The following is a 230,686-nucleotide window of genomic DNA, read 5'->3' on the forward strand; positions in this document are numbered from 1 at the left end:
TGTCCAGACACGTCCAGATGGATTATGCGGGTTGCAGAAAATACATACCCTTACCTTCTCATCCTTCGCCTTGGCTTCAAAATCCTCATAATCAATCGAGTAACGTCCCTGCTCATTGAGCATATCCGAACATACCAGTTCAAGATTGTTATGCTCCGCAGCTGACTTGAAGAAACCATAAGACGGGGTCACGATCAGTACTTTCTCATCCGACTGACAGATATATTCCACCAGTTCATACAAAGCGGGAATGATCCCGTTCGAGGTCTCCAAATGCTCCTTCGGGAAGGACCAGTCATAGTATCTCTTCATCCAATTCGAAACAGCTTCATAGTATGCCGGATCGAACACCTGGGAGTAACCCATAATTCTACGATCTAGACGCTCCTTAACTGCATCCAGAATCTCGGGAGGTGTGGCAAATTCCATATCTGCAATCCACATGCGAATAAATTCTTCATCCTTAAATGGAAATGTCATATCTTCAGTGGCGTTAAAAATATATTGACGGAAACCATCCGTATTCATGGCATTTGTACCTGTTCGGTCTATAATCTCATCAAAGTTATATTTCATAGCTTCTGCTCCTCTATCTGCTTTACTTTTTCATTGTCGTTTCATGTCGTATTACACCTATTATTTCATGACGCAGGAATTGCATCAAATGCAATACAATCTATTCTGACGAAACAAATAAAGTTTATTGTTTCTCCAAAATAGGTATTTCCGTGAAAAAGTGATATATTTCTCATATACCATCATTTTTATGAATGACTTTCATCATTTTCACGTAATCTCAAGAAACATTGGCATAAGGAGAACCGGTTATGAACAATATCAATCAGGAAGTTGGCAAGAAAATACGAAACTTTCGGAAGTGGCGGGGACTGACCATTCAACAGCTTGCGGATCAGATCTTCAAAAGCAAAGGAACCCTGTCCAAATATGAGAGCGGAGATATTACACTTGATCTGGTCACGTTACATCATATTGCGAACGCACTCAACATCCAGGTGGAGCAACTCTTGTACCAAGAACCAAGGCATGCATCTCCCCTGATGAATGCGGTCCCGTCCAGCTTTTTCAAGAACTCCACCCGTTTCTATTCTTACTTCTATGACGGGCGTAACAACAGTCTCATTCGTTGTGTCATTGACATGATGGCTCAATCGGATGCCAACCGTTATCGCACCGTGATGTATATGAATGTGAAGGATTTTGAGAACTACCAGGAGTGCGAGAATATGTATTGGGGCCACACCGAGCATTATGATACACTCACCACGCTGATTTTGAAAAATCAGGCCACGCCGCTGGAGAACCTATATATTAATATTTTGGCGTCTTTTCAGGAATCGGAGAAAAAATGGGGACTGATGGCTGGTGTCTCCTTCAGACCTTTCATGCCTATCGCGCTCAAAATGTTATTCTCCAGAACCCCGCTGCCCGAGAATCAGGAGTTATATAATGAATTGAAAATCTCAAAGGAAGATCTGCGGACCCTGAAAATATACAACATGCTCGCTGTCACCTGAACAACACAGTGTGTCACACATTCTCATATCATATGGGATGGAGACAGTACCTCCCCACTAGAAAAGGCACTTCTATAAGCTGTTGAAACCAGCTCATAAAAGTGCCTTTCGCTTTGCTGCCTATTCGATCGGAGATAAGCGACTAATGCTTAGTTTTTAATTAAATCCAGCGTCTCGTCAAACATTTGTTTCTGTTCCTCAATCTTGTTCTCATTACCGATCACGCAGCGCTGTTGATGTTCAAGTATGGCCGATAAAAGCTCAGCAAAACCGATAATGTCGCTTTCCTTCGTGCTTAACACTTCGTCACGTTCCTGTTGCAGATCCGCTTCAGTCACATTCGACAGATAACACTCCAGAGAGAAAGCTCCTTCGCCATAAGGCGTTCTCGGCGTATCGAGATCCTGAATGGCACCAATGATATAACGCGTCATTTCCCGCTCGTCTGCCCGGAACTCGTTCAAATATTGCGGTATTTCTTCATATACTTTGTACGTTTTATCGAGGTTCGGATCACGATACGATGCAACGTAGCTGTCTCCGTTTCGTCTGAAGCCTGACATACAGCCATAGGCTCCGCCTTTGGCGCGGATATTGGTCCACAAGTAATCCAGAGACAGAATTCCCTGCAAGACCCGTAGTGAACCGGTGTATTGATATCCTTTGTCAATATAATTGCCCGTTTGCACCACGTACTGCACCTCCGAAGGAGAACGGAATCCTTCCTTATGAATAGCCGGTGTGAATGTAAATTCTTCCTTGGCAACTTCATGTGTGAACAGCTTCGCTTTCAGGTCGGATACCTGTTGTTCCAGTCCTTCATATCCCTGCTCATCGGCAGTGTAACTAACAAGCAAATTCTCCGGTCTGAAAATATACCCCGTCAACTCTTGCAGACTGGAAGATAACTCTTCTTTTCTCGCCTCAAAGTTCGCCTGAAGATCCTCAAGCCACTGGTAAAAGGCAATGCCACTTACAGCTTCTCTGAAATCCGCGACCGCTGAATGTTTGGACGAAGACCGACCAATTCCCGCAGAGTGTCCGCTATTGATCAGATTACGTTGCAGGTTACCTTTCATCTGAGAGATGATCTCATATAACCGCTTCGAATTATCGAATTGGGACGTGAACACGATTTCTTTGATCATATCAAAGGCAAATCCAAGCTTGTCATACAACACTTTTGCGTTGAACTCATAGGTAGCCTTGAATTCATTGTGCTGATGCGCGTTAGCATAAGATCCTATCCCGCTATGAATACCACCCGAATGGATATGGATTTCATTGGACAGTTCATTGAACGAGTAGTTTTGAGTATCCACGTAACCCAGTACATTTTTCAGCAACCCTGCATACGGCAGGAGATGACGTGGCACTTCTTTGATATCAAACAACAGTCTCAGATAACCAATTCCGTTGGTGTAGAGGTTATGATGCAGAATGGTTGTGCCATCGACCTGGTTCGCCGTTTGATGCAACGTAGAGGCCTTTGGTTCAATATCTTCAATCGATAACGTCGGAATGACCTGCTGTTGCTCTTTGGTTGAAGGTGTATTCTGATACTCAGCGAGTGCCTCCGTTTTCTGAATCAACGTGTGAACTTCTTCCTCGCTAAGACCGGCTTGAATGGTTTTCAGACGTCCTTTCAACGCTTCTTCTTTGCGTGAGTTCAGCCCCTTATCCGGGGTAAGCGCCACAAAGGAAGTATGTGTGTTTTGCAAAATATATTTCTCAATCAGTTGCTCGAAGTAACCTTCGTTCATTTTTGTCCGCAGTTCAGCAAATACGTCATTGGCTTCTAAATGAGTGAAAGGTGCTTCTTCATCGTACAACCAGCTTTGCAGGGAGGAGAATCCGTAGATCAGGCCTTTCGGCATTCTTCCATAGTCCGCTTCTCTATGATTGAACTCATACGAGTTAATTCCAGCAAGCAGCGCTTTTGGATCAAAACCTTCTTTTACCACACGCTCAAGCACTTCTTTGACTGTTCCCAGGAAATCCTCTTTGCTCGCCAGATTGCTCTTCTTCAGTCCCACAGTGAACACAGGCTGATACAGGCTGTCATCATACGAACCGTAGACGTCCTTTGCGATTCCTTTATCCAGCAAAGCCTGTTTCAATACCGCTCCCGGAGCGTTCAGAAGGGCGTATAACAAAATTTGGAACGAAATATTCAGTTCCTTGTCCAGACTTGTGCCGATCACCGCGTTATAGGTTAAGAAGCTGTTATCCATTTCCGATTCCGTACTTCCCGCAGAGTAAGTCTTAACTGTGTCTACCCGTTCTGCAAAGGCAGGTTGAAGTTGAATGGCCGAATCAATATCGATGCGATCGTATGCACTCAGGTAGTTTTCATCCAGCCATTGCAACTTCTCTTCCATATCCATATCCCCGTAGAGATAGATGTAACTGTTGGAAGGATGGTAGTATCTCGTGTGGAAATCCAGCAGCCCCTGATACGTTAGATCCAGAATAGCTTCCGGGAATCCGCCAGACTCGGAGGAGTATGTGGTATCCGGGAAAAGGGAGTTCAGTACTTCTCTACGCACCATTCGTTCCGGTGAAGAAAAGGCTCCCTTCATCTCGTTATATACAACTCCGTTGTAGGTTAACTCATCGTCAGCAGAGGTCAGGTTGTAGTTCCAGCCCTCTTGCAAAAATATCTTTTCATTCTCATAAATATTTGTATTTAATACCGCATCCAGGTAAATATCCATCAGATTATGGAAGTCATGATCATTACGACTCGCGATCGGGTAGATCGTCTTATCGGGATATGTCATAGCGTTAAGGAATGTATTTAATGAACCTTTCAGCAACTCAACAAAAGAATCCTTGGCCGGAAATTTCTTGGACCCACAGAGCACGGAGTGTTCGAGAATATGGGCTACCCCTGTATCATCTTCCGGAGGTGTGCGGAAACCTATACTGAATACTTTGTTGTCGTCCTGATTGGACAAAAGTACAATTTTGGCCCCGGATTTCTGGTGCTCCAACAGATACGCATCCGATTTCAATTCTTCGATTCTGCGCTCTTGTAACACCTTGTATGGCTTAAGCTGTTTTAACATAAACTTGAGTCCTCCGTCCATAAGATTGTTTTATTGGTTTTGTGACTCTACATAAGTTCAAATATGTTTATTTACACTGGCACTCCGATGACAGAACAACAGCTGTCCTCTCCGTTATCGTGTAAATGTGTAGTTGAACCTATATCGTTCAGCAAGGTAAAGGTAATATATGCCTACGGATAGTATACACCATTGTTCCGTCTCTTCATAAAAGTCAGATAAATGTACCTTCTGATATGTATTATGCAGGGTTTATGTTTATGAGCTACATTGTGATGTGGTCTGCAATGAAGTGACAATCATATTAAAGAACATAAAAAAAGATCGCATGCAGCTTGGTTAACAAGCGTCATACGATCTTTCTTTTTAAGATGCCGAGGACCGGGATCGAACCGGTACGGTAGTCACCTACCGCAGGATTTTAAGTCCTGTGCGTCTGCCAATTCCGCCACCCCGGCAGGATTATGTATTTCTTGGCGACAAGAAATATCTTACCATGAACTAATTAACTTTGCAACACTTTTATTAAAAATAATCTAACTATATAAGTTTAACTAATGATTTACACGATAACGGAGAGGACAGAAAAAACTGAAAAAGCGAAGCGTTCGCCTTTATCACCGGATTTTCCCTTGAGAAAAGGGAATCGAAAAAATCTGGGGATAACAGCGATTAGAAGGTTATTCTGTCATCGGAGTGTCAGTGTAAATAATCAACTTATATAAATGAAACAGGCACTGCAAGCCTCAGCTCACAGTGCCTAGAAGGTCCGAGTTGCGGTCCCGGACTTCCGGTAAACCAATCTATATTAAGGGAGGTGTGAGATAAGAATACCTCCCCAACATTAAAGAAACCTAAAATCAGCCTTAAATTAAACTAAAAAAGTAAAATAGGTCGAACACGAGCCGCTTCTTCCTCACTGCACTCCACGATAACCAAGATATGGTCCTTTAACAGCCAATCTTCGTAATACCGCGCATCCTCCTCCGAGATCCCCGCTTCAGTCAGTGTAAGCACCAAATCATCGGTCTCACTCCCAATCTCATTACCAGCGAGTCTACGGACTGCATTTCCAATCGACATCGTCTGATCCATTCGCTTCCCCAGACCAGCCAATATGCCTTTCAGAGCGCCAAAGGCACCATCTGTTCCGGCACCCTTCAAAGGTTTGGGCAGCCCCGTCTTTTCGCTCACCAGCTCCAGATTAAGCTGTTCCTTCGCCACCGCTCCTAAATATTTATCCTTAATCCCTTCCTCTTTGACCTTATTCAGCATAATTATAGCCTCGTTCTCGGTACGGGCCAGCCCAATAATCAATTGTGTCATTCCGTTCCCCTCCTTTTACCCTAATATAACCCCGTAATCCCCATTCAAAAACGGATCATCCACAGCTAAGACAAATCACCTAGAAGATTGTTGATTTCTCTTCTGGAAATCTATACCTAGTTCTGATAGACTAGATAAAGAAGACAAATTAACCATTGAAAACATTGACATATGGATTTAACATCTCATAATCAGGAGCAATGACTTATGAAAAAAGAGGTAGAAATTGCCATCCGGCGCAAGCAACAGATCATGGTTCGTAATACAAGCGGTCAGACGGTAACCGGATTTCCCGAGCGTACCGCTGATACATCCATTCTTTCCTTACGTACGGTCCACGGCAGTCTGTGGATACCGTTTGATGAGGTGGAGCATGTTACGCGTCTGTTAAGCATCCGGTCTCAACATTTAAGCGGAATGCAGCAACTCGTTTAGTCGGCTCTGTAATCCTAGAAACTCCAGTTCCCGTATAGATGCGTTAACTAGATCTATTTATGCCAGCACTTTATACCAAAAAACCAGACGCATGCACGTCTGGTTTTTCTCTTCTACTTATCCTGTACCACGCTGCCACTGACCTCACAACAAAGGCCTTACAATCCTTATTTCTGCCCAACCATATCCTGTTGTTACTTCACTACAAACTTCACTCGTGTTCCATCCGGATATGTACTTAACTGATTCCCTACCCATGAACCTGCACCACGATTATCCTTCGGGGTAATGTACTGGATATCTGCACCTGTTCCTCCCTCAGCACACATCGCCATGGGCCACTCGTCACGATCCTTACCTTTTTTGACCGGAACACCCTTAAGTGATAAATCCCGATTGCCTTCGGCTCCATTACGATCAATGGTGCATACATCCGAATGCCCTGCCTTGATAGCAGCTTTAATATGTTTGGCTGTTTCGGGATAACGCTCTGAAGGGAACGTGATGGTATGGTCTACACTCTTATTAGTCCCACCGAATGGATTAGGTATCTCCTCAGGCCATTCTCCCCCAGCCCAGGCGTAGAGGGCTACCAGCAGCATCGCTACCAGCGTCAGAACCTGCTTTTTAAAGCCTTGCTTGCCTTTGCGTTTTCTTCTTGTGCGTCTCTTACTCATGCTGTGTCTCCCCCATTCAACACTTGCATTATAACAGAACGCCCGTTCGTAAAACAATCCAATAAAATAAAAAAAACAGCCGAGACCGCCCGGCTGTCCTGCTTGATTGATTATCCTACATTGGGAATGGCCTCGTGGCGCAGCAAGGGCAGTGTTACCTCAAACTGTGTGCCTTTCCCCTCTGTACTCTCCACCGAAATCTGACCATTCATCAGTTCCAGCAGTTCTTTGCAGATGGTCAGACCAAGACCGCTTCCGCCAAATCGGCGCGCATGGGAGATGTCGGTCTGGGTAAATGCATCAAACAATTGTTCGATCTGATGCTGAGGAATGCCAATTCCCGTATCACGCACAGAGAATACCAATACAACGGTATCCATCAGTTGTTGCCTCACATCCACCTGTAACTGCACTTCACCTTGTTCCGTGAACTTAATTGCATTACTCAGCAAATTATCCAGTACCTGCCGAAGTCTTAGCGGATCACCGATAAGCACATCAGGAACATTCAGATCAGCATGACAGAGCAAACGAATTTGTTTATTCCGTGCCGCAGGTTCATGTGTCTTCACAATCTGTTGGATCAGCTTCAACGGCTGAAATTCAATGTTTTCAACATCCATTTTGCCTCTGCCCAGTTTCGCCATATCCAGGCTGTTGTTAATGATGTTCAGCAGCGCCTCACCTGATTGACGTGCTAGCTCCAGATATTCTTTCTGCTCATCCGTAGTTTCACCCATACTGGCAAGTTCGATCATGCCCATAATGCCGTTAAGCGGGGTACGAAGCTCGTGATTCAGCTTGCCGATGAATTCCAATTGCCCTCTGCTGTTCATCTCAGCCATGGAAGTTGCAAACTTCAACTGCTGTTCAGCATACTTCCGTTCTGAAATATCGTATTGAATGCCTACAAAATATAAACACTCTCCGGATTCATTAAAGATCGGATCGATATTCAGTTCGTTCCAGAACTTCTGACCACTTTTTGTATAATTTAAAATATCAATCTTAATGGATTGTTGTTTCTTTATTGCATCACGAATCTGCATTACCGTTTCGGGGTCTGTATCCTGCCCTTGCAAAAATCGGCAATTGTGTCCGACAGACTCTTCATACGTGTATCCTGTCAGTTGGGTAAAGTGTTCGTTTACATACATGAGCGGAAGCTCAGGCAAAGTAGCATCGACCACTGTCACGGAGGATTTCACTTTCGAGATGATAAATTCCCATTGTAATGAGAGTTGATTATGTTGGCTCATGCCTTCCTCCTTCATCTCACACACATTAATGTTTATATATTCTGCAATCGTACATTATAAGGAGAGAAAACTAACCAGTCGGAATGTGTTGATATTAAATCAATATATTTTAATTGTAACACAGTTATTCAAGTCATGTGGTTCTTGGGTAATAGTTGATAACTAACATTACACAATAACCTAACTACTCATCAGGAGGAACATACATGAAATTTCTGTTAATTATCATCATTATCATTTTGATTGTAGTCTTTTTTACCAGACGCAAACGTTAAAATAAGATCCGTTATGTAAGTGAGAAAGGAAGATGGGTATGAGAACCCTCTTTTTTATATTCATGGTACTCTGTATCATCAATCTCTGTTTCCCAAAATTCGGCTGGTATCTGCGCTATGGCTGGATTTCCCGGGGCGAAGCCGAACCCAGCAGGCCTTATATGACTATGGTCAGAACAACCAGCCTGCTGATGTTGCTCATCGCCTTCACACTTGCTATGGCATGAACTATAGGCATTAGAAGATGACTGCCCTGTTGGGCAGTTTTTTTGTGGTGAAATGACGGGAAAATGATAACTTTGTTTGTGGTGCAATGATGACAATGCCCGTAATATAGATATATCGTTTCGGAAAGGACATCATTGGCATGAACATCGCATTTTATCCGTACTGGGCCGCCAAAACGCTGCTCTCGCTTATTAATGTCATATATATCATGGTCATTACTACATTCATATACGGTCTCACTGGATCGGTACTCTCTGCTGCAATGTTTCCACTTATTCAGATCATTGCACGCATAATAGCCGGTCTCACTTTGCCATTACTTGTGAACCGTTTTCCATTCTCCAGACTATTGATCAGCATTTCCATAGCCAAAACATTCATCATGACCTGTATAGCCATTTCGTTGAATCACTTGACTTCACAACTGCCGCTTCTATTGCTCGGAGTGATTGTATTATCCTTCTTGGACGGATGGGAAACTCCGTTACTGAAGACTTTAACGCCACGATTGGTTCAAGGTGAAGACCTTATAAAAGCAAATAGCCTACTATCTTTCTCCAATCAGACTGTAACCATTGTCGGTTACGCCATGACGGGATTCGCCGTGATAAACTGGGGGGCGTCACAGACCTTCTGGGCAGCTACAAGCCTGTCCTGGGCCGTTCTGATCTTCATGATTGCCATGGGCTCGCTCACACGGAATGTAGAACAACCTCAGAAATCTGCTGTATCGCGGAATGTATTGAGGGAAGGTTGGAGTATACTTTGGAAGAATCCAACCTTACGACTGATTACGCTTATGGACATTGCCCAAGCACTTGCGGGTTCCATCTGGATCGGAGCTGTTACGCTGGCCTTTGCAAAAGAAGCTCTGGGACGAGGAGAAGGTTGGTGGGGACTCATGAACTCGAGTTACGCTGCTGGAACCATGCTTGGAGGTATTCTGGCTCTTGCACTAGCCAAACGTATTCAGAAGCATCTAATCGCTAGTATGACCATGGGTTCTCTTCTCTTCAGCCTTCTGACCGTCGTTTATGGTCTAAATAACCTGCCATGGCTCGCTCTGGTGTTATGCATACTGATGGGTCCAGTTCATCAGATTCGTGATGTGGCTCAGCAGACAGCGCTTCAGAACAGTGTACCTGTCGAATCCCTAACCAAGGTATACGCCACCCATGGCGTCCTGATATCCACGGTTATGAGTGTATCCATAGTTATCTTTGGTCTAGTCGCCGATCAACTGGGCGTTCGGTGGGTATACCTTATCGGTGGAGCCATGTTTATTGTATCTGCGATATGCTCATTATCGTTGAGCAGAGTTCACAGAAACCATCCCATTGCTAAACATACGAAAAATATGTAAATCAAAAGAGACGAGCAACATTCTGCTCGTCCCTCACAATCTCAATCCAATCGATAATCTGTAAGCGGCTTGCCTTTTTTATAATACAAAGTAGGTGACAATATATTGAAGAAAATGTGCACATCCGGCATATATGCTTCTTCCAAAATAGCTTGCACCGACGATGCAATCCGATTATGAATCTCCTGGTCACGTTGAAACATGAGAATCTCTATAGAAGCCGGAGAAGGTGTTAGCGCTTGTACATCATGACGCTCTGCCTTCATTCTCTCCCTTGGAATATGAGTAATTAGGGCCATCTGCTCTGTAATTTGGGGTACAACTTCCTCTAGCTGAGGACCTGTGAATCCTTTAAAGCGAATAAACGGCATTGCTATCCCTTCAATCTCTGTTAATAGTCTCTTATGTGATTTTAAGCACATTGTTTTCAGTTGTCAAATGTCATGGATGGCATATGTTGTTTCTTATAAACAGGAAAAGCCCCGCTGAAGTCTCAGCGGGGCTTTTCCTGTTTGCACGTTTCTACACGTGACTTACAGCCAGAAAGATTTTGTGATGATCACGAGCAGGATAAAAAGCACAAGAATTGCACTTGTAGAAGTCCATCCGCCACCAGTATTACAACAACCGTATCCAACTTGACTCATTTGATTGGCCTCCTTTGAATTTCAAGGTATGCCATAACATATGCGTATTCCGTGCAAGTGACCGGGCGAATCGGCAAGTTCAACAGCCCATTCATCCGGGATTCATACCCGTTGATTTAACCGGATGGGCGATGGAGATTTTCAGTTGTTTTTCTTGTGACTCCTGAGGTGAAGGGTCTGTATTTCCTCTGTCCAGAAGGATTGTAAGAGTACGTGTATCACTTCGGGATGCCAGAACAACCTCTCCATCAGGTGTTATACAATACGCGATTGGAATGGATATCTCGCTATCACGGTACGAACCATCCGCATGGCTTGTCCCCATGACAATACATTGATGCTTCAGTGCGATCTGCCGAGCCTCTTCGACCCACTCACTGTACTGTTCTTCACTGAACATGCCCACACCAATGGAATGCATCACAATGTCCACATTCCCTATATTCTCATTGCGAAATCCTTGCAGGACCAGCTCATCACACAACAAAGTGCTTATTACCCAACCCTGTTCCTGAGCCGTCTCAGCAGGTGTATATTTAGCTTTCTCCAATACAATCTCTCCAGCCTTACTGATGATAATTGATCGGTCCTTTGGACGTTCGTCCAGTCTGCGATGACCTGAGACAATCATGGTCCCATATTCAGCCGCCAACCTGCAAGCTTCCTCAACATTCTGGTTCAGATAACCTTCAGGAAAAAACAATATATCCGCATCAGGGTGTTGCTTGAGTTCGGCTTCAAGCTGCAGCAAATCCTGTTCCAGCCTCGGTTGTCCAATAATAATCTTCATCTGGTATCCCCCATTCATAAATAAAAGCCGGTTCATACCTGAATAAGGTACGAAACCGGCTTAAAGGTTGTACGGACAGAACTCCTGCTCATCGTACATCACTTCAAGAGTAATTGTTTCTCATGTTATTGCTCGACGACACAATTACCTTTACAGTTGAATGATATGTAGTTAGGCATTTCTACGTTCAATACTATCATATATAGCCTGCCCATCATAGCTTCGATCTGTAGCGATATCTTTCACAAAGAGGGCGCTGCCTGCAGCACTGTTTGCATTAACAGACAGAACGCTAAATGCACCCACAACCCACATTAATGGATATAATGCAATGGATAAGGCTTTTTTCATGTTTTTGTCTCCTTTGCTGTTGAAATAGATGATTGGTTGAATATCCCATTAATACGATTACAACCCAATTAGGTTTCAATTTTATATACAACCATCACTATTTCTAGACATACAGGAGATAAACTAAAATTGTTCCGTTCAGATCAACTCGAAACTCTGGAGCAAGGCTGCCGCCTCTTCATGATCAGGTTCCAGAGCCAATACTTTATGGGTATATGACAGGGTTTCTTCTTCCAGTTCAAGTTCATAACAGCACACAGCCAAATCGTATAAGACCGCTGGATTATGGTTACTCGGATCTGCAACCAACGATATCTCCAGAAACCGTTTTGCATCCTCATACATATACATCTCATATAACAGCTGCCCTGCCAGAAATGCGAGACCTCCTTGCTGCTCCATCACGTAGTAGGACGACCACATCGTATGAATACCAGACTGAATATCAAGCATTTCCTCATCACTTGCATCAGGAAGAAGACTGGAAATGTGGGTAGCACTGTGAATCAAGAACTCCGCATCATATCCACCCAGACGCCAAAACGGTAAAATATGCTTTAACTCCATACTCTCTATTCGAGAGTCTACCCATTGTTTCATGCTGAAAAAGTCATCCGGTCCAAAACGTTCAACAAATCGATGGTAGGCCAGACGTGTGTTCACATAACTGATGGGTTCGTCCACCATCAACATGCACCCAACATTCAGATCTTTATAATGATGTGTTGTGAATCCTGTATGGGCACCCTGTTGTTCCAAGACATATTGAATGGCATGGTAGTTAGCCGTTAGAGAAAAACTCCCGTGAAGAACAAATTCAGGTGGCTCTGCGAACTTCCAGTTATCCAGGCGATGATCCCCTTTATCAGCGGTAATCAACACATAACCTGACTGTGACAGCTTGTTCAACCGTTCGAGACAGGACAACCCGATTGCAGGGAACAGAATGTGCGAGTCCTCCAGTTCCTCTTTGTACAATGTGATAAGCTCCTGATACGGATAGTTATCCGCACTGTATTCGGGCGCTTGGCGATACTCATAACTCAGCGTCATGTTCTTCAGCATCTCAGCGGGCTCAAGATCAAGACGACGATCCGGAGACTGTACAAGCAGATCACACTCATAGATCTCGCCATCCCCAATGTAGATTAATTCCTGTGGAATGCTGTCAAAAAAGTAATTAGCAATCAACAACAACGGTTGTTTCAGATCACCGGGCTGAATAACCGTTCCTGCAACGACCAGATTCAATTCCGTATCCGCTACAGCGTCAAAACGTGCAAAATCCACTATACCTTGTTGAATAAAGGATTGCATGGATGGATGCTCCTGCCAACCCAGCACATTCTCCGCTACGAGATCCGTCATCACATATCTGAAAGGCGGTAAAGGTATTCCAGCAAATTCCTTTAACTCAAGCAATTTCAGGAGAACTTGATGTGCCAAACGCCCTACACCCGCTCCAAGTTCAAGAATGGTTACGGTCTCGTTAATCTTTCCTTTGTTCGAAAGGTCCTGAAGAAAGCCAAAGATCATCTCTGCATACGCCGTGGCAATCATTGGATTACTCGTAATATATTGAGGGACTTGGTTCTCTGTCCAAGCTTGTAGCCCCTTCTGCTCATAATAAGCTCTCTGCCAATCCCATACCGGAGCTTCACTGTAACGAAAACGTTGACTTTCATTTGACGTCATTAAACGGAAACCTGCTTTCTATCACTAATTTCATACGTTTCTCAGATGTTCACGTATTATTTGATGTCCAATACCATTCAATCTCTGTAATGCATTATATCATAGAACCCTACCTACTCGATGAAGTTCAGTTTTCCCCTTCAACAGGAAAAAAACCTGCTTTTGAGGGCAGGTCCTTAAGGCCTTTCAATTAAGAAGACTATTGATCTAGTTTACTTAGGCAAGGACGCTCAACATTAGTCGGAATATACAGCTCCATCAAAGTTCTCAGGGCCTACACGGATCGTACCGAGCAAGTTGGAACTGATAAATGCAGTGTACGTCAATTGAGGTGTGATAGGCGGGTTGAAGTCATCTGCAGAGAACGTAATAATCTGAGGTGCAAGGACACTCAAGCTAAACGTAGACGTTGCGGAATAGATCACAGGGTCCGTAGCCAAAGTCCCCCTAACAATTGTAATAGTTACACCAACGAGTGCCAAAGGAAGTTGCACAGACACCGTTCCTTTGAATTGTACCCGTGGGTTTGCCCCTGCTCCTGCTGTTTGCAGACCAATCTGACCGAATAATTGTGGTGTATTAATAACCAGGATTGGTATTGCAATAGAGTTAGCCAAACTCGCATTCTGAGATGTTCTTGCATCAAGAAATTGACTCATGAAATCTACCTCCTATGGGTTGGGATAAGGTAGTATATGCGAGATTTGAGATATGGCATGGACATACATCGTTATTGGAAAAAAAGGGCATACTAGAAAGACACCATTAACAAGATACCTTTTCCTTTTACTCCAGAGCTTACATGCAGACAGAAAAAAACCCTTGCTAGGCAAGGGTTTTAAGAGTATGGGCCCTACAGGACTCGAACCTGTGACCAATCGGTTATGAGCCGACCGCTCTAACCAACTGAGCTAAGGGCCCTAGACATAATGTATAACGTGCAGATGATGGCTGTGAATCATCCAAGTGAAACTAAATTGCGGGGGCAGGATTTGAACCTGCGGCCTTCGGGTTATGAGCCCGACGAGCTACCGGGCTGCTCCACCCCGCGTCAGTAAGAAATATTAAAACAGCGACTTAATTAATATACACCATTCTATCCCAATAAGTCAAGGGGTAATGTCAGGGAATAAAACGTACACCATAACGTCCTTTACGTGATCGATAAACTTCTACTTCCGCTGGTTCATTATGACCGTAAATCCACCCATCCTGCTCCATACGTTTGGCCAGACATCCTGCCTGAAATTTGGTTGCATACAACTTGCTGAAATATACCCAGTGCATACCGCTCGTCCTTTCCGGAGTCGTCATTTATTCCTGCTTTTTGTAGAATACCCCATTTTCATAAAAATAGCCGCCAAAGATTAAAATCTTCAGCGGCTATCCTTAACTTATGATATGACTACTACATCAAATCTCATTGAAACGTAGCTTTAGGATCCTTTTTCAATTTCTCCAGCATCTCGTTTCCTTTAGCTGCCCACTCACCAAGTGCTTCTTTTGGTGTCTTTTTGTTCTCTAGTACCTGGTTGAAATATTCCATACCTTTTTCATTCACTTGCCATAAACCTGGGGATTTTTGATACATTTTATCCAGATTGGTATTTGTTGGCGGAATCGGCTTCAGCGAATAGAATGCTTGAATGTTATAATCCAGGCCGTCTTTGGGCTTGATGAAACTCTTCCGTGATACCATCTCATAGCTGCTGCGTGCTTTAATCTTAGCCCAGTCCTCACTGTTCATGTACTTGATCAGTTCCCACGCATCATCCGGGTTCTGAGCCGCACTATTAATCGCCATGAGGTTGCTCAGGTAGATGCTACCTCCAATTTCAGGAGCTTCCGGGTGAACTGGAGGTGTTACCACATCCCAATCCACTTTCGTAAAGTCTTTCATTTTATCCGCATTTTTATTAGCATCAATTAATTGATTAATATAGCTGTAATCACCAATAACCATGGCTGACTTGCCACTCAGGAATAGGTCACCCTGTACCGGATCATAACGCCCACTCGGATTCTGATCCTGTGGCTCGTCGCCTTTAGGAATAACTTTGTCAATCGCAAGTTTGCTGATGGTGCTCCACACTTTCTCCCATTGAGGAGAATCTACTGTCATCTTCTCTGCTTTGTCATCAAACGTCTTCAGCTGCAACGAGCTGTAGTACTGCTGCATGGAGTAGTACGGCGGACCACCCTGATATGTCGTGAAGGAGAAACCAAATACATGATCTTTACCTTCACCTTTCGTTAGACGGGTACCCAGATTGAAAATATCATCCCAAGTCATATTGTCCGTTGGCGGTTCCACGCCTGCTTTTTCAAACATACCCTTGTTATAGAACAAAGCGGAGGAGGAAAACGTTGGTGTCAATGCATAGATGCTCTGGTCCCCAAGGTCCTTAATTCCCTCCAGCACACTAGGCACAATATCACTGGTATCAAACTTGTCTTCCTGCATCAATGGGTCCAGCTGTTTCACCAGATTCTCCTGAATTAATGATTTGACTGTAGAGGTATCAGCCACGATGACGTCAACCGGATTATCCCCAGTCATAATTTTCTTCAGACTTTCCATCGTATCCGGAGCTTCCTGCTGTTCTTCTGTGTTACCGTACCCATACATGCTGCTCTGATCAACGGCAGCCACAATCTCGATCGTTACATTGGGGTGTGTCAGTTCAAAAGCATCGGTAAATTGCTGACGGAAGTAACTGTCATCCTGTCCGCCCCACATCGTAGCCACACGCAATACACGCTGCTCCGTATCCTTCGCCTCACTTGCCGTACAGCCGGCAATCAGCGGCAGTGCTAGCGTCGCAGTAGCGATGACAGCCAGCACACGTTTTCCCCACATACTATTCTTCATTTCCCAGTTCCCCCTCTTAATTATCTTGGCGGTGTAATGACAATACGTTCACCGTCAAATTCCAATGTCGCCCGGTTATCAATGGATAAGGCCTCCAGATACTCTTTTGGCACCTGAAGTCGTCCTGCACGGTCTATAATGACAAATGCTTCATGGATGTCTGGCATACCCGCCTCGGACAAGTTATGCTCATCATCCAGATTCGGGTTGCGCTTCACAAACTCGGTACTGGTCAAGCCGTCCCGAATCGCAACGATCCGGTCCACCTTGCCAGCAAGCGTCAAGTCATGGGTAACGATGACAATCGTAACGCCAAGTTCCTTGTTCATTCTTCGAAAAATGCCCATGATTGTATCACATGTCTCGGAATCGACCGAACCGGTAGGTTCATCTGCAAGCAGAATTTTGGGACGATTGGATAATGAGATCGCAATCGCTACCCGTTGTTGCTCTCCTCCTGACAATTGATGCAATTTGTTATGCATCCGATCCTTAAGGCCTACCCATTCGAGCAACTGTTTCGCGTAAGCACGATCACGCTTGCCTCCCAGAATCATGGGAGTCTCCACATTTTCCAGTGCAGTGAGATAAGGCAGCAAGTTACGACCGTTATTTTGCCAAATAAAACCTACCGTATGACGTTTGTATTCGACCAATTGGGCATCTGTCATCTTGAGCAAATCCCACTCTCCCACAACAGCCGTACCAGCCGTAGGACGATCAAGCCCGCCCAGAATATTCAGCAAGGTGGATTTACCGCTACCGCTGTTACCGATGATCGCCATCATTTCACCTTGATTGACAGTCAGGTTGAGACCCTGAAGGGCAACGACTTCCACATCGCTGGATTTAAAAATTTTGACAAGTCCTTCGCATTGGATCACGTTTACCTCTCCTCTCCCATTTTGACTGCCTGGTGAACCCGCAATCTGCGAATCTGCCAGAGCAACATCGTTGCACCAATGACCAGCATCACCACGGTGACCCCATACAGTTGCAACATATCCTGCTGTTCAAACACAATCCGGAACGGAGGTACCTGAGCAGATACATTATCCGTCGTTTGCAGGAATGGCAGGAATAAACGACTGGATACCTGACCAATCCCAATACCTAGCAGGATCGACAGCCCCGCTGTGAACACCTGTTCCAGCAACAGCATTCCGCTCAGTTGTGCACGGGATAAGCCCATGGCCCGCAATACCCCAAACTGTACAACACGTCCGGACAGGTTGAAGAACCAGTACAGCACGTATCCGATCAACGAGATAATAACCGATACCAGGAATCCAAGGCTCAGTATCCCGAATACGCCACCTCGTGACGGATGTTTAGCCTGAGATACCAATTCGGTACGTACGTCACGTACCGATGATAACTCAATGCCTTCTGCTGCGAGTTTCTCCATTAGTGGAGCCACTTTGGCATCCGGTTCCATTTTCAGCCACACCTCATAAGGAATCAGAGGCACCTGATCATAGATATAATCCAGATTCGCCACGAAGAATGGCATCTGATCCGGATACTGGGCTGGCCAGTAAGGAATAATTCCGAAGACTACGAATTCAATCGCCTGTCCCTGTACACCCATGGAGACGAGGTCTCCAGTTTTGAGTTTGAACTTGTCAGCAAATTTGGAAGAGATTAATACAGCCCCTTCATATTTACCAAGCAAGTCAAGGTACTTGTATGGATGTGCCGGGAACAGATCATTGCGGAACCACGCCACTTGAGCAAAGTCCACATTATCAATTCCGACCAGCATCCCCTGTCCACCCGATTTACCAGAGACGATAATATTGCCTTTGGTCTGCAGCACACGTGCTGCATGTTCAACCCCGTCTAATCTGCGGAACACCTCGAATGGAGGTTCGGAGTAGATGACTTTGGATGGCTGCGAAGAACCGCCACCACCTGGAGCACCTCCACCGCCGTTGCCTCCGCCGGAACCACCACCAGCAGAACCTCCTCCTCCATTGCCACCACCTTGTTGACCTCCACCCGTACCGCCATTCTGTCCGGAACCACCAGGTTTAACCTCAGGTGTCCCTTCCCACACAGTCTGCATAATCACATCAGAACCATAACGGTACAAGGTACGCTCAGTGGAATTCAGATCAATCGTCCGAGCTGCAGCCGAGTTGTACACCCCAAGTCCCAGTGTCAGTACAAGGAGGATCATCAGCGGGTAATAGGAAGAAGATGAACGCGATAACTGCGTTAATGTCAGATACAACGGGACCGGGAGAAACTTGCGACCGATCAACTGAATAAGCTTTAATATCCACGGGAACAAGCGCAAGAAGAATAGTCCAAGCGCAAAGATCGCGAGTGCGGGTACAAAGAATAGAAACGGTTGTACCTGCAACTGATCGGTTGTCATTCCGGTCTGGAAGGTCAACATCTGACGTTCATAGAACAGGTAGTATCCATATCCAGCCAGACCCAACAACACAACGTCCAGGAACCAGCGTTGCCATACTGGAGCACGGTCTGTCCGTGCTTGCCTCCGCTTGGCAGATACAATGGTTGCCCGTGCATAGGTTATCGCAGGGATAAGTGATGCGATGATCGCAACAAGCACCGCTGCTACGCCCAGGAGAATAGCTTCTTTTGATACACCGATCGGAATAGACTTCCGATCTACGAACGAGAGAAAGCCACTTGCAGAACCGATACTCTTGGCCATAAACCAACCAAGCAACGGCCCAATAACCAGCGCAATAGCGCCCAGAAATATGCCTTCAAGCAGGTAGAGAGAGAAGATCTGCCGAGCTGAAGCTCCACGGCTGCGCAATACCGCAATATCACTCTCTTGCTTTTGTAATGACTGTCTAGCATTCATGGCAATAAAATAAAAGACCATCGCAATCATCGGTGCTGCCAAGGTAAACAACATGGTCTGCAATTGCAGACTCTGACTGCGGAACTGCTTGAGCAGATCACCAAAGGTGATGTCCACTTTTGTATCTTTCAGCCGCTGGTACAGATCGATATCCAGCCTTTCCAGCATAGAAGTCAGACCTGATAACTGGCTGGTTTGAATTTCTTTCAGATCAAAGGCATAATACCAACGTGAATTTTGAAGTGGAATCCCTTTTTCCTTCAGTAAAACATCATTAAAAACCGATTCATCCACATAAAGTCCATTCATCATGCCGTCAAATCCTTGTACCCAGTAAGGGCTGTTTGGATCATCTGCCTTGAAGGACCCCGTAATCTTCACACGTAACGTGATATCAAGACCGCTATACACCGGATATTCTAGAATGTCACCGATATGCAGGTCGTTACGGTACATGCCCTCTTCCAACATGACTGCCTCGATCGTGTCATCTTTGACCTGGTTTCCAGGTTTCACCCCGGCAGAGTAATTCACCTGTGCATCCAGCCCACTCATCGTACCCAGACTCATACTGCGCGCCCTGCTGGCATCCACTTTGGTTGGATCTTCCGGGCTCACCTCTGTGCTGCGAATGGATCTCGAATTCACATACGTATGAAAAGGAAACCCGATGTCGCGAGGAACATCCTCACGAATATAACGATCTACTTCGTCCAGCCCCCGAGTGTCTGTCTTCACGCCACCAGGTGCCTGATAACTCATCAGCAACGAACCGGCTGGCAACCCTTCACTGTTATCCTGCAGCGTTTGCGCGACGACCCGTTTCAACGCACCATCGGCATACATTGGAATACTGACGGTGAACGCTACCGCCACAATCAATCCGATCAGTGTGCTGAAGGTCATCCAGCGCGTGTTCCACATTTTGCGGAACAGCAACCGAAGCAATGGCAGCCCCATTAGCGTCCCACTACTTTCTGACCTACGGTCAGACCTTTCAGAATCTCGACATCTGTCGATGTCTGCTGTCCAACTTCAACGTCCACTTCACGCTTGCTGCCATCACTCTCCACCACTTGTACATACGTTCTTGAACCGATGGAGCGTAAAGCGGATACAGGAATCACAATTGCGTTCTCGGTACGCTGCGTTACAATCGAGACCGATAGTGGTGTGCCACGTTCGACGCCTTTTGGCATTTTTGCAAGTGTAACGATGACATACTTATCCAGCGTTTCCTTGGTTGGAGGCGTACCGCCTTCACCCGTCCCTTCGCCACTGCCGCTTCCCGATGCTTCCGCGATAGGCATAACTTTAATTTTGCCAGCGACTTTACCAGCTCCATTAATATCTACTTCTGCCTTCATACCGGCCGAGAACTTCTCCAGATCTTCCTTGGCAAAGGTAGCTGCCACAACCAGATTCGATGTATCCGCAATCGTAGCAATCGGATCATACGCTTTCACGGTTGCACCCTTCTCTACCTGCACTGCAATAACGGTGCCGCCAAACGGAGCGGTCAACGTGGCTTTGCCCAGTTGTTCCTCCAGATCAGCGAGTTCCTGGCGTAGTTCTTCAAACGCAATCGTTGATTCTTCGAACTCTACCGGGTCCATCTCATCCTTCTTGCGGAGTGTTTCCTTCATTTGAACTTCGGATTTGCGAATAGCCAGTTTCTTGCCACGGATCTCCTTCTCTACACTCTCCACATCGAGGACAGCAAGAAGTTGACCCTTTTTCACTTTATCCCCTGGTTTAACATTTAATTCTTTGACATGCATGCCATCAAGCGTGAAGTACACCTTCTCTTCCCGCTGACTCATCATCTTGCCGCTACCACTTACTTTTTTCTCCAACGTTTCCGTCCGGACTTCATATTCCGGTTTCTTGGAGATCGTTGGTGGTGTAATAGGCGGAAGTACTTCTTCCTCTGTTTCTGACGGCAGCAATGAGCAGCCGGACATCGTTGCAACCATTATCGCACCGAGTACAATAATCGCTGCGCGTTTCCCCCTCTTCGGAGCGGCCCCTTTACTTGATAAATCTGCCGTCCGCCATTTCATAAACATGGTCCGCAACCTCCAAAATTGTAGGATCGTGTGTAGTCATACATATTGTTACTTGTTCTACTTCAATAATATTGCGGAATACGGCCATGACCTGAGCGCCCATCTTGGAATCCAGTTCCGCTGTAGGCTCATCCGCAAGCAACAATCTGGGTCTATGGGCAATCGCCTTGGCTATAGCCACCCGCTGTTGCTCTCCCCCGGACATCTCGAAAGGTCGGTGCTTCACCCGTTTGGATAATCCAACCAGATCCAGACAGTGACCAACCCTGTCCTTCCATTCCGCTCGCGGAACGTCCGCCATTCGCAGCGACAGTTCTACATTTTCCCAAGCAGATAATAAGGGCATGAGTGCATACGCCTGGAAAATAAAACCGATCTCTTTGCGCCGCAAAGCGGTCCGCCGCCGGTCTCCCCAATCCTGAAGAGGCTGACCAGAGAACAGAATGTCTCCACTTGAAGGCTGATCCAGTCCACCGAGCATATTCAGCAGTGTTGTTTTGCCTGAGCCCGATCGCCCCTTCAGCATGACCAGTTGTTGCGGATTCACTTCCATATCAATGCCTTTGAGCACATGGATAATGCGACTGCCTGTCTGGAAACTGCGATGCACGTTACGCACCTCCAGTACAGGTCCATCATATGGAGGCAGCATATCCTTCTTTGGTTTGATCTTCTTCTGGGGTTCATCAACGGTAGTGACAGCAGCTGCAGCCACTTCATCTGAAGCGATTTCACTTTCAGGTAACGGAGGTTTACTTGTCGGGTAATCGTGTTCATTGTTGTATGTATTTTCCCCCGACTCCATCGATGCCTCCAACGGTGTTTCCCCCTGTTGATGTTCATCGCCTGACTGGCTCTTGGCAGGTCTTTTTCTGAGAAATAAATTCTTCATGCCAGCAATCACGCTCATCCTTTCTTGAAATCCCGTTCATTTCTTCAAAAAACCTAAAATTAGAAATCTGTTCCATCCTACACTGAATTATAAACGACCGATCCCAACTAAAAGTTACAAGCTTTTTACAACGGTAGCGGGAAAAAGTTAATATTTTGATGAACAAACGAAAAAAGCACCCCAAAGTGCGGGATGCCTCTTGCATATTCGATGGTTTTGCCGCTATGACGGCAATCATTACAATTTTGATACCGTTCATTCCTGAACATTTTTTCGAGGTATCAATGATATTATTTACCAAATGAAGAAGGATCTTCACGCCAGGATTTGAGCAATTCAAAATCACTCTCCTGAATCGTTCCCTGAGCCAAAGCCACATCCATCAGCGCCGTGTAATTGGACAACGTCTGAAGTGGAATTCCAGCATCTTCAAATGCTTTAACACCTTTATCCAGCTGGTAGCTGAAAATGGCAAGTACGGCGAGAGGTGTTGCGCCTGCTACACGTACGGCTTCGGCTGCTTTGATCGAGCTTCCACCTGTAGAGATCAGATCTTCGATGACAACCACTTTCTGTCCTTCGGTAATCAGACCTTCGATCAGGTTCTCCTTGCCGTGTCCTTTCGCTTTATCACGAATGTAGGCCATCGGCAGATCCAGCTTCTGAGCCACCCAGGCAGCATGCGGAATACCTGCGGTTGCTGTACCTGCGATGACTTCTGCATCCGGGTACTGGTTCCGAATGATTGTTGCAAATGCTTCAGCGATATCGTTGCGAATCTCCGGATAGGACATCGTTAAGCGGTTATCACAGTATATTGGTGATTTGATGCCGGATGTCCATGTAAATGGCTGCTGCGGACGTAACGCCACGGCTTTAATTTTCAAAAGTTGGGAAGCAATATGATTCGGAATCTCATTCAGTTCGATCATGCGTTCAACATCTCCTTCAAAATGGTTTCTACCGCTTCTCGCGGATTGGGAGCGCCTGTAATGGGTCTGCCTACAACAATGTAATGACTGCCTCTGGCGATGGCTTCACCTGGGGTCAAGACGCGTGTCTGATCTCCCAGACCACTACCCGCTGGACGAATTCCTGGAGTAACGGTGTGAAAAGCACTGCCACACGTTGCCCGAATTGCGGGCACTTCCAGTGGAGAAGCAACAACTCCATCCAGTCCGGCCTCTTGGGCTAGTCCTGCATAACGGACCACAGCAGCTTCCACACTTCCCGGGATGCCAATCTCGTTATTCATCGTTTCCAGACTTGTACTGGTGAGTTGGGTGACTGCAATGATCTCGGGCTTGCTGAGGGAAGGATCGGCAGCGATTGCTGCCTCAGCACCTTCACGTGCAGCACGCATCATAAGGGCTCCACCCGCTGCATGTACATTGAACATGTCTACGCCAAGACGTGTGATACTCTCAGCTCCGCCACGTACGGTGTTGGGAATGTCATGCATTTTCACATCCAGAAAAACGGAGTAACCTTTGGATTTCAGCTCCCGAATAAAGTCCGGTCCTGCTGCGTAGAACAGCTGCATACCCACCTTGAGATAACAGGGAATGCCCTCAAGAGCTTGTACCAATTCTTGTGCTTCTTCCGCTCCAGGATAATCCAGTGCCACCATCAGACGGCCAGCCATTTCATTGAAACTCGCTTGATTCATCACCAGCGCTCCCCTCCACTTGCTCATTTTTTCCGTTTTTGCCCGATATAAAGGACATCCCGCCAGCCCGCAGGCTGACTGATGTCCTTCATCAGAGAGTTATTTATTTTACAAAGACAGGCATTGCTTCCGAAGAGAAGTTGATCGTTTGCAGCATGATCAGCAGCGCACGAATCGTATCCAATGAAGTCATACATACAATGCCGTTTTCTACCGCTTCACGACGGATACGGAACCCATCACGCTGTGGTGTTTTGCCTTTGGTGAGTGTGTTGAAGACAAAGTTTGCTTCGCCGCTACGGATCATATCCAGAATGTTCGGCGAACCTTCACTTAATTTGTTCACAGTCGTTACCGGAATGTTTGCTGCTTCAAGCGCAGCTGCTGTTCCGCCGGTAGCCATGATTTTGTAACCCAGTCTGTAGAAACCTTCGAGCAAAGGAACCGCTTCGTCCTTGTCTTTGTCTGCTACAGTTACTACGATCGCTCCGGTTGCCGGAATTTTCATTCCTGCACCGATGAGACCTTTGAACAACGCTTTAGCGTAATTCGGGTCACGGCCCATAACCTCACCTGTAGACTTCATCTCAGGTCCGAGGGTTGGTTCTACACGACGCAGCTTCGCGAAGGAGAAGACCGGAACTTTAACAGATACATGATCCGATTCAGGCCACAGCCCGTCAACATAACCAAGATCTTTTAGTTTCACACCCAGAATGGCTTGTGTTGCCAAGTTCGCCATCGGAATGTTGGTTACTTTGCTCAGGAATGGTACGGTACGGGATGAACGCGGGTTTACCTCGATAATGTACACTTGGCCATCATGGATAACAAACTGGATGTTGACCAAACCTACCGTTTTCAGTTCTTTCGCAATTTTGATTGTAATCTCTACAATTTTCTCTTTCAAATCCTGGGACAGATGTTGAGGAGGATATACCGCGATGGAGTCACCAGAGTGAACCCCTGCACGCTCGATATGTTCCATGATTCCCGGAATCAATACCGTTTCACCATCACAGATGGCGTCAACCTCAACTTCTTTACCCATCATGTAACGGTCGATCAGGACTGGATGCTCCGGATTGATTTTAACCGCCTGTTCCATGTATGTCAGCAATTCAGCATCGGAGTATACAATCTCCATCGCACGACCGCCGAGTACATAGGAAGGACGAACCAGTACCGGGTAGCCCAGACTTTGAGCTGTTTCTACCGCATCATCAACGGAAATGACCGTTTTACCTTTTGGCTGTGCAATCTCCAGACGGGAGAGCAGACGCTCGAACTTCTTGCGATCCTCCGCCTCATCGATGCTTTCCAGATCCGTTCCGAGAATGGTTACACCTGCATTACGCAGTGGTGCTGCCAAGTTGATGGCCGTTTGACCACCGAACTGTACGATAACCCCTACTGGTTTCTCCTGTTCAATCACGTTCATGACATCTTCGAAGAAGAGCGGTTCAAAGTACAGGCGATCCGATGTATTAAAGTCCGTAGACACCGTCTCCGGGTTATTGTTGATAATCACTGCTTCATAGCCTGCTTTTTGCAATGCCCACACTGCGTGTACAGTAGAGTAGTCAAACTCAATCCCTTGACCGATCCGGATTGGTCCTGAACCCAGCACCACAACTTTTTTCTTGTCTGAAGGAATTACTTCATTTTCTGTCTCGTAAGTTGAGTAGTAATATGGCGTTGTGGCTTCGAACTCAGCCGCACATGTATCTACCATTTTGTACACTGGGCGCAGGTTCTCTGCTTCCCGACGAGTTCTAACTTCCGCTTCAGTTGTTAATGTGCCTCCTGGTTGACCTTGCGCACGCAGTTCAGCAATGGCACGGTCTGTGAATCCAAGGCGTTTCGCTTGATACAGAATGTCGGAAGACAATTCGGATTCTTCGCGAATGCGATCTTCGAATGCGATCAGACCTTCGATTTTGTCCAGGAACCACCAGTCAATCTTGGTCAGATCCTGTAGCTGTTGCAACGTATAACCTCTGCGGAATGCTTCGGCAATCAGGAAGATACGCTCATCATCTGCTTTGATCAGACGCTCGTTCAGGGTAGCTTCGTCCAGCGTTTCGGCATCCTTCAGGTAGAGGCGATGTACGCCAATTTCCAGGGAACGAACTGCTTTGTGAATCGACTCTTCGAATGTCCGGCCAATAGCCATTACTTCGCCTGTTGCTTTCATCTGAGTTCCCAGTTTACGGTTCGCCGAGATGAACTTGTCGAACGGCCAGCGTGGGATTTTGCTCACGATATAATCCAGCGTAGGCTCGAAGCAAGCATACGTTTGGCCTGTTACCGGGTTCACGATTTCATCCAACGTGTAACCCATCGCAATTTTGGCAGCCATTTTTGCAATCGGATAACCCGTTGCTTTGGAAGCCAGAGCCGATGAACGGCTTACCCGTGGATTTACTTCGATAACATAGTATTGGAAGCTGTGTGGGTCCAGTGCAAACTGTACGTTACATCCACCCTCGATGTTCAGGGCACGGATGATTTTCAGGGAAGCTGAACGCAGCATTTGATATTCACGGTCCGACAATGTTTGGCTTGGTGCTACGACGATACTGTCACCTGTATGAATACCTACCGGGTCAAAGTTTTCCATGTTGCAGACAACGATACAGTTATCGTTTTTGTCTCGCATAACCTCATACTCGACTTCTTTCATACCTGCAATGCTCTTCTCGACCAGACATTGCCCAATCGGGCTGTAACGAATTCCCGCTGCCACCGTCTCACGCAGTTCTTCTTCGTTCGCACAGATTCCGCCGCCAGTTCCGCCCAGTGTATAGGCTGGACGCACGATGATTGGATAACCAATCTCATTCGCAAATTCAAGTGATTCTTCAAGTGTCGTTACGATGACACTCTCTGGTACAGGTTGTTCCAATTCACGCATCAGGTCACGGAACAGATCACGATCTTCCGCTTTCTCGATGGATGTCAGCTGTGTTCCGAGCAATTTCACATTTTCACGTTCCAGCACGCCAGCACGAGCCAGCTCTACAGCCATGTTCAGACCTGTTTGACCACCCAGTGTTGGCAACAAGCCATCTGGACGCTCTTGACGAATGATTTGGGTTACAAAATCCAGTGTAATTGGCTCAATGTAGACTTTGTCAGCCATGTTTGTATCCGTCATAATGGTCGCCGGGTTGCTGTTGATAAGTACAACTTCCACGCCTTCTTCTTTCAGAGCCTGGCAAGCTTGTGTACCGGCATAGTCGAACTCGGCCGCTTGACCGATGACGATTGGACCGGAACCAATCACCAGGATTTTTTTGAGATCTTTGTTAATCGGCATGTTATTGTGCTCCTTTCACTGCGGCTGCCAATACGGCTTGACGCGGCTTTTGCGGGTTAGTGATCTTGTGCTCGCGAATCATCTCGATGAAGCGGTCGAACAGATAGCTGTTGTCGTAAGGACCCGGGGCTGCTTCAGGGTGATATTGAACCGAGAATGCCGGGAATGATTTATGTTTCAGACCTTCAATGGTCTTATCGTTATTGTTGATATGTGTAACTTCCAGGTCTGTACTCTTCACAGACTCTTCGTTTACGGTAAATCCATGGTTCTGGGATGTGATGAAGCAACGTCCGCTCTCCAGTTCTTTCACCGGGTGGTTTCCTCCGCGATGTCCAAACTTAAGTTTTTCCGTGTCTGCTCCTGCTGCAAGTGCGAACAACTGGTGACCCAGGCAGATACCGAAGATCGGGTATTCGCCAAGCAATTCACTGATCATGTTAACTGCGTGAGGTACGTCTTTCGGGTCCCCAGGGCCGTTGGACAGTTGAATTCCGTCCGGGTTCAGGCGACGAATCTCGTCTGCTGTTACATCGTGTGGAACAACAACTACGTCACAGTCACGTTTGCTGAGTTCGCGCAAAATCCCTGTTTTTGCACCGTAATCCACGAGCACAATACGCTCAGCCGTTCCCGGGCTGTTGTAGACATGCTCTGTAGAAGTCATTGGCACCTGGTTACGCAGCTCAGCAATGGTGGTGTCTCCCATCATCTCCAGCAGTTCTTCCACAGGTTTCGATCCTGTTGTGAGAATTCCCTTCATTGTGCCGTGGTGACGAATCCGGCGAGTCAACATGCGTGTATCAATTTCGCTGATTCCTACGATGCCGTATTCCTTGAGCAGATTGTCTACGCTATATTCCGCACGCCAGTTGCTTGGCGTTGGCTCATGACGACGCACAACGAAACCGTGCACGTATGGACGAATCGACTCAAAGTCATCACGCGTAATGCCGTAGTTTCCGATCAGCGGATACGTCATGGTTACGATTTGACCGCAATAGGAAGGATCCGAAAGCACCTCTTGATAGCCTGTAATTCCCGTATTAAAAACGACCTCACCTGTAGTTTCACCTTCAGCACCAAATGCTTTCCCGGTGAACAGTGTGCCGTCTTCCAACAATAATCTTGCCTGTGCCTGCATCCCATTTCACTCCTCTGTGTTTATCAACGTTGAATGCATTGGGGTTGAACTTTCTGGAAACTTCGTGCGGCTCCGTGGGCAGAAAACCCTTTGATCGCTGTTATCCCCGGATTACTTTGATCCCATTCTTCAAATGGAGTAATCCGGTGATAAAGGCGAACGCTTTGCTTCTTCGGGTTCTTTCTGCCCACTCCGCAGTTACGTTGGTGTCCAAGTTCAAAATCATGACATTCAACTTTGCTTTGTTTCGTATGTTAGACTCTCGGCATAATTTGCCTCGAGTTAGTTGAAAAGATGTTACTGTGTAGAAGTTGTAAATTTAGAGTTATAATGACTTGTTGATTTAAGAGTTAAGAGTTACTGTTGCTGATTTAAAGAGTTAAAGATATAGAGTTACTGATTTATTAATTTGCTAAGTTACCGTTTTACTGTTGTACCGTGTTATTCCACACGCTTTTGCCATCCACCCAAGTTTGTACGGCCCAGCCTTTCAGCTTCCAACCTGTGAATGGTGTGTTTCTTCCTTTGGTTGCAAACGTTGCAGGATCAACCGCTTTTTCCTCGTTCAGGTCAATCATCGTGATATCGGCTGGTGCTCCCTCTTCCAGTTTGCCTGTATCCAGTCGGAATACACGCGCCGGATCAGCTGTCATACGTTTCACCAGGAAGTCCAAGCTCCACAGTCCTGTTTCCACAAACTTGGTGTACAGCAGCGGAAAGGCTGTTTCGAATCCTACGATTCCGAAAGGTGCCAGCTCCATGCCTTTGGCTTTCTCTTCTTCACTGTGTGGCGCGTGATCAGTTACGATCATGTCCAGCGTGCCGTCCAGCAAACCTTCGATACACGCCTGCACATCACGTGGTGAGCGTAGCGGCGGGTTCATTTTCCAGTTGGCGTCCATGCCCGGGATATCTTCATCCGACAACACCAGATGGTGCGGACACACCTCAGCAGTTACTTTAATGCCTATGGACTTCGCCAGACGAATCAGGCGAACCGACTGCTCTGTACTTACGTGGCAGACGTGGTAATGGACTCCCGTTGCTTCAGCAAGCAGGATATCACGGCCAACGTGGATGGCCTCGGATTCATTTGGAATCCCTTTGATGCCGTGACGCTTCGAAAACTCACCTTCCGTCACATATCCACCAATAACCAGTGAGTCATCTTCACAGTGAGCGATCACTGGCATATCCATGCTTGCTGCGAGGCTCATGGCATCCTTCATCATTTGAGCGTTTTGTACGCCTACACCGTCATCTGTGAATCCAATAGCGCCTGCTTCTTTTAATGCGGCAAAATCGGTAAGTTCACGACCCAGTTCATTTTTTGTAATGGCTGCATAAGGCAACACTTTAACCAGATCAGCTTCTTTGGCTTTATCCAGTACCAGCTTCACAACTTCCGCTGTATCTGTAACTGGTCTCGTGTTCGGCATGCAAGCGATTGTTGTAAAACCACCTTGTGCTGCTGAACGGGCACCTGTCTCGATCGTCTCTTTGTGTTCGAATCCAGGTTCACGCAGATGCACGTGCATATCGATCAATCCCGGAATGACCAGTTTGCCTGATGCGTCTGTCACACTTTGCGCTGACTTTTCGGCATCCAGAACGGCTTGGTCTTCCAGACCAGCGATCTTTTTAATTTTACCTTCATCTATAATGATGGTTTTCCGTTCAAGTTCCCCTTGTTGGTTCAAGACGTTCGCGTTTTTTATAATCTGTAGCATAATTGCCCTCCGCTTCGGTTCTGTCCGGCTTACCAGGCAAGCCGGTTGATTTTCTTTATCGTGTACTCTCTTATTGCTCTATAAGAACTACCGTACCGTCAGCCTATGACCTACAGCCAGACCCTGTTACAGTTTCATCGCACGTTCCATAACCGCCATGCGGACTGGAACGCCGTTTGCCATCTGCGGGAAGATCCGCGATGCTTCACTTTCCACAACCGCGTCATCTACCTCGACATTGCGATTCACAGGAGCAGGGTGCATGATAATGGTGCTTGGTTTTAGGCGTGATGCCCGTTCTTCCGTCAATCCGTAGTGTTCGCGATAATCCTCAGCTGAAGTAATTAAGCCATGTTGATGACGTTCCAGTTGAACACGAAGCATCATGACTACATCTGCATCCAGCGCTTCTTCAAGACCGACATAAGGAGCATGCTCTGCGAGTTCCGGTGCCTGCATCGTTTGTGGTGCACAGAAGCGTACATCTGCACCAAACTTTTGCAGTGCCCACAGGTTGGAACGAGCTACACGGCTATGCAGGATGTCACCAATGATGGAGACACGCAAGCCTTTCAGTTCGCCAAATGCTTTCCTCATCGTGTATAGATCCAGCAACGCCTGTGTGGGATGCTCATTGTTGCCGTCTCCGGCGTTCACGAGTGGTACATTCACTTTCTGAGCCAGTTGTTGCAGAACGCCTGCCGGTTTCAACCGGATCACGCCTGCATCAATGCCCATCGACTCAAGTGTTCGTACCGTATCGTAGATGGACTCTCCTTTTTCCACACTGGATGCGGCTGCCGTAAAGTTCAACACTTGTGCGCCCAGGCGTTTCTCTGCCATTTCGAAGGAGAAGCGGGTACGTGTGCTGTTCTCGAAGAACATGTTCGCAACAAAGCGTGATTCCAGTACAGGAGCCAGTTTCTCTTTCTGCGCTTCCCAGTGAGCCGCTCTGTTCAGAATGGACTCGATTTCTCCTCGACTAAGTTCCTTCAGTCCAAGCAAGCTTCGGTCTCTCAATGCTGTCTGTGTAATCATTATGCTTGCTCCCCCCGGTTCTGAGTGATTTTGACTTCGTCCTGTCCGTCCGTTTCCATGAGTGCAACTTCAATCTCCTCTGATTTGGAAGTCGGCACATTCTTGCCGATAAAATCAGGTCGAATCGGAAGTTCCCGGTGTCCGCGGTCTGCGAGTACAGCCAGCTGAATGTTCTGCGGTCTTCCACAGTCCATCAGGGCATCCATCGCTGCGCGAATCGTCCGTCCGGTATAGAGCACATCATCGAACAAAATCACTTTTTTGTTATGGATCGAAAGTGATTCAGGTGTCATAATCAACATTTCCTTGCGATTCGCTTTATTTTCGTCCAAGCGGTCATCGCGGTAAGGAGTCACATCCAGTTCTCCCCAGGGGACTTTGGCGCCTTCGATTTCTTCAATCTTGGCGGCAATCCGTTCTGCCAGGTAAACCCCGCGTGTACGGATACCAACCAACACACAATCGTCGATTCCTTTGTTTTTCTCCAATATCTCATGGGCAATCCGTGTTAATGCGCGGCGGATCGCCGTCTCATCCATAATGACATGTGTCTCTGTGCTCATGCGTTCAGCCTCCTCAGGATTTCCCTTCAGCATCATGGCCCCGTGACGAGGAGAAAAAAAAAGACTCCTTGCCGTGTTTATTGGCAAGGAGTCTCCGAACTTCAGACCGCTCTGAAGAAAGTTTACTCTCGGGGATGCATCGCTTCATTTGCCGCAGCAAAAAAACGATGTATCGTTCACGTTACCTTGCCAGTCTCACGGGACTGATTTAAAGGTGCTATTCATGTCGTTCATATTGCAGAACCTCACAGGGTTCTGTAATCAATATGTCCGTTTGTCTTCATGAATTATGACAGAAAGACAACCCCCTGTCAACACCTCACCATCGCAGGTGAAAACCCTCTGCTACGTTCTTCTTAGAATCAGCAGTTAGGCTGAAAAACATCCATGCACAATACATCTCATTGGTTATTCATAATTATACAACATTTCTGCATATTTATCCATAGGCAAATGAGAAATTTGATATAACCAAAATAAACCTCTTACTGTACTCAAGTAGAGACAAAACACTTCTTTTTAGAACAAACGGTGAGTTTCATTTTACGCAATATATGAAGGCTCTGAATTAGTACCAAGTGAAATGGGTACAGTTTATAAACATGAACCCATTATTAGATACTGCAATAATGCCGATATACATAAGATTCACAAATTTACGACATAGAAATAAGTTACGCCCTACATTTATGTACATTTAGGAGGAAGTCATGCGTCACATTTGGCACGTTTACAAAACAGACTGGTTGCATATTCTGAAGGTTCCCACAGGTATATTTCTAATTGTGGCTATTATTCTACTGCCCGGGGTGTATGACTGGGTCAACGTGAAGTCCGTCTGGGACCCATACAGTAATACCCAGGGGATCAAAATTGCGGTGACAACTGAGGACAAGGGTGCGACTGTTGAAGGAACCCATGTTAATATCGGAGACGAACTGGTATCCAGCCTCAAACACAACGAAAAGCTGGGCTGGACTTTTGTGGACCAGGCTGAGGCTAATCGGGGTGTGCAAACTGGAGAGTATTATGCAAGCCTGCTCATTCCGGGGGACTTTTCATCCAAAATTACAGGCATCGTTGATGGGAAGCTGGAGCGACCGGAAGTAATCTATACCGTCAATGAGAAGGTGAATGCCATTGCTCCTAAAATCACAGGCTCTGGTGTATCTGCCATAACAACACAAATCAATGAAAATTTCACTGAAGCCGTCAGTGAGGCCGTTCTGACCAAGCTGAATGAAGCCGGGGTTGAGATTAATTCCCAGCTTCCAACATTACGCAAAATGGAGAATGGCATTTTTACGCTGGAGAAAAATCTTCCGGCTATTCAAGCCGCAGGTCAAAAGGTTCTGGAAGTAGAAAAAGCCATGCCCGAGATTGTAAAAGATGCTCAAAAGATCGTTGAAATCGAGAAAAAACTGCCTGAAATCAATGAAGCAGCGCAGTATGTGCTCAAGGTGCAGGAGTATTGGCCACAAATTAATGATGCGGCTTCCGAAGTGCTGGCTATTCAAGAGCGGATACCGGATATACAAAAAGCGGTAGAACGCATTCGAGAAGTGGATGAAAACTTTGGCCAGGTATCAGATGTCATCCAAACGGCGCTGGATAAAACCAACAAAGCTCTGTCTATCGTAACGGCAGCAGAGCAAGATTTGGACAAAGTATCACAAATCGCTGGCAACGGGATTGAGCTTGCAGAAGGATTAAATCAGTTCGTGGATTCCAGTGAAGAAGCCTTTCAGACAATTGGCCCGACGATCCGCCAAAATCTGCTGCTGGTGCAGCAGATTACTAACGCTACAGGAGACGTATTTGCACAATTGCAAAATTCGGATCTTAATAACCTTCCTACAGTAGAAGATCTCGACCGGATTGCTTCACGTTTAGGGGTTGCGGTAAAACTCGTGGACAGTATGGCAGAACTACTGGGCAACATCAATAACTTGCTTCCAAGCCAACCACTTGCCGATAAAATCACACAACTGAACTCCGTTTCAGATAAACTTCAGTTGCAGATCCGCTTGGCTGGCATCATCAGTGATGCCATTCGTCGTAATACAACTCCACCAACAGACGTCATCGCTCAGTTAAATACTCTCTCGAAGGACATCAGCAGCGGGATTGGCAATATCTTAAACACCTATGAAAGTGAAATATCGCCTGCACTTGCGGCTGGTGCGGATAAGCTCAGGTCTACCCTCTCCACTTCAGCAGAAACTCTGCAAGGAGCAAAAGATCGTATTCCGGATATTGCGGACATTCTTGCATCCGCCAAAGAAGGAATTACGTTTGGGCAGGCCGAGTTGACAAAAATCCAGAGCGAACTGCCTCAAATACAATCTAAGATCCATGGGATATCAGAGACACTCGCGAACAAAAGTGAAGGTTTTATCCAAGCTCTGAACACAGTGTCTTCATTAATTCGAAACGATCTGCCCAAGCTGGGAAACAAACTGAACGAAGCAGCTGATTTTGTTCGTAATGATCTGCCTACTGCCGAGAAACAGATAGGCAAGGCATCCGATTTTGTACAGAATCAGCTGCCGGAGGTCGAAAAAGGAGTTCACCGTGTTGCCGCGCTTGTACGTGATGATCTGCCAGCATTGGAAAGTGCCATCAGCAAGGCTGCGGACAAGCTCAGGGAAGTTGAAGGTAATAACCAGTTTGCCGAACTTGCCAAGCTTCTGCGCGGCGACATTGAGGAAGAGAGTGCTTTCCTTTCGAGTCCCGTGCAAATCAAAGAACAACAGCTTTACCCGATTCCGAATTATGGATCGGCCATGTCACCATTTTATGGCGTGCTGTCCTTGTGGGTTGGCTCAACGCTGCTGATTTCTCTGCTTCGTGCCGAAGCTGAGAATCCAGAGGGCAAGTTCCGGGGATATGAATTGTATCTTGGACGTCTCGCTACTTTTCTGACCATTGGGTTACTTCAGGCGATATGTGTCACCCTGGGAGATATCTTAATCCTGGGTACCTATGTTGCAGATAAACTGTGGTTTGTCCTGTTTGCCATGCTGGTGAGTGCCGTATTTGTCACCATAACGTACACCCTGCTGTCCGTATTTGGAAATATCGGAAAAGGGATCGCCATTATCTTCATGGTGTTCCAGTTCTCCAGCTCTGGCGGTACGTTCCCAATCAGCATGACATCACCCTTTTTCCAAGCATTGAATCCGTTCATGCCCTTCACGTATGCGATCAGTCTGCTGCGTGAGTCGGTCGGCGGCATATTGTGGTCTACTGCCATCAAGGATATTCTGTGGTTATGTATGTTCATCGCGCTGAGTCTCATTGTTGCTCTCGCTTTGAAACGTCCACTCAGCAGTCTCACCAAACGTTCAGCCGAGAATGCCAAGAAGACCAAAATTATTGCTTAACTCACTTTGCTCAACACTAATTAAGAAAAGGCCATTGGACTTTACATCCAATAGCCTTTTCTTATTTCATTATATGAATCGATACATTTACTATTTGACTATTTCACTGAGCGTTCCTGTTCCAACTGATTATAGGATTGTTTGATTGTTGTTAATGTTTCTACATGGCGATAGATGTTGTTACTTGCCGTAACGATAACACATAACATGATCAAGCCTATAACCACTTTTTTCCCCAATCCCGGACGAAGGCTGATGACGAAACTTCCACCCAACAGGAAGAACGCAAACAGATAATGTCCCGCATACAGGTACATATCGTATTGAAACACAGCTAGACCAAAGCCCACGACTACATGAAGCAAAAAGGCAAACAAAATATATGGCACAAGGGTCCACACTTCTCGTTCACGAATGCCTTTAATGAAGCCCATGAATGCCAGTAGTAAAATAAAGATACCTGTCATCTGCACATGGATTGGATTGGAACGGGATAGATCCGTAACAAAGGCCGCCATGCCCGGGTCCAGTAAATGCATTTTCGGTGTCAGCATCGGATTAATAGTTAACATGTTCAATGCTTTCCAGTGAACAGCGAACTGGAATGGCGTTGCATAGCTGGTTCCACCATTTTGAATGCCCAACAGCCAGTTACTAACCCAGCTGCGACCTCCAAAGGCAACATACTGAATGCCAGTTAATACGACGATGATCAGAACCGCCAGTGCCATGATGCCGATGTATTTTTTCAAATTCGCCTTATTGCGCCATGCATGCATATTGAAGAATGTGGCAGCAGCAAATGGTACGATATTGGTCGAGGTTAGTCCAAAGTTAATCGATGCAAGCAATGCATTGGGTACATAACGTACGTCCTGACGCTCACGAGTACACTGCATGTAAACCACCGACAACAGAATAACGAACTGTACATAAGGATACGAATCCGGGATCAATGCAGTAAACATTAAGTAGGAACTGAAACCAAACAATAAGGCAAACAGTAGCGGTACGATGGTCGGTTTATCTTCTTTTTGACTCAGGAACAGATACGCCAGCACCACCGAACCCGCATTCACCAGCGATTGCAGGATTAGAAAGAACCAGTTGCCTCCCAGCAGTTTCGCTACAGCCGCAAGGGTGACAGCGAGAAAGGAAATCAGCGGATGGATCACGGAAGAACTGTTGTCCCCATAATACATTGAAGGATCAAAGTTGAATAAATTAATTGGAAACAGCGTCGTATTAAATGGGCTATACGCCCCAAGCATCTCTGCATTATTTTCAATGTACAGAACATACGAGCCGTTCATTAAACCATAGAACAAAGCAAATCCCGCAAACAGGTAAAAGGCTGTCCAGTTGGCTCTGCGATTATAAAATAAGTAATCTAAAAAGTTCATTCTTTCATTTCACATCCTGATTAATTAAGTTCTAAAACACCAGTAACAGTAGGCCACCCATAATACATGCCACACCTATCCAGCGTAGAGGGCCCACGGTCTCTTTAAATACCAGCCGCGCTATGATGAGAGTCCAGACATATGTTAATGCGTTCGCAGGCAACACTACGGTTAATGGAAGAAACTTCAATAATACAATATTCAGCAACGCACCCGTTCCGTAGAATCCAAGTCCCATGAGTACATGCAGACGATTGCGACTGGAAGCATAAGCTTTCAGTCCGGCCCCGCCCAGTGCACCACACAACGTCATGACAATTAATACGGCAACCATCCAGCTATCGATCAACACTGGTTAGTGTCACCCCGATTCCAAGCAACACAACTGCTGCCAGCTTCTGCACCGTAATTTCTTCTCCAAGCAAAAAATATCCATAGATTAAGGCAAATACGTAACTAGCACACATCAGAGGATAAGCAACAGAGAGTTTTTCCAGAGCAAAAGCTTTAATCATCAAAATCGCTCCAAGTCCATAACACAGAAAACCTACACCCAGGTAAATCCACTCGGTTAGTCCCCATTTCCAGAACAATTGACCCGTTGCTGTCAGAAAAGCGGAAACGAGCATTAACCATTTACCAGTATGACGCGATTTTATTTCCCCCACGTTAATGCCTCCATGTCCGGTACACGCTTGTTAATAAAGTATCGTTGACTCACTAGCTGCATGACGGGAAGGTCGGATAAGGAGTCCGAGTAGGAACATGACTGGTCATAATCAATGACCATATTCTTCTCACTCAGATAAGCCTGAATTCGGCGTACCTTCTCTTCCCCTTTGCAATTGCTGCCATCAACTCTGCATGTGTAACCATTCTCATGACGGACAAGTTCAGTTCCAATTACATGATCCACCCAGGGAAAATTATTAAAGTATTTCATATAGGCATGCGGAGATGCAGTTACCAGTAAGACATGATACCCTGCTTCTTTGCGATGTTGCATCTCTACACTGGCCTCGGCAAAAATGGACGTACGCAAGCGAGTATCAAAGAAATGTTCGAGATCTTTTTCAGACATACGCTCAATTTCTTGAAAGTAGGATCGTTTGACTTGTTCAACCGTCATGAAGCCTGCTTTGAATAACACGGTATGTAATGCAATGACAGGTAATCTCCATACCTGCCACGGGTAACGGCGAACACCGTAATGCACAAATTGAAACATGGAATCACTGCGTATGATCGTTTTATCAATATCAAAAATGGCGACTTTCGTGCTTTTCACCCTGATCCCCCTCAGCCTTTATTCAAAGATTGCAAAGATTGTAACAACACTTATCACATACAACATAACCGTAATTAATATAGGCTTGTCCTCAAACAGCACACGATCGGGCGAACCTCCCTGGTTCTTCATGTGGATCAGATACAGGTAACGGAACATGCCGTAAATGACCAATGGGATCGTCCACATGAGATGAATGGTTCGATCTGAAGTGAATGTGAACAGGGAATAACTGATAATCGTAGCTGTCGTCACAATTGTATTGAATTGATCCAGTAACGTAATGGAGTAGTTATCCAAAACCTTACGATGTGATCCCGTATTTCCCTCAAGCAACGTGAGTTCATTTCTGCGTTTGCCAATGGCCAAAAACAACGACAACAGCATGGTACAGATCAAAAACCACGGTGTGAATGGCACATGGATCAGCACACCACCTGCAATGGCACGAAGTACAAAGCCGGCTGCAATGGTCATCATATCCAGGATAACGAGATGTTTCAGCACAAATGAATACGATACATTCAACAGGAAATAGACGATACATAACACCCCGAATAGAGGGTTCATCATGAAGGCCGTTCCTACGGAAAGGATTAATAGAATAATGCCAAACAACAAAGCATGACTCGGATTCACCTGCCCAGAAGCCATGGGACGATACCTTTTCACCGGATGCTGTCGATCCCTGTCTCGGTCTACAAAGTCATTTAAAATATACACACAGCCTGCAACGAGGCTAAATAGAATAAAACCAAGCAACGTCGCAAGAATGGTTTCAGTCCGAATCTCCTCAAAAGAAAATAGTAACGCAGCAAATAACAGCAGATTTTTAGTCCACTGTTTGGGTCTTAACAATCTGAATAATCCTGACACTGTACTGCCTGTTCCTGTAGCCGGTGAGGACACCGTACTTGTTCGTGATGATAACAATTGTAATAACTCCCTTCAACAACAACTTCTGTATATAACAAATAACGTAAAGATCTAATCATATGTTGCTTGTATAATTTTGTAAAGGGAGTAAATGAAAAAATTCTAATATGGGCATAAAAAAAGAGACCGTTTCCGGTCTCTTCGTTAGTACATGATTTAACTATTGGGTGATGCGATTAAAATTCAAATTGTACGTCGCTCAGACGACGTTTGATCTCAGCAATAACACGTTTCTCTTCCTCTTCACCCTTCGCTTCAAAGGTTACGGAGAAACGAACAAAGTTACCGGCATCATCCCAAGGTACGGATGAGATCAGTTTCTCACGGATCAGGAATTGGGAGAAATCTTCGCCGGATTCAAAGCGACGTCCGCCAACCACACCTTTTGGTGCTTCTACATACAGGAAGAATGAACCTTTAGGTTTTTCAGCCTGGAAGCCCAGTTCGTTCAATGCGGCAACGAGCATGTCGTGACGGCGAGAATATTTCTCTGCAATTTTTTCCGTAATTTCAGGGTGATTCAATCCATAAGCAGCAGCCTTTTGAATCGCGATGAACTGACCGGAGTCATTGTTGTCCTTCACATCACTGAATGCTTTGACTACGAGCGGGTTACCCGCTACAAATCCGATTCTCCAACCTGTCATGTTGTAGGACTTGGACAGAGAGTGCAGCTCTACGCCGACATCCTTCGCACCAGGTACCGAGAGAAAGCTGAACGGTTTTTTGCCATCATACGTCAATGCTGCATATGGAGCATCATGTACAACCACAACATTGTATTTCTTAGCCCATTCAACGACTTCAGTGAAGAACTCCACCGTCGCGCTTGCGCCTGTTGGGTTGTTCGGATAGTTCAGGTAGAGCAACTTCGCACGTTTTGCGATATCTTCCGGGATAGCCGTCAGATCAGGCAAGAAGTTATTCTCTTTCGTCAACTGGATGTTGAACACTTCTCCACCCAGATACTTCGTATGTGTACCCATAACCGGGTAACCTGGAACGGTCATGATCGTCACATCACCCGGATTGATGAAGCATGAAGGCATCATCGCCAAAGCCGGTTTTGAACCAATGGAGTGTACGATCTCAGTATCTGCATCGATACCTTCTACGTTGAATACGTTTTTCAGGTAGGAAGCAGCAGCAGCTTTGAATTCAGGAATACCATTGTCAGCATAACCACGGTTCTCAGGTCTGGAAGCTTCTTCTGCAAGTGCAGCTACAATGCCTGCATCAGCCATTTCGTCCGGTTCACCTACACCAAGGTCAATCAGTTCCACATCGGGAAAATCTTTTTTGGCCGAAGCTTTGGCACGTTTGATTTTCTCGAATTTATAAATGTTCGTGTCTTTACCATAGTTGGAGCCACCGATACGGTCGGCAAAATTAGTCTGAATGTAAGTTTCTTGGTATTTATCGATACTCATAACGTTGTTCATCTCCTCATTTGACGCAAATTTCTACACTTTAATATGAAGCATTTGCGTGATCAAAGCCATGGACAAAGTATCCGAACATTTGTACTTTCTTGGAGCTGTTAACGACTGCGTAGCGAGGCGAGCACGTCTTCCATATCTTGCGGAATCGGAGCTGAAAATTCAAGGTATTCTCCCGTTGTTGGATGCACAAATCCAAGAATGGCCGCATGAAGAGCCTGTCCTTGCATTTTGATGCCTTTATTCCGTCCATAAGTTGGATCTCCTACAAGCGGGTGACCAATAAATTTCATGTGAACCCGAATCTGGTGAGTACGTCCTGTCTCCAGTTTCAATTCCAGCAAGGTGTAATCATTAATCCGCTCTGTAACGGTAAAATGCGTAACGGCATGTTTACTGTTACGTTCTGTGACCGTATACATTTTGCGGTCATTGGTATCGCGTCCAATCGGTGCATCAATGGTCCCTTGATCATGGTTAAGATGACCATGAACAAGCGCAATATACCGTCTATTCACCGTATGTTCCTTCAACTGAGCAGCCAGTGATGCATGCGCACGATCGTTCTTGGCAGCCATAATCAGGCCAGATGTATCCTTATCGATACGATGCACAATACCAGGACGCAACTCCCCATTAATACCCGAGAGGTCTTTGCAGTGATGCATAAGTGCATTAACGAGGGTACCCGACGTGTGTCCTGGTGCCGGATGCACCACAAGACCACGCTGTTTGTTGATCACGATCAGGTCGCTATCTTCATATACCACTTCCAGCGGAATATCTTCGGCAATGATCTCCACAGCAGCTGGTTCTGGAATCTGTAACTCAACCAGATCCCCTTCGGATAACTTGGCATTGGCTTTGACTACAGCACCATTTACCGTAACCATTCCGTCTCCGATCCACAATTGAACTTGGGAGCGAGATACGTTATCCACGGCTTCCGTAATATATTTGTCAATTCGTTCTTTTTTATGTTCAGCGGCAACGGTCCATTCCATACGTTCATTGCCATTCATTAGTTCTTCGTCGTTAATCTGTTCCTTATTCGGATTACTCATGATGTTCATTCCCTTCAATCTTCGCGGCTGCTTTTTCGCGCCGTCCTTCAAGCAATGTCTCCACTATGATCAACCCTACACCGATGCAGATTGCCGAATCGGCGATGTTAAAAATGGGAAACGTATAACTTCCAAAATTAAGTTGTACAAAATCTACAACTTCTCCGGTCAATGCCCGGTCAAGGAAGTTGCCAATTGCTCCACCAAGCACCAAACTAAGCGCCACAGGCAGCAATTTGTGCGGGGTATCTTTTACCTTTTGCAAATACCAAATCAAGGCAACGACCACAATCAACGTAACCACGATAAAGAACCAACGCTGGTCTTGCAGAATGCCAAATGCTGCTCCTGAGTTACGATGTGATGTGATGACAAAGAAATTGCCGATGACCGGAATTTCTTCTCTGAGTTCCATCCGGGTTGCAATCAGATACTTGGTTCCCTGATCCAATAAAAATACGATAAAAGCGAGGATATAATACACCACGTTTGTTTGTCACTCCGTTCTTGTCTTTTCCAAACGATACCAGGCTTACGCCAGACTTGTTTATTGTAGCACAGCTGTTTGGAAATCGTCCACGACGCGCTACATCGCAATGCTTATGGCAAAAACGATAACATTTCCCTTCTGTAATCTTGCCCTCAATGGCACATCCTACAATAGAGTCAAAATCCGGATTCCAGCATGAAAGCAGAAAGGGGAAAATCATGTCACATTTTACTAACGAACAACTGCAATTTTTACGTTCCCAACTGATGTCCGATAAGCGCGATATTGAACATAGACTGTCGGAAAACGAGCATTATGGCCTTGGAGACTCCCTTAAACTACAGACAGGTGAATTATCACCAATTGATAATCATCCTGGTGACATAGCCACGGAGGTGTATGAACGCGAGAAAGATATTTCCCTGCTGGAACATGATGAATTCCAATTGGAACGAATCGATTCTGCACTGCACTCCATCGAAGAAGGACATTACGGTACATGTGCGGTCTGTCAGCAACCCATCCCTTATGAACGCATGGAAGCTGTCCCCTACACCAAATACTGCAAAAAACATCAACCAGAAACCGTTGTCTCTGAGAACCGCCCTGTAGAGGAAGAATTCCTTGCCCCGGCATTTGGTCGAACCAGTCTGGACGAGCGAGATGATCAAAATGGCTTCGATGGTGAAGACACTTGGCAGATTGTTGAAAGTTGGGGCACATCGAACTCACCAGCCATGGCTGAAGGACGCGATATCGACAGCTATGATGTTATGGCGATTGAAGCTACCGATGAAGTGGAAGGCTGCGTTGAAGCGTACGAAAGTTTTGTTGCCACGGACATCTATGGTCATGACGTCTCCATCGTGCGCAATAGGCAATATCGTCAGTACCTGGAGAACCGTGAGGGCGAGGGTCTGTTAGAACCGGATATGGAGACGGATGACATTTACTAAATGTACTTTGATATCTTTCACCTTTAATTACTAATCGCTTAGTAAGTGTTCATATCAAGCTGACGCTGGACAATGCGCACAATATCAGCGATGTAATCTCCAACAATGGGAAGATTGAGCGCCCCAAGTAGCTGCAAAACGTAAATGATCGTTGCTGCGAAAAAGGTAAACCCAATCGCAATCCCCACACCTCGTGCGGCTCCTGACAACAGGTTAAGTCCAATCAATTTCCATGGCCTGTTCAGCAATTCTGTGTATTGCGCAATTCGTGAACGTTCCAGTTCATTCGCCAGACGGTTTGTCAGGGTATGTAACTCTTCAATTTTGTCATGGGAATTGAGATTATCTGACGTTGATTGTTGTGAAGTGGATGCAGTTTGCTTGTCATGTTCGCTCATGTTTTGGTCAGTTCCTTTGATCAATATAGATTGACTGCACTATAGAATCATTGCCTTATTGCCTAAAAAACAAACGAGCCCAGATACAGGGAATATGTCCCTGCCTCTGCGGCTCGTTTGTTTATGCTCTATATTCTATCCCTGTTGAATGGGACATGCTCCGAATTACGCTTCGATGTAAATACCGATCGATTTGCCTCCGGCTTCAACACGTTCCATCGACTCATTCGAACCAAATGTAACTTCGGTTACGAGAACATTTTCACGCAACACATCATCAAACGCCTGAATAGCTTCCTGAAGAGATGCATCCACATCCAGTGTCAAACGTACTCTTTTCTCAATTGGCAGATCCAGTCGTTTCCGGGTATCCTGCACAGCACGAACCACTTCACGGACCCAGCCTTCCTGTTCCAATGCTGGCGTGATTTCGGTATTGAGCGCAACCGTCAGACCGTAACCCGATGCTGAAGCAAAACCTGATTTGGCCTGTTTATCAACCAATAATTCTTCGCTCGTCACTTGCAGCTCTTCGCCTTCCGGAGAAACGATGTTCAGCACACCCTCCGAAACCACTTTACGCGTCTCATCGGCCGTCATTCCCTTGAAGAAGTTTTGCAGGAATCCTACGTTTTTACCGTATTTCTTACCTGCAACTTTCAGGTTCAGCTTCAATGTAAAGTCAACGAATTCCGCATCATTATGCTCCGTACGGATTCCTTTTACATTGATCTCTTCCTTGATGATCTCTTCATAACTTGCCAGGTCAAACCCTTTATCGAGTGAAACGATCAATTCGGACAGTGGCTGACGTGTCTTGATGCCTGTTTCGTTACGAACGTTACGGGCAAGTTCAACCACGCGGCGAGCCGTCTCCATATCCTGTTCCAGCCCTGCATCAATCAGCGCTTCGTTGGCTACTGGATAGTCTTCCATGTGCACACTCTCACCTGTTGCAAGGTTCAGATAGATGTCTTCTGCCAGCATCGGTGTAAACGGAGCAACCAACTTCGCAGTAGTCACCAGTACCTCAGTCAATGTACGGTAAGCGTCCAATTTATCGTCTGTCAGGCCACTGCCCCAGAAACGGTCACGGGAACGACGGATGTACCAGTTACTCAACTCATCAACAAATGCTTCAATCGCTTTGGAAGAGTTCAGATAGTCGTTAACCAGCAGCGCTTTTTCTACAACCAAGATCAGGCTGTTCAGTCTCGACAGAATCCAGCGATCCAGCTTGTGTGCGGACAGTTGGAACGGGTGCTCCTGTGGATCAAATCCATCAATGGTAGCATAAAGCGTCAGGAATGCATGGGTGTTGACCAGCGTATCCACCATTTTGGATTTGGCTTCCCCTACGATACCTTTGGAGAAACGTTTGCTGTTCCACGGTGCACTGTCAGACAACAAAGCCCAGCGGAATGCATCTGTACCGTATTCTTCAATTACTTCCCAAGGATCGATAACGTTACCTTTGGATTTGGACATCTTCTGTCCGTTCTCGTCAAGAACGTGTCCTGTAGCCATAACCGCTTTGTAAGGCGCTTTGCCTGTCAAAAGGGTGGAAACCGCCAGCAAGCTGTAGAACCAGCCACGTGTCTGGTCAATTCCCTCACAGATCATATCCGCAGGATACTGCTGTTCGAATACTTCTTTATTTTCAAATGGATAGTGCTGCTGGGCAAACGGCATGGAGCCGCTGTCGAACCAGACATCGATCACTTCCGGTGTACGTTTCATCTCATATTTGCCACAAGAGCTCATGACTTTAACTTCATCCACATATGGTTTATGCAATTCAAGATTCTCAGGCACATCACCTACCGCACGAGCACGCAATTCTGCAATGCTGTGTGGTGCAAATTGTTCGCCAGTCTCCTCGCACACCCAGATGTTCAGCGGAGTTCCCCAATAACGATCACGGCTGATGTTCCAATCCACCAGATCCTCAAGGAATTTCCCGAAGCGACCTTCACGAACGTGACCTGGGTACCAATCCACTTCACTGTTGTTGGCAATCAATTGGTCCTTGATGGCTGTTGTTTGGATAAACCAGCTGTCCATCGCATAGTACAGAAGCGGTGTATCACAACGCCAGCAGAATGGATAGCTGTGCTCATATTTTTCTTTGCTGAACAACCGTCCATGCTCAGACAGATATCTTACGATATCAATATCACAATCCTTCACGAAACGTCCCGCAAAGTCAGTAACCTCAGCGACAAATTTGCCTTCCAAGTCCACCATGTTCACAAAGCTGATCCCATTCTCACGGCATACACGGTAGTCATCTTCACCATGGGCAGGAGCCATGTGTACGATACCCGTACCACTTGCATCCGTTACAAAGCCTGCACCCAGAATGATGTTGGCTTTCTCAGCCTGTACGTAGTTGAACGGAGGATCATACGTTTTGCCAACCAGATCAGCACCTTTCAGTGCACCGATGATTTCATACTCACCCTTGGTATCTTTCATCACTTTTTCAACTAGATTGGTTGCCATGATGTACACTTCATCACCTTGACGAACACGGGAGTAGTCCATATCCGGATTCACGGCAAGTGCAACGTGTGAAGGCAGTGTCCAAGGTGTTGTCGTCCAAGCCAGTACAAATTCTCCGCTGTCATTCAGTTTGAATTTCGCTGTAGCACTCAGATCTTTGACGTCTTTGTACCCTTGTGCAACTTCATGGGAACTCAGTGTTGTCTGACAAGAAGGACAATACGGGCTCACACGGTGACCACGATACAACAGGCCTTTCTCATGGATCGTCGCCAGGATGTTCCATACACTCTCGATGTAGTTGTTATCAAGGGTGATATACGGGTTATTCATATCCGTCCAATATCCGATGCCTTCTGTCAAATCACGCCATTGTTGCTCGTACTCGAATACGCTCGCTTTACATTCGTTAATGAATTTCTCCACGCCATAATCTTCGATTTCCCACTTGTGGGAGATACCAAGCTTCTTCTGTACACCCAGTTCTACAGGCAGACCATGTGTATCCCAGCCTGCTTTACGAACAACACGGTAACCCTTCATCGTGTTATACCGTCCAACAAAATCCTTGATTACCCGTCCCAGTACGTGACCGATATGCGGTTTACCGTTTGCTGTAGGCGGCCCTTCATAAAATACGAAGTTTGGCTTGCCCTCCCGGTTTTCGATGGATCTTTTGAATGTATTCTCCGTTTTCCATTTATCTAACACGCGTAATTCTCTGGCACGTGCCTTCTCTTTGACGTCAACTCGTTGCATGATGATTATCTTCCCTTTCTTTGGTTGGATTGTGGACCGTCCACAAAAAGCGTTTCAATCCCCCTAAATCCCCCTTGCCAAGGGGGACCCCATAGGCGCTCCGCCTTCTGGACACCCGGGATGGGTTATCGGTGGGGGAGCGCTGGCGCTTATGGGCGAGGGTTAATGTGCGTGATGGCGGCCATTTTGCGGCTGTTCCCTGCATGAACGCCGCATGGCCTTACCGCGAGGCGGGTGTTGCCGGGTGCTTCGCTTTCCCGGCGAGCGGCTCTCTCCTTGAGGTCCCTTCGGGCCTCATGGACGTTCGCCTTGGCGAAACCCGTGTGCCGGGTGCTTCGCTTTCCCGGCGGGCGGCTCTCTCCTTGAGGTCCCTTCGGGCCTCATGAACGTTCGCCTTTTTTGGACACAAAAAAGCCCCGTCCCTGGAAAGGGACGAGACTATACTCGCGTTACCACCCTAATTCTGTTCATCACAAACCACATCCAGGCAAACCTGGGTATGCTCTGTCATCAACAGCGCTTATGCCCCGCTAAACTACTGCAGGGTGCCGTTATAACGTACGGCTTACGGTTCGGCTTACACACGGCAATCATAATCACCGCTTCAGCGTCACTTCTCCGGGGAGATATTCGGCTATAACTCATCCATTGGTTTGCACCAACCACCAACTCTCTGAGGGATGAGATCATAACGTACTGAACCCGTCATGGAATCACTATTCATTATGAATATAGTTATAGCCTCTTTGCAGACAAAAGTCAACCAGGCGACAGACTAATAAATTTCTTTCATCTCCCGCTCACGGTCACGCACTTCCTGCTCCCGGCTCTCCAGCACTTCCCAACCATCCTGAGTCAACAGTTCAAGCTGCGCTTCAACAAGCGTGCGGAAACGGGCACGATAAATCGAGGCCTGCTTTTTCAGTTCTTCCACTTCCAAAGCAATTTTGCGAGATTTGCCCAACGATTCGTTCACGATCCGGTCTGCATTTTTCTCTGCTTCCTTCACGATCAACTGCGCTTCTTTCTTCGCATTACCCTTCACATCATCAGCAGCTTCCTGCGCAATGATAATCGTTTTGCTAAGCGTCTCTTCAATTGTAGAAAAATGATCCAGTTTCTCCTGAACGGACAGCAACTGATTGCTCAGCTCTTTGTTCTCGCGAATGACGCCTTCGTAATCTTTGATGACTTGATCCAGGAATTCATTGACTTCATCCTCGTCATACCCGCGCAAACGTCGGGAAAATTCCTTGTTGTGTATGTCCAGCGGCGTTAATGGCATGCTGTCCACCTCCTGTTAAAGTTCCTTCCCGTCCAGAGAAGGTTTGCAGCATATGGGTACCACCCAAGGGGCCGTATCGTTGATGCCTAACCTTGGCAACGTATACGGAATGCAGGATCAGAATTGCATCCTCCAACGTTCATGTAAAGCTTTGACTTAATGTTTATCGGATACACCGCGTATTTTCTACACCTTTATGATAAACATTTCGACAAGAAAGCGGATTTTCCTGCAACAGACTCAGGCAAATTTGCCGATTTTCACTCGGCAGCGCCCTTTTTTGGTCATCCCATCCTGTTCCATAACCTTGAAGCGGCCAAATCCCTGAATGGATACGACATCACCCGCTTTTAGCGATTTGGAGGGATCTTCCTCAACTTTCCAGTTCACACGGCAGCGACCAGCTTTGATCGGCGCCAGCACTTTACTGCGACTAAGCCGATACACATCTGCGCAGATTCCATCCAAACGAAGAGAAGCGACCGTAATGTCCATCGTCTCCAGTTTACTCTCTGACCATCGCATCTGATTCAAAGGAAGTAACTCTGTGAACACATGTAACCGATGCACCTGATTCAGTTGAAGCGATAAAAAAGCGCCGGTTTCCGCCGCCACCACTGTATGGCAACCGTCCTCCAGCACTTGGATATCCCCGATCTTTCCACGTTTCATCCCAAGCCCGAGCAGGGAACCCATATAGTCCCCATGCTCCAGCTCCGAGATTTTCTGATCATCAGACGTAATACTGAGCACCTGCATACCCATATCCTCATCATCCAGATACATATAATCAGGTGCAACCAGCGCACGCTTGCGTTCAGCAGCCTCGTAACCACCATCCAGACGAATCTGAACGTCGTTACGGCGATTGGCAAGAGTCTGTAATATAAAAACCTGTCTTGGATCAAGAAAGTCAGTTAGCTTCATGTCATGATACTTACCCGCCTGCTCAACCCAATCCGAAGCCTTATCTACATAATCCCGCTCATCATGGCTAAAATGTTCGTAAATTTCACCGCTCATCTATGTCACCCTACCCTAATATGCAAAATACCGAAGTATGGAGATCAGCCCATTAAGCGCAAGTTGCAGAACGATCAGCGCCACAATCGGGGAAATATCCAGCACACCGAACAAAGGCGGTATAAATCGGCGAAACGGTCTTAGATATGGTTCCACTAATTTGCCCAGCCATTCACCGATGAAGCTTTCCCGCGCATTGGGAAGCCAAGACATCAATATGTAGACAATGACCATGTAAAAGTAAATCTGGTATAACGTGTACAACACGCTTTCAATCTGATACAAAAGTGGCTCACCTCATTCTGTTATAATCTTGCTCGCTGTCAGCCAGTATTTCCGTAATTGATCCCTGAATTTCAACCGTATCTGGCGTACAGAGAAAAATGTTTCCGCCGATTTTGGAAATACCGCCACCCAATGCATATACCGTGCCACTCAAAAAATCTATAACGCGCAGCGCTTGGTCCTGGCGAATTCGTTGCAAGTTCACCACAACGGTACGATGCGAACGCAGATGGTCGGCAATTTCCTGAGCCTCGTCATAAGAACGCGGTTCATACAGGACAACTTTAACATTTTTCTGGGAATGAATGCTCACCACATTATTCCCCCTTTGGTTTCTACGTTTATCGAGACTGGAGGTTTCAGCTTCCTGATGTTCAGCCTCATTTTCCTCCTGCGCAGCCATTCGTTCACGTTCCACAATCTCTTCCTCTTCCTGAAGTCCGAGGAAATTCATAAATTTATTCATTACGCCCATCGTGAACCCTCCTCTTTTCCTACGAGAATCGATCCTAGCCGTACCCAGGTTGCACCTTCTTCAATGGCCACTTCAAAATCATTGGACATCCCCATCGACAGTTCAGTCAATGGTTCTGCTGTAAGGGCTTGTCCATTCAGTTGATCTCTCAGCTCACGCAATCCACGAAATACGGGACGCGTCAGCTCCGGATCTTCCTCATGAGGTGCCATAGTCATTAGGCCAACGACCTTGAGATTGTTGAACGAACGAATATCACGCAAAAAAGAACTTGCCTGTTCAGGCTGTAATCCATACTTGCTCTCTTCACCCGAAATATTCACCTGCAAAAACGTTTCCACTTGGATGCCAAGTGAAGCTGCTTTTTTATCCAACTCCTTCGCCAATGACAAACGATCCAGTGAATGTATGTAACGAAACTTGCCAATCACGTCTTTCACCTTGTTTGTCTGCAAATGACCGATAAAGTGCCAGGTACCCTGCTGACCAAAAGCTTCCCATTTGGCCTGTGCATCCTGCCACCGATTTTCTCCAATATGCTCAAGACCATGATCCAGCACCGATCCCGTTGTTTCAAGTGAGACATATTTCGTGACCGCAATCACATTCACATCATCACGATGACGGTTACTGCGCCGACATGCATCCTCGATCTTCTGATTTACCTGTTGTATACGCTCCTCCAATGACACAGAGGGTCACCTCTCTTCCAGCCCAATCCAGCTCGCCATCCGCCCTGTAACACCATTTTCCTTCCGATAGGAGAAAAATAGTTCGGGATGACAACTTGTACACCATGTTGTACATTCGATATGATCCGGCATTATTCCTGCTTTCATCATAATGTGTCGATTACATTCTTTCAAGTTTAACATCGTTTTACCGTTATTCACGGCTCGATATGCTTGTTTAGAAGCAGAATCCTCGTATTTATCATTAACCGGGGAATCATCAAACCAAACCCGTACATGCTGCATGACCGCCTCATCCACTTCATAACAGCAATCCCCGATCGACGGACCGATTGCAGCTCGAATGTCCTGCCTACGGCTGCCATACTCCCGTTCCATCGTCTCCACCATGGATACAGCGATACCCGCGACTGTACCTTTCCAGCCGGCATGAGCAAGACCTACCGCCTGCTGCACAGGGTCATAGAAATAAAGCGGAACACAGTCTGCGTAGAAAGAAGTCAGCAGCACACCAGGCACATTCGTGACCAATCCATCCGTATCCTGCAACGCAGATTGACGATCAAGTAATCCTCTGCTCCGATCTTCAGCGGTAATTACAGCTACATGTTTGCCATGCACCTGCTCTCCACAGGTCCATGCTTCTGCTGCAAAACCAAGCTTCTCGGTTACAAGCCTGCGGTTGTTAAGTACAACTTCAGGATCATCCCCCACATGATAAGCACAATTAAGCGTAGCATACGGAACTTTTCCAACTCCACCATGTCTCGTCGTAAACCCGACTGACAGCTGTTCAAATTGCTGTGTCCAGGGCTCAACATATAATAATAACGGATCAGGACCGAAATCTGAATTTGGGTTCTTGGTCCGTTCAAGTAATTCTTTATCCAATACAAAGGGTTCCATTATCTCACCTCACCACTTCCAGTGTACCAAATGAGCCACATTCTGTCTCATTTATATCGTTCGACGCTGATTACGTTCCGACCGTTCAATGCGTTCCACACGCTCTGTGCGGTTATGCTGCTGTTCATCATACAGGCGCACTTCGCGATCACGCTCGTCATACGTATTTTCCTTCACCTCATCCATCTTCACCAGTATCACATCTGAACCAATCTTCACAATGTTTCTCCATGGAATCACCAGATCCGTCCCCCCGCCAAAAAGACCCATAAAACGGCTGTACCCTGGCACAACAATCGCTTCAATTCGTCCCTGCTTCAGATCCAGCTCCAAATCACTGATCTGACCGAGGCGTTTACCATCCGTAATGTTAATAACATCCTTTGTCTGAAAGTCAGAGATTTTCATGCCTCGTGCCGCTACTTCGCTCGTATTTACTTTCATTCATTCCCGCCCCCTGTTATTCCTCTTCTGCCCGTTCTTCACGCTTCTATACAATATATGTTTCAGGGGCGAAAAATGTCCTGTTTTTCATCGAATGTGGAAACGGTCCAAAACAAAAAGACGACCAACGGTATACACTGCCCCGATTGATCGTCCTTCTGCCTTTGCATCGTGTTATGACTTTACATGTTTTTGCATCTGCTGTATCGCTGATTTCTCCAGACGTGATACCTGAGCCTGGGAAATGCCAATTTCATCAGCCACTTCCATCTGGGTTTTCCCTTCGAAAAACCGCATCGACAGAATCATTTTTTCCCGCTGACCAAGACGATGCATCGCTTCACGGAGTGCAATTTCCTCGATCCATGACACATCTTTGTTTCTGTCATCGCTGATCTGATCCATAACATAGATCGGATCTCCACCATCATGATAAATCGGTTCGAAGAGCGAGACCGGGTCCTGAATGGCGTCCAATGCAAAAACAACATCTTCCTTCGGCACATTCAGTACTTCCGCAATTTCGAATATCGTCGGTTCCCGGGAATTTTTATTCGTCAGGCTGTCACGGACCTGAAGTGCTTTGTAAGCAATGTCCCTCAAGGAGCGAGATACCCGAATTGGGTTATTATCACGCAGGTATCGACGGATTTCACCGATAATCATCGGCACCGCGTAGGTTGAAAATTTGACATTCTGGGATAAATCAAAATTATCAATGGCTTTCATCAGGCCGATGCAACCAACCTGGAACAGATCATCGACAAACTCCCCCCGATTGTTAAAACGCTGAATGACACTGAGTACCAGACGCAGGTTGCCATTCACTAATTTCTCTCTTGCTGAGCGATCATGGTGTTGCTGAAGGGAATGAAACAATTCCCGCATTTCAGTGTTGGTGAGGACAGGCAATTTTGCGGTGTCCACGCCACAAATCTCGACTTTGTTTCGGGTCATCGTGATTTACCTCCCAAGGAGAAACATTAATGTACATTATCTCCGGGGCAGGCTTTTTTATTCGTACTTGGCACCCTTGCCAGTAATACCCATTCTGACTAAAGATGTATTTCAGACCATTTTATTGAACTCCTTGCGGAGTCTTTTAATGATTCTTTTTTCGAGTCGAGAGATGTAGGATTGGGAGATTCCGAGAAGATCGGCTACATCTTTTTGTGTCTTTTCTTCCCCATCCGTCAGGCCAAAACGAAGCTCCATAATCATTCGCTCGCGCTCCGTTAATTTTTCCAGTGCCTTGTGCAAAAGTTTCCGGTCTACCTGCTCTTCAATATTCCGATAGATTGTATCGTTTTCAGTACCCAATACATCGGATAATAATAGTTCATTTCCATCCCAATCAATGTTGAGCGGTTCATCAAAAGAAACTTCAGTTCGGATCTTACTATTACGTCTCAGGTACATTAAAATTTCATTTTCGATACAACGTGAAGCATAGGTTGCCAGTTTGATTTTCTTTTCCGGGTCAAATGTATTAACTGCCTTGATCAATCCGATCGCTCCAATGGAGACCAAATCCTCAATATTGATTCCTGTATTTTCAAATTTTCGTGCAATGTACACCACCAGACGCAGGTTGCGCTCAATAAGCATCGCGCGAATGGCCGAGTCTCCCGAGGATAATTTTTGCAGCAAAAATTCTTCCTCTTCCCTTGTCAAAGGCGGCGGAAGTGCCTCACTTCCCCCAATATAATAGATCTCTTCACTTTTGAGCCCCAACAAAAATAACAGACGGTAATATTGCAGCTGCGCCACCAGTTTCCATTTCACAAGCATGTACGTTCCTCCTATACCACATTCAGCGGCTTTTCTGTTGCTCCCGCAGAGAGAGCCGTAGACTGCGCAGAAGCAGCGTCTTGCACAAGTTCAGGATGAATCACGGCCTGGTATTTCCCATCAGACGACAAAACACCTCCATCCAGACCAATAAGTACCCTTGTCGTCTCATAACATGTTTCCTCCATCGTCACCTTCACCCGGTCCGGCTTCATTGCCAGCATAAACGCAGTCCCTTTGTTAATGCCCCGATAAGGCACCAGCCGCAGTCGATCCTGCCACTGAAAACTTTCCTGATCAAGCTCCAGAATAAGGTTGTCCGGCGCCTCGTCCTTGAGTCTACCCTTCCATGAAGCGGGTAACATGTCTTGCCATAACGAAACCTCCATCACCATGACCGGCATGCGCGATAAGGGATCTGTAAGTTGATTGCCCGTATCCAGAAGGCCTGTACAAGAAATGACTACCTCATCGATGCAGACCTCAACTTTACCCAAATAGGTCGTCATGCGATCCGTTTTCCGTTTGGAACTCTGCACAGCTTTGAATAAAAACAGGACAGCAAAAAATACGATAAACGTGAACCAGAAAGCAATTTTCAGATCAAATGACATACCGCCAGAAGCCGTGAACCAAATGCCGTTAAACAACTCACCGGAGCTCTGAAGCATGTAATGCACACCCAGAATACCTCCGGCAGCGACAAAATTAATCACATAGAAGGTACCGAGCGTCCTCGCAAAAGCCTGCAGACCTTTAAAACCAAAAGCAATCGTAAGCATGACCAGCGAGAACCCGAACTTGATCAGAAAGGTGAACATAAAATCAAACTCCGGTACAAACATCATGACCACGTATAATGCACCCACAATGGCTGACAGCAACCATCGCCACCAAACCAGCTTTGTCTTGCGCATCCAGGCGGTCATTCCGATGAGTGCACCGTCAATACACAGGTTTGTCAAAAAAATCAGATCCACATAAACAACCAAAGTCTTCACCTGCCTGCGCGCAACATATCGAAATACCGGTACCCGATATCCTGATATTCATGAGCATATTCACAAGTATACGGAGCCCCCTGTTCAAAGTCTGTCTAATCATGGGGGTGTGGTTCCAACTTTTTTTGTCGGAATTGCTCAGGCTCTTTGTTCAGAATTTGTTCATTGCTGTATGCTATGATATCTAAATAAACAGAAAAAACCCGGTCGCTCCATAAGGAGTACCGGGTTTCCAATAAATTGATTTGCGTATTAATCGTTGTTATTATTGCGTGAACGATTGCGTAAAAATGTCGGAATGTCCAGCTGATCATTGCTCGGCTGATTTCCGAAAGGACGCAGGTTCGGCGAACGCGTATCCGTCGTATCCGCTGTTGCTGGAGCTGGCTTACGTCCTGGTGGTGGAGCAGGTTTATCTTCAAAACCGGTTGCAATAACCGTAACCTTAATCTCCTCTTTCAGGTCTTCGTCAATGATGGCACCAAAGATCATATTCACTTCCGGGTCGGAAGCAGAAGTTACGATCTCTGCCGCTTCGTTCACTTCATACAGGGACAGATTAACGCCACCCGTAATATTCATGATTACGCCGCGAGCACCTTCAATTGAAGTTTCCAACAAAGGACTCATAATGGCTTTCCGTGCTGCTTCTGCGGCACGATTCTCACCAGTTGATTCACCAATTCCCATAAGGGCTGAACCACGTTCGTGCATAATCGTTTTGACGTCAGCAAAGTCAAGGTTGATTAGACCCGGTACAGCGATCAAATCAGAGATGCCTTGTACAGCTTGACGAAGTACGTTATCCGCTTGACGGAATGCTTCAAGCATAGGAGTCTTTTTGTCCACGATTTCGAGCAAACGATCATTAGGAATCACGATCAGTGTGTCGACTTTTTCCTTGAGAGCTTCAATACCTTGCTCTGCATGGCTGGAACGCTTGCGTCCTTCAAATGTAAATGGACGAGTTACGACACCAACGGTAAGTGCACCACACTCTTTAGCGATTTCGGCAATAACCGGAGCCGCACCTGTACCTGTACCACCGCCCATACCGGCTGTAACAAATACCATGTCTGCACCTTTCAACGTGTTCATGATCAGATCGCGGGACTCTTCCGCTGCTTTTTTACCTACATCCGGGTTGGCGCCAGCACCAAGACCACGAGTCAATTTATCACCGATTTGCAATTTATGCTCGGATTTCGCCAGGTGTAACGCCTGAGCATCCGTATTCACCGTAATAAATTCAACACCTTGTACACCATTTTCAATCATACGGTTGACTGCATTGCTTCCGCCGCCGCCTACACCGATGACTTTAATTTGAGCCAAGCTCTCCATCTCGAAATCAAATTCCAACATATTATTCCATCTCCCCCTCAATGTGCATGGATGGCCCGTCCAATTTTTGATTTGAACCGAATCAATTTCATATATCGACGAACGAAAGCGTTTATTTTAGTACCGGCGCATTCAGACGGCTTCAAGAATGTATGAAATGGATCCAACCTGTTATATAAATTCGCTGAACATATTCTTCAGCCGCTCGAACAGACCGGGTTTTTGCTCCGATACCTGTGCCGTATTTGGCTTCGGACGGTTGGTCGGTTTCTTGTTGTTATTATTGTTGTTGTTATTTCCACCGCCGTTATTGATCGAGGGACGAATGCGCAAACTGCGAATTACACTGTGCAATATGCCGACTCCGCTTGTAAACCCGGGGTCACGCACACCAATATAATCCGGAACTGCAACTCGTACCGAAGCAGCAAGCTCATGCTGAGCGACCTGCAGAACCCCCGGCATAGAGACCGTACCTCCCGTTAGTATATAACCTCCAGGAAGCTCGTTGTAACCAAGACGCTTCACTTCTTGGGATATCATCTGGAATATTTCTTGAACCCTAGGTTCAATAATTGCTGCCAGATCCTCCTGTGAAAACTCCTTGTCTACATTACTGCCAATTCGGGTGACTTTGAACATCACATCCGCAGCAGCATCATCCAACCAGGCGCAGCCATATTTCAGTTTCACCTTCTCCGCCTGATCCGTTAACGTGCGTAAGCCATAGGCGATATCATTTGTTACGAATTCCCCACCTATAGGCAACGTTGATGTTGCAACAAGACTGTCTTCTTCAAAAATGGCGATGGTTGTTGCACCTGCTCCAATATCAACAAGCACTGAACCCATCGTTTTTTCATCTTTGGACAAAGCCAGTTGACCCGCTCCAAGCGACATGAGAACCAGATCGCTTACTTTCAGACCCGCTTTTTCCACGCAGCGCAAAAGATTATGTATCGCGGTTTTTGCACCCGTTATGATCGTTGCTTCAACTTCCAGACGAACACCAATCATACCACGGGGGTCCTGTATGCCCTCCAAGCCATCCACAACATATTGCTTGGCGACAACATCAATAATTTCCCGTTCCGGCGGAACTGCAATGACTTCGGCTGCTTTCAACACCCGTTCCATGTCTTCTTCTCCGATTTCACGATCCTCGTTAGACACAGCCACGACGCCGTGACTGCTCATCAGTCCGATATGATTTCCCGAGATTCCAACATACACTTCGGATATTTGAATACCTACCATACGTTCTGCATGATCCACTGCGTTGCGAATCGACTGCACCGTCTGATCGATATCTACGATTACACCTTTGCGAATTCCCTCCGAGTCGGCAGATCCAACTCCTATAATATTAAAGGTTCCATTATTCATTTCCCCAATAATAGCGCGAATTTTGGATGTACCGATGTCCAAACTAACAATGATGTCATTGTTGCTCAAGTCTGTGGCACCTCCTGACTCCAATAGTAAATTACGTTCGAATTTAAACACTCTTAAAACATATTCAACACACTTCAGGCTTTCCCTCTTTTTTCTACAATGTTTTTGGGTGTCAAAATCTGGTTGCCAGACATAAAACATTGAAGAAAAAAGAAGGAGGCAACTCATGTGCCATAAGTTCAAGTGTATCATTTTTTCTTCATCTCAGAAAGAACAAGTTTCATTGCTCTGACGGGGTCAAACCCCGACCTGCCTAGGCTTTCATATTCAGTCCAGCCTCATCATGGCAAAGATCAGGGGCTTGCTCCTGGTTCAGCATCATCTTCCGGGTCATCCGGGATGAAAGGGACATAGGTATCTGCCTCAAGCATGGTGATTTTCCCAGGCCGTTCGGTCTCAATCACCTGATTCAGATACTCCACTTTATCCGATAAAAGAGAGACGGTTGTAATCACTTCAAACTGCGATTTGGTATACATCCGAATCTGATCCGGAAATGAAGGCGTTGGATTCGGAATAATTTCCGAAATATCCGTCGTCAATTCATTCGGAATTTTAGCCAGTGTCTGGCTCAGTTTGGCTTTGAGTGGATCATCAGCCTTCCATTGTGTCAATATAGGCTTCTCCACAGCAACACCAATTGTTGCCGGAACTGTCAAGCTTGTCCCGCTGGCTAATATCGCTTTTAGCGTACCATCAGAACCAAGCTCATAAGCAACCGTGGCATATTCCTGAACCTTGATATGGATAATCCCCGGAAACTTTTTGTCCACGGTAACGGTGGAAATCGCCTTGATGGTCTTGAGACGCTCAATAACCTCGGCAGTACTTGTCCCAAAAAATTGTTCGCCTTCTTTCAGTCCGCTTTTCTCCAGCAGTTCTGAAGTTGCTGTATATACGTTACCCGTAATTTCAATTGCCGAAATCCGACTCATGGAAGAACGAAAGAATAATACAGCCAGCAATACAATAAATAATAATAAGAGAATAATTACAATTTTGCGGCTTGTGTTTCCTTTTGGCCGATTCTTCTTCAGAACCGGAATTTGACTTTTAGGCATAAGTAGCGCTCCACAAAGCCTCAGGTCCCCTCCCTTCAAGAAGGGGACGCCAAGGACGTTAATTGGCAAAATCCAACTGTTTCGAAACGGGCGACTGTCGCTCAACCGATGCTCCAAGACTTTGGAATAACTTCTCGATCTGATCGTAGCCCCGGTCAATATGATGCACTTGCTCCACAACCGTTTTGCCTTGAGCAGCCAGACCAGCAATGACCAGGGCTGCACCTGCACGAAGATCGGTTGCTTCTACTGTAGCCCCGTACAGACGGGGAACACCACGGATAAATGCTGCGTTCAGATCGACTGAAATATCAGCCCCCATCACATTCAGTTCATCCACATGTTTGAACCGGCCCTCGAATACCGTTTCCTTCATCACACTGAATCCGTCTGCCAAACTGAGCAGCACCATGATTTGCGATTGCAAATCTGTCGGAAACGAAGGATACGGAGAAGTCACAATACGGTCTACTGATTTGGGACGGCTCATACAGCTCACCGTCATTATATCATTGCAGACTGTGATTTGAACACCAGTGCGCTTCAATACATGTATAAGTGAAGTAAGATGAGCAGGATTGCAGTGTGTAAGCGTAACATTGCCTCGTGTTGCTGCTGCTGCAATCATTACGGTTCCGGCCACGATTCGATCCGGTATAATCTCATACGAACAAGGTTTCAGTTTCTCAACGCCATTGATCGTGATTGTGTCCGTTCCTGCACCAATAATGCTTGCACCCATAGCATTCAAAAAGTGTTGCAGGTCCTGGATTTCAGGTTCTCTTGCGGCGTTGCAGATGGTTGTCGTCCCTTTAGCCATAACGGCTGCCATCATGATATTCTCGGTCGCTCCCACACTTGGGAAATCCAAATGAATATCTGTACCCACCAGATTGTGCCCATGACAGATAATCTGTTGGTCCTGCTCTTCAATCAAAGCTCCGAGCGCTTCCAGGCCCCGGAGGTGAAGATCAATTTTGCGTTCTCCAATGGCACAGCCTCCTGGCTGATACACTGACACTTGCCCAAACTTAGCCAGCAATGGTCCCATCAAAAAAATGGAAGAGCGCATCTGCTTCATTAGATCTTCTGGCACATCATATGACCGGATAGACGAGGTATTAATCGTCACTGTTCCCTGTTCATGCCGACACGTGCATCCAAGCCGTTCCAGGATATACAGCATCACTTCAATGTCCAGCAAGTGTGGAACGTTATGCAGTGTAACTTCTCCATCTGCCAACAAACTTGCGGCCATAATCGGTAAAGCGGCATTTTTTGCTCCATGGATGCGTATGGATCCTGAGAGGGGTTTCCCGCCTTCAATCACCAATTTGTCCAATGTATCACCTCCGGGGTTTACCGCTCACCCACTACGAAGACTTCCGGTACCAGGTTAATACCGTTTTGAGATGATATAGTGCTCTGTATCTGCTGCATTAGGGTGATAACGTCCTCTGCTGTTGCTTGGCCTGTATTAACAATGAAATTGGCATGCATGGTGGATACCTGTGCGCCTCCCTGGGTCATTCCTTTCAGCCCTGCTGCTTCAATCAGGCGGGCTGCATGATCACCCGGTGGATTTCGGAATACACTACCTGCACATGCCATCTGCAGTGGCTGTGTGCGGCGCCGGCGATCTTTGTAAGCCGCCATCGTTTCCGAAATGACGTTGCGCTCTCCATGCTGGAGTTCAAATGTAGCTTCCAGCACGATGCCTCTCCGATCATGCAGAACAGAGTGGCGGTAGGCAAAATCCATGTCCTCCTTGCTGTAACGTACCAATTCCCCTGTCTCCAGTACAATCTCAGCGAATTTGAATATCCGTGACACATCCGATCCATGCGCGCCTGCATTCATGTATACGGCTCCACCGACAGTGCCGGGGATACCGCTGCCGAATTCCAGACCGGTCCATTCCTTTTTGGCAGCAACCACACTGAGTTTTACAAAAGAATGCGCCGCTCCGGCGGTTACACCGCCTTCGTGAAATTCGGCATAATCAAAGCCCTCGCCTGGTTTCACCACCACACCACGTATTCCTTTGTCTGACACCAGCATGTTTGAGCCCCGCCCAAGTTGCATCCACGGAATCTGATACGTGTGAAGCAATTGAACGAGATTCATCATCTGCTCTTTATTCTCGGGAATGACCAGTGCATCCGCAGGACCGCCGATCTTCCATGTGGTGTATTTGGCTAGCGATTCGTTTTCAAGAACTCTGCCAACATTATTCTGGGATAGTAACGATATCCACTGATGCATGTTTGCTTCCTCCTTTGCTTCAAAACCGATGAGCACGGTATCTTCTGTTGTTACAGACCGTGTTCTGGCGCCATGGAACGATGGTCACGATTTATACGGTATCTTATGTCAGCCCCGTCTTGTGTGTGACAATCGCCCACAATCACACTTTATCGGCGTGCAGCAAGACGCTGAATTTCATGAACAAGCACTTCAGCTGCATCGGGTTTCCCCAGTTTCCGGGAGGCTTCAGCCATTCGTTTGCGTCCCGATTCATCATTCATAATCTTGGCGATGGCTTCATACAGGACTTTGCCTGTAAGATCCTTCTCCAGCATCGTGAGTGACGCGCCTCCACCCTCAAGCGTGCGTGCATTGGCTTCCTGATGATTATTAGTCACGTTAGGTGATGGAATCAGAATCGAAGGAATACCCAGTGATGTAATCTCCGCAAGGAATGATGCACCGGCGCGGTTTACAATCAAGGATGTGCAGGCAAGCACCTCAGGCATATTATGCACGTAAGGCAGGACATGCAGGTGGTTTGGCATCGTACCCAATGAGCTGCGAATGGCTTCACGCGTTTCATCAAAATAGGTATCCCCTGTCACATAAACGACATGTACATCGTCCAGTTGTTCCAGCATTGGAGCCATGTCCACCATGGCCTGATTGATTGCTTTTGCCCCGCGACTGCCACCAACCACAAGAACAACACGGCTGTTCATCGGTACACCTAACGTGGCAAAACCACGATCACGGCTAGCCTGGGCTACCGTAGTCGCTCGCGGATTACCGGTGTAGATCACCTTTTTTGCGCCGGAAAACGATTTTTCAGAACCTTCAAAGCTAACGGCAACCGTGTCCACATAACGCATCAAAAATTTGTTCGTCAGACCAGGGATGGCGTTCTGTTCATGAATTATACTCGGAATCCCCAGTTTTGTTGCTGCATACACCACAGGTCCACACACATATCCACCTGTACCAATCACAACATCCGGTTTGAATTCCTTCAGCATTTTTTTGGACTTGCGTACACCTTGAATGAAACGCATGACCGTTTTCAGGTTTTCGATGGACAATTTCCGTCGAAAACCCGTAATATCAATGGATTTAAAAGGAATATTTTCTTGGGGAACCAGTTTACTTTCCAGCCCTCTGGTTCCTCCGATGTATAGAAATGTCGAGTCCGGATTCTCCGCCTCGCATTGTCTTGCTATGGCAACGGCCGGATAGATATGTCCACCCGTACCGCCACCGCTTAGAACGACTCGCATCGCATAGTCACCTCGCATAACGGGATAAATTCACTAAAATGCCCAGTGCTGTGAGCATGAGGGTCAATGATGATCCGCCGTAACTGATCAGAGGCAATGTAATGCCCGTAACAGGCATCATGCCAATGACAACACCAATGTTAATAATGACCTGTACGGCGACCATACCTACGATACCAACACCAAGCAGACTGCCGAAGGCATCCGGAACGGTCATGGCTACACGCATCCCTCTCCACACCAGCACCAGAAACAACAATAATACAATCATTCCACCTATAAAGCCGAGTTCTTCGGCCAAAATACTAAAAATAAAGTCCGTTTGCGGTTCAGGTACATAACTGTACTTCTGCCGGCTCATACCCAGTCCCAATCCCGCCAGTCCACCAGGACCAATTGCGTATAAGGATTGAATGATCTGATATCCGGCACCCAGCGGATCGGACCACGGGTCCAAAAACGCTGTGATACGCTGCAACCGATAGGGTGCTGCTGCAATCAAAGCTGCAAACCCCGCTACGCCGCCAAGAGCAAGCAAGCTCAGATGTTTCATTCGCGCTCCGGCTGTGAAAATAATAAGCATCGCTGCGCCCATCATTACGGTGCCAGTCCCCAAATCAGGTTGCAGCATAATAATCCCAAAAGCCAAACCGATCAATCCCAGCGGTGGCAGAAGCCCCGTTGTGAAGGTTTTGATTTTGCCCGGTTCCTTGCTCAGCCAGTGAGCGAGAAACAGAATCATGCCCAGCTTCATGAATTCTGAGGGCTGAATACCGAACGAACCAATGCCCAGCCAACTTCGTGCACCACCGCGAACCACACCGATTCCAGGAATGAGCACCGCAATGAGCATAATAAAACAGGCAATCAATATAGGCTTGGCATATTTCCTCCACACCCGGTAGTCTACATTAGCAGTTACGAACATGGCCACAAGCCCAAGCACCGCAAACAGGGCCTGTCTTTTTACAAAATAAAATGAATCGCCATAGTCATGAAAGGCAAGCACCGAGCCCGCACTATATACCATAATAATGCCGATGGCAAGCAATGCCAAAATACAAATCAGCAACCAAATATCTGGTGCCGGTCGCGTCTGTTTCATCAGGAGGCCACCCCTTGCATGGAAGTAGGGGCTTTTCCACCCCCCTACTTACAAGTTATGCGCCGCCTCTTTAAAAATGCGTCCCCGCTCTTCATAGGAAGCAAACATGTCCCAACTTGCACATGCCGGGGATAACAAAACGACATCACCGGCACTTGCAAGCTTCGATGCTTCCTGCACAGCAACGGTTAACGTCCGGGCAGCGTCCTCCTCATTATCGACGACCTTAATTTGCTTTAATCCGGCAAGTTCCGCGACCTTGGCAATTTTTGTCCGTGTCTCTCCAATTGCAACGACAGCTTTTACCCGTTCCTGGAACAAGGGTAACAACTCCATCATGTCTGACCCGCGATCCAACCCGCCAGCAATTAATACGACCGGTTCCTTGAACGAATTCAGGGCCATAACCGTAGCTTTCGAATTGGTCGCTTTGGAGTTGTTGTAGTACGCAGAGCCATTATGCTCTAGAACGTATTCAAGTCGGTGTTCAACCGCCTTGAAATCTGCAAGCGGAGCAGCCAGCACTGCAGGATCAGCTCCTGCCGATACGGCAATGGCCACAGCGGCCATTGCATTTTCCACATTGAATTGTCCAGCGATGCCAATGTTCTCGATGTCAATAATGGTGTGGTGATTTCCCTTTTCATCCGCGTAGATAATCTGACGCTTCACATCATCCTCTTCTCCATCCACATAAGGAGGATCTGCATACACACCTACATCCAACTTCTCAATCATTGAGAAGGGAAGCAATCTGCCTTTGATGTAAGGAACCAGACCACGACATACCGCATCATCCCAATTCAGAATGGCCACGTCGTCAGGCTGCTGATTCGCGAACAGTTTCGCTTTGGAAGCCACATAATCATCCAGATCCCCATGATAGTCCAGATGCGTCTCTGCAACGTTAAGCAAGCTGGCAATCCGGGGACGGAAATCAACCGTTCCTTTGAGCTGGAAACTGCTAAGTTCAACAACCATCCAGTTATCTGGAGAAGCTTGCTCTGCCGCTTCACAGAGAGGTGTTCCGATATTACCGGCAACGATCGGGTTGAGGCCGGCATGTTCCAACATTTCCCCCACCCAAGTGGTTGTTGTTGTTTTGCCGTTCGAACCCGTAATCCCGATCATGGGTGCAGCACATAGATGATAAGCAACCTCTACTTCGGTCACCACTTCAATGCCCAATGCCAAAGCTTGCTGCACAGGAGCAGCATGGTATGGGATACCCGGGTTTTTGACAACCAGCTTCACACCACTGTGAATCAGATCATCCGGATGCCCTCCGCATACAACAGAAATTCCCAAAGCCTCCAATTCGGAAGCTTCGGGACATTGATCTCTCTCTTTTTTATCATTTACTGTAACCTTCGCTCCGGCGCGATCCAGCACCTTGGCGACCTGTACGCCGCTTTTGGCCAATCCGAGCACGACTACTTGTTGTCCGCGATATGATTCAGGATGGTTCATGATCTACAACCCCTTGTTGAGATAAAGTCCAAGAGCGGCCAAAATTGCGCCTACCGCCCAAAAGGTAATAACAACCCGCCATTCTGACCAACCACTTAATTCAAAGTGATGGTGAATGGGGCTCATTTTGAATACACGCTTGCCACGAGTCTTGAAAGATACCACTTGAATGATGACAGACAGGATCTCGATAACAAAAATACCGCCAATGATGACAAATAGAAGCTCTGTTTTGGTTACAATGGCTACCGCACCAATCGCACCGCCAATCCCGAGAGAACCGGTGTCTCCCATAAACACTTTGGCCGGATGTGCATTGTATACCAGAAAACCGAGTACGGCTCCGATCATCGCTGCTGCACACACTGCTGCAGGCATTGATGTAGCTTGCATCGCCACAATGGCAAACGCACCAAAGGCAATCGCACTTACCCCTGACAGCAAACCATCCAGACCGTCGGTAAAGTTAACCGCATTGGTAATGGCAAGCATCATGAATACGACAAAAGGATAATAGAACCATCCGGTCCAGTCAAACGAGAATGACGTTCCCGGAATAGAGATGGCTGTGCTGTGTCCATTCTGGATCAGCAAGAAACACATCACTGCACTGAAGAACAATTGGCCCAGCATTTTTTGTCTGGCCGTCAGTCCCAGCGAACGTTTGAATACAATTTTGATGTAATCATCCAGGAAGCCAATGAGCCCGAATCCCAGCGTAGCCACGAGCAAGACATAAAAGTCTGTATTCTTGACTGCCGAAAATTTCAAAAAGGCCAATGTGAACGCAACTAAAATGACGACTCCACCCATTGTAGGTGTTCCGCTTTTTTTCAAATGGCTCTGAGGCCCATCTTCCCTAACTTGCTGTCCGAATTTCATCCGGCGTAACAGCGGAATCAGGAGCGGTGCGGCAATCACCGCCAGAATAAATGAAACGCCGATTGTTAACAGTAATACCTGAAAATCCATGGGTTCACCCCTCTAGTCTACTCGATTCTGTAATGGTGCTATTTGTAGTGCTTCGACCACGTCCTCCAGCTTCATGCCTCTTGAGGCTTTGAACAAAACAACGTCTCTGGGATGTAGTTTCTCCAGTAGATAACGGGTCATTTCTTCTTTATCTATAAAAGCATGCACAGCCTCTGTAGGCATATGCTTGCTTGCTCCTTCAGCAATCTTGGCTGATAGCGGACCATATACCAGCACCATGTCCATTTTGGCCGATGTGATATACTCTCCGATTCCGTAATGCAGATCCTGCTCTTGGGGACCGAGTTCAAGCATATCACCAAGCACAGCCACTTTCATGCGGTATCCTTTCAGACCTTCTAGTACATCGATTGCGGCCTTCATGGAGGTTGGACTTGCATTGTATGCATCATTCAGCAGGGTTAGACCACTAAGGCCTTGCGTAACCTCAATACGCATGCCTGTCAGTTTCAAGCGAGACAATCCCGCGGCAATCTGCTCCGTCGTCACTTTAAAATGACGGGCTACTGCCAAAGCAGCCAGACAGTTAACGACATTATGCGTTCCTAGCAGAGGTAGCGTAAAAGCATGTTCTCCAGACTGTTTGGTAGTGAAAACTACCCCGTTCTGCGCATTCATAAGTCCGGTAGGATAGTCATCATTATCGGTTTGCAGACCAAATGTAAACCGCTGCAATCCATCGGGTTGTTTCGTTGCGGGTTCTTCAAGGACTTGTGCAATTAAAGGCTCGTCTCCGTTGTAGATCAGTAACCCGCCAGGCTTCAATCCCGCGGCAATCTCGGCTTTGGCTCTGGCTATCTCCAGTCTGGACCCCAGCTGAAGCAGATGTGATTCACCAATATTGGTAATGACCGCTACATCAGGCTGCGCAATAACCGACAGATCGTTAATTTCCCCGCGACCACTCATACCCATCTCCAAAATGATAATCTCGGTATCCGGGTCCATGCTTAGTACAGTCAGTGGTAAACCAATGTGATTATTGAAGTTGCCTTGCGTCTTATGCACTTTGAACGTCGTTGAGAGAATGGCATCCACGATGTCCTTTGTTGTTGTCTTGCCGTTGCTGCCTGTAATGCCGACTACAGCCGCTTTATTCTCCGTTAGATAAGCAGATGCGAGTGCTTGCAGTGCGACAAGTGTGTCGTCAACAACAATGACAGCTCCTTGTGGCGGAATACCATGATCCTTTTGCCAGATCGCCCCTGCAGCCCCCTTCTCTAAACAGGTTTGCACAAATTCGTGTCCGTCAAACCTTTCACCCACTAGCGGGATAAACAAACTGCCTTCAAGAGGTTTACGCGAATCGGTAAACACCCCTTCGACCATTACATTGCCATGAGCGGCAACGTCACTTAATGTTCCTCCACACATCTCGGCCAATTGTGCCAATGTTCTTTTTATCAATTGGATTTGCCCCTTATCGCTTCTTTGGCTATGATTCGGTCATCAAAATCGGTTTTGGTTGTGCCGATAATCTGATAGGTCTCGTGACCCTTGCCCGCAATCAATACTACATCGGCTGGGCTTGCCATTTCAATAGCTTCATGAATCGCCTGGCGCCGATCCACAATCATCGTATAACGTTCAGCAGGAACGGATTCTTCAATCAGGCCCTGTTCAATGTCTTTGAGAATCAGATCCGGATCTTCTGTCCGTGGATTATCGGAAGTAACCAGTACAAAATCACTATAATTCGCAGCAATTTTCCCCATGAGAGGACGTTTCGTACGGTCCCTGTCACCACCACAACCAAACACGCAGATTACACGCCCTTCGGCAAATTCTTTCACCGTCCGCAGCACATTCTCCAGTCCATCCGGTGTATGGGCATAATCGACAATAACAGCAAATGGCTGTCCTTCGTCCACTCCTTCAACACGTCCATCCACGCCCGGAACCGTCTCCAGACTGCGCTTGATCTCTTCCAGCGGAATACCTTCCACCAGCGCTGCAGAGATGGCTGCCATTGCATTGTACACATTGAATTTGCCTACCATGCGCAAGCGAATATCCGTGCTGCCTGCAAATGTATCCACGTGGAAAGAAGTTCCCTGAGACGTGATTGAGATTTGGGATGCGCGTACATCCGCCTTTTCACCCATGCCATATGTAATCACTTCAGCCGCAGTCACAGAGATGAAATAAGCCGCAGCCGGATCATCTGCATTGATAACAGCGAATTTACGCCGTGAAGCATCTTCCGTATAGCCGTTACCCAGTCGTGCGAAGAACAATCCTTTGGCCCCGCGATATTCCTCCATGGAATGGTGGTAGTCCAAATGATCTTGCGTCAAGTTAGTGAATACCGCAGTACGGAAATTTGTTCCCTTTACTCGCCCTTGTTCCAATGCGTGAGAAGAAACTTCCATAACACAGCAGTCCGTACCCTTCTGAACCATATCATGCAGACTACGCTGCAGATCAAGCGCCTCTGGTGTTGTTCCTGACATCGGGTAGGTGCGACCGTCATACCGCATTTGAATAGTACCGATCAATCCCGTCTTGCGTCCGTAATCACTCATGATTTTTTCAATCAAATAGGTGGTCGTTGTTTTTCCGTTCGTTCCCGTTACACCAATCATATTCATCTTCTGGCTTGGCGAGTCAAAAAAGAAATCTGCCAAAACAGCCATCGCAAATCGGCTATCCTTCACCAGCAATTGTGGTACAGGCAGATCCAGCTGCCGTTCAACCACTAATGCAACTGCACCGGCATTTACAGCTTTTTCTGCATAATCATGACCATCTACTGTATGTCCCGGAAGACAGATAAACAGATCACCCGGTTTTACCTGCCGGGAATCTGTCTGAAGGTTTTGGCATTCTGTATTTGATTCGCCCACGAGGCGGGCGGTGGTCAGCATCGATGCAAATTGTTTTAAAAGCACATGAATAACCTCACTTTTCCAATTATACTTCTGTTTTAACATATGTCTGTATTTATTAATATCGTCAATACAACCCAATAATGAAACGCACCTGGATGAATTTTGTTGCGCTAGAAGCTTCAAACTACCCCTAAGCCCCGTTATTCATCCTTTGTGTGATCATGTGCATCGTTAAGTACATTCCCCATATAAATGCGGATGGTTGATCCCTGATCTACCCTCGCCCCAGGTTTAGGTGCCTGATTAATCACGTATTTACCACTGCCAGACTTCGCCAGCATAAAATTCATGTTCAGGTCTTCGTACAGATCTTCAACAGTAGCTCCTGTCAGGTCTGGGACTGTCACGATTTTGGTTTCACCATACTTGTATTCTTTGGCGACCTGATCCTTCCGAACAGGTACATTCATATAGTGCAAAGCATCTTCAAGGATGTTCTGTACAATCGGGGCGGCAACCACACCTCCGAACTGTATTCCTTTGGGATTATCCACTGCGGTATAGACTACAATCTGTGGATCATCTGCCGGTGCAAATCCGATAAAGGATACGATATGCTCGGTTGAGGAATAACGTCCGTTGATGACCTTCTGGGCTGTACCTGTTTTACCACCGACCCGGTACCCATCAATGAATGCCGGACGCCCGGTACCTTTTGCAACAACACTCTCGAGTGCTTCACGTACTTGTTTGGATGTATTCTCCGAGATCACCTGACGAACCAGCTCCGGCTTGGCTTCTTCCATGACTTCCCCTGTGACCTGATGGACCCACGCTTTCGTAACATAAGGCTTGTAAAGTTTACCCCCATTGATGGCCGCTGACACAGCTGCTACTTGCTGAATGGGCGTTACGGATACACCTTGACCAAAAGCCGTCGTTGCAAGCTCGACAGGTCCCACTCTGGACAGTTTGAACAGAATTCCACTGGCTTCTCCGCTGAGGTCGATCCCTGTCTTGGTACCGAAACCAAAGTCTTTAATATAGGAGAAGAGCGATTCTTTGCCCAGCCTCTGCCCCAAAGCCACAAAGCCCGGGTTACATGAGTTCTCCACAACTTGTAAGAAGGTCTGACTTCCGTGGCCGCCCTTTTTCCAGCAACGCAGACGAGCTCCACCCACCTCAACGTATCCGGGATCAAAAAATTGATCCTGTTGCAGATTGACCTTTTTCTCTTCAAGCGCTGCTGCCAAAGTAATGATCTTAAATGTTGAGCCCGGCTCGTAGGTCATCCAGATCGGTAAATTGCGATTGTATATCTCCGCTGGATATTGCTGATAATCGGCAGGTTCGTATCCCGGTCTACTGGACATCCCCAAAATTTCACCCGTTTTGGGATTCATCGCTATGGCCAATGCTGAGTTCGCCTGGAACTTCACCATGGCCTGATCCAGTTCTCTCTCCATGATGGACTGAATGGATTTATCAATGGTCAGCTTGAGGTTAAGGCCGTCCTTCGGTTCCACATACTTCTCGGATGAGCCCGGCATTAGCCTTCCGGCCGCATCGGACAAGTAGGACACACTGCCATTCAAACCATTCAGCTTATCATCATATTTCTTCTCGACACCCGTTAAGCCCTGATTATCAATGCCCGTAAAACCAAGAATATGGGCAGCCAAATCATCATAAGGATAAAAACGTTTATTGTCTTCAGCAACAACGATACCCGGAAGCTTCAAATCACGGATGCGCTGAGCTTTCTCCATCGTAATTTTGCGGCCGCCGGGTTGTAGTCGTACAATGAGTTCTCGTTTCTTGATGGTTGCGAGCACTTTTTCTTCCGTCATCCCAAGCAATGGGGCCAGCGCTTTAGCCGTCGTTTCAGCTTCTTTCACCTGAGCCGGAATGGCCATAATGGTTGGTGTTGTCACATTATAGGCCAGAGAGGTTCCATTTCGATCCAGGATCTCCCCTCGCTTGGCTGAGTAAGGAATATTACGCCGCCAGGATTCTTCTGCTTTTGCTGACAATTCAGGGCCTTCCCCGAGCTGTACATAAGCAAGCCTGATCATCAGGGCCGAAAATAACAAAACTAAAATCATTAAACTCCATAGCAACCTGCGCCGCAGATTTACGCTTGATCCCTTCACGAAAAGATCCCCCCACTCGTCCCAAAATCATGACATTCGTTCCATTCATGAATATTCAGGACAACCGGGGGTTAGAACAAGCTGTCAGAGCTCCCTAAGGAAGCGTAGCTCCGTTTGTTGCTGGATCGTCAGAGGATTCGGTTTCATTGGCAGGAGCCTTGTTGTTATCTGTTTCGTCTGTTTCGTCGGTTTTAACTTCTCCGGCCGAAGCCTCTTGTTCCTTCACTTCAGCTTCTGACGACGGATCAGAAGAGATTGGAGCCTCATCGGCTATACCTGTCACTGCAGCTTTGGCAGTTTGCAAGTTCAACTGCACAGTTCTCTGCTCACCTGCGACCTGCTCGGTTTGTTTCACGACATAACCCTCACCCTTGACTGTAACCCCCACTTTCATGAGAGAAAGTACTTCTAGGGCATCACGGAGAGATTCACCTGTTAGATCGGGAATCTTCATCTTGCTGCTTTCTTCCGTTAGCAGATAGATTCGTTGGCCTGGATTCATAGAAGCGCCAGCAACCGGATACTGCCGAATTACATTATCACCTTGACCAAGAGTCACATAAGCAATACCTGCGCTTAGAAGCTGGCTTCTGGCTTGTTTGGCTGTCTTGCCACTTAAGTCAGGCGCCTTGGCTTGCACGACAGAGACTTCTTTTGACTTTTTGTCAGGAGTTTTGGCTGTATCTTTGGGTATTCCCATGTATTGAAGAGTCTGGCTGACAATCTTTTTGAACACCGGCGCAGCTGCGGTTCCTCCCCCAATGTTGGTTCCATCCGGTTGGTCAATGACAACAAGTATAGCAATCTTCGGATTATTCACGGGCGCGAATCCAATAAACGATACAACGTCTTTTGACTTGCTGTATGCTCCGTTAACAACCTTTCTTGCTGTACCTGTCTTACCAGCTACACGGTAACCTTCAATATAGGCGTTACGACCGGTACCAATCGTTTGGTCTGCAACCACTTGTTCCAGATAACCGCTCACCAGTTTGGAAGATTCCTTGGAAATCACCTGACGAACAACTTTGGGTTTGATGACTTCCGTTGTTCCATCATTCGGGTTCTTGATCTCCTTCACCAGATGTGGCTCCAGCAATTTGCCGCCGTTGGCAATCGCAGAGATGGCTGCGACCTGTTGAATTGGTGTTACCTGTACAAGACCGTGACCGTAAGCAGCAGTAGCAATCTCGGATTTGTAAACCAGTGGCTTGATCGGGGACGCTGCCTCATTTGGCAGATCAATACCCGTCTTTTTGCCGAAGCCGAATTCGTCTATGTAATGACGCAGACGTTCACCGCCAAGCATGTTGTAACCCAAGTTAACAAAAGCAATGTTACTTGACCGTTTGACACCTTCGAGATACGAGATCCAACCATAGGAATGACCATTATCACTAATCGGGAAACCACCGATATACATACGTTTGGATTCAAAACTTGCATTGGGATCGAAGAGTTTTTCTTCAACAGCCCCTGCTAGCGTAACTATTTTGAATGTACTCCCTGGCTCATAGATTGATTGAGTAGCATGGTTGATAAAATTCTTTTGATCAGGTGTACTCCCATACGTATTCGGGTTAAAGGTTGGCCAGTTCGCCATCCCTAGAATCTCCATCGTGTTTGGGTCCGCGGCAATGACCGTCATGCTCAGTGGATTATACTTGGCAACGGCTTCTTTCATTGCATCCTCAATGTAGAACTGGATCGTATCATCGATGGTCAGCGTAAGGTTATTACCGTTCTGAGGTGGCAGATAGTTATCCTGTGAATCCGGAAGTTTAATGCCTTTGGCATCCTTCTGATAATTCAAATATCCATCTGTACCTGTCAGTGCTTCATCATATGAGACTTCAAGTCCATTGACAGCTTTCCCATCACGGCTCATATATCCCAAGAGGTGAGAAGCAAGTGTTTCTTCAGGGTAAAAACGCTTCGACTCCTGAGCCATCACAATTGCATTACGAGCCTTGTACTCTTCTTGTAATTCCTCACGCAGTTCGTTGACTTTTTCCGCAAGCTCTGGACTTATCTTATATCCTTCACTCCGTACTTCACGTTGCTGAAAAAACTCACCATCTTTTTTCTTCGCTGTGACCAAAGCACGCATCTCACTCTCATTTTTCCCAAGAAGGGTAGAGAGTTTCTCCGTAACAACATCCTGAATTCCGAGTTCATTAATTAATAACGGATTAACAGAAACCGTATACGCAGGGGCATCGGTAGCCAAAATATTACCATTTCGATCCGTAATCGTTCCACGTGCAGCCTTAATCGTCTGTTCCCGCTCTACCAAACCGGCTGCCCGTTTCTGCCATTCACCGCCATTCACAACCTGAATGAAAAAGATTCGGGTTACGAGTACAAGAAAAAAGAGGGTAATACATCCCCCTATAAGCAACGTGCGCATCTTTATTCTTTTTATCATCGGAACACCTCTTTACTTACTGCTTGCTGTATTCGAGGACGACTCAGTGCCAGTTGATTTCGTACTTGTTGAGCGAGGTACATAAATGACATCCTTACCGGAAGCTTCAACGTAACCAAGTTGTTTTGCATTTTCGATGACCTGGTTGTTCAATGTTTCTTTTTCCACCTGCAGGTCTGCAATCGTCTTTTCATACCCCTTGATATCCGAAATAGTGGACTGCGCCTGCTTGTTCAGATCATAGATATGAGCATAACGAGACATCAAGGCTCCTCCAACAAGGATAACTGCAACCAGGGTAATCAGATACAAAATCTTCTCGCGTGCCGGAAGACCCGTACGACGGGTCACCACTTTGGTGGTTTCTTTGTATCGTTGCTGGGTCACACGTTCCTGGGACGCTTTTTCTTTTACAGCGAGATTACCACGTGTATATGCCATACTCCGATTCTCTCCTCCACTCTTGATCTACAATTTCTCGGCTACGCGCAGCTTGGCTGAACGAGCACGTGAATTTTCGGTCAATTCCGTTTCCGTTGGAATCAACGGTTTTCTGTTAACTAAACGCAGGGTCCCCTTGCCGCCGCATACACACAACGGAAAATCGGGTGGACATGTACATTTTTCCAGATAACTGCTGAAAATCTGTTTACATATCCGATCCTCAAGGGAGTGGAAGGTAATAACAGATACACGTCCTCCTGGTGCCAGACAACGAACAGCCTGATGTAAGCCTTCTTCAAACGCACCCAACTCATCGTTGACGGCAATGCGTAATGCCTGGAAGCTGCGTTTGGCAGGATGTCCACCTGTACGGCGAGCTGCCGCCGGGATGCCTTCCTTGATCAGTTCCACGAGTTCACCTGTCGTCTCAATGGTAGATTGCGCTCGTTTTCCCACGATAACACGGGCAATTCTTCTCGAAAACTTCTCTTCACCATAGCGATACAAAATTCGAGCAATCTCTTCTTCTGGCCACTCATTCACAATCTCTTTGGCCGTCAGCATTGCATCCTGGTCCATTCGCATATCGAGCGGAGCATCGTGATTGTAGCTGAATCCACGTTCTCCTTCATCAAATTGCGGGGATGACACACCCAAGTCGTACAAAATACCGTCGACCTGTGGTACACCATCCTTCATTGGTACATCCAGATCCTTGAGTACCTGTTCCAGATCCCGAAAATTGGTTTTCACCAATGTTACACGTTCTCCATAAGCTGCGAGCTTCTCGCGAGCATTATCCAAAGCCCAATCATCCTGATCAAGTGCGATCAGACGTCCCCCTGGACCGAGCTTGGAAGCAATCACGGAGCTATGTCCGCCACCGCCTAAAGTGCAGTCCACGTATATACCGTCCTGCTTGATGTTTAATCCCTCTGTTGCCTCTTCTTTGAGTACGGTTATGTGGTGAAACAACCTGCACCCCTCCTGACTTTATAAATCAAAATTAAAATCGACCAGCTTTTCGGCAATGTCGTTGAATGCTTCTTCGGATTGATTGAAATAACTCTCCCATATGCCTTTGCTCCAAATCTCCACCCGGTTCGACACGCCAAGAACAACACAATCCTTGTCCAGCTTGGCATACTCTCTTAAATTGCCCGGCAGATTTACCCTGCCCTGTTTGTCCAGTTCACATTCGGTTGCACCCGAGAAAAAAAATCGGGTAAACGCACGTGCATCAGATTTCATCAATGGCAGTGCTTTGAGCTTCTGTTCCATGACCCCCCACTCCTCCATGGGGTACACGAAAAGACACTGGTCCAAACCCCGTGTGACAACGAAAGACGGTCCCAGAGATTCGCGGAATTTAGCCGGAATGATAACCCGACCCTTATCATCAATGCTATGTTGGAACTCCCCCATAAACATTGGCCCACTCACTCCTCACCCGTTTCTCCCACTTTGCCCCACTTTCCACCACCTAAGCATAATAGATTCGCACAAAAAAATCAAAACCCTTCTTGCATGACTTGATTTTTTAATTTTTCAGCATAAAAAAACGTCCTTGATCCTGTCACTCAGGATCAAAGACGCTTCCCTTAAACGGGCAATCGTATGTCTACCCGCACATGAGCCATATCATCAATAAACCATTCTATGCCTATTGAATCATTTCATCAGCTTGTAATTATTGGATAGTGCTTAAAATTTCCAGCTATCCAGGTATTTCACTTGCTCAGCTGACAAGGAGTCGATGCCAATATTCAGGCTTTCAAGTTTATAGCTGGCAACCTGCTGATCAATATCATAAGGTACATTAACAACGTTTTTACCCAAGTTTTCATAATTCTCACTTACATAACGCAGACCAAGCGCCTGCAGGGCAAACGTCGTATCCATGATTTCGGCAGGGTGACCATCTGCTGCACCCAGGTTCACAAGACGACCTTCTGCAAGAAGATACATTTTACGACCGTCTTTGAAACGATATTCCTCAATGTTGCGACGAACTGTGCGAATCGATTCCGAACGTTTAGCCAGTTCAGGTTTATTCACTTCAACATCAAAGTGACCCGCATTACTCAGGATCGCTCCGTCCTTCATCACATCGTAATGCTCACCTGTGATAACATCCTTATTGCCTGTAACTGCAATAAAGAAATCGCCCAATTTGGCGGCTTCCACCATCGTCATGACCCGGAACCCGTCCATGTGTGCTTCTACCGCTTTGATTGGATCGATCTCGGTTACGATCACATTGGCACCAAGACCTTTGGCGCGCATCGCTACACCTTTACCACACCAGCCATAACCTGCTACCACTACGTTTTTACCAGCGATAACCAAGTTAGTTGTACGAATGATCCCGTCGAATGCAGATTGTCCAGTACCGTAGCGATTGTCAAACAGATACTTGCAGTATGCGTCATTAACCGCAACCATCGGAAACTTCAATTGGCCTTCTTTCGCCAATGCTTTCAAACGGATAATACCCGTTGTCGTTTCTTCTGCTCCTCCGCGAATTGTTGCTGCGAGGTCAGGGCGCTCGGATGCAATAATGGTTGCAAAGTCTCCACCATCATCAATAATGAGATCAGGCTTCACCTCAAGCGCACGCAGTTGCAGTGATTTGAATTCCGCAGGCTCCGGATTGTACTTCGCATACACCGTAACCCCGTCTTCCACCAATGCTGCGCAAACATCATCTTGTGTAGACAATGGATTGCTATGCGTAATGGTTACTTCTGCACCACCCGCTTGGATCACTTTTGCCAAGTAAGCTGTTTTCGCTTCCAGATGAAGACAAATGGCAACCTTCAAACCTTTGAAGGGCAGATCCTGTTCGAACTGGCGACGAATGCGGTTTAGTACCGGCATATGCGCTTCTACCCAATCAATTTTCAGGTGACCCTCTGAAGCGAGTCCCATATCTTTAACAATACTGTTTTGCAATGCAGGTGTAGTCATTTCACGTCCTCCTCGTTTATGTTTTTCTTCTATTATAAAGGGCTCTACAGTGCAATAACCTTATGCTCTCCAAGGAATTCACTTGAGGCCTTAATCAGTTCATCGATCCACTCGGTGCCATAACGATTCAGGTAAAAGAGTGCATTATGTACTCGTTCCTGTGGTTTGCCCGTTGGGAATAAGGAGTTCTGAATGCCGTTCCAGTGCCTTAGACTCACATTGTGTTTATCTTCGATAGCTTTGTGAGTCTGCTGTTTCAGATACTGCATTTGCTCGTTGATTTTACTCAAATTGGTGTCGCCAATTCGTTCCAGCCCCGGATGAATCTCCGCGATCTCATCTAGCAACGGTCCATACAGATCAAGAAACGCTTCCTGAACCTTGTCAAACTGTTCATCTACCTGGAACGTCTCCTGCTGTGCGAGCCATTGCTCCTTCTTTTCTTCCATATGATATTGAACATCCTGAAAAGAAAGTCCATATTGTTTCATATGTTTGTGATGAATATCTTCCATAATGGTGAAAGACAACCGCGGCAACAAAATGGGCATTTGCAGGCCGAACTGACGGAATGCTTCCCGAGTCAAACCCCAATATGCAATTTCACCTTGCCCCAAAATAGCAGCGGCTACAGGCAACACGGAATCTTGCATTAATGGTCGTGTCAATACGTTATTACTGAAGCGCTCCGGATGTTCTCCCAGTTCCTGAAGCAGAAGTTCCTCTGTGAAAGAAACCAAACCTTTGCGATCACTATATAAACCGTCCTTCAACAACAAGAGTAGACGCGTACCTTCATGAATGTAGAATAGATTGGCTCCATCCTCCGCTACTTCGGCAGGCATAGCATAACCAGCTTGTTGTACCAGCGAAGCACCTTGTGTGTATGCGCTGCGCAGTACTTCATTTTTTCGTATCAACCGCTCAAACACGGGCTGTTCCAACCTGCGTAAATCTGGATCCGATGCATCCATTAGAACAAGTCCACTGCTGGCAAACAAAGCAGATATCATGCGGGCAAATGCATCACTCAGATTTGAACTGGATTGATGGATCTCTGTGATGCATTTCATCAGTCCTGGTTTATGTATCGTATCAGGTAAAAGATGTTCCACCTGTTCGAGTACATTCATCCACTGCTGCGTATCCACATGAACATTACTCACAGAATCCCTTCCTGCGAATCGTCCTTGTAACTTAACCTTGTTCATGTCTCCCTGACGATCAGGTAGATATGTGTGGTTAACCTCATCCCAGTCATGGTCTTCACCGGCAATCCAAAATACTGGGACTACCGGGCGTTGAAGTCTTTCTTCCGCTTCACGCGCAGCTGCCACTACGCTGGCGGCTTTGTATATGACGAACAGTGGTCCGGTGAGCAGACCGCTCTGCTGTCCTCCTGTAACCACTAGTGCATCTTGTTCTGCAAGACGTGTGATGGACGCATGAACCTCTCCATGGTCGTTCACCCGCTTATTATATATACGTAAATACTCTGCCAGATCACGACGATCAATACGTGTGTTTTCCGATTGGTCCAGCCACTCGGCACGCGCCTGAAGTCCTGATTCCCAGCGAATGTCATACTCGTAAAGGCCACGCGCAGCATCTCTTGAACAGATATAATCTTCTGCAAGTCTTGATCCGCTGCGGAGTGCCTCGGTAATACCGTTCATGAGGTCTGCCTCCTATTCTGCTTCAAAGAGCCTTTCTTGATTGTACCGAATTCAGGGCCGCTTCGTCAAAAGAAAGTAATTAAAATACGAAAAAAACCGCCGAACGAGTCGGCGGCATTTAATACATCAATAATAGCATATCGCTTTAATATTCCTATTATACGTAAGGTTCTGCAACCCAGTGACCTTTGGAAACCTCAATCAATTGAGAATTTTCCAGGTTGTACGGATCATTTGCAGGACCGCCAGATCCGTTCTGAATCGGGCTCATATGCTCTTCCGGCAGCAAGATGCGACGTTTGTTCGCTTCCACTTCCGGATCAGGTACAGGGATCGCGGAAAGCAATGTTTTGGTATAAGGGTGGACAGGGTTCGCATATAGTTCTTCACTTTCTGCGAGCTCAACCACTTTACCCATGTACATTACAGCTACACGGTCACTGATATGTTTAACCATTGACAAGTCATGCGCAATAAACAGGTATGTCAAGCCGAGACGTTGCTGAAGTTCTTCAAGCAATTTAACGACCTGTGCCTGAATGGATACATCCAGTGCAGACAATGGCTCATCACAGATGATGAATTTAGGGTCTACAGCAAGTGCACGCGCAATCCCGATCCGTTGTCTTTGACCACCGGAGAATTCATGTGGATAACGAAGTGCATGACTTGGATTCAAACCTACCAGATCAAGCAGTTCCTCCACTCGTCTCTTGCGCTCTTTAGAGCTGGAAGCCAGACCATGAATATCGAGTGACTCCCCGATAATATCCATAACATTGAAACGCGGGTTAAGAGATGCATATGGATCTTGGAAAATCATCTGCATATCTTTACGCATTTCTTTCATTTTGCGCGGGGACAACTTGTAGATATCCGTTCCGTTGAAGTTAACATTTCCGCCAGTTGGCTCATAAAGACGCAGAATGGTACGACCTGTTGTGGATTTACCACAGCCAGACTCGCCTACAACGCCAAGTGTTTCACCTTCAAAGATATCAAAGCTTACGTCATTGACCGCTTTGAGAATGTTACCTTTACCCAAATTAAAGTACTGTTTCAAGTTTTTCACTTGTACCAGAGGCTTATTGCTGCCTTTGATAATACCAGCCGGAGCTGGTTTTTCCTTTTTGGGCTCGTCCAGACGTGGCAAGGCATTCAGCAATTTAATGGTGTATGGATGTTGAGGGTTACTAAAGATTTCTGCAGTTGTTCCTGTTTCAACAACTTCGCCTTCCTTCATAACAACAACACGGTCACACATACCCGCTACGACACCAAGGTCATGCGTAATCAGCATGATCGATGTTCCCAGCTTTTGCTGCATGTCTTTCATGACATCCAGAATTTGAGCCTGAATTGTAACGTCAAGTGCAGTTGTCGGCTCATCCGCAATCAGAAGGGATGGACGACATGCAAGCGCGATCGCAATCATGGCACGCTGACGCATACCACCAGAGAATTGGTGAGGATAATGATTCATGCGAATAGCCGCATTTTTAATACCTACAAGTTCCAGCATCTCCAAAGCCGCTTTATTCGCCGCTTGTTTGGACATGTTCTGATGCTTGCGCAATACTTCAGTAATTTGTTTACCAATTTTAATGGTAGGATTCAATGAAGTCATTGGATCTTGGAAGATCATACCGATATCTTTACCACGAATCGCTTCCATTTGTTTGTCTGTCTTATTCAGCAGGTCTTGCCCGTGAAAAGTAATTTCTCCGCTTTTGACCTTCGAAGGCGGGGAGGGAATCAATTTCATGATGGTTTGGGCGGTAACACTCTTACCACTACCCGATTCACCTACGATCCCCAGCGTCTCTCCTTTGCCAAGTTCAAAACTCACATGTTTAACGGCATCAAATTCACCAGAACGTGTTGAGAACGACACACTCAGGTCTTTGACAGTTAAAATCGGCTCCATAATCCCACCTCCTGTTTCTATTTACGTAATTTCGGATCGAGTGCGTCACGCAGACCGTCTCCGAGCAAGTTAAATGCAAGCATTGTAAGAACCATCAGGCCTGCTGGGAACCACATCCGCCACGGGAATAGCGTCCAGCCTGTAAGTGCATCATTGATCATAGAACCAAGTGAAGATCTTGGTGCTGATACACCCAATCCAAGGAAGCTCAGGAACGCTTCAGCAAAGATTGCATTTGGAATGGACAACGTCAATGTTACCAGAATCGGTCCTATTGCATTGGGCAACAAATGACGGAACAATTGACGCCCTGTGCTTGCTCCCATGGACCTTGCAGCAAGAATAAAGTCTCTGTTTTTGAGTTGCATAATTTCACCACGCACAATCCATGACATGCTGATCCAGCCTGTGATGGTGAGGGCAATGATAATCGTTGTCAGACTTGGTTCCAGTACAACCAGCAACAAAATTACAACAAGCATGTACGGCAAGGAGTAGAGGATTTCGGAAAACTTGTTCATAATTCCATCTACACGTCCACCATAGAAACCCATGATCGCTCCATAAATAACCCCGATAACAAGGTCAATCAAGGCTGCGGCCAAACCTACAGTAAGGGATACACGTGCTCCTACCCAAGTTCTTACCCACACGTCGCGACCAAGCTCGTCCGTACCGAACCAGTGCTCCGCACTCGGTGCTGCATTGGCATTCAACAAATCATTGGAATAATAATTATAACTTGTAAACAAAGAAGTTGGACCAATCAAAGAGAAAATCACGACAAGAACCAACACACTCAGACTGATCATTGCAGCCTTATTGGTTGCAAGTCTGTACATGGCATCTTTAAAAAGGGATACACTTTCTTGCGGTTTAACCGCTGCCTGACTAGTCAGGTTCGTGTTCGCCGTTTCATTCTTTTTATTATTCGTGCCAGACAACGTTATGCCCCCTTCCGGCTTTCCAGCTTAATTCTAGGATCAATCAGCACGTAAGCGATATCCGTAAAGAAACGAGCCAACATCAGGAGGATACCATAGAAAATCGTAATCCCCATGATCATAGTGTAATCACGGTTTGTGATACTCTCTACGAATACTTTACCAATTCCCCCGATGTTAAAGATCTGTTCAATTACAACGGAACCTGTGATGATATTCGCTGTCATTGGACCAACATAAGTTACTACTGGTAGAATACCGTTTCTTACAACGTGTTTAAACATGATTGCAGGCCATTTCAAACCTTTGGCTTTAGCTGTTTTGATATAATCTGCATGTAAAACTTCAAGCATGCTCGAACGCGTCAAACGAGCGATAAAAGCAATCGGAGATGCAGATAGCGCTGCAACCGGAAGAACATAATCCAATGGACCATCAAAGCCCATAACGTTAAACCAGCCTAATTTAGTAGCAAAGAGATACTGCAATAGTGACGCAAGCAAGAAGCTCGGAACAGCTATCCCTATGACAGCCAGGATCATCGTGATATCATCAATGAGTTTACGATGGTAAACTGCAGCAATAAGGCCCAGCAGAACACCCACGATAATGGAGATAACAATTGCAAACACTCCAAGCTTCAGCGAAGCGGTGAATGTTTCGCCGATCATTCCGGCTACATCTCGATTGAGATATTTCATTGAGACTCCGAAATCTCCCTTAATGATTCCACCCATATACTTCAGGTATTGTTCATACATCGGTTTGTCCAATCCATACTTCTGTTCCAGCAAGACCCGAATTTCAGGCGATACTTTTTTCTCAGATGTAAAAGGGTCACCCGGAATAGCCTTCATCAGGAAGAAGGTTGCAGATGCGAGTATGAAAAGCGATAGCAGCATAAATAATAGTTTTTTCAACACATACTTAACCAACCCTTGCACACCTCCACAAACAATATTTTGTATACAAATCGATTGTAGAATTAGACAGAAATAAAGTCCAATCCATTTATCGGAAATTTCAAGAATTATAAGGAAAATCGGTGCACATACAAAAAATCGGGATATATATGGAATTCCACATATATATCCCGAAGTATTCATATTAGACTTCAGAACAACTTATTTCTCTTCCAGATATGCACGAGTGTAGTCAATAGCTCCACTGAAATCAAGTTGTACACCTTTCAGGTAAGGCTTAGTCAAAGATACGTTAGTGTAATAATAGATTGGCATAACGCCCATTTCATCTTGAATCAGGATTTTCTCAGCGTCAGCAAATGCAGCCATACGTGCAGCTGGATCAGCAGATTTTACAGTTTCTTTAACATCTTTGTCATACTGTTCGTTGCTGAATTTGGAATCATTGTTTGTGTTTCCAGTAGTCCACATTTCCAAGAAGTTGTATGGATCGTTGTAGTCAGCAGACCAACCTGCACGAGCTACTTGGAAGTTTTGGTTTTGACGGTTCTCAAGGAATACGCCCCACTCTTGGTTTTCTGTTTTCACATCAACACCAAGATTTTGTTTCCACATGTCAGCAACCGCCAAAGCGATTTTCGCGTGACCATCACTAGTGTTGTAGATCAACGTAACAGCTGGCAATGTTGTGTAACCTTCTTCTTTCATACCTTCAGCAAGCAATGCTTTAGCTTCTTCAACATTTTCTGTGAAGTAATCGTCTTTGTGCTCATCACGGAATTCGCCGTTTTCACCACGGATACCTGGAGGTACAAAGCCGAATGCTGGAATTTGTCCACCTTGTGTAACTTTGTCAACAATCAGCTGACGCTGAATTGCCATTGCAAATGCTTTACGGATTTTTACGTTGTTAAATGGTGCTTCGTTTACGTTGAACTGATAGTAGTACGTACTTGCAATACCAGTAGCTTTGAACTCGTCCGGCAATTCCGCTTTTACAGAAGGAATTTGGTCGGATGGAATTTCACCGTTAGGTGCACCAGTGTAGTCCAATTGTCCTGATTTGTAAGCTTGCAGTTCGGAAGCACTGCTGTTTGTCAGAGACATATCGATTTGAGCCAATTTAATATCGGCAGCTGCATGGTAACCATCGTTTTTCTTCACAACAATTTTTTGACCTTTAGAGTATTGATCCATTACAAATGGTCCGTTAACGATCATGTTTTTGTAGTCTGTGAAGAATTTGTCATTGGTGTCAGCAGATGCATGTACTGGGTAGTACGTGTAGAATGCTGTCAGACCCAAGAAGTAAGGTGTTGGGTTTTCCAACGTTACTTCCAATGTGTGCTCATCAGTAGCTTTAACGCCTACTTGTGAGAAATCTGTGACTTTAGTACCTTTGTATGTTTCATCTTTGCTGAGGTTGTAACCTTCAGCACCTTTAATGTAGTACAATTGGTATGCATATGGAGAAGCTGTTTCCGGTTTCAAAGCACGTTCCCAAGAACGAACAAAGTCTTCGGCAGTGATTGCATCACCGTTGCTCCATTTAGCTTCCGGGTTCAGGTTGAAAACATATTTCAAACCATCTTCGGAAATTTTCCAGTCTTTAGCTACGCCTGCTTGTTCTTTACCATCAGCATCAATGCGTACAAGACCTTCGTACAAGAATTTCAGAACTGTGTTGGTTTGGCTGTCTTTTGCTTGAGCCGGGTCCAACGTAGGAGGTTCAGCTGACAGGTTGATTTTCAGAATTTGATCTTTAGCAAGACCATTTCCTTCGTTTGCAGAACCAGTATCGGTGTTACCTGTGCCTTCGTTTTTCGATCCGCACGCTGCAAGTACGGTACCGAACGCCAAAATCAGCGTCAAAAGGACTAATAGACTTTTCCTTTTCATCTAACACGTTCCCCCTAAATTGATATGGTTTATATGTTTATAGATTATACAACCACCGGTCAAAAAAATCTACATTACTTTTTCAGAAAGTAATGTTTTTTTCAGTTTTCGACAAAATCGACACATTTTTTGCCTCTTTTGCGTTATGTAACCTTACATCAGTTGCATGAAGTATCTAAATAATCCAAATAAAGTAAACAAAACATACCCGAAACTCATGATAACGAAAGACATGCGCCATACGGCCCGGAACATTCTACCCCTATCGACCTTCCCTTTTAGTCGATTTTGCGCACCCCCGATGAATCCAAGTGCTACTAGTATGAGTATTAATGTCAGATAAAAACCAAAATTCGAATCAAATGTTAAGTTGAATAACGCTGAAACTGAAAATACAAGAAAAAAAGTGGTTACATCCATTGCCATTCGCAATGCTTTACGTTTGTCTTTTTTCCATACGTACATGCCCCAATAGACAAGAAAGAACGGAAAAAAGGGCAATATGCTCAACACAATAAAAAGTCCCATTAATTCACTCCTTCCGGTTGCATTCCTTCAATCAGATGAAGCAGTATTTCATGTGTAGGTGCAAAAAGGTCCAACTTCTGTGCCATCTTTACAATATGACCGTTAATTGACCTCACTTCTGTACCACGTCCAGCGAGAACATCTGCAAGCATGGAGGAAGTATTCGTGGCAGTAGAACGACAAACCGATATCAGTTGATCCCACATATCCTGATCCAAACATATTCCACTTGCAGAGTAGATTAACAATACTTCATCATATAACTGGCGCATTAGCCTCTTTCGTTCTTCCTTGACGATCAATTCTCCATTAGGGATTCGCCATAGTGCCGTGAGCGGGTTAATGACTGAATTAATCAATAGTTTCCTGTATATCAGCTTATCGATTTCATTCGACACTGTACAGTCAAATCCTGCCTGCTGCAACGATCCCGACAGAGTAAATGTTCTCTGCTCCTCTATAGAGGTAGAAGCTCCTATATGTATGTTGTACCTCCCCAGCCTAGTTTCACCTGTACCTGCACGAGTCACCTGACTTTGTGTTCGCTTCGCACCTTCTGTTGTAACCGCACTACACAGAAGCGACTTTGGCAAAGCTGCTTGAAGTTTTGTAAGATGGCCCATCCCATTCTGAAAACAAGCGACATTCAGCACATGATCTTGTAATGGACTAATCTCATCAATGAAATCATCAATGCTTGTCTGCTTAACCATGAGCAGTAACCATTCTCCTTGTGTGTTCTTCCATGTGTCAGTCAGCTTACTTATTGGTTTCGCCTGTATTTGATCCGGTAGAATATGTATCTCCTCGTCTTGTTCCACAATGGTTACTCCATTATGGCTGAGGAGGTCTGCCTGAGCTGTTGTTCTGGTCCAAAATCTGACCTGGTTACCTGACGCCAGCAGTTTCCCGCCATACAAAAGACCAAGTGCCCCCGCTCCTACGATGTCAATGATCATATGATGCACTCCTCTCCGCTTCAGTAGTTTCTCCTTCTATTATCTATAATAGAACAAAAACACCAAACTAAAAACCCGTCATACCTGCCGTTGTGTAACGGAGGTGTGGCGGGTTCATACCTGACTTTCACAAATCAAACGTCTGAATTTGTTATTCAATTCGTTCCAGATTCCCGTTGGCATCCATCTTGAAACGTGTCTTAAGTTCCTCTTCTTCTTCGGACAAAAATGCGAGTCTGCGAGCCCGATCCATAATCTGAATCAAAGCTTTGTAGTCGTCATTCACCACACGGTAATCCGTCTGTACTTCATTCACTTCCTTGGAGAGACGGTCATTCTCAAGACGTAGTTCAAGCAATTCATCTTCTTTCTCCCGAAGCTCCTTCTCCAGCATCTTGAGTTGACGATTACTCTCCTGCACCGTTCCCTTCCATTGTCGCAGGAAGCGGATTACTGCATCCATCGATAATGAATCGTCTGAGATCCCATCTGATTTGTACAGATGTTCTTCAGTGTCCAGTGTAGACAGTGCTGCAACCTGCGGTCCGAGCATAGCTGGTTGCTTTCTGAGATAACTTCGTTTTTGTCGTTGTGCCTTGGCGTTACTGATGGCAGAATCATACTTTTTACGTACACAACTGTTCCAGCGAAAACCGCATGCGGCAGATGTTCTGCCTATTTTTTCGCCCACCTCTTCAAAAGCGGCCAATTGTGTACTGCCTTCCCGAATATGACGCAAAGTAACCTCAGCCAATATCAAATCGTCCTCTGTACTCCAAGCATCCTGTCTCACTGCAGTCATGCTATAATACCCTCCTAACAACATCCTAAAATAACCGTCCGCATTACCGGAAGCCCGGTATGTGAATTAGGTATAAAAGCTGCTTCATTCATTCTTATGCCTCTCATAGAGTTCATAGAATTGATTTCATACTAAAATGTATTTCCACATTCAGGCTTGCTCATACGTGACATACGTAAAACATATCCCTCTATACTTACTTTGAGCAAAAAAAAGAATTCGCTTTCATATCCAAATTTGTTTACACGTTTTTCCTTTCCCGGTATAATGTTGTGTAGACAATCTATGAACGTACTTAGGAGAGGAGGATTTACCGTGGCACGCATGTTTCGGGTACTCGGGTTCTTCACGCTTGCAATTGGCCTGATGGCTTTTGCGGGAGATCTGGTCGAAATGGCTTTGCTTTTTTTCCTGCAGACTGCGTTTTTTGTCATTTTGGGATACTTGAAATTTACCGAGCGAACGTACATATTGCTCTTCTGGGGTTATATGATCGTAACATTCACGGGTTTCAGCTACTGGACCGTATTCGAAATGGGTTTGCCGCTCTAATCCACCTGCAGCATCAAAGTGATCCGATATCTGTCGGGTTGCTTTTTTGTTGTGTTCAGATTAAATGAATGTTCATGGTGTTATGTAACCACTAAGGATATTTCACGTATTTGTTTCATATATTGTCTGGAAGACAACAAGCCTGTACGTTTGTCATTTAAGAAGTGGAAAGGAGAATGGATCGGTGAAACGTCAACACGGCATTTCCGCCTTTATATTATGCATCATTTTATTCCTCCAGCTACCTTTAGCCTATGCCTATGGAGAGTCTTCACCTGAGGATACACGTGAGATATTACAAAAAAGTCTATCCATCGTTGAAATCGATCATGAAATCGAACGCATCACCGAAAGGCAGAAGCAGCTGGGTCAACAACACGAGACATTATCCGTCCAGCTGCAGGAACAGGAAGAGCAGATACATATTCAGCAAGATCGGGCCGGAGCTGTAGTGAGGTCCTACTACACAGGAGAACGCGACAGCCTCCTCATGACGGTCCTGGGAGCCAGATCATTCAAAGACCTGTTTGTACTGTATGATTATTACCAGATTATTATCGGACGGGATCAGGCTGTGCTGGACAAGTATCAGGACCGTTATCACAATCTGCAACAGACTTCCACTCAGATTCGTCAGACTACAACAGAATTAACCGAAATGAAGACTAATCTTCAAAACCAGCGGGAACGTGTAGTCGCCTTGCAAAAAGAAGTGGATGCCCAAATAGCCACCAGCGGAGATGCGGCAGCGATTCAGAAACTGATGGATGAATTAACCCTTTATTGGGAGAATATCGGCATCTATGAGGTGAAACGATATTTCAAAGCATTGGCATCTGCCATGCAGAACCTGCCCGATTTTATCCAAAAACAAAACGGAGGTATATCCACGACTGGAACAACGTATACGATTCGAATTGGGCAGGATGAGCTTAATGCATTTCTTCGTTCCCAAAATTCAATCTTTGAAGACTTTGCCTTTCAGTTTAATCAGGATAAGATTATAGCTTCCGGTCAGCGGGATCAGTTGCAATTAAGCATAGAAGGACATTATACGGTAGAAAATGAACCGCAAAACTCCATTCGTTTTCATGTGGACAAACTTGTATTCAACCAGCTTGAATTACCAGACACCACTCGCCGAATGCTTGAAAAAGAATTTGACCTTGGGTTCTATCCACAGAAAATCCTCTCGTTTGTGAAAGCAACCGATGTTTCGACAAGTGAAGGCATACTGGAAGTAAAACTAGCTATATCCTTTTAAAGAGGTTGAACACGAACTTAACGTTAATTCGTCGTTCTAATACTGTCTACGTATTGATTCGCTGTAATTTCACCCTTTAAAAATTGTTGTACTTTTTTATGAAAACGAGTTATTAGAGCATGACTTTCGGTCGTGGCAGCAGGGACATCTTGGGTGGTCGGGAACCAGGATTGTCCCTTTGTCATGTCATAACGTCCAACGAGTTTCTCAGACTCCAAATCCAGCTCCTGTTGCTTTGCGGGCAACCGGTTAACCTGTTGGTACCATTTCAGCTGTGTCGTAGCGGACGTCATTCCTTCAATCCATCTACTGGCCTCCTCAGCCTCAACCGAACCCGCAGTAATAACAAGGCTTCTGGAGTTTAAGGTTTCCAAGGTTTCGAAAAAAATCCGCTCCAAAGAATCTTTATCAACTGCACTCGCTTGATCCGCACTTAATAATTGAGATAACAACGATATAACCATCGGTGTGCCGTTCTGGTCAGCAGTTGGAGAGAACTCTGAATTGGTAGACTCCAGCTTAATAAGGGGCTGAATCTGATTCATCAACTGAATCCCCTGCTGAAGATTCCCCGTTTGCGAATCTATCTGTGTTCGTTTAACTTGGTCTGGTGCCATTTTCGGTTCCAAATGATTCAGCCACGCATTTGTCCCGTACATATCATTGATGTTCATTGTAATTAAAGGGGTGCCTTCCGCAACGGCTTGTTGAGTAAGTTTGACCCACTGATCTTTATTGCGAGGTAATGACTCCAGACCAGCTCTCTTCAGAAATGAAGATTGGGCAGCCAGAATGTACGGATCAAAATCAAAAGGCATTCCCCACTGATAACCATTCCACTCTGTCATTCCCCGTAACCCAACTACCGTATCTCCTAGCGACTTCGATAATGTGGTTCCGTTTAACGGATACAGGTACCCTTTTTGGGCATAATATTGCACTTCCTCACTATCAAGCAGAACAACATCACCGTTCTCTCCTAGTGAAAATTCAAGATCCAAAACATGCTTATATGTATCCGGCTTCTCATTCCGAAGATTAATCTCTACCAGCTGGGAGGCAGCAACTTCTTTGGCTATCTTTTGAAAGGCTTGAAACTCTTCATCCGACATGGCCACTACAATCTCCAGCGGAGCTTGAGCATCTTCATTACGGGACGAAGACCCAGGAAAAGCATCCTTCTCCTGATCGCGTTCCTGATTGAGCTGGGAACCTCTAAAGTCAAAACTCGGTGACAAGATCGTTAACGAAAGCAGCAATACCGCGAATAAAACAACCTGATGTCTACGCTTCATTAACTTCCCTCCCTGTTCACCTAGTTTTTTCCTGCAGCAATTATTGTAACAAATAAGTAGTACTCTTGTCCTACCCTGCCGAAAAACACTTTTTCGGATTTTTGCATAATAAGAGCATATCGAGTTCTGTGTAATAACGCTTACTTATTTTTTCAGCAAAAAAGCCGGCTCCAGGAGCCGGCTTCAATAACAACATTTTCCGGGAAATAAATCCCCTAAATTTTACAATAAATCAGCTGCAAGCTGTGCCAGCTTGGACCGTTCTCCTTTTTCGAGCATGATGTGTCCGCTGATTCCCTCTTGTTTGAACCGTTCCACGATATACGTCAGACCATTACTGGCAGAATCAAGATACGGATGGTCTATCTGTTCGGGGTCTCCCATCAAAATAATCTTACTGCCTTCACCGACCCTTGATACAATGGTCTTCACTTCGTGGCGTGACAGATTCTGGGCTTCATCAATAATGATAAACTGTCCAGGTATCGATCTTCCACGAATATACGTTAAGGCCTCCACCTGAATACTGCCAAGCCCCATTAGGATTTTATCGATATCTCCGGCTTTTTTGGTGTCAAACAAAAACTCCAGATTATCATATATTGGCTGCATCCATGGACGAAGTTTTTCTTCCTTCTCACCAGGCAAATAACCGATATCTTTCCCCATTGGAACGACAGGGCGAGCGATCAACAGTTTTTTGTACTTATGATCATCCTCTACCTTAAGCAGACCTGCTGCAAGTGCCAGCAAGGTTTTTCCTGTTCCGGCTTTACCGGTGATAGTAACAAGCGGGATGTCATCATTTAAAAGCAGTTCCAGTGCCATGCGTTGTTGTGCGTTACGTGCACTAATACCCCAGACATTATCATTACTGAGGAAAAGCGGCTCCAGCTTTGTTCCCTCTGTGTTCACTTTAAGCAAAGCCGATTTATTGGTTCCCATCTCATCCTTGAGAATGACAAATTCATTCGGATACAACGAATATGACAACTGCAATGGTTTGATTGGTAAAAAACGATATGTGTAAAACTCATCAATCACTGACGGATGAACTTTTAGGGCCGTATAACCTGGATATAACTCACTGAGTCCTGCCGTCCGATCTGATAAGTAATCCTGTGTGAACAGACCAAGTACATCCGCTTTGATACGCACAAGTACATCTTTACTGACAAGCACGACCTGACGTTCAACTACTTCCTTTTCATTCTCCTCAATCTGATAATTCAGTGCGACAGCCAAAATGCGATTATCGTTGGACACTTCACCAAACATTTCCTGAACTTTCACGAAACTCCGATGATTCAGCTCTACTTTCAGGTTACCTCCATTAGCCAAAGGTACCCCACTGTGCAAGTGACCCAGCTCTCGTAATCCATCTAACAGTCTGGATACATTACGGGCATTACGCCCAATTTCATCGGCATTTCTTTTTTTGGAGTCGATCTCCTCCAGTACAACCGCGGGAATGATTACCTCATGTTCCTCAAAGGCAAATATGGCATTGGGGTCATGCAGAAGCACGTTGGTATCCAATACAAAAATCTTTTTCATTCAATCCCCTCCAAAGCGGCGTCGTTAAAGGCATGAATAGTGTGATCTTTCAGCAGCGGCATGGACAATCATGATCCCATACATAAATGTATTCGACTAGGGCAAAATAATTGTCAACCATTCTGAAAAACTCCAAGAAAGGATGAACATTTATGAAAATATGGGTTTGCACGCTGCTTCTGATCTTTATACTTACAGGTTGCAACAGTTCCACACGCAGCGCTTCGCCGAATCAAGGTACACATGCGAAAGGTTACGGAGGAAATGTACCAACTCAGCAAGATCAAGGGAAAGGATCTCACATGCTCAATGCACAGGAAGATCGGATGAATCCTTCACGTTTGGACCGTCTCAATGAGAATACAGGTGAAGTCCATGATACCAACATTGCGGATGATGCAAAGAGTGGCCGGATGCCAAATGAAAAACGAATCAATCACCTTAAAGTTCTTGCCAAGCAAGTAGAAGGTGTTGAAGATGCGAACTGCGTCATACTCGGTAATACAGCCGTAGTTGGCATCGATGTTGATGGTGAACTGGAACGTGCTCGGGTGGGTACCATTAAGTACGCTGTTGCCGAAGCACTTCGCAAAGACCCCGAAGGTATAGATTCCATCGTTACTGCTGATGCAGATGTCACTGAACGAATTAAAGAGATTGGTGAACATATTCGTCAAGGGCACCCAATTTCCGGTTTTGCTTCAGAACTCGCTGACATGGTGGGACGAATTATCCCTCAACTCCCGAAAGACGTCAAAGTCCGTCAAAATCCGGATGAACCCATGAATCAAAAACAACAAATGCAGCAGCTGCATTCATCGGACAAAAGACAACAAAAAGCCCAGTGATCTCTCACTAGGCTTTTTTCATGGCAGCAAAAACCTGCTCATCTAATTTCTCAGCAGCACGCTGATCATATATTTTGACATATTGAGGCACAGAGGACAATTGAGCGCCGTAAAACAGAGCATTCCTCACCGCTTCAATTGTAATGTCGAAACAGCACATATTAAATGGAACGTCCAGCAGCGGATCTTGTCGTACCGCAGCACGTCCGTTCACTGCGTACACCGTCTCTTCTCCAAAAACAGTTACCGTAATGAGCGGATTAGTAATCATGTTATTCACTAAACGTGAACGATGATCAATTGCTATACGAAAAGTAGAAGCATTCTCCGCATAAATCCAGGAGATGGCTGTTGAAGTCGGACCTCCGGATTCTACATCCACTGTGCTCAGAAGCACAAAGGTCTCATTCTTGAATTGCTGTAAAAGAGATTCAGTTAATTGTGTGACGGCTTCGGACATTCAACCAGCCCCCTAACCTTCTTTATGCAATTCTTGTACTTGGTTTATGTTATTATAGCATACCGATTAACGTGCTTCCAATCCCAAAAGAATGAAGGTTATTCGCCTGAAGGTGAAGCCGTTACTTTACCTGAAAGTGTATCTTGTAAAGCCTGCTTGGCATTGGCGAGTTCCGTCTCATTAATATACACATATGGACTTCTCCACTCACCGGTAACCGGAGTATAATGCACATCCGAAGTGGAAATGTTCCAATACGTCGAGATAAAGTTTTTCATTTGTTCCGATTCCACATCTGTCGTCATATTCTTGTCAACTGCACCAATTACTTTGCTGATCTTTGTAATGCCCCCAAGAGATTTCATCTGATCCAGCATGGAGTTCAGCACTTGGTTTTGACGTTTGTTACGATCAAAGTCGTTGGATTCATCAGTCTTCGGATTACAATTGGATTTGCGGTAACGAACAAAATCTAGTGCTGCTTTACCATCGAGATGTTGTACGCCTGCGACCAGATTGATATCTGTACCATCGGCTGTATCTCTATAACACATATTTTTATCCACAGTCACATCCACGCCACCTACGGCATTGACAGCATCACGGAATGCCTGGAAATTCAGGACGGTTGTATAATTAATATCTACATCCAAATACTTGCCCATCATTTCTTTCATCTGATCCTCTGCATTTTTGCCAGTGGTTTTTTCCTGTGCTTTGAATCTTGGATAATAGGAATTCAGCTTGTTGGATTTGTACCCATCCAATTGAATACGCGTGTCTCGAGGCAAAGATACAATGGTTGCCGTCTTGGTCTTCGGATTCAACGAAGCCACCATAACAACATCCGAGAGATATGTGCCAGTTTCAGGACGGTTATCTGTGCCTAATAACAGCATCGTGATCGGTTTGGTTGTGGCTGACATCCCGGGAGGTACCGGTTTATCGATGCCTGTATCCACGACTTGATTGTATACCCAGTACGCATATCCACCGCCTACCACAATGGCAATAACCAATAGACTTAAAAGGATTCTGCCAAAAGCATTCATTCTCTTTTTCTTCTTAGGCTGCTTGCCCTTGCCATTCTTCGATCCAGAAGCACCCGATTGCGTTGGTGCCTGTCTCCGTGGAGGCAGTCCGTTCGAATTTGAGTTCATATCTTCAACACCTTTATCACATCTGTTTTTGTCTAAATAAAAGACAACCGCTTTCCCTAAGGAAAACGGATGGTCTGTACAAGACAGGATTTATGAGTTTCGAGCGGCAGCTTCCGCTTTTTTCTTTTGACGACCTTCAATAAAATAACGCACTCTCACTAATAACATCAAACCAACCGCGACCAACAAACATTGAATGATGGGCAGCTTGTCGATCTGAAAAATAAGAAGCATGAATGTGCCCATCGCCATCAAAATATAGAGAACGATTTCCTTACCAAGTGGCAATTTCTGACGTACCCGAAACACCTTGTTATATACGTAAGTAATCAATACAAAGATGACGATGTAGGCTACGATCGGGTTTGACGCGAACCATGCTTGCATGCACAGCCAGCTCCTTTCGTGTTCATGCTAGGATAAGTTAACTGATTGATGGAATTCCCTTTAGCAACTTAGAGAGCCAGTACTTGCATCGTGACCGTTTCGGTCTCAGCTCGTTCTTCTGATCGCTGTTATCCCCAGATTTTTTTGATCCATTTTTCAATGGTAAAATCCGGGGATAAAGGCGAGCGCTTCGCTTCTTCAGAATCGATTCTGATCCCTACACTACTTTAGCTGTACAACCCTCTCGTTACTTGCCGGGCCCATCAAATGCTAACTTATATAGTTTATTTTGTTGTTATTAGGCTTTAGAAGCCATTTTGCGTTGTTTTTCTGCACGCTCACGCTCGGATTTGTTCAGGATCTTTTTACGAAGACGAATAGATTTTGGTGTAATCTCACAATATTCATCTTCATTCAGATATTCAAGCGCCTGTTCCAACGAGAAGATAATCGGAGTTTTAATTTTAACCGTATCATCTTTACCAGAAGAACGAACGTTAGTCAGTTGTTTTTCTTTGCAGATGTTAACAACGATATCATTGTCACGTGTATGTTCACCAACAATCATACCTTCGTAGATTTCAGTACCCGGCTCCAAGAAGAGCGTACCGCGATCCTCAACGCCCATCATGCCATAGAACGTAGATGTACCCGTTTCAGTTGAGATCAACACGCCTTGGTGACGTCCACCCACTTGACCGGATACTACTGGAGCGTAGCTGTCAAATGCATGGTTCATTACACCGTAACCACGAGTCAATGTCAGGAAGTTGGTGCTATATCCGATCAAACCACGTGCTGGAATCAGGAACTCCAGACGAACTTGACCACTACCTGTGTTAACCATGTTAACCATCTCTGCTTTACGTGCGCCCAGGCTCTCCATTACGGAACCCATGCTCTCTTCAGGGATATCAATCAACAAGCGCTCAACAGGTTCCATTTTCTTACCGTCAACTTCTCTTACGATAACTTCTGGTTTGGATACTTGAAGCTCATATCCTTCACGACGCATATTTTCAATCAGGATACCCAAGTGAAGCTCACCACGTCCGGAAACGATAAATGCATCAGGGCTATCCGTTTCGTCAACACGAAGGGAAACATCTGTTTCCAACTCTTTCAACAAACGCTCACGAAGTTTACGGGAAGTTACCCATTTACCTTCACGACCTGCGAATGGACTGTTGTTCACGAGGAACGTCATTTGCAGTGTTGGCTCATCAATTTTCAGAACTGGCAAAGCTTCCGGGTTGTTAGGGTCGGCAATGGTTTCACCAATGTTGATGTCCTTGATCCCTGCAATGGCAACGATGTCACCTGCTCCTGCTTCTTCCGTCTCAATACGTTTGAGACCTTGGAAACCGAACAGTTTCTCGATACGTGCAGTTTTACTCTTACCATCACGCATAATAACCGTTACCGATTGTCCTTGACGGATCACACCGCGGTTAACACGACCAATGGCAATACGGCCAAGGTATTCATTGTAGTCCATCAAAGTAACGAGGAATTGAAGTGGTTCTTCAACATTTTCGGTAGGGTGTGGGATATGACTAACGATGGTATTGTAGATCGCCATCATGTTGTCATCTTGTTTGGCAGGATCATTATCCATGCTGGATGTTCCGTTCAATGCGGAAGCATATACAACAGGGAATTCGAGTTGTTGGTCGTTGGCACCCAGTTCAATGAACAGGTCCAATACTTCATCAATAACCTCAGTCGGACGAGCCGCTGGACGGTCAATTTTGTTTACAACAACGATTGGTGTCAGGTTATGCTCAAGTGCTTTACGAAGTACAAACTTCGTTTGTGGCATACAGCCTTCATAAGCATCAACAACGAGCAATACACCGTCAACCATTTTCATGATACGTTCAACTTCACCACCGAAGTCGGCGTGTCCTGGTGTATCCACAATATTAATCAGGTAATCTTTATAAGTTATAGCCGTGTTTTTGGCCAAAATCGTAATACCGCGTTCACGCTCCAAATCGTTGGAGTCCATTACGCGCTCCTGTACCGTTTCGTGATCTCGGTAAGTACCGGATTGCTGGAGCAACTTGTCAACGAGTGTTGTTTTTCCGTGGTCGACGTGGGCAATAATCGCAATATTGCGAATGTGTTCTCTTGAATGCATGTTTTGTATCCATATCCTTTCCAATTTCAAATCATATCTACTTAAACTTCCCGCAATTTCGCAGGTTACTCACAAAATAAGCGTCGGTGATATCCCGACGCATGTCTATATCCCTTATATTATAGTTTATTATAGGTAAAAATCAAGATATTTCGCACGAAAAGACCACTGGGAATGTTACCAGCCTCTCCCTTGACGTCCTCGTCCAAGTAATAACCAGACTCCACCCAAGATCAAAAGGACAGCAAGTACATAGATTATTCCCGTTTGCAGCAAGGTAAATCCGAATAATATGATGGACACCGCACCAAGGATCAAAGCTGCAGGTAACACATATTCCGGTCTTCGCCGTTCAGCCATTCCATATTCGAGTAACCCTATGGCGATCCCAAGCAAGAATGCTGGCCACAGCCTGCTCATAAGTCCAGCGCCCCAGGTATTCGTTATACTAAATAAAACACCATACACCGTTAGTATGCCGGCAGGAACGAGTGACCACGATGGTGAAATACGCGCATAATATAACGCATGAAGGGCGATGCCTGGCAGCAGGATCAGCAAAGGCCAGAAATTACGGCCAATAAATCCAAACACACCAAACTTGCCAAGCAGAATAATAATTCCCGCAGCTGCAATAAATAGTCCAATCGCTTTTTCATTTCTCATCCTCATCTAAAATCACCTCTTATACTATGGCTATGTACTTTATTTCTTCATAAACGATACGCATTCCATGCTGACTGTTGATAATCAAACCTTTAATCATGCTTCTAGTGTATCCGATGTTTCGGCAAAAAACTATACTTTATGTCGCACTTTGCGTGCGTCCTTTACCTGTATTACCCTAAAATGTGCAACTTATGACCAGCCCAATGATTGTTGTATTGACAAGCGTATTATCTCACCACAAAACCGCCTAAACCGGACGGTTCAGACGGTCATCTGTTTAAGCTTTTATCCAAAATTAAACTATGCGTTCTTCCGCACAAATTTATGTGCGCCTCCAATCGCAACCACAAGACAAGCCATGGCTACGGGTAGCAGCGTATGCACCTCTGATGCCATACCTCCCAGCCATTCTCCTAACTTGGGGTCTTTCATCACCATCTCACCTGCTGTGAAGGCCAGGATGCCTGATCCGACGAATACAAGAATCGGAAATCGCTTCAACAAACCAACAATTAAGCCGCTCCCCCATACGACGATGGGGATACTGATTGCAATACCAATGACGATCAGAGCCAAATCTCCATCTGCCAAAGCCGCTATGGCCAAAACATTATCCAAGCTCATTACAAAATCGGCAATCAGAATGGTTTGAATGGCTTTCCAGGTCGTAGAAGCTTCTCGAATATGTACTTCATCCTCATTTTGAAGCAGCAGCTTTACTGCAATCCAGAGTAGCAACAGCCCACCTGCCGCTTGGATAAAGGGAATCCCCAGCAATAATACCGCTACAAAGGTTAACACACAACGCAGCAGCACCGCGCCAAAAGCTCCCCACCATACCGCTTTTTTGCGTTGTATTGGTGGCAGATCCTTGCTGGCAAGCGCAATAACAACCGCATTATCTCCACTTAATACCAGATTGATCATTAAAATTTCAGTTAACAGCCATAGTGTATCCATGTCCTCATCCCCCCACATTAACTTGTATGTCGGAGTTGTCCATGCTATTCTTAATGATTGAACCGTATATAAGGAGTGACATATATCATGGAGCTATTTAGTCCCACATTCTGGCTGGCTTTGCTGAACGTTGTCTTTATTGATCTAATTCTGGCTGGGGATAATGCCATCGTCATTGGTCTCGCAGCTCGAAACTTGCACCCTTCCGTGCAGAAAAAGGCGATTCTATATGGAACTGGCGGCGCACTTTTGATTCGAATTTTAGCAACAGTTGTTGTTTTATGGTTGCTTAAAGTTCCGTGGCTCTTGCTTGTGGGAGGCATACTTCTGATCTGGATTGCCTATAAATTATTGGCGGATCAGGGAGATGAACACAATGATGTCCAGGCGGGAACTTCATTGTGGACCGCTATTCGTACCATCGTGATCGCGGATGCAGCCATGGGATTAGATAACGTGATTGCAGTTGCTGGAGCAGCGCAGCAGCATCTCGTGCTTGTCATCCTTGGACTCCTGATTAGTGTACCTATTATCGTCTGGGGCAGTACCCTGTTTATCAAGCTAATTAATCACTTTCCTTGGATTATCTATGTCGGAGCCATTGTTCTCGGGTATACGGCTTCCAATATGATCACTGAGGAACAGCGACTCTTGCCTTACTTTACGGAACATCCGGCATTGCGCATTCTCTTTATCGTTGTGGTTATTGCAGGTGTAGTCTTTGCAGGTTATCGCAAACGCTCCAGCAGTTCCAGCCACAAGGGATCTGGTGGGGAACAGCAGCGCTCCTATTCGTAGGCTAATTAAACTAACAATTTCATCTGAATACAGCAAAGGACTGAACGATATTTCATCGGACAGTCCTTTTTTGCAGTTAACATAGCCCTTATTATGTCAGCCATGCTAATTTTTATTGAGTTTAGAACCAGTCATCCTTCATGCCATTGTCTCCTGTTGGATTCGTTACCACAGAAGTTTCACCGGCGTGCAGTGTGATCGTTTCAGTTTGTTCCACCGCCTGATCCACCCATTCTGACAGATGGCTCATTGTTGATTCTATTTTATCCACAATTCGAAGATTTGGATTGGTTGAAGGTGACTTTGGCACAAAGAGAGTACAGCAATCCTCATATGGCAAAATAGATATGTCATACGTTCCGATCTGTTTGGACAGAGTAATGATCTCCTGTTTATCCATCATAACCAGTGGTCGCAAAAGTGGCAGATCCGTCGCACGACCAATGACATTCATACTCGGAAGAGTCTGACTCGCTACTTGGCCTAGGCTATCCCCGGTGATCAGTGCGAGTGCCCGCTCACGCTCGGCAAGTTTGGATGCAATTCGCAGCATTGAACGTCGCATCAGCGTAATAATCAGATTATCCTGACCCAGCTGGGTAAATGCCGTTTGGATCTCCGTAAATGGAACCAGATGCAGCTTGATTGTTCCCGCATGATCAGCAAGGGCACGTGCCAAATCAATGACTTTCTCTTTGGCGCGCTCGCTTGTGAACGGGTAACTGTAAAAATGTACACATTCCACTTCCAGTCCACGGCGCATGGAAGACCAGGCTGCCACCGGGCTGTCTATTCCACCTGATAGCAGTACCATTGCTTTGCCATTCGTACCCAGTGGAAAGCCGCCTACTGCCGGAATGGTTTCGTTGAAAATATAGGTACCCTGATCCCGAATTTCCACTCGCAGTTCAATATCAGGTTGACGAACATCAACACTTAATTGCTGAAACTTCCGAAGAATCGGGGAACCGACCAAATGGTTCATTTCATGGGAAGAGTTCGGGAACTCCTTCCATACCCGCCTTACATTTACCTTGAATGTGGTGCCTTCTTTGAATTCGTCTTCCCTTTCGTCCATAAACGCAACTGCGGTTTTCACAATCTCATCAAGCTCAGATGGAGTAACTTTAACCGGACTAATCGACATCACACCAAATACCCGCTTCAGCACCTTAATCAGTTCAGTATGTGATTCACCGCCAAGATCCACATAGACACGGCCATATTCTTTGCGAAGGCTCGCTCCTGGATAAGGTTTAAGCAAAGCTTTCACCTGTGTAATGATCGTTTTCTCAAATCGGGCACGATTTTTCCCTTTTAACATAAACTCTCCGAAACGGAGAAGCAGCATATCATATTTCATATCCATTACATCCGCCTTTCGAGGGGCCGCAACTGCGCCACCATCTGATGTAAAGCCTGTTCAAGCAAGGCTACATCTTCTTCTGTATGTTCATCTCCAAGACTAATACGCAATCCGCCAACAGCACAAGCTGCATCTCTGCCCATCGCAAGTAGAGCCCGACTCGGTTCAGCCGAACGCGAAGAACAGGCAGATTGGGTCGATATGGTTACGCCAAGTTGCTCCAAGGTGTGCAGCGCCACTTCTGCCTTCATCCCGGGATAGGAGAAGTGTACAATATGAGGTGCACCCTCTGGGCGACTGTTCAATTCAAATTCAGGAATGGCACGTATCGTTTCCATCAATCGATCACGGAGCACCGTTGTACGCCGGGCAAAATCAACCTGATCTTCTGCTGCCATTCGCATAGCCTTTGCCATGCCTACCAGCAAGGCCACGTTTTCTGTGCCTGCTCTTAGGCCTTGCTCCTGTGATCCTCCTGACAATAGTGGCGTAAGCTCCACTCCACTTCGAACATACAGGAGACCTGCTCCCTTCGGTCCACGAATCTTGTGAGCAGACAGACTGTACAGATCTGCACCCCAAGCGGCAGGTGTCGCCTCCATTTTCCCAAAACCCTGAACACCATCCACATGGAAAAGCACCCGTGGTGCTTTCTTTTTGAGCTGTTTGCCAATCTCTGCAATCGGATGGATGGCTCCTGTTTCATTGTTTACATGCATCAGACTTACAAGCACCGTGTCGGGCCTGATCGCGTCTACGACCTGCTGAGCGTTCACTACTCCATCGGAATTCACAGGAACTAATGTCACATTCCATCCCCACTGCTGCAATTGCATAACACTTTCATACACCGAGGCATGCTCGGTAGCCGTAGTGATGATATGTCTGCCTCGTGACTGATAACGTAATGCCGCACCTTTTATCGCAAGATTGTTACTCTCGGTGGCACCGGAAGTAAATACAATCTCTTCAGGCTTAACGCCGATTGCAGCAGCGCATCCAGATCGAGCACGACGCAGCAACTGATCGGCACGCTCTCCATACCCATGGATGGAGGACGGATTACCGAATTGTGTCTCCATAATTTCGGCCATCGTACGAATCACATCAGGATGGGGAGGTGTGGTTGCAGCATAATCAAAATATTTCAAATGAGGTTAGACCTCCCTTATCTCTTCGTTCTTGAACCTACAGTGAGCATTGTAACACGATACCCATACAACACAAAAAGACCAACCGGGAACAGGCGTTTCAAGCGCTTCTGCTCCCACATTTGATCTCATCCTGTCTACCATGTGTTTTCACAACTGTCTATCTGTGAGTTTAGATCACATATTTCGACTGTGCCTTCTCCACCTTGGAGATATAATTCTGAGTTTCGGAAGGCAAACGGTTAAGTACACTCATCAGTTCGCTATCACTCGACACGCCCAGACGTGAAACACGCCCTGGCCCTGCATTATATGCAGCAAGTGCCATCTTCACTTCTCCACCGAAACGCTGGAGCTGAAGGGAAAGATACCTCGTACCCGCATCAATGTTCTGGGCAGGGTCAAATGAATTACTCACACCCAGCCCTGCAGCCGTGCCATCCATTAATTGCATGAGCCCTTTGGCACCGGCAGAGGACACCACATTTGGGTTAAAATTGGACTCTGTGTCAATGACGGCCTTGATCAATGATTCAGGAACACCGTATTTGGCACTTGCCTCGGCAATCAAAGATTCATAATCCGTAGGTACAGATGCACCTGAATCCACGATTCCTGTATTGGATGAAGATAATAAAGACTCAACGATGTTATTGGAGACAGAGGACGATCCTGCCGTATTTATATCTGGATTGTACGTGCTTCCGAGTTGCAGCCACAACAGACCATCACTGGATCTTTTGGAGACCGTAGCGGTAGAATCTGTATTGCTCGTCGAATTGGCACCCGTACCTAACAGCCCGTCCATCACATTGGCGAAATCCACTGTTGAACCAGCATCCGATTGTGATCCACTGGTTTGGTTATTCACATTGGACAATTGCAGTTCCAACAACTGCCGCGATCCGCTTGGATCAATCTGCATGAGTTATACCCACTCCCGTATAATTAAGCGTATTATGACCTTATTCTACATCGTTTTACAGCAAGGTTCCATTGTTTTCAAAAAAATATATGAATCTCTCCACATAACCTGCGCATATACGAAAAAAACCTTCTGTAATTCACCGCATTTGGGTGAGAACAGAAGGCTTTTGAATGAATCATTTTACACGTTAACGAGCGAATGGAATCATGAAAAAATAACTCAGCGTAGCTACAACACCCAGTCCAATGGACCAGGCTCCCGCTGTCTTACGACCATTCACATAGGCATAGTAACCCAGTACGGCTGCGGCCGGTCCAAGTACGATTGACCACATAAACAAAGACGCGATCCCGAAGGCAAGTCCCATGTAACCCGCAACCTTGCCTGTTGATTCCATGACCCGGTCTGCCTCATGCTTCTCAGGTACAGGCTCTGCCCGTTCGGTACCTCCAGTTCTTACGACAGTCGGAGGAGCGACCTCTGCCCCGTATTCTTCCCGATGTGCTTTTCTGGGATAATCGACGCGCATACGCTGTTTTTCACCGTCAACATTGATTTTAGGGCGATCCTGCAAATTAAACTTATTATCGTCATTTTTCATTGGGAAGCACCTCCGTTATGAATAGGGATGACTGCTCACTTGGGTTTGAACGTGTGACAGCATGTTGCAGAGGATGTGCGTGCATGATCATGGTGATCGGAGTCAAATGTCTCACCGGCAAATTCCTCATGCAGACGACGGGTGGCATGTTGGTCGATGTCAATCATGATGGCATCAGCGTGGCAGAAGTTGTTCTCCCCCCAAAAGTTGCAGTTGGAGACGCTGCATTTGACAATTGGTTTGTCTTGGCTCATTTTTTATCACCTCGACTACTATTGTCTCCCCGCCACAAACCTGATATTCCCCGTCAAAATGCCAGATGATGACATGATCACACCTCGTCTGATTCTCACTAAAAACACAAAAAAACCGCCACAAGGGCGGTTTCGTCCAATTTCATATTCAGGTTTAAACGTTAATTAGGCGTGATTCCGTTGATTTTGCATACGGCGCTGAGTCAGGTAATCACTTTCATAATATGCCAGATCATCGCGCAATTCTTCGTACGTTTTGGAAACCTCAAGAATGACATCCCGTACTGCACGGATTGGCTTGTCACGGAAACGAATGGCATCTTGTCCTGTGTAAGCGTATCTTCCGTCTTCGGAATAACATTCATTTTTGGGATAGAAAAAGCTGTTTACGCATTGGTGATACGTATTATAAAGAGCCTTTTCGGCAAAATCGACATCAAAGTTGGCACGACGCAGCACAACGCCAAGTTTTTCGTAAGAAACTTCAGAAAAAACGAGCAAATGACGGAGATCTGAAAGAAATCCTTTGTAGAAGGCTGTTGATTCTTCCGTCTGATTCTGATCCAGTTCAGGCAAAGCATTCTCATTCAAAAAATTTTCAATCCGATCGATAGCCGGTTTTAACTTTTCCCTAGTTGACTCACATGTTTTCTGTACATTGGCTGCTGACATAAAGGTAGCTCCCCCTTAAATAAGTCCTTACATATAGGTCGGCCAACGGTGGTTTTCCCCTGACCTTTGAATTCTCAGCTATAATCCTACCATAAAAAGATGACGAGCGGTATCCCTTAATCATGCTTTCAGCTTCTGCCGTTAAACATGCCTATTATACGCAGTTAGACTCGAACCCGCCTGCATAAAAATATCCGCTTTTTCTAACGATAGATATGACCAGTGACAACGACGAAGCACTGTTAATGATTGTCCAAAATGAACGAAGGAGGTTCCATCCACCATGTCCAGACCGAAATGGATTAACTGGGCCCTTGCAGCTGGTGCAGGAGCACTCGCTCTGACACTCCTGCTTCCAACATCCAATCGTCCCGAACCTAAGCCAGGTGCCCTGTCTGACTCTGCTCATGAGGAGCACACGAGTAAACAGCGTCTGAAAGTGCAGGATGTCAAAGCAACCGATCTTCTGACCCGTATGGATGCCAAGCAACATCTCAGTATCATGCTGGAGAAAACCGCCACAATGAATGCTTCGCAGGTTAGCCGATATGTGAATGATCTCCAAAGTTCACATGAACATATCAGATCCATTCATCTCATGAATACCAATGGCTCTTTTAACAAGCCCTTTGATCACGCCTCCACACAAGGAAGCAAGTTGGAACAACAGAAGCTTCAACATTCGCTCAACCTTGCCAAAAAAGCGGTAAACAAACGTCAAAGTTTTGAATCCTCTTCTTTTCCTTTGGGAAAAGAAAAATATTTTGTTATGGGGCAACCCTCCAAAGATGGCAAAAGAGCTGTAATTGCCTTGTTCAGTCAGAACGTATTAAATGCTGTTGAACAACATCAGCGCAAAAATCTGCGCATGATCCCTTATCCGCGTGAGGGTAAATTCAAAATTGAGTCTGTTCACCCGGATACGCTTAACGAAATCACAGTAAAAACTGGACATGATAATGCAAATGCCAGTCATTTTTATGAAAATGAAATCGTCATCCGTTTTCGCCAAGATCCCGGTGAACGGGATATGCGTATCATTAAATCCGATCTGAGAGCGCAATCTGCGCGCAAGCTGGGATACACGTATGTTTTTCGGTCAGAACATATGAGTTACAAACAATTGCATAGTTATTTCGAAAGCAAATGGAATCCACTCTATATGGAGCCCCACTATATGTATTTAACCAATGATACTGTAACTGAACAAACAGATGTAACGATACCCAATGACATTTTGTTCTCCGATTATCAGTGGAACCTGCCTGCGATTGAGACAAACAGAGGTTGGAATATTACCAAGGGAAACAAAGATGTCATCGTAGCAGTAGTTGATACGGGGGTTGATATGAATCACCCTGACCTGAAGGGCAAGCTCCTTGAGGGTTATAATGTGGTCGAGCCGGGAAGCCAACCGATGGATGATGTGGGACATGGAACACACGTCGCAGGCATTATCGGCGCTATTGTCAACAATAATGAAGGCGTGGCAGGCATGAGCTGGTATAACAAGGTACTACCGGTTAAAGTACTCGACAACTCAGGTTCTGGTACCACGTATGCCGTTGCCGAAGGCATCATCTGGGCAGCCGATCATGGAGCCAAAGTTATCAACATGAGTCTCGGCAATTATGCTGATGCGCAATTTCTTCATGATGCCATTAAATACGCTTTTGACCGGGATATCGTCCTGATTGCAGCCACGGGGAACGATAATACCGAGCGTCCAGGATACCCTGCTGCTTATCCGGAAGTATTTGCCGTATCTGCTACGGACCCGGATATGAGCAAAGCTTCCTATTCCAACTACGGGGACTATGTGGATGTGATGGCTCCGGGGTCCAGTATCGCCAGTACCTATCCAAACAATCAGTATGCGGCCTTGTCTGGAACGTCCATGGCTAGCCCTCATGTAGCCGCACTTGCAGGTTTGATTCGTTCGTTGAACCCGGACTTGACCAACACGGAAGTGATGGATTTGATGCGCCAAAGTGTTATTGACCTCGGTGATCCGGGTCACGACAAGTATTTCGGCTATGGCCAAATCGATGTCTATAAGGCACTGCAAGCCGCATCAGGCAACAGCGCTCCTTTGCAGTTCTGGCCGCAACATGTCAGACAACAAATGGATAATACGATGAAAAAGTATACGCAGTAAGCGTAATGAGGAAAATCTGTAAAAAATACAAAAGCAGCTGCGCCCCGGGGCGTACGCTGCTCTTTTGGTTTATATCCAATTCCCCGGGGCACCCGCTGCGATTAGCGTTTGCGAGAAGATGTGCGGGTTTTGCTTGATTTTTTCACGGATTTTTTCTTCGGATTATGGCTGGATACATAGCAAGGGTCTTCTTCTTTAACAACAACAGGATACATGTGGTGATGAATCGGAACACAGTGATGTTTTTTGATCACTTCAATCGGGTGGATTACAGGCACGATTTGTGGGATGTAATAATCCTCAACAACCTGGATCGGGTCACAGACAATCGGGCAAAGCGGTGGACAGTAATGGTTCATTTCAAAACCAACTCCCTTTCTGGTGATACTATAACCTATTGCAACAGAGCGAAAGTGGATTGGATGTATGTCCATAGTCCGAAAAATTATATGAGCGGTAGCCTGTCCGCCACTGTCCCACCCTGCCCAGGTGTTACTCTGTCAATGACTTGGCACAGTACACGAAGTCCTTCACACAAAAGCTCAACGTTTGTTACCGTGAAGCAGATACGCAGACTTGGTGTATCCATCTCCCCTACATAACAGGCTGAACCGGGGAGGAAAGAGACCCCTGCAGCAAGTGACTGATGATGCAACTCACGCATATCCAAGTTACTTGGAAGTTGGAGCCACAGATTGAGTCCTCCCTCTGGCAAGCGCCATTGCACGCCCATAGTAGCATGCTCTTCCAGCACTTCAGATGCTGCGCACAAGCGAGAATACAATTCATCCCTCAATCGGGATACATAGGCACCGTACTGATTCTGAATGAAAGATTGCAGTGCCTTTTGTGTAAGCAGCGGACTCCCCAGATCCGCCGTAGATTTCGCGGCCACAAGCCGGGTCAATACACTTCCGTCTGCGATGGCGCAGGCTATACGGCAACCGGGAGACAACACCTTGCTGAAGCTTTTAATATATACGACATGACCTGTCCCATCCATCGATTTAATGGAAGCCGGGGGAGGGTCCCGAAAATAAAGATCTGCAAACGGATCATCCTCCAGAATGAGGCAGTGGTAGCTTTGCGCGAGATTAAGAAGTTGTGCTCGTCTTCTTGCACTCATCGTGATACCTGTTGGATTGTGATAGGTCGGGATCGTATAGATCAGCTTGGGCGGATAGGTATCACATAATCGGGTCAACAGATCAATACGCATGCCTTCGTCATCCATTGGGACCGTAATGATCTTCGCGCCTCTACTCGTAAATACATCAATGGCTCCGGTATAGCTTGGTGCCTCCATGTATACAACATCCCCAGGTCCGACAAAAGTTCGTGCCACAAGATCGATTCCCTGCTGAGCACCACTTGTAATTAACATGCGTTCAGGTGCAGCCTGTAGTCCACGCTCGGCAAAATGTTCGGCCAAGATCTGTCTAAGCTCACGATCCCCCTGAAAAGACCCGTAAGCTGCCATACGCTCTGTATGATCAGAGGAGAGTCGGTAGGCGCTGTCGATAATCTCTCGTGTAGGCAACAGTTCAGGCTGAATCGCTGACATATGAAGTTCATACCGCACTTGAGGTGACGTATCAAAATGTCTCCAGAGCTGGGCTCGCGGTAAATAATCCACCAGTGCCATCTGCCAATTCCATGACGTACTGGATTCACCGTTGGCATTGTTTCGCTGCGTTCGGTCCACATCCTCCATCTGATCCACGTTCAATGTACCTCTCACATAACAACCTTTCCCCTGGGAGCAGGTGATCAATTGAATCGCTTCAAGTTCAGCATACGCTTTGGATACAGTGACCAGGCTGACACCCAAATCAGCGGTCATTTTGCGAACAGAAGGAAGTCGGGTTCCGGGTTCAATGAGTCCTGATCTGATGCGATCGGCAATCGTTAGCGCAATCTGCACGTACAATTTGGTACTGCTTCCCCGCTTTAATTCAATATGCATATGTGCTCCCCCAACTGTTATGATCTTCATTTTACTGTTATAGTGTAGTCCGTCTATTATAGTTTATAATATCAGTATAACAGTGAATAACAGGAGATGAGAATAACATGAGTATCCCTTGGTCCAAAATGGCACAAAACACCCCGTCCTCTGTCGTTCGCGATATGCTCCAGGCCGCTCAGGCACCTGGAATGATCTCTCTAGCCGGTGGATTACCAGCCCAGACTTCATTCCCACTGGAAGCCATCCGCGTTGCATATGAAAAAGTATTTATGAGCGGAGCAGCCGCTCTTCAATATGCGGAGACTGAGGGTTACCGTCCTCTTCGCGCCAAAATCGCCGAACGTCTTGAATCCAAGGGCATTCCCGCTTCACCCGATCACATGCTTCTCACTACGGGTTCACAGCAATCCATTGACTTGGTTTGCCGCATCCTTCTCGACCCGGGTGACCGCGTACTGGTGGAATCACCAACCTACCTCGCTGCTCTGCAAGTCATTCATTCCTATCAGGCTGAATCTCACGGCGTAGCCTGTGATGATCACGGCATGTTGCCTGAATCTCTGGAGGAACAGCTCCAGTTGCATCGTCCAAAACTTGTTTATATTAATCCCACGTTCTCCAATCCTACGGGAAAAGTATGGTCGCGAGAAAGAAGACAGCAGGCTGTGGATCTGTGCCGCAAGTATGGTGTACTCATTCTGGAAGATGATCCCTATGGTGAAATTCGGTTTAATCCAGAGCAATTGGATGTCCCTGCTCTCGCAGAACTGGATGCAGTATCCTATGACGGCCCTTCCAACGTTATTTACACCAGTACATTCTCCAAAACGGTAGCACCTGGCCTTCGTACGGGCTGGATACTGGCTGCCCCCGATATTGTCAAAATGGCAGCACGAGCCAAACAAGGTGCCGACTTGCACTCCAGTAGCATTGACCAAAGAGCGCTTCATGCACTGCTTGAATCTTTCGATCTGGATGCGCATATCCGCCATATTTCAGAGGATTACGAACAACGCATGAAAACATTGACTACTCTTATGGCAGCCAAAGCTTGGGAAGGCATCTCGTGGAATTCACCTCAAGGTGGCATGTTCTTGTGGCTGCAACTGCCTGAAGGCATGCTTGCAAGCAATCTGTTCACTTATGGTATCCAGGAGAAAGTGTGCATTGTCCCTGGTGATTCCTTCTATGCAGGTACACCAGAGTTAAACCGCATGCGGATCAACTTTACTCATACGGACCCTGAGCTCCTTCCGGAAGCCGTGGAAAGAATGGATCGCGCCATCCAACGTTGGCATGCTTCCTTAACATCCGACAGTGTTGTTACACTGTAATGAACTGTCATAAACGTTTCACTATTCCATTAGCGTATGAAGGTTAATAAATTGATATGAGAAACAAAAATAAGGCGGCAGGCCCGAGAATCTCGGAACTGCCGCCTTATTTTTATAGAACCTGTTATCAACAGGAGTTAAGTTTTTTTAGATGTTCATGGGTCCTTCTGATCAGTCAGGCCATCGGATGATTCATACGAGTTGTCCTCGACTGATAGGTGGACTACATTGTGTTGCAATAGTGTTGTTGTTGCAGTTAGGAAAGCTTACCGTAAGCCGGGTTCTGTGCTCTTCGTGGTTCATACGGGAACTACCCTCCCACCAGAAGCGACAATCATCTATCTAGGCCATACATTGCTGCACAGCTCAAGCGACCAACCTAGACACACCTCGGGCTAAGGTTGCCTCCTCCGAAGAGGCGGCTGTGTCCCATTAGGTCTTGCTCCAGATGGGGTTTACCAGGAACGAAGTCACCAGCGTTCCTCGGGGTCTCTTACACCTCGGTTCCATCCTTGCCTGTGCCGGAAAATCCGGCCATCGGCGGTCCATTTCTGTGGCACTATCCTTCAACTCGCGCTGACTGGACGTTATCCAGCATCCTGCCCTGTGGAGCCCGGACTTTCCTCTCGTGGCAACGAAGGCCACCAGCGATTGTCTGTCAAGCTTTCCGAACAACATTACATAGTATACAGGCATTTAGGTTCCCAGACAAGCTTAATATTACTGGGAGCTGCACAGCAACGGTCTTTTTAGATAAACTGGAATACTTCCGTATTTACCTCAGAAGCCGTAACTTGCGTATCATATCGTTTTTCTTCCAAACGGGAACGAAGCCAATCCGCTGTTTTTGGTTTCATAATCTTCTCGGAATTATGTCCCGGGTCGATGATACACATACCTGCCATTAACGCATCATGAGCCGTGTGATAATCAATATCTCCGGTCACAATAACATCCGCACCTTTGAAGCGGGCAGTCAGCGCGTAACGGCTGCCAGAGCCGCCAAGAACCGCTGCTTTTTTGATCTGCTTGTTCAGATCTCCTACTACCCGCACATGAGGCACATTGAATTGGGTCTTCACGACCTCCACTAGCTCACCTAATGTCTTAGGATCCCTAAGGGGTCCCAAGCGTCCCAGACCGAGCGTACGGCCCTTTAAATCCATTGCATAGAGGTCATAGGCCACTTCCTCATACGGATGAGCCTTAAGCATCGCCTGAACGACCTTACTTCTCAGACTTTGGGGTACGATGGTCTCAATACGCATTTCTTCCACACGTTCCATCTGCCCTTGGGTACCGATAAACGGTTGAGTCCCTTCACCAGGTACAAATGTTCCTGTACCTTCCGTGTTAAAGCTGCACTTGTTGTATTGACCGATACTCCCCGCTCCGGCTTCCAGAATGGCCTGAAGAACCTGTTCATGATGGGTACGAGGCACAAAGACAGCCAGCTTGTACAGATGATCTGTGTGTACATCTTCCAGCGATTCTTTACTCTCGATGCCAAGTGCCTCGGCCATCCAGTCATTCATACCACCCTCGGCCACATCCAGGTTTGTATGACTGATATAGACAGCAATATCATGCTTAATCAGCTTTTCATACAATTTACCCATAGGTGTATCTGTACTCAGTGACTTAACCGGACGGAAAATGATGGCGTGATGAGCGATAATCAGGTTGGCTCCAATGCGAATCGCTTCGTCCACCACTTCATCCGTCACATCCAAAGCTACTAACACGTGACGGATTTCTTTTTGCAAACTGCCGAGCTGGAGACCAATGCGGTCATCCGGTACAGCCAGATGTTTTGGAGCGAGTTGCTCCATCAGTTGAATTACAGTTTGACCTTTGGCAAACATGCCAAAACCTCCTTCAAGTTTGCGATAAGACGCTCTACCTCAGCCGCCTTGTCCCGGGAAGAATCCTGATCGGATTTGGAGATGGAGTTAACAACCCCTTGCAGTTTGACGATCTCACTTTCCCATTTGGCAAAAAATACATCCGTTGGTCGATCAACCAAATAAGGCCCCATCCGTAGCAGCAAATCTTCCGTCAATTCTGCCCCGCCTTGAAGCGGACGTGCACGATACACCTCTACATTGGCAATCGGGCTTACAGATTGTGGCATCGCCGTTATAATCTCATAAATCTTGCCATCTTCTTCGAGCAACTGTTCTGCTACAACCACCCAGTGATGCTCCAGTAACCAGCGTCTGAGGATATCCTCACCCACATTTGGTTGCAAAATAAGTAACTGGACTCCTTCCAGTTTGGATAAACCTCTGTCCAAAATAGAAGCAATCAAGGCACCGCCCATACCTGCAATGGTGATGACATCCACTTCACCCGCAGAGATCACATCAAGACCGTCTCCACGACGCACCGTGATTTTTTCTTTCAGGCCAGCATCACTGACTTGTTTGCATGCAGCATCATAAGGGCCAGGATTGACTTCCCCGGCTACTGCACTTGCAGCTTTCCCACTGCGGATTGCGGCTACTGGCAGCAACGCGTGGTCTGAACCGATATCAGCCATGCGGCTGCCATCGGGAATTTGATCATGTATTCGCTGTAATCGATTCGAAAGTTTCATGAAGCACCTACACCATTCATTTAATTTATTGATTTGCATTGAACAAGGAAAAGCGATAAAATAAAATCCAATAAAACATTTCAAGGATGAATTTCCAAAACCAAGAAATCAAGACGTTTAAATTAAAAATAAAGGAGACCCCGCCGCCGCTAAAGCGTCTTGCGGAAAGTCTCCCATAGTTCGATTATTCGAGGAAATCCTTGAGTCGTTTACTACGACTCGGGTGACGCAACTTACGAAGAGCCTTAGCTTCGATCTGACGAATACGCTCACGCGTAACACCAAATACCTTGCCGACTTCCTCCAGCGTTCTCGTCCGTCCATCGTCCAGACCAAAACGTAGACGAAGCACGTTCTCTTCACGTTCAGTCAATGTATCCAATACATCTTCGAGCTGTTCTTTCAGCAACTCATACGCAGCAGCATCCGCCGGAGCAAGTGCTTCCTGATCCTCAATGAAGTCACCCAGATGGGAATCATCTTCCTCACCAATCGGTGTTTCCAGAGAAACCGGTTCCTGTGCAATCTTCGTAATTTCACGAACTTTCTCTACACTCAGATCCATCTCAGCAGCGATTTCTTCTGGTGTCGGTTCACGCCCAAGTTCCTGCAACAGCTGACGGGATACCCGGATCAGCTTATTAATCGTCTCCACCATGTGCACAGGGATACGAATTGTACGCGCCTGGTCAGCAATAGCACGAGTGATCGCTTGGCGAATCCACCATGTTGCATACGTACTGAACTTGTATCCTTTTTTGTGGTCGAACTTCTCAACCGCTTTGATCAGACCCATATTACCTTCCTGAATCAAATCAAGGAACAACATTCCACGTCCAACGTAACGCTTGGCGATACTGACAACGAGTCGTAAGTTAGCTTCAGCCAGACGACGCTTGGCTTCTTCATCCCCGTTCTCAATCCGTTTAGCCAGTTGTACTTCATCATCTGCCGACAACAGTGGCACACGACCAATTTCCTTGAGGTACATACGGACAGGGTCATTGATTTTGATACCTGGCGGCAAGCTCAGATCATCATCAAAGTGGAATTCGTCCTCTCCCTCTCTGGTGTTGTTCTCGGAATCTTCACTAGGACGAAGTGTAACCTCTTCATTATTTTCATTCACTACATCGATACCCAGATCGCTCAGTTGCTCATAGAACTCATCCATTTGCTCTGCATCCTGCTCAAAAGGAGAGAGTTTCTCTATAATTTCCTTGTAATTCAGCGAAGCTCTTTTCTTACCTGATTCAATCAATTGATCTTTAACCTGATCCAGTGTCAATTCTGTTTCTAGTTCAGTATGCTGATCATTCGCCATAATTCGACTCCCTCCTCCCTAGAAACATCTAATCATCAGACGTTCACTGTCTCTCTAGGGCAATCATTTCAATTGCAATCTGTGCCGCGCGTACAGAATCACCTGCCCGCTCTGCAGCAATCATTTCTTCTTTTTTCAAATCGTACTCTTTCTTACGCGGATGCTTCAGCACTTCCCTGATGCAATCATCGAGCATTTGAATACTCCATTCACCTGGACCATCCATCATCGAGATTGAACTAACCGTCTTTTCCAGGCGATCGTCATGCAGTGAAGACATAAAACGGCTTGTATCCGACGGTTTGCCTTGCGCATAGTAGGCATATAGATAAGCAGCAATAGCTGCATGATCATCCAAGTTAAAAGCTTCACCAAGATGCTCATTCACGTACTGGGCAGCCTCATCATCCTGCAACATCCAGGCAATCAGTTTGCGTTCGGCAGCGTGATAAGCCGGCAACAGATTGGGTGTAGGCACCTGCCTATTTTGTTGCCTACCATTATTCCACCTTTTCGGGTTATTATCCCCAAACTGGAGGTTATTTTTCATCGCCTCCCGTTCTTCATTACACTCCTGCTTCAATGTTTCGAACGATACGTCCACTTCTGCAGCCAGTTCACGAAGATACACTTCCCTTTCTGTTGGAGAAGGTAAGGGTGCAATCAACTTTACTGCTTCTTTCGAATAGGCGATTTGTCCGCCACCCTCTAGCAGTATATGGCTTTTTTTTAAGTTTATAAGTTTAAATTTTGTAGTTGTCACGGCACCGTCCACAATCTGGTTTCGGAACCGTTCACCACCATGCTTCCGGATAAAATCATCCGGGTCAAGTCCCTCGGGAATGAGAGCCACTTTGACCTGCAATCCAGCTTCCTCAAGAATAGGGAAGTTTTTGAGTGCAGCAGCCTGTCCTGCTCTGTCGCCGTCATAACATATGATGACTTCGTCGCACATCCCTTTGAGCATCAGTGCCTGATTCTCGGTTAACGCAGTGCCCATTGCCGCTACACCATTCTGGATATCCTGGTCCCATGCGGAGATGACATCACCATATCCCTCGAACAAAATGGCTTGTCTTTGTTTGCGAATTGCATTCTTGGCATGATGCAGATTATAGAGAACACGGCTTTTGTTAAATAACCGGGTTTCCGGTGAATTTAGATACTTCGGTTGCCCATCTCCCAATATGCGTCCTGCAAATGCAATCGGCTTGCCGCTCCTGCCATTAATCGGGAACATAATCCGGTCTCGGAATCGATCAACATATCCCTGACCTTCATTTCGGGGTGACAGAAGTCCACCCTTTTCCATCTCTTCGAGTGGATAGTTACGTTTCTCAAGAAATTGTACCAGTGTGTCCCAACGATTTGGTGCGAAACCAATCTGGAACTGGTCAATCAACTTGTCGCCAAAACCTCTTGAGCGTAAATACTCCATGGCTGACTTGCCGTGCTCTGTATTTTTCAACAAAAAATGATACAGCTTCGCGGTAAGCTCATAAGCCTCCAACAGACGTTCTGTCTCCGGATTCACATGAGCAGATTCACGCCCTTGCCAGTCCCCCATAGAGATGTGACTTTCTTCCGCCATCGTTTTGACAGCCTCGGGAAAGGATAACCCTTCGATTTCCATCCTGAATTTGATGGCATTTCCGCCCGTGCCGCAACCGTAGCAGTAGAAAATTTGTTTCTCAGGTGTAACGGTGAACGAAGGCGTCTTCTCGGAATGAAAAGGACAGAGGCCTTTCATATACTTCCCCTGTTTGGTCAGATGCACAAATCGGCTCACCGTATCGACAATATCATTCTGCTGTAACACCGATTCAATAATACTTTCGGGTATACCGCCTTGTCCGGTACTCATCTCTGGCCACCTTCATCTCTTCAACACGTAAATATAATTCGATAAACTTACACATTCTCCTGCAAATCTTTTAAAAGTTTTGTCAGTTTATGTTGAAACATTTCTCGATCCTGCTCTGTGAAAGGCTTTGGGCCTTTCCCGTAATGGCCTCTTTTTCGTGCTTTGGCCGCAGTATGACGAGAATCCAACATGAAATCAATGTCACGATCGTTGAACTCACGACCACGAAAGGACAAAACATAACAACGTTTGCCAAGCGCAAGTGCCGCAAGTCCATAGTCCTGAGTGATAACCACATCATATGGCTTAATATGATTAGCAATATACAGGTCTGCGCTCTGATCACTGCGATCCACTTGCACGGTTCGTACCCCTTCTCCTCCTTGAAGCAAATGATCAAATGAAGAGACTAACAATACGGGGATGTTGAAAAGGCGAGCTGTTTGCGCAATCTCGGTTTTGACCGGGCAAGCATCACCATCCACAACAATGTGGCGTATATTTAACTCACTCAAACCCAGACCACCCGGTTTCATAAAATAGCTGCATATTGTTATATACGACCCCGGCCAGGCAAAATCCTTCTGCCGGAACGAGGGAAATCAAAGGCTAAAATACGGAGCGGTTGTCAAAAATACAATTCACAACCCGTTCCGTATATTTATACCCTCATATATCCTTCTTTAATACTGAATTTTAGCTTTGCGCCAAGTCTGTGGAAAAGGACTCATGAAATTCGCCCAATTACCAAACCAACTTGGAAAAATCAGCAAATCCTTTCAAGTCACGATCAATAGCCGCGAGTAAGGCAAGTCGGTTCGCCCGAACAGCTTCATCTTCAGCCATAACCATGACCGAATCGAAGAATGAGGTAATACCATCCTTCCAGGCAGATGCAATAGCCAGTGCTTCAGCAGCATGATGCTGAGTCAACGCCTGACGATATTCTGCATTCGTTTTGCTCCATGCCTCATGTAACTGACGTTCTCCATCTTCTGTGAACAGTTCTGGATGTACGGAAGCATTGGATGCTTTGGCCGCCAGATTACCCACACGGTTGAACGATTCAACCGTTGTTTTGAATGCGTCTCCTGTCATAACAGCCGCCATCAACGCTTCACCTTTTGGTACAACAGCGCTGATATCATCGAATCCGGAAGAAATTACGGCATCCACTACGTCGTAGCGAACTGTTTCGGACAACAATTTTTTCACACGAAGACCAAAGAAGTCTTGCAGATCTTTACGAACCTCTTCATCTGCACGTTTCAACAGGTTCATCTGGGCATGCACTTGAAGTGCTACTCCGAACACGTCTGACAATGTCAGCGGAAGCTTGTGATCCAGCAAAATCTGTACAATACCTGCAGCCTGACGGCGCAGCGCATACGGATCTTGAGAACCCGTTGGAATAATGTTGATGGAGAAACAACCCACGATTGTATCCATTTTGTCCGCAGCACTCACAATGGCACCAACAAGAGAAGCAGGGGATTGATCTCCAGCGAAACGTGGCTGATAGTGTTCAAATACCGCTTTGGCCACTTCTTCTTTTTCGCCAGCTTTACGAGCGTAATCCTCACCCATCACACCTTGCAGTTCCGGGAATTCTCCCACCATCAGTGTCACCAGATCGAATTTGCAGATATCTGCTGAGCGGCTAACGGATTCAGCAACATCACCGGATACTTGCAGTTTGGTAGCAAGTCCATCGGCAATCTTGCGAATACGACGCACTTTATCTCCAACCGTTCCCAATTCTTCCTGGAAGACGATACTTTCCAGCTTCGACAATGCATCCTTAATCTGTAGCTTCTGATCTTCCTCATAGAAGAACTTGGCATCAGACAGACGTGCACGCAGAACTTTTTCATTCCCTTTGGCAATAACGTCCAGTGAATCACTTCCACCGTTACGTACCGTCACGAAGAATGGCAACAATTGTCCTTCATTGTCCAGTACAGGGAAATAACGCTGATGCTCACGCATGGAAGTAATCAATACTTCTTGTGGAATATTCAAGAATGAGGAGTCAAATGTCCCGAACAATACGGTAGGTGTTTCCACCAGGAACAGAACTTCCTCCAGCAAGTCTTCCTTAATCGCGATATCCCATTTTTTCTCCGCAGCCAGTGCCTGAATCTGGGATACAATCATCTGTTCACGTTCCTGGATATCAGCAATGACATGTTCGGAACGCAACACTTCCACGTATGAAGACGGAGTGGAGATCACAGCCTCCTTACCGAGGAAACGATGTCCGCGAGTTACATTACCCGACTTAATACCTGTCACTTCCAGATCGATAACCTCACTGCCGAGCATAGCCACAATCCAGCGGATTGGACGTACAAATTTGAAATCATAGGAAGCCCAACGCATGAATTTTGGGAACGTCATGGCATGTAATACAGAAAGTAATCCTTCGCCAACTACAGAAGCCGTCTCCACACCTTTGCTGCTCTTCGTTGCATAGATATATTCGACACCGTTCAGTTCCTTGAACGTGAACTGGTCCGGTTCAACACCTTGACTGCGGGCGAATCCGAGTGCAGCCTTGCTCCAATTGCCACTGTCGTCCAGGGCAATTTTGCGTGAAGGACCTTTCACTTCTTCCTCGATATCTTCCTGCTTTTCAGCCACATTGTGAATCAAAACAGCCAGACGGCGCGGTGTAGCATATGCATTCACTTCACCATAAGCAATGCGGGATGCGTCAAGCCATTTCACGACACGCTCTTGCAGCTGTGCGATTGCTGTGCGCATAAAGCGTGCAGGTACTTCTTCCAACCCGATTTCGAACAATAGATCCTTAGACATGCTCGGCTCCCCCTTTCTTGATCAGCGGGAAGCCTAGCTTCTCACGCTCTTCCATATATGTTGCAGCGACTTGGCGAGCCAGATTACGAACACGTGTGATGTAACCCGTACGTTCCGTTACACTGATGGCTCCACGTGCATCCAACAGGTTGAACGTGTGGGAACATTTCAGCACATAGTCATATGCCGGGAATACCAGATGCTGCGCCATGGCCTTGTTTGCTTCTTCTTCATGCATGTTGAAGAGTGTAAACAGCATTTTGACATCAGATACTTCAAACGTATATTTAGAGTGTTCGAATTCTGGCTGACGGAATACATCACCATAAGTGATACCTTCCACCCATTCCAGATCAAACACATTCTCTTTATCTTGAATGTAAGAAGCCAAACGCTCCATACCATACGTAATTTCAACAGCTACCGGATTTGTCTCGATCCCACCGACCTGTTGGAAATACGTAAATTGTGTAATTTCCATTCCGTCCAACCATACTTCCCAACCAAGACCTGCACAACCAAGGGAAGGATTCTCCCAGTTATCTTCAACAAACCGAATATCATGTTTGAGCGGATCAATGCCAAGACGTTTCAGACTTTCCAGGTAAATTTCCTGAATATTGTCCGGAGAAGGCTTGATGATGACCTGGAACTGATGATGCTGGTACAGCCGGTTAGGGTTCTCACCATAACGTCCGTCCGAAGGACGACGGGAAGGCTCCACATAGGCCACTTTCCAAGGTTCGGGTCCAAGCGAGCGTAAAAAGGTCATCGGGTTCATCGTACCTGCCCCTTTTTCCGTATCGTATGGCTGGACAATAATACAGTTATGCTCGGCCCAGAATTGTTGCAGCGTTAGAATCATCTGCTGAAAATTCATAATCATGCTCCTTTTCAATGGTTTGTTAGCAAGCTTAGGACGGTGAAGACAACAATAAATAGCCCCCGTCCTACGCCTGTTGTACAGACGTAGGGACGAGAGCTATTCCCGCGGTTCCACCCTACTTGGCTTAGATCAAACAAGATGATCCTGTTCGTTCCAGCCCACTTTTCCGTGTCCATTCATGCTCCCGAGTGCCGTTTCAAAAACCGATTCAGCCAGGCTCCCACCATCCCCGACTCGCTCATTCATGATTCCCAAGTGTTATACAACGACTTGTCTCCATAAATGTAATAAATCCAGTCTTTTACTTTCTCGTTCAATGCATGTCTCATAAAGAGAAATTATATTTCATAATATATAAAATCTAGTATGAAGTCAAGATATAGTTTCACTTCCACCAAAACGCCTCAAATCCCGTACTTCTCCATCTGATCGAGGAAAGAACGGGATTTAAGATTCAGACCAAGCTGATGATCCATAAAGGCACGCATCAACTTTTTGATCTCATCACGGGTAGATTCACTCACAGATATATTCCCCAAGCGCTGCAGATCCAACTGTGCGAACAAACGCAACAACTTCAGAGCCTTTGGACTAACTGACATCGCTGGAGGATCGAAATGTTTGCATGCTCGACACAAGACGCCACCAAGTCTGGGACTTATAAACAACTGCTCATCTGGTCGCTCCTGGTTGCAGGAGATGCACTCATCGAACTGTGGACCATATCCGGATGCCTGTAATATTTTCATTTCGTACAGACTTATAATAACAACCGGATCTTTCTCTTCCTTCAACGCCTGCAAACACGCCTTTAACTGTTTGAACCAAAATGTACCTGTTTCCTCATCCTGAAGCACCCGATCCAATAGTTCACACGCATAAGAGGCATAAGAGGCCTTGACCAGATCTTCACGCAACTCATGATAGGATTCAACGATTTCTCCAGCATTCAGTGTACCTAGACCCGTATTGCGAAAATAAACATATTGACCAAACGTAAACGGCTGCACCAGTGCAGCATGTCGGCTCTTGGGCTTTTTGGCACCGCGGACGAGTACCCCTACTTTCCCGCCGCTTTCGGTGCAAAGTGTAATGATTTTGTTCCCTTCGCCGTAGTCCATGCTGCGGATGACAATGCCTTCCACCCTGTATAGCATGCCTCGTCACCTAACCATTCCCGAATCAGCCAGTTATCCTTCGGCTTCTTCATCTTCAATCACTTCCCTTGCATTATCCGACTCCTGTCCTAACGAGTTACACGCCTCGGTATATAACAAATAGGACTCCACGTCCCCCGTCATCGCAAAAACCTTCCACGAAAAATCTCGCATCGGAATTTCATCCTCTCTTCGGAAATGACGTCTGCATCTACCAAATAGGATGGAGTCTTGCAAGGTAAACTATGTGTTGCAATTACTGGATACAACTCGGATGATCAGTCGCGCCCGAAGCCAAGATCACGCAGAACTCGATCCTGATTTCTCCAGTCCTTTTTCACTTTGACCCACAGATCCATGAAAATTTTGGAGCCAAGCAAGTTTTGAATGTCATGTCGAGCTCGTTTACCCACTTCTTTCAGAAGGGCACCTTGCTTGCCGATAATGATCCCTTTTTGCGAATCCCGTTCCACAAATATGACAGCTGAGATATAAACGACACCGTTATCTTGCACTTTCATATCTTCGATCGTTACAGCAATGGAGTGAGGCACTTCTTCACGAGTCATTTGCAGAATTTTCTCACGAATCAACTCGGCACATACAAACTGCTCCGGATGGTCAGTAACCTGGTCGTCAGGATAGTACTGTGGACCTTCAGGCAGATACTTGCCGAGCTGTTCCAGTAATGTGCTGACATTATTGCCATGCTTGGCAGACACAGGCACAATTTCAGCGAAATCGTGTAATTTGCGATACTCTTCAATAAGTGGTAACAGCGCTTCCGGCTCAATTTTGTCAATTTTGTTCATAACGAGAATGACAGGCGTACGGATATTTTTCAGCTGTTCCGCAATATAGCGGTCACCACCGCCCATTCCTTCGGAAGCATCAATCAAGAATAAGGCTGCTTCTACTTCACTCAGTGTGTTCAAAGCGGTCTGGTTCATATAATCGCCTAATTTGGACTGACGTTTATGAATCCCTGGTGTATCCAGAAAAACGATCTGTTGATTGTCCGATGTATATACACCGTGAATTTTATTACGGGTTGTTTGCGGCTTGTCCGACATAATTGCAATTTTCTGTCCGATGACTTGGTTCATCAAAGTGGATTTACCAACGTTTGGACGTCCGATAATGGCTACAAAACCGGATTTGAATTTTTGTTTTTTCATATGTTCCTCCTCAGGCGCCTAGGCCTGGAATGTATTGGTTTATTTTTTGGCAGAATTCAGATCAGAAGGCCCAAAAGCCCAAGGTAACAGTTCAGCAACGGTGGTCTCTTGCAGATCACCTTTCAAATTCCCCAAGATGACTTTCATATCGGGTTCACACAGTTCGTACATGACCTGACGACATACGCCACATGGAGCAATCGGACCATCCGTGTCTCCCACAATGGCAATCGCTGTGAAGCTGCGAGGCTTCTGCCCACCTGCAATGGCACTAAACATCGCTGTACGCTCAGCACAGTTACCTGGTGTATACGCAGCATTCTCAATATTACAACCATGATGCACATGACCTTCACTGTCAAGCAAAGCCGCGCCAACACCAAAATGGGAGTAAGGCGTATACGCCTTCGTACGTGCCTTAATTGCTTCTTGCATTAACAAACCGTTATCCATTAATAATCTCTCCCTTAGGGTGCAATATAAAGTTAGTACCTACGAATTAAGTTCAACCAAAGCCAATTTTACACTAGCCACTCCGAGTCCAGAATAACCCTTCGATCGCTGTTACCCCCAGATTTTTTGATTCACTTTTTCAACGTGAAAATCCGGGGATAAAGGCGAACGCTTCGCTTCTACAGGTTTATTTCTGTCCTCTTCGTTATCGTGTAATGTCAACAAGTTCAACTTAAAAACGGTCTAACTTCACAAATTTGTGTAGTATTAAAATCACAAAACGAATCAAAGTTAATACAAAATCAGTACAAACCCAGCCAGCTCATCACCGGCTTAATGAAAACGATACAACCGATGATGACGGCGAATACCGCAGCCAGCAGAACTGCCCCGGCCGCGGTATCCTTTGCCGCTTTTGCCAGCGGATGGATATGGGGGTGTGCCAAGTCAACCGCTGCCTCTACAGCCGTGTTCATCAATTCAGTCACCAGGACCAAAAAGACAGCGGTCAGCACAAACATCCAATCCGTTCTTGAGATTCTGAAAAAAAAGCCGGCTACACACATCAAAATAGCCACTCCCGTGTGAACTCTCACATTACGCTGAGTCCGCAACCCATATGCGATTCCTTCCGCAGCATTGCGGAATACCAGACCCCAGGAGCGTCTTTTCATTATCGTGTCAACCCGGCCTGGGCCAATACCGCTTCTTGTTTGCCCATCATTTCAGCCTCACTCGCTTCATCCTGATGGTCGTATCCGAGCAGGTGCAAGAAACCATGGACAAACAGAAAACCAAGTTCACGTTCAAATGAGTGTCCATACTCTTCACTTTGCAGGATGGTCCGTGGTACGGAAATGATGATGTCTCCAAGAACATCCGGCATTTCTTCCATTTCTTCATCTTCGTCCAGCTCATAGATAATATCTAGTTCTTCATCCACCGTTTCGTTCATCGCAAAAGACAGTACATCCGTAGGACGGTCAATGCCGCGATAATCACGGTTCAACTCATGAATCTGCTCATCATTCACAAAAGTCAGAGCCACTTCCCCGTCTGCCACACCTTCCGCTTCTCCTGCGAGATTCAGCAATTGTTCCAGCATTGCAATCATCGGGTCTGTAATTTCTTTATCCTGTTGTTCATTATTCCATGCCAGGTTAAGACTCATTCTTTCATAACTCCTGTCTGCTCATATTAGAGGTTGTTCAAAAAAAACATTTCTAGCTTCATCCCATCTTCTCGGTACTGAAAACCAACCTTTTTGAACACGAACTATTATTGAATTAGCCTGCTTCGGGTGAAGTCGGCTTTGGTTTCTTGATCTCCTCCGGATATTCTATCCTGGAGTGGAAGATACCCATCACCGTTTCCTTCAATGTTCTGGCGACGATATCCAGTTCACGCATCGTAAGGTCACAATCATTGAATTGATGATCATCCAATCGTCCTTTAATAATCTTCTCAATCATGGACTCCACTTGCTCCACTGTCGGTTTGCGCAAAGATCTCACAGCAGCCTCTACACTATCAGCAATGCCAACAATAGCCGATTCCTTGGACTGAGCCTTCGGCCCAGGGTAACGGAAATCTTCTTCCGTGAAATCAGGCTCAACACCTGCTTCTTCCGCCTGGCGCAGTGCTTTGTGATAGAAATAGTGGAGAAATGTCGTGCCGTGATGCTGTTCCGCAATATCCCGAATAGGTCTGGGCAGCTTATAATCCTTCTGCATTTCCACCCCATCGCGCGCATGGGCAACGATAATGGATTTGCTCAGTTTCGGATCAATTGAATCATGTGGATTCTCCATATTGTTCTGATTTTCAATAAAATAGATCGGGCGCTTCGTCTTGCCAATATCATGATAATACGAACCGACTCGGCATAGCAATCCGTTAGCTCCTATGGCTTCTGCTGCTGCTTCGGACAGATTCCCTACCATAACGCTGTGATGATAGGTACCCGGTGTCTCCGTCAGCAACTTACGAAGAAGCGGATGGTTCGGATTAGACAGTTCCACCAGTTTGAGCGCTGACAAGATGCCAAATGAAGTTTCAAAAAATGGCATCAGCCCAATGACCAGTATGGCAGTTAATACGCCACCCGCAAATGCAAATCCAACACCGTACAGTGTCGTGGTTCGATTCCAATCGCCCGAGTCAATCAAAGCCAAGGTGAAGACGGCTATCGACCCGAACAGACAGACCATAATGGCCCCTTTCAGGATCGTTGATCGCTGGCTAGCCTTATGAGTTGCGAAGATCGCAACAAACGAAACCAATACAGCGAAGAAACCTAATTCGAAGTCAAAAAGCTGACCCTGATGGGTATTCAAAATGATGCTGGACAACATACCGATCAATATCGAACATACAAAGGCAAGCGAGGTATCCAGTAACAAGGCAATTAACATCGCTCCTACCGCAACAGGTGCAAGGAAGCCAACATAAGACCTCTCATTGGTCTGGATAATCGCCGTCACATGCATAACCACAATCGTAATAATAAAAATGAGAACAAGCATCAACAGCTGGGCATTATTATATTTAAAATGTGTTCCGCTGCCTTGCTGAATATACATCAGAATGGCTGCTGACAACAGGCAGGAAAACATAAGAAGTCCAAGCTGCGGCCAGTAGTTCACTTCATTTTTCAGCAAATCATTCTCATCCAGCAAAGTATACATCTCCGGGGTGATCATCTCACCCTTGGCAACTAATGTGTCCCCTTGCTTGATAAAGACGGTTTGCGTGTTCTCACGCGCCTGTACTTTGGCTTCCTTAGTTCCCTCTTCATCGTAGAAGCGGTTCGCGGTCACCACAAGGCGAGCAAGCTCTTGCACGACCTCACGTTGCGTTCGCTTACCAAGAGAGCTGACACTCACCATCTCAGCTACTTTGGCACGGGCAGTGGTTGCATCGCTGATCTGATCCGTCATTAACCGGGCAACAATATCCCTCGCAACCGGTTTCATCTCCTGGATATCATCCGATGTCAGACGCGAGATTTTGATGTAAGTTTCTTCGGGAATACGGTAGCTTTGCTCCTGTACCACATTTCTGATTTCTTCCAAAAGAGTCTCGGAGTATGTACCGGCTTTCCGATTATTATTGATATAGTTGGTCACAAAATCCTTCTGGCGCTGTGGAATTTCATCCCGATAAATATCAATCTTATCCTGACTTGAAATCTGATCATCCTGATTTAATCGATCTACACGATCAAGCAGGGTAGTCATCAAATTTTCGTTTCGCAACTGGACAATCTGAAATATCGGCTGTACCCGTTCAGCAGCTTCTTCCTGTGCTTTGAGTGTGGCCTTGTTATTCGGAATCTGCATGGGCGCAGCAATGTCCACTTCACTCCGTGTCCCTTCCTGAATATCATAGCGCTCAGGGAGCAGTTTGGAAGCCAGACTGACGTAGAAAAGAATCACCAGAAACAAAAACAGAAGATAGCGTGCCCACACGCTATACTTCCATCCTGTAGCCTTATTCTGAAAAGATTTGCCTTTTGACGGTTCCTTCGAGGTCACTTTAGACAATCCCTTTCTATGCTTGATTTTCTGCGGCGTGGTTGTAAGCCACGATAATTTTCTGGACAAGGGAATGCCGTACAACATCTTGCTCGGCAAAATAGACAAATCCAATCTCGTTAACTTCATTCAAGATCGTATTCGCTTCCACAAGCCCGGATTTCTTACCACGCGGTAAATCAATCTGTGTCACGTCTCCGGTGATGACCATTTTGGAGCCAAAACCAAGACGGGTTAGAAACATCTTCATCTGTTCCGGCGTTGTGTTCTGTGCTTCATCCAGAATGATGAAGGAGTCATCCAGCGTACGCCCCCGCATGTAGGCGAGTGGCGCGATTTCGATTAACCCTCGCTCCAGTGCCTTAGCGGTCTGTTCCTGTCCCATAACGTCATATAGGGCATCGTACAGTGGTCTCAGATAAGGGTCTACCTTCTCCTGAAGATCACCTGGCAAAAATCCAAGACTCTCTCCCGCTTCAACAGCAGGCCGTGTGAGTACAATGCGTTTGACGCTACCTTCTTTAATCGCGGCAACAGCCAGTACAACAGCAAGGTAGGTTTTACCCGTACCGGCAGGACCAATGCCAAATACAATATCACGTTTTTTAATTGTAGTTACATAGTGCTTCTGTCCAATGGTTTTAACACGGATTGGTTTACCTCGGTATGTCGTTGTAATCTCGCCCTTGAACAGATCCAACAGCTGGTCTGCCCGCATATCCTTGGCAAGTTCAATCGCATACTTCACATCTCTCTCGGTTAACACATATCCATTGCGTATCAATTGCAGTAACACATCAAATAATTGTTCAAGCGATTCCACCTGCTGTGCGTTGCCAAAAATCACAATCTCCGCTTCACGGGATGCAATCTGGGCGGGAATCTCGGATTCAATCAGTTTAAGAAAAGTATCTTGGGGTCCAAAAAGAGATTGGCCCTCTCCCGCACTCTGGAGGGAGATTTGTATGCTGCGTGTTTGCTCTGACAAATATCCTCATTCTCCTTGACTATGGACTAGCGGAAGTTCTTCCGCAATGCTTTCTTCTACTTCAAATAAGACTTTCATATAAACTTTACCATTCTCTTTCTTCTCATGCAAAATTTTTTCACTTATAATTTTTGTTCCTTTGCCGTTTTTGGCGATAATATCGTTTCTTGCTCCTTCCAATCCTTTCGTTCTGGCCCATTCTATCGTCTGTTGTTGCTCATGCTCTCGGGTCTCCAGATCTTTCTCTGTCAGCCAACCCATAGGAAGTGTAAAGGATCGCCACGTTAATGGTTTATGAGTACTCTCGGTATCAAATGAACTGAACGGTGTACTTCCGTACCCCCACAGTTGAATCGCCCAATTCCCCAGCACCATGTAAAAACGTTCTTTGCTCTCACCTGTCATTGTATTATGTTTTTGCACTAGCGGAACCTCTACCTGATACTCACGCCATACCAGACCACGAACTTCGCCTTTGGCAACGATGGTTTTGGTGTTCTCCTCATCCCCGAGAATCCCCGAGATCAATACCTGACCCTTTTTGACACGCATGTCCTTCTGAACAACAGGGCGTCCCTGCTCCGCATAGATTTGAGTGACCACAGCATCTGACTTACTGATCAGATGTCTGGGGTTCAGTAATGGTTCGCGCTTTGGTTGGGCAGATTCTACGACCTGAATGGTAATGGTTGTCCCCTCTTTGCTGACGCCAATCCAGGTTACATCCGGCAGAGCGAGTGCAAGCTGCCTGGAGAGCTTGTCTTGGCTTTGCAGACGGAACCCCCATTGGAAAGGATATATGCCCTCTTTCTTCGCTGCTGCGAGCACCTCGTCGGTGGGAATGGTGACGTTACCCTTGACCTCCACATCCCATACCATGGACGACAACGCAAACAAAGCTGCCACAAAAAACAGCATACCCCCAAGAAAGAACTTCCTCCGCAATAAACGGGCCGCAAAAAAGGGGAAACCGCTGCGATGGGTTACTTTCACCCTGCAGCCTGTCCGTTTCAACATAGGACGCAACCTGAAAAAATGCGGCAGCAGAATATTCATCTCTGCTACGCGTCCATCGTGAGCACGCAGGTCCCAAACTTCCAGTCCCTGCTCTGCCACCGTGTTGATTAATGTTTCAATGTCTCCCCCAGTGACCGTGATTCGGACTGCTCCCCGCAGTTTGTACAGACTGGGCTGCTTCATCCGTTCCCCTCCACTCCATTCATATGAATATCCAGAATCGTTCCTTCAACAGCTACTTCATCCGGCAAAATATTACGTATCACCAAGGCAGTTCCTTTGATCTCTAACTGGCCTTGGGAAAGAGCCAACACGATACGATCCGGTGTAAAATGGATGACACCGCGATGATTCTCTATATACAGTTGCTTACTGCCGATCAGGGTTAACCGAGGCATATCATAAAGCACATCCTGCGGCAGATCCAACACTTCACTGGTCCATCTGCGCAGCTTGCGGCTGATCCGGGTCATTCGAAGGTCTTCCCCCTTCCTCTACAGTTCAACTTATGCGCAGATTCATGAATTTATGAAAATTCCGGGGCGTGTTAGGGACGAATGTTGAGAAAAAAGGATAGAACACAGAAAAAGCCGTCTCCGGCGGCTTCATGCTCACCAGAGACGGCTTTATTTCCGTCCAGCAACTTAACTTATTTACAGTTTCCCTCTTGTACCAAACGGCTGTTTGGAACGAGGAGAACCCAGTACTTCTGCCCACAAGACACCTGTGCGAATGTCTGCCGGACGAAGCGGAGACGCTCCCGATCCATCGCTACTGGTCTCATCCCAACTGGAATCAGACACAACTGGCCGATTCGCAGAAGAGATGCGATTCAAGCGTTCTTCGATCAAACGTTGCTGTTCTTCCATGCCTCTCATCTGTTCCTCAAGTGAATTTGCCATCGCACTCATCGTGCCCTCACTTCTGTAGTCAGTTGCGGGGCGAGAAGATGCAGCAGGCTCCGAATACGGCTCATCATACTGATTCTCATATTGCACGTCATCATACCGATCGTCATATTGTTCATCATAGCGGGGGTCTGTAGGTCCGGAAGACTGCTGCGGAGATGAATTGTCTCTTGAACGTTCATCCCGGCCTGAATCACCACTGCCTCCAAATGTAGGCATCCCGTTGGCAGGACGCTTTTTGTTCGGATCAGCCGATTTGGCAGCTTTCCCCAAAAAGGAGAAGAGCGCAAAACCGATGACGGCCACAATATACAGATTATCAAAAATCCATTCAAATAGGCCCATATGCACTCACCGCCTATCTTCCGTTTTTGGAATCACCCTGATCGTTGGAATTCGAACCTTCACCAGGTTTTCCCAATGTATTACGCATTTGAGTATCCGCTTCAATGTTCTTCAGGTTCATATAATCCATCACACCGATTTTACCGTTACGAAGTGCCTCAGCCATTGCCAAAGGTACTTGGGATTCGGATTCAACAACGCGTGCTCTCATTTCCACTACGCGTGCTTTCATCTCTTGCTCTTGGGCTACGGCCATTGCGCGACGCTCTTCGGCTTTTGCCTGAGCGATACGTTTGTCAGCTTCTGCTTGCTCTGTTTGCAAGAAGGCACCAATGTTCTTACCTACATCAACGTCCGCAATATCAATGGACAGGATTTCAAATGCAGTACCTGCATCCAGACCTTTGGACAATACGGTACGGGAGATCAGATCCGGATTTTCCAGGACGTCTTTGTGAGAATTGGAGGAACCGTTCGTACTTACGATACCTTCACCAACACGGGCGATGATCGTTTCTTCACCAGCACCACCGACGAGACGGTCAATATTGGCACGAACCGTAACCCGCGCTCTAACTTTAACTTCAATACCATCTTTGGCAACCGCAGAGACAATCGGTGTTTCGATAACACGTGGGTTAACGCTCATCTGTACGGCTTGTAATACGTCTCGACCTGCGAGGTCAATCGCAGCAGCACGTTCAAATTCGAGTGGAATGTTGGCACGTTGTGCAGCAATCAGAGCGTTTACAACACGGTCAACGTTACCACCGGCCAAGAAGTGACTTTCCAGTTGGTTCATTGAGAGTTTAAGACCGGCTTTAGTTGCTTTAATCATTGGATTAACGATACGGCTAGGCGTTACACGTCTCAGTCTCATCGCTACCAGTGTAATAATACTTACACGTACGCCGGATGCAATCGCTGAAACCCAGAGCATAACCGGGAAAAAGCTGAAGAATACGCTCAATACGATAATACCTACTACCGCAATGAGCAAAATCGTAATCATAGATGTGTCCATTTAATTTCCTCCATTTGCACATTTGCAATTTGAATTTGATAAAAATATTTGAGAATACACTCTTGAGTCCGCTGCTAAATGAAAGAATGCACCACCTCGCTGGCAGCTTCAGCTACGTGGTTATGTACATTGCCGAAGCGTTAATCCGCTTCGACAACAGAGCGAGTTACACCGGCAAAGCTTGCTGAACCACAATCCGGGTACCTTCCGCTTTAATCACAATAATCGGAGTATCGATGGGAATAAAATCTCCGTCGGTCACAACGTCAATTCGTTCCCCTTCAAACATCGCTGTTCCAGAAGGACGAAGTGGTGTCAGACTGATTCCTTGCAGACCAACCAGCTCTTTACGTTCTGTGGCTGATGAATAACCCCGATCCGCAGACATGCTGTCACTCAGTATGAAGCGATTCCATATCCCTCGATCCTTAAAGATAATTGAGATGATCGCAATGACTACCAGTGCTGCTCCAAAAGCGATACCTAGAGATACAAATGCATCACTCGTATCATAAGCAGCCCTTACAACACCGGCCACAAGCGCAATTGATCCCAAAATCCCCAGAATACCAAAGCTCGGAATAAACATCTCCAGAATCATCATGATGAGTCCGACGGTAAATAGCACCCATGTCTCTGCTCCGGCAAATCCCGCAATGTAATTACCCGAGAAATACAACACGAAACACACGATACCTACAATACCAGGAACTCCAAAACCAGGAACAATCAATTCAATGATCACACCCGCGATTCCGAGGAACAATAACACAGTCATAACAACCGGATTAGTAAGAAAAGAGGAGATATTCTCCGCTGTTGTTCGTTCTACCTTAAATACGTCATCCTGACTGTAACCTGCCCAAGCTGCCGCTTCTTCCGGTGTGTTGCTGATGTGGTCGGCATAACCAACTTTCAGCGCTTCTTCAGCCGAGAGAGCAATAATTTCACCTTTTTGCTTGGTTTTATTGATCTCTGGCATTTCAACAACGATGTTAACATCCGTCATTCCAGCTGCAATCTTGCCATCACGACCACTGATTTCAGCCGCTCCCTGCATTTTGCTTTTCCAGAATGCAACAAGCTTTGGATCATCAACATGTTTACCCGTACTGTCCACCATTGCTGCCGCACCAATCATACTGCCTGGTGACATTACGATCTTATCTGCATTCAGAGCCAGAAAACTCCCGGCTGAAGCAGCATCTCCACGAACAAATGCAACAGTCTCAATCGGACTGTCCTTAATTAGGGTACCCAATGCTTCTGCAGTGTCGACACGGCCTCCCGGCGTATTGATATCAAGAACGATCAGGCCAGCATTCATCTCTTCTGCTTGCTTGAACCCGCGTTCCATGAACTTGCCAAGTCCCTGCTCGATTGGTTTATCAACCGGAATAATATATACGGCACCACTCTTCTCAGCTGCATGCGCTGACGGTGATCCAATCCAGACAGGAAGCAACAGCGTCAGCAGCATTAAGAGCATCAATGGCCCCGTAAGCTTCTTCCGGCGCTTTCCCTTCACAATAGTCCCCCCTTTTCCATTAATGTTATACTGTCCAGCTTATGGTATTTATTACGTGCAATGCAACATTTCGTTTCAAAATCTTAAAATTATATTTGAAAACTCGATCAATTGCAAGAATAAAAATCCATAATAATATATATTAACCATTAAAAAGAAATATCATCATCCCAAGGACATCACGCCTTCTGATAAATGGAAAAAACACCTCCTGACAAGTCAGAAGGTGTTTATTGATTTGCTTTATTGCAGAAATTGTTGAACTGCTTGATTTACCAGTTTGCCGTCCGCTTTGCCTTTAACTTTCGGCATAAGGGCCGCCATGACTTTCCCCATCTCGGCTTTCGAAGAAGCACCGGTTTCCTGGATGGTCTGCTGTACAATAACTTTAATTTCTTCTTCGGTAAGCTGTGTGGGAAGGTACTGGATGAGTACTTCAATTTCCGCTTTTGCATTTGCCGCGAGATCTTCACGGCCCGCTTTGTCAAATTCTTGGAGGGCATCTTTGCGCTGTTTGATTTCACGACTCAGGATATCAAGCACTTCGTTGTCATCCAAATCTCTTTTCAAATCTATTTCAAGATTCTTGATCGTCGAACGAATCAACCGAATGTTGGAGAGTCTGAACTTGTCCTTACTCTTCATCGCTTGCTTCATATCTTCGTTCAATCGTTCGCTAAGATTCATGTAATTAAAATCCTCCTAAAACTTTCTCTTACGAGCAGCCTCGGACTTTTTCTTGCGCTTTACGCTTGGCTTCTCATAATGCTTACGTTTCTTCACCTCAGCCAATACGCCATCTTTAGCGATGGAGCGTTTAAAACGACGAAGTGCAGCATCAATAGTCTCGTTTTTGCGAACTTTAGTTTCAGACACCAGTTTTCCCTCCCTCCGACCAGACCGTCCAAGAGCAATAACACGGTTCATCATCTTACATTATAGGCGAAAGATAATAAAGGTGTCAACCTCAATGTAATGATCACTTATTTGAATCCATTTTATAACTCAAAGGTATTATGAAATGAATTCATTATATAAGCATTTGGTCACACATTCGTGGATTTAATGCATATGACTAAATCCTCAATAGTAGTACCCATTAGCTCGTTTATTTGTGAGAATCGGACAGACTTGTCAACACGCCAAGTCTGGTACCACCCAACAAATGGTAATGCAGATGATGAACGGTTTGTTCTCCATCCTTACCACAATTGTTGATTAATCGATATCCTGTTTCCTCCACGCCAAGACGCTTCGCAGCTTCTTGAGCAGCCAGATGAATCTCGCCGATCAACGGCAGATCTTCTGCAGTAACTTCATTCATGGAAGCAATATGTTTCTTCGGAATGACAAGAACATGTGTCGGTGCAGCGGGCTGGATGTCATGAAAAACGATAACATGGTCATTCTCCAGTACTTTATTGGAGGGAATGCTGCCCTCTACAATTTTGCAAAATAAGCAATCCATAGTTCATACCCTCCTTTGTATTCCAGTGTATGTATTCCCCTCTATCATACTAAAAGTAAAAACCCACGTCCAATCTTTAGACACACAACCAGGTATTCTAGGTCAACTCTCCATCTATCATCGAGCCGAACACTATACAACATTGGATGTATACCAAGCTCTTTTATCGAAATATGGTTTTATCACGCACTTTTCCCAATTAAACAAATATGTATGGTTAATGACACACAAAAGGAGATTGGTTAATTTGACCGTTTATCAACATGTGCAGGAACTTATAGGTAATACACCTCTGCTTGAATTAACTCGTTATCCATTACCGGAAGGAATCCGCCTGTTCGCCAAACTGGAATTCATGAATCCCGGAGGAAGTGTGAAAGACAGGATCGGCAAGTTTTTATTGGAGAAGGCCTTGGCACGAGGAGATGTTAAACCAGGTGGAACGGTGATCGAAGCTACTGCAGGCAACACAGGAATTGGTCTTGCAATGGCGGCTGTAGGCCTGAATTTAAAGGTCATTTTCACGGTACCTCAGAAGTTCAGTGTTGAGAAGCAGCAGTTGATGAAAGCCCTTGGTGCTACGGTCGTCAACACACCCACATCCGAAGGAATCACTGGTGCCATACGCAAGGCGGAATCGCTTGCGAAAGAAATACCGGGTTCATATATTCCAGGTCAGTTCTCCAATGCAGATAACCCACTCGCACATTATGAACATCTGGGTCCTGAGATTTGGCGTGATCTGAACGGGCAGGTGGATGTATATATCGCCGGAGCCGGGTCTGGCGGAACTTTCATGGGAGTATCTCGCTATTTGAAGGAGCAAAACCCGTCAATTAAAACATGTATCGTAGAACCCGAAGGTTCGATTCTCGGAGGAGGTCCATCGGGACCACATCGTACAGAAGGAATAGGGGTTGAAACGTTATCTTCTTTTATGGATGTGAGTTACTTTGATGCCATTCATACGATCTCAGATGAAGATGCGTTTGAGCGGGTCAAGGATCTTGCCTTGTTGGAAGGCTTACTGGTAGGAAGTTCCTCAGGTGCAGCTATGCAAGCCGCATTAAACGAAGCTGTTCACGCAGCTCCCGGAAGTAACATCGTCGTTATTTTCCCGGATAGCAGCGAACGATATTTAAGCCAAAATATCTATAATGGAGGACAATGAAATGAGACCAAAAACCAAGCTGATTCATGCAGGTATTGTTGGTGATCCACACACTGGAGCAGTGAGTGTACCGATCTATCAAGTAAGCACGTATGAGCAAGAATCGGTTGGCGTACACAAAGGATACGAGTATTCACGTACAGGCAACCCTACCCGTCATGCGTTAGAAGAAGTCATTAAAGAGCTGGAGGATGGCGTTCGAGGTTTTGCTTTTAGTTCGGGAATGGCTGCAATTCATGCTGTACTGTCTCTGTTGAAAACTGGAGATCACGTCATTCTGACGGATGACGTATACGGCGGGACTTACCGCATTTTCACCAAGGTGCTGAATCGTCTGGGGATCGAGTCTACCTTTGTAGATACCACCTCACTACAAGCACTGGAGCAGGCTTTGCAATCCAATACAAAGGCCATTTATGTAGAAACACCTACCAATCCGTTACTCAAGGTCACCGATATTGCTGCTGTAGCGAAATGGTCAAAAAAACATGAGTTGCTGTTCATCGTGGATAACACGTTTAGTACACCTTATTGGCAAACCCCGCTGGCTCTTGGGGCAGATATTGTACTGCATTCTGCAACAAAATATATCGGTGGTCATAGTGATGTCGTGGCAGGACTTGCGGTTGTCAACAGCGAGCAACTTGGAGAAGACCTGCATTTTATTCAAAATGCAATTGGCGCAGTCCTGGGACCTATGGATTCCTGGCTGTTAATGCGTGGTCTTAAAACATTGGGATTACGGATGGAAGCGCAAGAACGCAATACAGAGCAGCTTGTGGCATTTTTGAATCAACATCCAACGGTGAGCAAAGTTTATTATCCCGGGTTGTCCGACCATCCACAGCACAAGCTTGCTTCCACGCAAGCGAGAGGATATGGCGGTATGGTTTCCTTTGATGTAGGCAGTGCTGAAAAAGTAGATGACGTGTTAAGCAAAGTCCGTTATTTCACATTGGCTGAAAGTCTGGGCGCGGTGGAAAGTTTAATCTCTGTACCTGCCCGAATGACGCATGCCTCCATTCCTTATGAACGTCGGCAAGAATTGGGGATCACGGATGGTTTGATTCGTATCTCCGTTGGGATCGAGGATGTTGAAGATTTACTTGAGGATTTGAAATCTGCATTAAGTTGAGGACATTTTGAAGTCCATGCTGGCTGATCTTGGAGAAGGAGTAGTGAGCGATGGACGATTTTCCAAGGAACAAGGACGTCTTATTTGATGTTCAGGCTCTCATTTGAAATTATAAGGAACATCAGGCACGTTATTTCCCGAAATAACTCAAAAAAATGCTGAAAGCGGCTGTTTATTCGGTTATAACGTGTATCAGATTCCTTAAAATTCTGCGGGCGCTTCAAAGGCTTAAATAAGATGCCTCAGATTCGTCAGCGCTCACATCATGCTCCGCTCCTCCAACCGCGGGCAAGAGAACAGCATCGATTCCACACGAAGCGAAGCTTTTTATGGAATAGAGAATTAAAGCTATGCGGTGTCTTGATCGTTAGCTCGCACATAGAAACGTTCTCGCATATTCAGGATGCAGTACACCGATTGCTGCTGCGTACACGTTCAGGTCAGGTCTGCTTTCAGTAGTTAAATACACGTTATGTGCCATCAATTCATCATCGACCTTACACTAATTAGATTCAAAAAAAGGTCATGCCTTACAGAAGTTCGCTTCTGCACAGGCATGACCTTTTTGGATATTCGGTATGTTGCCAGTTGTATTGCAATGACTATCGCGATACATCAGGCTGAGACTACATATGTGATAAGACCTCTCTATTTCATGCTGTACGGTACCATGAATGAAACATCCATCCTCAGCTTGTTATTTTCAAGATTTTCATAGGATGCCCATAGGGTACATAAAAATGTGTCACTTGCAGTTATGACTGTTTTTTCTAATCTCAATAGTACGGTAAAAGGGTTAATGCTGTAAGCGCAAATAACGGGAGCACCAGTCGGTTAAAACGTCTACGGCCATAACCATAATACGGATAAGGCGTAGGGTAGCCGTAACCTGGATAAAATCCGCGAGTATGACCTATCGGATAGTTTGCTCCAGGCATTGCATTTGGAGCCCAGTTCGCATGATTCACCATGGCTTCCGGTCCAACGGGAACAGCCAGGTAGATCATTTCGTCATCCACATTTTCCATAATGCCATCGTAGTGCATACCGTCATTCATCTGTACACATACATAACGGTGCATGTGTTCCTTACATATTTTCTTTGCTTCCACTTTTTCCACTTGCCAACGCCTCCCTGATTCAGCTCTTGATCACCTTTTCATGGTATTCAGAACTGGGCGAATTGACACTACTGACGAAAAAACACAAAAAAAGAAGCACCCCGTGAGCGGCTTCCTTGGAAGTCTGCTGCGCGGACATCTATTCAGGAAACGTCCTGATCAGATGTCCGCCGGGGTACTTAAATAAAGTTTGTCGGCTTAACTGTAGTATAACAGCGGGATGAACCTGTATCTGTGATGTAACTCACTCCGCTATGTTATAAAAGCAAGAAAAGAAATATTTTCACAAAAATAACATTCCGTAATAGTGCGTGTTTAATAGGCACCATTCGTAATCAAAAGCGGACTTTTTGAACAACCTCTAATATTCATTTTGCTTGGACTATTAGAGGCGCTTCTATGATCTATATTGCTTACACATTGCCCTCTACAGAGTCTCCAAGACCACACGTGAGCCGTTTCCGGCCTCACCTGCCGGAATCACCACAAGTTTGCGCGGCAAGCGTGCACGCAGTTCAGGCACGTGACTGATGACACCAACAGCCAATCGATCGTCATGCAATTTTTCCAGAGACGTAATGACGGTATCCAACAGTTCAGGGTCAAGGGTACCAAACCCTTCATCCAGGAAGAAGAATTGAAGTGGGTACTGACCTCGTAGCTGAATCTGGGCCGACAGTGCCAAGGCCAGTGACAACGAAGTCAAAAACGTCTCGCCACCTGACAACGTTGATACCGGTCGTTTGACACCCCCGTTGGCATCATCACAGATTACAAAACCACCACCGGAATCCACCTCCAGTGAATAACGCTGTTTGGTCAGGAAACGCAGACGCTGAGATGCCGCATGACTAACCTGCATCAGTTGTTCTTCGGCAATATACTCGACAAAAGCATTGCCTCTGAACGCGGATTGCAATTTGCTGAGCAGCTCACCTTGACGGCTTACCTCCACTCGCTTGTTCTCCAGTTCGGTCCAGCGAACATGTCGCTGCTCCACATCCTCCAGATCACGTTCTGCGCGTGCTTTGGCACGAAGGGCAGCCTCATCCTCAATTCGGACCTGCTGCAAACGTTCGGTGCAGGCTAACCACTGTTCCTCTGATACGACAGCACCACCCAGCTTTTGTTCCAATTCACGCAACTGGGATGCCAGTTCACGCTCACGTTCACGGTGCTGCTGGATCTCTCCTGCCAGTCGCTCTGCTTCCTGGGAAGGAATCGCCGCAGATACAACAGCATCATCCGAGTCAAACGGGGATTGTTCCAGCAATTGCTTCCACCGTTCCTGTGCCTGCTGCAGATGTTCTGTGGCCGAGGCGGCTGCCTGTTGAGCCATAACGTCTTTCTTCGTTGATTCCTGCTTCAGCGTGTCCGCTTCTTTGAAGCGATGTGCCGAGTCCGAAGCTGTTTTCCGCAGTCCATCCAGACGAGCCTGAGCCGCAGCAATCAGATCTTCTACCCGTTGCTCCCCAACCCACTGGCGCAAGCGTTCTTCCTTCTCGGCCAGCTGTTTGCTATTGCCCTGCCACTCCGTTTGCCACTGAATCAGTTGTTTATCCAATTCAACCAGTTTCTGCTGGAGAGATTGGATGATCTGGTCTTTTTCCTCAAGGAACGTCACGCTTTTGTTCAGACGTTCCTTGATGTCTTCGGCGCGCGCATCGCGCTCCTGCATCGCCTGATAGAGGGCCTTGGCCTCCTCCTGAGCGATGCCGGGCAGTTCCGCGGCCCAGCGGCCCTGCAAGGCAGCCGCTGCGGCCTCGCTCTCGGCCAGCTTGCGCTCCGCCTGGGTGAGCCCGGCACGGCCGGCCTCTTGCGCAGCTGCCGCTTCCATGCGGCGCTGCTGCGCGCCCACAGCCGCCTGCTGCAACGCGGCGGCTTCGGTCTGGAGCGGCGCTGCTGCGCCAGCCAGCGCCTGCGCGGCTTCGCGCAGCGCAGCGGCACGCGATGCCCAGCCTGCCGGGGAGCGCCCGTGTTCGGGCGACCCGGCGGGCTCGGGCTCCGCTGCCGCAGGCGCGGCCTCGGCTGCGGCAGGAGCTTCGCCGGCCGCAGCGCCAAGCTGCGTCAGCAGGCTGCGACGTTCGTGCAGCTGCTGGCGCAGCCCAAAGCGCAGCTCCTGCAGCTCCGCGTGCAGGCTGCGCAGCAGTTCCAGGTCCGCGTCGCCTGCGTGCGGACCTTCTCCCGGCGGGGCAGCCGGGAGCGGGTGATGCGGCGAGCCGCACACCGGGCATGGCTCGCCGTCGTGCAGTTCGGCGCGCAAGGCGGAGGACAGCCGGTGCAGCTCCTGCTCGCGCATCGTGCCACGCAGCTGTTCCTCCGCAAGAGCCAGCAGGCTCTGTTCGCGGCTAATGTCCTGCTCACAGGCAAGCAAGGCCTCAAGACCTTCTGACGCCTGTTCTACCAGATGCTGACGCTGATCACTCAGGCGTTTTTCTTCCTCAGCCGCCGCCTTCAGCTTGTCGGCTCCCTGTTCTGCCGATTGCTTATAGGCTTGCATGTCAGCCTTATTTTGCTGCAACTGCTCCGCGGCAGTATTCACACGATGTTTCAGTTCTAGCGCAGCTTGAAGTTGCCTGCGTTCCTCTGACTTCACTTCATTTGGCTTGAGGCTCTCCTGTAGTTCCTCTCGCCGTTTGCGTCCGCGCTGTTGCAGTTCCTTTTCTTTCTCAAGCTGCTGTCCCAGCGCAGTCTGTTCGCTCTGCCCCTGTTCCAGCAGCTGCGCGAGGCGCGAGCAATCAGCTTGAAGTCCGTCCCGTTCCCGTTGCAGCTCTTTTGCTTGTTCGAGTTGCTCCAGGCGCAGCAAAAGTTTCGGTTCTTCCTCAGTCATTTGCTTACGTGCCGTCTCGGCCTTCTCCGCTTCCTGAACAGCCAGACGCTCATGTTCCAATGCTTGCTGATGAGCTGTCTCGGCAGTATCCTGCCGCTGCTTCTGTGTAGCCGTGGCATCTCGAACCGTCTGCAACGCAGGCAGTATTGCATCTGCCGCAACGGATTGTTTCAGCCGCTGTTCGCCTGCCTCTATCTGTGGTTCCAGTGCTTTCAGCTTCTGCTGTTCATCCGTCCGGGCCTGCCGTTCGTGACTTAACTCACGAATTTTGCCCAGTTGTTCAGCTTCCTTCGCAGCTTCATCCAGCGCTTTGCGGGACAATTCAGACTGCTGAACAGCGGTTTGAAGAAGCCGTTTCGTTTCTTCCAGCGTCTCCTTACTGGCATTGCCCAGTCCCTGTTGCTCCGCAGCAAGAGATTGGTGAACCATATCATTATCCTTGACCCGCCGACTTAATTTGATGGCCAACTGGTCCCCATACTTCTCCAGATGGAATAATCGTTGCAGCATCTGGCGACGTTCACTGCCTTTGAGTGACAAAAACTCGGCAAACTTTCCTTGCGGAAGCACCACTGCCCGTGTAAAATCATCCATCTTCAAACCGATCACATCTTCAACACAGCGATTCACATCTGCCAATTTGTCGGCAAGTACCTGTTCTTCGCCATTAACCGTCTCTATGAATTTGCTGATCGTATTACTCACCGAAACTTCATTATTTCGTTTGAAACGTCGCTCTACCCGGAACCTTCGAGTGCCCTCCGCCGACATCAGTTCAAATGTAAAAGCAACCGACAACGAATCCTCTGCATGATTCATAATGCCTTGCGTCCCGTTCACCGCGCGTTCCACTTTTCCGTACATGGCGAGTGTGATGGCATCGAGCAAGGAAGATTTACCACTACCCGTAGGACCGAAAATACCGAATAGTCCCGTCTCCGTCAGCACGGTAAAATCAATCTCTTGCATCTCCCGATAACTTTGCAGTCCGGCAACTTTTAATAGAATTGGCTTCATCTTTCCTCGACCTCCTCACGCACACCCGGCTCGTCTTCATCCACAAGTTCCAGGAAAAGCTGTACCAGGCTGTCTTCCGGCTGTGCACCACCCGTCTGACGCTGATAGAATTTACGGAACAGTTCATGTACAGGTAGCTCGGATCGTTGCTCCAAAAGTCCTGCTGCAGCCATCTCGGGATACACCGGGCGAATATGAATGATACCTTCATGTGATTTTCGCAGCTGCTGAATCTCCTTCAGGGACATCGCCTCGTCCAGCCACACTTCCATGTCGATAAAAGCCTGTGGATCACGTCCCTCATCCAGCCAGCGATATACTTCTGCCAGACCACCCCGCGCCTGCCAACGCACAAGCGGACGCCCGGACGTTAACAAAACTTCTTCTACCTGTGCTGCTCCCCCCGGCGCCAGATCAACCATCGTAACAGACTTGCTCTGCCCTGCTTCCGAGAAGCTGTAGGCGAGAGGAGAACCGCTATATCGAATCACACCGTCTCCTTTGACAGCCTGTGCACGATGAAGATGCCCAAGCGCTGTGTATTGCGCACCAGTCGATAAAGACGAAGGATCTACTGTGTAGGCCCCACCGATCTGAATCGGACGTTCCGAATCACTCTCAAGTCCGCCGAGCACATAGATATGGCTCATGGCCAAGTTCACGGTATCCGGGCGAAAAGAAGCTGCCAGACGCTGCATTAACATGCCCACACGCTGACTGTATGCCTGACGAAGCACATTTTCGTCCCCATCTGTTGTCAGCAGTTCATTCAATCTGGCTTCAGAAGGATAAGGTAATGCGGCAATCTGTGCAATTTCTCCGGTTCGCTTTGCATGGATGGTTACCGCTTCTGAAGTAGGCATCCCTACGAGTGTAATGCCCTGTCTGTTTACAAGTGGAGTTACAGAAGCTACACGTTCTGGCTGATCATGATTTCCTGCAATCACCACAAGAGGTCTTCCATGCTCCGTCAGACGCGCTGCAGCTTCATAAAAAAGTTGTTCCGCCGCTGCGGGAGGATTCACCGAATCATACACATCTCCGGCCATCAATATGGCATCCGCCTGCTGCTCATCAGCGACCCTGACGAGTTCATCAACGAAATCTTCCTGTTCACGCAGTCGGCTTCGTCCTTCCAGCGTTTTTCCCAAATGCCAGTCCCCTGTATGCAAAATACGCATCGTCCGTTCCACCCCTCTCCCATATGAAATCCATGGTTTTAAATTCCGATCCAGTTCTTTTACAATTCCACTGCATGTCCACCATCAAAAAAGTACAGCCATTTCCGGTCAACTTTCCGACCCAATATATCTTCAATGGCCCGTCCATACAGATCTAGCTGGAAGCGATAATTTTTGGTGAGTTCAACCAAACCACCACGATGCTCCAATACCCGATCCGTCTTGTAATCAAGCAAGACAAGCTCGCCGTCCACCTCATACAGACAATCGATAATCCCCTGTACAAGCACGGTTTCATTTTCAATCGTTGCCTGCATTTTGCTATCTTCATTTATTATCTGCATATCTGAGTTCGCCGCCCGTTCATGTAGCCATTCCACAGGAGACTGATGTGCCGGAAGTCCATACACAAACGGAATCTCCCGTTTCACCCACGCTGCACGCAATAATTCTTTCCCTGGTTCTGTATTGAAAAATCCGGCCAGTTCTTCAGGTTCGATAGCCGCAGCATGATGGGGCAGCAAAATCTGAAGCTTAATCAATCGCTCAATTGTCTGTTCAATAAGTTGTGAATCAACAGATGATCCATCTATAGGAAGATGCTGCATCAACGTATGATACACGTTCCCCCGTTCTGCCCCTGTCAACTGCGTTGCCTCCATGAATTTGGGACGACGCAGGTGCAGTTTGAAAGACGTACCTGCAGATCCCGCATCCGGAAGGTTCACTGTACCGTTTAAATCTGTCCATGATCCAGTCTCACGCTCGTTAGATCCATCGGATACGCCACGTAGTACATGGCCTGCTTCATCTTTGGTGTAATTGATTCCTGGGTTGTTGTGAGCCAATAATTTCTCGGACTGTTCTCCCAGTTCCTCCATCACCTCTACGGACTGGATATCCTGCATCGCAAGTAACGTTTTCAACTCCGTGACAGATGTACTGGCTGCTACTTGAGTTGCTGCTTCATAGGGGTACGTCCATGAGAGCCGTTGATCAACCTCGTTGATCAGCCGTGTCTCCTCTTGTTGAAAAGCTACTGTATCTGCACCTTCATCTTCAATGTTTTGGTTAGCCGTATCTTGTACAATCTTCGTCAGCTCTTCTACAGTTGAAGATGTAACCAACTTCACAGGCTGAACGGCTTTTAGCGCAGCAATTCTTTCTTTCCGCACCTCAGTCATCCCGTCTTCTTCTCCGAGTGTCTGATCCACTACATGGTCACGGGATACCTGATCGGCGGAAATAATAGAGACCGCCCATCGTGATTGATCATCTGCAAGACAGGCTGAGAACGAATCATTGCTTCCAGCAAGTTCACGCAGCACAGCCGCATCTGGATGTCTCATCAGGGATGGTCCAATCCAGTCCAGGTAACTCCGTCCAGCAGCAAGCAGATAGTCTGGCAATGCCAATTCAGGGCTATCTTTGACCTGAGACCACGCCAGCGCTTTTTTCGCGGCATCTTTTACGGTACCCAGCAGAATCATTTTCTCTTTGGGACGGGTCAACGCAACATACAGCACACGCATCTCTTCAGCAAGCAGTTCAAATTGCGCACGACGACGAATCGCCAGATTGGCTAATGTAGGATAGGCAACCCGATTCTCACGATCCACAAACCTCGGGCCAAATCCCAATTCCTTATGCATTAGAAACGGTGCGTTCAAGTCTTGCTGATTAAACATCTTGGATATGCCACCGACAAAGACAATTGGAAACTCCAAACCCTTACTCCGGTGAATCGTCATGATACGTACGGCGTTGTCCTGCTCACCAGAGCTACTTGCTACAGTTCCGAGGTCTCCCCCGTTTTCCCGCAGTCTGGAAACATAGGTCAGGAAACGGAACAAGCCGCGATTCGCAGTTGATTCCTCATATTGTCGTGCGCGGTCGTACAATGCCTTAAGATTACTTTGACGTTGCAGCCCTCCTGGAAGACCACCAACCCAGTCCAAATAACCGGTTTCCCGATACATACGCCAGATCAGTTCACTTAGACTGCCTTGCCTTGCCTCAAGTCTCCACTGCTCCAATTGACGCATAAAACGAATTAACTTTTGCTGTAATTCCGAGCCTGAGATCTCCGTTATGCCCAAATCCTCACTTGCATGTCCCGCAACACCAGCATCTTGCATTCCATCTGTATGCACATCGGATTCATAGACATCATCCCGGATCTCTGCCTCGACTGAAGCTGCTGTCTCCCGCTGTCCCTGTTCCATCTCTGCCCAGGCTTCCGGCCACTGCAACTGGACCATATTGGAATCAGGATGATTATCTTGCCGGGATTGTTGTACGGCATTAGTGGAGGAATCGCTCCAATCTCCCGCAGCCGATATAACCGCATCATAGAATGATTGTCTTTTGTCACCAAGCCGAATCTGTGCCAGTTCCTCTTCATCCAGTCCAACAATCGGGGAACGAAGCACGGAAGCGAGCGGAATATCCTGTCTTGGATTATCAACAAGCTGAAGCAGAGACATCATGATTTCCACTTCTGTAGCCTGAAAATAACCCTTGCTCTGTTCTCCTCCAGCAGGAATTCCCTGCTGTCTGAATTCCTCAATCATGAGCGGAGCCCACATCAAGGTCGAACGCAGCAAGATGACCATGTCACCGTAACGTGCCGGGCGCATCGTTTGCAGAGCTTTGTCATATACATGAAGGGCAGGTTTGTCCGTGTCTCCAACCATCTCCCGAATACGCCTTGCGATTGCCCTCGCTTCCAACTGGGCTGTTTCAAGTTCGGCACTCTCCAGTTCTGCGGAGACCGATGCATCCCCATTCTCATCCGTACTCTCTGTCAGATCAGGACCACCACCCTGACGATCGATCAGCATGAGTTCAGGTGTATACGCCTCATCACCAAGTGTTTCTGACGGGAAGGTAGCCCCATATGCCAGTTGAGCTCGTTCATCGTAAGCAATCTCTGCCACACCTTCGTTCATGAGTTGCCGGAATATCATATTGACCGAATGCACGACTTCTGCTCGACTACGAAAATTCCGCGCAAGATCAATACGTTGACCTGTACGATGCAGACGTTCTTCCACCATTCCGTCCTCATTTGTGCTCGCTCCATACTGGCGATACTTGTTCATAAACAGACCTGGCTCAGCCAACCGGAAACGGTAGATACTCTGTTTGACATCACCGACCATGAATCGGTTACCCGGGTTTTCTCTGGAGATCAGTTTCACGATATCTTCCTGAACCGTATTGGTATCCTGATATTCATCAAGCAACACTTCATCGAATCGCGAACGGTACTCCATAGCCGCATCGGAAGGCATCGACAGTTCAGGCGTTGAATCCTCATGTCGCAAAATGTGAAGACAGTAATGCTCCAGATCACTGAAGTCAACTTGCCCACGTTCCTGTTTGGCCTGTCGATAACGTTCTCCAAATGTACTAACCAACCTCGACAACTCCTGCATGAGTGGTGCCGCTTGCTCCAACTCCTGCCAGAACGCAAACGCACTTCTCCCGAACAATGAACCTTTCAGGTCGGTAACTGCCTTTTTCGCGGCCTCACGGAGTTCCTTCACCTGATCCTGTAAAGCCGGGTCTGTTTGATCCTTTTTGCAGGGTTTCAATTTGCCAAATGTAGCGGGTTGAAACACTTCAGGCAACCTTTCCCATGGCATAATCTCAACCGCAGACAACAGCTCTTCTACCATCACCAGGTCTTCTTTTAACGTATCTGCATAAGGTGCCGGACCTTCAGGCTGCATGGAAATATGAATGCCTTGACGGAGCAATCCTGCTGCACCACTTAAAGCAAGAGCCGCATCACGCAAAATACTCTGAACCCATGCTGAATGTCCAAGTGCCTCTACACTTTCCACCTGAAAAGCAGACGCCATCTCTGAGAGCCAATGATCCGGCCAGGAATGACTGCGGGAGAAATCATACAAACGTTGCACCAGTCGATGCATCGCATCATCGTTTCGTTCTCCACTGAACCAGTCTACTAATTCGCGGAATGTACTCCCTTCATCTTCTTCGCCATATTTTTCCTCAAATAGTTCTTCAAGCAGTTCCTGCCGCATGATTTCCGCTTCATTTTCATTCAGGATACGGAAAGCCGGGTTCAACGGAATTTGCTGATAATAACGGCGAATGACTTCCATACAGAATGAATGCAGCGTTGTAATAGATGCCCGTCCAAGCAGCGACAGCTGCTTACGCAGATGCTCTTCTCCAGGCTGTTCTTCCAGCGCACGTTCCAACGCTTCCCGAATCCGTTGTTTCATCTCGGCGGCGGCCGCTTTGGTAAACGTAGCTACAAGTAAACGATCCACACTGTATCCTTGGGAGGGATCTGCGATCTTGCGAATAATTCGTTCAACCAGCACGGCTGTCTTGCCTGATCCCGCCGCTGCGGCAACCAGTATGTCTTCTCCGCTTTCCGAGATGGCACTCCACTGGTCATCACTCCAGAAGCTACCCTCCGGTTTTGGCATATTCGTCATGATGTTTCCCCTCCCTTGGTGTGAGATAACATATCCCAGATTTGCTGTTTGCCCGGTTTGGACAACAGGTTATACTCATTTCCTTCTATATTCTCATCAAACTGACAAACAGGCTTATACGGACAGAACGTGCACGCCACTTCCTGCTGAATACGATAAGGCTCAATGGCCACATCCCCATCCGTAATTCGGGTACCAATCTCACGGATATTACTGCGAACCGAAGCAAGCAGCGTATCCCATTGCTCTGGCGTAGCTACAGCGGCGCTGCTATAAAAGCTTCCGTCCGCCTTAAGGGCAACTGGAATAATTGCTGAATACCCCTTATCCAGGGTGTTGTCCATTTGAGCGATTGCGTCCCGATCGGCCAGCAGCAAACCTTTCATTTTGAACCGTTTCAGCAGTTCTTGTCCTGCCTGCTCTGATGTCATGCCGTTTGCGGATTGCAACAGCGGGTTATGCACATGGAAATACAACGTTCCTCCCGGCATCGCCGTTTCCCCAAGCCATTCTTCGGCAGCACTAAGCAGCACCTCCAGATAGGTGAGCATCTGTAATGACAGACCATAGTAAACTTCATGTAACTTGAGGTCCGTTTGGCTTGATTTATAGTCAATGACACGTAAGAGCAGACCATTCTCTCCTTCTGCGACATCTACACGGTCAATTCGACCCACGATCTCCATCACACAACCGTTCTCCAGTTCAAAACGTAATGGCGGCAGTGTTTTATCCGGTCCAAAATCAAGCTCCAGCCCAATCGGTTCAAAACTTCCGCGTCTGGACTGTTCACCAAGAATGACGGATGCCCGGCTAACAATGTCCTTTAATTTGCGGAAAATATAACCGTATCGCTTGGTGCTTAGCAAAATCTCCCCTTGCAGCTGTGGTGCAATCTGCTCCACAGTTTGCTCGGCTTCCTGACGGCATTGGTCTGGAGTCAAACTGCCCCAACTACGATTTTCTTCGTGCAACCGCATAGCCAGCTGGCTTAGTGCAGCATGAAACAACTGTCCGATATCAGGAGCCTGAAGGCGGTACAATTGCCGTTCTTTGAGGCGTAGCCCATGCGAAGCAAAATGGGAGAACGGACAAGCAACGAACCGCTCCATTCGTGAGACACTCGTCCTCACCTCTGTACCATACAGTCTGCGACTGGTAGCTGTACGTAGTGGTAAGGCCCGATTACGATAAAAGATCGATCCCATCAACCGCTCCAGCTGAGGTCTGCTTGTCTCTCTAGATACATGCCAATTGTAGACCGCCCACCACATTTCAGGGATGTCTTCTCCGCGGCGCCATTTGCGCAATTGTCCAATGAGCGTAGACAGACTCTGACCTGGATGGGTGACATAGGACCAATGCGCTTCTTCCGAGTTCGCAACCGGTGGTTGAGCGAGCAATGGCTGTTCTTGTAGACCAAACATCTTCCGTACATGGCGGACAATCTCGGAAGGAAGCAGTGTTTTCCCCTCATCATCAGCAACCGGGTAACTCAGCCACAACTGGCTGCTTGCCGCTGTAAGTGCCGTATAGATCAGGAAACGTTCATCCAGCATCTGCCTTGTTGCACCTGGTCCAAGCGCCACGCCTCTTTCCGTCAGTAACGCTCTCTCCAGTTCCGTTAATACGCCATCATCCTGAGGTACAGCGGGTAATTCACCATCAACGGCGCCAAGGATAAATACGTATTTGATGTCCTGAAGGCGTGTACGGTCCATAGAACCCATCAAAACCTGATCAAGTGCTGGTGGTACCAGACCCAGCTTCAGTTCCGTCAATCCGGTCTCAATCATCCCGGAAAACAGCGTGATATCCAGCCGTTCATTCCCCATCATATCGACCATCTGATCCAATAAATCCAGCACAGCTCCCCACATCTGCCGATGTTCTCTCGACCGTTCGGGGTCACCTTGTGCCTTAGCTTCAGCAGACATATTCTCCAGCTTCCATGCGATCTCAGCATCTTCCAGCAGTCTGTATAGTGCCTCACACTGGGCTTTGGCTGTCTTTGCCTTTTTCATTCGCTTCTCAAAAACACCCAAGGAATCTGTAATGACCGTTCGGCAGCTCTCCATTAAAGAAAGCATCTGGTCCCGTCCTCGACTACGGCCATCCTGACCGTTGTCTTCCAGCGACAGGCTTGGTACATACTTCCATGGTTTGCCGTCAGTCCAGCGATACCCGTGAATACCACAAGCCAGTACATAATTCTCAAGCTGGTCCATATCTTCACGAGTGATGGAACCATCACGCGGAAGCAGCAAATCCGTTTTGACACAGCGAAATACATCCTCGTAACGCCAGTGGCGCCGAACAATATCCAGTGCGGAACGGATAAACTCAGATAATGGATGATGAAGTTCATTTCTTCTCCGGTCCAGAAAGACGGGTACGTCATAATCCCTGAATAACGGTTCAACTATATCAGCGTAGGTATCCAACTGCCGGACAAGTACCGCCATGTCCCGATAACGCGCACCTTCGTTTTGTGCCAGGCGCCGCATCTCACGCAGTGCTCCCTCCATCTCAGCTCGTCGGTTCTCCGCTGCAACCAGTTGGATTCCGGAATCAAGGCCTTCACTTTTCCAACGAATTCGCCGGTCGAAACCAGCCTCCAGATGAGCAAGTCCCGGACGATCCTTGTATCTCGGTGGAATCTCCGAATCTAGCACGGTTATATCGCTCGTTACACCCAGTTCGTCAGCCATTCCTTTCAGGCGTGCATAGGCACTTGCCGTAGGATAAAACAGTTCCAGTTCTCCAGGCAGTGCGCCATGATCATAAGGACGATCCAATGTCAGGGCAATCGTCACGGAAGAGGACTGCAACATCAGCCTACCGATCACACTCATCTCCTGTGGTGTGAATCCCTGAAAACCATCAATCCAGATCTGGGCATCCTGCAGCAATGCACTTTCCGACAAACGATCTGTCAGCTCGGTCAACGTGTCTTCATCATCAATATATAAATTGGTCAGTTCCTGTTCATAGTCACGATATATCAGATTCAAGTCATGCAACTTGTCCTCCAGAATCGGCGAAGTGGATGAGCTATTCCCTCCAGACAGCCCGTCTTCCAGCATTGATGGATCAACTTCATAACGTTTAAATTCACTATATAAGTCATTTAATTCGCCTATAAAACCCAGCTGGCTGCCGGATGCACCAAACAGCTTCAATTCTTCCTTACGGCGCTGGATGACCTTGTAGAGCAGCATCTTTTTGCCTTCGGCTCCGATCGGAATACGAGCAGAACCACCTGCTTCTTGCATTACACGATAGGCTAAACGGCGAAAGCCGAGCACTTCTGCACGCATGGTACCTTTAATTGCTCCAGAAGACACCAATGCCTGCTCTGTTCGAAAAGAGCTCTGTTCGGGAACGAGCAAAATTAAAGGTGTACCTTGCGGTTCTTGTTGAAGCAGGGATGTAATTTCCCGGGTAATCAGCGAGCTTTTGCCGCTGCCTGCCCGGCCAATAACAAAACGAACGGACATGTCTAATCCTCCAAACCACACGTACAAGATTTTAATTCCCAGTATAACATATCTGACTTGGTTCGGAACATACGTTTGCCACTATCCGGTAAAACCGGAGATCATCTCCGTTAACACAGCAAAACAGCAAAAAGCCCGCAGCTATCACACTGTGGACTTTTGACTTGATCTATATTTGATTGGAACGAAAATCATACGATTAATTCTTTTTACTGCGCACTTCGAAAATAGCAAATTTCAGGTAATGTCCTTCATCCACGCCCAAAATTTGTGGGTGATCCTTACCGGCTGCTTTCCAGTCGATCAAACGAAGCACTTTGCCTGCATCTTCCGCTGCATCGGCAATCGTATCCAGGAAGAGGTCTGGACGCATGTGATACGAACAGCTGGCTGTTACCAAATATCCACCCTCATTGACCAGTTTCATTCCTTGCAGATTGATATCTTTATAACCGCGACATGCACCTTTAACTGCTGATTTCGTTTTGGCAAATGCAGGAGGATCAAGGATGACCACATCAAATGTTTTACCGCCAGCTGCAAGCGCTTTGGATGTATCCACTTTCTGTTCGCCTGCACGTGCACGTGCGGTACGTTCATCCAGCCCTTTCACTTGTTCACGCAAGTACTGGAATGCATCAGCAACTACGAACTCGACCCGGTCAGTGAAACCGTTCAGCTCCACATTTGTTCGTGCACTCTCAATGGCATGCTCCGAAATATCAAGACAAGTCACTTTTTTGGCTCCATACTTGCAAGCATTCAACGTAAAGCTACCCGTGTGTGAGAAACACTCCAGTACAGTGGCACCATCCCAATATGGGAATGTAACTACTTTACCACTTTTATTCACAGGCAAGAGCTGCTCTGTGCCATCCTGCTCGGTCGTTTGTAGTGTGATTCCACTCTTGTAGCCCCAACCCTTCATAAGCGGTTCGATGGCTGCACGATTCTCGCGTTGGTCGAAGAAGTAACCTGTCTTCTGCCCTTCCACGATATCCACTTTAATGAGTAGTCCATTCTCTGTAACCGTGACATGTCTTGGGCAATCTCCGTACAGTGGACCTTTGGTCTGCTCCAAACCTTCCAGTTCACGAATCGAGACATCACTGCGCTCGTATATACCTTCCGGCTGCATTACTTCAATGAGTGCCTGTACGATGGCTTCACGGCAACGATCCATGCCAAGTGTAAGCAACTGTACAACGAGAATGCTGCCGAATCGGTCAACGATTAATCCTGGCAGAAAATCAGCTTCGCCGTAAACGAGACGGTATGCCTCTCCATCCTGGATAAAACGTTCCCGGTGACGCAAGCAATCGCGGAAACGCGCTGCAAAAAACGCGGTGTCCATCTGTTCGGACTCCAGCGGTTGATACGCTACAACCCTTACAGTGATCTGAGATGCAGGATTGTAATAACCTGTCGCCAGATAGCGACCTTGATGATTCAATACATTGACCAGATCTCCCGGTTCCGGGTTTCCGTCAACAGAGGCAATTTCATTGTTAAATATCCATGGATGTGCATGTTCAAGCCGCTTTTTGCGACTGCGTTCGAGTGTAACTGATGGCAAGGTAGATCCACTTCTTTCATAGTTAGTTGAAAAGATAGGTTTGGTGCGGCGCGTAAATGACGTTCCGGGTTCGAATCGATCTTCCGATCGCTGTTGTCTCCAGATTTTTTTGATTCCCTTTCTTAAAGGGGAAAATCCGGAGACAAAGGCGCACGCTTCGCTTCTTCAGATTCGATTTCGTCCCCTCCACTACGCTTGCACGAATCACCGTATCTTTCGAATTGGGGTGCGGCAGTTAAGAGACGTTCCGGTTACGAATCGATCTTCCGATCGCTGTTGTCTCCAGATTTTTTTGATTCCCTTTTTTAAAAGGGAAAATCCGGAGACAAAGGCGCACGCTTCGCTTCTTCAGATTCGATTTCGTCCCCTCCACTACGTTTGCACGAATCACCGTATCTTTCGAATTGGGGTGGGGTAATTTAGGTCGCTTCCCTCTGAATTCCTTTAGGCTTGTCATGGTTGTCTTTTCTTACTCATAGGATGAGTTAAGGAACCGGACGGAAGGAATGATGTTTCTATGTTTAGAGATGTTATATTGCCCTTACTCTATGGGCTTATTATCTTTTTTGGTGGCATGAAGCTGATGGAGAACGCCTTGCAGCGCATGGCAGGGCCCATGTTGGCAGATTGGCTCAATCGTGCCACCTCTGCTCCATGGAAAGGCATGGCCTTCAGTGCAGGTGCAACGGCCCTGTTACAGAGCAGTACTGCGGTCACCGTACTCACCATTGGACTGGCTAATGCCAGATTAATTACCTATGGACGAACACTTGGCATCATCCTCGGCACCAACATCGGGACATGCCTGACGACGGAGCTGGTGGGACTGCAGATCGGACGTGCTTCCCTGCCGCTACTCGTCCTGTCGCTAACGGGCTGGGCCATGTTTGTTGTTCTTGGTGAACGCAATCTGGCCGCTCCTGAACGCACGCGTCAGACTCTGTTTAACATCCAGTACAGCTTCCTCGCAGCTGCCGGATTTGCACTTGTTATGACAGGCATTCAGGTGATGCAATCCATTGCCTTACCCTTGCGGAGCATGGGCGTATTTCAATGGTTTCTCGACCGCTCGGCCGACAGCTTGTGGTGGGGCTTCCTGGCAGGTGCCTGTCTGACAGCGCTCATTCACAGCAGCGCAGCTGTCATTAGCATGGCGATTACGCTGGCAGCCACAGGGGTATTGCCTGTGGAGATCGGCATCGCCATTGTGATCGGGTCCAATGTGGGGACCTGCATCACCGCTGTGATTGCTGCCGCGGGCGGAGCATCCGCAGGCAAATTTGTCGCAGCCTCCCATGTTGTATTAAACATTGCGGGAGCGCTGCTGTTTATGCCGCTGATCGGCCAGCTGCATGCAGCTTCGGCTTGGCTGTCAGCGGACAACGGGGCACAGATTGCGCATGCCCAGACCCTTTTTAACATCACCAGTTCACTGCTTGCTTTACCGTTCTGTTACTTGCCAATCTGGCACAAAAAACCACCGGTCCACGCCCCCGCGGCGAAGTCACCCGTGGCTTGATGATCTGCCTATCCAAACCCACAGAGCGCGCGGCTAACTGACTCGAACAATAGTGCGTTATACGTTAATGCCTAACTTGTTCAGGGCTACACGCAAGATATCATCGTTATTATCATATCCGCTCTGCTGCTGTAAGGACCATGCTTCTTCCGGAGCATACCAATCCACACCCTTGATTTCTTCAATCTGAGGCTGTAGATCACCACTCTCGGCTTCAACGAGATAATAATGAACTTCCTTGTCCACCGGGCCAAAATCTGCATGTTGGTACGTGTAAGCAATGATATCAACCGGCTCTACAATGCGACCCACCATACCTGTCTCTTCCAAAATCTCGCGCAGTGCCGTCTGTTCAATTGTTTCTCCATCTTCCATTTTGCCCTTGGCGAGAGTTGTTTTACCATAACGATCTACGATAAGCTGAATTTGAAGACGTCCGTCTTCCCCTGTTCTATAAACAACTCCGCCTGCTGAAATTTCTTTTTTGTTCATCGTGCTCTCCCCCATCAACTTCGATATCTTTATCTTATTTTTTGCAAAAGAAGGACCTCATCTCCCCGGGTAAGCTCCCCAAGGAAATGAAATCCTTGTTTCTGACGCCTCGATCACATCGCGGCGGACTTAAGATTCTCTTCCAACACACGTACCAGCGTAGCCTGACTCTCGTTGACGCCGGCTTTAACCACTTTGACTCGGCACACTTTACCGACCATATCCATCGTTCCGTCAAAGACCAGTTGAATGTAGTTGTCGCTATAACCGTGCAGCTTGCCACTTCCCTCGCGGCCTTTGGCTTCCCCTTCGGGAATAACATCCAGTACCTGTCCAACAAACTGCTCAGCGTACTCCAGCTGCATCTGTTCAGACAAGTCAATCAGTTCATGCACACGTGCATTTTTGACTTCTTCGTCCACCTGATCTTCCATTCGTGCTGCTGGTGTACCCGTACGCTTGGAATAAGGGAATACGTGCATTTCGGAAAAACCGATCTTCCGCATCAACTCATAGCCATTACGGTACATCTCATCCGTCTCACCTGGAAATCCAACAATAATGTCTGTTGTAATCGCTACATCCGGCATTGCTTCCCGAATGCGAAGCATTTTGTTGTAAAACTCTTCTGTCGTATATTTACGGCGCATACGTTTCAACACCGTATCATCACCCGCTTGCAGCGGAATATGAAAGTGACGAACGAGTTTATCGGAACGTTTGATCACGTCGAGCATACGGTCGTCGATCTGGCTGGCTTCAATCGAGCTGATTCGAATACGCTCCAAACCCTCTACCTTATCCAAATCCCACAGCAGATCGGTCAGATCATAGTTCTCCATGTCATCCCCATATCCACCTGTATGAATACCCGTGAGAACAATCTCTTTGTATCCGGCGTGTACGAGTTGATGCGCCTGTTGAATAATGCTGTTCGCCTCACGACTGCGTGAGAGACCACGAGACCACGGAATGATGCAGAACGTGCAAAAGTTATTGCAACCATCCTGAATCTTCAGGAACGCGCGGGTACGGTCAGCAAAATCCGGTACGTCCATTTCTTCAAATACACGGGTTTTCATAATATTACGTACCGCGTTAACCGGTTGACGGGACTCCTGAATTTCATTAACGTATGGTAAAATCTTGTCACGGTCCTGTGTACCGATAACCAGATCCACCCCTGGGATGTCCAGAATCTCTGCTGGAGAAGTCTGCGCATAGCAGCCTGTAACGGCCACAATCGCCTCCGGGTTGCGCCGAATGGCACGACGAATAATTTGACGGCTCTTTTTGTCGCCGGTATTGGTTACTGTACAAGTATTAATCAAGTATACATCCGCTGTCTGTTCATCAAAGTCCACTTGATCGTAACCTTCGTTTTTGAACAATTGCCAAATCGCCTCTGTATCATAGAAATTAACTTTGCAGCCTAAGGTGTAAAACGCCACGGATGGCATAATTACATTCCTCCCATTTCTCCGGATTCATATAGCACGCAAGTTAGTGCTGCCATTCCAGCTGTCTCAGCACGCAAAATGCGTTTGCCCAGTCCAACAGATACAGCACCTGCCTGATCAGCCTCTGCCGTCTCCTTCTCAGAAAATCCACCTTCCGGTCCAACCACGATCAAAACTTCTGCACTTGCATCAGGTGCAAGCTGCTCTATAAACGGCTTCAGTGCATCTCTCAGCTGTTTACCGTTTTCTTTCTCATAACAATAACATACCAGGCTGTAGCCCTCAAAAGAAGATAACAGCCCTTTCCAGGAAAGCGGCTGCTCAACGGATGGAATGCGATTCCGGTGACTCTGTTCGGCAGCTTCCTTGGCAATTTTCCGCCACCGCTCCAACCGTTTGCCTTCTTTCTTGGCATCATATTGCACAATCGTACGTTCTGATAGGAAGGGTACAAATGATACCGCCCCAATCTCAGTACATCTCTGGATGACTGTTTCCATCTTGTCACCCTTGGGCAAACTCTGTGCCACGGTTACACGAATCCGTGCTTCATGGTCCATCTCGAGAGGTTCCACAATATTGGCTGTCACTTGGCCAACTTCAATACTCTCAATTTCCACGAGTGCTTCTCTGGAGTTTCCGTCACTGACAATCAGTTTATCTCCAGGTTTACCACGCATGACCTTGCCAATATGGCGTGCATCATCACCTGTGATAATCACAGCGTGTTCATTAAACTGTTCTGCAGATACAAAATATCGCTGCATTAGTCAATCCACCCATTCTGTCCTGTTATGACTGGAATTCACCCCGCCTGATGACAGGCGTGAATCCAATCGCCACAGATGATCATACAACTTTTACGTGTTTCTGACCAGTATATCCGTCCAAAACACGATACGCTTTTAGCGATATAATTCAATAATCAGACCTACCAGATCCATATACATGTTATTTGCAAATACATATAACGGTTGAATCGTTACAGCCTGCAATGGCGGGATAACCAGAATCAGCAGGAAAATAAAGATGGACCATTGTTCCACACCCTGCAGCTTGCGACTGAGGGGCCTTGGCAATACATCTTCAAGAATACGATAACCATCCAATGGCGGAAGAGGAATCAGATTAAACATAAACAGGAAAAAGTTCGTTATGCTGAACATAGGTAAAAACGTCATCAGAGCTGTAACCACTCGCTCATTCTCAATGTTGCCCAGTACGCCTGATCCAAACAGACAACCGTAGACAATGGCACCAATAATGGCGAGCAGCAGATTACTCAGAGGACCTACGACAGATACGATAGTCCCCATCAATCTTGGTTTGTCAAAATTCGCACGGTTTACAGGAACTGGGCGCGCCCAACCGAAGCCTGCAATAACAAGCAGTAACACACCCAGCAGATCAAAGTGCACGACCGGATTCAGCGTAACTCTTCCAAGCAGCTTAGCCGTTGGATCACCAAATTTGTTGGCAAAATACGCATGTGAGAATTCGTGAACTGTAAATGCGATCAGGATGGTCAGCAGGAAGAATGGTAATTGATCAATCGGAAGGCGAAAGAAACGCTCCAGGAAGTCCATGGGTTACCCCCTTCTGGCTACAAATGCCAGCCAATCCTCATCACGGTGGATCGCACTCACTTCAAATCCGGAGGCTACCAGTGCATCATGCACAACCTGCTCTTTGTTCTTCCAAATGCCGGATACAATATAGGTGCCACCAGACTCAAGCGCATTATAGACATCATCTACGAACAACAAAATGATCTCAGCCAGAATGTTCGCCACGACAACCTTAACCGGCAGTTGTACACCAAGTGCAGGGTCCTGACTCCCAAGGACGGACAACAGATCACTCTCTTTAACCGTAATTTGTTGTTCCAGCCCATTCAGTTCCACATTCTCCCTGGCACTGATTACCGCAACTGGATCAAGATCAAGCGCCAGTACATGTTTTGCCCCAAGTTTTATCGCTCCAATAGCCAAAATACCAGAACCTGTACCTACGTCAATGACTTCCTCGCCGCCCTGAATAACCGTTTCCAGTGTGCGCAAGCAGAGGGAGGTCGTTGGATGTGTTCCTGTACCAAAGGCCATGCCTGGATCAAGCTCAATAATTTTCTCATCCGGACTTTCAGGCGTATACTCTTCCCAAGTTGGCTTGATCGTCAAACGTTCCGATACACGTACCGGCTTGAAATATTGTTTCCAGGCTGTTGCCCAGTCATCTTCATCCACTGTACGAGTCTCATAACGAACCTCACCTGTATCAATTCCGAATTCGGAGAGTTCCTCAACTCTCGGATTAACTTCTAACTGTAATGCAACCATATCCGTACCTTCGGAGAAGTATCCTTTGATGACTGCAAAGCCTTCCGGAATATCATTCAAAGGAACGTCGTATAACTCACCATATGTCGTGTCCCGTTTTTTATTTAAAGTACCGGACTCTTCAATCGAAACCCCTCCAGCACCCGATTCATGTAAAAAATTAGAAATCATCTCCACAGCTTCTTCTGTGGTATGTATTGTTAGTTCATGCCATAACATACTTGGTTTTTCCTCCTCATTTTTCAAACATCCCAACTATTGTACTACACAAGCTAGCCGGAGCACAAAGCCGCACCAGTAAAAGAAAAACAAAACAGGATATCCGCAGCCTGACTGCTCGAATATCCTGTCATCTATTCATACATATCTGTTTCATATACTTCAGCATATTGCATAATTTGAATCTCAGTTAGCAAAAACGCCCACCATTCTGCGTGATCATCTCTGCGGCTTGCGGGAGCGAATCATTGGATACGGACACGGTCAGCAAAATTTCTTGTTTTAGCCTGTTGGCCGAGTCCTCTTTGGGTGTATCATACACCTGACCATTGGACAACATTTCCGTTTCATCACTAATCAAGGCAAGTACATTCAGTTCGCCACTAAATCCTCCGACGACGGCCGTAGGAGAATTATCGGAGCCCGTAACATCGTTTGAGTCCAATGCAGACGCTTCATTGCCAAGGCTCTCAATGCTTAATTGGTTCGGGTGCAAAAATTCCAGGGCTCTGCGTGCAGACTCGGCCTCAGTCCAGCTTGTAAAAACAGCTTCGAGGGTCACTGCCGAGCGATCTTCAGTCATGAAGCTCCCGTCCCTGTCGTCGATCAGCCGCTTCACTGCGGCGTAGTGCTTCTATATCTTCATGATCCGCAGCTTCAGCGCTGAATTCCACGTCCTCATTTTTTGCGGATTGCATACGTTTCATCTTTTCCGTTTTCGTTAAGATCTTGCCTGGACGTTCATGTTCAGCCATTGTAATGCTCCTCCTTCATATTGGGAAACTAGATCATTCCACCGGCTTGTTCGATTATGGACATGGCGCGGTGATGTACCGATTCATCTACGATGACAGTTAGTAATACATCTCTTCCTGTAGGGCCACCCTGTCCACCATCACTCATGCCGCTTGCAGAAGGGTCCGCCGCAGCCATGATTCCAGCACTGGCATTTGTTTGCATCGAATCGGGCACCCATGATGAAAAACTGCCGGAAACGCCCGGCTTGTAGGAAGCCCCGCTTGGTCCTACACCCGCATATCGGCTGAATCGATTAATCGACAGGTCCTCCACTCGCAATGCCTCCAGTTTTTTGGCTGCCCCTTGAGCCTGCTCCGGGCTGTGAAAGTACGCCAAAATATTTTTCTCGGTCATCCGCTTCACCTGCTTCCCTAATTTCTCGCATATCAGCTATGCATATCATTCTCGCCATGCTATCTTTCCGCAAGTTCGCTCAGAATATACCGAAATGCTCCCACAAATTGCTGTCGTTCTTTGTAGCATAAATCCATGGATTTCACAAAAACCACTGAACCACTAAAAAAGGCGTACAAAAAAGGACACCCCGCGGTAAAAACCGCTGTGGTGTCCTTTTGAACTTACTTTATTTTATTCTCAGTCGCCGCGGAAGGCGCGTTTCACTCTATCAAAGAAAGATTGTTCATGCTCATGTGTTTGCTCTCCATCCAGCGAAGCAATTTGGCGAAGCAGATCCTTCTGCTCGTCATTCAGCTTACTAGGTGTAACCACAACCACTTTCACATGCTGATCCCCTTGCCCCATACCGCGCAGGCGTGGTACACCTTTGCCTTTGAGGCGGAAATACGTTCCCGTTTGTGTACCAGCTGGTACTTTCAACTTCACTTTCTCGGTCAACGTTGGGATCTCAACTTCATCTCCCAGAGCTGCCTGAGCAAAGGTAAGTGGGATTTCGCAATAAATATCGTCGCCTTCACGCTCGAAGAAATCATGTGATTTCACGCGAATGACAATATACAGATCTCCCGCTGGTCCGCCACGCAGGCCGCCTTCGCCCTCACCTGTCATACGCAGTTGCGCGCCATCATCTACACCCGCTGGAATGCGGACATGGATTTTGCGTTGCTTGCGGACTTTACCGCTGCCACTGCACGTTGTACATTTTTCTTTGATAATTTGGCCCGAACCGCTACAGTTCGAACATGCACGACGATTAACCATACGACCAAACGGTGTATTTTGCACGACTTCCTGCTGACCGCTACCTTGGCAGACCGAGCAGGTTTCCGGTTTCGTTCCAGGTTTGGCACCTGAGCCATGACAGGTATCACAGCCTTCGGTACGCGGAATCGTAATATCGGTTTCTTTACCGAATACAGCTTCCTTGAACTCAATTGTCATCGTGTACTGCAGATCATTCCCCCGTTGCGGAGCATTTGGATCACGTCGTCCACCGCCACCGCCGCCAAAGAACATGTCGAAGATGTCGCCAAATCCGCCGCCGCCAAAATCACCGCCACCACCGAATCCACCTTGATTCGGATCGACATGACCATATTGATCATATTGTGCACGCTTCTGACCGTCACTCACTACGTCGTAAGCTTCTTTAACTTCTTTAAATTTAGCTTCCGCATCAGCAGCCTTGTTTACGTCAGGGTGATACTGACGGGCAAGCTTACGGTAAGCCTTTTTAATCTCATCGTCGTTAGCCGTTTTACTAACGCCAAGCACCTCATAATAATCACGCTTTTCAGCCACTCTTCCACCCCCATATCATTCACCATATCGCACATCGTGACAAAAAGAAAGCCAAAGCGCGGGAGCCCCGGCTATGACTTTCCCTCTAATTCGAACGTCACCGATGTTTAATTCGCGTAGAACTACGAATTAGTTTTGTTTTTTATCTTCATCCACAACTTCGTAATCAGCGTCTACGACGTTGTCACGTTTAGCAGAACCTTGTTGCTCTTCAGTACCTTGTGCTTCTTGCTCTTGCGCCTGAGCTTGCTCATACAGTTTCACGGACAGTTGTTGAACGATCTCTGTCAGTTCTTCTGTAGCAGCTTTGATATCTTCCAGGTTGTCGGAAGCCAGAACGCCTTGCAGTTTTTCTTTGGCAGCATTTGCTTTTTCAACTTCGCCAGCATCTGCTTTTTCGCCAAGATCTTTGATCGTTTTGTCAACAGAGTAGATCAATTGATCTGCACTGTTTTTCGCTTCAACGAGTTCTCTGCGTTTTTTATCTTCTTCAGCGTGCAACTCAGCATCTTTCATCATTTGCTCAACTTCAGCATCGCTCAAACCGCTGGAAGAAGTGATTGTGATTTTTTGAGTTTTGTTCGTACCTTTATCTGTTGCAGATACGTTAACGATACCGTTGGCATCAATATCGAAGCTGACTTCGATCTGTGGAACGCCACGTGGAGCTGGTGGAATATCACCCAACATGAAACGTCCAAGCGATTTGTTACCCGCTGCCATCTCACGCTCACCTTGCAGAACATGAATCTCAACGCTTGGTTGATTGTCTGCATACGTGGAGAACACTTGAGATTTGCTTGTAGGGATCGTAGTGTTACGCTCGATCATTTTAGTGAATACGCCACCCGCTGTTTCGATACCCAGGGACAATGGCGTTACGTCGAGCAATACAACGTCTTTCACGTCACCTGTCAGTACGCCCGCTTGTACAGCAGCACCCAAAGCTACAACTTCATCCGGGTTAACGCCTTTGTGTGGCTCTTTACCCGTCAGTTTTTTGATTGCTTCTTGTACTGCTGGAATACGTGTCGAACCACCAACCAATACGATCTTGTCGATATCGTTAGGCGTCATACCCGCATCACTCAATGCACGACGAGTTGGTTCAAGCGTACGCTCAACCAGACCTTCAGAGATTTCTTCAAATTTCGCACGGCTCAGGTTCAACTCCAAATGCTGAGGAACGCCATCAGCAACTGTGATGAACGGCAAGGAGATCGTTGTAGTCAATACGCCGGAAAGTTCTTTTTTCGCTTTTTCCGCTGCATCTTTCAAACGTTGAACCGCTGCTTTATCTTTACTCAAGTCAATGCCTTGATCTTTTTTGAATTCACTTACGAGGTAATCAATGATCACTTGGTCAAAGTCATCCCCGCCTAGTTTGTTGTCCCCGCTAGTTGCTTTAACTTCGAAGAAGCCATCACCCAGTTCAAGAATGGATACGTCGAACGTACCGCCACCCAGGTCATATACGAGGATCGTTTGGTCTTCGGATTTCTCCATACCGTATGCCAAAGCTGCTGCTGTTGGCTCGTTGACGATACGCAGAACTTCCAAACCTGCAATTTTACCCGCATCTTTAGTCGCTTGGCGCTGACTGTCATTGAAGTAAGCTGGTACAGTGATAACTGCTTGAGTTACCGTTTGACCCAGATAAGCTTCAGCATCGGATTTCAATTTTTGCAGGATGATTGCAGAGATCTCTTGTGCAGAGTAGTCTTTGCTATCGATCGTTTCCTTGTGGGAAGTACCCATGTGACGTTTGATCGACATGATAGTACGATCCGGATTGGTGATGGCTTGACGTTTTGCTGTTTCACCAACAACGCGCTCTCCATCCTTTTTGAAACCAACTACGGATGGAGTTGTACGTGCGCCCTCCGGATTTGGAATTACGACAGCCTCGCCGCCTTCCATTACTGCTACGCATGAGTTTGTTGTTCCTAAGTCAATACCAATTACTTTGCTCATCCGAAAATTTCCTCCCTCAACAATTTAAAATGAATGGGTCTGATCTGACCCTTATTTAGATGTTCATGTTGCTAATCGTGCTCTATGTGTACAAACCTTTATATTAAACTTCGCCCACATTGTTCAACCATGGAGCCGACTCATTCCTTCCTATAAGGAATTTATGAGCTGACTTTAACCATAGCTGGACGAAGCACTTTATCTTTCAGCATGTAGCCTTTTTGGACTTCCTCAACAACGATACCTTCTTCGTACTCGTCGCTCTCCACTTGCATAATTGCTTGGTGGAATTCAGGATTAAACGGTTGTCCTACCGATTCCATAGCCGTCAGACCTTCATTATTCATCACGGTTTCCAATTGACGGAAAATCATTTGGATGCCCTTGGAGAAAGATTCGACCTCTGCTCCTTCCGGTACAGTAGCCATGGCGCGCTCGAAGTTATCAATAACCGGTACCAGTTCGGTGACCAGCTTCATCGAAGCGTATTTAGCCAATTCTTCTTTTTCCTTCTGCGTACGACGACGGAAGTTATCAAAATCAGCCTGTGCACGGACATAACGCTGTTGTTGCTCCTCAGCTTCTGCCTTCAGACGTGCAAGCTCATCCTGCTCCTGACCAGCCATCTCTTCAGCTTGTGCTTCTGCAGCGCCAGCTTCATTAATAGGCTCCTGCTCAGTTGCTGTTACCTCTTGTTCTTCTGTAAATGATTGCTCCTCTTTCAAGATGTTCACCTCCTTATACGAATGAAATGGTTCATTCCCGAATCTTATTTGAAACGATGTGTTAGCATCGCCGTCAAGTCACGGGATAGTGTATTTAAAATATGAATGACACGTGCATAATCCATCCGCGTGGGTCCTAGAATACCGATCGAACCCAAAGCCTCACCGTCCAATGAATAGGAGGCTGTAATCAGGCTGCAGTTGGCAAAGGCTTCATGATCATTCTCAGTGCCAATTCGCACTTGAATACCAGATCCACCCGGCACGGGCATCATCAATTTCATGAGTGTTGGTGTCTCTTCCAGCAGGTCAAGAATATCTTTTACCTTTTCGATATCTTTAAACTCCGGTTGAGTCAACATATTGGTGGCACCACTGAGGAACAGACGATTATCATGTTCGTTGTCAAATGCACTGTTCAGCACCTGCATAACTTCCTCGTAACGTGTAATATGCCGTTCCATCTCTTGCCCAAGTTCGGTATAAAGACGGGATTTCAATTTGTAGATTGGTACGCCCACAAGCTTGGTATTTAACAAGCGAACCACATTTTCCATCTCGGCTACCGAGATTTCTGGTGGAATCTGCACCGTCTTGTTCTCCACTTGACCTGTATTGGTCACGATGATTGCCACAGCTTCACTCTCGTTCAGCGGAAGCAATTGGAAGTGACGTAAGGACGTATGGAATACTTCCGGTCCAAGCAGGATCGAAGTATAATTCGTCATATGTGACAAAATATTGGATGCATGCTGAATAACTTGTTCCATGACGTTCAGTTTTTCAGCGAAGAACGACTTGAGATCATCCAACTCCTGAGGCTCCACCTGATTCCAGGGAACCAAATGATCGACATAATATCGATAGCCTTTATGGGATGGAATACGTCCTGCCGATGTATGCGGCTGTTCCAGGAAACCCATATCTTCAAGGTCCGCCATTTCATTACGGATCGTCGCCGGACTGTATCCAACATCTCCCCTTTTGGAAATGCTCCGGGACCCTACGGGCTCAGCTGAACGGATATAGTCATCCACTATAGCGTTCAGAATCATTCGTTGACGCTCTGTTAACATGGTGAGTATCCCTCCTTCTGACTGTACTGTCCCATGTCGTTAGCACTCCGGTTAGATGAGTGCTAAGCGGTAATACAAAAATACCAAACTGACGTGAACATTGTCAAGTGAGTTTGATGAGTGGGCTCATCTATTTATAGTATAGACCAATGTCGACGAGTCCTAACAACTTTATTGAACATACTTTGAAGTAAAAAAGGACTGCATGTAGGGCAGAGGCTGACTCGGCTCGATTCATGCAGTCCATTCAGTTGTTATGCTGAAACGTTAAGCTCTTTTAATACCGCGATCTCATCGCAACAATCCTGCTTGCTGCAATGAACACAGTCGGTCCATACTTTCTCAGGGAAAATCTCTTTTTCCACCACGGCAAAGCCGTTTTTGAGGAAGAAGGATACTTCATATGTCAACGCCATAACCTTAGGAATCTGTTGTTTCTCCGCTTCTTCTACCAGTCGGTCCAGCAATCGGGAGCCAATGCCGAGCCCTTTATGCCCTTCCGAGATACCGAGTGATCTGACTTCCACCAAATCATTCCCCAGACGACAAAGCGATCCGCAACCCACCACTTCACCATCAACTTCGGCTACAACAAAGTGCTCCAGCTGTCGGTGCAGTATTTCCCGTGATCGCGGAAGCATGATCCCACGCTCTGCATAGCCCTTAATCATTTCATACAGTGGTTCAACATCTTCCGGCACGGCTTTTCTGCATATTACCGACATCCTGCTCTCCTCCTATTACCAAGCTTTCCAGAGGAAAGCTGACTTCGTAGTTGTTAAATTAACACGCTCTGTAAAATCAATATGAATAAATATACAACAGAGCGTATAGAATTTCAAGCTATGAATTCAGCGATATGGACCCGATAAACTCCGCAAAAACGTCATTTCCGAACAGGATACCCTGCTCGCTCAGTCTGAAGCCGTCTGCCGTCCGCTCAAGCAACCCTGCGTTCAACATTTTGCCCAAAGGCTTCGCAAACACTTCTTCCATGGACTCTCCGAACTGTTCGCTAAAGCGTGAGGCCGAAGCTCCCTCCAACATTCGCAGTCCAACCATCAGATAATCTTCCATGGCTTCCGGGCGAGCAATCTCAAAATGATCCAGACGAGGCAGCCCTGCTCGTGAAGCTTCAACATAAGGATTTATACCTTTAATATTCATATGCCGTTCGCGGCCCACATATCCGTGTGCACCTGCACCCAGACCGTAGTAGTCCTCATTACGCCAGTAGGTAATATTGTGACGACTCTCAAAGCCCGGCTTGGCAAAGTTACTGATCTCGTATTGTCCATAACCTGCTTCTTTCATACGTCTCATTAATAGAAGATACATCTCCAGCTCATCATCTTCATGAGGAAGTGGTAACTGGTTCTTCTGATACAGGGTATGGAAAAGTGTATTCTCTTCCACTTTCAGGCTGTAGATGGAGTAATGCGGCAGATCCAGTTCCAGCGCTTTGTCGATACTCTCATTCAACATTTCTACGGTCTGGTTTGGCAAACCAAACATCAGATCAATGGACAAGTTATTCAAGCCTGCTTTACGAGCATTCTCCAAACTGCGATATACATCATCCGTATTATGAATACGGCCAATGCCTGTCAGCAGATCATTCTGAAAAGCCTGTACGCCAAAGCTGACACGGTTGACGCCGCCTTCTTTCATCGCAGCGAGTTTCTCCGCATCCGTTGTTCCCGGGTTGGCTTCCATCGAAAATTCAATATCATCCGCCCAATTTGGGAAATACGTCTTCACGGAGCGAAGAAATACGGCCATCTCATCCGGTTTCAGAGCTGTTGGCGTACCCCCACCTACAAATATGGTCTTGATCTCACCCGGTGGATTGGCCTTAACTGTATGTTCCATCTCCCGTTCCAGCGCTTCGAGATATTGCATCACGGGCTGATCTTTCAGAACGTAGGAGTTAAAGTCGCAATAAAAACATTTATTCGTGCAAAAGGGAATGTGAAGATACACCGCTTGGGGCGCACCTGTCTTCCGGCTGTGTGCTGCCAATGTCATGGCAAGTCCCCCTCTATTTGAAAAAAGGAAAGCCATCCGGCTTCCCTTTCAGCTTAGTTATTTAATATTCTGTGTTGTAACCATGTTTGCAAGCAAACGTCCTACAATTCAATTTCGATACACACATTCTGTGTTGTACCCGAAAATGAATTATTAGTCATCAATTTTCAGTACCGCCATGAATGCCTCTTGCGGCACCTCAACGTTACCAACCTGCTTCATCCGCTTCTTACCTTCCTTCTGCTTCTCAAGCAGTTTCCGTTTCCGCGAGATGTCACCACCATAACACTTGGCAAGTACGTTTTTACGCATTGCTTTTACCGTCTCACGAGCAACGACCTTGGTACCTACAGATGCCTGAATTGGCACCTCGAACATTTGCCGTGGAATCAGCTCGCGCAGTTTCTCACAGACAATGCGTCCGCGGTTATAGGCACGATCACGGTGAACGATGAAGGACAGAGCATCCACCTGTTCGCCATTGAGTACAATATCCATTTTCGCCAGATTGGACTGACGGTAACCGGACAGCTCATAATCCAGGGATGCATATCCTTTGGTACCGGATTTCAACTGGTCGAAGAAGTCATATACAATCTCGGACAACGGAATCTCATAGGTAATGGTAACCCGGGTTGTGTCCAGATATTCCATATTTACATATTCACCGCGTTTAGTCTGACACAGCTCCATAATGGTACCTACATAATCATTCGGTACGATAATATCTGCCTTGACGTATGGTTCCTCGACGTAATCAATCCGTCCCACCTCAGGATAGTTGGATGGGTTGTCGATTTTCATCACTTCACCATTCGTTAAGGTAACGTGATAGATTACACTTGGTGCCGTTGTAATCAACGGAATGTTAAACTCCCGCTCGATCCGCTCTTGGATAACGTCCATGTGAAGCAGTCCAAGGAATCCGCAACGGAATCCAAAACCGAGTGCACTGGATGTTTCCGGTTCAAAGCTCAGAGAAGCATCGTTCAACTGCAATTTCTCCAACGCTTCACGCAGATCAACATAGTCCGATGTTTCGATCGGATAGAGACCACAATACACCATTGGGTTAATTTTACGATAACCCGGCAAAGGTTCCGGTGTTGGATTTTTGGCATCCGTTACCGTATCCCCGACTTGTGTATCGCCAACATGCCTGATACCTGCAACGATAAATCCAACATCCCCGACGTTCAGCTCGTCCACGATGGTCATCCGAGGTTTGAACGCTCCAACTTCAATGACTTCAAATGATTTTCCTGTTGCCATCATTTTGATTTTGGAACCGGATTTGATTTTGCCGTCAACAACACGCACATATACGATTACACCTTTGTACGGGTCATAGTGCGAGTCAAAAATCAGCGCTTTCAAAGGCTGGTCAGGATCACCAGTTGGTGCTGGAACACTTTTCACCACTTGTTCCAAAATTTCTTTGATTCCGATTCCTGATTTGGCCGAAGCCAAAACCGCATTACTTGTGTCCAAACCAATAACATCTTCCACTTCCTGCTTCACCCGTTCAGGATCAGCGCTCGGAAGGTCAATTTTGTTGATAACCGGTAAAATTTCAAGATTGTTATCCAATGCCAGATACACGTTGGCAAGTGTTTGGGCTTCAATTCCCTGAGCCGCATCCACAACCAGCAGAGCACCTTCACATGCAGCAAGACTGCGTGATACTTCATACGTGAAGTCTACGTGTCCCGGTGTGTCAATCAGATTCAATAAATACTCTTCACCATCATCCGCTTTGTAAGTCAAGGCTACTGCTTGTAGCTTGATCGTTATTCCACGTTCACGTTCAAGGTCCATTTTATCCAGAACTTGTTCCTGCATTTCACGTGAAGTGAGCGCACCTGTGTGCTCCAAGATCCGGTCCGCAAGTGTTGATTTGCCGTGATCTATATGTGCAATAATAGAAAAGTTACGAATTTTACGTTGTCTTGCCCGAATGTCAGTCATTCCTTACCCCCAGAAACAGCCTAGTGTCAATCACTTCATTATAACAGTTGAAGCACAGTGCATCAATCCCGTGATGTCTCAACTTTATAATAAAGTGTCATCATGCACTCCCAGAGGTTATATTGTACCTTAAATTTATAGTATTTTATTCAGCAACGCCGCTAAAAAGAGAGACCACCCACTTGATCCCACTGTGGGAGAGATTTTGCAATAATCCAGCCGTTTTGTCTGCCAACACATCAACCGGAGCCTTATTTTGATCAGCCCCAAGCACTTGGCTTGGTGACTGAACAGGTACAAATGGGGGTTCTTTAATTTCCTTTTGGACAGGTGCAGTCGGGACAGATTCGGTCACCGATGAAGTTGGCTCTGTTGTCACAGCGGTTGACGTGCCGTCTGATGAATTACCCATATGAAAGTTGCTGCCAGCCAGCTGCATTCCAAACAGCACACCCAGCAACATTAATACAGCGATGGATAACAGTCTTTTACCGAATCTGGACATATGCTTTGCCTCCTGTCACTCTCTACTATTTTGTTCTTCATACATATATAGTCCCTATCCACCCTGCGAAGAGGTTTTAGCACTGGCTTTGTCCACCTTCTGATCTTCCCAATACACTTGCGCAATCATGTCTGCTAGAATCTTCGATGTCCGTTGGAGCTCAGCTCCTGTGTTGTCGATGCCACCAATCTCAATCAAAATGCTGTTGGGTGAAAGGGTTTGGTTATACTCTCCATTGTTGGCTCCTCCCCCATCTTTGCCCCACACACCACGGGATACCCCAGGATACTTGGCTTCCAGTTTCTTATGAATTTTCGCTGCAAAGGCTTCATTTTGCCGCCAATTCGGATTTTCATGTCCAATAATGAAATACACTTTGGCGTAGCCTAAGTCATTAATAGTTGTTGTTGTTTTGCCATGACGCTGTGAATCGCGATGAATGTCTATGAGATACGTCAGATCATCATTTTGGGAGAGTGCCGCTTTTACCGTTTGACGGGAGTATTTATAAGAATAGTTCCAGTTGTAGTCCTTTACTTTAGTGGGGTAATCATCCTTGGCGTGTTCTACGCCGATTCCCAGCTTCTCCAGACTGTCTGAGAGGTAGGTTCCCACTTGAAACACATTGCCTGTTGATTTGCCTGATGATGGATTATCACTTTTCGTACCTAGTAGTGGATTGTAGCCTTCACGTGGATGGGAATGATAAATAAGAATTGACTTTTTGCCTGTTGTCGGTGAGCCTGAATTGTCTTTCTCACCATTCTTCGCTGGGGGATCTTCTTTACCTTCTCCATCTCCAGGCTCACTAGACTCAGGTGGATCCGTATTGTCCTGACCTGGTGGAACATGCAGCTCACTACCGGGTTTTCCTCCACCTGCGGAAGCCGTATCCGTAAGACCGGGACCGGGCTGATAATCTTCGGGAGCCTCGGCTTTTTCGTTACCAGATCCAGGGCGGAGCAGAACAGGTTGGTTGGAACCCATGCCCGGCATTTCTCTCGCAATCAGGCTCTTCGGATCTTGAGGATTTACATTCGTTAGTAATTGGAAAACAAATGAGGTGAGGTTTTCACCGGATATAGCAGAGGTCTGTTCCTTCTGGGTGAGATGAGGCATCTCCATACCGAGCATATCGACAAAAAAGCGGCTTGATACGGCACTCGCAAATCCTTTCATGGAAGAAACGGGTGAATTATTCAAACGTTTCTCTGCCATGCCCCCCAGACCCAGTACAACAAAAAACAAGGCAGATATGATCATAAGCAACAACAACGTACGGCCCATGGCCAGCACGTGCAGACATCTTTTTTTCCACTTCCCAATATTCCAGGCCAATATCTTGTTCATTCTGCTGTCTCCTTCCCTGCTGGACAACTCTTATACTTCAACTCTATGAGCCCGCCCAATTTGATAGAACAGGAAAATGAAAGATTCCAAAAACAAAAAAAGAAAGTCCGACAGATTCGGACCTTCTTCTCAGCAGTTTTAGTTTTAATGTGTATAAGCAGCTACGTTATCCGGATTCACGGCATCATGGAGTGCGGCGTTAAGTCCTGTAGCGATAACATTGGCAATTCCCTCAATAAACTCATCGATTTCCTTTGGGGTAACAATGAGGTCATGACCCAGTGGCTCTAGTACCTCTTTCACCAGACTCAAGCGATCCTGCTCACCGATGTCGTCCAGCATGCCCATGATCTGTTTGGTCTGATCCGTTTCCTGGCGGAAGTGTGAACGCATCATCTCAATCACATTGTTCACGATGGTGGACGCATAACATACGGTTGGTACTCCGATGGCGATGCAAGGCACACCTAATATCTCACGGGTCAGGCCACGCCGTTTATTTCCAATACCGGAACCCGGGTGAATACCAATGTCCGCTACCTGAATCGTTGTATTTACACGTTCCAAGGAACGGGAGGCCAGCGCATCAATCGCGATAATCGCATCCGGCTTGGTCCGGTCTACAATCCCCTGTACGATGTCACTGGATTCAATACCCGTTGTACCTAACACGCCGGGAGCAATCGCGCTGACTTCCCGATACCCTGGCGCAACCTGATCAGGCACCAATTCGAAATACTGACGCGTCACCATCAGATTTTCCACAACAAGTGGACCGAGTGAATCCGGGGTGACATTTAAGTTGCCCAAGCCAACAATCAAAACCTTGGATGTTTTGTTGATTCCGGCCTTAACCATAAAATCTTCCATTTCACGTGTGAACTCAGCAGCAACTCGCTCCTGTAACTCGGTATCACCATTCCGTAGAGAAGGTACTTCCAAGGTGACATAGTGGCCTTTTACCCGACCAATAGCCGTGGCTGCTTCTTCAGTCAGGACATCAATACGTGTAATCGTAATGCCCTCTTTTTTCTCTACATCTTCCTGTAGTCCGGGAATCGTCTGTTTCTGTCCACCTTGCGCCATTTCCTTGGAGTCGATCGCCAAATCGGTACGAACTGTATATTTTTGCAAATCCAGTGTCATTCTGTCCCTGCCTCCCTTACCGCATTTGAGCATATTGTGTGGGAAAAAGGGTTTCTTTATACAGCATGTCGAACATCGTAGGAATATCTGTTGCATTTTACATGCTAGCGTGATAGAATATTTTAAGTTGTGAAACGTTTGTATTCATGCAAATGCCTTACAGGAGGTGAATGTAATGCCAAACATCAAATCCGCTGTTAAACGCGTAAAAACGAGCGACAAGCGCCGCGCACTCAACGCTTCTCAGAAGTCTGCACTCCGTACAGCTGTTAAAGCTGCTGATGCTGCTCTGGTAAGTAACGAAGTTGATACTGCAAAAGCTGCGATTCAAGCTGCTTCCAAAAAGCTGGACAAGGCTGTAACTAAAGGTCTGGTTCATAAAAATGCTGCAGCACGCAAAAAGTCTCGCTTGGCGAAAAAACTGAACGCTCTTTCCGCACAAGCGTAAGAAGCGTTACTTATACGATCCAATGGAAAAATCCTGAACAGCATAGGCTTTCAGGATTTTTTAGTATCTGATTCGATAAGTATAAGACAAAGATAAAGCGACCTTTATTCCGATGATTTAACGATCATGGAGCAAAGGTCGCTTTGTTTGTTTCTCACACTAGTAATCTATTACGTTTACTTATCCATTCATGCACCAAGTCTCAATAAGAACAGCTCCAGACCAAGCACTTTATCCACCGCTCCTGTTTTCATCTGGTAATCCAGTTCGCTGAGGTGACTCAAAATCATTCTCAGACGTTCCGGCTGAAATTTCCGAGCTTGCTCACCTGCAATCTTAACAGCATACGGATGCAGACCTAGCTGACTGGCAATCTGCTGCTGGGAGTAACTTTGTTGCCCCAACTCTTTCACCTGGATCATGATCCGAAACTGGCGTGCGATTAGAGCCGCAATTTTAATCGGTTCTTCCCGCTGCTTCAGCAACTCATAGAAAAGAGCCAACGCTTTCTCCAGTCGCAAATTAGCGAGTTCCTCCACTAGTGAAAATACATTCTGCTCTGTACTACGGGCAACCAGTGACTCGATATCAGCACGTTTGATTGTCCCCCCATTACCCGCAAACAAACATAACTTATCTACTTCAGCAGACAGGGTCTGAAGACCTGTTCCTGCATAGCTGATCAACGTTTCCGCCGCTCCCGTCTCCAAGGAAACATCCCGCTGCTTCGCAAGTTTCACTATCCAATTCAATAACTCTTCTCCACTGAGTGGAGCAAAAGCAAGAACTACTGCCTGTTTCTTGACAGCTTTCACCAGTTTCTTACGCTCATCCAGCTTATCCCCTTGGGCCAGGAAAACAATCGTACTGTAATCTGCCGGATTTTCCATATATGTAAGCAGACGATCAACCTGATGTTCAATCTTGGATTCTTTACCTGCGGTGAACAGGCTCGCATCCCTTACGATAATTAATTTGCGTGGAACCAGAAAAGGTACAGTCTCTGCTTCTTCAATAACAACCTCCACAGCCGTTTCAGACAAATCATATGGAATAATCGCAAAATCACGATGTTCTTCTTCAATCACCTGTTCTTTTAACATATCCGTAAATTGCTGTATCTGGTACTTCTCCGTTCCGTACAGCACATAGATCGGTGCCGTTTCTCCATTACGTATTGCCTTTGTTGCACTTTTTACATCCATTCACGGCGCCTCCTTATCCCTCTTATCCTACCAGAAAAAGCGCAAGACAACAAAGGGACCTTACATCCAGTTATGGATGAAGATCCCCTGTCCTACATCTATATAAACGCTGACACCAGCAGTTCTAGAAAAAGCCGGTGCGCGGTCATACGACGTCAGTTGTTTGAACTGAGATAGGACGTTTTGTTACTTCCACTATATGCTTGTCATACTGAAAATGTTCTTTCGTTTAGAGGAGCGCACTCCCCATTTTTAATTATTTCGCAGGAGCTCCCCCTGAAACAGCAGGTACATTAAACGAGTTCTTCGCCGTTGTTCCGTCCTTGTCCGTTTCGTAATTAAAAAGGGTACCATCCTTCGACCAACTCGCTGACTTCAGTGTCCCCTCTATGCTGCGTTGTTCAACCAAATTTAGAACATCCGGTTCGCTCACAGGTTTGGAGTATATGCTGATTTGATCACCAATAAGCATAACTACATAGGAACCGTCAGGTGACTTCCATTCTTTTGGTGCTACTGTTGTAGCCATTCCCTGATCCGGTCCTGCTGCGACTCCTTTGTTTCCTCCAGAAGCGTCTGCACCTGCACTGGAATCAGGTACAGTGTTACCTTCAACCGGAGCATCTTCAGTTATATTAGGTGTTGTATCCTGAGAAGTGAAGGATTGCGCATCTCCATTTTCTGTTTCTGTTACTCCATTCTCTTCCCCATCTGCAGAAGATTTAGGAGAATCTCCTGATCCCTGAATTCTCTGCTCAGAATCTTGGTTTTGAGCCGGATTCTTCTGATTATCGGTCGAAGGAGTTCTGGACGAATTATCCTGCGGTCCTTTATTCGGAGCAGGCGTTGATTCAGTGGCCGGTTGTTTAGGTGTCGGATCTGACTGAACTTCAGGCTCCTGTACCTCATCTCCACCGTCTTCAGGCATTGTTTCTACGTCTTGGTTATCTGGTTTAGTTGGTGAATCATTCGATTGACCCACAAACACATCGTTGTTGCTTGGTTGTGACGAAGTGGCAGGATCATAATTTTCAATATTCTTGCTTAACGAATTCTCATCCAAATTGCCGCTCTCTTGAGAAGCTCCAGAGCTCATCAGCATGGAATCGGCATTCTCAATCTGTTCAGGCGGATTTCCCCAGATGGCAAATCCCAATATAACTGCCGCAGCCGCTGCACCCATGGACATACGTCCTGCCATCGAGTTAAGCCATTTTTGCTTCGTTTTCCGCTCACTTGAACGTTGTAAATTCTCAAATGCAGCGGGGACAGGATTCATTTCCTGTATGGTGCTACTTTGTTCCTTCCGCGCTTCGTCAATGGCATCAAGCTGTGGCATAATCGCATCAACTAGACTAAATTTCGGGCTTACTTGCGGTAATTCTTCCAGTTCTCTGGAAAGAGCTCTGAGTAAACTAAAATTCTCGGCGCACTCCGGACACTTTGCCACATGCTGTAGCATCTGCGCGGTTTCCGCCTCGCCCAGATCATGATCCAGATAGCGGTGCATCCATTCCACCACCTCTTCGCATTTCATCCTGTCACACCACCTTTCTGATATTCCTGTAGTAGATTCTGTAACTGCTGTCTGGCTCTAAATAAATAAGATTTCACCGTATTCAACGGAAGATCGAGACAATCCGCAATTTCATTGTAGGATAAGTCCTGCAAATATCTTAGAACAATAACGGTACGATGATGCTCGGGAAGCTTGTTGATCGCATCCTGAATGTCCTGGGCCACATATGTAGACATGACCTCGTACTCCACATCCTGATTATCCTGAAAAACCATGTCATGTTCGTCAATGGAGACAGACGGCTTGGTTCTTCTGAATTTATCAATACAGATGTTCGTGACGATGCGTTGTACCCATGTTTTGAATTGGGCCTTTTCTTCGTATGAATTGATCTTGGTGTAAATTCGGATCAACGCTTCCTGCGCAGCATCCAAAGCGTCCTGTTCATTATTTAGAATGTAATATGCGGTCCGATAGACATGTTGTTCAATCTCCCGCAATAGGGTAATTAGAGCGTCGCGATCGCCCGATTGAGCGGCTCTGATGAGTTCCGGCTCTACCACAAAGGATCCCCCTCTCCCTGCAACCTTACAGACGTGATCATCAATAAAATTGTTGCAAAGTTAAGTATATTTTTAATTTGCCATAACAAAATAACGGCGTATGTATTAGGGCCGCTGAAATCTTCTCTTAGAATAACAGAAATTGCATAACGAGTCACCAAACGTATCCAAAAGGGATTCCATTACTTACACGACTCAATTCAAATGCAATGGCATACATTATAGATAAGCACTTTTTTGGTTCCTAAAATAAAAAAAAGTCGAAATTTGTCCAAATTTAAGCTGATTTTAATGCAATTTTCATGAAAATAGTGTATTGTAAATTTACATTCATAAACACGAGGTGATGAGCATGCCAGCTCTTGCGAAAATTCAAGCTTTAAAAGAACAAATGCCCAAAGAATATCAAAGTATTTCCCACTTTGTTGAACATGCATTGGAGTCCATTGATACTCTGGTCGAGGAACATCGGAAGTACGTAGCTGCACAGGCATTATACGGCGATAAAATCGTTGGATCGGAAGAACGCTTGTACAGAGAAACCGTACTGGATGTCAGAGCACAGCTATTGATGACTCTTGAAAAAACGGTAGAAGATCTGTTGCACAAGGGCGACAAACACTGGAGCAAACACTTTAAGGATGGCGTAGAGTAGTTCTTATATTTCTTCTACATTTTGAAAAAATGGCCCTTTTCCGATATTCTCCCTCCTGGGGTGTAACGGAAAGCGGGCTTTTTTTCGTGCTGAAACAGCAAGGAATGATTTTTAAATCCAAATAAATGAAGGTCGGTTTATATAGGATAGTGCAAATCCATTCTTATAGAAAAGGTACAAACCTTAGAAAAACGAAGGTTTGTACCTCTTTTTGTGTGATGAACTTATTGATTATAATAAGGGCCATTTCCTGTGGATTCATTCAAGGACAACAACTGAGACACCGTTACGAATTGGTAGCCTTGCTTTTTTAGTGATTTAAGCATTTGGGGCAGCGCATCAGCTGTAGAAGCGTGAATATCATGCATAAGTACAATCGAACCTGATCTGATGTTTTTAGCAACCTCTTTATTTACAGCTTGGGCGTTCCGGCTTTTCCAATCCAGCGAATCCACAGACCATAAAATAATGGGTGTTTTCTGTTCTTTGGTGACTTTTTTGACTGATCCATTCATAGCACCATAAGGCGGACGGAATAGGGTAGGTTTTTCTCCAGTCGCATCTTCGATTCGGTCCGATGATTCTTTGATTTGTTTGCGTACCTCACTCAGGCTCATATTCGCCAGATTCGGATGACTCTTGGAGTGATTGCCGATCTCGTGGCCAGCCTCAGCAACCTTTTTAGCCATATCAGGATAATACTCTACTTGTACGCCCAGCATGAAGAAAGTAGCCTTCGCGTTGTACTCCTTCAAAGTCTTTAGAACTCTAGGTGTCACCTTTGGGTGAGGCCCGTCATCAAAGGTAAGAGCTACATATTTCCCTTTAGGATCAAGCGGAGGCTGAGTTGGCTTCTTCCCTTTTGGCTCATCGTTATTTTCATAAGTGATATTCCATTTTTTGGTGAGGTCCTTTTTCAAGTAGGAATGCAAGGATTTCAGTGGAATGTTCACTTGGATCGTTCCGGCTGCACCAGCAGCGATCTCGTATTTATTAAAGTATAAAGTAAAGACTCCGTTACCTATGGACCATTTCCATTCAGATGGATTTTTTATAGATTTTTGAAGTTCTGCTTCGAATACATAAGAGTGGACGTTTTTCTGTTTCTTCAATTCTTCCTTCACGATTGACATAATATGGTCAACAGCTGCTTTGTCATAAGTCATGATATCGGATAAATTCAAAATTTTATTTTCAGCTGTGTCGATATTAAAAGATTTTATTATCGATTGTCCATTAGCACTGCCTGTGGAGATTTGATAGGAAGTGAACACTAAACTATATAAGTGATCATTAATTTTATTCGTATCTACTGTAATATTCAATTCAGCACGATGATCGCCTTGAAGCGTTTTTGCACCGGTCCCAACCTGGGTTAAGAATTTCTTTTCCTGATCATTGACCCACGTCTGAATAGGAGTATTAATCTCCTTGCTATTTGTGAGGACGTTGCTAATCGACAATATATAATGCTTCGTATTCTTCGTCCTTGTTTCGATATTTAAGCCTGGGTATGCACTGGGCGACACTTCAACGTACTCTGTAGCGCTGTTGTTTCCAGCTAGAACATTTTGCACCATTAGATTGATTCCTAGAATCCCGCCAGCTAATACAATAAATCCAACCAGCCAAACGGACCACCGTGTTTTCTTCCTTTTGTTCATTTCAAATCATCCTTATCTTTATTCTAGTCATAAAACTGCAAGTCATTGTCTATCATTTCTTCCGGCGATGGTAGGCCATGACAGCCATGACGGATAATGCCCTTAAGCCATCAAGTCCTGGTATATAACGTTTACCATCGCCTCGTACCGGTGCAAAGTTCCGGATTAAACTTCCGAAATGATTCGTGTTATCATGCATTTTGCTTTCGTCCCTGTCCTTTTTAATTTGTCGCTCATAGGCAGGACGCCGAGCTTATGAAAAAAGTTTTCTCCAATTAATGTAATCAATGAAGAGAACAAAACATTTTCATGGAACTTCTACCTTTAGAACTAAAAAAAGCATCCCGTAAGAAGAGAGTCTTCGGGATGCCACATTCAGAATAATCGTCATGTTTCCAGTATAAGACTTGAATTAATGTTGTACTTGTACATTTAGAATGTCGGACCTTTTTCAGATCCAACTTTACTGCGACTTCTGGCTTCATATCATTCGGCTTTGCCTCAGAGGCTGGCATTCTTCAAATTGAAACGGAACTCCGGTGAACCCACATATCCCGGCGCGATACTGTATTTTGGGAAGACGATAACCAGTTCGCCTTTTTCAATATAAAACGACTGTTCCGTGAACGTCCCTTTGAATTCTTCCAGGAAGTATTGATCGGGATCCTTTCTCATTTGCGCAAGAATATTTGCATCAAGCTTTTCTTTATAGTTAGATCCGAGGAGATCCTCCAGTGTCACGCGCTGAGCCGCAGAGGCATTTTTCAAGTTGTAGGTATCGATCCGGGGCATGCTTGTTCCGCCCCTGTAACCTTCCGTGATTACTTCAAGCGAAACTACTCCTGCAGGGTTTCCAGTTCCATCCGATTTTAGCTTATAGCTGACGTAAAATTCATAGGGGTGGAACTTCTGGTGATTTACTTTTGCCTTTTTGGCCGTTTTTGCGGCATCCTTCTCCCACTGAGCAAGAGCCTTTTGCGCACGGGATAAAAGGATGCCATTCAGTTTATTCTGGTATCTGGTGTCCAGCATGCCGTCCAGCTGCGGTACCTTGATGTTCACAATAAGGTTCTTGCTTGTTGTGCTCAGTACCTTCTCCACGATTTTTACACCTGTAGCCGAAGGGACGGTTGCTTGTACCTTAGAGCTGACAGTTACGTTCGCTGAAACAGGTGCCGAGGCCAGCGCATATGCAGATAAGCTCGCTGCGCCGACGCCGAGCATGGCTACACAGCCCATGGCCCCCATCTTCATGTATTTTATCGTTTTCTTTTTCATAGCTTTCATCCTCCATCTCTTTGTATGAGTGTCTAATCACGCACACTCATTGGCTAGACGCATGAGATGGTTCAGAAAGTTTTGGAAAATCAAAAACAGAACAATGTCTCTTCGACGTTTGCGATTGCCCCATTCGTCCTTCTGCATGATAGTGATGAAAAGACAATGACAGTCCAAGCTTTGCTTGAAATAATTGAGAAATTAAAAGGACGGGGCTATGAATTCAAAGTACTAACAAAAAAAACCGGCGCGGGGTACCCCATCACCGGTCTCTTCCATTACTTAATGTATTTGTTATTAATCAGAACGTCTTTCAACACATCCGTGGGAATGACGAATTCCACAGAACCCATATAGCCTGGCGCAACGTCATATTCGTTGAATGTAATCACAAGCTTGCCGTCGTTGTTGATATAGAAGCCTTGATCCTTCGCGATGCTCTGGAATTCACTGGTGATCGGCACGTCGGTAGCTCCCGGAGCCCAGTAAATCTTATTAGGGTCCGCTCTCATTTGCACCTGCATCTGCTCTTTAACGTTGTCGCTGATGAGCCGCACATAACGATCGTCCTTGAACAGCATCGGCAGGGTTATGAGGATTTGGTTTTTCTTATCGATCGTATCAAACTGAAGCTCCTCCGAGGATGAACCGGCGGTCTCGACCACGTATCTTTGTATAGATAAAATCTCGTCGTTGTCCGTCTTTACTTCATATCCGACATCAAGTCCCAGATGGCCTCCGCCTTGCTTCTTCAATTCGCTGATTTCCGCCTGGAACTTTTCGTAAAGCGCTTTGTTCTCCTTCATATATTTCTCGTTCAACCCGCTTTGCAACTGCTCATTCTCCATATCGGTAATGGAAGGCACTTTGATATTCGCATTGTAATTAGACTCGTCAACCACGTATTCCTTGAACGTGAGCACCTGGATAACCCGGTCCACACCCGGTATGGATGACAAGGCTTTCGCTACAGGAGGGCTCACATTGATCGCAACAAGGAACATGAACGCAGCCGCACTGGAAACGGCTAACCATCTGTACTTTGAGCCGCGGCCCCTCCTTCCCTCCTTAGAGAATTTATGAATCGATTGGTTTACAATGCTATCCAATTCATCTGGAATGGGTATTTCTTGATATTCTTTTCGCAGCTGTTCCATGTTATTGTTCATCTTACTCGATCTCCTTTGGTTGTTTCATCATTCATTTTGATTCGCAATAGCTGATGCGCCTGATACAGCCTTGTTTTAATCGTATTCACATTCTCATCCAGCACAGCCGCAACTTCTTCGATCTTCATGTCTTCAAAATATCTCAGTATAATGACGCTCTTGTATCTATCCGGCAAGGATTCGAGCGTTCGCTTCAAATCAATGTCCGTATACGTATCTTCTGCCCCGGGGCTGTAGATTTCGATCATTTCATGATCCATCGCCTGAACCTTTTTGTTTCTGCGCAGAAAATCCAGGGCGGTATTCACCACAATCCGGTAAAACCAGCTTTTGACCGCATCTGGGTTCTTCAAAAGTTCGAGATGCGTCATCGCTTTGTATATGGAGTCTTGTACGATATCTAGGGCATCATCCTTATTTTTGACATAGCTATACGCAAGTCGGTATACGTTCTCTTTATGCTCGGTAATACAGTGTGTAAGAATTTTTTCAGTTTTCCTATTGAACATGGTCGATTATTCCTTTTCTATATAAATCTTTTGTCGTAACACGAAGTAAGACGTATACGGGTTCCCAAAAAGTTTTCGCATCCAAAATTTTTTTTATTTCTGCAAATCGTTCAAGGCCCTCACAAGCAGGTCAGCGTAAACCTCGGCGCCTCTATTAAATGCACCCCGTCCTTTTAAAAATAATCTTCCCATCCTTCACTTGCCGAATACCAGTCTACTACCGATGACCGAATTCATTTGAAACTTTTGAAGGTTTCTTTCCGAAAAAACAATGTATCACTCGGAACCGAAAGTTGTTTGGTAGTCTGTAGCGCCTTTGTCGTTGTAGGCTTTCTATAGTAACGATATTTCATACTTTTAATCCGTCTTCTTCTAATCTGTGCCGGTGGAACCACGCGCATTGAATTAATTTGCTTCGTGCTGGCCGCGAATTTCAATAGAAGGAATATCATTCAAAAGTTGCGACGTGTTCAGTTATGACCGCTTCAATAAGTTCCTGAATTTTGTTAGTTATCAAATGATACTCAGTAATTTGAACCGTCCAAATGCAATAATAAATGGGCATCCCTTCCCTCATTTCCTACCCTGCCACTACCAAAAAAATATGTCACCACCATGCAATTAAGAAAAAAGTCGTTTCGCAGCGAAACGACTTCTTTCTTTTATAGGTCAACTAAGTACTTTCTTTCTCTAATTCCCACTTTTCCTCAACCTCTGTATGTTAAAATATAGTAACGCCTTAGCCTATCTCTTATTGAATATAGTTATTTAGGGAGGTCAATATTTAAATGACAAACACCCATAGAATCAATAGGCCGCGCGGAAAAATAGTTGCAGCTGTATTAACTGCAGTTCTCATTTCACTTGCAATGGGGATATATCACTATGTCCCTATAGATGAAAGATTAGAGAATACTTACTATTATTCATTCGGCTATAAATTTGCGGTTGGATTATTGATTAATCTCGCTATTTTACTTTTCTTACTTACGCCACTTTCTATATTGGTGGATGGATTACTTTTATACAGAAAAAAAGATAATACGTATAAAAGATTGCTCGTTGCAATCGTTGCATATGGTCTATTAGGCTTCATAGGTGGGATCATCTACTCGATATTTACACGTAACTTCAGTACTTTTTCTGCTCAAACTATCCACATTGTTGTATGTTCTCTTGTCTTTCTAACCTTCCAGTTGGTATTAAATCGGAGTTTTCTTCACTCATCTTCACACAGATAAATAGATTGCCCGCCTTCACTCAACTCCGACCAACTTGTACCGGATATCAATCTTCCCATCTTTCACCCTCATCTGAACCTCGCCCATCTGATCTGTCCGATAAATCTCTGTCCCGGTAGCTTCCAGACGTTCCATCACTCCCGGATTGGGATGTCCATATGTATTGTTAACACCGGCAGATATGACCGCGGTTTTGGCGTTCCAGTATTGGAGCCAGGCTTCAGTGGACGACGTTTTACTACCATGATGAGCGACCTTTAGAACGTCAATGGAGACAGATGCTGAAGCATCATTTGCATTAACCTGCAACGGGCGTGTAACTACCCTTTGTAGAACTCCCTTTGTAACTCCAATATCTGCACCTTTCTGTTCAAACTGGGCAGCCAACGAGCCATCCTGAATCATATAGAGCAGGTCCTGCTCGGCTGCTGCATCCATATCTCCGGTGAACAACATGGAAGCCCCCGCCATTTCCAGCAAAAAGACAACGGAATCATGATTCTGATGTTCAGATACAGGCAAATTGCCCGATACATTTACATCCATATGTGCCAGATCCGGAGCAATAAAATGTAAAATTGTCTCCTTATCAACCTTATAGGACATGCCTTGCTGAATGGCGTACAGAGGAATTTTACGTTCCATGGCTGTGTCCAGTAATTTATCAAAGTTTTCTTTACCACTGGTTGTGCCATTAAACATGAAACGTTTAACCGGAATCTGTTCCAGCACAGCCTGTAGTCCTCCGGCATGATCCTGGTCAGCATGCGTTACAATGACAGCATCCAGTTGATGGATACCTCTTTTTTTCAATAGAGGAGCAACCACCTTGGCACCTACCTCATAAGGATCACGTCTTGTTTTCCAAGATTGTTCGTTGTTCCCAAAACTAACTGTTCCCCCGCCATCCACCAGAATGTGTTTGCCTTCCGGGGTTGTAATCAATGTACTGTCTCCCTGACCAATATCCAAAAACTGCACGATGCCGGTTCCAGCAGGCTTGGGAGTCTGATATGCCCACCATAATCCAGCAATAAAGCTGATTGCGAGCAACCCGCACAACCATTGCTGAGCTTTACTCATTCGTTCATTTGAATAATAACCTGCACCTCGTCTAGTAAATGCACTTGTATATTCCGGCCAGGCAATACTGGCTCCTAGTGTCGTTAATGAAGTTTCTTTTCCATCTACACGGTTCTTACCTTGATCCTGTAACACGGTAGATATCGAAGAGCGAATGCCCATATTCGCCATTGAAACTGAAGGTTGTCGCCTCACAAGAGGAGCCGTCTCTTCCTCAACAAACGCTGTTTCTTGCTGCTCACCATTGCCACGATGCAACAGGTAGAGTAAGGCATACAACACAGCATAATAGGCGGCAATCCATAACAAGGGCGGTGTTGCCCAGATCAATACAAAACCTGGCAGGCTGTTCATCCACTCCACGCTTACAAAAGTCAGTTGATTCAGTTGCATCGCAATCCATGCGAGAGGTTTCGCCAAGGGAACCCATATGAATGACAGTAACATGGCGACCGTCCCCAGAGGTAATACAATGGCACTAATCAAAGAAACCAGCAGAAAGTTGGCCACAAATGAGAGTAATGAGAACTGATTGAAATACAGAATGGTTACTGGGAACGAAATCAACTGAGCGGTCACTGTAACGGATGCCGTTGCAGCCAGAGATTTCGGCCAGCCGCTGAACAGCCGGTTAATCAATGGCATATAGATCATCAAACCTGCGGTCACGAGAAAGGATAACTGGAAGCTCACGCTTAGCAAAAAGTACGGGTCCCACCACATCATCAGCAACGCTGCTGCACTGATCATCTGAAGACCGTCTCTGGCGAGACCACGACGTGCCATATACAACCCAATCATGGACATAATTCCTGCCCGAATCACTGAAGGTGAACCTCCGGATAACAATACATAAGCTGGCACCAGGATCAGAACAATCGTGAGTGCCGTCTCTCTGGTAAGCCTTAGCCAAGATAGAATGAGAAGCAACGAAGCAACATATACAGCGACATGGGTTCCGGAGATTGCCAGGATATGCGTTAGACCCAGTTGTGAAAACTGACCATAGGTTCCAGGATCGATATCAGTAGCCATCCCGATAATAAGCCCCTTCATATATCCTGCATGAGGCTCTGCAAATAACTGCTCAACCGCCGAGCCCAACTTATGCCTCGTCCAATCCGTCCACCTTAGTATGTTATATTGTCCAAGTCCCTCAGGAGCAACTGCTGTTACCGAACTGGCTCCCTTCACTTTGAACAACCAGTGGATATGCAGGGTGCGCAAGTAACTGCGATAATCAAACCCGCCAAAGTTCCTGGCTTCACCAGGAAGGACATAAGAACCATTAAGCGTAATCAAATCGCCCCTCTTCCAGCCAGCTGCTACCTGTTGTTCTTCTTCCTCCAACAGTCTGACTTGTACCATCAATTGTTCATCTATTTTGAACGCAGATGATGCTACAAGATCTGTATCTGCTAACGAATCCAATGTTGGCAATATTGAAGACATCTGTATCTTAAAGTCAGCCCGATCTCCATCAATACGTACATCTGACACCAGCTCACCCTGAATTTCAGCTGACCATCCGTCCAACTCGTGAGTAGCCATATGCATGGTCTCCGGCAGACTGCTATGATTGCTTACGTCATTCCACTCCCAATGTGCAGCACCTCCAATAAAGGCAGCGAGTAAAAATAAAACAGACCATCCACGCACATCCATAAAACGAAGCAAAAGTGGCAGACATGCCAGAGCTCCAATTAACCCCCAGATTAACGTCCAGCCTGTTAACGCGCATGCTATCCCGCTCCCGCACAACCAACAAATCGTAAAACTTAATAATGGTCTGCCTTTCATCTCTACCCCTCCTTCATTTCACCCGTTGAACGCAGAAAAACCCCCGGAAAGCCAATTCAGGCTTGCCGGAGGTTCTCCCTCACGTATTCGATCATATTTACATTAATTGCTCACGGTCATCATCGTTTCCCGCGGGGGCTGGTAATTCTCCAGCCTGCGGAACGTTATGCCCTTCTGTTCCATCATATTGGTAACCTTGCCGGTATCTTTAGGATAAGAACGATGAAACACGATTTCTGTAATCCCGCTATTCGCCAGCATATTGGCACATGTCCAGCACGGTTCGTCGGTCACATACACGGACGAGCCTTCGCGGTCGATTCGATCTGTGAATAAAAGTAAATTTTGCTCCGCATGAATTGTGCGAATGCATCGTTGCTTTTTCACCATTTCTTCTTGCCCATCGGTCACGACCAACTCATACTCTTCCGATATCATGCAACCTGCTTCAGAACAATCCGGGACGCCGGTGGGTGCACCATTATAGGCTGTTCCCAGCAGTTTCTTTCCCTGAACAAGAACGGCACCCACATGACGACGCGAACAGCGGGAACGGGTGGAAACCATATACGCGATGTCCATAAAATACGTATCCCAGTCCTTGCGTACCTCTGTACTCATGCTGCTTTCCTCCCGCTTAATACAATTTATATTTTAATTTTACCGGATCTGCACATACGGCGCCATCTTCTCCATCATCTTCATCCCGATTCCTTTGACCTTTGTCAGATCACTGACTTTTGCAAAAGGACCATGTGCATTCCGATAGTCCACAATAGCTTGAGCTTTCTTCTCCCCAATTCCGGGAAGCTCGATAAGCTTAGAGACAGGAGCGGTATTCACATCAATCTTGCCATTGTCGCCAGATTCCTCACGAACTACAGGTGGATTATTGCTTGATGCCGTCTCGGAGGTAACCGAAGGATCAGAATTCGTCCCCTGTGTAACTGGTTCAATCGAAGTCGAGGTGTTCGATGGATTATCATTCGTCTGACTTGTAGTTTGAACAACTGAATCACCTTCAACCCCAACCCTCGCAAGCTCTTTAGACTCTTCTGCCTTTGCCTCATTCCCAGTCTGCATCCCACTTGCATCCGCTCCCGAAGATGCTCCTGTATTGCCCTGAACCGAAGTAGCCGACTGTACAGCAGGGAGTTCCTGCTCTATCGTCGGCTTCTCGGTGCCGAGCTGCAAGGGTTCCCAGCCACTAGGTGGTTGTTCACTTTTGCCCGACCATAATATAAGTATACTTCCAACCACCGCAGCAGCAATGGTCATCCCTTTGTTCCATCTCATTCTTCCACACCTCTCCCTGAATTCAAAATCATTCATTTCGAACACGGGCGGTGCTTCCGAACCGTTGAACTTTCCTGATGAAACAAGTTGTGCATTTTTCATGTCATGTGAAACAGGTCCTCACGCATAGAATAGAGGGAATGAACTGCGCCAGTACCGTAAAGCATGAAAGGAGGCCTGAAACAATGAAGGTTGGATTTATCGGAACCGGCAGCATGGGCAGCCTGCTAATCTATGCCCTGATCCAATCGGGTGCACTTGAGCCCCGGCAGATCGCGGCCAGCAATCGAACCCCGTCCAAAGTACGTCAGTTATCCCTCCGTTACCCCGGTCTGCATGAATCCCAGAGCAATCGGGAAACGGTGATCCGAAGCAACATCATCTTCCTGTGCGTGAAGCCGCTTGAATTCAAACATGTTATTGACGACATCCTGCCTGTCGTGAATCCCAATCATATAATTGTCTCGATCACCAGTCCCGTGCAGCTGCGACATCTGGAATCTTCACTTCCTTGCAAAGTCTCCAAGGTAATTCCCAGCGTCACACACCAAGTCGGCAGTGGAGCATCCCTCTGCATACATGGCGAACGAATGACCAGTGAAGACCGCGCTGTGTTGGAAAGTCTGCTCAGTCATATAGGCAGGCCGTACCAAGTGGATGAAGCCTGTACACGAATCACATCCGACTTCTCCAGCTGCGGACCTGCATTCATATCGTTCTTTTTGGAACAGTGGATCGAAAGTGCAGTGAAGCTGACAGGCATCAAAAGGGCAGATGCCTGCGCTCTGGCTGGCGAAATGCTCCTGGGAACAGGCAAGCTGCTCACCGAAGGAGGATACACCCCGCAAGAGCTTCAGGCTCGTGTCGCTGTACCTGGCGGTATTACCGCTCAGGCACTCGCACTGCTGAAGGTTAGTCTTGACGGCGTTTTCGACAACCTGATCCACACGACACATGACAAATATGATGAAGATTTGTTAAAGCTGGATGAACTATTCCGAGCCGGTGAGATTAACCGGCAACAATATTAACGAGTTTGCCTGGAACGGCAATGACCTTACGAATGGTCTTGCCTTCCAGCGCCTGCTTAACAGGTGCCAGCTCCATCGTAAAGTCCTGCATACCCTGTGCATCCAGATCCTTCGCGATTGTAGCACGAGTTACAATTTTACCATTTACCTGAACAACGATTTCTACTTCCGCATCCACTGTCATGGACTCATCATATTCAGGCCAAGCCACGTAAGAGATTCCACCTTCATGACCCAAACGGCTCCACAGTTCCTCTGCCATATGTGGTGCCAGTGGTGACAACAGCTGCACAAATTTCTCCATCGCTTCACGAGGCAGTGTGTCCGCTTTGTATGCATCGTTGATGAAAATCATCAGCTGGCTGATGGATGTGTTGAAGCGCAGATGTTCCAGATCTTCCGTAACTTTTTTGATCGTTTTGTGAGCAGTCCGTTTGAACTCATCCGTTCCACCGTCCACCGTAATCTTGTCATTGATGCCTCCTGTGTCTTCGTTAATGAAGAGACGCCATACACGTGACAGGAAGCGGTGCATGCCTTCAACCCCGTTTGCATTCCACGGTTTTGTCGCTTCCAATGGTCCCATGAACATCTCGTACAGACGCAATGTATCTGCACCGAATTCATTCACGATTTCATCCGGGTTAATGACATTACCACGAGATTTACTCATTTTCTCATTATTGGTACCCAGGATCATACCTTGGTTGACCAGTTTGTGGAAAGGCTCTTTGGTCTCCACAACACCCAGATCATACAGCACTTTGTGCCAGAAACGAGCGTACAGCAAGTGAAGTACGGCGTGCTCTGCTCCGCCAATGTACAGATCAACTGGCAGCCACTGCTGCTGTTTCTCCTTGGAGATCAGTTCCTTGTCATTGCGCGGATCGATAAAGCGCAGGTAATACCAGCAGCTACCCGCCCATTGTGGCATGGTATTGGTCTCGCGACGTGCCTTCATTCCCGTTTCCGGATCTACCGTATTCACCCACTCCGTAACATTCGCCAGTGGTGATTCTCCTGTACCCGAAGGTTTGATCTGGTCGATATCAGGCAGCAGCAGTGGAAGTTGATCCTCAGGTACTGTCTTCATCGTTCCGTCTTCCAGATGCAGAATCGGGATTGGCTCACCCCAGTAACGCTGACGGCTGAACAGCCAATCGCGCAGTCGATAGGTTACTTTCCCTTGTCCTTTACCATTCTCTTCCAGCCAAGCAATCATCTTGGCAACCGCTTCTTCATTATTCAGTCCGTTCAAGAAATCGGAATTCACATGCGCGCCATCACCCGAATACGCCTCTTGTGTAACGTCTCCACCTTGAATAACTTCGATGATATCCAGACCAAACTGTTTCGCAAATTCCCAGTCACGTGCATCATGACCCGGAACTGCCATAACCGCACCTGTACCGTAACCAGCAAGAACGTAATCAGCAATCCAGATCGGCAGTTTTGCACCATTAACAGGGTTGATTGCATAAGCTCCAGTGAATACACCTGTTTTGTCTTTGGCCAAATCTGTACGTTCCAGATCACTCTTACGAGAAGCCTGCTCCTGATAAGCCTGAATAGCTTCACGTTGGTCATCGGTTGTAATTGCTTCTACCAGTTCATGTTCTGGAGCAAGTACTGCAAAGCTCGCACCGAACAATGTGTCCGCACGGGTAGTGAACACCTTGATGACTTCCTCGCGACCTTCAATGGCAAATACAACTTCTGCACCTGTCGATTTACCGATCCAGTTGCGCTGCATATCCTTGATGCTTTCAGACCAATCCAGCTCTTCCAGGTCTTCCAACAGACGCTCTGCATACTCGGTAATTCTCAGAACCCATTGACGCATCGGTTTGCGTACAACCGGATGTCCTCCGCGTTCACTCTTGCCATCAATAACCTCTTCATTAGCAAGTACCGTTCCAAGGGCTTCACACCAGTTAACTGCAACTTCATCCACATAAGCCAGACCTTTGTTGTACAGCTGAATAAAGATCCATTGCGTCCATTTATAGTATTCAGGGTCCGTTGTGCTGATCTCACGATCCCAGTCATAGGAGAAACCAAGCGATTTGATCTGGCGACGGAAATTGTCAATATTACGGAATGTAATATCCCGTGGATGTTCACCTGTATCCAGTGCATGCTGCTCAGCAGGCAGACCAAAAGCATCCCAACCCATTGGGTGTAATACGTTGTAACCGCGCATACGTTTGTAACGGGAAACGATATCCGTTGCCGTATATCCTTCCGGGTGACCTACGTGCAGACCTGAACCGGATGGATAAGGGAACATATCCAGTGCATAAAATTTCGGTTTAGCAGGGTCCTCACCCGTTTTAAACGTTTTATTTGCATCCCAATATTGCTGCCAACTTTTTTCCATGACTTGTGGCTGATAGCCGTGTTTCGGCTGGTTATTCTCACTCATCTATTGTTCCTCCTTCAGGTTATTCACTTTAGCTTTAATTGCAACAAAAAAACCTCAGCATCCCGTAGCGTTTGCAGCGCTAGGGACGAGAGGTTGAATTCCCGTGGTACCACCCTAGTTAGCGGACGAACGTGCTTCGTCATCCACTCCCTTTGGACCTGTAACGGCGGTTAACCGATGCGGATTTCCATTCCTGAACCCAAGCTTTATACAAGCAGGTTAAACAGAATGGTGTAATCACCGCATTTCTCCAAGGCGAGTTCGCAAATCACTGTCAACCGGCTTGCACCAACCGCCGGCTCTCTGTTATGTACAGGAATTACTACTGATCCTTATCATCGAAATATGTATACAATATCGGGACCATTATATAAAAAAGCAAGCACAAAGTCAATATTACACGTTATAATCACCCTTTTAAGTCACACGGTTCGTACCGTTCAATAATACTCGTTGCTGTTCAGGATAACCGAAAACGCTCAATGCCTTCCTCCAGATTATGAATGGTCCAATTCACATGTTCCTGATTATCATATTGACGATAAGCGCACTCAATGCGCAGCACCAGATCAAAGTACAAGTCATAGAGACTTCTTCTTTTCAGCTCACTTTCAGTCGTAATCGCATACCCATACCCTTTCACAAAACCAGGCGTATAGTTAAAATGACTGAAATAATGCTCCATCAGAGGATCTGCCCACAGTGAACGTTCAAAATCAATAATCGCTGTGATGCGACCCGCGTCCACTAGTACATTGCCATCCCACAGATCCCAACTGATAAGCACAGGTTCTTTGACATCGTCCAGCACATCCGATTTTTCTTCAATCAGGCGTCTCAATTCAGGGTAATCGATCGAAAATGTAATCCCGGCTTCTTCCCCGTCGGTAAGAATGTCATCCATCAGATTCATAAATGCATCTTTCCATGTGGAATATCGCTGTTTTTGCTCCGAGAAATATCCAAACTGCTCGCCCTTGATTTCATTAATTCGACGATTGTACCGACCGAGCTGGTGTTCAATGGCCTCCTGCTCTTCCGCAGAATATTGATCCTTGACCTGATTATAGGGCGCTCCAGACATGTACTCCATGATAAAATAACGCGCTGAAGCCATAGTTAACGAATCATCATAAGCCAACACTTGGGGTACGGGAACATCCTGTAGCTCCGTAATGAGGCGTAGTGCCTCAACTTCGGCAATCATGAGATCCTGTTCACAGCGCATCAGATTTGTCGAAGCTGATGGTGCAATTTTGAGTACCACTCGCTGTGCGTCACTCAGTGTAATGAGATATGCATGATTGGCCCAGCCATCCACCATTTCCTTGTAGTCCTGTATACTTGCAGAGAAATGCTGCTCTATTATGGCATTCAACTGTTCTGACGAAAGTCTTGTTTTATATGTACTTTCCATTTTTACACCTCACATTGACAATTGATTTATCTTTTCAGAAAACGCTTTCTATCCGACTATTATCGCCTCCTTTACTTTAACTGGCAATACTTTTTGTCACGTGATTATGTCTTTTCTTGCATTCCTTTATCCTATTTAAGACTATTGCTATTCATTCTCCATAAAAAATCAAACAAAAAACTGCCCTTATGCACCATAAGGACAGTTCTCATTATTCGCTCTTACTTCACAGCCACGTAGAACAAGCGCTGTGCGCTGTCTCCGGCCTCTTTCCATTCAAAATCCGCATATACCTTCACGTCTCTAAAACCTGCCTTGGACAATTCAAGCTTCATCCAGTCCGGGTTATATGCACGCTGGACATGAACTTCTTCAAACCGCTGGTACATATCCTTGCTACCATCATCCACACGCGAAAAAATACTGAGATGATGTTCGATCTCACAGCGATCCTGGTCCAGATCACAAGTCCAAATATAAGATACGGAGCGCTCATCCAGTACAAAAGGCTGCTCTTCATCATAACGAATAAGTGTATTGGGATGATGCACATCAAACAGGAACGTTCCATCAGGCTTCAGCATCTCGTATGTCCGCTGGAAAGTACGAACGACATCTTCTTGTTCAAGCAAATAATTGACACAATCACAGAAAGATATCACCGAATCCACAGGTTCCGGAACTCGCCATTCCCGCATATCCTGCTGCACCCAACGGACACTGCCCTCGCGATACAAGCGATGACCCTGAGGCGTAGCCTCCATCTTGCTGCGTGCAACCGACAGCATATCTGATGAGAGGTCAATGCCTGTAACTTCGAAACCGGAGTTCACGAGCGGGATCGTAATGGAGCCCGTTCCACAGCCAAGTTCAGCGACACTTTTGGGCATTCCATGCTTTTCCCATGCTGTTCTTGCAAACCTTATCCAGTCCGGATAAGGCATATCTTCCATTAATTCATCATACACATAGGCAAATTTCCGGTAAGACATGTCAGGCACCGCACTTTCAATTTCATTTTCGAATTGATCTATATAAGTTGAACTAAAGAATATTTACACTGTACACTCCAATGACAGAACAACCTTCCGATCGCTGTTATCCCCAGATTTTTTTTATTCCTTTTATAAAGGTTTAAATCCGGGGATAAAGGCGAACGCTCCGCTTCTTCAGGTTCTTTCTGTCCTCTCCGTTTCGTGTAAATGTTTAGTTCAATTTATATAACAAAAGAAAAGACAGGGGCATCCGGTGTTTACCCAGCCTATCCCTGCCTTATCCGAGTTCCATATTACAACTATTTAATCAGGAAGATTACTTGTTTTCACTTTGATCCGCAGGAGCAGATTCGGACAGATACGTCCAGCTTTCCTTTTGGACCACCAATCCGTCTTTCATCAATTTGCCCAAGGCACGCTTGAAGGCAGACTTACTGATGCCAAAGCGTTGCTTGATGATATCCGGCGGAGTTGCATCCGAGTATGGCATGCCGCCCATAGGACGCTCTTTCATAAAGGCGAGCAGCTTGTCTGCATCTTCGTTACGTCCAACTTGTTTGAGTTGAGTCATGGCCAGATTCACACGTCCGTCTTCACGTACCAGTGTCACCCGACATTTAACTTTCTCACCAAGACGCAGCATATGACTACGTTCGGATGAATGAATCATACCAATCGCGCCAAAGCCCAGTACACCGCCCTCTACAAGTACAAAAGTACCCATCTGCAGTGGCTTGTATACCGTCGCTTCAACCCACTCGTTTAACCATGAAGTTGGCGCATGGAAAGACAATGGTGAAAGCTCACGTTCCCCGGCCAATTTGGCACGCAGACGTCCCTGCTTGTCATGTTCCATGATGACAAAGACTTCATCCCCCACTTGAGGACGCAGTTCTTCCAGTTCAGGCAATTCACGAATAGGAAGCAGCAATTGCCGTCCAAGGCCCATTTCCAGGAAACAGCCCAGTCGTGGGTGAACATCAGCCACAACCAGTCGTGCCATTTCGCCAAGCATGAGATAAGGCTTTTTCATCGTTACGGCCAGACGATCTTCAGTATCAAAGAACACAAACACCTCAAGCGTCTCACCAATTTTAATATCCCGTGTTAACTCGGTGTAGTGAAGCAGTACATCTTCCGATCCTGTCGTCAAAAAGAAGCCAAACGGAGACACTTCACGTGAAACCGGCAAAGAGACGACTGTTCCAGCAATCAAACTCATACAGTTTCCACCACTTTGGCATCAGACCATAGTCGTTCAATGTTGTAGTATTCACGCTCGTCGCGGTGGAAGATATGAACAACAACATCGCCCATGTCCATCAATACCCAACGTGCGGAATCCATACCTTCGATACCTTTGATCGTCGCTCCGGCTGCATGAGCCTGTTTGCGAATTTCAGTGGCAATGGCTTGTACCTGTGTATCGGAATTTCCGTGACAAATAACAAAATAATCTGCCACCAGAGAAACATTAATCAGATCCAACGCTACAATATTGGATGCCTTTTTGTCGTCAGCGGCAGCAACCGCCATATTCATAAGTTCTTTCGATGATACTGTCATGAACCAACCTCCATAATCTATAATTGTGCAATTAAGTCATTCCGCGACAGCATGGTCAAAGGATAAATGACACGTCGTTGCGAGATCAGCAAGCTGATCGTCGAATCGAATCCGGCAATTAAACCTTCCTCCAGACTACGTTCAGCCTGTTCGCGAATGTGATCTACTCCCGGGAAATCTCGTCCCGGTTCAATGTAATCGGCAAGACATACCACTTTGTCCAGCAAGCTCATGCCTACCCGACCCGAGGTATGCCACCGGATGGCATTAATAACTTCGGAATCTTCCACACCGTAATCACGCTCGGCTACAAAAGCACCGACTTCGGAATGCCAGAGCTGCTTGTCATGCTGCAGAAGTTCCTGGTTTAATCCGTTATCACGGATGACCGCTTCCATCTCCGCTACGGGCCAGTACTTCGCCACATCATGCAATATCGCTGCCAGATCCGCTTTTACAGGATCAGCACCATATTTTTCAGCCAACTTCACTGCCGATTCCATCACACCCAGTGTATGCTTCCAGCGTTTCTCCGGCATTTGTCCGGATACGGCTTGAATCAGTTCCTCACGGCTTAGTCCCATATAAACCGCTCCTTACAATGTATTGGTGCACTTCATCAGGAATCATAAAGCGTACCGAATGTCCTTTGGCCAGACGTCTGCGTACGGCTGTCGATGAAATATCGACCAAGGGCATCTCGGCCAGCAGGACCCGATCCTGTAACTCGTCTGGTAAATCATCCAGATGTAACTGGAAGCCCGGCCGACCAACTCCGATAAAGGTTAAGCGTTCTGCAAGCTCTTCAATCTGCTCCCATTTGGGAAGATAGTTCACCATATCCGCCCCGATAATGAAATAAAATTCATGTTCAGGATGGCGACGCCACAGTTCCTTCATCGTATCGATGGTATAAGACACTCCGCCCAATTCCATCTCGATACCCAGCACCTCATATTGCTGCACACCCTTCACAGCCGCTTCCGTCATATCAAGACGTTGCTGTCCCGAAGCTCCGGCTCCGCGTTTGTGAGGTGGAACATGGGAAGGCATGAACCAGATCTCATCCAGTGCATGTGAGTCCCTTGCTGCTTCAGCTGCCAGGAGGTGTCCCATGTGGATCGGATCAAACGTACCACCCATGATACCGATCTTCACCTGCGTCACGCTCCCTTATCTAGGTAGTTCGATTTGTTTGTTATCGCGAGATTCTTTGTACAGGATGATTGTGTTACCGATGAGTTGTACAAGCTCACTTCCCGTTTCACGGGCAACTTCTTCTGCCATCTCTTTTCTGTCCTCGTCATTGTTGTTCAACACTTGCACTTTCATCAATTCGCGCTTCTCAATCGCATCTTCGATGTGACGGAACAGGTGCTCGTTGGTTCCACCTTTACCAATCTGAAATACAGGGGTCAGGTGATGTGCCTGTGACCGCAAAAAGCGCTTTTGTTTACCGTTTAACATGAATACTCCATACTCCTTATGTTGAGCAGGCCCTGATCGACAGCGCAAAAACTGTCCGGACCTGACCATTCAATTATTATTTTTCAATGGTGAAAATGATCACTGAGTACACAAGGTGACTCCGATTGCAGTACCATCTTCCGATCGCTGTTATCCCCAGATTTTTCTGATCCCTTTTCACAAAGGGAAAATCCGGTGATAAATGCGACCACTTCGTTTCTTCAGATTGGTTCTGCACTCGTCGTCTGCCTGTACTCTTAATATCATTTTCACACTTCAAAACTGTTTAGCACTGCACGTCTCATCGTCTCCACAGGAGCCGGGATGCCGAGCCAATGTTCAAAGGCTACAGCGCCCTGATATACAAACATACCCAGACCACCGTGCACTGTGCATCCACGTAACCGCGACTCCCGAAGCAGGCGAGTTTCCAGCGGATTATAGATCAGATCACTCACAGCTGCGCCTTCACGAATTAGTGCGGGATCAACCGGCACGTCATCAACATGAGGATGCATTCCAGCAGCCGTTGTGTTAATCACGATATCAGCCGTAGCCAGTACCGTTGCAGCGTCTTCCATGCCACTGCCCGAGATTTCTCCCAAGCCATGGCCTCGTAAATCCGAAGCAAGTGCAATAGCCCTGTCCGCTGTACGGTTCAGAATGTGGATCCGTTCAGGCTTCTCCAGTGCAAGTGCATATATGACACCTCTCGCTGCTCCACCTGCTCCTAGTACAGCAATACGTTTACCCCCAAGCTCAGGCACAGCCTCTTCCTTCAGCGATCGGACATAACCAATACCATCCGTATTGTACCCTGTCAGTGTTCCACCTTCATTGACGATGGTATTCACCGCACCAATCAGGCGAGCACTTTCATCGATCACATCCAGATACTGCATCACCTGCTCTTTGTGCGGGATGGTGACATTAACACCACGATAGCCCAGTGCCACAATTCCGCGAACTGCCGCTTCCAGTTGATCCGGATAAACATGCAGTGGCATATACATTCCATTCACTCCTGCAGCCTGCAGAGCCGCATTGTGCATTGCCGGAGACTTGGAGTGAGCAATAGGATCACCCATAACACCAAGCAACACGGGAAGTGAAGAGTTGAATTTGTTCTGCTCAGACATAGGTCCGCCTCCAATCCGCTCTGATGTACAGGTTCTGAGATTACATTAGATTAAGGATGGGCGGATCTGTACACGAATGCCTTTTGGAGCATGAACAGCAACAAGCGCTCCAATATCGCCATTCACCTTAATCCAGCCCAGACCCGAGATGAATACATCCGATTGACTGCCACGTTTGATGCGGAATTCATGTCTGGTCCATTCAGCCATCTCTGCTGCATCCTCACGGGTTGGTGGAGACAATAATTCTCCCAAGTGGTCGCGGTACAGATCATCTGCACGCTCCAGCTTCGTCCGGTGAATATCAAGCGCAGTGCTGATAAAACAAGTGAACGACTGGCGATCACCTTCCACAAAGTCAAATCGAGCCATGCCGCCAAAGAACAGCGTCTGACCGGAATTCAACTGATACACAGCCGGTTTAAGCGGTTTTTCCGGCATGATGGCAGCGAGATCCTTACGTGAAACAATCTCACTGAAACGCCATGGATACACGATTCCAGGTGTATCAATGATATATTTTCCATCATCCAGCGGAATGTTCACCATATCCAGCGTTGTTCCCGGATAACGGGATGTGGTCAGTTCCTGCTCCAGATCGCTGTAATCACGAATCAGACGGTTAATCAGTGTGGATTTACCCACATTGGTACCGCCAACCACGTACACGTCACGATCTTCGCGATACGTTCCAACAAGCTCAAGCAGACGGTCGAAGCCCTGATTTTGCTTTGCACTGCACAAGACTACATCCACGGTACGCAAACCCTGTTCTTTGGCTTGCTTTTGTACCCAGTTGCGAATCTTGTTCCAGTTAGTTACTTTCGGAAGCAAGTCCGTTTTGTTCACAGCAAGCAATACCGGATTGTTGCCTACAAAACGTTGCAGACCGGAGATAATACTGCCATCAAAGTCAAACAAATCAACGATATGGATGACAAGTGCATCCTTATCCCCGATTTTGCTAAGCAGCGCCAGGAATTCGTCCTGATCCACCGTAACGGATGATGACTCATTGTAGTTTTTGATGCGGAAACAGCGCTGGCATATAACCGGTTCACGATCCAATGCCTTCTCGGGGATAAACCCTGGTAATTCCGAATTTTCTGTTTGCAGATGCACGCCGCATCCGCTGCACCTTACGGCAAGATTGCCGTTATGCGGTTCTGTCATTTCTTCTTTTCCTCCTCAAGCCATAAGCCTTTCCTGCGTAAACTCGTTAGAGCAATCCGTTCCACGCGTCGATTGAAGCGGGTCATAAAACCTTCGTCCCCAATGGAGATTGGCAGTACCAGAACGGTATATAACCCCATTCGGTTCCCTCCATAAACGTCCGTAAGCATCTGATCGCCTACTACAATCGTGTTTTCAGGAGATAACTCCATCATTTTCATTGCTCTACGAAACGGTACATTCGATGGTTTGCGTGCACTATGCACAAACTGGATATCCAGCGGGGTCGCAAACAGGGATACACGATTCAAATTGTTATTGGACACAATCATCAGCTTGAAACCTGCCTCTTTCACACGTGCAAACCATTCAATCAGTTCGGGCGTAGCGTCAGGGGCTTTGGCTCCAACGAGTGTGTTATCCAGATCAGTTATAATTCCACGGTAGCCTTGAGCGTACAGCTCTTCCAGATTAATGTCAAAAACCGTGTCTACACGCAGCTTGGGCATTAACATTTTAAACAAAGAAGTCACCTCAGTTTCATACGACACACTATATCACAAATCCGTCTTTCCTGAAAATGCATACAGCGCCTGATGGCATAGGAAAAAAGGAAAAACGGGACGGGCAACAACTATGCCCGTTCCGCTTTCAGTTCCTTCCGCAGCTTCAAGGCGGTCTGATAGACGCCCTTCCAGTCGTCGGCAGTTACGGACGCCGGACTGTAACGAGTCTGTTCAAACTTCGTGAGAAGCTCATAAAATGTTGCTTCTGCAGCAGGTTTTGCCTGGCTCCAGCGGGCTACCGATTCACGAAGTGTCTCGTCTCCGCTCCGGGTCAACCCTTTGCGTTTCACATACTGAATCCAACGCTCGGTCTCTGCCACTACCTTCTGTTCAGGGGTGAGCGGTCCACCTGTCCGTAGACGAAGCAGGAAGAATCGCATGGAGAAACGATTACGCCAGAACATGTATGCTACCCACAATACTATAATGGCTCCTGCAGCCCAGATAACAAAAGTTGGGATGGCAGACGAAGTCTGCTCAGGTGCAGGGGTCTGCTCTTCCTCTTGTACCGGCTCCTCTTCTGGCTCTTCTTCAGGCTCATCTACAGGTTGTACATCAGGCTGTTCCGTCAGCAGCGGCATATCAAAGCCCGGCGTTGCTTCAACAGGAATCCAGCCATACTCACCAAAATAAACCTCTGCCCAGGAGTGTGCATCTGCATTGGTAACGGTGTAGGTCGTCTCAATCTCCGCACCAGGTTGACGTGGGGCCTGCATGTCCGAATTCAGGGACAATTGTCCAGGCGCATAACCTTTAACCCACCTTGCAGGAATGCCCTCCGAGCGCGCCATCATCACCAGCGCAGTGGAGAAGTAGTCACAGTAGCCTTCCATAATATCGAACAGGAAACCTTCCACAAAGTCGCTGCTTACTTTTCGAGATAAATCCGGATTGTTTGTGTATTCAAAATTAGTTTGTAAATAGTTTTGCAGTAATGCCACTTTTTCATACGGAGTATTCGCAGATGCCGTTATCTCTGCTGCCAGATTCGAAACCCGGTCAGGGAAACGGGATGGTAACTGCAAGTACATATCATCTGCAGAATTACTGTTATACAGATCTTCAAATGACTTCGTACGAAGCTCATCTTCCACAATCACAGGGACTTCCGATACGATAGTATATGTCTTGGGATACTGTGGTTGCTGACGGTCTGTCACCACATGCAGTTCAGCCTGTTCGGCATTCCACAACATCCGTTCCGTTCTGTCCTCACCATTAATAGAGCTCACTTCCGAGATCGAATAAGCACCAAAGAGAATCGGATAGACATTATCATTCAGCATCGTTACGTTCTGAGTTACTTGTTTGGTATTCACATTACCGGATTCTTGGTTCTCCAGAGGCTGTCCAGCTTGAACATTCTCTGTCGTACCCCGTCCACGGTCATCCCAACCTGTGCCTGTATACTCTGCACGTGTCTCACCGCGCCAGTAACTGCGCTCATTGGTCGTGACAGACATGACAGGGGTATAGTCGAAGTTGAATCCTCCGCCAAGCTGATTGTCTTCCCTGCTGTATCCCGATTCGGTAGCCGCGGGAATATCAAGGTTTCCGTTACCAGCCTGACTTGTGGAAGTTCCGGTATAGTTACGCCACGCCGTATATGGGTCCGTCAAGGTGGGTGGAATCTCCGGCATATTAACGCTGGCTACAATAATCAAAGAAAAGATAATGGCAATATTGGCCAGGACTTTATAAGGATACCGGATGATTCGTTTCCAACCTTGTGGATACTGTAGCTGATAGTTACGGAAATGCTGACATACGAGCCATCCCATCCCCGCAAACATCACCCACGCGATTTCAATCCAGAGTGGAATCTGGGTGAAAGAATCGAGAATCCCCATCGAAATGATGTTAACACCCAGAAAAACAAGAATGCGACGTGTTGTGGTCACGAGGCGAAGCGCAGCCTCAAGCATCACCCATGCACACAGGGAGAACCAGATGTACGGCGTCATGTGTAATATGAATTGTTCCGCTCGGTCCGTTAAAGAACCATAAGGGATGTATACCGTATAATCAATTAGCGTTTTATGCAAAATGTAACCAACAACGACCGCCTTGATGATCGCCCGATAGATCGTTTTGAAGGGCAGAATGACCTCCAGCACACTGACCGCTGCAAGTGTCCATAAGACCAGAGAAGTTGTCTCCGTGTACCACGATTCCTGCGTAAATGAAATCCACTGCATTCCAATCAGGAAAATCCAGAGCAATGACGCTGCATGATACCAGGATCGTTTGCCTGCAATACTTTCATTTCCTTTTGTACTCATACAGAACCTCCCCCCATCACCGTTGGAAGCTCCTGCAAGTGAGAAACAGTGAATGACCTCGTGCCTCTTCCACGCAACATGGCATTCCACTCGGCACTCCGGCGGGATTCACTGGTATCGATCAGAATATGACATGGAGTCATACCCCGCGTATCGGCCCAGCGCAACAGTTCCATTATTTTTTCATCCTTCTGGGGAGAAATCACAACAAAGTAAGCTCCCTGAGGCAGTTGACGTGCGATTCTTTCCACGCCGGGCAACAAATGGGTATCCTGACCGTTATATTGAATATCCACCAGATGATGCATCATCTTCTGTCGTTCCATCAGACTTTCACTGGGGGCCATGAAGGATGTCTGGTCTGACAATGTCAACAACCCCATCCCCATTCGTTCCCTGACACCATACTCCAGCAGAGAGGCAGCCGTGGAAACGGCAATTTCAAATGCATCCCCATGTTCATAACTTGATGCCAGCGCATCCAAAACCAGAACGGTTTTGGGCACAGACTCATGTTCAAACTCCTTGGACTTCCAGTTCCCTGTCTTTGCCGTTGCATTCCAGTGAATGCGGGAAAGTCGATCTCCGTATACGTAGTCACGTACACCATTGATCTGAGTGGTCTCTCTCCGTGAGCGGGTTAACGCCGTCTGAGGACCGGATAACCGTGATTTGCGGTCGTAAAGCTGCCAATATGGAATAAATACCGTTCTTGGCAGTACGCGAAACTCACCTTTGGCCTTAAACTTTCCTCGATGTTCAATCAGTCCGAATATGTCCTCGCTGGCACATTCCGTTTCTGAAAAAACATACTTCCCCCGCTCAAGTGGTGGCGTCTGGAATGACAGCTCCCCATTACCTCGCATATTGGGAATCAAACTTTCCTTGAACGACCACGATTCTCCGTTATGCCGATGCAGCATTTCACGCACAACAACATAGGGAAGCGGGAGGAATCCCGGAATCGTCAGACTCAGCTGTACTTGAACCTGGTCACCCGCATGCAGCAATTCTTCGTGGTCTGGACCAGAAGATAACCTACGAACTCCTTGAGCACGTCTTACCCCGCTAAATCCAGCAATGGCAAGGTACACACAGAGCAGGGTAACCATCGACAGCAACATAAGGGATGTCTTCCCGCCCTGAAACAAAACATAAGCCAGACAGCACATCCACACCATTGCGATGCTCCATACGCGTGGGTGGCGTAACCCTCTATTGACTGTTCTCAAAAGCGGCTTCATGAACTATTGCCCCATGGAGACGGGCACGCGTACTTGCTGGAGTACGGCATTCAAAACGGCCTCGGAACTCATACTGTCCAGTCTCGATTCGGGACGAAGCACAATACGATGAGAGATCACATAAGGGGCCATCGTTTTCACATCATCCGGAAGCACATAATCACGTTCCTGTAAGAAAGCAAAGGCTTTTACGGCCATCATGAACGATATGGCTGCCCGTGGGCTGGCACCCAGCAATACAGATGGGTGGGAGCGGGTTTGACGAACAACATCCAGCAAATAGTCCATGACCGGATCACCGATAAAGACCTCTTTAATCTCCTGCTGAATTGCCGAGATCTGGTCCATATGAGTCACGGATTCAAGGCGATCTACAGGTTGACCGAGCTGATGCTGTTTCAATAGGATTTTCTCAATTTCTTTATCGGGATAACCCAGACTTATTTTCAACATAAACCGGTCGAGTTGTGCTTCCGGCAAAGTATACGTACCTTCAAAATCAATCGGATTCTGAGTTGCACAGAGCATGAATGGATGAGGCAGATCATACGTATCGCCATCAACGGTTACACTGCGCTCCTCCATCACTTCGAGCAGAGCCGATTGGGTTTTTGTTGTGGCCCGATTAATCTCATCAGCTAGCAAAATGTTGGTCATCACAGGACCTGGCCGGAAATAAAAACGCTCATCCTTCGGATGGAACACAGATACGCCGGTAATATCACTAGGTAAAATATCAGGATTACATTGAATACGCCGGTACTCACCACGCATGGATTTCGATAACGCCTTGATTAACTGCGTTTTGCCAGTTCCCGGTACGTCTTCAATCAGAACGTGCCCGCCTGCAAGCAAAGCTGTAAGTAAAAGTTGAATTTCAAAGGATTTCCCCATAATACAGGATTCCAGATTAGAACGAACTGCGGATATGATTTGGATCGACTCTTTGCGCACAGGCATGTGGTCTAACCTCCTAAAAAAGCATACAGATTTCCTTTTATTGTACATGATCCAGAGTCACGAGTACACTCGAAGGACCTCACAATTTGTTTCCAGCCCGTCAGATTCACCGCAGTTCTCGCATGAATACGACAAAAAAGGCCCGGATAGAAGTTATCCGAAGCCTCTGCTGAATCGCAATATGTTCAAGGAGATTCCTCATTCTATGTTAGCCTTTTGGTCTAACGACCAATGCCGCGAGAAAAGAAAAGATGATCGCTGACGAAATCCCCGCCGCAGTCAGGTCAAAAATCCCTGTAATCACACCCAGCCATCCCTCTTTTTCCAGCTCCGTCAATGCCCCGTGCACCAAGGAATTACCGAAACTTGTGATGGGGATGGTAGCGCCTGCACCTGCAAATTTAACCAAGGGGTCATACACGCCAAATGCATCCGCAAGCGCACCTGTCACAACAAGTGTACTCATGGTATGAGCTGGCGTCAGTTTAACCCCATCCATTAGAAGCTGTCCGACAACACAGATCAAACCGCCAACAATAAATGCCCACAAGAACTGCATTACCTTTATCCCTCCATTTCTATGGCTACGGCATGTGCAATACAAGGAATACTTTCACCCTGCTGGTACGAAATTGGAGACAACAGTGCCCCGGTAGCTACGACGAGCACCCGTTTAAGATCACCCTTCTGCATTCGGTTCAAAATATGACCATAGGTGACGGTGGCAGAACATCCGCAGCCACTTCCCCCGGCAACCACATAAGGCTGTTTCTCCCGATCATAGATCATCAGGCCGCAGTCATTAAAAACTGTCTGTTCCATGGGAATGCCTTCTTTTTGCAAAAGCTCTTTCGTAATTGGCAGACCGACGGAAGCCAAATCCCCGGTCACAATGAGATCATAATAGCCGGGTTCCAATCCCGTATCCCTGAAATGAGAGATTATAGTGTCGGCTGCTGCTGGCGCCATGGCTGAACCCATATTAAAGGGATCTTTGATGCCCAAATCCATAATGCGTCCAATGGTGGCTTTGGTAACAACGGGACCATCACCCGTACGGGAGACCACACCACACCCTGCTCCTGTGACGGTATATTGCGCATAAGGCGGCTTTTGGGAGCCATACTCCGTCGGATACCGAAATTGTTTCTCCACCGTACAGTTGTGGCTCACCGTTCCTGCAAGGACATAATCGCCAGCTCCGGAGTCAACAATCATGGACGCTAACGCTAACGTTTCCATGGAAGTAGAACAGGCTCCAAAGACACCCAAGTAAGGCACACCCAGTTTTCGCGCTGAAAAGGAACTGCTGATAATCTGGTTCATCAGATCTCCACCAACAAAAAATTGAAGCTCTTCCTTGGTGATATTTGCATTTATCAAAGCCAGTTGGGAGGCCTGTTCGAGCAGTTTACGTTCTCCCTTTTCCCACGTTTTCTCGCCGATCTCGAGGTTGTCGTAGACATAATCGAAATCAGATGACAATGGACCCTCGCCTTCTTCTGGTCCTACAACTGCGGCTTTACCGATGATCCGCGGACGATTCTCAAACTGCCATGTCTGGCGACCCAATCGTTTCAAAGGTGCCCACCTCCAAATCCCAAAAAGGCATAAACGATCCCTACGACAAATGCTGCCACGACACCAAACACAATAACGGAACCAGCAAGTTTAAACATGTTGGCCCCTACACCGAGCACCAGTCCTTCAGCCCGATGTTCCAGTGCAGCAGAACACATGGAATTGGCAAATCCGGTAACCGGCACAGCCGTTCCCGCTCCTGCCCATTGAGCCATTTTATCGTAAACGCCGAGACACGTTAGAATAACCGATATGAGAATCATGACCGCTACCGTAGGACTGGAAGCTTCCTTCGATGTCATGTCGAAACCGGCCATAAAAGCCTCTTGAATGGCCTGTCCAATCAAACAGACGGTACCCCCAACCAGAAATGCTTTGAGGCAATTTTTCAGGATTGGACGAGGCGGCTCATGTTTTTTTGCGACTTTTTTGTACTCCTTTTCATCCATGGACAGGGACGACGATTTTTTTTCGCTTCCGGATGCAGATTGAGCTGGCAATATACAAGACCTCCTCTATGTGAAAATGGTTCAAAGCTACGGCTGAATGCCAATGTGTGTAATCCTATATTCATTGTTTGTTAATAATCGGAAGGTTATGTATCCGGCGACAGACAGCATATGTTTCCAACAAGATCATGTTGTGAGAGCAAGATGGGAATACGCCGGATCTGAGGACTTTTAGATAGTCTATAAATAAAGAAGAACAATCACGAGCAAGATAAAAAGAACGATAAACAGTACTTTTTCCGTGCCCTCTTCTGGAGGCTTCATTGGATATTTAGCTCCTTCCTGTAGACAGACAAACAAATATTGAAATAAGAACTTCACAAAATGATGACATCTCCTCCATATATTCATATTCATTGAAGTGGTATCAGGACTACGACTACAGCGGATAGAGTCATGAAACTTGGACACGGTAAGTGCCCAAAATATGCCTTAAATACGTGACATAAACATGGACAATCACTTGCGCAAGGTTCATACTGTAATGTGACCAGTGGTTAAATAACAAGTCCTCAGCATATTAAAGTGCGTGTTCAAAAAGATAAAAGACTTTTTGAACTACATCTTAAAGGACAACAGGCGGGTAGCCGTTCTACTGTGACCTGAAATACATACCAACAGAGGAGTTGTTGACACATGAATGAAAAAACGATGGATATGTTTCGTACGTTGACGGAATTTCCTTCAGCATCCGGTTTTGAACGTGAGCTTCGCGGCTGGATGAAAGATAAGCTTTCCGCTTATACCGATGAGTTCGTCCAGGATCGCCTGGGGAGTCTATTTGGTGTATTACGCGGGGAGGAATCCGGTCCTAAAGTTATGGTAGCCGGACACTTTGACGAAGTAGGTTTCATGACTACTGGCATTACCGAAACAGGTATGATCAAGTTCCGTCCACTGGGTGGATGGTGGAGTCAGGCTGTACTGTCTCAACGATTGGAAATCATCACACCTGATCGTCGGATTACCGGAGTTGTAGGTTCTACACCTGCACACTTGCTGGACGAGTCCCAGCGGAACAAACCTGTGGATCTGAATTCCATGTATCTCGATATTGGAGCAGACAACCGTGCGGAAGCAGAATCCTGGGGCATTCATCCAGGGATGCAGATCGTGCCGATCTGTGAATTTACGCCTATGGCGAACCCGAAAAAAATTATGGCCAAAGCGTGGGATAATCGTTACGGCGTAGGACTTGCACTTGAACTGGTTGAAGCGCTGCACAAGGAAAAACTGCCTAACACGCTTTATGCTGGTGCAACGGTTCAGGAAGAGCTGGGGCTTCGCGGTGCACGTACGGCGGCCAATCTGATTCAGCCTGATATCTTCTTTGCACTGGACTGTAGCGCGGCGAATGATATGACAGGTGACAAACAGTCATTTGGACATATCGGAGAAGGCGCATTGCTTCGTATTTTTGACCCGGGTATGTTCACCCATCGCGGAATGGTGGAATATGTTCAAGATACGGCTTCATCCAATCAGATTAAAATGCAGTATTTCATCTCACCAGGTGGTACCGATGCAGGTCAAGTTCACCTGAGTGGCATTGGTGTACCATCAATAGTTGTTGGTATCTGCGCACGTTATATCCATACCTCTTCTTCCATCATTCATACGGATGACTACGATGCGGCCAAAGAACTGATCGTGAAGCTGGTCAAAGGTCTGGATCGGACAACGATGAATACCATAATTAATAACGCGTAATAGCTAAAAAGAGACCTCCTAACCATCGGGAGGTCTCTTTTTATATTCATAACGATATCAGTTAGACACGTAGATTAATAGGCCGAACATTATAGGGAATTACACATAAGATACAATAACGGAAGATGAATTAAACACCAAGCAGCGGGGGACCTGTTATGGCAGTGAGAAGGAATGGAAAATCGAATAAAGGTTCCAAAAAAACAAATGCCGCAAACACCCTTCTCAATGGCAACCTTAAAGGAAGAAATCTGGAACTTATCGTTGCAGCATTACTGGTAAGTGGGAAGTTAAGAGTGGATGCGGTCACGTTGTTTCGAGAAGCTACACTGGTCGTTGAACTGGTTGGGCAGTATAAATCGCTACAAAATATTACACCATCGAATCAAGACAAACTGGTGCAATTCCTCGATGAGATCGGTGGTGATATGACGTTGAATGACGTTATACGGGCTTTCCAACAGAGAATCAATTCCTAAACACCAAGAAATGAGGTTGAAGTGATGTCTGACTTTGACGGAAATGGGTTCGCTGAACTACTGATCATTGTCATTCTTGTTGTTTTATTTGTATTTGGTTCTTCCGATATTGACGACCTGACTGATTCTCCTTCTCAATCCTGAATTGGCTAGGTTATTACGATCCACGATCCAATCATTATGAAGTGCATTCCTGTAAACGCCAGCCCGCAATATGTGGGCTGGCGTTTTTGGATGGCTATAGAAATAGCGGTGAGAATGCAATCCAGGCCAAAATAAGAGTAAGCACAATGCAGACATTCTCTACAACGGCCCCACGCTTGGTCCCTGTACTCATCAGATTCACCCGTATGCGCCACTTGAGCGGTGGTAACGGACGAATACCCCGATTGGTTAGTGAATCGGCCAACAGATGCATCGCATATGCCGTGCCTCCCGCTACCCAGATCTCCGGTCCCTGCTGCTGGGTCGTGCTGTACAACAAGCCCGCCCATATTGCGGTTCCGTACAGGGTATGTGTCAGTCCCCTATGAGTCAGTGTGGTGCAGAGCATTAACAAACTGCCTGCAATCAAGTTCCACGGTGCGAACGCGTGACCATAAAAGACCAGCCCGAGTCCAATCGCAAACATCAACACTTTGCGAAGCGAACGCGAAGGCAGGAATGACACGAGCGCAATGAGGATCGCAAGCAACAGGTTCCATGGTTTGGCATGAACATAGAAGTACACAAATACAGCTGTGGGCAACAGAATCGTCTGTAACAACCTGATCAGACTGTTAGGCAAGGCTCTGGATACCAGTAGCGAATTTGGCTCATCAATGTCAGGCAATAACGAACCAATCAGAGCAACCGTAACTGCTGGCGCGGTCACTGGCATACCGGCCAACTGCAGAACAGAAAGCGACACGCCTGTCCCGATAATAAGGTGGGATCTTCCCATCATGATGCAAAAACGTCCTTTCGAAGAAATCGGGAACATTACGGCCCAGTTCCGATTTTACAACGAAAACAAAATAAGAACAATAGTTCGCATTTCTTATTTGTATGAAAATAAATATAACTTTCTGTGATGGGGCTCACACTATTATATTTATGACTCTTCTATCCTTATTAGTGAATTAAATCACATAAACTGTCGTCAACTACTTGTATAATTTCAAATATAAACCACTAAAATTTTGAGTAATGTACAGCGTCTATTCAAGGAGGCATACACACATGAACGGAAAAAAAGAGAAACTCGTTATCATAGGTAACGGAATGGCAGGAATTAGTACCGTTGAGCAAATTTTAAAATTAACTACGCGATTTGATATTACCGTTTTTGGCACAGAGCCCTATCCTAACTACAACCGCATTATGTTGTCTTATGTACTGGAAGGAAGCAAAACACTGGACGATATCGTGCTGAACGACCTTCACTGGTATGAAGATTACGGCATTACGCTGCACACAGGCACAACGGTTACACGAATCGATGCCGAGACACACGAAGTTGTGACTGAAGATGGAACTCGCGTTCCTTATGACAAAATCATCATTGCAACAGGCTCCAACTCCTTCATTCTCCCCGTACCGGGACATGACAAAGAGGGTGTTGTTGGTTTTCGCGATATCGCCGATTGCAATGTCATGCTGGAAGCTGCTAAGCAGTATAAAAGAGCGGCCGTTATCGGGGGCGGACTGCTAGGCCTTGAAGCTGCCAAAGGGTTGGTACAACTTGGCATGGAAGTTACCGTAGTGCATCTGATGGAAGATCTGATGGAGCGTCAGCTTGATCCGCAAGCTTCATCCATGTTGAAGGCAGAACTCGAACGTCAGGGTATCCGGTTCAAGATGGGTGCGCAGACTTCCGAACTGCTGGGCGGCGAACGCGTTGAAGGGATACGTTTTGCAGATGATACGGTTCTGAATGTTGATTTTGTGGTCATGGCTGTAGGCATCAAACCCAATACGGCTGTAGCCCGCGAAAGCGGTATGGAAGTGAACCGGGGTATTGTCGTGAATGACTATATGCAGACTTCACTTGAGAATGTGTATTCGGTCGGGGAATGTACAGAGCACCGCGGGGTATGTTACGGCCTCGTTGCCCCATTGTTTGAACAAGGTATGATTCTGGCGAAACATATCTGCGGTGTGGAGACCGCTCCTTATGAAGGTTCAGTTGTATCCACGAAATTGAAAATTTCGGGTGTGGACGTGTTTTCAACTGGTGAATTCATCGACAGCCCAGAGCACACCGTCATTTCGCACAAAGATGACTGGAAACGGACCTACAAAAAAATTCTGCTTCGTGATAATAAAATGGTCGGCGCTGTTCTCTTCGGTGACATTACGGATTCTGCCGAATTGCAGAAACTGATTAAAAATCAAACCGAAATGACCGAAGAATTGTATGGTTCACTCATGGGTACAGGCTGCGGCGGTCATAAGAAAGCAACCTCTGTTGAAACGATGCCCGAGGACGAAATCGTCTGTGGATGTAACGGGGTAACCAAAGGAACCATTGTTGATGTAATTACAAACCAGGGCCTTACCACTGTTGATGAAATCAAAGCCTGTACCGGTGCAACACGCTCTTGTGGTGGGTGTAAACCGGTTGTGGAACAGATTCTGCAATATGTACTTGGAGACAGTTTCAGTACTGGGGCTAAACAGGGCATCTGCGGATGTACTTCCATGGGACGGGATGAGATTGTAGCCGAGATTCGTGAAAAAGGATTACAAACGACCAAAGAGGTCATGAATGTACTGGGTTGGAGTCAGCCAGAAGGTTGTTCCAAATGTCGTCCGGCGATCAACTACTACCTTGGCATGATTGCACCAGACACACACGAAGATGAGAAAGAATCCCGTTTTGTTAACGAACGGATGAACGCGAATATTCAAAAAGATGGAACGTATACGGTTGTACCTCGGATGTACGGCGGGGTGACTACACCAGCGGACCTCAAACGCATCGCTGACGTTTCAGTCAAATATGATGTGAAAGCAGTCAAAGTTACCGGCGGTCAGCGTCTCGACTTGATTGGTGTTAAAAAAGAAGATCTGACCAAAGTCTGGGCTGAACTGGATATGCCTTCAGGTTATGCATACGCCAAATCGCTGCGTACGGTCAAAACATGTGTCGGCTCCCAATTCTGCCGATTCGGTACACAGGATTCCATGGCCATGGGTGCTCGCATCGAACGTAAATTCGAACGTCTGGATCTGCCAGCCAAGTTTAAATATGCCGTCAACGGTTGTCCGCGAAACTGTGCAGAGGCATGTACCAAAGATATCGGTATCGTTGGTAACGACGGAGGCTGGGAGATCTTCATCGGTGGTAACGGCGGTATTAAAGCAAGACTGGCTGATCCCTTATGCAAAGTGAAAACGGATGAAGAGTTGATTGAACTGTGCGGCGCCATCATGCAATATTACCGCGAGACAGGTAACTATCTGGAACGGACGTCCGAGTGGGTGGAACGCATGGGTCTGGAGCATATTCGTTCGGTTGTTGTGGATAACCTTGAGGAACGTAAAGCGTTGATGCAGCGGATTGAATTTGCACTTGAGCATGTTGAAGAACCTTGGCAAAAAGCGATTCGCAATGAAGAAGGCCAAAGTAAAATGTTCCATGGCATCGAAGTATCAGCTCGTCCATAAGTAAGCTTGCAGATTAATACTGCCGGAATGTTAAATATAGATAAGGAGTGGTTTAAGATGACGACAAAACAATCAGGCACCTACTTCCCTGCCGGAGTAGTTGAAGAATTCCTGCCACGAATCGGAAGAGTAGTTGAGATTAAGGACCATCAGCTTGCTGTCTTTCTTGCATCGGATGGTACCATCTTCGCTGCGGATAATCACAACCCCCATCCTAAGGGTGGGCCGCTGGCTGAAGGCATCGTGTCCGGGCATTATCTGTACGATCCGCTGTATGATTGGAAAATTGACCTGACTACAGGTCTTGTGCAAGCACCGGACAACGGTCAAGTACAGATGTATCCGGTAAAGGTAGAGAACGGCCAGGTTTGGATCGAAATATAGCGAAACGTTCAAAGATTGATGCAAAATAATGGGGGAAACCGTGATGTATACACCAAGTGTTGAGGGAATTATTGAAGCTGCGGTTAAAAAACGGGATCAAATGAACGCAAGCCTGTCACGATATATGGTTGCTGCCTTGATGGCTGGTGCCTATGTAGGGCTTGGCATCGTTCTGATCTTCAGTATTGGTGCTCCGCTCCTAGCGGCACAGTCACCACTGCAAACCATGTTGATGGGCATGTCCTTCGGACTCGCGCTCACGCTGGTCATCTTTGCCGGATCGGAACTGTTTACAGGTAACAATATGTTCTTTACCATGAGTACACTGGCAGGCCGAACCACAGTGAATGAAACGCTGAAGAACTGGGGGCTCGTCTTTGTTGGTAACCTGCTCGGCGCAATTCTATTAAGTCTACTCATTGTCGGTAGCGGCCTGTTCAAAACGGCCACACCGGAACATCTGTTATTCGTTGTCTCTGCCAAAAAGATGGCGGCGCCCGTGTCTGAGTTGTTCTTCCGAGGCATTCTCTGTAACTGGCTCGTCTGTCTGGCGATCTGGATGGCAGCTCGCTCCAAAGAAGATATCGCCAAACTTGTTCTGATCTGGTGGTGTCTGTACGCATTTATCGCAAGTGGTTATGAGCACAGTGTTGCCAATATGACTTTGCTGTCTTTATCCTGGTTGCTGCCAAACCACCCGGATACAATCACGATGGCAGGCTGGTTCCATAACATGATTCCGGTAACGCTTGGTAATATTATCGGCGGTGCCCTCTTTGTTGGAATGGCGTATTGGTATACTTCTCCGGTACGAAAAAAAGCATAATTCTTGATTCAACTGCACTTATGTAGCCTAGAGCACAGCATCTACACACACTGAAGCCACGATGGATGCCGAACTCACGTTCAGTCACACATCGTGGCTTTTTATTGTTTGTCGATAAGCTGTTACTCTCTCGTACGCTTCCCATTCATCCTCTCGTCCTTCTATAGAGAATTAAAACTTCATTTTACCTTCGTCGCTATCCGCGTTAATCCACAGTTGACATAACTGGCGTATAGTCGATGGATACTCACACTTATACTCAACCAGCAAAGGATGAACGCTTATATGGGAATTCACACATACTTCAGGTCACTGAATGATCTTGAACGTATTATTCGTACACCTGGCAAATTCAAATTCGAAGAACACAGCGTATCCGCTCATTCCTGGAAAGTGGTACAGTACGCCAAAACGCTCGCAGATATTGAGGAGCAACATGGAACCACAATAGATTGGAAGAAGTTATACGAAATTACGAGCAGTCATGATTATGGCGAAATCTTCATCGGTGATATTAAAACACCCGTCAAACATTATTCACTGGAGCTGCGTTCGATGCTGCAAAAGGTGGAAGAAGGCATGGTTGAACATTTTATTAATGAAAATATTCCTGAAGAGTTCCAGCCTATTTTCCGCAGACAGCTGCGTGAGGGCAAAGACCAATCGGTTGAAGGACTGATTCTCGAAGTCGCAGACAAAATGGATCAAGTATATGAAGCCTTTGCTGAGCTCCAACGTGGCAATACGGAGAAAGAATTTATCGTTATGTACCGTTATGCCTTGGTCAAAATCAAAAATATCGACCTCCACTGTGTGCAGTATTTCCTGGAACAGATTCTCCCCGACATGATCGAAGAAGGTATCCGCTCCCCGTTTGATATTCGCAAAATAACCGAAGAAGCTCTGGCCCAGTAATCAGCTCAAGTCAACATGGTGCTCATCATCCATGGACAGGGCTTTTTTTCGTTCCTGCAATTGCAGTCGGTACTCGCTAGGGTACATGCCCGTTTTGTTTTTGAAGATCCGGCTGAAATAGTGGGAATCACTATACCCTACCGCTCCACCAATGGTCTTGATATCCATATTCTCGTGAGTAACGAGCATGCGCTTCGCTTCATTTATTCGCAGGCCTGTCATATATTTCAGCGGAGTCTCCCCTGTTACTTTTTTAAAACACTTTCCCAGATAGTCCACACTAAAATGCATCTGTCCCGCCATGTCCTGAAGTGTAATCTCATGCATGTAGTTCTGCTTCAAATACAACTTAATGGCCTCTGCGATATCCTCCGGCTTCACCTGCTCATCCAGCACGGCACTGACATGCGCAAGCGAATCCACAGCGCTCCCAAGCTTCAATTCCATCGCATCCAGCAGTGTCCGAAGCTGTTCTTCCGATAATGGTTTGAGCAGATAATCCTCCACTTTGTAACTGATCGCCTGCCGTGCATATTCGAATTCATGATAACCACTCAGAATGACAATTTTCACATGCGGATAGGCAAAAAACAGATGTTTGGCGAGTTCCAATCCGTTCATCACCGGCATCTGAATATCGGTTACAACCAGATCAGGTACGGAATGTTCGATCAGCTGTAACGCTTCCTGACCGTTCCGCGCTTCACCGATCACCTCGAACCGGGTGTCCAGCTCTCTGAATTTGCGCGAGACATTCCGGCGAATCAGGGCTTCATCTTCCACAATAATCGTTCTATATTTGATTGTCATGGGTTCAGTCATGCTCCTTTCGAATGGAACCACCTATGGTAATCTGGACACCGCCGGAAGGCTTGTTCGTAATCTGCATGTGGGCTGCCGTGCCATACCATAATTTCAAGCGAACCCAGATATTCTTGAGTCCCATCCCATTAATTTCGAGATCCGGCATACGCTCCCATTCCTGTGATTGTTCGATGTAATGCCGAATTGCTGTAAGTGCCTCGGGTTCCATACCAGGCCCGTTATCTTCCACGAAGATCTGCCAGGTCCCTTCTACTGTATCCAGCTCTCCAGTGATAACCAGTTTCCATGGAGGGGTATCACCCAGTCCATATTTCATGGCATTTTCGAGTAGTGGTTGTACCATTAACATTGGAACCTGAATATGTTGCATCTCATCCGGAATATGAAACTCGTAGTGTAGATCATCTTCAAACCTAATCTTCATACAATCCAGATATCGCTCACAATAATCCAATTCTTGAGACAGTGGAACCCCGTTCTTACCCGGAGTAGAAATATAACGCAGCATAGACGCAATATTGGCGCAGAACGCGACAATCTGCTCATTCATGCCTTCTTCCGCCATGATGCTAATATTGGTGATGTTGTTATAGAGGAAATGCGGGTTCATCTGGGATTGCAGCGCCAGTAGTCTCGCTTCTGTCTCCTGAGATTTCATTGCCAGCCTGTCCTGAAACGATTGCACAAGCTGTTGATTCAGCCGGATAAACGTATCATTCAGCTCATCCATCTCCCGGATAGAACCGGGATGCTCCAGCTTGAACAACTGACCGGAATCCTGACCCGATACCAGATCATTCTCACCCGTTTTGAGAATAATGCGCTGCAAACGATGCAGCGGCAAAGTAACCCGTTTGGAGATCAGATACGAGAGAATCAGAATCAGCATGAGAGTAGCTAACGTGGCACCGATAAACATCACAGCCATCCGGTTGAGACTCGCGAAAAGGGACTGTTTGGACTGCATGACAATAACGGTCCATCCCGTCTCCTGTGACGTCATGTACGTCATCATCTGTTTGGACTGACTCAAAGGATCGCTAATCTCCTGCATCGTATCAGGCGGAAATGAAAGATTTTGAATCAAGTCCACATCATCGAAATGGCCTGCTTGAGAAGCATCGGCATCCGAAGAAAGTGGATATAGCCGTGTATTTTGTTCATCCACTACATAGATCCGAAGATCGTCGTTATTTGTCTGCAAATCATTCAAATGCTGGAACAGGGTTCCGGCATCCTGCAAAATCTCAACGACACCCTGGCTGACATAGTTGCCATCTTTGTATACCCGGGTAAGGGAAATGTAAGGTTGATCTGATTTACCCTCGCCTGTTGGCATGGGCAAAGCTCCGCCCTCTAACAGTTGGATTACCCGCCATCCACTCCGCTCCCAGGTTTCCTTGTACCACGGTCGCTGAGTCAGATCTACAGACAGTTGACCGTTGAATGCACCCGCTCCCAGCATCTTGCCATTCACATCATAGATATTGGCCTGCTTGGCTGTATTGGAGCTGCTGATGATCGCAAGAATGACATCAATTAATGTGGTTGTATCCTTATACAATGCCGGATCACTCGTCATTGTCTGCTCGCTATTCTCCGCTGGTGCCAAGTAGTGACTGAAGTGTTCTTTGACCAGATTGGAGTACACGATATTCATGGAGAAGTTGTTCATTTTCACCACTTCCTGATCCAAGTTACTGACGATTGATACCCCCAGTTGTCTCTGCTGTTCTTCACTTCGATGACGGATGTCACTCGCGAGAAAAACATACAGGAGTCCTGCCACAATCAGCGAAAAGATAATAAATACCGCAGAGTAATAGGCAAACAGACTTTGCTGAAGCGTTCCAAATCGATATCGCAATCCACACACACCTCGTCCTATGATGATATCTGTCACACCATTCGAAAATGTCCACCCAACAGAACGCTTTTGTCTATTGAGCACATCCCTTGTTCACAGTAAAGTTATCCACATAAGAATACGCTTACATTAAGCGTTTCGGCAAGTGACAATTTTCTTTATATTTCGGGAGGTTCAATGATGAGAAAACGATTTCTATTTTCACTTGCAAGTGTGCTCCTGCTCTCCACTCTGCTGCTTGCCGGGTGCAACTCAGGTAAAAGTACGGAAGGTTCGGGTAAGGTGACTCTCACGTTTGGAACAAGTCAATCCGGTATTCCGCGTACAGGCATCATGCAGACGATGGCCAAGGAATATGAGCAGGAGACCGGGGTCAAAATTGACTTTCAGGTCGTACCTGACGCACAGTGGCGGGACCTGATCAAGGTGAAGCTTGCCTCTGGCGAAGCACCTGACATTTTCAATGTCGATGTGGACCCACTGAGCATGCCGGCTAACGTAAGACCGGAGGAAAATGCCATTGACCTGACCAATGAAGAATTCACAGGTCGGATGTCTGAAGAGATTTTGCCAACCGTCAGTCACACTGACAAGGTGTACGGGGTTTCTTTTGCACCAACGAAAATCTGGTATGTGTACTATAACAAACGTATCTTCCAAGAGCTCGGCATAGAGCCTCCTACATCCTATGCCGAATTCAAGGCCATCAGCCAGAAAATTAAGGATAAAGACATTATTCCGTTCTATCAAGCACCTGCCAGCGGGTGGTATCAGGTTCTGCCTTTGTTCGAAACGGGACCTAACTATGAGCAAACAACAGCGGGAACCTACGAGAAATTAAACAACAATGAGATGAAAGTCGCAGATATGACGCAACTCAAGACGGTCATTGAACAATTGAAGGAATTTGCGGATCTCGGTTATTTCGGCAAAGACTTCTTGTCCAATACGGTAGAAGCGGGAATTGAGGCGTTTGGTCAGGAGAAAGCAGCGATGTTGCTGCGGGTTCCAGGGACGGAAAAGGAAGTGTCCGAAGCGTATCCGGAAATGGAAGACAATATGGGATTCTTCGTCATGCCATGGGGAGATAATCAGACGATTGGTGTGAACCCGGGCGGATCGGCTGCGATGTTTGGTAACAAAAACAGTAAACAACCCGAAGAAGTGCTGAAATTCTTCCGTTGGATTACCGAGCATGATCATCTGCAGCGTGTGTTCGATGAAGGTGAAGGCAACCTGACGATCTGTTGGCCGGAAATCGAACCAAAGCTGACACAGGATTATATTGATTATGAGAAAAATCATGAAAAAGGTACGGTCATGCAGGCCGCTGTGAAATATATTGATCCACAATGGATGGATATTGGCAAGGACTTGTCAGGCATGTTCGCTGGCGCAATGACACCGGATCAGATTTTGCAAAATATTGATAAACGTCGTGCTGAACAAGCCAAAGTGCTGAAAGATGAGAAGTGGCAGTAACAGCGCATATGGCAGATAAACATAAATACTGAACAGTGTTACATGCAGCGGGCACTTGCCCGCTCATGTATTTTGGCAGGAAGGAAAGGTGTTACCGGTTATGAATGCAAACAAAATCTATCCCTGGTATTTCTCATCTGGTGCGATTGTATTATATCTGCTGTTCATCGTTGCTCCCGCCCTGCTGGGCATCTATTATTCCTTCACCGACTGGAACAGCTATAGTTCGGAGAAGAACTTTATCGGTCTGGAGCATTTCCGCACTATTCTGGCGGGTGATCCGACCTATCTGCTTTTTATCAAAAACACAGTCCTCTTCACCCTGGTTACATCCATCGCCAAGACCGTGCTGGGCTTATTTCTGGCTCTACTCTTGGTTAGCGGTGTAAAGGCCGCCAATCTGCATCGGATGATTATCTTCTCACCACAGGTGCTATCGTTCCTGATTGTTGGACTTGTGTTCAAAAGTCTGCTTGACCCCAACAACGGGTTCGTTAACGTAACCCTGCGTTCCATGGGACTGGACGTTCTCGCCCAGAACTGGCTGGGCTCCCTGACCTGGGCCATGCCATCCATTATGGCAGTGGATACGTGGAAAGGCATGGGATACATCATGGTGCTGTTCATCGCCGGACTGCTCGCCATTCCCCGTGATTATTACGAAGCAGCATCCATTGATGGCGCCGGATCCGGGCAGAAGCTGTTCCGAATCACGATTCCGATGCTGATGCCTACCATTACCATCGCCACGGTGCTTAATATTACATATGGGCTGAGAGTTTTCGATGCCGTATACGTGTTAACCAATGGTGGACCCGGTAACGCAACAGATGTGATTAACACAGCGGTCTATTCCTCTTTTGCCAAAGGGTATTGGGGACTCGGAAGTGCACTATCCACCATCCTGTTTGTCATCATGGCAATCATCTCCTTTTTCATCATTCGTTTGATGAACCGAAAGGTGGAATACTGACATGCCATTGAGAAAAAGATTGGCTTCGATCGGGTTAAATGCACTCGCCTGGCTGCTTAGCCTGGTGGTCCTGATTCCTTTTGTCGTCATTGTACTGAATTCATTCAAGTCGGACGCCGAGGCCAAAGTGCTGAAGCTGACGCTGCCCGAGAAGTTTATCTTCGAAAATTACAAAATCGTCTATGAACAAGGACACTTGGGAGGTTCCTTTTTCAACAGTCTGCTGCATTCCGGGGCTTCTTCCCTGCTATTGGTGTTTGTTGTGGCTTTCTCGGCCTTCACGTTATCCCGTAACCATTCGAGGTTCAGCAAGTTTCTGTACTTCTTCCTGATTCTTGGCATCACGCTGCCACTCAACTACATTCCGCTGATGGAAGTGATGAAGTCGATGGGTATGATCAATTCACATGTCGGCATGATTCTGCTCTATACGGCTATGGGTATTCCAATCTCGCTGTTCATTACATATGCGTTTGTGTCTAACATCCCGAAGGAGCTGGATGAAGCCGCGATCATGGACGGATGTAATGGGATCAAACTGTTTCTGAGAATCATTGTACCTTTGTTAACCTCGGTGCTGGTAACGGTATTTGTTCTTAATTTCCTGAGTGTCTGGAATGAGTTTACTGCCCCACTCTATATGTTGAATACAGTGGAGATGTGGCCGATGACGCTGGCTGTATATAACTTCTTTGGACAATTCAGTGCCCAGTGGAATCTGGTCAGTGCCGATATCGTGCTCACGTCATTGCCTGTGTTGATTGTGTTCCTCATTGGGCAAAAGTATATTGTAGGAGGACTAACTTCAGGGGCGGTTAAAGGGTAAGCTCCACCGAACAATCCAAATACACAAACACTCTTGTCTAAGTACATCTTCTGACTCCTCAGCACAAAAAAGCCCTTGTCTGCTCATCGTGTGAATAACTTCTTCGTACAGAAGAAGTATCACACACTGCTGCGGACAAGGGCTTACGCTGTTGGATTCGAATTAATCGTGCGCCAACCCGCCAACATCGGATGGAGCCGCTATATCTGGGCTCTGCTCCAGAGATTTGATCATTTTCAAACGGGATGTGATTATTGCGATCAGAATAACAAACAGACCCGCGATGATAAACAGAAAGGCAATACCTCTGCCTGGCCCAGTTCCAATAATTTGACCAACAGACGAAGCCAGTGCTCCCCCCTCCATTAGTAACGGATTAAACACATGGTCGGCCAGAAAACCAGCCAAACTGTACGCGATAATAAACCCGAGTTGTGACAGAATACCAATGATTCCCCATACCCTGCCCTGCTTATCGTTGGCGATATTGTTTCGCACCAGTACATCTGCGCTCATATTGACAAACGGCAGCGATGACAGGAACAGAAAACCTGCGAAGATAATAAAATAAATGTTGGTGGATATCCCCAGAAGCGAGAAAGACAAGCCGCACAAAATCAGCCCCATCACAAGTACACTTGCATATCTCTTTGTTATTGTAAATATGCCGATGCACAAGCTGCTAATCAGCATGCCGATGGCGCTAACAGACTGAAACGTTCCAAGTGTCTTTGCATCCGTGAATGACAGAAGCATCGGACCAATGAGTGTCTCCAGGAATCCCAGATAAAAGGTGACAAGTGAAATAATCACCACCAGCAACAGTACTCCCTTGTTGGTTACAACTTCTCTCCAGCCCTCTTGAATATCGGTGATCCAGTTTTTTCCTTCTCGATCCTCTCGCTCCACCTTCATGCTCTTCCGAATAACCAGCACAGCCAGAATGGCAACCAGGAATGTCAGAATATTAATGACCAGAATGACTTCAATAGTTGTTATACTAAGCAGAATGCCCGCAATGATCGGTGAAAACAGAAACTTCGAGGATTCAGCCAGTTGTACAAGACCGCTTCCTTTCGAGAATTGTTCCTTATCCAGCAGGTCCGTAGCAGAGGCCTTATATGCCGGGCTCTGCAACGCGGAAAACACGGAACTAAAGGCCACTCCCACATAGATATGCCATAATTGGATATCACCTGTGAGCATAATGGACAGAATGAAAATCAAACCGGCTGCCGACCCCAGGTCGCCGATAATCATCATCGTTCGACGGTCGAATCGGTCTGCCAGTACCCCTCCAATAGGTCGAAGCAGGATATTCGGCAGAAACGTGAATAAGGTAATCAATGCAACACTTGTTGCCGTATTCGTTTTTTCGAAGGCATACACCCCCAGGGAGAAGGCTGTAAGTCCAATCCCAATCATGGAGATGAGCTGACCAAACCATACGACCAGAAACTTTTTAAATGATTTTTGAACGGTATGTTCCATGGATAATACTCCTTTCTCGGCTAACCTTGATTCGGAAAATAAAGACGAGTGACGTAGGCGAAGCTTCCTTGTTCTGCTCCCAGCACACGTTCCATAATATGTGTGAATGCTTCAACCTTTTTTTGGAGTTCTTCCTCCTCCCATTGAAAGATGCCTCGATCCAGCAAAAATTGTGACGATACGAGCAGGAATTCGATGGATTCCTTTGGGTTAGGTGTATGAAATACCCCCTCCTGAATGCCCTGCTCTACCACCTCGGCCAAGATGGGACTTAATCGAATTACCGTCTCTACAAGACTCTTTTGGTGCATCTCCACATTATGAACACTGTGCAATTGCTCGATGAGATCATGTTTTCTGCCGTCAGGCTGATTCTGCGCCATCATGATGCGAAAAATTTTGTCATGGGCATTCAGTTTGGGATCGGACACCACGTGCCTGGCCGATGCCTCCCCACTCAGAATAAAACGCATAACGATGGCGTTCATAACCTCTTCCTTGGACTGAAAATAATAATAAAATGTACCCTTGGCAATGTTGCACGCCTGAAGGATATCCATGACCGTAGCTTTGGTGTACCCCTTTGTTATGAACAGAATCTCGGCGGCATCCAAAATCTCGTTCCTGCGTTCTTCCGGGTTTTTTATCAGTCTCATATCCTGACCTCCGATACGTTCGACCGACTGTCGGTCTATTGTAGTCATGGAGTTCTTTTTTTAGAACCCCATTTCAGTCAACCATTGCGCCAAATGGCTTTCCCTTGTTTTTAGATCCTGACGCTCTCTTGCATATTTTCCAATATTTCTGTCTGCAACCAGCTTACCGTCCATCATAAACAGTACACGTTCCGATCTGGCAGCGACTTTCACATCATGGGTCACCAGCAGAATGGTTGTACCCGTTGCATTAATATCGCCCAGAATATCCATGATCTCATACGTTGATTTGGAATTCAGCGCCCCCGTTGGTTCATCGCCGAATAAAATATCTGGATTATTGATCAGCGCACGGCAGATGGCAATCCGTTGAAGCTGTCCGCCTGAGGCTTGGGTGATGTTATGCCCAGCAAGCTCATCAATCCCCATTTTTTTCATTAATGACATTGCCCGTGTATTAATCGTTTCTCTGCTGCTATTCTTGGCCAGATACGCGGAAAGTACGATATTGTCTAATAGATTCAGATTCTTGAGCAGATGAATATTTTGAAAGATGAATCCCATCTTGGTCAAACGTAGACTTGCCAGATCCCTCTCCTCAAATGCCGATATTTTTTTGCCATTAAAATAGACACTTCCAGCACTAATCTGATCCATACCACTTATGTTGTACAGTAAGGTAGACTTGCCTGAGCCAGATGGCCCCATGATGGAAACAAATTCTCCCTTTTTTAATTGAAGGTTGATATCTTTCAAGATGTTATGTTCTTCATTCTCGCCGATCGCTACGGATTTATTCACGTCTTTAGCCTCAAGTATAGTTGTCATCGTTGATCCTCCCTATTCGACAATCATTTTGGATATGCTCGTTTCCTTGATCGATTGGATGCTAATCCATGCTGTTAGTACAATCGTGCCTGCAAGTAACAATGGACACAAAATATATGCCTGTAACGGGTTAACAACAAAGACAATATTGGAAGCACCAAACGTCGACATAATGGCACTAACTAGCAATGGACCCAACGTATTGGACAATATCGTTCCAGTAACAACCCCTAAGATTAATATGACAAGTGACATCACGACATACTTGAACTTGATTTTAGACAAGGCAAACCCAAGGCTTCTTAGTACAGCAATGTCGTTGTTGTCCTTGGCTACTAACATCTGAAGGAACAGTGCTGTAATTAAAATAGATATGAAGACACCGATGACCAAGGCCAGCATCGTCACCATTTTCAATTGTTGGATGGTTCCGCCTAACGTCTGATCCAGATAACCTTGAAGATCGGTTACTTTGGCTGGCGAGAAAGCCGCCTCATATTCAGCAATTTTGGTAGCCATGTCCCCGCGATTATTCAGATCCAAACTGACCACATACCACAACACACTATCCTTGTTGTAAGGTAATAAGGCCTTCGCCGTTTTCCCACCATTCGTTACGTCCTGGTATATTCCGCTGACCGTCATCATCTGGTCCTTGCCATTAACCAGCAAGGTAAGTTGCTCACCAGTCTTCAGGCGCAGCTCGCTACTGTTGGCATCAGATAACGCAATTTCATTCTCGGTTGTTGGCGCATTACCGCTAACATAAGACAATGGGAAAATACTGAAATCTCCAGTTTCTACACTCAGATTGTCGTAACTTCCTTCCGCATTTTTAATCTTGAACTGACTTGTTACCAATGGGGAATACGTTTTAATGTCTTTATCATTTTGGATCTGGGCAACCAGATTGTCATAACGCTGCTCCACATCATCTGTGTGCCTCAAGTCAATGCGAATATCACTTTGTCCAACACCCATATAAGAAATAAAACTTGGCGCCTGCAAAGTGTTCAGGAAGTTGACCGGCACAATCATGATAAATGAACTGACTACAAAGACGAACAACAATAATCGGAACATCTTGATTCGCTGTATGACTTCCTTCAGACCAAGAAAGACAGGTACGGAAGACCAGCGATTGCGGGACAAACTAAGCCGGTTTCGAATGATCTGTGTATCTCCCAGGCTCCCGGTACGGAGAGCATCCACCGCGGAGATGGAACGAAAACGCCGCAGTACCGTTCGACAGAACAGAACAACCATGGCAAATATTATTCCAGCGGCTAATAACGGAATCGCGAAATGCAACAGGGTTGCAGGTGCTTTTCCCATATACAACATGATGTTGGAAACAAATAGTCTGTTAACGCCAAGTGATGCAATGTAACCAAGCACGGATGCAAATCCGGCCATAAATACATACTTCATCAGATACAGTCTCTTAATATCCTTCTCTGCGATTCCAATCGCTTTCATGACACTAATCTCACGATAATCCTCTTCGATGGTCGCAAGCATCGTGAATCGGATGCAGAGCATGGCAATCAGAATCAGCACAAGACTGACCAGAATAATAACGGCTGCAATAACTCCGTCGGTCATGGCATTCAGTACCTGGAACAGCCCATAGGTTACGACTGGACCCGCATTGGGAAGTCCGGCATTTTGGTAAGCCTGGGTAAATTCACTTGTCAGTCCGGGATCGGTCAACCGGAATTCAATGAGATACTCCATCTCTCCGATGCTCTGCTTCAGTTCCTGCAAATTCCCTGCACTCACGATAAAACGTTTGGAGTGCACAACCGATGGATTCATCTGAGCATCACGGACAAAATCAACGATGGTGTAAGAACGCTCAAATTGACCATTATCGATCCGAACCTGGTCGCCCACGCTCAATTTTTTTAGCTGCATGTAATATACCGGAACCGCGATCTCGCCATCGTTGACCTGAATAATCTCACTGTCCAGATTCAACAAATAGTCGAAACCCTGATTCTGTGTAACATAGTCAATGTCCATAACACTGTTCTTTTCAGACTCTGCTCCGAGAAACAGATTAGAGCCGTCAATGTTGACCATTTCCACAATCTGATGCTGCTGGACCATGGCATTTTCTTCAGCCCATGTGTTCACTTTGGCTTGATCGATTTCTCCGGCATGCATTTGCACAAAGTGTGGTGTTTTGGATTCAGAAAATAGATATTGGATGGAACTCGTCAGTTCCATAATCATTCGTGACCCCGAAGATACCAGAAAGGCGGCCAGCAGTACAAAAATAAACAACGCAGCCGTAATCCCTTTTTTTCTCGTTATATCGTTTCTCAGCATTCGTAGCAGCATAAACGAACATGGCTCCTCTCATCTACAAGTTGTTCCTATTTATCTGGAGTCATAAAGCTTGTCAGACAATGCGCCACCGTTGAAGGTTGATGCATCATGAACATGTGAGCACCCTCTTTGATGGTTTGAAGCTTCATGGATGTGCCAAAATATCGGCCCCATCTCAACGCTGATTGAAGGGTAACGGTACGATCCCGTTCTCCCCACAGATACAACACCGGCAATGAGAGCGGCTCATATTCAAGCGTTGCTGCAGATTCCAGCATCCTGAAATCCGCCCGGATGACGGGCAGAAAATAATTCAATAATTCTTTTTCATGTATCAGTTCTTGCGGGAGAGCTTCATAGGAAAACAGATGATCAATCAGATTTTCGTCTGACATCCGATCATAATTCTGCATCCCGCATTCGTCAGGCGTGTTGCAGGCAGATAACACAAGCCGTAACGTTTTAGCTACATCTGGACGTTCCTGACATAAGCGCTGCGCAACGAAGTAGGCTGTAATCCCTCCCAGACTATGTCCAAATAACAGACTGCCGGGCTGTATAACATCCAGGAGCTTGCTGGTATACAGTTCTACGAGTTGCTGCATATGCTCCAGGGGTGTTTCGGTGTTCAGACCATGACCCGGGGGCGTAAACGCCCAAATTTCCGTGTCAGGAAGGTACGGCACTAGGGGCTGAAAACTGTTGGAGTTGCCACCGAGATAAGGAAAACAGACCATTTGTCTGTTTCCCTCCCCCTTTTGTAGCTGCTCCAAATAGATCGGTTCCATCACTTATCCACCACCATAACCAGGCTTACTTTCTTTCCAGAACATATGCAGGGAATGTCTGAAGTGAAGTATCCACATTTTTGCGCTTGAAGATGACATGTATGACAATAGCCGATATTGCAAAAAAGAAGAATTGCATAATTTGAACTTGCGGATTAAAGTAGTACAAATCAATTTGACTTCCTGTGGCTACAAGCCAGAATGCAAGCAGATAAAACAGAAGTGTACCTTTGGTAGCATTGAAGATATAACTTTGGAACACGATAAATGCCATAAGCTGAACAACGTAGTATATGTAAGTGGTTGAGGTGCCAAAAGAGGAAATCAAGTATCCCGGAAGCACCCATAATCCGAACAACAGGCCGGTAATCAGACCACTTGTTATATTATTTTTTAACTTCCCTTGCAAGAATGGAAGCAAAAATCCGATCCAGCCAAACAGCCCACCAATCAGCCCCGTCTCCTTGATCAGATTCACAATCCCCAACCAGATCATTTCAGGTACACTATATGTCAGTTCAGGGACCGGTATGCCGAATAACAAGGAACCAAAGTGCATTGTTGATGCAAAGATGATGGAAATTCCAATAATGAGCGGTATCCAGAACAGGTCCTGTCTGCGCGGAACCAGCTTCATAAACATTCCTTTTAACGCTTCCGTTCCGCCCATCACATAACATGTAATTAATCCGGCAATGGAAGGTGAATACAGAGCAACGATCGCAAGTGGATGCATCAAGGTTAACTCACCTGTTATGGGTACAATAAAATCCGCAAAGAACATGAACAAACTTGCGATTCCATAACATGTGCCAAAGGAAATTCCCAAAAACAAATACATATATTTGTTGGACGGGCTGGTTGCCGGACTTGTGACTGGACGAATGGATGCCTGATTAGCTGTAATCATAGTGCCGCCTCCTTCTCAGTCAACTTTCTCTCAATAAGATCATGCAAACGGTTAATCGTGCAGAAATTAGCCAAATCCAGATCTTCATTTGCTATCTCAATCTGGAATCTACGCTCTACAAAGTCCACCAAACGCATCGCAAAGAGCGAATTGACGAACCGCTGCTCAAAATAATTGTCATTATCATTAATTTGAGTGTCCTCATGATCCATGGTGAGGTTGTTCCCGATAAACTCCCGAATTTCCTGACGATAATCCACTGCCCTTCCCCCTTGTTATTGATGTTGCCCCTCGGGCACTAAAACCTCAATGTAATCTGGAAACTCTACAGCCTGCTGCAAATCATGATAAAACAGTACTCTTCCTTCCTGATCTGCAGATTGCTGCTTGAAACCGGCAAAGCGATAGCTGATATTCATCATCCGGTTCCTTCCGGTATCCCTGAAGTCTGCAAGCATCTGTTTGCCCTGCTTCTGAGCTTCACGCATGATATACGTTAGCAGTACACTCCCTGCTCCCCTGGACATCACTCTGCAAGACATCAGAAGCATGTTTAGCCGCCATACTTTCTGCTGCATGTGAATAAGTGCAAGCCCAATTTTGCCATACGTCCCGTATTTGTCTTCGAGTTCACACACCAATAACATATGGTCCTGCGAGGTCATCAGTTGGTGCAGTTCCTCGTAACTGTAGGTAATTCCCGTTGCATTTAGTTGATTGGTGCGAACGGTAAGTTCCTCTGCACGTTGAAGATCATCCTCAGTAGCCTCGTAGATGGAAAATTTCATGCCAAGCGTAGCCAGAAATTGTTCTGAAGGTCCCTCATACTGTTCCTCAGCCTGTTTACGGAGTGTATCCGCCTGGTACATCTGCCTTCTGCACGCAGAGTCGGCTGTAATGAATCGAGGCATCAGCCTTGGGTCATCAAGCATGGTTTCATATTGATCCGCATGAAGTACCTGGATGTCAGCATGTACACTTTGCACTTCTTCCAGTTCAAAAGGTTGATCATCCACAAACAGAATGGCATCCATGCCGATATTAATGTTCTGCTGAATCCGCTGAACAGAGACGGACTTCGCATCCCAATGGATTTCGGGATATAGAAAATATTCGGCGATGCCCAGTTCGTTTAGTTTCGCCCAAGCTAGCTCTGCATCATTTTTACTGGCAACAGAGTGCAAAATACCTCGCTGGTCCAGTTTTTCAATCACCTCCTTTAAGCCCGGCTTCAGTTGCACATCTGCAGATTCAAGCAAAACCCCATCCCATATGGTGTGGTCCAGATCCCAAACGATACACTTGATATCCTTGAGCTTTTCCATGGTCATGCCACCCTTCATCTTAGTAGGCATAGAATCCTTGACCCGTCTTCCGCCCCCACTGTCCTGCATCAACCATTTTCTGCAACATCGGACAGCATCGGAATTTGGGGTCCTGATAGCTGTCGTACAATACTTTCAATGAATGCACGACCGTATCCAGACCAATCAGATCCGCCGTCTCCAGCGGCCCCATCTGATAATTGAAGCCCTTCTTCATAATGGCGTCCACCTGCTCGGGTGTAGCGATTCCATCCTGTACAATGTACGCCGCTTCATTCATTAACAAGTGCGAGAGGCGATTAGAGACAAACCCGGGCAGATCCTCTATGACAACTGGACTTTTATCAAGAGTTTCCAAAAACGCTACCATCTCATGTTCCGTACCCTGTGTTGTATGATGTCCTTTAATCACCTCCACCATGGATTTAACGGGAACTGGATTCATCAGATGCACCCCAATGACTCGACCTGGGTCAGGCAAAAATGAAGCGAGCTTTGTCACGGAAATACAGCTTGTATTTAGCGCAAATAAAGCATCCGGACGAACCTTGTGGTATAGTCGTGCGTAAACTTCCTTTTTCAACTCCAAGTTTTCGGTTACATTTTCAATAATGATACTTGCCTCTTCCACCCCTTCATCTTGTGTCTGGAACGAGATCCGTTCCATGATCTGATCCAGGGGCACCTGACCGTACCCTTGCTTCAGAAAGCAAGCTGAACGATATTCACGACGTATAACATCAGGGGCGTGTTCGATGACCGACGCCGAAATATCCTGCAAAATTACACGATAACCAGCCCTCGCGACATCCAGTGCTGTGGCGCATCCCATCACCCCTGCGCCAATGATTGCAATGAGTCGATTATGCATACCTAATCACCTCCTTATTGAGCTACCATTAGATCAGCTCGTCGTAGATCTCTTTCATTTCTGCAAGCGCTGCAGGGACACGCTCACCGAACCAGGCAACATCTTGCATATCAAGCAGGATATTCGGATACATCCGCGAGAGCGTAGATACCAGAACACCGTGCTCAGCAAGCTTGCTATTTAACAAAATATCAAAAGACATCAATTCAAACGTATAATCAGCCGTATCCGTTAGCGGTTCCGTGCAGCAGTGATAAGAAGCACAGCCAGACGGCCCTTGAACAATTAAAGGCAGACCTACCTTCGCTGCTTCCTGGCAGAGTATGTCATGCATCATCTCAGCGTGGCGGTTCATGCTGTGCATCGCCTGTCCTCCATTGCGTCCCAACATTTCCAGCGTAGCTTTTACAGCAGCTGTACCTAATGGATAGCCATTAAACGTACCCGCATGAATTACTTTTTTGTCTACAAGCAACTTCATGATATCCGCTCGGCCAACCAGGGCTGACACCGGAACTCCGCCACCCGCGATTGCCTTCCCAAGTGTAGTCAGATCAGGCGTTACACCGAATAACTGTTGGGCACCACCGAGACCCATACGGAATCCTGTTATAATCTCATCAAAAATGAGCACGACCTGGTACTGATCACATAACTGTCTGACTTTTTGCAGATAACCCGGAGCAGGCATGACTCCGCCTCCATTTACACAAACCGGCTCCATGATTACTGCTGCAATGTCGTCTCCATGCTGGCGAAATAGTTCCTCCAGGCGGGGTGCGTCATTCCATGGCAAGAGGTAGGATTGAGATTCCATGGCATCCCTTGCCCTCCCCTTTGTTCCTTTCATGTCACCAGGATAGTCTGAAGGTACAGGCAGACCTGTACGTGCAGTCTTGCCACCCATAATATTGTCCGCATTGCCATGATAATGGCCTTCAAAACGTACAAAGCGATTTTTACCTGTCCACGCCCGGGCAAGACGAAGTGCATTCTGGACAATCTCCGTGCCTGATAACCCAAAACGAATCATCTCTGCTGAAGGTACATATTGATGGATCAGTTCCAGAGCCTCTGCATCCAGATCGCAATGACTTACGGAAAGAACACGGTCAATGGTATCCTTCAGACACTCGTTATACTCCTCGTTGCCGTGGCCAACAATGAGGGCACCAAAGCGGGCATATAGATCCAAATACTCGTTGCCGTTCATGTCCGTCACTCTGCTTCGGGAAGCATGCTTGAAATGGAGCGGCGTCTCTTCCCAAGGAAGGTGAAAATTATAGTGCACACCACCAGGCAGCCATTGTTTCACCCGCTGATTGTACTGCATCATCTCCGTGATCATCCCTTATCGCCTCCCCCACTTGTCTGGTTTACTGCTTCATATCGCTCCAGTAACCTGGACCGATCTTGCGGATCATCCAGCGAATAGGCTGCAGGCAAGGTCTTATTCTCAGCCAGCATATTTCTTACGCTCTGGCCTGGACCGATATCGATCCATACCGTCGCTCCCAGATTTTGAATGCGTGCCAATGCCTGATTCCAGCGAATGGGTTGCAAAAGCTGGCTGCTCAGCAGCTTAGGAATGTCCTCGGCTCCGCGAATGAACTCACCATGTACTGTTGAGCAGATGGGAAACACCGGTGCAGAGAAGGAAATCCCTGCAAGCATCTCTTCAAGCTCAGGCTGAATGAACTGCATCAACTCGCTATGATAAGGTGCATCTGCCTTCATTGGCATCATGCGAAAAGGAATGAATTCCCCACCGTAGCCATCCACCTGATCATCCAGCAGTTGAAGACCCTTCGCAGTACCTGCGACGACAAACTGTCCCGGTGAATTATAACCGGAGATCGTCACATACTCGTTCTGACGAATATTCTCGACTAATTCTTCAAGCGCTGCTTGTGTTACATCAACGACAATACCCGCTCTTCCTTTTTGCTCCTGAATGGAGCGATGCATCAACGCACCACGCTGAGCTGTAAAACGAATTCCATCAGCAAATCGCAATGCTCCCGCCGCTACTAAAGCCGAAATCTCCCCCAAACTGTGACCTACTGCATAATCTGGAGTCATTCCAGTCCGCCGAACAAATGAGTCAAATAAAACGTAGCTTGCCGTCAGTACAGCAGGCTGAGCATATTCAGAGACCGTCAATTGATCCAGGCTCCCTTCCATAACCAGTGCCTTCAAATCAAATCCGATCACCTCGCTCGCTTCCGCAAAGATCTGATTCGCCTCCGGCTCACTGCCCAACAACTCGCTGCACATTCCGATATACTGGCTTCCCTGGCCAGGAAATAGCGCACAGAACGTCATACGCTACCGCCACGCTTGTAATAGGCTTTTAATCCGTAATGCGAGATCATCTCCTGCTGCATCTGAGAAGAACCTTCAATAATCTCCAGAATTTTGGCTTCCTTATACAGCCTGGCAACAGGATATTGGTTACTAATTCCGTTTGCACCATGAACCTGTAGCGCATCACTTGCAACTTCAACAGCAACTTTGGACGTAAAATATTTGGCGATCGTTGTTTCCATGGCGGCCTGCGGGTCCTTGGCTTCTCTCAGCTCGGCTGCCCGTAAACATAATGCTCGCGCTGCATGGACTTTTGTCACCGCATCTCCAATCATGCCGCGAATCAGCTGAAAATGACTCAGCTTCTGATCAAATTGCTTCCGCTTCCTTGAGTAAGTCACCATGGCATCCAGCGCTTCCTGCGCAATCGCCAGCCCTGCCCAGGCAATGCTATATCTGCCCTGGTCCAGCGCCCCGGTTACGATGTACTCAAAACCTTCATTCAGACGTCCAATAATGTGATTCTTTGGTACACGCACCTCATGGAGATCAATCTCAGCTATACCTGTCTCTCCCGCAACCATGACACCTTCGATAGGTTGGGTCTGTACACCCTCAAACTGGCGTTCGACCCAAAAAGCAGTGCTTCGTCCCTGATTCGAGGCAATAATGATAAATACATCTGCCAGATGTCCAAACGTGATCCACTTCTTTTTTCCATTTAAAACATAACAGTCCGATTCTTCTCTCCACTCGGTCTTTACACTTTTGGCATCCGAACCAACTTCCGGTTCAGTCAGACCAAAGGCAGCAATCCATTCTCCCTTCACCAACTTGGGCAGCCAGGACGATTTTTGCTCAGGCGTTCCGAAACGTACCAAAGTTTCACTTACAAGTGAAGTATGTACCGTTAACAAGCTGCGAACGGCTGGAAGAGCCTTGCCAAATACTTCAGTCAACAGCCCGTACGCCTTAGGGCCGAGACCCATGCCGCCATATTCAGCCGGGATCGAGGCAGCCAAGTAACCTTTTTCAGCCATGGCACGGATCAATGTTCTGGGAATGGCTTTCTGCTCTTGAATCTGTTGAGCATAAGGGCGAATTTCACGGGCAGCAAACAATTCAGCTTCATGAATGATCTCTTGCTCTACATCCACTTCAATCATTCGGCAACCCCCTCTTGAAGAAGAGATTCATTGAGATAAGTGGCGAATTCGGCAATTGTTTTGTATTCAAACAACGCAACCGGACTGATGTCAACTTGAAGATGCTTACGCGCACGGTTAATGATCTTGAGCGCCTGCACAGATGAGACACCAATTTTCAGAAAATTCATCTCTTCATCGATGTCCTCTGGCTCCTGATTCAACGCTGCAGCAATCTCGCTTTTGAGAAAAAGCTCAATTTCTTCTTTTGTCATATCATGACCTCCGTTCCCTGATTCACATCTATCCAATGTACATACGGCTCGAATGGATGTGCTGGCAGATGTACAATCTGGCCAGAGCCATTCGGATGTAACTGTTCCCAATCCAGCGCAGCACCACGTACATAAAGCTGTCCCAGTAATAAAGCAAGCTGATCCTCCATGGTAAGTGTGGGCTCGGCAGACAGGCGGATGATGCTCTCCTTGCCACTGTATTCGAGCTGCTGCACTGTCTGATCTGCAGCAATTATAATTACAATGTCGGCGTTTGCCATCTTGCCAGGTGTGTCTTGCAGACTGTCTAACGTCACTCTGTTGTTCACTGGAATGGATTGGCTTGCATGAGCGCTGTGATGTTCCTCGCCATCCAGATGTAAACTGGATACAAGTTCCTCTCCTGTAGCTATTCCTCGAATCTCTTGAATGGAAGGGACCAGACGCACAAGTGTCTCAAGCAAAGTCACCCAGTAGTTCAAGGTTGATACGGTATCTTCATTAGAATCGTCTGGCCTGATTACCTTACGCGCTTGAGCCTCATCTTCTCCGCGAATCTCATGCCCCCCAACCACAATATTGACACGAGCAGCTCGGTTTCTAGGCTTGAAGCCAAATTCCATCTCTTCGATGTTCCACTCTCCGGTTGAGCTGACAGCTACTGCTGCACGATACCGATAATGTTTTCTATATCTGTTCCGGGTAAAACAAAGATCCTCTAGTGCCAAGTCCGCATGTTTCTTCACATATTGCTCCGTGTTATCAATCAGCTTTTTTAAAGCCTGCTCTGATTTCGCAGAGTACGTTAACAACTGGCCGCGTGCCGGGGCATCTGCACGGACAGGGGCTTTCCATTCTTCCAGCACAATGTGGGCATTCGTACCTCCCAGGCCAAATGAACTGATGCCTGCCTTCCGTGTTTTTCCTTCAGGTACATCCCACGTTTTATGCTCGCTAACGATATGGAACGGCGATTGCTCCAGTCGGAGGGCCGGATTCGGATTATCCATATGCAGACTTGGTGCCAGTTCCCCATGCTGCATACTGAGAAGAACCTTGGCAAGACTGGCTCCACTGGAGGCTGCAAATAAATGACCAATATTGGTTTTGACTGAACCTAATCCAATCGAATTATCGCTTGTATATCCCTTTTCCCGGAACAGTCGGAGCAAGGCATTCACCTCAATTGGATCTCCAATCCTTGTCCCCGATCCATGTGCTTCAATATAAGAAATCTCGCTGGGGTTTAGGTTGGCGTCGCGATAAGCGGCACGGAGTACCTCATATTGCCCCTGAGGGTTGGGTGCCATAATGCCCAGGGAATATCCGTCGTTATTCACCGCTGTCCCGCGAATCACACCATAAACATGTTTATTGTTGCGAATTGCCTCTGTTAGCGGCTCCAGATATACAACAACAGCACCTTCTCCCAAGACTGAACCATCTGCTTCCCGGTCAAATACCTTCGTATGTTGAGTGGAAGAACAGATTCCAGCATTGCGTGATAGTTGATGAACATGCGGTGTAGCCAAAATGTTTGCTCCACCTACAACTGCCCCAGAGATACGCTTGTCCTGAATGGCCGCCACAGCTTGTGTCAGTGCTACCAGAAAAGAAGAACATGCTGTATCTATGGACAGTGCCGGCCCTGTAAAATTGTACATGTGTGAAATGGAGGCCGCTGCTATATTGGACATATTGCCTACCATAGCGTGAGAATGAACAGCCTTTCCAAGACTCCGGTTCATATAATCAATAACCAGATCGAAGTATGTGCTTGGGTTAATCCCTACATACACACCCACATCACGCTTATCCTCATGATCCACGAGCATACCTGCATCCTCCAGCGCCTCATGAGCAACTTCCAGCAGCTTCCGATGCTGCGGATCCATAAATGCAGCTTGTTCAGACGGGATTTCAAAGAACTCATGATCAAACGTATCCGGTTGCTTCAGTTCCCCAATCCAGTCATCCCAACCGGGTTGCTTGGAACGTGTTGCACGCTCTAAGCTAACCCGGTCAACACTATCTAACCCGTTAACCAGATTGCTCCAGAACTGCTCTTGGGTGTCGGCATCAGGCAGACGCAGAGACAGTCCGGTAATAGCAATAGCACGATGTACATTCAGATGATTATTTGTTGTTTCAACTTGTTCAAAGTCCTTCGTTTCTGCTGGAAGTTCCTGCAGATATTCCACCATCTCACGTACTGTACTGCAAAAAACAAGTAGTTCTTGTCCTAATTCACGTCCCATATGTGCAGACAGCTTGTCAAGTAATTGATAGGAGAGAATGGAATTGCCTCCAAGTGCGAGAAAAGAAGTATC

Annotated in this window: 204 protein-coding genes, 3 tRNA genes, 1 other RNA gene and 2 other annotated features (2 of these 210 only partly in view); of the genes, 28 read left to right on the forward strand and 180 right to left on the reverse strand. The window is 46.6% G+C overall.

Translation table 11 applies throughout. From position 1 onward, the window contains the following. Positions 1-576: the 5' end (the start) of a MalY/PatB family protein gene (locus NSQ20_RS22030; RefSeq protein WP_047844431.1), read on the reverse strand. 645 nt of this gene lie to the left of the window's left edge; only the first 576 of its 1,221 coding nucleotides appear in the window; the start codon lies at positions 574-576; its stop codon lies beyond the left edge, outside the window. Between the two features lie 251 nt (positions 577-827). Between NSQ20_RS22030 and NSQ20_RS22035 the strand changes: the two genes are divergently transcribed. Next, positions 828-1,535: a helix-turn-helix transcriptional regulator gene (locus NSQ20_RS22035; RefSeq protein ID WP_017687366.1), complete on the forward strand. Its 708-nt coding sequence runs from the start codon at positions 828-830 to the stop codon at positions 1,533-1,535. A gap of 149 nt (positions 1,536-1,684) precedes the next feature. On the opposite strand, the gene NSQ20_RS22040 is transcribed toward NSQ20_RS22035, so the two are convergent. The 3 genes from NSQ20_RS22040 to NSQ20_RS22050 all read right to left on the reverse strand — a co-directional run bounded on the left by NSQ20_RS22040 (position 1,685) and on the right by NSQ20_RS22050 (position 5,932). After that, positions 1,685-4,606 carry an insulinase family protein gene (locus NSQ20_RS22040; RefSeq protein WP_340030879.1) on the reverse strand — a complete coding sequence of 974 codons (2,922 nt, stop codon included), beginning with the start codon at positions 4,604-4,606 and terminating at the stop codon, positions 1,685-1,687. Positions 4,607-4,978: 372 nt separating this feature from the next. Beyond that, positions 4,979-5,064, reverse strand: a tRNA-Leu gene (locus NSQ20_RS22045). A 418-nt stretch (positions 5,065-5,482) separates the two neighbouring features. After that, on the reverse strand, positions 5,483-5,932 hold the full coding sequence (locus NSQ20_RS22050) for a general stress protein (RefSeq protein WP_047843724.1): 450 nt from the start codon (positions 5,930-5,932) through the stop codon (positions 5,483-5,485). A gap of 207 nt (positions 5,933-6,139) precedes the next feature. On the opposite strand from NSQ20_RS22050, the gene NSQ20_RS22055 reads away from it, so the two are divergent. After that, positions 6,140-6,367 (forward strand): hypothetical protein, encoded by a 228-nt coding sequence (locus NSQ20_RS22055; RefSeq protein WP_340030880.1) that lies wholly within the window; start codon positions 6,140-6,142, stop codon positions 6,365-6,367. A gap of 194 nt (positions 6,368-6,561) precedes the next feature. On the opposite strand, the gene NSQ20_RS22060 is transcribed toward NSQ20_RS22055, so the two are convergent. Together NSQ20_RS22060 and NSQ20_RS22065 are read right to left on the reverse strand one after the other, a co-directional pair. Further along, positions 6,562-7,044, reverse strand: a complete 483-nt coding sequence (locus NSQ20_RS22060; RefSeq protein WP_253501889.1) for a NucA/NucB deoxyribonuclease domain-containing protein — start codon at positions 7,042-7,044, stop codon at positions 6,562-6,564. A gap of 110 nt (positions 7,045-7,154) precedes the next feature. Further along, on the reverse strand, positions 7,155-8,303 hold the full coding sequence (locus tag NSQ20_RS22065; RefSeq protein WP_340030881.1) for an ATP-binding protein: 1,149 nt from the start codon (positions 8,301-8,303) through the stop codon (positions 7,155-7,157). A 313-nt stretch (positions 8,304-8,616) separates the two neighbouring features. Here NSQ20_RS22065 and NSQ20_RS22070 point away from each other — a divergent pair, with 313 nt between their 5' ends. Beyond that, positions 8,617-8,805, forward strand: a complete 189-nt coding sequence (locus NSQ20_RS22070) for a DUF6199 family natural product biosynthesis protein (RefSeq protein WP_051447369.1) — start codon at positions 8,617-8,619, stop codon at positions 8,803-8,805. 140 nt (positions 8,806-8,945) lie between these two features. Further along, complete coding sequence (locus NSQ20_RS22075) at positions 8,946-10,169, forward strand: MFS transporter (protein WP_340030883.1); 1,224 nt, start codon at positions 8,946-8,948, stop codon at positions 10,167-10,169. Positions 10,170-10,210: 41 nt separating this feature from the next. On the opposite strand, the gene NSQ20_RS22080 is transcribed toward NSQ20_RS22075, so the two are convergent. The 21 genes from NSQ20_RS22080 to pyrR form a co-directional block, all read right to left on the reverse strand. Beyond that, positions 10,211-10,540, reverse strand: coding sequence for a DUF1904 family protein (locus NSQ20_RS22080; RefSeq protein ID WP_036614785.1), 330 nt, complete (start codon positions 10,538-10,540; stop codon positions 10,211-10,213). A 162-nt stretch (positions 10,541-10,702) separates the two neighbouring features. Continuing rightward, positions 10,703-10,816, reverse strand: a complete 114-nt coding sequence (locus NSQ20_RS22085; protein WP_081746033.1) for a YjcZ family sporulation protein — start codon at positions 10,814-10,816, stop codon at positions 10,703-10,705. A gap of 91 nt (positions 10,817-10,907) precedes the next feature. After that, positions 10,908-11,606 (reverse strand): hypothetical protein, encoded by a 699-nt coding sequence (locus NSQ20_RS22090; RefSeq protein WP_076328074.1) that lies wholly within the window; start codon positions 11,604-11,606, stop codon positions 10,908-10,910. Positions 11,607-11,777: 171 nt separating this feature from the next. Then, positions 11,778-11,957 (reverse strand): hypothetical protein, encoded by a 180-nt coding sequence (locus tag NSQ20_RS22095; protein ID WP_036674855.1) that lies wholly within the window; start codon positions 11,955-11,957, stop codon positions 11,778-11,780. A gap of 138 nt (positions 11,958-12,095) precedes the next feature. Further along, positions 12,096-13,652 carry a tetratricopeptide repeat protein gene (locus NSQ20_RS22100; protein ID WP_340030885.1) on the reverse strand — a complete coding sequence of 519 codons (1,557 nt, stop codon included), beginning with the start codon at positions 13,650-13,652 and terminating at the stop codon, positions 12,096-12,098. A gap of 236 nt (positions 13,653-13,888) precedes the next feature. Then, entirely contained in the window at positions 13,889-14,311 is a 423-nt protein-coding gene (locus tag NSQ20_RS22105) for a hypothetical protein (protein WP_036614795.1), read from the reverse strand. 188 nt (positions 14,312-14,499) lie between these two features. Continuing rightward, positions 14,500-14,573: transfer RNA gene (locus NSQ20_RS22110), tRNA-Ile, on the reverse strand. A gap of 56 nt (positions 14,574-14,629) precedes the next feature. Further along, a tRNA-Met gene (locus NSQ20_RS22115) sits at positions 14,630-14,703 on the reverse strand. 71 nt (positions 14,704-14,774) lie between these two features. Next, positions 14,775-14,966 carry a hypothetical protein gene (locus tag NSQ20_RS22120; protein ID WP_047843730.1) on the reverse strand — a complete coding sequence of 64 codons (192 nt, stop codon included), beginning with the start codon at positions 14,964-14,966 and terminating at the stop codon, positions 14,775-14,777. Positions 14,967-15,072: 106 nt separating this feature from the next. Further along, positions 15,073-16,524, reverse strand: a complete 1,452-nt coding sequence (locus NSQ20_RS22125; RefSeq protein ID WP_036674852.1) for an extracellular solute-binding protein — start codon at positions 16,522-16,524, stop codon at positions 15,073-15,075. A gap of 20 nt (positions 16,525-16,544) precedes the next feature. Continuing rightward, positions 16,545-17,408, reverse strand: coding sequence for an ABC transporter ATP-binding protein (locus tag NSQ20_RS22130; protein ID WP_076318876.1), 864 nt, complete (start codon positions 17,406-17,408; stop codon positions 16,545-16,547). A 2-nt stretch (positions 17,409-17,410) separates the two neighbouring features. Further along, on the reverse strand, positions 17,411-20,329 hold the full coding sequence (locus NSQ20_RS22135; protein ID WP_076318875.1) for an FtsX-like permease family protein: 2,919 nt from the start codon (positions 20,327-20,329) through the stop codon (positions 17,411-17,413). Then, entirely contained in the window at positions 20,329-21,438 is a 1,110-nt protein-coding gene (locus tag NSQ20_RS22140) for an efflux RND transporter periplasmic adaptor subunit (RefSeq protein ID WP_036614803.1), read from the reverse strand. Before NSQ20_RS22140 ends, NSQ20_RS22135 begins: the two co-directional genes overlap by 1 nt. Then, positions 21,401-22,348 (reverse strand): ABC transporter ATP-binding protein, encoded by a 948-nt coding sequence (locus tag NSQ20_RS22145; protein WP_340030886.1) that lies wholly within the window; start codon positions 22,346-22,348, stop codon positions 21,401-21,403. Before NSQ20_RS22145 ends, NSQ20_RS22140 begins: the two co-directional genes overlap by 38 nt. A 272-nt stretch (positions 22,349-22,620) precedes the next feature. After that, positions 22,621-23,262 carry an orotate phosphoribosyltransferase gene (gene pyrE / locus NSQ20_RS22150; protein WP_036614805.1) on the reverse strand — a complete coding sequence of 214 codons (642 nt, stop codon included), beginning with the start codon at positions 23,260-23,262 and terminating at the stop codon, positions 22,621-22,623. Next, a complete protein-coding gene (gene pyrF, locus NSQ20_RS22155) occupies positions 23,259-23,999 on the reverse strand; it encodes an orotidine-5'-phosphate decarboxylase (protein WP_076250785.1) in 741 nt (246 codons plus the stop codon). The genes pyrE and pyrF overlap by 4 nt, the downstream gene beginning before the upstream one ends. 103 nt (positions 24,000-24,102) lie before the next feature. Further along, positions 24,103-27,321, reverse strand: coding sequence for a carbamoyl-phosphate synthase large subunit (gene carB / locus NSQ20_RS22160; RefSeq protein ID WP_036614808.1), 3,219 nt, complete (start codon positions 27,319-27,321; stop codon positions 24,103-24,105). Between the two features lies 1 nt (position 27,322). Continuing rightward, positions 27,323-28,465 carry a glutamine-hydrolyzing carbamoyl-phosphate synthase small subunit gene (gene carA, locus NSQ20_RS22165; protein ID WP_017687333.1) on the reverse strand — a complete coding sequence of 381 codons (1,143 nt, stop codon included), beginning with the start codon at positions 28,463-28,465 and terminating at the stop codon, positions 27,323-27,325. 425 nt (positions 28,466-28,890) lie between these two features. Further along, positions 28,891-30,195: a dihydroorotase gene (locus NSQ20_RS22170; protein WP_340030888.1), complete on the reverse strand. Its 1,305-nt coding sequence runs from the start codon at positions 30,193-30,195 to the stop codon at positions 28,891-28,893. Positions 30,196-30,321: 126 nt separating this feature from the next. Next, positions 30,322-31,236: an aspartate carbamoyltransferase catalytic subunit gene (locus tag NSQ20_RS22175; RefSeq protein WP_340033049.1), complete on the reverse strand. Its 915-nt coding sequence runs from the start codon at positions 31,234-31,236 to the stop codon at positions 30,322-30,324. After that, positions 31,233-31,796, reverse strand: a complete 564-nt coding sequence (gene pyrR / locus NSQ20_RS22180) for a bifunctional pyr operon transcriptional regulator/uracil phosphoribosyltransferase PyrR (protein WP_017687330.1) — start codon at positions 31,794-31,796, stop codon at positions 31,233-31,235. Before pyrR ends, NSQ20_RS22175 begins: the two co-directional genes overlap by 4 nt. Before the next feature lie 710 nt (positions 31,797-32,506). Here pyrR and NSQ20_RS22185 point away from each other — a divergent pair. Further along, positions 32,507-35,182, forward strand: a complete 2,676-nt coding sequence (locus tag NSQ20_RS22185) for a YhgE/Pip domain-containing protein (RefSeq protein ID WP_340030889.1) — start codon at positions 32,507-32,509, stop codon at positions 35,180-35,182. A gap of 98 nt (positions 35,183-35,280) precedes the next feature. Here NSQ20_RS22185 and NSQ20_RS22190 read toward each other — a convergent pair whose 3' ends face one another. From NSQ20_RS22190 to lspA, 8 genes are all read right to left on the reverse strand, one after another. After that, on the reverse strand, positions 35,281-36,585 hold the full coding sequence (locus NSQ20_RS22190; protein WP_340030891.1) for a DUF6080 domain-containing protein: 1,305 nt from the start codon (positions 36,583-36,585) through the stop codon (positions 35,281-35,283). Between the two features lie 31 nt (positions 36,586-36,616). Then, entirely contained in the window at positions 36,617-36,937 is a 321-nt protein-coding gene (locus NSQ20_RS22195; RefSeq protein WP_336886750.1) for an EamA family transporter, read from the reverse strand. After that, positions 36,924-37,253: an EamA family transporter gene (locus NSQ20_RS22200; RefSeq protein ID WP_017687326.1), complete on the reverse strand. Its 330-nt coding sequence runs from the start codon at positions 37,251-37,253 to the stop codon at positions 36,924-36,926. Before NSQ20_RS22200 ends, NSQ20_RS22195 begins: the two co-directional genes overlap by 14 nt. Next, positions 37,241-37,873 (reverse strand): HAD-IB family hydrolase, encoded by a 633-nt coding sequence (locus NSQ20_RS22205; RefSeq protein ID WP_036614827.1) that lies wholly within the window; start codon positions 37,871-37,873, stop codon positions 37,241-37,243. Before NSQ20_RS22205 ends, NSQ20_RS22200 begins: the two co-directional genes overlap by 13 nt. Positions 37,874-37,891: 18 nt before the next feature. Continuing rightward, positions 37,892-38,782: a decaprenyl-phosphate phosphoribosyltransferase gene (locus NSQ20_RS22210; RefSeq protein ID WP_047844436.1), complete on the reverse strand. Its 891-nt coding sequence runs from the start codon at positions 38,780-38,782 to the stop codon at positions 37,892-37,894. A gap of 203 nt (positions 38,783-38,985) precedes the next feature. After that, positions 38,986-40,239 (reverse strand): LL-diaminopimelate aminotransferase, encoded by a 1,254-nt coding sequence (locus tag NSQ20_RS22215; protein WP_036674844.1) that lies wholly within the window; start codon positions 40,237-40,239, stop codon positions 38,986-38,988. 110 nt (positions 40,240-40,349) lie between these two features. Beyond that, the gene (locus NSQ20_RS22220) at positions 40,350-41,321 is read right to left on the reverse strand and encodes an RluA family pseudouridine synthase (protein WP_091028499.1); all 972 of its coding nucleotides are present in this window, start codon (positions 41,319-41,321) and stop codon (positions 40,350-40,352) included. Continuing rightward, positions 41,305-41,799, reverse strand: coding sequence for a signal peptidase II (lspA, locus tag NSQ20_RS22225; RefSeq protein ID WP_017687321.1), 495 nt, complete (start codon positions 41,797-41,799; stop codon positions 41,305-41,307). Before lspA ends, NSQ20_RS22220 begins: the two co-directional genes overlap by 17 nt. Before the next feature lie 221 nt (positions 41,800-42,020). Here lspA and NSQ20_RS22230 point away from each other — a divergent pair, with 221 nt between their 5' ends. Continuing rightward, entirely contained in the window at positions 42,021-42,758 is a 738-nt protein-coding gene (locus tag NSQ20_RS22230) for a TraR/DksA C4-type zinc finger protein (protein WP_036614837.1), read from the forward strand. 38 nt (positions 42,759-42,796) lie between these two features. On the opposite strand, the gene NSQ20_RS22235 is transcribed toward NSQ20_RS22230, so the two are convergent. The 37 genes from NSQ20_RS22235 to NSQ20_RS22415 form a co-directional block, all read right to left on the reverse strand. Further along, complete coding sequence (locus NSQ20_RS22235) at positions 42,797-43,156, reverse strand: DUF5665 domain-containing protein (RefSeq protein ID WP_017687319.1); 360 nt, start codon at positions 43,154-43,156, stop codon at positions 42,797-42,799. 165 nt (positions 43,157-43,321) lie between these two features. Then, on the reverse strand, positions 43,322-46,420 hold the full coding sequence (ileS, locus tag NSQ20_RS22240; protein WP_338706576.1) for an isoleucine--tRNA ligase: 3,099 nt from the start codon (positions 46,418-46,420) through the stop codon (positions 43,322-43,324). A gap of 425 nt (positions 46,421-46,845) precedes the next feature. After that, positions 46,846-47,138, reverse strand: a binding site (T-box leader). A gap of 57 nt (positions 47,139-47,195) precedes the next feature. Continuing rightward, entirely contained in the window at positions 47,196-47,705 is a 510-nt protein-coding gene (locus NSQ20_RS22245) for a DivIVA domain-containing protein (RefSeq protein ID WP_017687316.1), read from the reverse strand. Between the two features lie 240 nt (positions 47,706-47,945). Beyond that, entirely contained in the window at positions 47,946-48,728 is a 783-nt protein-coding gene (locus NSQ20_RS22250; RefSeq protein WP_340030892.1) for a YlmH/Sll1252 family protein, read from the reverse strand. Positions 48,729-48,743: 15 nt separating this feature from the next. After that, on the reverse strand, positions 48,744-49,013 hold the full coding sequence (locus NSQ20_RS22255; RefSeq protein WP_036674839.1) for a YggT family protein: 270 nt from the start codon (positions 49,011-49,013) through the stop codon (positions 48,744-48,746). 7 nt (positions 49,014-49,020) lie between these two features. Further along, positions 49,021-49,488, reverse strand: coding sequence for a cell division protein SepF (locus NSQ20_RS22260; protein ID WP_036614853.1), 468 nt, complete (start codon positions 49,486-49,488; stop codon positions 49,021-49,023). Further along, on the reverse strand, positions 49,479-50,180 hold the full coding sequence (locus NSQ20_RS22265; protein ID WP_036614854.1) for a YggS family pyridoxal phosphate-dependent enzyme: 702 nt from the start codon (positions 50,178-50,180) through the stop codon (positions 49,479-49,481). The genes NSQ20_RS22260 and NSQ20_RS22265 overlap by 10 nt, the downstream gene beginning before the upstream one ends. 6 nt (positions 50,181-50,186) lie before the next feature. Beyond that, the gene (gene pgeF / locus NSQ20_RS22270) at positions 50,187-51,086 is read right to left on the reverse strand and encodes a peptidoglycan editing factor PgeF (protein ID WP_340030893.1); all 900 of its coding nucleotides are present in this window, start codon (positions 51,084-51,086) and stop codon (positions 50,187-50,189) included. A gap of 51 nt (positions 51,087-51,137) precedes the next feature. Next, positions 51,138-51,530 carry a YlmC/YmxH family sporulation protein gene (locus tag NSQ20_RS22275; RefSeq protein WP_340030895.1) on the reverse strand — a complete coding sequence of 131 codons (393 nt, stop codon included), beginning with the start codon at positions 51,528-51,530 and terminating at the stop codon, positions 51,138-51,140. A 174-nt stretch (positions 51,531-51,704) separates the two neighbouring features. Further along, the gene (gene sigG / locus NSQ20_RS22280; RefSeq protein ID WP_017687309.1) at positions 51,705-52,487 is read right to left on the reverse strand and encodes an RNA polymerase sporulation sigma factor SigG; all 783 of its coding nucleotides are present in this window, start codon (positions 52,485-52,487) and stop codon (positions 51,705-51,707) included. 111 nt (positions 52,488-52,598) lie between these two features. Continuing rightward, on the reverse strand, positions 52,599-53,321 hold the full coding sequence (gene sigE / locus NSQ20_RS22285; RefSeq protein WP_017687308.1) for an RNA polymerase sporulation sigma factor SigE: 723 nt from the start codon (positions 53,319-53,321) through the stop codon (positions 52,599-52,601). A gap of 11 nt (positions 53,322-53,332) precedes the next feature. Then, positions 53,333-54,313, reverse strand: a complete 981-nt coding sequence (gene spoIIGA / locus NSQ20_RS22290) for a sigma-E processing peptidase SpoIIGA (RefSeq protein WP_091014080.1) — start codon at positions 54,311-54,313, stop codon at positions 53,333-53,335. Between the two features lie 261 nt (positions 54,314-54,574). Beyond that, the gene (gene ftsZ, locus NSQ20_RS22295; protein WP_340030897.1) at positions 54,575-55,687 is read right to left on the reverse strand and encodes a cell division protein FtsZ; all 1,113 of its coding nucleotides are present in this window, start codon (positions 55,685-55,687) and stop codon (positions 54,575-54,577) included. 150 nt (positions 55,688-55,837) lie between these two features. Beyond that, positions 55,838-57,121 (reverse strand): cell division protein FtsA, encoded by a 1,284-nt coding sequence (gene ftsA / locus NSQ20_RS22300; protein WP_340030898.1) that lies wholly within the window; start codon positions 57,119-57,121, stop codon positions 55,838-55,840. A 293-nt stretch (positions 57,122-57,414) separates the two neighbouring features. Continuing rightward, complete coding sequence (locus NSQ20_RS22305; RefSeq protein ID WP_036614865.1) at positions 57,415-58,182, reverse strand: FtsQ-type POTRA domain-containing protein; 768 nt, start codon at positions 58,180-58,182, stop codon at positions 57,415-57,417. A gap of 58 nt (positions 58,183-58,240) precedes the next feature. Further along, positions 58,241-59,524 carry a UDP-N-acetylglucosamine 1-carboxyvinyltransferase gene (gene murA / locus NSQ20_RS22310; protein WP_036614867.1) on the reverse strand — a complete coding sequence of 428 codons (1,284 nt, stop codon included), beginning with the start codon at positions 59,522-59,524 and terminating at the stop codon, positions 58,241-58,243. A gap of 17 nt (positions 59,525-59,541) precedes the next feature. Then, on the reverse strand, positions 59,542-60,447 hold the full coding sequence (gene murB / locus NSQ20_RS22315) for a UDP-N-acetylmuramate dehydrogenase (protein WP_076250757.1): 906 nt from the start codon (positions 60,445-60,447) through the stop codon (positions 59,542-59,544). A 149-nt stretch (positions 60,448-60,596) separates the two neighbouring features. After that, complete coding sequence (murG, locus tag NSQ20_RS22320; protein WP_036674835.1) at positions 60,597-61,706, reverse strand: undecaprenyldiphospho-muramoylpentapeptide beta-N-acetylglucosaminyltransferase; 1,110 nt, start codon at positions 61,704-61,706, stop codon at positions 60,597-60,599. A gap of 7 nt (positions 61,707-61,713) precedes the next feature. Continuing rightward, on the reverse strand, positions 61,714-62,811 hold the full coding sequence (gene spoVE / locus NSQ20_RS22325) for a stage V sporulation protein E (RefSeq protein ID WP_047843749.1): 1,098 nt from the start codon (positions 62,809-62,811) through the stop codon (positions 61,714-61,716). 48 nt (positions 62,812-62,859) lie between these two features. Beyond that, on the reverse strand, positions 62,860-64,281 hold the full coding sequence (gene murD, locus NSQ20_RS22330) for a UDP-N-acetylmuramoyl-L-alanine--D-glutamate ligase (RefSeq protein ID WP_340030899.1): 1,422 nt from the start codon (positions 64,279-64,281) through the stop codon (positions 62,860-62,862). 3 nt (positions 64,282-64,284) lie between these two features. Further along, the gene (gene mraY, locus NSQ20_RS22335; protein WP_047843751.1) at positions 64,285-65,253 is read right to left on the reverse strand and encodes a phospho-N-acetylmuramoyl-pentapeptide-transferase; all 969 of its coding nucleotides are present in this window, start codon (positions 65,251-65,253) and stop codon (positions 64,285-64,287) included. 12 nt (positions 65,254-65,265) lie between these two features. Further along, a complete protein-coding gene (gene murF, locus NSQ20_RS22340; protein WP_340033050.1) occupies positions 65,266-66,678 on the reverse strand; it encodes a UDP-N-acetylmuramoyl-tripeptide--D-alanyl-D-alanine ligase in 1,413 nt (470 codons plus the stop codon). Beyond that, entirely contained in the window at positions 66,678-68,165 is a 1,488-nt protein-coding gene (locus tag NSQ20_RS22345) for a UDP-N-acetylmuramoyl-L-alanyl-D-glutamate--2,6-diaminopimelate ligase (RefSeq protein WP_340030900.1), read from the reverse strand. Before NSQ20_RS22345 ends, murF begins: the two co-directional genes overlap by 1 nt. 140 nt (positions 68,166-68,305) lie before the next feature. Further along, complete coding sequence (locus NSQ20_RS22350) at positions 68,306-70,258, reverse strand: stage V sporulation protein D (RefSeq protein ID WP_340030901.1); 1,953 nt, start codon at positions 70,256-70,258, stop codon at positions 68,306-68,308. A 94-nt stretch (positions 70,259-70,352) separates the two neighbouring features. Further along, on the reverse strand, positions 70,353-72,686 hold the full coding sequence (locus tag NSQ20_RS22355; RefSeq protein WP_340030902.1) for a penicillin-binding transpeptidase domain-containing protein: 2,334 nt from the start codon (positions 72,684-72,686) through the stop codon (positions 70,353-70,355). Positions 72,687-72,698: 12 nt separating this feature from the next. Continuing rightward, positions 72,699-73,127, reverse strand: coding sequence for a hypothetical protein (locus NSQ20_RS22360; protein WP_036674831.1), 429 nt, complete (start codon positions 73,125-73,127; stop codon positions 72,699-72,701). A gap of 27 nt (positions 73,128-73,154) precedes the next feature. Then, positions 73,155-74,105, reverse strand: a complete 951-nt coding sequence (rsmH, locus tag NSQ20_RS22365; protein ID WP_036674830.1) for a 16S rRNA (cytosine(1402)-N(4))-methyltransferase RsmH — start codon at positions 74,103-74,105, stop codon at positions 73,155-73,157. A gap of 18 nt (positions 74,106-74,123) precedes the next feature. Continuing rightward, on the reverse strand, positions 74,124-74,561 hold the full coding sequence (mraZ, locus tag NSQ20_RS22370; RefSeq protein ID WP_017687291.1) for a division/cell wall cluster transcriptional repressor MraZ: 438 nt from the start codon (positions 74,559-74,561) through the stop codon (positions 74,124-74,126). Positions 74,562-74,834: 273 nt separating this feature from the next. Next, a complete protein-coding gene (locus NSQ20_RS22375; protein ID WP_036614885.1) occupies positions 74,835-76,100 on the reverse strand; it encodes an adenosylhomocysteinase in 1,266 nt (421 codons plus the stop codon). 44 nt (positions 76,101-76,144) lie between these two features. After that, entirely contained in the window at positions 76,145-77,776 is a 1,632-nt protein-coding gene (gene bshC, locus NSQ20_RS22380; protein ID WP_076328092.1) for a bacillithiol biosynthesis cysteine-adding enzyme BshC, read from the reverse strand. 157 nt (positions 77,777-77,933) lie between these two features. Further along, entirely contained in the window at positions 77,934-79,703 is a 1,770-nt protein-coding gene (locus NSQ20_RS22385; RefSeq protein WP_036614890.1) for an ABC transporter ATP-binding protein, read from the reverse strand. Positions 79,704-79,720: 17 nt separating this feature from the next. Beyond that, the gene (locus NSQ20_RS22390; protein WP_017687287.1) at positions 79,721-80,647 is read right to left on the reverse strand and encodes an ABC transporter permease; all 927 of its coding nucleotides are present in this window, start codon (positions 80,645-80,647) and stop codon (positions 79,721-79,723) included. Positions 80,648-80,649: 2 nt separating this feature from the next. Next, on the reverse strand, positions 80,650-81,582 hold the full coding sequence (locus NSQ20_RS22395; protein WP_036614893.1) for an ABC transporter permease: 933 nt from the start codon (positions 81,580-81,582) through the stop codon (positions 80,650-80,652). Positions 81,583-81,771: 189 nt separating this feature from the next. Continuing rightward, entirely contained in the window at positions 81,772-83,469 is a 1,698-nt protein-coding gene (locus NSQ20_RS22400) for a peptide ABC transporter substrate-binding protein (RefSeq protein ID WP_076328093.1), read from the reverse strand. Between the two features lie 153 nt (positions 83,470-83,622). Continuing rightward, a complete protein-coding gene (locus NSQ20_RS22405; protein WP_036674826.1) occupies positions 83,623-83,997 on the reverse strand; it encodes a DUF3397 domain-containing protein in 375 nt (124 codons plus the stop codon). Continuing rightward, positions 83,997-84,956: a 2-dehydropantoate 2-reductase gene (locus NSQ20_RS22410; protein WP_076328094.1), complete on the reverse strand. Its 960-nt coding sequence runs from the start codon at positions 84,954-84,956 to the stop codon at positions 83,997-83,999. Before NSQ20_RS22410 ends, NSQ20_RS22405 begins: the two co-directional genes overlap by 1 nt. A gap of 151 nt (positions 84,957-85,107) precedes the next feature. Continuing rightward, positions 85,108-85,758 (reverse strand): RsfA family transcriptional regulator, encoded by a 651-nt coding sequence (locus NSQ20_RS22415; protein ID WP_076211575.1) that lies wholly within the window; start codon positions 85,756-85,758, stop codon positions 85,108-85,110. A 315-nt stretch (positions 85,759-86,073) separates the two neighbouring features. On the opposite strand from NSQ20_RS22415, the gene NSQ20_RS22420 reads away from it, so the two are divergent. Beyond that, complete coding sequence (locus NSQ20_RS22420; RefSeq protein WP_017687281.1) at positions 86,074-86,310, forward strand: DUF2626 domain-containing protein; 237 nt, start codon at positions 86,074-86,076, stop codon at positions 86,308-86,310. Between the two features lie 184 nt (positions 86,311-86,494). After that, entirely contained in the window at positions 86,495-87,574 is a 1,080-nt protein-coding gene (locus NSQ20_RS22425; protein ID WP_340030903.1) for a hypothetical protein, read from the forward strand. 23 nt (positions 87,575-87,597) lie between these two features. Here NSQ20_RS22425 and NSQ20_RS22430 read toward each other — a convergent pair whose 3' ends face one another. Then, complete coding sequence (locus tag NSQ20_RS22430) at positions 87,598-88,869, reverse strand: extracellular solute-binding protein (protein WP_340030904.1); 1,272 nt, start codon at positions 88,867-88,869, stop codon at positions 87,598-87,600. 222 nt (positions 88,870-89,091) lie between these two features. Continuing rightward, positions 89,092-90,426 (reverse strand): PhoH family protein, encoded by a 1,335-nt coding sequence (locus tag NSQ20_RS22435; RefSeq protein WP_024628438.1) that lies wholly within the window; start codon positions 90,424-90,426, stop codon positions 89,092-89,094. 152 nt (positions 90,427-90,578) lie between these two features. Here NSQ20_RS22435 and NSQ20_RS22440 point away from each other — a divergent pair, with 152 nt between their 5' ends. Further along, the gene (locus tag NSQ20_RS22440) at positions 90,579-91,274 is read left to right on the forward strand and encodes a YhcN/YlaJ family sporulation lipoprotein (protein ID WP_340030905.1); all 696 of its coding nucleotides are present in this window, start codon (positions 90,579-90,581) and stop codon (positions 91,272-91,274) included. Positions 91,275-91,281: 7 nt separating this feature from the next. Here NSQ20_RS22440 and NSQ20_RS22445 read toward each other — a convergent pair whose 3' ends face one another. The 6 genes from NSQ20_RS22445 to NSQ20_RS22470 form a co-directional block, all read right to left on the reverse strand. Then, complete coding sequence (locus NSQ20_RS22445) at positions 91,282-91,734, reverse strand: pyridoxamine 5'-phosphate oxidase family protein (protein ID WP_047843763.1); 453 nt, start codon at positions 91,732-91,734, stop codon at positions 91,282-91,284. A 98-nt stretch (positions 91,735-91,832) separates the two neighbouring features. Continuing rightward, a complete protein-coding gene (locus NSQ20_RS22450; protein WP_340030906.1) occupies positions 91,833-92,894 on the reverse strand; it encodes an LCP family protein in 1,062 nt (353 codons plus the stop codon). A 90-nt stretch (positions 92,895-92,984) separates the two neighbouring features. Beyond that, a complete protein-coding gene (locus NSQ20_RS22455; RefSeq protein WP_047843765.1) occupies positions 92,985-93,281 on the reverse strand; it encodes a YlaH-like family protein in 297 nt (98 codons plus the stop codon). A gap of 298 nt (positions 93,282-93,579) precedes the next feature. Beyond that, entirely contained in the window at positions 93,580-95,424 is a 1,845-nt protein-coding gene (gene typA / locus NSQ20_RS22460) for a translational GTPase TypA (protein ID WP_036614992.1), read from the reverse strand. A gap of 177 nt (positions 95,425-95,601) precedes the next feature. Then, positions 95,602-96,096 (reverse strand): hypothetical protein, encoded by a 495-nt coding sequence (locus tag NSQ20_RS22465; RefSeq protein WP_036614997.1) that lies wholly within the window; start codon positions 96,094-96,096, stop codon positions 95,602-95,604. A 297-nt stretch (positions 96,097-96,393) separates the two neighbouring features. Next, positions 96,394-97,053: a TerC family protein gene (locus tag NSQ20_RS22470; protein ID WP_047843767.1), complete on the reverse strand. Its 660-nt coding sequence runs from the start codon at positions 97,051-97,053 to the stop codon at positions 96,394-96,396. A gap of 87 nt (positions 97,054-97,140) precedes the next feature. Here NSQ20_RS22470 and NSQ20_RS22475 point away from each other — a divergent pair, with 87 nt between their 5' ends. Continuing rightward, positions 97,141-97,851: a TerC family protein gene (locus NSQ20_RS22475; protein WP_047843768.1), complete on the forward strand. Its 711-nt coding sequence runs from the start codon at positions 97,141-97,143 to the stop codon at positions 97,849-97,851. Positions 97,852-97,972: 121 nt separating this feature from the next. Here NSQ20_RS22475 and thiI read toward each other — a convergent pair whose 3' ends face one another. From thiI to NSQ20_RS22505, 6 genes are all read right to left on the reverse strand, one after another. Then, the gene (thiI, locus tag NSQ20_RS22480) at positions 97,973-99,214 is read right to left on the reverse strand and encodes a tRNA uracil 4-sulfurtransferase ThiI (RefSeq protein ID WP_036615288.1); all 1,242 of its coding nucleotides are present in this window, start codon (positions 99,212-99,214) and stop codon (positions 97,973-97,975) included. Positions 99,215-99,219: 5 nt separating this feature from the next. Further along, complete coding sequence (locus NSQ20_RS22485; RefSeq protein WP_076318864.1) at positions 99,220-100,368, reverse strand: cysteine desulfurase family protein; 1,149 nt, start codon at positions 100,366-100,368, stop codon at positions 99,220-99,222. Between the two features lie 172 nt (positions 100,369-100,540). Beyond that, the gene (locus NSQ20_RS22490) at positions 100,541-101,293 is read right to left on the reverse strand and encodes a lytic transglycosylase domain-containing protein (protein WP_047843770.1); all 753 of its coding nucleotides are present in this window, start codon (positions 101,291-101,293) and stop codon (positions 100,541-100,543) included. A 190-nt stretch (positions 101,294-101,483) separates the two neighbouring features. Continuing rightward, positions 101,484-101,825 (reverse strand): hypothetical protein, encoded by a 342-nt coding sequence (locus NSQ20_RS22495; protein ID WP_235193989.1) that lies wholly within the window; start codon positions 101,823-101,825, stop codon positions 101,484-101,486. Positions 101,826-101,932: 107 nt separating this feature from the next. Then, the gene (locus NSQ20_RS22500) at positions 101,933-102,151 is read right to left on the reverse strand and encodes a DUF1540 domain-containing protein (RefSeq protein ID WP_074095869.1); all 219 of its coding nucleotides are present in this window, start codon (positions 102,149-102,151) and stop codon (positions 101,933-101,935) included. A gap of 165 nt (positions 102,152-102,316) precedes the next feature. Beyond that, a complete protein-coding gene (locus NSQ20_RS22505; RefSeq protein WP_017687263.1) occupies positions 102,317-102,823 on the reverse strand; it encodes a YpuI family protein in 507 nt (168 codons plus the stop codon). A gap of 283 nt (positions 102,824-103,106) precedes the next feature. On the opposite strand from NSQ20_RS22505, the gene NSQ20_RS22510 reads away from it, so the two are divergent. Then, positions 103,107-104,981: a S8 family peptidase gene (locus NSQ20_RS22510; protein ID WP_076318863.1), complete on the forward strand. Its 1,875-nt coding sequence runs from the start codon at positions 103,107-103,109 to the stop codon at positions 104,979-104,981. A 101-nt stretch (positions 104,982-105,082) separates the two neighbouring features. On the opposite strand, the gene NSQ20_RS22515 is transcribed toward NSQ20_RS22510, so the two are convergent. Together NSQ20_RS22515 and NSQ20_RS22520 are read right to left on the reverse strand one after the other, a co-directional pair. Then, positions 105,083-105,340 carry a hypothetical protein gene (locus NSQ20_RS22515; protein ID WP_076318862.1) on the reverse strand — a complete coding sequence of 86 codons (258 nt, stop codon included), beginning with the start codon at positions 105,338-105,340 and terminating at the stop codon, positions 105,083-105,085. An 86-nt stretch (positions 105,341-105,426) separates the two neighbouring features. Then, positions 105,427-106,947, reverse strand: a complete 1,521-nt coding sequence (locus NSQ20_RS22520; RefSeq protein ID WP_076318861.1) for a PLP-dependent aminotransferase family protein — start codon at positions 106,945-106,947, stop codon at positions 105,427-105,429. Positions 106,948-107,054: 107 nt separating this feature from the next. On the opposite strand from NSQ20_RS22520, the gene NSQ20_RS22525 reads away from it, so the two are divergent. Beyond that, complete coding sequence (locus NSQ20_RS22525) at positions 107,055-108,284, forward strand: PLP-dependent aminotransferase family protein (RefSeq protein ID WP_036615022.1); 1,230 nt, start codon at positions 107,055-107,057, stop codon at positions 108,282-108,284. A gap of 257 nt (positions 108,285-108,541) precedes the next feature. Here the strand turns inward: NSQ20_RS22525 and rnpB are convergent. From rnpB to NSQ20_RS22645, 24 genes are all read right to left on the reverse strand, one after another. Beyond that, positions 108,542-108,951, reverse strand: an RNA gene (gene rnpB / locus NSQ20_RS22530) — RNase P RNA component class A. 82 nt (positions 108,952-109,033) lie between these two features. Next, positions 109,034-110,149 carry a Nif3-like dinuclear metal center hexameric protein gene (locus tag NSQ20_RS22535; RefSeq protein WP_036615024.1) on the reverse strand — a complete coding sequence of 372 codons (1,116 nt, stop codon included), beginning with the start codon at positions 110,147-110,149 and terminating at the stop codon, positions 109,034-109,036. Continuing rightward, positions 110,125-110,883 carry a class I SAM-dependent methyltransferase gene (locus NSQ20_RS22540; RefSeq protein ID WP_036615026.1) on the reverse strand — a complete coding sequence of 253 codons (759 nt, stop codon included), beginning with the start codon at positions 110,881-110,883 and terminating at the stop codon, positions 110,125-110,127. Before NSQ20_RS22540 ends, NSQ20_RS22535 begins: the two co-directional genes overlap by 25 nt. 184 nt (positions 110,884-111,067) lie before the next feature. Then, entirely contained in the window at positions 111,068-112,207 is a 1,140-nt protein-coding gene (rpoD, locus tag NSQ20_RS22545) for an RNA polymerase sigma factor RpoD (protein WP_017687256.1), read from the reverse strand. Positions 112,208-112,250: 43 nt separating this feature from the next. After that, entirely contained in the window at positions 112,251-114,071 is a 1,821-nt protein-coding gene (gene dnaG / locus NSQ20_RS22550) for a DNA primase (protein WP_036615029.1), read from the reverse strand. Between the two features lie 47 nt (positions 114,072-114,118). Then, complete coding sequence (locus tag NSQ20_RS22555) at positions 114,119-114,607, reverse strand: YaiI/YqxD family protein (protein ID WP_047843776.1); 489 nt, start codon at positions 114,605-114,607, stop codon at positions 114,119-114,121. 208 nt (positions 114,608-114,815) lie between these two features. Further along, a complete protein-coding gene (glyS, locus tag NSQ20_RS22560) occupies positions 114,816-116,891 on the reverse strand; it encodes a glycine--tRNA ligase subunit beta (protein WP_036615031.1) in 2,076 nt (691 codons plus the stop codon). Beyond that, the gene (glyQ, locus tag NSQ20_RS22565) at positions 116,884-117,771 is read right to left on the reverse strand and encodes a glycine--tRNA ligase subunit alpha (RefSeq protein ID WP_017687252.1); all 888 of its coding nucleotides are present in this window, start codon (positions 117,769-117,771) and stop codon (positions 116,884-116,886) included. Before glyQ ends, glyS begins: the two co-directional genes overlap by 8 nt. A 410-nt stretch (positions 117,772-118,181) precedes the next feature. Continuing rightward, complete coding sequence (gene recO / locus NSQ20_RS22570; protein WP_036615032.1) at positions 118,182-118,934, reverse strand: DNA repair protein RecO; 753 nt, start codon at positions 118,932-118,934, stop codon at positions 118,182-118,184. 33 nt (positions 118,935-118,967) lie between these two features. Beyond that, entirely contained in the window at positions 118,968-119,108 is a 141-nt protein-coding gene (locus tag NSQ20_RS22575; protein ID WP_074095877.1) for a YqzL family protein, read from the reverse strand. A 104-nt stretch (positions 119,109-119,212) separates the two neighbouring features. Continuing rightward, positions 119,213-120,112 (reverse strand): GTPase Era, encoded by a 900-nt coding sequence (gene era / locus NSQ20_RS22580; RefSeq protein WP_017687248.1) that lies wholly within the window; start codon positions 120,110-120,112, stop codon positions 119,213-119,215. A 39-nt stretch (positions 120,113-120,151) separates the two neighbouring features. Further along, a complete protein-coding gene (locus NSQ20_RS22585) occupies positions 120,152-120,565 on the reverse strand; it encodes a cytidine deaminase (RefSeq protein WP_036615035.1) in 414 nt (137 codons plus the stop codon). A 302-nt stretch (positions 120,566-120,867) separates the two neighbouring features. Then, entirely contained in the window at positions 120,868-121,239 is a 372-nt protein-coding gene (locus tag NSQ20_RS22590; protein WP_017687246.1) for a diacylglycerol kinase family protein, read from the reverse strand. Next, entirely contained in the window at positions 121,239-121,736 is a 498-nt protein-coding gene (gene ybeY, locus NSQ20_RS22595) for an rRNA maturation RNase YbeY (protein WP_036615036.1), read from the reverse strand. Before ybeY ends, NSQ20_RS22590 begins: the two co-directional genes overlap by 1 nt. A gap of 115 nt (positions 121,737-121,851) precedes the next feature. Continuing rightward, positions 121,852-124,101, reverse strand: a complete 2,250-nt coding sequence (locus tag NSQ20_RS22600) for an HDIG domain-containing metalloprotein (protein ID WP_036674803.1) — start codon at positions 124,099-124,101, stop codon at positions 121,852-121,854. Positions 124,102-124,117: 16 nt separating this feature from the next. After that, positions 124,118-125,089 (reverse strand): PhoH family protein, encoded by a 972-nt coding sequence (locus tag NSQ20_RS22605; RefSeq protein ID WP_017687243.1) that lies wholly within the window; start codon positions 125,087-125,089, stop codon positions 124,118-124,120. Positions 125,090-125,095: 6 nt separating this feature from the next. After that, positions 125,096-126,289 carry a sporulation protein YqfD gene (yqfD, locus tag NSQ20_RS22610; protein WP_340030907.1) on the reverse strand — a complete coding sequence of 398 codons (1,194 nt, stop codon included), beginning with the start codon at positions 126,287-126,289 and terminating at the stop codon, positions 125,096-125,098. Next, complete coding sequence (gene yqfC / locus NSQ20_RS22615; RefSeq protein WP_017687241.1) at positions 126,286-126,579, reverse strand: sporulation protein YqfC; 294 nt, start codon at positions 126,577-126,579, stop codon at positions 126,286-126,288. The genes yqfD and yqfC overlap by 4 nt, the downstream gene beginning before the upstream one ends. A 180-nt stretch (positions 126,580-126,759) precedes the next feature. After that, on the reverse strand, positions 126,760-127,359 hold the full coding sequence (locus tag NSQ20_RS22620; RefSeq protein ID WP_076318858.1) for a hypothetical protein: 600 nt from the start codon (positions 127,357-127,359) through the stop codon (positions 126,760-126,762). Positions 127,360-127,372: 13 nt separating this feature from the next. Then, on the reverse strand, positions 127,373-128,383 hold the full coding sequence (gene floA / locus NSQ20_RS22625; protein WP_036615045.1) for a flotillin-like protein FloA: 1,011 nt from the start codon (positions 128,381-128,383) through the stop codon (positions 127,373-127,375). A gap of 166 nt (positions 128,384-128,549) precedes the next feature. After that, positions 128,550-129,872 (reverse strand): NfeD family protein, encoded by a 1,323-nt coding sequence (locus NSQ20_RS22630; protein WP_051447387.1) that lies wholly within the window; start codon positions 129,870-129,872, stop codon positions 128,550-128,552. 282 nt (positions 129,873-130,154) lie between these two features. Then, positions 130,155-130,598: a GatB/YqeY domain-containing protein gene (locus NSQ20_RS22635; RefSeq protein WP_017687237.1), complete on the reverse strand. Its 444-nt coding sequence runs from the start codon at positions 130,596-130,598 to the stop codon at positions 130,155-130,157. Between the two features lie 15 nt (positions 130,599-130,613). Next, the gene (gene rpsU, locus NSQ20_RS22640) at positions 130,614-130,787 is read right to left on the reverse strand and encodes a 30S ribosomal protein S21 (RefSeq protein ID WP_005547957.1); all 174 of its coding nucleotides are present in this window, start codon (positions 130,785-130,787) and stop codon (positions 130,614-130,616) included. Between the two features lie 232 nt (positions 130,788-131,019). Then, positions 131,020-131,379: a histidine triad nucleotide-binding protein gene (locus tag NSQ20_RS22645; RefSeq protein ID WP_024628477.1), complete on the reverse strand. Its 360-nt coding sequence runs from the start codon at positions 131,377-131,379 to the stop codon at positions 131,020-131,022. A 247-nt stretch (positions 131,380-131,626) separates the two neighbouring features. Between NSQ20_RS22645 and NSQ20_RS22650 the strand changes: the two genes are divergently transcribed. Both NSQ20_RS22650 and NSQ20_RS22655 read left to right on the forward strand, forming a co-directional pair. Then, complete coding sequence (locus tag NSQ20_RS22650; protein WP_340030908.1) at positions 131,627-132,550, forward strand: cysteine synthase family protein; 924 nt, start codon at positions 131,627-131,629, stop codon at positions 132,548-132,550. Between the two features lies 1 nt (position 132,551). Next, positions 132,552-133,685: a bifunctional cystathionine gamma-lyase/homocysteine desulfhydrase gene (locus NSQ20_RS22655; RefSeq protein WP_340030910.1), complete on the forward strand. Its 1,134-nt coding sequence runs from the start codon at positions 132,552-132,554 to the stop codon at positions 133,683-133,685. 776 nt (positions 133,686-134,461) lie between these two features. On the opposite strand, the gene NSQ20_RS22660 is transcribed toward NSQ20_RS22655, so the two are convergent. From NSQ20_RS22660 to NSQ20_RS22685, 6 genes are all read right to left on the reverse strand, one after another. Next, positions 134,462-134,806: a hypothetical protein gene (locus tag NSQ20_RS22660; RefSeq protein ID WP_036674796.1), complete on the reverse strand. Its 345-nt coding sequence runs from the start codon at positions 134,804-134,806 to the stop codon at positions 134,462-134,464. 427 nt (positions 134,807-135,233) lie between these two features. Next, complete coding sequence (locus NSQ20_RS22665; RefSeq protein WP_340030912.1) at positions 135,234-138,653, reverse strand: SMC family ATPase; 3,420 nt, start codon at positions 138,651-138,653, stop codon at positions 135,234-135,236. Beyond that, a complete protein-coding gene (locus tag NSQ20_RS22670) occupies positions 138,650-139,834 on the reverse strand; it encodes an exonuclease SbcCD subunit D (protein WP_017687231.1) in 1,185 nt (394 codons plus the stop codon). Before NSQ20_RS22670 ends, NSQ20_RS22665 begins: the two co-directional genes overlap by 4 nt. Before the next feature lie 59 nt (positions 139,835-139,893). After that, positions 139,894-144,312, reverse strand: coding sequence for a helicase-exonuclease AddAB subunit AddA (gene addA / locus NSQ20_RS22675; RefSeq protein WP_340030913.1), 4,419 nt, complete (start codon positions 144,310-144,312; stop codon positions 139,894-139,896). Continuing rightward, positions 144,309-147,812 (reverse strand): helicase-exonuclease AddAB subunit AddB, encoded by a 3,504-nt coding sequence (addB, locus tag NSQ20_RS22680; RefSeq protein ID WP_340030914.1) that lies wholly within the window; start codon positions 147,810-147,812, stop codon positions 144,309-144,311. The genes addA and addB overlap by 4 nt, the downstream gene beginning before the upstream one ends. Positions 147,813-148,011: 199 nt before the next feature. Next, positions 148,012-149,388 carry a class I SAM-dependent rRNA methyltransferase gene (locus tag NSQ20_RS22685; protein WP_036672074.1) on the reverse strand — a complete coding sequence of 459 codons (1,377 nt, stop codon included), beginning with the start codon at positions 149,386-149,388 and terminating at the stop codon, positions 148,012-148,014. A 517-nt stretch (positions 149,389-149,905) separates the two neighbouring features. Here NSQ20_RS22685 and NSQ20_RS22690 point away from each other — a divergent pair. Beyond that, positions 149,906-150,907, forward strand: a complete 1,002-nt coding sequence (locus NSQ20_RS22690; protein WP_340030916.1) for a Na/Pi symporter — start codon at positions 149,906-149,908, stop codon at positions 150,905-150,907. A gap of 57 nt (positions 150,908-150,964) precedes the next feature. On the opposite strand, the gene NSQ20_RS22695 is transcribed toward NSQ20_RS22690, so the two are convergent. The 18 genes from NSQ20_RS22695 to gpr all read right to left on the reverse strand — a co-directional run bounded on the left by NSQ20_RS22695 (position 150,965) and on the right by gpr (position 168,703). Then, positions 150,965-151,399 carry an NUDIX domain-containing protein gene (locus tag NSQ20_RS22695; protein ID WP_036615070.1) on the reverse strand — a complete coding sequence of 145 codons (435 nt, stop codon included), beginning with the start codon at positions 151,397-151,399 and terminating at the stop codon, positions 150,965-150,967. Between the two features lie 113 nt (positions 151,400-151,512). Next, positions 151,513-152,859 carry a tRNA (N(6)-L-threonylcarbamoyladenosine(37)-C(2))-methylthiotransferase MtaB gene (gene mtaB / locus NSQ20_RS22700; RefSeq protein WP_036615072.1) on the reverse strand — a complete coding sequence of 449 codons (1,347 nt, stop codon included), beginning with the start codon at positions 152,857-152,859 and terminating at the stop codon, positions 151,513-151,515. A gap of 2 nt (positions 152,860-152,861) precedes the next feature. Beyond that, complete coding sequence (locus NSQ20_RS22705) at positions 152,862-153,626, reverse strand: RsmE family RNA methyltransferase (protein ID WP_036615075.1); 765 nt, start codon at positions 153,624-153,626, stop codon at positions 152,862-152,864. 138 nt (positions 153,627-153,764) lie between these two features. Beyond that, complete coding sequence (locus NSQ20_RS22710) at positions 153,765-154,445, reverse strand: site-2 protease family protein (RefSeq protein ID WP_253439422.1); 681 nt, start codon at positions 154,443-154,445, stop codon at positions 153,765-153,767. A 3-nt stretch (positions 154,446-154,448) separates the two neighbouring features. Further along, a complete protein-coding gene (prmA, locus tag NSQ20_RS22715; protein WP_340030917.1) occupies positions 154,449-155,414 on the reverse strand; it encodes a 50S ribosomal protein L11 methyltransferase in 966 nt (321 codons plus the stop codon). 190 nt (positions 155,415-155,604) lie between these two features. Continuing rightward, complete coding sequence (locus NSQ20_RS22720; protein WP_036668568.1) at positions 155,605-155,997, reverse strand: hypothetical protein; 393 nt, start codon at positions 155,995-155,997, stop codon at positions 155,605-155,607. After that, positions 155,990-156,169: a YfhD family protein gene (locus NSQ20_RS22725; RefSeq protein ID WP_017687220.1), complete on the reverse strand. Its 180-nt coding sequence runs from the start codon at positions 156,167-156,169 to the stop codon at positions 155,990-155,992. Before NSQ20_RS22725 ends, NSQ20_RS22720 begins: the two co-directional genes overlap by 8 nt. Before the next feature lie 28 nt (positions 156,170-156,197). Then, positions 156,198-156,566 carry a hypothetical protein gene (locus tag NSQ20_RS22730; RefSeq protein WP_017687219.1) on the reverse strand — a complete coding sequence of 123 codons (369 nt, stop codon included), beginning with the start codon at positions 156,564-156,566 and terminating at the stop codon, positions 156,198-156,200. A 240-nt stretch (positions 156,567-156,806) separates the two neighbouring features. Then, positions 156,807-157,931 carry a molecular chaperone DnaJ gene (dnaJ, locus tag NSQ20_RS22735; protein WP_036615086.1) on the reverse strand — a complete coding sequence of 375 codons (1,125 nt, stop codon included), beginning with the start codon at positions 157,929-157,931 and terminating at the stop codon, positions 156,807-156,809. Positions 157,932-158,060: 129 nt separating this feature from the next. Then, positions 158,061-159,905: a molecular chaperone DnaK gene (dnaK, locus tag NSQ20_RS22740; protein ID WP_076328115.1), complete on the reverse strand. Its 1,845-nt coding sequence runs from the start codon at positions 159,903-159,905 to the stop codon at positions 158,061-158,063. 161 nt (positions 159,906-160,066) lie between these two features. Further along, entirely contained in the window at positions 160,067-160,630 is a 564-nt protein-coding gene (grpE, locus tag NSQ20_RS22745) for a nucleotide exchange factor GrpE (RefSeq protein ID WP_036668567.1), read from the reverse strand. Between the two features lie 44 nt (positions 160,631-160,674). Next, a complete protein-coding gene (gene hrcA, locus NSQ20_RS22750; RefSeq protein ID WP_036615092.1) occupies positions 160,675-161,706 on the reverse strand; it encodes a heat-inducible transcriptional repressor HrcA in 1,032 nt (343 codons plus the stop codon). Positions 161,707-161,960: 254 nt separating this feature from the next. Continuing rightward, the gene (locus NSQ20_RS22755; protein ID WP_017687214.1) at positions 161,961-162,431 is read right to left on the reverse strand and encodes an N-acetyltransferase; all 471 of its coding nucleotides are present in this window, start codon (positions 162,429-162,431) and stop codon (positions 161,961-161,963) included. 118 nt (positions 162,432-162,549) lie between these two features. Continuing rightward, a complete protein-coding gene (gene hemW, locus NSQ20_RS22760; protein ID WP_036668565.1) occupies positions 162,550-163,734 on the reverse strand; it encodes a radical SAM family heme chaperone HemW in 1,185 nt (394 codons plus the stop codon). 153 nt (positions 163,735-163,887) lie between these two features. Continuing rightward, positions 163,888-165,702, reverse strand: a complete 1,815-nt coding sequence (lepA, locus tag NSQ20_RS22765) for a translation elongation factor 4 (protein WP_036615097.1) — start codon at positions 165,700-165,702, stop codon at positions 163,888-163,890. A gap of 145 nt (positions 165,703-165,847) precedes the next feature. Then, entirely contained in the window at positions 165,848-166,207 is a 360-nt protein-coding gene (locus NSQ20_RS22770) for a hypothetical protein (protein ID WP_100527021.1), read from the reverse strand. 54 nt (positions 166,208-166,261) lie between these two features. Further along, entirely contained in the window at positions 166,262-167,557 is a 1,296-nt protein-coding gene (locus NSQ20_RS22775; RefSeq protein WP_047843799.1) for a stage II sporulation protein P, read from the reverse strand. 144 nt (positions 167,558-167,701) lie between these two features. Then, positions 167,702-168,703, reverse strand: coding sequence for a GPR endopeptidase (gene gpr / locus NSQ20_RS22780; RefSeq protein WP_340030920.1), 1,002 nt, complete (start codon positions 168,701-168,703; stop codon positions 167,702-167,704). A gap of 175 nt (positions 168,704-168,878) precedes the next feature. Between gpr and rpsT the strand changes: the two genes are divergently transcribed. Next, the gene (gene rpsT, locus NSQ20_RS22785; RefSeq protein WP_024628504.1) at positions 168,879-169,151 is read left to right on the forward strand and encodes a 30S ribosomal protein S20; all 273 of its coding nucleotides are present in this window, start codon (positions 168,879-168,881) and stop codon (positions 169,149-169,151) included. Positions 169,152-169,339: 188 nt separating this feature from the next. Here the strand turns inward: rpsT and holA are convergent, their stop codons facing one another. The 3 genes from holA to NSQ20_RS22800 all read right to left on the reverse strand — a co-directional run bounded on the left by holA (position 169,340) and on the right by NSQ20_RS22800 (position 172,438). Beyond that, on the reverse strand, positions 169,340-170,356 hold the full coding sequence (holA, locus tag NSQ20_RS22790) for a DNA polymerase III subunit delta (protein ID WP_036668560.1): 1,017 nt from the start codon (positions 170,354-170,356) through the stop codon (positions 169,340-169,342). Between the two features lie 256 nt (positions 170,357-170,612). Beyond that, positions 170,613-171,893, reverse strand: coding sequence for a zf-HC2 domain-containing protein (locus NSQ20_RS22795; protein ID WP_340030922.1), 1,281 nt, complete (start codon positions 171,891-171,893; stop codon positions 170,613-170,615). Then, on the reverse strand, positions 171,890-172,438 hold the full coding sequence (locus tag NSQ20_RS22800; protein ID WP_017687205.1) for a sigma-70 family RNA polymerase sigma factor: 549 nt from the start codon (positions 172,436-172,438) through the stop codon (positions 171,890-171,892). The genes NSQ20_RS22795 and NSQ20_RS22800 overlap by 4 nt, the downstream gene beginning before the upstream one ends. A 352-nt stretch (positions 172,439-172,790) precedes the next feature. Between NSQ20_RS22800 and NSQ20_RS22805 the strand changes: the two genes are divergently transcribed. Beyond that, positions 172,791-173,093, forward strand: a complete 303-nt coding sequence (locus tag NSQ20_RS22805; protein WP_017687204.1) for a hypothetical protein — start codon at positions 172,791-172,793, stop codon at positions 173,091-173,093. A gap of 224 nt (positions 173,094-173,317) precedes the next feature. On the opposite strand, the gene NSQ20_RS22810 is transcribed toward NSQ20_RS22805, so the two are convergent. The 4 genes from NSQ20_RS22810 to NSQ20_RS22825 all read right to left on the reverse strand — a co-directional run bounded on the left by NSQ20_RS22810 (position 173,318) and on the right by NSQ20_RS22825 (position 177,713). Beyond that, the gene (locus NSQ20_RS22810; protein WP_340030923.1) at positions 173,318-174,757 is read right to left on the reverse strand and encodes a polysaccharide deacetylase family protein; all 1,440 of its coding nucleotides are present in this window, start codon (positions 174,755-174,757) and stop codon (positions 173,318-173,320) included. A gap of 501 nt (positions 174,758-175,258) precedes the next feature. Then, the gene (locus NSQ20_RS22815; RefSeq protein WP_340030924.1) at positions 175,259-176,035 is read right to left on the reverse strand and encodes a DUF3298 domain-containing protein; all 777 of its coding nucleotides are present in this window, start codon (positions 176,033-176,035) and stop codon (positions 175,259-175,261) included. Positions 176,036-176,313: 278 nt separating this feature from the next. Then, positions 176,314-177,204, reverse strand: a complete 891-nt coding sequence (locus NSQ20_RS22820; protein WP_340030926.1) for a DUF3298 domain-containing protein — start codon at positions 177,202-177,204, stop codon at positions 176,314-176,316. Continuing rightward, entirely contained in the window at positions 177,201-177,713 is a 513-nt protein-coding gene (locus tag NSQ20_RS22825; RefSeq protein ID WP_340030927.1) for a sigma-70 family RNA polymerase sigma factor, read from the reverse strand. Before NSQ20_RS22825 ends, NSQ20_RS22820 begins: the two co-directional genes overlap by 4 nt. Before the next feature lie 788 nt (positions 177,714-178,501). Here NSQ20_RS22825 and NSQ20_RS22830 point away from each other — a divergent pair. Beyond that, positions 178,502-178,954, forward strand: coding sequence for a hypothetical protein (locus NSQ20_RS22830; RefSeq protein WP_340030928.1), 453 nt, complete (start codon positions 178,502-178,504; stop codon positions 178,952-178,954). A gap of 15 nt (positions 178,955-178,969) precedes the next feature. On the opposite strand, the gene NSQ20_RS22835 is transcribed toward NSQ20_RS22830, so the two are convergent. The 3 genes from NSQ20_RS22835 to NSQ20_RS22845 all read right to left on the reverse strand — a co-directional run bounded on the left by NSQ20_RS22835 (position 178,970) and on the right by NSQ20_RS22845 (position 183,133). Continuing rightward, the gene (locus NSQ20_RS22835; protein ID WP_340030929.1) at positions 178,970-181,837 is read right to left on the reverse strand and encodes a ComEC/Rec2 family competence protein; all 2,868 of its coding nucleotides are present in this window, start codon (positions 181,835-181,837) and stop codon (positions 178,970-178,972) included. 102 nt (positions 181,838-181,939) lie between these two features. Further along, positions 181,940-182,458, reverse strand: a complete 519-nt coding sequence (locus tag NSQ20_RS22840; protein ID WP_017687196.1) for a cytidine/deoxycytidylate deaminase family protein — start codon at positions 182,456-182,458, stop codon at positions 181,940-181,942. Between the two features lie 39 nt (positions 182,459-182,497). Then, positions 182,498-183,133 (reverse strand): helix-hairpin-helix domain-containing protein, encoded by a 636-nt coding sequence (locus NSQ20_RS22845; RefSeq protein WP_340030930.1) that lies wholly within the window; start codon positions 183,131-183,133, stop codon positions 182,498-182,500. Between the two features lie 185 nt (positions 183,134-183,318). Here NSQ20_RS22845 and comER point away from each other — a divergent pair, with 185 nt between their 5' ends. Further along, entirely contained in the window at positions 183,319-184,164 is an 846-nt protein-coding gene (comER, locus tag NSQ20_RS22850; RefSeq protein WP_036668550.1) for a late competence protein ComER, read from the forward strand. Here the strand turns inward: comER and leuS are convergent. From leuS to spoVAC, 17 genes are all read right to left on the reverse strand, one after another. Then, complete coding sequence (leuS, locus tag NSQ20_RS22855; RefSeq protein WP_340030931.1) at positions 184,145-186,589, reverse strand: leucine--tRNA ligase; 2,445 nt, start codon at positions 186,587-186,589, stop codon at positions 184,145-184,147. The two genes, comER and leuS, sit on opposite strands and share 20 nt — an antisense overlap. Positions 186,590-186,667: 78 nt before the next feature. Then, positions 186,668-186,937 (reverse strand) — a binding site (T-box leader). A gap of 112 nt (positions 186,938-187,049) precedes the next feature. Next, positions 187,050-188,006 carry an aminoglycoside phosphotransferase family protein gene (locus NSQ20_RS22860; protein ID WP_340030932.1) on the reverse strand — a complete coding sequence of 319 codons (957 nt, stop codon included), beginning with the start codon at positions 188,004-188,006 and terminating at the stop codon, positions 187,050-187,052. 221 nt (positions 188,007-188,227) lie between these two features. Further along, positions 188,228-188,998 carry a class I SAM-dependent methyltransferase gene (locus tag NSQ20_RS22865; RefSeq protein WP_076254435.1) on the reverse strand — a complete coding sequence of 257 codons (771 nt, stop codon included), beginning with the start codon at positions 188,996-188,998 and terminating at the stop codon, positions 188,228-188,230. A 319-nt stretch (positions 188,999-189,317) separates the two neighbouring features. Continuing rightward, a complete protein-coding gene (locus tag NSQ20_RS22870) occupies positions 189,318-190,223 on the reverse strand; it encodes a S1-like domain-containing RNA-binding protein (RefSeq protein WP_036668546.1) in 906 nt (301 codons plus the stop codon). Continuing rightward, on the reverse strand, positions 190,220-190,567 hold the full coding sequence (gene rsfS / locus NSQ20_RS22875; protein ID WP_036615136.1) for a ribosome silencing factor: 348 nt from the start codon (positions 190,565-190,567) through the stop codon (positions 190,220-190,222). The genes NSQ20_RS22870 and rsfS overlap by 4 nt, the downstream gene beginning before the upstream one ends. A gap of 17 nt (positions 190,568-190,584) precedes the next feature. Further along, positions 190,585-191,151, reverse strand: coding sequence for a bis(5'-nucleosyl)-tetraphosphatase (symmetrical) YqeK (yqeK, locus tag NSQ20_RS22880; protein ID WP_338706616.1), 567 nt, complete (start codon positions 191,149-191,151; stop codon positions 190,585-190,587). Further along, entirely contained in the window at positions 191,135-191,725 is a 591-nt protein-coding gene (locus NSQ20_RS22885) for a nicotinate-nucleotide adenylyltransferase (RefSeq protein ID WP_074095918.1), read from the reverse strand. The genes yqeK and NSQ20_RS22885 overlap by 17 nt, the downstream gene beginning before the upstream one ends. Positions 191,726-191,740: 15 nt before the next feature. Beyond that, positions 191,741-192,034 carry a ribosome assembly RNA-binding protein YhbY gene (gene yhbY, locus NSQ20_RS22890; protein WP_017687186.1) on the reverse strand — a complete coding sequence of 98 codons (294 nt, stop codon included), beginning with the start codon at positions 192,032-192,034 and terminating at the stop codon, positions 191,741-191,743. Between the two features lie 269 nt (positions 192,035-192,303). Next, entirely contained in the window at positions 192,304-193,173 is an 870-nt protein-coding gene (aroE, locus tag NSQ20_RS22895) for a shikimate dehydrogenase (protein WP_340030934.1), read from the reverse strand. A gap of 45 nt (positions 193,174-193,218) precedes the next feature. Further along, the gene (gene yqeH, locus NSQ20_RS22900; protein WP_036615146.1) at positions 193,219-194,346 is read right to left on the reverse strand and encodes a ribosome biogenesis GTPase YqeH; all 1,128 of its coding nucleotides are present in this window, start codon (positions 194,344-194,346) and stop codon (positions 193,219-193,221) included. Next, a complete protein-coding gene (locus tag NSQ20_RS22905) occupies positions 194,343-194,870 on the reverse strand; it encodes a YqeG family HAD IIIA-type phosphatase (RefSeq protein WP_036615148.1) in 528 nt (175 codons plus the stop codon). Before NSQ20_RS22905 ends, yqeH begins: the two co-directional genes overlap by 4 nt. 110 nt (positions 194,871-194,980) lie before the next feature. Then, positions 194,981-197,194, reverse strand: a complete 2,214-nt coding sequence (locus NSQ20_RS22910) for a transglutaminase domain-containing protein (protein WP_340030935.1) — start codon at positions 197,192-197,194, stop codon at positions 194,981-194,983. Then, positions 197,191-198,375 (reverse strand): DUF58 domain-containing protein, encoded by a 1,185-nt coding sequence (locus NSQ20_RS22915; protein ID WP_223200005.1) that lies wholly within the window; start codon positions 198,373-198,375, stop codon positions 197,191-197,193. Before NSQ20_RS22915 ends, NSQ20_RS22910 begins: the two co-directional genes overlap by 4 nt. 66 nt (positions 198,376-198,441) lie before the next feature. Then, positions 198,442-199,398, reverse strand: coding sequence for a MoxR family ATPase (locus NSQ20_RS22920; RefSeq protein WP_036615157.1), 957 nt, complete (start codon positions 199,396-199,398; stop codon positions 198,442-198,444). Positions 199,399-199,606: 208 nt separating this feature from the next. Further along, positions 199,607-199,957 carry a stage V sporulation protein AE gene (gene spoVAE, locus NSQ20_RS22925; RefSeq protein ID WP_047843814.1) on the reverse strand — a complete coding sequence of 117 codons (351 nt, stop codon included), beginning with the start codon at positions 199,955-199,957 and terminating at the stop codon, positions 199,607-199,609. A gap of 5 nt (positions 199,958-199,962) precedes the next feature. Then, positions 199,963-200,979, reverse strand: coding sequence for a stage V sporulation protein AD (gene spoVAD / locus NSQ20_RS22930; protein ID WP_340030936.1), 1,017 nt, complete (start codon positions 200,977-200,979; stop codon positions 199,963-199,965). After that, positions 200,976-201,428 carry a stage V sporulation protein AC gene (gene spoVAC, locus NSQ20_RS22935; RefSeq protein ID WP_047844446.1) on the reverse strand — a complete coding sequence of 151 codons (453 nt, stop codon included), beginning with the start codon at positions 201,426-201,428 and terminating at the stop codon, positions 200,976-200,978. Before spoVAC ends, spoVAD begins: the two co-directional genes overlap by 4 nt. Positions 201,429-202,124: 696 nt before the next feature. Between spoVAC and NSQ20_RS22940 the strand changes: the two genes are divergently transcribed. After that, the gene (locus tag NSQ20_RS22940; RefSeq protein WP_036615166.1) at positions 202,125-203,198 is read left to right on the forward strand and encodes a M42 family metallopeptidase; all 1,074 of its coding nucleotides are present in this window, start codon (positions 202,125-202,127) and stop codon (positions 203,196-203,198) included. A 158-nt stretch (positions 203,199-203,356) separates the two neighbouring features. Further along, positions 203,357-203,677: a hypothetical protein gene (locus tag NSQ20_RS22945; RefSeq protein ID WP_036615167.1), complete on the forward strand. Its 321-nt coding sequence runs from the start codon at positions 203,357-203,359 to the stop codon at positions 203,675-203,677. A 238-nt stretch (positions 203,678-203,915) separates the two neighbouring features. Here NSQ20_RS22945 and NSQ20_RS22950 read toward each other — a convergent pair whose 3' ends face one another. Further along, the gene (locus tag NSQ20_RS22950; RefSeq protein WP_036615169.1) at positions 203,916-204,623 is read right to left on the reverse strand and encodes a metal-dependent hydrolase; all 708 of its coding nucleotides are present in this window, start codon (positions 204,621-204,623) and stop codon (positions 203,916-203,918) included. Positions 204,624-204,898: 275 nt separating this feature from the next. Here NSQ20_RS22950 and nirB point away from each other — a divergent pair, with 275 nt between their 5' ends. The 4 genes from nirB to NSQ20_RS22970 all read left to right on the forward strand — a co-directional run bounded on the left by nirB (position 204,899) and on the right by NSQ20_RS22970 (position 209,453). Beyond that, positions 204,899-207,328 (forward strand): nitrite reductase large subunit NirB, encoded by a 2,430-nt coding sequence (gene nirB, locus NSQ20_RS22955; protein WP_338706624.1) that lies wholly within the window; start codon positions 204,899-204,901, stop codon positions 207,326-207,328. 57 nt (positions 207,329-207,385) lie between these two features. Continuing rightward, positions 207,386-207,712: a nitrite reductase small subunit NirD gene (gene nirD, locus NSQ20_RS22960; protein WP_076254401.1), complete on the forward strand. Its 327-nt coding sequence runs from the start codon at positions 207,386-207,388 to the stop codon at positions 207,710-207,712. 43 nt (positions 207,713-207,755) lie between these two features. Beyond that, complete coding sequence (locus tag NSQ20_RS22965) at positions 207,756-208,538, forward strand: formate/nitrite transporter family protein (protein WP_076318837.1); 783 nt, start codon at positions 207,756-207,758, stop codon at positions 208,536-208,538. A 285-nt stretch (positions 208,539-208,823) separates the two neighbouring features. After that, positions 208,824-209,453, forward strand: a complete 630-nt coding sequence (locus NSQ20_RS22970; protein WP_074095934.1) for a YfbR-like 5'-deoxynucleotidase — start codon at positions 208,824-208,826, stop codon at positions 209,451-209,453. Here the strand turns inward: NSQ20_RS22970 and NSQ20_RS22975 are convergent, their stop codons facing one another. Beyond that, entirely contained in the window at positions 209,454-210,263 is an 810-nt protein-coding gene (locus NSQ20_RS22975) for a response regulator (RefSeq protein WP_340030937.1), read from the reverse strand. Between the two features lie 4 nt (positions 210,264-210,267). Then, positions 210,268-212,145 carry a histidine kinase gene (locus NSQ20_RS22980; protein ID WP_340030939.1) on the reverse strand — a complete coding sequence of 626 codons (1,878 nt, stop codon included), beginning with the start codon at positions 212,143-212,145 and terminating at the stop codon, positions 210,268-210,270. A 177-nt stretch (positions 212,146-212,322) separates the two neighbouring features. On the opposite strand from NSQ20_RS22980, the gene NSQ20_RS22985 reads away from it, so the two are divergent. The 3 genes from NSQ20_RS22985 (at position 212,323) to NSQ20_RS22995 (ending at position 215,426) form a co-directional block, all read left to right on the forward strand. Continuing rightward, positions 212,323-213,627, forward strand: coding sequence for an ABC transporter substrate-binding protein (locus tag NSQ20_RS22985; RefSeq protein ID WP_340030940.1), 1,305 nt, complete (start codon positions 212,323-212,325; stop codon positions 213,625-213,627). 100 nt (positions 213,628-213,727) lie between these two features. After that, a complete protein-coding gene (locus NSQ20_RS22990) occupies positions 213,728-214,600 on the forward strand; it encodes a sugar ABC transporter permease (protein WP_340030941.1) in 873 nt (290 codons plus the stop codon). Between the two features lies 1 nt (position 214,601). Further along, positions 214,602-215,426: a carbohydrate ABC transporter permease gene (locus NSQ20_RS22995; protein ID WP_338706635.1), complete on the forward strand. Its 825-nt coding sequence runs from the start codon at positions 214,602-214,604 to the stop codon at positions 215,424-215,426. Positions 215,427-215,588: 162 nt separating this feature from the next. Here NSQ20_RS22995 and NSQ20_RS23000 read toward each other — a convergent pair whose 3' ends face one another. The 14 genes in view from NSQ20_RS23000 to NSQ20_RS23065 are tightly spaced (at most 60 nt apart) and all read right to left on the reverse strand, a layout consistent with a single transcriptional unit that may run on beyond the window. Beyond that, entirely contained in the window at positions 215,589-216,917 is a 1,329-nt protein-coding gene (locus NSQ20_RS23000; protein ID WP_074095940.1) for an MFS transporter, read from the reverse strand. A 20-nt stretch (positions 216,918-216,937) separates the two neighbouring features. Beyond that, positions 216,938-217,573, reverse strand: coding sequence for a TetR/AcrR family transcriptional regulator (locus NSQ20_RS23005; protein WP_036615194.1), 636 nt, complete (start codon positions 217,571-217,573; stop codon positions 216,938-216,940). Between the two features lie 60 nt (positions 217,574-217,633). Beyond that, positions 217,634-218,401: an ABC transporter ATP-binding protein gene (locus NSQ20_RS23010; RefSeq protein ID WP_047843824.1), complete on the reverse strand. Its 768-nt coding sequence runs from the start codon at positions 218,399-218,401 to the stop codon at positions 217,634-217,636. A gap of 12 nt (positions 218,402-218,413) precedes the next feature. Beyond that, positions 218,414-220,747, reverse strand: coding sequence for an FtsX-like permease family protein (locus tag NSQ20_RS23015; protein WP_340030942.1), 2,334 nt, complete (start codon positions 220,745-220,747; stop codon positions 218,414-218,416). 35 nt (positions 220,748-220,782) lie between these two features. Beyond that, the gene (locus NSQ20_RS23020) at positions 220,783-221,523 is read right to left on the reverse strand and encodes an alpha/beta fold hydrolase (RefSeq protein WP_036615200.1); all 741 of its coding nucleotides are present in this window, start codon (positions 221,521-221,523) and stop codon (positions 220,783-220,785) included. 25 nt (positions 221,524-221,548) lie between these two features. Then, complete coding sequence (locus NSQ20_RS23025; protein WP_179086485.1) at positions 221,549-222,433, reverse strand: hypothetical protein; 885 nt, start codon at positions 222,431-222,433, stop codon at positions 221,549-221,551. Continuing rightward, positions 222,430-222,693: an acyl carrier protein gene (locus tag NSQ20_RS23030; protein ID WP_017687156.1), complete on the reverse strand. Its 264-nt coding sequence runs from the start codon at positions 222,691-222,693 to the stop codon at positions 222,430-222,432. The genes NSQ20_RS23025 and NSQ20_RS23030 overlap by 4 nt, the downstream gene beginning before the upstream one ends. Positions 222,694-222,708: 15 nt before the next feature. Continuing rightward, positions 222,709-223,758, reverse strand: a complete 1,050-nt coding sequence (locus NSQ20_RS23035; RefSeq protein WP_100527632.1) for an HAD-IIIC family phosphatase — start codon at positions 223,756-223,758, stop codon at positions 222,709-222,711. A 19-nt stretch (positions 223,759-223,777) separates the two neighbouring features. After that, on the reverse strand, positions 223,778-224,629 hold the full coding sequence (locus NSQ20_RS23040; protein WP_211080858.1) for a 3-hydroxyacyl-CoA dehydrogenase family protein: 852 nt from the start codon (positions 224,627-224,629) through the stop codon (positions 223,778-223,780). Positions 224,630-224,657: 28 nt separating this feature from the next. Continuing rightward, entirely contained in the window at positions 224,658-225,977 is a 1,320-nt protein-coding gene (locus NSQ20_RS23045) for an aminotransferase class III-fold pyridoxal phosphate-dependent enzyme (protein WP_338706640.1), read from the reverse strand. Further along, a complete protein-coding gene (locus NSQ20_RS23050; protein ID WP_340030943.1) occupies positions 225,974-226,954 on the reverse strand; it encodes an ACP S-malonyltransferase in 981 nt (326 codons plus the stop codon). Before NSQ20_RS23050 ends, NSQ20_RS23045 begins: the two co-directional genes overlap by 4 nt. Further along, positions 226,951-228,102: an acyl-CoA dehydrogenase family protein gene (locus tag NSQ20_RS23055; RefSeq protein WP_076318834.1), complete on the reverse strand. Its 1,152-nt coding sequence runs from the start codon at positions 228,100-228,102 to the stop codon at positions 226,951-226,953. Before NSQ20_RS23055 ends, NSQ20_RS23050 begins: the two co-directional genes overlap by 4 nt. Then, on the reverse strand, positions 228,099-228,356 hold the full coding sequence (locus tag NSQ20_RS23060) for an acyl carrier protein (RefSeq protein WP_036615207.1): 258 nt from the start codon (positions 228,354-228,356) through the stop codon (positions 228,099-228,101). Before NSQ20_RS23060 ends, NSQ20_RS23055 begins: the two co-directional genes overlap by 4 nt. Further along, positions 228,353-230,686, reverse strand: the 3' portion of a protein-coding gene (locus NSQ20_RS23065) for a beta-ketoacyl synthase N-terminal-like domain-containing protein (protein ID WP_339194816.1). The gene runs 1,866 nt beyond the window's last position; only the last 2,334 of its 4,200 coding nucleotides appear in the window; its start codon lies beyond the right edge, outside the window; it ends in the stop codon at positions 228,353-228,355. The genes NSQ20_RS23060 and NSQ20_RS23065 overlap by 4 nt, the downstream gene beginning before the upstream one ends.

Origin of the sequence: Paenibacillus sp. FSL K6-1122, assembly GCF_037977015.1 — a bacterium.
Classification (GTDB): Bacteria; Bacillota; Bacilli; order Paenibacillales; family Paenibacillaceae; genus Paenibacillus; species Paenibacillus amylolyticus.

What these genes read in the sequence shown, in the direction of transcription:
- NSQ20_RS22450 (WP_340030906.1), bottom strand. Translation starts at nt 92,894, where the DNA reads ATGAACTCAAATTCGAACGGACTGCCTCCACGGAGACAGGCACCAACG.
- NSQ20_RS22725 (WP_017687220.1), bottom strand. Translation starts at nt 156,169, where the DNA reads ATGGCTGAACATGAACGTCCAGGCAAGATCTTAACGAAAACGGAAAAG.
- NSQ20_RS23040 (WP_211080858.1), bottom strand. Translation starts at nt 224,629, where the DNA reads ATGCATAATCGACTCATTGCAATCATTGGCGCAGGGGTGATGGGATGC.
- thiI (WP_036615288.1), bottom strand. Translation starts at nt 99,214, where the DNA reads ATGAAATATGATATGCTGCTTCTCCGTTTCGGAGAGTTTATGTTAAAA.
- NSQ20_RS22635 (WP_017687237.1), bottom strand. Translation starts at nt 130,598, where the DNA reads ATGAATCTTAGCGAACGATTGAACGAAGATATGAAGCAAGCGATGAAG.
- NSQ20_RS22865 (WP_076254435.1), bottom strand. Translation starts at nt 188,998, where the DNA reads ATGTCTTACCGGAAATTTGCCTATGTGTATGATGAATTAATGGAAGAT.
- NSQ20_RS22755 (WP_017687214.1), bottom strand. Translation starts at nt 162,431, where the DNA reads ATGTCGGTAATATGCAGAAAAGCCGTGCCGGAAGATGTTGAACCACTG.
- NSQ20_RS22445 (WP_047843763.1), bottom strand. Translation starts at nt 91,734, where the DNA reads ATGTCCGAAGCCGTCACACAATTAACTGAATCTCTTTTACAGCAATTC.
- murB (WP_076250757.1), bottom strand. Translation starts at nt 60,447, where the DNA reads ATGCATCAGTGGATATCGTTACTATCCCAGAATAATGTTGGCAGAGTT.
- NSQ20_RS22400 (WP_076328093.1), bottom strand. Translation starts at nt 83,469, where the DNA reads ATGAAAAGGAAAAGTCTATTAGTCCTTTTGACGCTGATTTTGGCGTTC.
- NSQ20_RS22985 (WP_340030940.1), top strand. Translation starts at nt 212,323, where the DNA reads ATGATGAGAAAACGATTTCTATTTTCACTTGCAAGTGTGCTCCTGCTC.
- addB (WP_340030914.1), bottom strand. Translation starts at nt 147,812, where the DNA reads ATGTCCGTTCGTTTTGTTATTGGCCGGGCAGGCAGCGGCAAAAGCTCG.
- NSQ20_RS22540 (WP_036615026.1), bottom strand. Translation starts at nt 110,883, where the DNA reads ATGAAACTTTCGAATCGATTACAGCGAATACATGATCAAATTCCCGAT.
- NSQ20_RS22060 (WP_253501889.1), bottom strand. Translation starts at nt 7,044, where the DNA reads ATGAGTAAGAGACGCACAAGAAGAAAACGCAAAGGCAAGCAAGGCTTT.
- NSQ20_RS22505 (WP_017687263.1), bottom strand. Translation starts at nt 102,823, where the DNA reads ATGTCAGCAGCCAATGTACAGAAAACATGTGAGTCAACTAGGGAAAAG.
- NSQ20_RS22860 (WP_340030932.1), bottom strand. Translation starts at nt 188,006, where the DNA reads ATGGAAAGTACATATAAAACAAGACTTTCGTCAGAACAGTTGAATGCC.
- pyrR (WP_017687330.1), bottom strand. Translation starts at nt 31,796, where the DNA reads ATGAGCACAGAGACACATGTCATTATGGATGAGACGGCGATCCGCCGC.
- NSQ20_RS22690 (WP_340030916.1), top strand. Translation starts at nt 149,906, where the DNA reads ATGTTTAGAGATGTTATATTGCCCTTACTCTATGGGCTTATTATCTTT.
- NSQ20_RS22830 (WP_340030928.1), top strand. Translation starts at nt 178,502, where the DNA reads ATGACAAACACCCATAGAATCAATAGGCCGCGCGGAAAAATAGTTGCA.
- leuS (WP_340030931.1), bottom strand. Translation starts at nt 186,589, where the DNA reads ATGAGTGAGAATAACCAGCCGAAACACGGCTATCAGCCACAAGTCATG.
- NSQ20_RS23050 (WP_340030943.1), bottom strand. Translation starts at nt 226,954, where the DNA reads ATGACGTTCTGTGCGCTATTTCCTGGCCAGGGAAGCCAGTATATCGGA.
- nirD (WP_076254401.1), top strand. Translation starts at nt 207,386, where the DNA reads ATGACGACAAAACAATCAGGCACCTACTTCCCTGCCGGAGTAGTTGAA.
- NSQ20_RS22385 (WP_036614890.1), bottom strand. Translation starts at nt 79,703, where the DNA reads ATGGAGCCGATTTTAACTGTCAAAGACCTGAGTGTGTCGTTCTCAACA.
- sigG (WP_017687309.1), bottom strand. Translation starts at nt 52,487, where the DNA reads ATGACCCGAAACAAAGTCGAGATTTGTGGCGTGGACACCGCAAAATTG.
- hrcA (WP_036615092.1), bottom strand. Translation starts at nt 161,706, where the DNA reads ATGTTAACAGAGCGTCAACGAATGATTCTGAACGCTATAGTGGATGAC.
- aroE (WP_340030934.1), bottom strand. Translation starts at nt 193,173, where the DNA reads ATGTCTGAGCAGAACAAATTCAACTCTTCACTTCCCGTGTTGCTTGGT.
- NSQ20_RS22490 (WP_047843770.1), bottom strand. Translation starts at nt 101,293, where the DNA reads ATGCAGATTGATCCAAGCGGATCGCGGCAGTTGTTGGAACTGCAATTG.
- NSQ20_RS22555 (WP_047843776.1), bottom strand. Translation starts at nt 114,607, where the DNA reads ATGAAACCGGGTGGTCTGGGTTTGAGTGAGTTAAATATACGCCACATT.
- NSQ20_RS22825 (WP_340030927.1), bottom strand. Translation starts at nt 177,713, where the DNA reads ATGTTCAATAGGAAAACTGAAAAAATTCTTACACACTGTATTACCGAG.
- typA (WP_036614992.1), bottom strand. Translation starts at nt 95,424, where the DNA reads ATGCATTCAAGAGAACACATTCGCAATATTGCGATTATTGCCCACGTC.
- holA (WP_036668560.1), bottom strand. Translation starts at nt 170,356, where the DNA reads ATGGATGTAAAAAGTGCAACAAAGGCAATACGTAATGGAGAAACGGCA.
- NSQ20_RS22945 (WP_036615167.1), top strand. Translation starts at nt 203,357, where the DNA reads ATGGCAGTGAGAAGGAATGGAAAATCGAATAAAGGTTCCAAAAAAACA.
- NSQ20_RS22810 (WP_340030923.1), bottom strand. Translation starts at nt 174,757, where the DNA reads ATGAACAAAAGGAAGAAAACACGGTGGTCCGTTTGGCTGGTTGGATTT.
- bshC (WP_076328092.1), bottom strand. Translation starts at nt 77,776, where the DNA reads ATGAACGGTATTACCGAGGCACTCCGCAGCGGATCAAGACTTGCAGAA.
- ileS (WP_338706576.1), bottom strand. Translation starts at nt 46,420, where the DNA reads ATGCAACGAGTTGACGTCAAAGAGAAGGCACGTGCCAGAGAATTACGC.
- NSQ20_RS22665 (WP_340030912.1), bottom strand. Translation starts at nt 138,653, where the DNA reads ATGAAGCCAATTCTATTAAAAGTTGCCGGACTGCAAAGTTATCGGGAG.
- NSQ20_RS22730 (WP_017687219.1), bottom strand. Translation starts at nt 156,566, where the DNA reads ATGACCGAGAAAAATATTTTGGCGTACTTTCACAGCCCGGAGCAGGCT.
- NSQ20_RS22995 (WP_338706635.1), top strand. Translation starts at nt 214,602, where the DNA reads ATGCCATTGAGAAAAAGATTGGCTTCGATCGGGTTAAATGCACTCGCC.
- NSQ20_RS22215 (WP_036674844.1), bottom strand. Translation starts at nt 40,239, where the DNA reads ATGAGTATCGATAAATACCAAGAAACTTACATTCAGACTAATTTTGCC.
- NSQ20_RS22275 (WP_340030895.1), bottom strand. Translation starts at nt 51,530, where the DNA reads ATGAAAGTAAATACGAGCGAAGTAGCGGCACGAGGCATGAAAATCTCT.
- NSQ20_RS23060 (WP_036615207.1), bottom strand. Translation starts at nt 228,356, where the DNA reads ATGACAAAAGAAGAAATTGAGCTTTTTCTCAAAAGCGAGATTGCTGCA.
- NSQ20_RS22435 (WP_024628438.1), bottom strand. Translation starts at nt 90,426, where the DNA reads ATGAAAAAGATTTTTGTATTGGATACCAACGTGCTTCTGCATGACCCC.
- NSQ20_RS22840 (WP_017687196.1), bottom strand. Translation starts at nt 182,458, where the DNA reads ATGAGTACAGAGGTACGCAAGGACTGGGATACGTATTTTATGGACATC.
- NSQ20_RS22170 (WP_340030888.1), bottom strand. Translation starts at nt 30,195, where the DNA reads ATGCTACAGATTATAAAAAACGCGAACGTCTTGAACCAACAAGGGGAA.
- NSQ20_RS22040 (WP_340030879.1), bottom strand. Translation starts at nt 4,606, where the DNA reads ATGTTAAAACAGCTTAAGCCATACAAGGTGTTACAAGAGCGCAGAATC.
- NSQ20_RS22630 (WP_051447387.1), bottom strand. Translation starts at nt 129,872, where the DNA reads ATGCTCTTAATGCTGCTGACGCTGTTGCTTCCTGTCTGGATTGGATCA.
- NSQ20_RS22090 (WP_076328074.1), bottom strand. Translation starts at nt 11,606, where the DNA reads ATGAAGATTATTATTGGACAACCGAGGCTGGAACAGGATTTGCTGCAG.
- NSQ20_RS22965 (WP_076318837.1), top strand. Translation starts at nt 207,756, where the DNA reads ATGTATACACCAAGTGTTGAGGGAATTATTGAAGCTGCGGTTAAAAAA.
- NSQ20_RS23000 (WP_074095940.1), bottom strand. Translation starts at nt 216,917, where the DNA reads ATGGAACATACCGTTCAAAAATCATTTAAAAAGTTTCTGGTCGTATGG.
- floA (WP_036615045.1), bottom strand. Translation starts at nt 128,383, where the DNA reads ATGGACACATCTATGATTACGATTTTGCTCATTGCGGTAGTAGGTATT.
- NSQ20_RS22950 (WP_036615169.1), bottom strand. Translation starts at nt 204,623, where the DNA reads ATGATGGGAAGATCCCACCTTATTATCGGGACAGGCGTGTCGCTTTCT.
- nirB (WP_338706624.1), top strand. Translation starts at nt 204,899, where the DNA reads ATGAACGGAAAAAAAGAGAAACTCGTTATCATAGGTAACGGAATGGCA.
- NSQ20_RS22970 (WP_074095934.1), top strand. Translation starts at nt 208,824, where the DNA reads ATGGGAATTCACACATACTTCAGGTCACTGAATGATCTTGAACGTATT.
- era (WP_017687248.1), bottom strand. Translation starts at nt 120,112, where the DNA reads ATGAAAAAACAAAAATTCAAATCCGGTTTTGTAGCCATTATCGGACGT.
- ybeY (WP_036615036.1), bottom strand. Translation starts at nt 121,736, where the DNA reads ATGAGTCTTAACCTGGCATGGAATAATGAACAACAGGATAAAGAAATT.
- yhbY (WP_017687186.1), bottom strand. Translation starts at nt 192,034, where the DNA reads ATGTTAAACGGTAAACAAAAGCGCTTTTTGCGGTCACAGGCACATCAC.
- pgeF (WP_340030893.1), bottom strand. Translation starts at nt 51,086, where the DNA reads ATGGAACCCTTTGTATTGGATAAAGAATTACTTGAACGGACCAAGAAC.
- yqfC (WP_017687241.1), bottom strand. Translation starts at nt 126,579, where the DNA reads ATGACCCGGATCAGCCGCAAGCTGCGCAGATGGACCAGTGAAGTGTTG.
- NSQ20_RS22520 (WP_076318861.1), bottom strand. Translation starts at nt 106,947, where the DNA reads ATGCATATTGAATTAAAGCGGGGAAGCAGTACCAAATTGTACGTGCAG.
- rsfS (WP_036615136.1), bottom strand. Translation starts at nt 190,567, where the DNA reads ATGACAGTATCATCGAAAGAACTTATGAATATGGCGGTTGCTGCCGCT.
- mtaB (WP_036615072.1), bottom strand. Translation starts at nt 152,859, where the DNA reads ATGCCATCCGTGGCGTTTTACACCTTAGGCTGCAAAGTTAATTTCTAT.
- NSQ20_RS22230 (WP_036614837.1), top strand. Translation starts at nt 42,021, where the DNA reads ATGTCACATTTTACTAACGAACAACTGCAATTTTTACGTTCCCAACTG.
- NSQ20_RS22920 (WP_036615157.1), bottom strand. Translation starts at nt 199,398, where the DNA reads ATGCCTGTGCGCAAAGAGTCGATCCAAATCATATCCGCAGTTCGTTCT.
- NSQ20_RS22975 (WP_340030937.1), bottom strand. Translation starts at nt 210,263, where the DNA reads ATGACAATCAAATATAGAACGATTATTGTGGAAGATGAAGCCCTGATT.
- NSQ20_RS22775 (WP_047843799.1), bottom strand. Translation starts at nt 167,557, where the DNA reads ATGAACAAGATATTGGCCTGGAATATTGGGAAGTGGAAAAAAAGATGT.
- NSQ20_RS22510 (WP_076318863.1), top strand. Translation starts at nt 103,107, where the DNA reads ATGTCCAGACCGAAATGGATTAACTGGGCCCTTGCAGCTGGTGCAGGA.
- NSQ20_RS22375 (WP_036614885.1), bottom strand. Translation starts at nt 76,100, where the DNA reads ATGACTACACCTGCATTGCAAAACAGTATTGTTAAAGATATGGGACTC.
- murG (WP_036674835.1), bottom strand. Translation starts at nt 61,706, where the DNA reads ATGCGAGTCGTTCTAAGCGGTGGCGGTACGGGTGGACATATCTATCCG.
- NSQ20_RS22515 (WP_076318862.1), bottom strand. Translation starts at nt 105,340, where the DNA reads ATGAACCATTACTGTCCACCGCTTTGCCCGATTGTCTGTGACCCGATC.
- NSQ20_RS22355 (WP_340030902.1), bottom strand. Translation starts at nt 72,686, where the DNA reads ATGATAAAAAGAATAAAGATGCGCACGTTGCTTATAGGGGGATGTATT.
- spoVE (WP_047843749.1), bottom strand. Translation starts at nt 62,811, where the DNA reads ATGAAACAGACGCGACCGGCACCAGATATTTGGTTGCTGATTTGTATT.
- NSQ20_RS22500 (WP_074095869.1), bottom strand. Translation starts at nt 102,151, where the DNA reads ATGAGCCAAGACAAACCAATTGTCAAATGCAGCGTCTCCAACTGCAAC.
- NSQ20_RS22105 (WP_036614795.1), bottom strand. Translation starts at nt 14,311, where the DNA reads ATGAGTCAATTTCTTGATGCAAGAACATCTCAGAATGCGAGTTTGGCT.
- NSQ20_RS22085 (WP_081746033.1), bottom strand. Translation starts at nt 10,816, where the DNA reads ATGAGTCAAGTTGGATACGGTTGTTGTAATACTGGTGGCGGATGGACT.
- NSQ20_RS22235 (WP_017687319.1), bottom strand. Translation starts at nt 43,156, where the DNA reads ATGAGCGAACATGACAAGCAAACTGCATCCACTTCACAACAATCAACG.
- NSQ20_RS22245 (WP_017687316.1), bottom strand. Translation starts at nt 47,705, where the DNA reads ATGCCATTAACGCCGCTGGACATACACAACAAGGAATTTTCCCGACGT.
- yqfD (WP_340030907.1), bottom strand. Translation starts at nt 126,289, where the DNA reads ATGAAGCAGCCCAGTCTGTACAAACTGCGGGGAGCAGTCCGAATCACG.
- NSQ20_RS23020 (WP_036615200.1), bottom strand. Translation starts at nt 221,523, where the DNA reads ATGGAACCGATCTATTTGGAGCAGCTACAAAAGGGGGAGGGAAACAGA.
- NSQ20_RS22915 (WP_223200005.1), bottom strand. Translation starts at nt 198,375, where the DNA reads ATGGTGTGGATGTGCTGTCTGGCTTATGTTTTGTTTCAGGGCGGGAAG.
- pyrF (WP_076250785.1), bottom strand. Translation starts at nt 23,999, where the DNA reads ATGAATCAAGCGAGTTTCAATGAAATGGCTGGCCGTCTGATGGTGGCA.
- addA (WP_340030913.1), bottom strand. Translation starts at nt 144,312, where the DNA reads ATGACGAATATGCCAAAACCGGAGGGTAGCTTCTGGAGTGATGACCAG.
- NSQ20_RS22770 (WP_100527021.1), bottom strand. Translation starts at nt 166,207, where the DNA reads ATGTCCAGATTCGGTAAAAGACTGTTATCCATCGCTGTATTAATGTTG.
- NSQ20_RS22405 (WP_036674826.1), bottom strand. Translation starts at nt 83,997, where the DNA reads ATGGGACTTTTTATTGTGTTGAGCATATTGCCCTTTTTTCCGTTCTTT.
- rpsT (WP_024628504.1), top strand. Translation starts at nt 168,879, where the DNA reads ATGCCAAACATCAAATCCGCTGTTAAACGCGTAAAAACGAGCGACAAG.
- NSQ20_RS22710 (WP_253439422.1), bottom strand. Translation starts at nt 154,445, where the DNA reads ATGGACTTCCTGGAGCGTTTCTTTCGCCTTCCGATTGATCAATTACCA.
- NSQ20_RS22590 (WP_017687246.1), bottom strand. Translation starts at nt 121,239, where the DNA reads ATGAAAAGACGCTCCTGGGGTCTGGTATTCCGCAATGCTGCGGAAGGA.
- glyS (WP_036615031.1), bottom strand. Translation starts at nt 116,891, where the DNA reads ATGTCTAAGGATCTATTGTTCGAAATCGGGTTGGAAGAAGTACCTGCA.
- NSQ20_RS22470 (WP_047843767.1), bottom strand. Translation starts at nt 97,053, where the DNA reads ATGGATACACTATGGCTGTTAACTGAAATTTTAATGATCAATCTGGTA.
- pyrE (WP_036614805.1), bottom strand. Translation starts at nt 23,262, where the DNA reads ATGATCGAACTGAATGAGATTCCGAATCATATTGCTTCCCAACTTTTG.
- NSQ20_RS22360 (WP_036674831.1), bottom strand. Translation starts at nt 73,127, where the DNA reads ATGGCATATACACGTGGTAATCTCGCTGTAAAAGAAAAAGCGTCCCAG.
- NSQ20_RS22815 (WP_340030924.1), bottom strand. Translation starts at nt 176,035, where the DNA reads ATGAAAAAGAAAACGATAAAATACATGAAGATGGGGGCCATGGGCTGT.
- NSQ20_RS22620 (WP_076318858.1), bottom strand. Translation starts at nt 127,359, where the DNA reads ATGGGCCTATTTGAATGGATTTTTGATAATCTGTATATTGTGGCCGTC.
- NSQ20_RS22125 (WP_036674852.1), bottom strand. Translation starts at nt 16,524, where the DNA reads ATGAAGAATAGTATGTGGGGAAAACGTGTGCTGGCTGTCATCGCTACT.
- NSQ20_RS22535 (WP_036615024.1), bottom strand. Translation starts at nt 110,149, where the DNA reads ATGTTTGCCAAAGGTCAAACTGTAATTCAACTGATGGAGCAACTCGCT.
- NSQ20_RS22080 (WP_036614785.1), bottom strand. Translation starts at nt 10,540, where the DNA reads ATGCCGTTTATTCGCTTTAAAGGATTCACAGGTCCTCAGCTAGAGGAA.
- yqeK (WP_338706616.1), bottom strand. Translation starts at nt 191,151, where the DNA reads ATGGGACTAAGCCGTGAGGAACTGATTCAAGCCGTATCCGGACAAATG.
- NSQ20_RS22120 (WP_047843730.1), bottom strand. Translation starts at nt 14,966, where the DNA reads ATGACGACTCCGGAAAGGACGAGCGGTATGCACTGGGTATATTTCAGC.
- NSQ20_RS22035 (WP_017687366.1), top strand. Translation starts at nt 828, where the DNA reads ATGAACAATATCAATCAGGAAGTTGGCAAGAAAATACGAAACTTTCGG.
- NSQ20_RS22440 (WP_340030905.1), top strand. Translation starts at nt 90,579, where the DNA reads ATGAAAATATGGGTTTGCACGCTGCTTCTGATCTTTATACTTACAGGT.
- NSQ20_RS22465 (WP_036614997.1), bottom strand. Translation starts at nt 96,096, where the DNA reads ATGAGGATGAGAAATGAAAAAGCGATTGGACTATTTATTGCAGCTGCG.
- NSQ20_RS22145 (WP_340030886.1), bottom strand. Translation starts at nt 22,348, where the DNA reads ATGAGCGTGATTGCTGGCATGAAGAATTTATTTCTCAGAAAAAGACCT.
- recO (WP_036615032.1), bottom strand. Translation starts at nt 118,934, where the DNA reads ATGCTATACAGGGTGGAAGGCATTGTCATCCGCAGCATGGACTACGGC.
- NSQ20_RS22495 (WP_235193989.1), bottom strand. Translation starts at nt 101,825, where the DNA reads ATGCGCGTCGATTATCCCAGAAAAGCACATCGGGAAGAATACGGGGCA.
- NSQ20_RS23035 (WP_100527632.1), bottom strand. Translation starts at nt 223,758, where the DNA reads ATGGAAAAGCTCAAGGATATCAAGTGTATCGTTTGGGATCTGGACCAC.
- mraY (WP_047843751.1), bottom strand. Translation starts at nt 65,253, where the DNA reads ATGGATTTTCAGGTATTACTGTTAACAATCGGCGTTTCATTTATTCTG.
- NSQ20_RS22305 (WP_036614865.1), bottom strand. Translation starts at nt 58,182, where the DNA reads ATGCCTAAAAGTCAAATTCCGGTTCTGAAGAAGAATCGGCCAAAAGGA.
- NSQ20_RS22705 (WP_036615075.1), bottom strand. Translation starts at nt 153,626, where the DNA reads ATGCAGCGATATTTTGTATCTGCAGAACAGTTTAATGAACACGCTGTG.
- NSQ20_RS22805 (WP_017687204.1), top strand. Translation starts at nt 172,791, where the DNA reads ATGCCAGCTCTTGCGAAAATTCAAGCTTTAAAAGAACAAATGCCCAAA.
- NSQ20_RS22720 (WP_036668568.1), bottom strand. Translation starts at nt 155,997, where the DNA reads ATGACTGAAGATCGCTCGGCAGTGACCCTCGAAGCTGTTTTTACAAGC.
- NSQ20_RS22670 (WP_017687231.1), bottom strand. Translation starts at nt 139,834, where the DNA reads ATGCGTATTTTGCATACAGGGGACTGGCATTTGGGAAAAACGCTGGAA.
- NSQ20_RS22140 (WP_036614803.1), bottom strand. Translation starts at nt 21,438, where the DNA reads ATGTTTATGAAATGGCGGACGGCAGATTTATCAAGTAAAGGGGCCGCT.
- NSQ20_RS22525 (WP_036615022.1), top strand. Translation starts at nt 107,055, where the DNA reads ATGAGTATCCCTTGGTCCAAAATGGCACAAAACACCCCGTCCTCTGTC.
- NSQ20_RS22655 (WP_340030910.1), top strand. Translation starts at nt 132,552, where the DNA reads ATGAGACCAAAAACCAAGCTGATTCATGCAGGTATTGTTGGTGATCCA.
- NSQ20_RS22070 (WP_051447369.1), top strand. Translation starts at nt 8,617, where the DNA reads ATGAGAACCCTCTTTTTTATATTCATGGTACTCTGTATCATCAATCTC.
- sigE (WP_017687308.1), bottom strand. Translation starts at nt 53,321, where the DNA reads ATGCTTGTGAAATGGAAACTGGTGGCGCAGCTGCAATATTACCGTCTG.
- NSQ20_RS22990 (WP_340030941.1), top strand. Translation starts at nt 213,728, where the DNA reads ATGAATGCAAACAAAATCTATCCCTGGTATTTCTCATCTGGTGCGATT.
- NSQ20_RS22795 (WP_340030922.1), bottom strand. Translation starts at nt 171,893, where the DNA reads ATGAAATGCGAAGAGGTGGTGGAATGGATGCACCGCTATCTGGATCAT.
- yqeH (WP_036615146.1), bottom strand. Translation starts at nt 194,346, where the DNA reads ATGACAGAACCGCATAACGGCAATCTTGCCGTAAGGTGCAGCGGATGC.
- glyQ (WP_017687252.1), bottom strand. Translation starts at nt 117,771, where the DNA reads ATGAATTTTCAGCAGATGATTCTAACGCTGCAACAATTCTGGGCCGAG.
- NSQ20_RS22645 (WP_024628477.1), bottom strand. Translation starts at nt 131,379, where the DNA reads ATGGATTGCTTATTTTGCAAAATTGTAGAGGGCAGCATTCCCTCCAAT.
- murD (WP_340030899.1), bottom strand. Translation starts at nt 64,281, where the DNA reads ATGAACCATCCTGAATCATATCGCGGACAACAAGTAGTCGTGCTCGGA.
- NSQ20_RS22575 (WP_074095877.1), bottom strand. Translation starts at nt 119,108, where the DNA reads ATGCGAGATTTTTCGTGGAAGGTTTTTGCGATGACGGGGGACGTGGAG.
- mraZ (WP_017687291.1), bottom strand. Translation starts at nt 74,561, where the DNA reads ATGTTTATGGGGGAGTTCCAACATAGCATTGATGATAAGGGTCGGGTT.
- NSQ20_RS22185 (WP_340030889.1), top strand. Translation starts at nt 32,507, where the DNA reads ATGCGTCACATTTGGCACGTTTACAAAACAGACTGGTTGCATATTCTG.
- NSQ20_RS23025 (WP_179086485.1), bottom strand. Translation starts at nt 222,433, where the DNA reads ATGATTACAGCTAATCAGGCATCCATTCGTCCAGTCACAAGTCCGGCA.
- comER (WP_036668550.1), top strand. Translation starts at nt 183,319, where the DNA reads ATGAAGGTTGGATTTATCGGAACCGGCAGCATGGGCAGCCTGCTAATC.
- carB (WP_036614808.1), bottom strand. Translation starts at nt 27,321, where the DNA reads ATGCCGATTAACAAAGATCTCAAAAAAATCCTGGTGATTGGTTCCGGT.
- spoVAC (WP_047844446.1), bottom strand. Translation starts at nt 201,428, where the DNA reads ATGGATGAAAAGGAGTACAAAAAAGTCGCAAAAAAACATGAGCCGCCT.
- NSQ20_RS23010 (WP_047843824.1), bottom strand. Translation starts at nt 218,401, where the DNA reads ATGACAACTATACTTGAGGCTAAAGACGTGAATAAATCCGTAGCGATC.
- spoVAE (WP_047843814.1), bottom strand. Translation starts at nt 199,957, where the DNA reads ATGCAGTTCTTGTGGGCATTTATTGTTGGCGGTTTGATCTGTGTTGTC.
- NSQ20_RS22250 (WP_340030892.1), bottom strand. Translation starts at nt 48,728, where the DNA reads ATGAGCGGTGAAATTTACGAACATTTTAGCCATGATGAGCGGGATTAT.
- NSQ20_RS22135 (WP_076318875.1), bottom strand. Translation starts at nt 20,329, where the DNA reads ATGGGGCTGCCATTGCTTCGGTTGCTGTTCCGCAAAATGTGGAACACG.
- NSQ20_RS22585 (WP_036615035.1), bottom strand. Translation starts at nt 120,565, where the DNA reads ATGGATAACGGTTTGTTAATGCAAGAAGCAATTAAGGCACGTACGAAG.
- NSQ20_RS22065 (WP_340030881.1), bottom strand. Translation starts at nt 8,303, where the DNA reads ATGAGCCAACATAATCAACTCTCATTACAATGGGAATTTATCATCTCG.
- NSQ20_RS22455 (WP_047843765.1), bottom strand. Translation starts at nt 93,281, where the DNA reads ATGCAAGCATGGTTCGCGTCAAACCCGATCGTAGCCTACATCGTCATC.
- NSQ20_RS23045 (WP_338706640.1), bottom strand. Translation starts at nt 225,977, where the DNA reads ATGATCACGGAGATGATGCAGTACAATCAGCGGGTGAAACAATGGCTG.
- NSQ20_RS22695 (WP_036615070.1), bottom strand. Translation starts at nt 151,399, where the DNA reads ATGAACAAAAAAGAAATTTCAGCAGGCGGAGTTGTTTATAGAACAGGG.
- dnaK (WP_076328115.1), bottom strand. Translation starts at nt 159,905, where the DNA reads ATGAGCAAAGTAATTGGTATTGACTTAGGAACAACAAACTCATGCGTA.
- hemW (WP_036668565.1), bottom strand. Translation starts at nt 163,734, where the DNA reads ATGACATTGGCAGCACACAGCCGGAAGACAGGTGCGCCCCAAGCGGTG.
- ftsZ (WP_340030897.1), bottom strand. Translation starts at nt 55,687, where the DNA reads ATGTTGGAATTTGATTTCGAGATGGAGAGCTTGGCTCAAATTAAAGTC.
- NSQ20_RS22940 (WP_036615166.1), top strand. Translation starts at nt 202,125, where the DNA reads ATGAATGAAAAAACGATGGATATGTTTCGTACGTTGACGGAATTTCCT.
- NSQ20_RS22055 (WP_340030880.1), top strand. Translation starts at nt 6,140, where the DNA reads ATGAAAAAAGAGGTAGAAATTGCCATCCGGCGCAAGCAACAGATCATG.
- NSQ20_RS22475 (WP_047843768.1), top strand. Translation starts at nt 97,141, where the DNA reads ATGGAGCTATTTAGTCCCACATTCTGGCTGGCTTTGCTGAACGTTGTC.
- NSQ20_RS22050 (WP_047843724.1), bottom strand. Translation starts at nt 5,932, where the DNA reads ATGACACAATTGATTATTGGGCTGGCCCGTACCGAGAACGAGGCTATA.
- NSQ20_RS22820 (WP_340030926.1), bottom strand. Translation starts at nt 177,204, where the DNA reads ATGAACAATAACATGGAACAGCTGCGAAAAGAATATCAAGAAATACCC.
- NSQ20_RS22190 (WP_340030891.1), bottom strand. Translation starts at nt 36,585, where the DNA reads ATGAACTTTTTAGATTACTTATTTTATAATCGCAGAGCCAACTGGACA.
- NSQ20_RS22220 (WP_091028499.1), bottom strand. Translation starts at nt 41,321, where the DNA reads ATGAACATCATGAGTAATCCGAATAAGGAACAGATTAACGACGAAGAA.
- lepA (WP_036615097.1), bottom strand. Translation starts at nt 165,702, where the DNA reads ATGACTGACATTCGGGCAAGACAACGTAAAATTCGTAACTTTTCTATT.
- NSQ20_RS22430 (WP_340030904.1), bottom strand. Translation starts at nt 88,869, where the DNA reads ATGAAGCGTAGACATCAGGTTGTTTTATTCGCGGTATTGCTGCTTTCG.
- NSQ20_RS22095 (WP_036674855.1), bottom strand. Translation starts at nt 11,957, where the DNA reads ATGAAAAAAGCCTTATCCATTGCATTATATCCATTAATGTGGGTTGTG.
- NSQ20_RS22260 (WP_036614853.1), bottom strand. Translation starts at nt 49,488, where the DNA reads ATGGGCGTAATGAATAAATTTATGAATTTCCTCGGACTTCAGGAAGAG.
- NSQ20_RS22845 (WP_340030930.1), bottom strand. Translation starts at nt 183,133, where the DNA reads ATGAGATGGAACAAAGGGATGACCATTGCTGCTGCGGTGGTTGGAAGT.
- NSQ20_RS22835 (WP_340030929.1), bottom strand. Translation starts at nt 181,837, where the DNA reads ATGAAAGGCAGACCATTATTAAGTTTTACGATTTGTTGGTTGTGCGGG.
- NSQ20_RS22910 (WP_340030935.1), bottom strand. Translation starts at nt 197,194, where the DNA reads ATGAGTACAAAAGGAAATGAAAGTATTGCAGGCAAACGATCCTGGTAT.
- prmA (WP_340030917.1), bottom strand. Translation starts at nt 155,414, where the DNA reads ATGTTATGGCATGAACTAACAATACATACCACAGAAGAAGCTGTGGAG.
- NSQ20_RS23055 (WP_076318834.1), bottom strand. Translation starts at nt 228,102, where the DNA reads ATGATTGAAGTGGATGTAGAGCAAGAGATCATTCATGAAGCTGAATTG.
- gpr (WP_340030920.1), bottom strand. Translation starts at nt 168,703, where the DNA reads ATGACACTGGATTTGCAAAAATATACAGTTCGTACCGATTTGGCGATC.
- dnaG (WP_036615029.1), bottom strand. Translation starts at nt 114,071, where the DNA reads ATGAGTACCGGACAAGGCGGTATACCCGAAAGTATTATTGAATCGGTG.
- carA (WP_017687333.1), bottom strand. Translation starts at nt 28,465, where the DNA reads ATGCAGGCACAGGCAAGATTATTGTTGGAAGACGGCACACTGTTCACC.
- NSQ20_RS22870 (WP_036668546.1), bottom strand. Translation starts at nt 190,223, where the DNA reads ATGAGTTTGATTGCTGGAACAGTCGTCTCTTTGCCGGTTTCACGTGAA.
- rpoD (WP_017687256.1), bottom strand. Translation starts at nt 112,207, where the DNA reads ATGGCGAATGATCAGCATACTGAACTAGAAACAGAATTGACACTGGAT.
- NSQ20_RS23015 (WP_340030942.1), bottom strand. Translation starts at nt 220,747, where the DNA reads ATGCTGCTACGAATGCTGAGAAACGATATAACGAGAAAAAAAGGGATT.
- NSQ20_RS22100 (WP_340030885.1), bottom strand. Translation starts at nt 13,652, where the DNA reads ATGACGTCAAATGAAAGTCAACGTTTTCGTTACAGTGAAGCTCCGGTA.
- NSQ20_RS22415 (WP_076211575.1), bottom strand. Translation starts at nt 85,758, where the DNA reads ATGACTGCAGTGAGACAGGATGCTTGGAGTACAGAGGACGATTTGATA.
- NSQ20_RS22410 (WP_076328094.1), bottom strand. Translation starts at nt 84,956, where the DNA reads ATGATCATTGACATCGTAGGAGCGGGGGCACTTGGTCTTTTGTATGGC.
- NSQ20_RS22075 (WP_340030883.1), top strand. Translation starts at nt 8,946, where the DNA reads ATGAACATCGCATTTTATCCGTACTGGGCCGCCAAAACGCTGCTCTCG.
- NSQ20_RS23005 (WP_036615194.1), bottom strand. Translation starts at nt 217,573, where the DNA reads ATGAGACTGATAAAAAACCCGGAAGAACGCAGGAACGAGATTTTGGAT.